Origin of the sequence: Nucisporomicrobium flavum (assembly GCF_016464385.1) — a bacterium.
Lineage (GTDB): Bacteria > Actinomycetota > Actinomycetes > Mycobacteriales > Micromonosporaceae > Actinoplanes > Actinoplanes flavus_A.
Window position 1 is genome coordinate 224,882 of the sequence record NZ_JADMLH010000004.1, and the last position, 168,217, is coordinate 393,098.

At 72.0% G+C, this 168,217-nt stretch carries 149 protein-coding genes, 2 tRNA genes and 3 pseudogenes (1 of these 154 only partly in view); 85 read left to right on the forward strand and 69 right to left on the reverse strand.

The features are described from left to right. The 3 genes from IT780_RS12705 to IT780_RS12715 form a co-directional block, all read left to right on the forward strand. Positions 1–1,054 carry the 3' portion of an LCP family protein gene (locus IT780_RS12705; protein WP_199511699.1) on the forward strand. Its footprint begins 119 nt before the window's first position, so 1,054 of the gene's 1,173 nt are visible here — the last part of the coding sequence; the start codon falls outside the window, past its left edge; the stop codon is at positions 1,052–1,054. 211 nt (positions 1,055–1,265) lie between these two features. Next, positions 1,266–1,547 carry a F0F1 ATP synthase subunit epsilon gene (locus tag IT780_RS12710; RefSeq protein WP_199511700.1) on the forward strand — a complete coding sequence of 94 codons (282 nt, stop codon included), beginning with the start codon at positions 1,266–1,268 and terminating at the stop codon, positions 1,545–1,547. A 9-nt stretch (positions 1,548–1,556) separates the two neighbouring features. Continuing rightward, a complete protein-coding gene (locus IT780_RS12715) occupies positions 1,557–2,024 on the forward strand; it encodes a DUF2550 domain-containing protein (RefSeq protein WP_199511701.1) in 468 nt (155 codons plus the stop codon). Positions 2,025–2,220: 196 nt separating this feature from the next. On the opposite strand, the gene IT780_RS12720 is transcribed toward IT780_RS12715, so the two are convergent. Further along, positions 2,221–2,799 carry a cob(I)yrinic acid a,c-diamide adenosyltransferase gene (locus tag IT780_RS12720; protein WP_199511702.1) on the reverse strand — a complete coding sequence of 193 codons (579 nt, stop codon included), beginning with the start codon at positions 2,797–2,799 and terminating at the stop codon, positions 2,221–2,223. Between the two features lie 67 nt (positions 2,800–2,866). Further along, positions 2,867–2,992 (reverse strand): hypothetical protein, encoded by a 126-nt coding sequence (locus tag IT780_RS42655; protein WP_267910004.1) that lies wholly within the window; start codon positions 2,990–2,992, stop codon positions 2,867–2,869. 117 nt (positions 2,993–3,109) lie between these two features. Here IT780_RS42655 and murA point away from each other — a divergent pair, with 117 nt between their 5' ends. After that, on the forward strand, positions 3,110–4,396 hold the full coding sequence (gene murA / locus IT780_RS12725; protein WP_199511703.1) for a UDP-N-acetylglucosamine 1-carboxyvinyltransferase: 1,287 nt from the start codon (positions 3,110–3,112) through the stop codon (positions 4,394–4,396). Between the two features lie 5 nt (positions 4,397–4,401). Here the strand turns inward: murA and IT780_RS12730 are convergent, their stop codons facing one another. Continuing rightward, positions 4,402–4,758: a hypothetical protein gene (locus IT780_RS12730; protein WP_199511704.1), complete on the reverse strand. Its 357-nt coding sequence runs from the start codon at positions 4,756–4,758 to the stop codon at positions 4,402–4,404. Positions 4,759–4,898: 140 nt separating this feature from the next. Here IT780_RS12730 and IT780_RS12735 point away from each other — a divergent pair, with 140 nt between their 5' ends. Continuing rightward, positions 4,899–5,753: a 3-hydroxyacyl-CoA dehydrogenase family protein gene (locus IT780_RS12735; protein WP_199511705.1), complete on the forward strand. Its 855-nt coding sequence runs from the start codon at positions 4,899–4,901 to the stop codon at positions 5,751–5,753. Between the two features lie 6 nt (positions 5,754–5,759). Here the strand turns inward: IT780_RS12735 and IT780_RS12740 are convergent, their stop codons facing one another. From IT780_RS12740 to IT780_RS12765, 6 genes are all read right to left on the reverse strand, one after another. Then, a complete protein-coding gene (locus IT780_RS12740) occupies positions 5,760–6,548 on the reverse strand; it encodes an ABC transporter permease (RefSeq protein WP_199511706.1) in 789 nt (262 codons plus the stop codon). Continuing rightward, complete coding sequence (locus tag IT780_RS12745) at positions 6,545–7,390, reverse strand: ABC transporter ATP-binding protein (RefSeq protein WP_199511707.1); 846 nt, start codon at positions 7,388–7,390, stop codon at positions 6,545–6,547. Before IT780_RS12745 ends, IT780_RS12740 begins: the two co-directional genes overlap by 4 nt. Before the next feature lie 14 nt (positions 7,391–7,404). Beyond that, on the reverse strand, positions 7,405–8,142 hold the full coding sequence (locus tag IT780_RS12750; protein ID WP_199511708.1) for a hypothetical protein: 738 nt from the start codon (positions 8,140–8,142) through the stop codon (positions 7,405–7,407). After that, complete coding sequence (locus tag IT780_RS12755) at positions 8,129–10,765, reverse strand: FtsK/SpoIIIE domain-containing protein (protein ID WP_199511709.1); 2,637 nt, start codon at positions 10,763–10,765, stop codon at positions 8,129–8,131. Before IT780_RS12755 ends, IT780_RS12750 begins: the two co-directional genes overlap by 14 nt. A gap of 103 nt (positions 10,766–10,868) precedes the next feature. Next, complete coding sequence (locus IT780_RS12760) at positions 10,869–12,224, reverse strand: hypothetical protein (protein WP_199511710.1); 1,356 nt, start codon at positions 12,222–12,224, stop codon at positions 10,869–10,871. 8 nt (positions 12,225–12,232) lie between these two features. Further along, the gene (locus IT780_RS12765) at positions 12,233–12,859 is read right to left on the reverse strand and encodes a DUF4126 domain-containing protein (RefSeq protein WP_199511711.1); all 627 of its coding nucleotides are present in this window, start codon (positions 12,857–12,859) and stop codon (positions 12,233–12,235) included. 59 nt (positions 12,860–12,918) lie between these two features. On the opposite strand from IT780_RS12765, the gene nucS reads away from it, so the two are divergent. Then, entirely contained in the window at positions 12,919–13,578 is a 660-nt protein-coding gene (gene nucS, locus IT780_RS12770; protein WP_199511712.1) for an endonuclease NucS, read from the forward strand. Between the two features lie 3 nt (positions 13,579–13,581). On the opposite strand, the gene IT780_RS12775 is transcribed toward nucS, so the two are convergent. The 4 genes from IT780_RS12775 to IT780_RS12790 form a co-directional block, all read right to left on the reverse strand. Next, the gene (locus tag IT780_RS12775) at positions 13,582–14,874 is read right to left on the reverse strand and encodes an RICIN domain-containing protein (RefSeq protein ID WP_199511713.1); all 1,293 of its coding nucleotides are present in this window, start codon (positions 14,872–14,874) and stop codon (positions 13,582–13,584) included. Between the two features lie 98 nt (positions 14,875–14,972). Further along, on the reverse strand, positions 14,973–16,475 hold the full coding sequence (locus tag IT780_RS12780; RefSeq protein WP_199511714.1) for a DUF6297 family protein: 1,503 nt from the start codon (positions 16,473–16,475) through the stop codon (positions 14,973–14,975). Beyond that, complete coding sequence (locus tag IT780_RS12785) at positions 16,472–17,110, reverse strand: ABC transporter ATP-binding protein (protein WP_199511715.1); 639 nt, start codon at positions 17,108–17,110, stop codon at positions 16,472–16,474. The genes IT780_RS12780 and IT780_RS12785 overlap by 4 nt, the downstream gene beginning before the upstream one ends. Positions 17,111–17,132: 22 nt before the next feature. Next, positions 17,133–18,626 (reverse strand): aldehyde dehydrogenase family protein, encoded by a 1,494-nt coding sequence (locus tag IT780_RS12790; protein ID WP_199511716.1) that lies wholly within the window; start codon positions 18,624–18,626, stop codon positions 17,133–17,135. 55 nt (positions 18,627–18,681) lie between these two features. Between IT780_RS12790 and IT780_RS12795 the strand changes: the two genes are divergently transcribed. Further along, positions 18,682–19,008, forward strand: coding sequence for an Rv1322 family protein (locus IT780_RS12795; protein WP_504739620.1), 327 nt, complete (start codon positions 18,682–18,684; stop codon positions 19,006–19,008). Between the two features lie 11 nt (positions 19,009–19,019). Then, positions 19,020–19,829, forward strand: a complete 810-nt coding sequence (locus IT780_RS12800) for an alpha/beta hydrolase (RefSeq protein WP_199511717.1) — start codon at positions 19,020–19,022, stop codon at positions 19,827–19,829. Here IT780_RS12800 and IT780_RS12805 read toward each other — a convergent pair. The 6 genes from IT780_RS12805 to mce form a co-directional block, all read right to left on the reverse strand. Next, entirely contained in the window at positions 19,826–20,842 is a 1,017-nt protein-coding gene (locus IT780_RS12805; RefSeq protein ID WP_307831159.1) for a LuxR C-terminal-related transcriptional regulator, read from the reverse strand. The genes IT780_RS12800 and IT780_RS12805 overlap by 4 nt on opposite strands. A gap of 82 nt (positions 20,843–20,924) precedes the next feature. After that, positions 20,925–21,287, reverse strand: a complete 363-nt coding sequence (locus IT780_RS12810; protein ID WP_199511718.1) for an STAS domain-containing protein — start codon at positions 21,285–21,287, stop codon at positions 20,925–20,927. Positions 21,288–21,431: 144 nt separating this feature from the next. Continuing rightward, entirely contained in the window at positions 21,432–22,655 is a 1,224-nt protein-coding gene (locus IT780_RS12815; protein ID WP_199511944.1) for an AI-2E family transporter, read from the reverse strand. Between the two features lie 228 nt (positions 22,656–22,883). Then, complete coding sequence (locus tag IT780_RS12820; protein ID WP_199511719.1) at positions 22,884–24,482, reverse strand: Laminin subunit beta-1; 1,599 nt, start codon at positions 24,480–24,482, stop codon at positions 22,884–22,886. Between the two features lie 266 nt (positions 24,483–24,748). Further along, on the reverse strand, positions 24,749–26,068 hold the full coding sequence (locus IT780_RS12825) for a DivIVA domain-containing protein (RefSeq protein ID WP_199511720.1): 1,320 nt from the start codon (positions 26,066–26,068) through the stop codon (positions 24,749–24,751). A 296-nt stretch (positions 26,069–26,364) separates the two neighbouring features. Next, complete coding sequence (mce, locus tag IT780_RS12830; RefSeq protein ID WP_199511721.1) at positions 26,365–26,808, reverse strand: methylmalonyl-CoA epimerase; 444 nt, start codon at positions 26,806–26,808, stop codon at positions 26,365–26,367. A 169-nt stretch (positions 26,809–26,977) separates the two neighbouring features. Between mce and IT780_RS12835 the strand changes: the two genes are divergently transcribed. The 4 genes from IT780_RS12835 (at position 26,978) to IT780_RS12850 (ending at position 32,010) form a co-directional block, all read left to right on the forward strand. After that, positions 26,978–28,162 (forward strand): acetyl-CoA C-acetyltransferase, encoded by a 1,185-nt coding sequence (locus IT780_RS12835; protein ID WP_199511722.1) that lies wholly within the window; start codon positions 26,978–26,980, stop codon positions 28,160–28,162. Further along, positions 28,159–29,151, forward strand: a complete 993-nt coding sequence (gene meaB / locus IT780_RS12840) for a methylmalonyl Co-A mutase-associated GTPase MeaB (RefSeq protein ID WP_199511723.1) — start codon at positions 28,159–28,161, stop codon at positions 29,149–29,151. Before IT780_RS12835 ends, meaB begins: the two co-directional genes overlap by 4 nt. Positions 29,152–29,252: 101 nt before the next feature. Then, entirely contained in the window at positions 29,253–30,788 is a 1,536-nt protein-coding gene (locus IT780_RS12845) for a GGDEF domain-containing protein (protein ID WP_199511724.1), read from the forward strand. Positions 30,789–30,882: 94 nt separating this feature from the next. Continuing rightward, a complete protein-coding gene (locus IT780_RS12850; protein WP_199511725.1) occupies positions 30,883–32,010 on the forward strand; it encodes a sugar ABC transporter substrate-binding protein in 1,128 nt (375 codons plus the stop codon). Here the strand turns inward: IT780_RS12850 and IT780_RS12855 are convergent. Further along, entirely contained in the window at positions 32,003–32,620 is a 618-nt protein-coding gene (locus IT780_RS12855; RefSeq protein ID WP_199511726.1) for a Pr6Pr family membrane protein, read from the reverse strand. The two genes, IT780_RS12850 and IT780_RS12855, sit on opposite strands and share 8 nt — an antisense overlap. 24 nt (positions 32,621–32,644) lie before the next feature. Continuing rightward, positions 32,645–34,183, reverse strand: a complete 1,539-nt coding sequence (locus tag IT780_RS12860; RefSeq protein ID WP_199511727.1) for a M4 family metallopeptidase — start codon at positions 34,181–34,183, stop codon at positions 32,645–32,647. A 159-nt stretch (positions 34,184–34,342) separates the two neighbouring features. Between IT780_RS12860 and icmA the strand changes: the two genes are divergently transcribed. Continuing rightward, a complete protein-coding gene (icmA, locus tag IT780_RS12865; protein ID WP_199511728.1) occupies positions 34,343–36,016 on the forward strand; it encodes a coenzyme B12-dependent isobutyryl-CoA mutase large subunit in 1,674 nt (557 codons plus the stop codon). Here icmA and IT780_RS12870 read toward each other — a convergent pair. Next, entirely contained in the window at positions 36,013–36,570 is a 558-nt protein-coding gene (locus IT780_RS12870; protein ID WP_199511729.1) for a TetR/AcrR family transcriptional regulator, read from the reverse strand. The genes icmA and IT780_RS12870 overlap by 4 nt on opposite strands. 85 nt (positions 36,571–36,655) lie before the next feature. Here IT780_RS12870 and IT780_RS12875 point away from each other — a divergent pair, with 85 nt between their 5' ends. The 3 genes and pseudogenes from IT780_RS12875 to IT780_RS43070 form a co-directional block, all read left to right on the forward strand. Beyond that, entirely contained in the window at positions 36,656–37,597 is a 942-nt protein-coding gene (locus IT780_RS12875) for an SDR family NAD(P)-dependent oxidoreductase (RefSeq protein WP_199511730.1), read from the forward strand. 64 nt (positions 37,598–37,661) lie between these two features. Continuing rightward, entirely contained in the window at positions 37,662–38,603 is a 942-nt protein-coding gene (locus IT780_RS12880; RefSeq protein WP_199511731.1) for a tetratricopeptide repeat protein, read from the forward strand. Between the two features lie 18 nt (positions 38,604–38,621). Next, positions 38,622–39,519 (forward strand): annotated as a pseudogene (locus IT780_RS43070) (arginase family protein); the annotation flags it as partial. Positions 39,520–40,956: 1,437 nt separating this feature from the next. Here the strand turns inward: IT780_RS43070 and IT780_RS12890 are convergent. After that, positions 40,957–42,882, reverse strand: a complete 1,926-nt coding sequence (locus IT780_RS12890) for a penicillin-binding transpeptidase domain-containing protein (RefSeq protein ID WP_199511733.1) — start codon at positions 42,880–42,882, stop codon at positions 40,957–40,959. 214 nt (positions 42,883–43,096) lie between these two features. Between IT780_RS12890 and IT780_RS12895 the strand changes: the two genes are divergently transcribed. After that, entirely contained in the window at positions 43,097–48,070 is a 4,974-nt protein-coding gene (locus IT780_RS12895; RefSeq protein ID WP_199511734.1) for an NAD-glutamate dehydrogenase, read from the forward strand. A 31-nt stretch (positions 48,071–48,101) separates the two neighbouring features. Here the strand turns inward: IT780_RS12895 and IT780_RS12900 are convergent, their stop codons facing one another. Both IT780_RS12900 and IT780_RS12905 read right to left on the reverse strand, forming a co-directional pair. Beyond that, entirely contained in the window at positions 48,102–48,884 is a 783-nt protein-coding gene (locus IT780_RS12900; protein ID WP_199511735.1) for an alpha/beta fold hydrolase, read from the reverse strand. A gap of 45 nt (positions 48,885–48,929) precedes the next feature. Continuing rightward, a complete protein-coding gene (locus IT780_RS12905) occupies positions 48,930–50,081 on the reverse strand; it encodes an MFS transporter (protein ID WP_199511736.1) in 1,152 nt (383 codons plus the stop codon). Between the two features lie 50 nt (positions 50,082–50,131). Between IT780_RS12905 and IT780_RS12910 the strand changes: the two genes are divergently transcribed. Then, the gene (locus IT780_RS12910; RefSeq protein WP_199511737.1) at positions 50,132–52,261 is read left to right on the forward strand and encodes a heavy metal translocating P-type ATPase; all 2,130 of its coding nucleotides are present in this window, start codon (positions 50,132–50,134) and stop codon (positions 52,259–52,261) included. 434 nt (positions 52,262–52,695) lie between these two features. Here IT780_RS12910 and IT780_RS12915 read toward each other — a convergent pair whose 3' ends face one another. Genes IT780_RS12915 through IT780_RS43080 form a run of 3 tightly spaced genes read right to left on the reverse strand, consistent with a single transcriptional unit; the run spans position 52,696 to position 54,666 of the window. Next, positions 52,696–53,556: a TetR family transcriptional regulator gene (locus tag IT780_RS12915; RefSeq protein ID WP_307831161.1), complete on the reverse strand. Its 861-nt coding sequence runs from the start codon at positions 53,554–53,556 to the stop codon at positions 52,696–52,698. Continuing rightward, positions 53,537–53,962, reverse strand: a complete 426-nt coding sequence (locus IT780_RS43075) for a thiol-disulfide oxidoreductase DCC family protein (RefSeq protein WP_199511738.1) — start codon at positions 53,960–53,962, stop codon at positions 53,537–53,539. The genes IT780_RS12915 and IT780_RS43075 overlap by 20 nt, the downstream gene beginning before the upstream one ends. Next, a complete protein-coding gene (locus tag IT780_RS43080; protein WP_233412848.1) occupies positions 53,959–54,666 on the reverse strand; it encodes a hypothetical protein in 708 nt (235 codons plus the stop codon). Before IT780_RS43080 ends, IT780_RS43075 begins: the two co-directional genes overlap by 4 nt. A 463-nt stretch (positions 54,667–55,129) precedes the next feature. Here IT780_RS43080 and IT780_RS12930 point away from each other — a divergent pair, with 463 nt between their 5' ends. The 3 genes from IT780_RS12930 to IT780_RS12940 are packed head-to-tail and all read left to right on the forward strand — an operon-like array spanning position 55,130 to position 58,073. After that, complete coding sequence (locus IT780_RS12930; protein ID WP_199511739.1) at positions 55,130–56,308, forward strand: ROK family transcriptional regulator; 1,179 nt, start codon at positions 55,130–55,132, stop codon at positions 56,306–56,308. 49 nt (positions 56,309–56,357) lie between these two features. Continuing rightward, on the forward strand, positions 56,358–57,173 hold the full coding sequence (locus IT780_RS12935; protein WP_307831162.1) for an ABC transporter ATP-binding protein: 816 nt from the start codon (positions 56,358–56,360) through the stop codon (positions 57,171–57,173). Further along, a complete protein-coding gene (locus IT780_RS12940; RefSeq protein ID WP_199511740.1) occupies positions 57,174–58,073 on the forward strand; it encodes a ribokinase in 900 nt (299 codons plus the stop codon). On the opposite strand, the gene IT780_RS12945 is transcribed toward IT780_RS12940, so the two are convergent. The 4 genes from IT780_RS12945 to IT780_RS12960 all read right to left on the reverse strand — a co-directional run bounded on the left by IT780_RS12945 (position 58,064) and on the right by IT780_RS12960 (position 60,375). Further along, positions 58,064–58,951: a methyl-accepting chemotaxis protein gene (locus tag IT780_RS12945; protein ID WP_199511741.1), complete on the reverse strand. Its 888-nt coding sequence runs from the start codon at positions 58,949–58,951 to the stop codon at positions 58,064–58,066. The two genes, IT780_RS12940 and IT780_RS12945, sit on opposite strands and share 10 nt — an antisense overlap. Further along, positions 58,948–59,490, reverse strand: a complete 543-nt coding sequence (locus tag IT780_RS12950; RefSeq protein ID WP_199511742.1) for a PAS domain-containing protein — start codon at positions 59,488–59,490, stop codon at positions 58,948–58,950. The genes IT780_RS12945 and IT780_RS12950 overlap by 4 nt, the downstream gene beginning before the upstream one ends. Before the next feature lie 64 nt (positions 59,491–59,554). Further along, complete coding sequence (locus tag IT780_RS12955) at positions 59,555–59,914, reverse strand: DoxX family protein (protein WP_307831163.1); 360 nt, start codon at positions 59,912–59,914, stop codon at positions 59,555–59,557. After that, positions 59,911–60,375: a DUF6232 family protein gene (locus IT780_RS12960; RefSeq protein ID WP_199511743.1), complete on the reverse strand. Its 465-nt coding sequence runs from the start codon at positions 60,373–60,375 to the stop codon at positions 59,911–59,913. Before IT780_RS12960 ends, IT780_RS12955 begins: the two co-directional genes overlap by 4 nt. An 88-nt stretch (positions 60,376–60,463) precedes the next feature. On the opposite strand from IT780_RS12960, the gene IT780_RS12965 reads away from it, so the two are divergent. The 4 genes from IT780_RS12965 (at position 60,464) to IT780_RS12980 (ending at position 65,581) form a co-directional block, all read left to right on the forward strand. Next, entirely contained in the window at positions 60,464–61,237 is a 774-nt protein-coding gene (locus tag IT780_RS12965) for an enoyl-CoA hydratase/isomerase family protein (RefSeq protein WP_199511744.1), read from the forward strand. Positions 61,238–61,329: 92 nt separating this feature from the next. Continuing rightward, the gene (locus IT780_RS12970; RefSeq protein ID WP_199511745.1) at positions 61,330–61,947 is read left to right on the forward strand and encodes a hypothetical protein; all 618 of its coding nucleotides are present in this window, start codon (positions 61,330–61,332) and stop codon (positions 61,945–61,947) included. A 52-nt stretch (positions 61,948–61,999) separates the two neighbouring features. After that, entirely contained in the window at positions 62,000–63,892 is a 1,893-nt protein-coding gene (locus tag IT780_RS12975; RefSeq protein WP_199511746.1) for an Hsp70 family protein, read from the forward strand. Positions 63,893–63,958: 66 nt separating this feature from the next. Next, positions 63,959–65,581: an acetolactate synthase gene (locus IT780_RS12980; protein ID WP_199511747.1), complete on the forward strand. Its 1,623-nt coding sequence runs from the start codon at positions 63,959–63,961 to the stop codon at positions 65,579–65,581. A gap of 537 nt (positions 65,582–66,118) precedes the next feature. Here IT780_RS12980 and IT780_RS12985 read toward each other — a convergent pair. The 3 genes from IT780_RS12985 to IT780_RS12995 all read right to left on the reverse strand — a co-directional run bounded on the left by IT780_RS12985 (position 66,119) and on the right by IT780_RS12995 (position 67,554). Then, complete coding sequence (locus IT780_RS12985) at positions 66,119–66,463, reverse strand: PLD nuclease N-terminal domain-containing protein (protein WP_199511748.1); 345 nt, start codon at positions 66,461–66,463, stop codon at positions 66,119–66,121. A gap of 38 nt (positions 66,464–66,501) precedes the next feature. After that, on the reverse strand, positions 66,502–66,837 hold the full coding sequence (locus tag IT780_RS12990; RefSeq protein ID WP_199511749.1) for a DUF202 domain-containing protein: 336 nt from the start codon (positions 66,835–66,837) through the stop codon (positions 66,502–66,504). A 375-nt stretch (positions 66,838–67,212) separates the two neighbouring features. Further along, positions 67,213–67,554, reverse strand: a complete 342-nt coding sequence (locus IT780_RS12995) for a YidH family protein (protein ID WP_199511948.1) — start codon at positions 67,552–67,554, stop codon at positions 67,213–67,215. Between the two features lie 262 nt (positions 67,555–67,816). Here IT780_RS12995 and IT780_RS13000 point away from each other — a divergent pair, with 262 nt between their 5' ends. The 6 genes from IT780_RS13000 to IT780_RS13025 all read left to right on the forward strand — a co-directional run bounded on the left by IT780_RS13000 (position 67,817) and on the right by IT780_RS13025 (position 73,865). Beyond that, on the forward strand, positions 67,817–68,596 hold the full coding sequence (locus IT780_RS13000; RefSeq protein WP_199511750.1) for an electron transfer flavoprotein subunit beta/FixA family protein: 780 nt from the start codon (positions 67,817–67,819) through the stop codon (positions 68,594–68,596). A 12-nt stretch (positions 68,597–68,608) separates the two neighbouring features. Further along, positions 68,609–69,568, forward strand: a complete 960-nt coding sequence (locus IT780_RS13005; RefSeq protein WP_199511751.1) for an electron transfer flavoprotein subunit alpha/FixB family protein — start codon at positions 68,609–68,611, stop codon at positions 69,566–69,568. 306 nt (positions 69,569–69,874) lie between these two features. Further along, positions 69,875–71,056: a cysteine desulfurase family protein gene (locus IT780_RS13010; protein WP_199511752.1), complete on the forward strand. Its 1,182-nt coding sequence runs from the start codon at positions 69,875–69,877 to the stop codon at positions 71,054–71,056. A gap of 193 nt (positions 71,057–71,249) precedes the next feature. Continuing rightward, on the forward strand, positions 71,250–72,383 hold the full coding sequence (gene mnmA / locus IT780_RS13015; RefSeq protein WP_307831164.1) for a tRNA 2-thiouridine(34) synthase MnmA: 1,134 nt from the start codon (positions 71,250–71,252) through the stop codon (positions 72,381–72,383). Continuing rightward, positions 72,376–73,374 carry a methionine synthase gene (locus tag IT780_RS13020; RefSeq protein WP_199511753.1) on the forward strand — a complete coding sequence of 333 codons (999 nt, stop codon included), beginning with the start codon at positions 72,376–72,378 and terminating at the stop codon, positions 73,372–73,374. Before mnmA ends, IT780_RS13020 begins: the two co-directional genes overlap by 8 nt. A 137-nt stretch (positions 73,375–73,511) precedes the next feature. Further along, complete coding sequence (locus IT780_RS13025) at positions 73,512–73,865, forward strand: VOC family protein (protein ID WP_199511754.1); 354 nt, start codon at positions 73,512–73,514, stop codon at positions 73,863–73,865. On the opposite strand, the gene IT780_RS13030 is transcribed toward IT780_RS13025, so the two are convergent. Then, entirely contained in the window at positions 73,841–74,341 is a 501-nt protein-coding gene (locus IT780_RS13030) for a type II toxin-antitoxin system PemK/MazF family toxin (RefSeq protein ID WP_199511755.1), read from the reverse strand. The two genes, IT780_RS13025 and IT780_RS13030, sit on opposite strands and share 25 nt — an antisense overlap. Positions 74,342–74,643: 302 nt before the next feature. On the opposite strand from IT780_RS13030, the gene ligA reads away from it, so the two are divergent. The 5 genes from ligA to gatB all read left to right on the forward strand — a co-directional run bounded on the left by ligA (position 74,644) and on the right by gatB (position 82,628). Beyond that, positions 74,644–76,794 carry an NAD-dependent DNA ligase LigA gene (ligA, locus tag IT780_RS13035; RefSeq protein ID WP_199511949.1) on the forward strand — a complete coding sequence of 717 codons (2,151 nt, stop codon included), beginning with the start codon at positions 74,644–74,646 and terminating at the stop codon, positions 76,792–76,794. 323 nt (positions 76,795–77,117) lie between these two features. Further along, complete coding sequence (locus IT780_RS13040; protein WP_199511756.1) at positions 77,118–79,172, forward strand: putative bifunctional diguanylate cyclase/phosphodiesterase; 2,055 nt, start codon at positions 77,118–77,120, stop codon at positions 79,170–79,172. Between the two features lie 99 nt (positions 79,173–79,271). Further along, complete coding sequence (gatC, locus tag IT780_RS13045) at positions 79,272–79,571, forward strand: Asp-tRNA(Asn)/Glu-tRNA(Gln) amidotransferase subunit GatC (protein WP_199511757.1); 300 nt, start codon at positions 79,272–79,274, stop codon at positions 79,569–79,571. A gap of 23 nt (positions 79,572–79,594) precedes the next feature. Beyond that, positions 79,595–81,052, forward strand: coding sequence for an Asp-tRNA(Asn)/Glu-tRNA(Gln) amidotransferase subunit GatA (gatA, locus tag IT780_RS13050; protein WP_233412798.1), 1,458 nt, complete (start codon positions 79,595–79,597; stop codon positions 81,050–81,052). 82 nt (positions 81,053–81,134) lie between these two features. Continuing rightward, positions 81,135–82,628, forward strand: coding sequence for an Asp-tRNA(Asn)/Glu-tRNA(Gln) amidotransferase subunit GatB (gene gatB, locus IT780_RS13055; RefSeq protein WP_199511759.1), 1,494 nt, complete (start codon positions 81,135–81,137; stop codon positions 82,626–82,628). A 1,236-nt stretch (positions 82,629–83,864) separates the two neighbouring features. Here the strand turns inward: gatB and IT780_RS13060 are convergent. Together IT780_RS13060 and IT780_RS13065 are read right to left on the reverse strand one after the other, a co-directional pair. After that, positions 83,865–85,535 carry a metallophosphoesterase gene (locus IT780_RS13060; protein WP_372443691.1) on the reverse strand — a complete coding sequence of 557 codons (1,671 nt, stop codon included), beginning with the start codon at positions 85,533–85,535 and terminating at the stop codon, positions 83,865–83,867. An 8-nt stretch (positions 85,536–85,543) separates the two neighbouring features. Next, positions 85,544–86,716 (reverse strand): PQQ-dependent sugar dehydrogenase, encoded by a 1,173-nt coding sequence (locus tag IT780_RS13065; protein ID WP_307831165.1) that lies wholly within the window; start codon positions 86,714–86,716, stop codon positions 85,544–85,546. A 198-nt stretch (positions 86,717–86,914) separates the two neighbouring features. Here IT780_RS13065 and IT780_RS13070 point away from each other — a divergent pair, with 198 nt between their 5' ends. Then, on the forward strand, positions 86,915–87,841 hold the full coding sequence (locus IT780_RS13070; RefSeq protein ID WP_199511761.1) for a 2-hydroxyacid dehydrogenase: 927 nt from the start codon (positions 86,915–86,917) through the stop codon (positions 87,839–87,841). A 23-nt stretch (positions 87,842–87,864) separates the two neighbouring features. On the opposite strand, the gene IT780_RS13075 is transcribed toward IT780_RS13070, so the two are convergent. Next, positions 87,865–88,284: a PH domain-containing protein gene (locus IT780_RS13075; protein WP_372443685.1), complete on the reverse strand. Its 420-nt coding sequence runs from the start codon at positions 88,282–88,284 to the stop codon at positions 87,865–87,867. Between the two features lie 65 nt (positions 88,285–88,349). Here IT780_RS13075 and IT780_RS13080 point away from each other — a divergent pair, with 65 nt between their 5' ends. The 4 genes from IT780_RS13080 (at position 88,350) to IT780_RS13095 (ending at position 93,450) form a co-directional block, all read left to right on the forward strand. Further along, complete coding sequence (locus IT780_RS13080; RefSeq protein ID WP_199511763.1) at positions 88,350–89,432, forward strand: WD40/YVTN/BNR-like repeat-containing protein; 1,083 nt, start codon at positions 88,350–88,352, stop codon at positions 89,430–89,432. Then, positions 89,432–89,707 (forward strand): MoaD/ThiS family protein, encoded by a 276-nt coding sequence (locus IT780_RS13085; protein WP_199511764.1) that lies wholly within the window; start codon positions 89,432–89,434, stop codon positions 89,705–89,707. Before IT780_RS13080 ends, IT780_RS13085 begins: the two co-directional genes overlap by 1 nt. A gap of 209 nt (positions 89,708–89,916) precedes the next feature. Then, on the forward strand, positions 89,917–92,538 hold the full coding sequence (locus IT780_RS13090; RefSeq protein ID WP_307831166.1) for a putative bifunctional diguanylate cyclase/phosphodiesterase: 2,622 nt from the start codon (positions 89,917–89,919) through the stop codon (positions 92,536–92,538). 147 nt (positions 92,539–92,685) lie between these two features. Then, positions 92,686–93,450 (forward strand): hypothetical protein, encoded by a 765-nt coding sequence (locus tag IT780_RS13095; RefSeq protein WP_199511765.1) that lies wholly within the window; start codon positions 92,686–92,688, stop codon positions 93,448–93,450. Between the two features lie 12 nt (positions 93,451–93,462). Here the strand turns inward: IT780_RS13095 and IT780_RS13100 are convergent, their stop codons facing one another. Then, on the reverse strand, positions 93,463–94,482 hold the full coding sequence (locus IT780_RS13100; protein ID WP_199511766.1) for a LacI family DNA-binding transcriptional regulator: 1,020 nt from the start codon (positions 94,480–94,482) through the stop codon (positions 93,463–93,465). Between the two features lie 317 nt (positions 94,483–94,799). Between IT780_RS13100 and IT780_RS13105 the strand changes: the two genes are divergently transcribed. From IT780_RS13105 to IT780_RS13120, 4 genes are read left to right on the forward strand one after another with little or no spacing between them, the layout of a single operon-like run. Further along, positions 94,800–96,083 carry an ABC transporter substrate-binding protein gene (locus IT780_RS13105; protein ID WP_199511767.1) on the forward strand — a complete coding sequence of 428 codons (1,284 nt, stop codon included), beginning with the start codon at positions 94,800–94,802 and terminating at the stop codon, positions 96,081–96,083. A 59-nt stretch (positions 96,084–96,142) separates the two neighbouring features. Further along, a complete protein-coding gene (locus tag IT780_RS13110) occupies positions 96,143–97,138 on the forward strand; it encodes a carbohydrate ABC transporter permease (RefSeq protein ID WP_372443686.1) in 996 nt (331 codons plus the stop codon). Further along, positions 97,135–98,025, forward strand: coding sequence for a carbohydrate ABC transporter permease (locus IT780_RS13115; RefSeq protein WP_199511769.1), 891 nt, complete (start codon positions 97,135–97,137; stop codon positions 98,023–98,025). The genes IT780_RS13110 and IT780_RS13115 overlap by 4 nt, the downstream gene beginning before the upstream one ends. A gap of 8 nt (positions 98,026–98,033) precedes the next feature. Next, positions 98,034–100,427 (forward strand): glycoside hydrolase family 2 protein, encoded by a 2,394-nt coding sequence (locus IT780_RS13120; RefSeq protein WP_199511770.1) that lies wholly within the window; start codon positions 98,034–98,036, stop codon positions 100,425–100,427. Here IT780_RS13120 and IT780_RS13125 read toward each other — a convergent pair. Further along, positions 100,411–101,823 (reverse strand): methionine--tRNA ligase, encoded by a 1,413-nt coding sequence (locus IT780_RS13125; protein ID WP_199511771.1) that lies wholly within the window; start codon positions 101,821–101,823, stop codon positions 100,411–100,413. The two genes, IT780_RS13120 and IT780_RS13125, sit on opposite strands and share 17 nt — an antisense overlap. Before the next feature lie 252 nt (positions 101,824–102,075). Between IT780_RS13125 and IT780_RS13130 the strand changes: the two genes are divergently transcribed. Genes IT780_RS13130 through IT780_RS13140 form a run of 3 tightly spaced genes read left to right on the forward strand, consistent with a single transcriptional unit; the run spans position 102,076 to position 104,098 of the window. Beyond that, complete coding sequence (locus tag IT780_RS13130) at positions 102,076–102,486, forward strand: DUF6069 family protein (protein ID WP_199511772.1); 411 nt, start codon at positions 102,076–102,078, stop codon at positions 102,484–102,486. 54 nt (positions 102,487–102,540) lie between these two features. Continuing rightward, positions 102,541–102,897: a YciI family protein gene (locus IT780_RS13135; RefSeq protein ID WP_199511773.1), complete on the forward strand. Its 357-nt coding sequence runs from the start codon at positions 102,541–102,543 to the stop codon at positions 102,895–102,897. A gap of 16 nt (positions 102,898–102,913) precedes the next feature. Then, entirely contained in the window at positions 102,914–104,098 is a 1,185-nt protein-coding gene (locus IT780_RS13140; RefSeq protein WP_199511774.1) for an RNA polymerase sigma factor, read from the forward strand. Here the strand turns inward: IT780_RS13140 and mpgS are convergent. The 5 genes from mpgS to IT780_RS13165 all read right to left on the reverse strand — a co-directional run bounded on the left by mpgS (position 104,095) and on the right by IT780_RS13165 (position 111,445). Continuing rightward, entirely contained in the window at positions 104,095–105,357 is a 1,263-nt protein-coding gene (mpgS, locus tag IT780_RS13145) for a mannosyl-3-phosphoglycerate synthase (protein WP_199511775.1), read from the reverse strand. The two genes, IT780_RS13140 and mpgS, sit on opposite strands and share 4 nt — an antisense overlap. A gap of 179 nt (positions 105,358–105,536) precedes the next feature. Then, positions 105,537–106,550 carry a ketol-acid reductoisomerase gene (gene ilvC / locus IT780_RS13150; protein ID WP_199511776.1) on the reverse strand — a complete coding sequence of 338 codons (1,014 nt, stop codon included), beginning with the start codon at positions 106,548–106,550 and terminating at the stop codon, positions 105,537–105,539. 25 nt (positions 106,551–106,575) lie between these two features. Continuing rightward, on the reverse strand, positions 106,576–107,091 hold the full coding sequence (gene ilvN / locus IT780_RS13155) for an acetolactate synthase small subunit (RefSeq protein ID WP_199511952.1): 516 nt from the start codon (positions 107,089–107,091) through the stop codon (positions 106,576–106,578). Between the two features lie 5 nt (positions 107,092–107,096). Further along, positions 107,097–108,929 (reverse strand): acetolactate synthase large subunit, encoded by a 1,833-nt coding sequence (locus IT780_RS13160; RefSeq protein ID WP_199511777.1) that lies wholly within the window; start codon positions 108,927–108,929, stop codon positions 107,097–107,099. 146 nt (positions 108,930–109,075) lie between these two features. After that, entirely contained in the window at positions 109,076–111,445 is a 2,370-nt protein-coding gene (locus IT780_RS13165) for a putative bifunctional diguanylate cyclase/phosphodiesterase (RefSeq protein WP_307831167.1), read from the reverse strand. Positions 111,446–111,548: 103 nt separating this feature from the next. Here IT780_RS13165 and ilvD point away from each other — a divergent pair, with 103 nt between their 5' ends. After that, a complete protein-coding gene (gene ilvD / locus IT780_RS13170; RefSeq protein WP_199511778.1) occupies positions 111,549–113,396 on the forward strand; it encodes a dihydroxy-acid dehydratase in 1,848 nt (615 codons plus the stop codon). 869 nt (positions 113,397–114,265) lie between these two features. Here ilvD and IT780_RS13175 read toward each other — a convergent pair. Further along, positions 114,266–115,375, reverse strand: a complete 1,110-nt coding sequence (locus tag IT780_RS13175) for a hypothetical protein (RefSeq protein ID WP_199511779.1) — start codon at positions 115,373–115,375, stop codon at positions 114,266–114,268. A gap of 302 nt (positions 115,376–115,677) precedes the next feature. Between IT780_RS13175 and serA the strand changes: the two genes are divergently transcribed. Beyond that, positions 115,678–117,279 (forward strand): phosphoglycerate dehydrogenase, encoded by a 1,602-nt coding sequence (serA, locus tag IT780_RS13180; protein ID WP_199511780.1) that lies wholly within the window; start codon positions 115,678–115,680, stop codon positions 117,277–117,279. Positions 117,280–117,408: 129 nt separating this feature from the next. Here serA and IT780_RS13185 read toward each other — a convergent pair whose 3' ends face one another. Continuing rightward, the gene (locus tag IT780_RS13185) at positions 117,409–117,744 is read right to left on the reverse strand and encodes a hypothetical protein (protein ID WP_233412805.1); all 336 of its coding nucleotides are present in this window, start codon (positions 117,742–117,744) and stop codon (positions 117,409–117,411) included. 227 nt (positions 117,745–117,971) lie between these two features. Here IT780_RS13185 and IT780_RS13190 point away from each other — a divergent pair, with 227 nt between their 5' ends. The 3 genes from IT780_RS13190 (at position 117,972) to IT780_RS13200 (ending at position 121,046) form a co-directional block, all read left to right on the forward strand. After that, positions 117,972–118,280, forward strand: coding sequence for a hypothetical protein (locus IT780_RS13190; protein ID WP_199511782.1), 309 nt, complete (start codon positions 117,972–117,974; stop codon positions 118,278–118,280). A 95-nt stretch (positions 118,281–118,375) separates the two neighbouring features. After that, positions 118,376–119,407, forward strand: a complete 1,032-nt coding sequence (locus IT780_RS13195) for a 3-isopropylmalate dehydrogenase (RefSeq protein ID WP_199511954.1) — start codon at positions 118,376–118,378, stop codon at positions 119,405–119,407. A gap of 541 nt (positions 119,408–119,948) precedes the next feature. Beyond that, positions 119,949–121,046, forward strand: coding sequence for a branched-chain amino acid aminotransferase (locus IT780_RS13200; protein WP_199511783.1), 1,098 nt, complete (start codon positions 119,949–119,951; stop codon positions 121,044–121,046). On the opposite strand, the gene IT780_RS13205 is transcribed toward IT780_RS13200, so the two are convergent. Both IT780_RS13205 and IT780_RS13210 read right to left on the reverse strand, forming a co-directional pair. Further along, the gene (locus IT780_RS13205) at positions 121,043–121,789 is read right to left on the reverse strand and encodes a tyrosine-protein phosphatase (protein WP_199511784.1); all 747 of its coding nucleotides are present in this window, start codon (positions 121,787–121,789) and stop codon (positions 121,043–121,045) included. The genes IT780_RS13200 and IT780_RS13205 overlap by 4 nt on opposite strands. 25 nt (positions 121,790–121,814) lie before the next feature. Further along, positions 121,815–122,057 (reverse strand): hypothetical protein, encoded by a 243-nt coding sequence (locus tag IT780_RS13210; protein ID WP_199511785.1) that lies wholly within the window; start codon positions 122,055–122,057, stop codon positions 121,815–121,817. A gap of 227 nt (positions 122,058–122,284) precedes the next feature. Between IT780_RS13210 and cimA the strand changes: the two genes are divergently transcribed. After that, positions 122,285–123,871, forward strand: coding sequence for a citramalate synthase (gene cimA / locus IT780_RS13215; RefSeq protein WP_199511786.1), 1,587 nt, complete (start codon positions 122,285–122,287; stop codon positions 123,869–123,871). A gap of 5 nt (positions 123,872–123,876) precedes the next feature. On the opposite strand, the gene IT780_RS13220 is transcribed toward cimA, so the two are convergent. Continuing rightward, positions 123,877–124,614, reverse strand: a complete 738-nt coding sequence (locus IT780_RS13220; protein WP_199511787.1) for an ABC transporter permease — start codon at positions 124,612–124,614, stop codon at positions 123,877–123,879. Beyond that, the gene (locus IT780_RS13225; RefSeq protein ID WP_372443687.1) at positions 124,595–125,503 is read right to left on the reverse strand and encodes an ABC transporter ATP-binding protein; all 909 of its coding nucleotides are present in this window, start codon (positions 125,501–125,503) and stop codon (positions 124,595–124,597) included. The genes IT780_RS13220 and IT780_RS13225 overlap by 20 nt, the downstream gene beginning before the upstream one ends. 76 nt (positions 125,504–125,579) lie before the next feature. On the opposite strand from IT780_RS13225, the gene IT780_RS13230 reads away from it, so the two are divergent. Beyond that, positions 125,580–126,185 (forward strand): TetR/AcrR family transcriptional regulator, encoded by a 606-nt coding sequence (locus IT780_RS13230; protein WP_199511789.1) that lies wholly within the window; start codon positions 125,580–125,582, stop codon positions 126,183–126,185. On the opposite strand, the gene IT780_RS13235 is transcribed toward IT780_RS13230, so the two are convergent. The 4 genes from IT780_RS13235 to IT780_RS13250 all read right to left on the reverse strand — a co-directional run bounded on the left by IT780_RS13235 (position 126,154) and on the right by IT780_RS13250 (position 131,477). Beyond that, a complete protein-coding gene (locus tag IT780_RS13235) occupies positions 126,154–127,152 on the reverse strand; it encodes an endonuclease/exonuclease/phosphatase family protein (protein WP_199511790.1) in 999 nt (332 codons plus the stop codon). The two genes, IT780_RS13230 and IT780_RS13235, sit on opposite strands and share 32 nt — an antisense overlap. Positions 127,153–127,240: 88 nt before the next feature. After that, positions 127,241–128,680, reverse strand: coding sequence for a hypothetical protein (locus tag IT780_RS13240; RefSeq protein WP_199511791.1), 1,440 nt, complete (start codon positions 128,678–128,680; stop codon positions 127,241–127,243). Between the two features lie 125 nt (positions 128,681–128,805). Next, entirely contained in the window at positions 128,806–130,152 is a 1,347-nt protein-coding gene (locus IT780_RS13245; protein ID WP_199511792.1) for a M16 family metallopeptidase, read from the reverse strand. Next, on the reverse strand, positions 130,149–131,477 hold the full coding sequence (locus tag IT780_RS13250; protein ID WP_199511793.1) for a M16 family metallopeptidase: 1,329 nt from the start codon (positions 131,475–131,477) through the stop codon (positions 130,149–130,151). Before IT780_RS13250 ends, IT780_RS13245 begins: the two co-directional genes overlap by 4 nt. A 132-nt stretch (positions 131,478–131,609) precedes the next feature. On the opposite strand from IT780_RS13250, the gene IT780_RS13255 reads away from it, so the two are divergent. Both IT780_RS13255 and arfB read left to right on the forward strand, forming a co-directional pair. After that, positions 131,610–131,756: a hypothetical protein gene (locus IT780_RS13255; protein WP_233412727.1), complete on the forward strand. Its 147-nt coding sequence runs from the start codon at positions 131,610–131,612 to the stop codon at positions 131,754–131,756. Then, a complete protein-coding gene (gene arfB, locus IT780_RS13260) occupies positions 131,744–132,166 on the forward strand; it encodes an alternative ribosome rescue aminoacyl-tRNA hydrolase ArfB (protein WP_199511794.1) in 423 nt (140 codons plus the stop codon). The genes IT780_RS13255 and arfB overlap by 13 nt, the downstream gene beginning before the upstream one ends. Before the next feature lie 365 nt (positions 132,167–132,531). On the opposite strand, the gene IT780_RS13265 is transcribed toward arfB, so the two are convergent. Then, on the reverse strand, positions 132,532–133,791 hold the full coding sequence (locus IT780_RS13265; RefSeq protein ID WP_199511795.1) for a helix-turn-helix domain-containing protein: 1,260 nt from the start codon (positions 133,789–133,791) through the stop codon (positions 132,532–132,534). 591 nt (positions 133,792–134,382) lie between these two features. On the opposite strand from IT780_RS13265, the gene IT780_RS13270 reads away from it, so the two are divergent. The 5 genes from IT780_RS13270 to IT780_RS13290 all read left to right on the forward strand — a co-directional run bounded on the left by IT780_RS13270 (position 134,383) and on the right by IT780_RS13290 (position 138,317). Beyond that, positions 134,383–134,640, forward strand: a complete 258-nt coding sequence (locus IT780_RS13270) for a hypothetical protein (RefSeq protein WP_199511796.1) — start codon at positions 134,383–134,385, stop codon at positions 134,638–134,640. A gap of 39 nt (positions 134,641–134,679) precedes the next feature. After that, a complete protein-coding gene (locus tag IT780_RS13275) occupies positions 134,680–135,615 on the forward strand; it encodes a JmjC domain-containing protein (RefSeq protein WP_199511797.1) in 936 nt (311 codons plus the stop codon). A gap of 58 nt (positions 135,616–135,673) precedes the next feature. Beyond that, complete coding sequence (locus IT780_RS13280; protein WP_199511798.1) at positions 135,674–136,150, forward strand: glycine-rich domain-containing protein; 477 nt, start codon at positions 135,674–135,676, stop codon at positions 136,148–136,150. 15 nt (positions 136,151–136,165) lie between these two features. Then, positions 136,166–136,954 carry a phosphotransferase gene (locus tag IT780_RS13285; RefSeq protein ID WP_199511799.1) on the forward strand — a complete coding sequence of 263 codons (789 nt, stop codon included), beginning with the start codon at positions 136,166–136,168 and terminating at the stop codon, positions 136,952–136,954. Between the two features lie 412 nt (positions 136,955–137,366). Then, complete coding sequence (locus IT780_RS13290; protein ID WP_199511955.1) at positions 137,367–138,317, forward strand: phosphotransferase; 951 nt, start codon at positions 137,367–137,369, stop codon at positions 138,315–138,317. A gap of 11 nt (positions 138,318–138,328) precedes the next feature. Here IT780_RS13290 and IT780_RS13295 read toward each other — a convergent pair whose 3' ends face one another. After that, on the reverse strand, positions 138,329–139,312 hold the full coding sequence (locus IT780_RS13295; RefSeq protein ID WP_233412728.1) for a 3-methyladenine DNA glycosylase: 984 nt from the start codon (positions 139,310–139,312) through the stop codon (positions 138,329–138,331). Positions 139,313–139,487: 175 nt separating this feature from the next. Between IT780_RS13295 and IT780_RS13300 the strand changes: the two genes are divergently transcribed. Beyond that, entirely contained in the window at positions 139,488–140,282 is a 795-nt protein-coding gene (locus IT780_RS13300; RefSeq protein WP_199511800.1) for a fumarylacetoacetate hydrolase family protein, read from the forward strand. Here IT780_RS13300 and IT780_RS13305 read toward each other — a convergent pair. Beyond that, the gene (locus tag IT780_RS13305) at positions 140,279–141,043 is read right to left on the reverse strand and encodes a TetR/AcrR family transcriptional regulator (protein ID WP_199511801.1); all 765 of its coding nucleotides are present in this window, start codon (positions 141,041–141,043) and stop codon (positions 140,279–140,281) included. The two genes, IT780_RS13300 and IT780_RS13305, sit on opposite strands and share 4 nt — an antisense overlap. 70 nt (positions 141,044–141,113) lie before the next feature. Between IT780_RS13305 and IT780_RS13310 the strand changes: the two genes are divergently transcribed. The 4 genes from IT780_RS13310 (at position 141,114) to IT780_RS13325 (ending at position 143,196) form a co-directional block, all read left to right on the forward strand. Further along, positions 141,114–141,920 (forward strand): NAD(P)H-binding protein, encoded by an 807-nt coding sequence (locus IT780_RS13310; protein WP_199511802.1) that lies wholly within the window; start codon positions 141,114–141,116, stop codon positions 141,918–141,920. A 110-nt stretch (positions 141,921–142,030) separates the two neighbouring features. After that, positions 142,031–142,102 (forward strand) — tRNA-Gln (locus IT780_RS13315). A gap of 103 nt (positions 142,103–142,205) precedes the next feature. Continuing rightward, positions 142,206–142,281, forward strand: a tRNA-Glu gene (locus IT780_RS13320). Between the two features lie 222 nt (positions 142,282–142,503). Next, positions 142,504–143,196 (forward strand): N-acyl homoserine lactonase family protein, encoded by a 693-nt coding sequence (locus IT780_RS13325; RefSeq protein ID WP_199511803.1) that lies wholly within the window; start codon positions 142,504–142,506, stop codon positions 143,194–143,196. Between the two features lie 81 nt (positions 143,197–143,277). On the opposite strand, the gene IT780_RS13330 is transcribed toward IT780_RS13325, so the two are convergent. Further along, positions 143,278–143,964, reverse strand: a complete 687-nt coding sequence (locus tag IT780_RS13330) for an IclR family transcriptional regulator (RefSeq protein ID WP_127497394.1) — start codon at positions 143,962–143,964, stop codon at positions 143,278–143,280. 49 nt (positions 143,965–144,013) lie between these two features. On the opposite strand from IT780_RS13330, the gene leuC reads away from it, so the two are divergent. From leuC to IT780_RS13350, 4 genes are all read left to right on the forward strand, one after another. After that, a complete protein-coding gene (gene leuC, locus IT780_RS13335; RefSeq protein ID WP_199511804.1) occupies positions 144,014–145,456 on the forward strand; it encodes a 3-isopropylmalate dehydratase large subunit in 1,443 nt (480 codons plus the stop codon). Between the two features lie 15 nt (positions 145,457–145,471). Further along, the gene (gene leuD / locus IT780_RS13340) at positions 145,472–146,059 is read left to right on the forward strand and encodes a 3-isopropylmalate dehydratase small subunit (RefSeq protein WP_199511805.1); all 588 of its coding nucleotides are present in this window, start codon (positions 145,472–145,474) and stop codon (positions 146,057–146,059) included. A 256-nt stretch (positions 146,060–146,315) separates the two neighbouring features. Next, entirely contained in the window at positions 146,316–147,149 is an 834-nt protein-coding gene (locus IT780_RS13345) for an HU family DNA-binding protein (RefSeq protein ID WP_199511806.1), read from the forward strand. A 108-nt stretch (positions 147,150–147,257) separates the two neighbouring features. Then, positions 147,258–147,749 carry a hypothetical protein gene (locus tag IT780_RS13350; RefSeq protein ID WP_199511807.1) on the forward strand — a complete coding sequence of 164 codons (492 nt, stop codon included), beginning with the start codon at positions 147,258–147,260 and terminating at the stop codon, positions 147,747–147,749. On the opposite strand, the gene IT780_RS13355 is transcribed toward IT780_RS13350, so the two are convergent. Genes IT780_RS13355 through cofC form a run of 4 tightly spaced genes read right to left on the reverse strand, consistent with a single transcriptional unit; the run spans position 147,706 to position 151,824 of the window. Beyond that, positions 147,706–148,593: an NUDIX hydrolase gene (locus tag IT780_RS13355; protein WP_199511808.1), complete on the reverse strand. Its 888-nt coding sequence runs from the start codon at positions 148,591–148,593 to the stop codon at positions 147,706–147,708. The genes IT780_RS13350 and IT780_RS13355 overlap by 44 nt on opposite strands. Before the next feature lie 5 nt (positions 148,594–148,598). After that, complete coding sequence (locus IT780_RS13360) at positions 148,599–150,902, reverse strand: RNA degradosome polyphosphate kinase (protein WP_199511809.1); 2,304 nt, start codon at positions 150,900–150,902, stop codon at positions 148,599–148,601. 45 nt (positions 150,903–150,947) lie between these two features. After that, positions 150,948–151,145 (reverse strand): cold-shock protein, encoded by a 198-nt coding sequence (locus tag IT780_RS41795; protein ID WP_233412729.1) that lies wholly within the window; start codon positions 151,143–151,145, stop codon positions 150,948–150,950. 10 nt (positions 151,146–151,155) lie between these two features. Further along, complete coding sequence (gene cofC / locus IT780_RS13365) at positions 151,156–151,824, reverse strand: 2-phospho-L-lactate guanylyltransferase (RefSeq protein WP_307831168.1); 669 nt, start codon at positions 151,822–151,824, stop codon at positions 151,156–151,158. A gap of 111 nt (positions 151,825–151,935) precedes the next feature. Between cofC and IT780_RS13370 the strand changes: the two genes are divergently transcribed. From IT780_RS13370 to IT780_RS13400, 7 genes are read left to right on the forward strand one after another with little or no spacing between them, the layout of a single operon-like run. Then, positions 151,936–152,679 carry a lysophospholipid acyltransferase family protein gene (locus IT780_RS13370; RefSeq protein ID WP_199511957.1) on the forward strand — a complete coding sequence of 248 codons (744 nt, stop codon included), beginning with the start codon at positions 151,936–151,938 and terminating at the stop codon, positions 152,677–152,679. Further along, complete coding sequence (locus tag IT780_RS13375; protein ID WP_199511810.1) at positions 152,676–153,671, forward strand: NAD(P)H-dependent glycerol-3-phosphate dehydrogenase; 996 nt, start codon at positions 152,676–152,678, stop codon at positions 153,669–153,671. The genes IT780_RS13370 and IT780_RS13375 overlap by 4 nt, the downstream gene beginning before the upstream one ends. A 5-nt stretch (positions 153,672–153,676) precedes the next feature. After that, positions 153,677–154,780, forward strand: coding sequence for a cystathionine gamma-lyase (locus IT780_RS13380; RefSeq protein ID WP_199511958.1), 1,104 nt, complete (start codon positions 153,677–153,679; stop codon positions 154,778–154,780). Positions 154,781–154,784: 4 nt separating this feature from the next. Next, positions 154,785–155,147 carry a hypothetical protein gene (locus tag IT780_RS13385; protein ID WP_199511811.1) on the forward strand — a complete coding sequence of 121 codons (363 nt, stop codon included), beginning with the start codon at positions 154,785–154,787 and terminating at the stop codon, positions 155,145–155,147. Positions 155,148–155,204: 57 nt separating this feature from the next. Beyond that, a complete protein-coding gene (locus tag IT780_RS13390) occupies positions 155,205–155,588 on the forward strand; it encodes a GntR family transcriptional regulator (protein ID WP_233412730.1) in 384 nt (127 codons plus the stop codon). Beyond that, a complete protein-coding gene (locus tag IT780_RS13395; RefSeq protein WP_199511812.1) occupies positions 155,585–156,466 on the forward strand; it encodes an ABC transporter ATP-binding protein in 882 nt (293 codons plus the stop codon). The genes IT780_RS13390 and IT780_RS13395 overlap by 4 nt, the downstream gene beginning before the upstream one ends. Further along, on the forward strand, positions 156,463–157,155 hold the full coding sequence (locus IT780_RS13400; protein ID WP_199511813.1) for a hypothetical protein: 693 nt from the start codon (positions 156,463–156,465) through the stop codon (positions 157,153–157,155). Before IT780_RS13395 ends, IT780_RS13400 begins: the two co-directional genes overlap by 4 nt. A gap of 95 nt (positions 157,156–157,250) precedes the next feature. Here IT780_RS13400 and IT780_RS13405 read toward each other — a convergent pair whose 3' ends face one another. After that, a complete protein-coding gene (locus IT780_RS13405; RefSeq protein WP_199511814.1) occupies positions 157,251–157,757 on the reverse strand; it encodes a protein-tyrosine phosphatase family protein in 507 nt (168 codons plus the stop codon). Positions 157,758–157,901: 144 nt separating this feature from the next. Here IT780_RS13405 and IT780_RS13410 point away from each other — a divergent pair, with 144 nt between their 5' ends. Next, positions 157,902–159,005: a D-alanine--D-alanine ligase family protein gene (locus IT780_RS13410; protein ID WP_199511815.1), complete on the forward strand. Its 1,104-nt coding sequence runs from the start codon at positions 157,902–157,904 to the stop codon at positions 159,003–159,005. A gap of 7 nt (positions 159,006–159,012) precedes the next feature. Here the strand turns inward: IT780_RS13410 and IT780_RS13415 are convergent, their stop codons facing one another. Beyond that, entirely contained in the window at positions 159,013–159,648 is a 636-nt protein-coding gene (locus IT780_RS13415) for a DUF3515 domain-containing protein (RefSeq protein WP_199511816.1), read from the reverse strand. A 1-nt stretch (position 159,649) separates the two neighbouring features. Beyond that, positions 159,650–159,883, reverse strand: coding sequence for an Lrp/AsnC family transcriptional regulator (locus IT780_RS13420; RefSeq protein WP_199511817.1), 234 nt, complete (start codon positions 159,881–159,883; stop codon positions 159,650–159,652). Positions 159,884–160,143: 260 nt separating this feature from the next. Here IT780_RS13420 and IT780_RS13425 point away from each other — a divergent pair, with 260 nt between their 5' ends. Together IT780_RS13425 and IT780_RS13430 are read left to right on the forward strand one after the other, a co-directional pair. Continuing rightward, entirely contained in the window at positions 160,144–161,082 is a 939-nt protein-coding gene (locus IT780_RS13425; protein WP_199511960.1) for a thiamine-phosphate kinase, read from the forward strand. A gap of 50 nt (positions 161,083–161,132) precedes the next feature. Then, entirely contained in the window at positions 161,133–161,594 is a 462-nt protein-coding gene (locus tag IT780_RS13430; protein WP_199511818.1) for a GNAT family N-acetyltransferase, read from the forward strand. A 158-nt stretch (positions 161,595–161,752) separates the two neighbouring features. On the opposite strand, the gene rpmB is transcribed toward IT780_RS13430, so the two are convergent. Continuing rightward, entirely contained in the window at positions 161,753–161,944 is a 192-nt protein-coding gene (rpmB, locus tag IT780_RS13435; RefSeq protein ID WP_023561910.1) for a 50S ribosomal protein L28, read from the reverse strand. Positions 161,945–162,146: 202 nt separating this feature from the next. Here rpmB and IT780_RS43445 point away from each other — a divergent pair. The 4 genes and pseudogenes from IT780_RS43445 to IT780_RS13455 all read left to right on the forward strand — a co-directional run. Further along, positions 162,147–162,312: pseudogene (locus IT780_RS43445) on the forward strand (DAK2 domain-containing protein); the annotation flags it as partial. Between the two features lie 164 nt (positions 162,313–162,476). Next, positions 162,477–164,033 (forward strand): annotated as a pseudogene (locus IT780_RS13445) (DAK2 domain-containing protein); the annotation flags it as partial. Further along, positions 164,030–166,234 (forward strand): ATP-dependent DNA helicase RecG, encoded by a 2,205-nt coding sequence (gene recG / locus IT780_RS13450; protein WP_199511819.1) that lies wholly within the window; start codon positions 164,030–164,032, stop codon positions 166,232–166,234. The pseudogene IT780_RS13445 and the gene recG, both read left to right, overlap by 4 nt. Further along, the gene (locus IT780_RS13455) at positions 166,231–166,581 is read left to right on the forward strand and encodes a DUF952 domain-containing protein (protein ID WP_199511820.1); all 351 of its coding nucleotides are present in this window, start codon (positions 166,231–166,233) and stop codon (positions 166,579–166,581) included. Before recG ends, IT780_RS13455 begins: the two co-directional genes overlap by 4 nt. Here the strand turns inward: IT780_RS13455 and IT780_RS13460 are convergent. After that, positions 166,571–168,097 carry a cell wall anchor protein gene (locus IT780_RS13460; RefSeq protein WP_199511821.1) on the reverse strand — a complete coding sequence of 509 codons (1,527 nt, stop codon included), beginning with the start codon at positions 168,095–168,097 and terminating at the stop codon, positions 166,571–166,573. The genes IT780_RS13455 and IT780_RS13460 overlap by 11 nt on opposite strands. Positions 168,098–168,217: the final 120 nt, after the last annotated feature.

The following is a 168,217-nucleotide window of genomic DNA, read 5'->3' on the forward strand; positions in this document are numbered from 1 at the left end:
GATGGTCGTCAGCGGCGGCGTGCTGATCACGAGCCAGGTGCTCGTGTCCCGGTACGCGGGCGCCGTGGAGACCAAGGACCTCTTCGGCAACGCCGCCAGCGGGGCGACGAAGGAGCCGGTCACCGACATCAAGGGGCCGATCAACATCCTGCTCGTCGGCATCGACCCGCGCGACGCGACGACCGCGCCGCTCTCCGACTCGATCATCGTCGTGCACATCCCCAAGGGGCTGAAGCAGGCGTACATGTTCTCCATCCCGCGCGACCTGCGCGTGGAGATCCCGCCCTTCTCCAAGACCGGCTTCCAGGGCGGCACGTCGAAGATCAACGCCGCGATGTCGTACGGCAGCAGCATCGGCGGCGGCAAGCACGACGTGGCACAGGGCTTCGACCTGCTCGCCAAGACCGTCGGCAAGCTCACCGGCATCAAGAAGTTCAACGCCGGCGCGATCATCAACTTCAACGGGTTCAAGGAGATCGTGGACGCCATGGGCGGCGTCACCATGACGATCGACCAGAACGTGAAGTCCGAGCACCTGCAGCCCGACGGAAAGCCCCGCCCGCGCCGGCCCGAGTGCGCCGACAACAGCTGCGCCCACCCGTACATCGGGCCGCAGGCGCAGTACAAGAAGGGCACGTACCACCTCAAGGGCTGGCAGGCGCTCGACTACGTCCGGCAGCGGTACGGCCTGCCCCGCAGCGACTACGACCGCCAGCGGCACCAGCAGCAGTTCATCAAAGCCATGGCCGATCAGGCGCTCAGCAAGAACGTGGTGACCAACCCCATCAAGCTCGACCAGGTGCTGCGCGCGGCCGGCGACGCGCTCATCTTCGACGGCAACGGGCACAACGTCGTCGACTGGGGCCTGGCCCTGCGCAACCTGCGCTCGGACGACATGACGCTGGTGAAGCTGCCGGGCAAGTCGCTGTTCAACGGCCGCGACTACATAGGCGAGGGACTCGACCCGAGCGCGGAGGACTTCTTCGCGTCCGTCAACGACGACACCATCTCGTCGTTCCTGGTCAGCAACCCGGACTTCCTCCAGAAGCTCTGACGCCGGCACCGGCAGTGGCGCTCGCCACCCGGCGCCACGGGGTGTCACCCGGCCGTTTAGACTTTGCGCAAGCAGATCCGCAGGTTCTACAGAGTTCACCGGCTTTACCAGCGTTCCGCAGGCTTTCACCGGAGATCGCACTTCACCGCAGGTGGCACTGCACCGGAAGTCGCGCTTCACCGGGGGCCGCAGGCTTTTACAGGGAGACAGCGTGGCCAAGCAGCTGCACGTCCAGGTCGTCGCCGTCGAGGAGAAGGTCTGGTCCGGCGACGCCGACATGGTCGTCGCGCGCACCACCGAAGGCGAACTGGGTGTCCTGCCCGGCCACTCGCCGCTCCTCGGCCTGCTGAAGGAGCCGTCCCAGGTCCGCGTCAAGCTGGCCGGCGGCGATCAGCTCACCTACGACGTCACCGGCGGCTTCCTCTCGGTCGACGCGAACGGCGTGACCGTCCTCGCCGAGAGCGCGTCCCCCGCCACCCCCGACGCCCACTGACGCCCGGCGATGCGGATTCTGGAGATCGTCGGAATCTGCCTCGCCGCGCTCCTGCTCGTCCTCCTCGCGATCTTCTTCCGCCGCCGGCTGCTCATGCTCGGCGGCGGAACCATTCGCGCCCAGGTCCGGGTCAGCACGCTCGTCCCGGGCCGGGGCTGGTCCACCGGCGTCGCCCAGTTCGTCGGCGACGAGCTGCGCTTCCACCGCATGTTCAGCTTCGCCTTCCGCCCCAAACGCGTCCTCGACCGCCGAACCCTCGCCGTCGAATGCCGCCGCCTGCCGGAAGGCCCGGAACGCCTCACCATGCCGGGCCACTGGGTGATCCTCCTCTGCCGCCAGGGCGGCGCGGGCATCGAGATCGCCATGGCCGAATCGACGGTGACCGGCTTCCTGTCCTGGCTGGAGGCGGCGCCACCCGGCCAGCCGGGCAGCGTCGGCCCCCGCCCGGTGATCACGCCGCGCCCGGCTGACAACTGACGATCCCGGCCGTTTCGCTCTGCCTCTGATCCACCACGGCGGCCCGCCTGCCTTCGTCGACCGGCCTGCCTTGGCGTGCCCGCCCGCCTTCGTCGACCGGCCTGCCTCGGCGTGCCCGCCAACTTCGTCGGCCGGGCTGCCCTGACGGGCCCGGCTGCCTCCGGGCTGCCGGCCCACCGCCTGCTGGCCGGTCCTGTCAGGACGCGGTACCGCCGGGGACCCACTTCACGTCGCCGGCGGTGCCGTTGGCCGTACGGGCGAGGATGAACAGCAGGTCCGAGAGGCGGTTCAGGTACTTCGCCGGCAACGGGCCGGTCCGCTCCGGGTCCTCCTCGATCAGCGCCCACGCCGACCGCTCCGCGCGCCGCGCCACCGTGCGGGCCACGTGCAGCAGTGCCGCGCCCGGGGTGCCGCCCGGCAGGATGAAGGAGTCGAGCTCGGGCAGCTGCTCGTTGTACTCGTCGCACCAGCCCTCGAGGCGCGTCACGTACGCCTCCTTGATCCGCAGCGGCGGGTACGGCGGATCCTCGGCCAGCGGATTGCACAGGTCCGCACCCACATCGAACAGGTCATTCTGTACGGCGGTCAGCACACTCCTGATGTCAGGAGCCAGGCCGCCGAGCGCGAGGGCCACGCCCAGCGCCGCGTTGCACTCGTCGACGTCGGCGTACGCGACGATGCGCGGATCGGTCTTCGCGGCCACCTCGTTGTTGCCGAGGCGGGTCGATCCGGCGTCGCCGGTACGGGTGTAGATGCGGGTGAGATGCACGGCCATGGACCCACCCTACGGAGCCCGGCCCGAGAGCGAACCGCCCGGCCGCACCCGCCCCGCTTTCGCCGGGTCAGCCCGCACCGCGCTGGGCCAGCCCGCCCGGCCACCCGCGGTCCGGCCAGCTCGCGCTGCGGCCGGCCAGCTCGCGTTGCGGACGGCCCGCGGCCGGCGCGGCCAGCCCGCCTGCCCAGCCCATCCCGCGGTCCGGCCGGTCCGTGGGCGCGTCCTTGCCGCGCTGGGTGACCCCTCGAGCGACCCTCGAGGCGCGCCCGAGCCCCCCGCCGTGCCGGGTCCGTCCGGCGGGCCCCATACGATGGCGCGCGTGGATGTGATTCGGGTGAAGGGCGGAGCGCGGCTCTCCGGGGATGTCACCGTGGGCGGCGCCAAGAATTCTGCGCTCAAGCTTATGGCTGTCGCTTTGCTGGCCGAGGGGCGCAGCGTCGTGGCGAACGTGCCCCGGATCACCGATGTCGCGATCATGGGTGAGGTGCTGCGCCGGCTCGGGTGCGACGTGTCGTTCGACGGCGGAGAAGCCGTCATCGACGTGCCGGCCGAGCCGGGGAGTGAGGCCGACTACGACCTCGTACGGCGGCTGCGGGCCTCGATCTGCGTGCTGGGGCCGCTGCTGGCCCGCCGGGGGTATGTGCGCGTCGCGCTGCCCGGGGGCGACATGATCGGGTCGCGCGGGCTGGACATGCACGTGTCCGGGCTGGCGCGGCTGGGTGCCGACATCTCGGGCGAGCACGGGTTCGTGATCGCCTCGGCTCCTCGGGGGCTGCGGGGCGGCAAGATCTGGCTGGATTTCCCGAGCGTGGGCGCGACCGAGAACATCCTGATGGCGGCCGTGCTGGCCCGGGGCGTCACGGAGATCGACAACGCGGCGCGGGAGCCGGAGATCGTCGACATCTGTCAGATGCTCACCGAGATGGGGGCGCGGATCGACGGGGCCGGGACGTCGACGTTGACGATCGAGGGGGTCGACGAGCTCAAGCCCGTACGGCATGCCACGGTCGGGGACCGGATCGTCGGCGGCACGTGGGCTTTCGCGACGGCGATGACCCGCGGGGACGTCACGGTGCACGGCGTACGGCCGGAGTATCTCGAGATCGCGCTGGACAAGCTGGTCTCGGCGGGCGCGGTCGTGGAGCCCGGCGACAACCTGTTCCGCGTACGCATGGATGATCGCCCGAAGGCCGTCGACATCGTGACGTTGCCGTACCCGGGGTTCGCGACGGACCTGCTGCCGATGGCGCTCGGGCTGGCGGCGGTGAGCTCGGGCTCGTCGCTGATCACCGAGAACATCTTCGACGGCCGGTTCATGTTCGTGAACGAGATGGTGCGGCTCGGTGCGGACATCCGTACCGATGGGCACCACGCCGTGACGAACGGCCGGGAGCGGCTGTCGGGGGCGCCGGTGCGGGCGACCGACATCCGGGCCGGCGCCGGTCTGGTGATCGCCGGCCTGTGCGCCGACGGGATCACCGAGGTGGGCGAGGTGCACCACATCGACCGCGGTTACCCGGATTTCGTGTCGGACCTGGCGAAGCTCGGCGTGGACGTGGAACGCGCGGTCGTCACCGAGCCGACGTACGACTTCTAGGGGTTTCAGAGCGCCGGGGAGCCGCCGACGAGCCGGCGGGCCTCCTCGGCCTCCTCGGGGAACACCAGCACCACCAGGCGCCCGTCGGGGCGGGTCGCCGACGTGGAGCGGATCCCGGCCGCGCGCAGCAGCGTACGGATCTCGCGGGCGATGCCGGGGTCGTCGGTGACCGCCGCGGGGCAGAGCAGCCCGTAGTCGTCGCCGCAGTCGAAGATCGCGAGGCCTTCGTACAGGTCGCGCAGCGGGTCGTTGCCGGTGCGGGTCCATTGCAGGCCCATGTGCCAGAAGATCGCGGCGAGGAAGCCGACCAGGGCGACGGCGATGAAGGGCCCGAGGAGGTACCAGCCGTCGCTTGGTGGCATGCGCACAGTCTGGCATCGCAGAGCGCCCATTTCTCTGGATTTGCCCCGATAGAGGCCCTGAGTCTCCGTTAAGTGGGCCCGCTAGGCTGAGGCCAACGGCTCAAAGGTGAGCGGTGGGCTCGGACGAAGGAGAGGCACACATGGCGGGTCGGCTTGCGGTCATCGGCTCCGGCTTGATGGGTTCCGGTATCGCCCAGGTGGCGGCTCAGGCCGGATGGCAGGTCACCATGCGGGACCTGGACGAGGCCTCGCTCCAGCGGGGCGTCGCCGCGATCAGGGACTCCCTGGGGCGCTTCGCCGCCAAGGGCAAGATCACGCAGGAGGACGCCGACGCCACCGTCGGGCGTATCACCACGACCACCGAGCTCGAGGCGGCCGCCGACGCCGATGTCGTCGTCGAGGCCATCTTCGAGAAGGTCGAGGCCAAGCACGAGGTGTTTCGGGCGCTGGACAAGATCTGCAAGCCCGGCGCGGTGCTCGGCACCAACACCTCGGCCATCCCGATCACGCAGATCGCGGCGGTGACCGAGCGCCCCGAGTCGGTCGTCGGCATCCACTTCTTCTCGCCGGTGCCGATGATGAAGCTGGTCGAGCTGGTCCGCGGCTACCAGACCTCCGACGAGACGCTGGCGAGCGCCCGCAACTTCGCCGAGGAGGTCGGCAAGACCTGCGTCGAGGTGAAGCGGGACGTGGCCGGCTTCGTCTCCAACCGGCTGTTCTCGGCGCTGCTGGTCGAGGCGATCCAGCTGGTCGAGTCGGGCGTGGTCTCGGCCGCCGACCTGGACACCGTGATGAAGCTCGGCTTCGGCCACGCCATGGGCCCGCTCGCCACCGTCGACCTCACCGGCCTCGACGTGATGCTCAACGCCGCCGGCAACATCTACCGCGACACCGCGGACGAGAAGTTCTTCCCGCCGGAGCTGCTGCAGCGCATGGTCACCGCCGGCGACCTCGGCCGCAAGACCGGCAAGGGCTTCTACACGTACGAGGTGTAGCGAGCGTCAGCCGTCGCGCCTGGTGGTCCATCGGAACGTGGTGAGACACAGCACGAGGGCCACCAGGCACCACACGCCGAGCACGAGCGCCACCTTCGGCAGGTCGTACGAGCCGCCGGGCTCCTGCGAGCCGAAGGAGGCGGGCAGGAACACCGCGCGCAGGCCCTGGCACATCCACTTGAGCGGGAAGATCGACGCCAGGTTCTGCATCCAGCCGGGCAGGCTCGTGAAGACGAAGAACACCCCGGAGATGAACTGCAGGATCAGCGCGACCGGGGTGACCACGGCCGGGGCGCTGCGGCCCGTACGCGCCAGCGACGAGAACGCCACCCCGCAGAGCGTGCACGCCGTGATGCCCAGCGCCGACACCCACAGGAACGTCAGCCACCGGCCGGCCGTGTCCGGCAGGTCGAGCCCGAACAGCAGCGTGGCGACCGTGAGCAGGATGACCGTCTCGAGGACCGCGATGAAGGCGACCATCAGCACCTTGCCGGCGAAGTAGACCCAGCGCGGCATCGGCGTGCCGAGCAGGCGCTTGAGCACGCCGCGGTCGCGTTCCATCGGGATCTGGATGGCCAGCGCCTGGAAGCCGGCGGTCATCAGCCCGGTCGCGATCATGCCGGTGACGAAGTACTGGGTGAACTTCACGCCCCCGCCGATGTCGCCGGTGAAGATCGAGCCGAACACCAGGATCATGATCGCCGGGAACGCGAGCGTGAACACGACCTGTTCCCGGCTGCGCAGGAACTGCCGGACCTCCAGCACACCCTGCCTCAGTCCCAGTTGCAGCTTCATGCGGAGATCATCTCCAGGTAGACGTCCTCAAGGGTCGGCCGGGTCACCGTCAGGCCCGGGACTTCGCCGCCGTAGCGCGAAGCCAGGTCGGCCACCAGCGCCGTCGGCGTCGCGCTCCGGGCGCTTTCCCAGACCCCTTCCGGCGTACGCCACGACACGGTCGCCGGCGCGGAGTCGCGGTCGCCGAGGTCACGGGGGGTGTCCACGGCGATGAGCCGCCCGCCCGCGATGACGCCGACCCGGTCGGCCAGCGCCTCGGCCTCCTCCAGGTAGTGCGTGGTCAGCACGATGGTGGTGCCGCCGCCGGCCAGGTCGCGGATCAGCTCCCAGAACTCGCGCCGCGCCTCCGGGTCGAAACCGGTGGTCGGCTCGTCGAGGAAGAGCAGCTGCGGCCGGCCGATGATGCCCAGCGCCACGTCGAGCCGCCGCTTCTGGCCGCCGGAGAGGGTGTGCGTCCGGGCGCGGGTCTTGCCGGTCAGCCCGACCCGCGCGATCACCGCGGCGGGGTCGTCGGGCGATGGGTAGAAGCGGGCGAAGTGGCTCACCACCTCGCCGACCGTCAGCTCGTCGAACTCGCCCGTGCCCTGCAGCACGATGCCGACCCGGGACCGCCAGGCGGCGTCCGCGGCGACCGGGTCGATGCCGAGCACGCTGACCTCGCCGCCGTCGCGCTTGCGGTAGCCCTCGAGGATCTCGACGGTGGTGGTCTTGCCCGCGCCGTTCGGGCCGAGCAGCGCGAAGATCTCGCCGGCGGGCACCGTGAGGTCCACGCCGTCCACCGCGGGTGTGCCGCCGTAGACCTTGCGCAGGCCCCTGACTTCGATCGCTGCCCCGTCCCTCATGGAGGGAACTTAGCTCAGCGGCTGGCGGCGAAGGTCACCGAGAGGACCGTGGCGGCCAGCATCCCGCCCATCAGCGTCAGCCCGATGCCGCCGATGTCGAGCCGGGCGTTCAGGCGCCGGTGCGAGAACAGGGCCGCCACGGGTACGCCCGCCGACGGCGCGACCAGGAACGCCAGCCAGCCGAGGCCGCGGAACACCGTACCGCCGGCCGCCGCGGAGTCCCCGACCGTGACCAGCCCCGCCGCGATGAGCCCGGTGAGCCCCGCGACCAGCGCGCCCACCAGCGGCAGCAGCGGCAACGCCCAGCGGGGCAGCGAGCGCCGCTCGGCCGGCCGGGCCGTCACGTCGATACGTTCCGCGGCGCGGGCGAGCAGCGTCCGGGCCGACTGGCGGGGCGCGGGCGCCAATGCTCCCGAGCCGGGTGACCGTTCCAGGGCCACACGCGGCAGCGCCTCGACCGCAGCCGGTTCCGGCACCTCGCCCAGGGCCCGTACGCGCATCCCGCGAGCCCGGCGCAGCTGGTCCCAGAGCCGCGCCGCCTCCCGGTCCACGTCGAGCACCTGGGCCGCCGCGGCCCCCGCCCAGCGGTCCGCGTCCGCCGCGTCGCCCTCGGCCCGGGCCAGCTCCCCGGCGGCCTGGGCGGCGCTGGTCTGGTACGCCTGCTCGGCGTTCTCCAGCTCGGCGTCCCGGCGCCGCGCCACGTCGGCGAGCGCGGCCATCATGAGCTGGTAGTCGCGGTCACGTGTGGTCACTGTTCACCTCGTACGGGATGATCACTTCCGGATGGCGGTGGACGGAGCGGTCGAAGAACAGCGCGCGGCGCCGGCGCGGGTACCAGACCGGGCCGCCGGGCTGCGGGGAGAGCGGGCTCAGCTCGGGGCCCTGCACGTCGAGGGCGACCCAGGCGCCGATCGTGTCCAGCCGCGCGCCGACGCCGCCGAGGTCGTCACGCAGCCGGGCCACCGAACGCCACCAGCCCAGGACGTGCAGGCGCTGCTCGGGGCCGTCGGCGAGCAGCGCGCGCAGCCGCTCCCGGTACGCCGGTCCCGCCGCGTCCCAGGCGTACCCGAGCACGTAATGCGGGATGCCGTCCGGGGCGGACCCGGCGAAGAGCTCGTCGAGGTCGCGGGGGCCGTACCAGTCGGCCTGGGGCAGCTCGGCCACCAGCCGCGCGGCGGCCCGTTCCGCCCCCGGGTCCAGGCAGGTGATGCTGAACCGGGCCGGCCCCTGCGCGGCCAGGGACAGCGCGGCGGCGGCGAGCACGTCGCAGGCCTCGTCCGTACGCGTCCCGAGCACCGCCAGGTTGCGCCCCGGCATCCGGCCCAGCCGCAGCCGGGCGGGACGGGCAGCCACGTCGATCCGCTCACCCAGCACGGCGCCGGGGGAGGAGCCCACGTCCGCGCTCGCGTCCGGCACCCGCCCCGACGGCCGGTACGTGTCGGGCAGCCGCGGCACGGCGTCGCCGTCGAACAGGCGCGGGGGCGTGCAGCTGGGCGTACGGGCCCGCCAGAGCTTGTGCTGCAGCGTGCGCCACGCGGACCGGTCGCTCGCGTCGGGCAGCCGGACCACGTGGTTGGCGCCGGCGACGCCCGAGTCGGCGTTGACGACGGCGTGGAAGCGCGGGATGACCGCGGCGGCCAGGTTGGTGTCGGCGAGGATCCGGCGCGCCTTGGGCAGCGCGATCCGCAGCGTGAACTGCCCGATCAGGCCGGAGCGGCCCCACAGCGCCTCGATGCCGGAGACGTCCTGGGAGGCGAGCACGAGGTGGATGCCCTGGGAGCGGCCGCGCCGGGCCAGGTCCTCCAGCAGCGTCACGGCCTCCTCGGCGAGCGCGTCGCGGCCGGCGAGCAGCACCTGGAACTCGTCGATCACCGCGACGATCCGGGGCCAGTGCCCGCCCGGGTCCTCCGCCCGCAGCTCGGACAGCTTCGTGGCCTCGTACCGTTTGGCGGCCTGGGCCCGGGCCCGCAGCTCCTCGCCGAGGTGGCGCAGCATGGCCAGGCCGAACTCGCGGTCACCGTTGACGTTGATGCCGGCCAGCCGGACCTGCGGCAACCAGCTCGGGTCCCGCGGGCCCGGCGCGAACCGGGCGAACGACACCCCCTCCTTGAAGTCGAGCAGGTAGAGGGCGAGTTCGCCGGGGCCGTAGCGGCTGGCGAGCGAGCCGATCCACGCGTAGATCAGGTTGGTCTTGCCGGAGCCGGACGGGCCGCCGATCAGCGCGTGCGGCGGGTCGTCGCCCAGCGGCACCTCGATCAGCGAGCCGTCGGTGCTGTCCCCGATGGGCGCCAGCAGCCCGGCCGCGGACGACTCGGTCCAGATCTTCTTCGGCTGCAGGTCGGCGAAGCTGGCCGGGGGCGGGCCCTGCCGCAGCCGCTCGGCGGTGCTCCGGCAGAAGCCCGTGATCCGCTCGGGCGGTGGCGGGGTGTCGAGCGTGACGGTCAGCTCGCCGGTGGTGTCGCAGGCCGCGGACTGGCCGCGCACGGCGACGCGCTCCACGGTCGGGTGCGGGGCCAGCTCCAGACCCCGGACCATCAGGTGTACGCCGCAGGCCACGCCGGTCCGCACGATCCGGTGCAGCTGGGCGCGCTGGGCGTCGGTCAGGTCGTCGGCGCGGTCGACGAGCAGCACCATGATCCGCCACGGCTCGGGCCGGGGGCCGGTGGTCGCGGCCGTCAGCTCGGCGAGCGACAGGTACTCGCCGGCCAGCACGGTCTCGTTGACCCGGCAGATGTGCTCGACCAGCTCGTCCAGGGCGGCCCCGAGCCCGCCCGGTGTGACGAAGGAGAGCAGCCCCGCGTTGCCCAGCGGGGCGAAGGCCGCCAGCGTGCCGCCGAGCTGCTCGGGGTCGTACACGCTGACGCGCACGTCGCCGGGGCGGGTCGTGCCCAGCGCGCGCAGCAGCAGGCCCGAGATGAGCCCGTCCGCGGACGGCTGGTCGCCGAGGACGTTGACGTGGGCGTGGTCCAGGAACGGCACCAGCGCGGGCAGCTTCGTCCGCTCCTCGCCGGCCTCGTACGCGACCGTCCCGATCCGCAGCAGGCCGGGCCGGCCCACCCGGTCGGGCTCGGTCGGGGTCCAGTAGCGCCACGACGTGCCGGCGGCGCCCGGGGCGCTCAGGGCGGCCAGGGACTCGACGTTGCGGGTGAGCGTGGCGGCCTCGGTACGGGTCCGCCGCAGAATGTCCTGCCGGGCGGTCTCCCGGGCCTCGGCCAGCTGGGCGAGGCAGGTCGAGTACGCGTCCCGGATCAGCCGTCGCCGGCGCTGGGCCTCGTTACGGGCGGACTCGGCGGCGGCCAGCACGGCTCGGGCGGTGCCGCGCGCCTCGGCCAGCTCCTGCCGGACGACGGCGACCAGTGCGTTGCGCTGACCCACTCCACCCCCCGTTGTCCACGTTGGGGGATTTTAACCACTTTGGCCATTTAATCGACCTCTTGGGCGGTGTGTCGCGTTCACCGCGCCCCGGGGTGGCCGGTGTTCACCGGGGCCGGAGTGCGGGCTTCGCCGCGCCGGCCCGGGACAGCCAGCGGGGATCGGCGCTGACCAGGTCCCGCCAGAGCCGCGCCGCGACCAGATCCGCCCCCTCGGTCTTCCACCGGTGCAGGCTGCGGCGCGGCACGTACCGCCGGAACCAGTCGAGCGCCTGCCGGGCGTCGCGGTCCAGGCCCTCCGACTGCGGCGCCCGGTCGTACGGCCGCAGCCCCAGCACGCAGCAGTAGTGCAGGGCGTTGTAGAACCGCCACTCGTCCGTGGTGCCGAACGAGCCGGCGGGCTTGAGCCGGGTCACGTGCTCCGCCAGGACGGCCCGCAGCTCGGCGACCCGTACGAGCGGCTGGTCCGCGACCCCGGCGCCGCGCGCGTGCAGCCGCCGGTCCACGGTCGGCAGGTCGACCAGGGGGTTGCGCAGCAGCCGCCCCACGTCGGCGAAGTCCTCGAGGGCGCGACGGGTCAGCTGCTTGAACTCGTCCTCGCTGAGCGCGATCATCCGGTGCCGCTCCCGGCGCCGGGGCAGCGCCTCGGCGGCCAGCAGCAGCGCGGACCGCTCGGCACGCAGGCGCTCGTCCTGCAGGAACGCGACCCGGTCCAGGCCGCCGCGCAGCAGGCCGGCCAGCCCCACCGCGCCCATCACCATTGCGACCAGCACGAACTGCAGCACCGTGACCACTCGCAGGCCGGGGGCGGCGAGCATGGTCAGCGCCGCCGGGCCGCCGCAGAGCAGACCCGCCACCACCGCGGCCACCAGCGAGCGACGCAGGTCGGGCAGCAGCCGCTCGCCGGTCTCCGCCGCGTCGTGCACCGCCACGAGATAGCCGAGCAGCAGCAGGTCGAGGCCCACGGTGGCGAGCACCAGCTCCGGCGAGCCGAGGTCCACGGGGGCTAGCAGGCCCGCGAGGGCGACCGCGTACAGGGCGGCGGCGGCCGCGAGCGCGATCGGCAGCGGCCCCGGACGGACCTTGTCGCGGTAGCGGAGCAGCAGGACGGTCGCCCCGGCGAGCGGTGCCAGCGCGACCAGCTTGCCGACGCCGGGCAGCACCGCGGCGAGCACCAGGAACAGCGCGGACACGAACACCCAGCCCTGGTTCACCTGCCGCCGCTCGGGCGCCTCGCGGGGCAGCAGGGCCGTCGCCACGCCCGCCCAGCACAGCGCCGGTACGCACAGCAGCACCCGGGCGGCCGGGGAGCCGGGCGCGACCGTCCACGCGGCGACGGCCAGCGCGTACGCCCCCAGCGCCCCCGCCGCCCGCCAGAGCACGACGCGGGTGGGATCACGCCCGAGCAGGTAGCAACCCAGCCACCAGGTCAGGGCGAAGGCGGGAACGGCGATCGCGGGCACCGCAGGAGTCAACCAAAGAGTTGTTGCGTACCGACACCCTCTGAACGCCGGCCTTCCCGCTTGCGCCGCCGACGTCGCCTGAACACCCACACCGCGGCGAGCACGAGCAGCACGAGGCCGAGGAGGACGAGCACCGGCAACAGGATCGCGAGGACCGACAGCACGATGCTGGTGAAGTCCTCGGCCGTACTGGCCACCGGGGCGCCCACGCCGGCCGTGGTCGCGTTGACCACCGGTCGCGAGGCGGCCTTGAGCCCGTGGACGCAGAGCGCGATGAGGACGCCCGCGGCGACCGGCACCCACTGGTGCGAGCCGAAGAAGGCGCCGGGGTCGGAGACGGTCACGGTCTCCGAGGTCGACCCCGCGCCGAACGCGAGGCCGCCCGCGGTCGGCCGGACCACCGTCTGCACCACGTCGTTCACGTGGTCCACCACCGGCACCTTGTCGGCGACGACCTCGACCGCGAGCAGCACGGCGAGGATGAGCATGACCCACCCGTTCGAGAGCCACTGCCACCCGCCGGGCAGCTCGATCGTGTCGGTGAACCGGGCCAGCAGACCCATCGTGAGCAGGGGAATGTACGCGTTCAGCCCGGCGGATGCCGCCAGGCCGCTACCGGTGAGCGCTTCGAGCACGATCTCAGCATGGCACCGCCGCGCTCGCCCCGCCCGGAAGCGACGGCTACCCTCGTGCGGTGCGTCTGGTCATCGCGAAGTGCTCCGTGGACTATGTCGGCCGTCTCTCCGCCCACCTGCCGCCGGCCGTGCGCCTGCTCATGGTCAAGGCGGACGGGTCGGTGTCGATCCATGCCGACGACCGGGCGTACAAGCCGCTGAACTGGATGAGCCCGCCCTGCAAGCTGCAGGAGGCGCCGGGCGTCTGGAAGGTGGTCAACAAGGCCGGCGAGGAGCTGCGGATCACCCTGGAGGAGATCTTCCAGGACACCTCGTACGACCTGGGCGTGGATCCGGGGCTGGTCAAGGACGGCGTCGAGGCGCACCTGCAGGAGCTGCTGGCCGCCCACCCGGAGACCTTCGGCGAGGGCCACACGCTGGTGCGCCGCGAGTTCATGACCGCGATCGGCCCGGTCGACCTGCTGCTCAAGGACGCCGCCGGCGGCTCGGTCGCGGTCGAGGTCAAGCGGCGCGGCGAGATCGACGGGGTGGAGCAGCTCACCCGGTACCTGGAGCTGATGAACCGCGACCCGCTGCTCGCGCCGGTGCAGGGCGTGTTCGCGGCGCAGGAGATCAAGCCCCAGGCCCGGGTGCTGGCGACCGACCGCGGCATCCGGTGCGTCGTCGTCGACTACGACAAGCTCCGCGGCATGGAACGCAACGAGCTCACTCTCTTCTAGCTCTCACCGCAGCCGGAAGCTCTGGGCCGCGGTTCCGTTGCAGGTGTACTGGACCAGCTGGACGCCGTCGGCGGTGGCCGCCGCCGGGACGTCGAGGCACTTGCCGCTGTTGCGGTTGACGAAGTGGTAGGTGCCGGCCGGCTCGGCCACCGGCTGCCACTGCTGGTTGGCGCCGCCGCCGTAGGCCCAGGTCTGGATCGGCGCGTTGTCGGCGCTGGAGACGTCCTTGACGTCCAGGACCTGGGCGACGTTCCCGCGGGTCGCGACGCGGACGAAGCCACCGCTCGTCGCCGCGAACTGGTACTGCTGGGCGTTCGATCCGTTGCAGGTGTACTGCTGGATGGCGGTGCCGTTGACCGTGCCGGCGGCCCGCGCGTCGACGCACTTGCCGCTGTTGGCGTTGGTCACGGAATACCACCGGGCCGGGTCGATCGGGTCGCCGGTGGGCGGGGGCGGGGGCGGGGGCGGGGTGTCACCGGTGACGCCGGCCAGCCACTTGATGCCGTTGACCAGCCACTGGTTCTGCTGCGCGGAGGCGAACGTGGACGACAGGCGGGTCTTCGTCTCGTAGTTCATGGCGTTGTGGCCGAAGTTGGCGTACAGCATCTTGTAGTTGCGGTTGGTCCAGAGCAGGGGGTAGAAGCCGCTGCGCCACTGCTGGTTGGGGTCGGTGCCGACCGGGAAGCTGGAGGTGTCGATCGACGCGAGGATGTCGATGTCGGGGTTCTGCCGCAGGTCGCGGCTCCAGGAGTACCACTCGCTGACCGAGCTCGGGAAGGTGGCGGGGAGCCCGGCCATCGTCGGGTGGGACGGGTCCTCGACGCGATAGGTCTCGGCGGTCGGGCCCCACGTGTTGGTGGCGAAGTTCCCGGTGCCCAGGAACGTGTTGTGGTACCAGCTCCAGGCGTCGGCGTTGTCGGTCCAGGCGCTCACGTGGAAGCCCATCCACGCGCCGCCGTTCTGCATGTACTGCTGGAAGGCGGCCCGGCGGTCGGCCGGCGGCCCGTCGTCCAGGAACATGATCACCTTGTATCCGGTCAGGCCGGACGGGCTGAGGCGGCTCCAGTCGGTGGTCGCCTCCCAGGTGAAGCCGTTGGCCGCGCCGAGGCGGGGGAACCAGTCGCGGGCTTCGGCGTCGAAGTCGATGTGCGCGTCGTCCCAGGTGCCGTTGTAGAAGGCGAGCACCTTGAACGGGTCGGCCGCGGCGGCCGGCGCGGCGGGGACGGCCGCGACAGCAACGCCTGTGACCAGCGCCAATGCGCCGGTAAGGGCGCGTTTGAGCAGACCTCTGGGCATGAAGGACTCTTCTCGGGGATGAGATCCGAAGGGGGCCTTCATCCTCGGTCATCGATGTCCGCCGCCACAAGATAATAGTTAATCCAGTTTCCAGTGGTCTAGTGGGCGCTCAGCTCCACCCGGTCGGCCGCCGTCGTGCCGCTGAGGTAGGCGCGCGCCCCGAAGCCGGCCACGGCGGCCTGGACGATCACGCCGGTCCAGGACAGCGGGCCGCCCTGGGCCAGCTGCACGATCGTCGGCAGGCCGAGGATCAGCACGTCCACCCCGGCGAAGGCGGCGAGCAGCGGGCCGGTCGCGATCGACCCCATGGGCGTGTCCAGCGGGAGCAGCGAGTTGTCCACGAAGCCCGTACGCGCCTTGCGGACGGCGGCGACCGCTCCCACCGGGCCGAGGGCCACCCCCAGCGCCCACCACGGGCCCGGGGGCAGGTCGCCGAGGACGTCGAGCAGGATCAGCGCGGCGGTGTACCAGAGGGCGGCGAGGACGCCGGGGACCAGGAGCCGGTGCAGGATCGCCGTCCGCGAGCTCAGTCCGAGCATCCGCAGCATCCAGGGGTTTCCCGCGTCGGTGCGGACGCTCGCGGTCGTGACGCCGGCGGCGACCATGCCGCCGGCCAGCAGCGCGACCGCGAGCACCCAGCCGGGAGCGTGCGCCAGCAGCGACGGCAGCGCCGCGCCCCCGGCCAGCCACAGCAGCCGCCGTGGCCGCCGCCGCACCATCAGCAGGTCCTGGGCCACGAGGACCGGGAGCCGCTCCGGCAGCCGCAGCGACCGCAGCCGGCGGCGGGCCCAGTAGCGCCGCTCGACCATCTCCGTGACGAAGGACGGTTCCACCCCGAACGCCGAGTCCGCGAACGTTCCGGCTGTGCGGGACGCCTCCAGGATGCGGTCGTTGGGCGTACCGGCGAGACCGCGTACCGCCAGCAGGAAGAACGCGAGCACGACCACCGCCAGCGCGCCCGCCGCCGGGGCCACGACCCAGGCCGCGGGCCACCCGGCGGGCGCGCGCGGCGCGGCCAGGGCGGAGTCCGCGACGAGCCCGGCCAGCCCCGCCGCGAGCAGGAGGTACGCCGCATCGTCTGACCAGGACGACCACCGCCGCTCGCCCTGCGCGCCCAGCGCGGTCAGCATCAGAGCGCCGCCGAGCAGCGCGCCACCGGCCGGCAGCGAAGCGAAGACCTCGGCCGGCACCGGCCGTGCGGCGACGTGCCCGACGATCGCGAAGGCGCCCAGCGCGCCCGCGGCCGCGGCGGCGGTGACCGCGAGCCCCAGCGACGGCAGCAGCAGCCGGCGCCGGCTGACCGGGGCAGTGAGCAGCCACGACGCGGCCGGCCGGCTGAGCGCGAGCGGGCCCAGGCGGCGCAGCGCCAGATAGAGGCCGCCGGCGAGCGCCGCCGCCAGCGAGTACGCGGCCAGCTCCGAGACGTTCGGCGCGCCCGGCCAGAAGACCGCCGCCAGCTGCCGGTGCAGCATCCCGCCGACGATCACCACGAACAGCACCGCGAAGTAGAAGTTCCCGAGCGTCTCACCGCGCTCGCGATGCGCCGACCGGGTCCGGCGTACCCACCGCCGCACCGCCGCGACGTCGGTCCGCTCGGTCATGGGGTGTGCAGGTCGGCCATGCCGACCACCGAGGTGCCCGCCGCGGCCGCGAAGACCTCGTCGTGGCTCGCGATCAGGACCGTGCCCCCGTCCTCGAGGTACGCCGCCAGCATCGCGGCCACGCTCGCGCGGCCCTCCGGGTCGAGGCGCTGCTCGGGCTCGTCCAGGATCAGCAGGCGGCTCGGGCGCAGCAGGGTGAGCGCGAGCGTCAGCCGCTGCTTCTGCCCCGACGACAGCGACGGCGGGATCGCGTCCGCGTGCGACGTGAGGCCGAAGCGGCCGAGCGCCTCGTCGATGCCCGCGTCCTGCGGGCCGAGCCCGTGCGCGCGGCACACCAGCTCGGCGTGCTCGCGCGCGGTCAGCCCGGGATACCAGGTCGGCGGCTCGACGGTGGTCGCCACGGCGCGCCAGAACTCCGGCGTGGAGCCGGGCGGCCCGCCGAAGACCTCGACCTCACCGCCGTCGGGCCGCTGCAGGCTGGTGATGCAGCGCAGCAGCGTGGACTTGCCGATGCCGTTCTCGCCGGTGATGCAGACGCCGGCCCCGATCGGCACGGTCAGGTCGACATCGACCAGCACGGGCGTGGAGCCGTAGCTCACCGACAGGCCGCGGACCTCGATCGCGGAATGATCCACCGGCTGACGCTAGCAAAGAGGGTCAGGGGCGGCGGCCGTACAGGAGCTTCACCGCCTTGACGATGCGCCGCACCTGCGCGGGGGTGCGCTCGAACGTCATCGAGGGCAGCAGCGACGGCCCCCGGCGTACGGTGATCGACTTGGGCACGCCGAACTCGCGCAGCCCGTCGTCGCCGTGGATGCGGCCGAAGCCCGAGTCGCCGACGCCGCCGAACGGCAGCGTGGCCATGCCGACGAAGGTCAGCGTCGAGTTCACCGCGACCATGCCGGCCTTCAGCCGCCGGGCGATCCGCACGCCGTTCGCCTTGCCGAAGACCGCGCCGCCCAGGCCGTACGGCAGCGCGTTCGCCCGCCGCACGGCCTCGTCGGCGTCCGTGACCTTGGTGATGGTCAGCGTGGGACCGAACGTCTCCTCCCGGATCGCCGCCGATTCCTCGGGTACGTCGACCAGCACGGTCGGCGCCACGCTGGGCGGCTGCACCGCGCCGGCGCCGCCCAGGACCGCGCGGCCGCCCGAGGCGAGGGCGCCGTCGATGTGTCGCCGGACCACGTCGAGCTGACCGGGCATCGTCATCGGGCCGATGTCCTCACCGAGCTTGAGCTTGCCCGCCTTGGCCACCACGGCCTCCACGAACGCGTCGTAGACGGGCGCCACGGCGTACACCCGCTCGATGCCGATGCAGGTCTGCCCGGCGTTCGTCATGCCGCCCCACACGGCGGCCTCGGCCGCGGCGCTCACGTCCGCGTCGGCGTCGACGATCAGCGCGTCCTTGCCGCCCGCCTCGATGAGCACCGGGGTCAGGGTCTCCGCACAGGCGGCCATGACCTTCTTCGCGGTGGCGGTGGAGCCGGTGAAGGCCAGCTTGCCGATCCCCGCCCGGCACAGCGCGGCGCCGACGTCGCCGAGCCCGTGCACCACCTGCAGCACCGGCTGCTCCGGTACGACCTCCGCGAACGTGTCGACGATCCACTGACCCACCACGGGCGTGTACTCGCTCGGCTTGAGCACGACGGCGTTGCCGGCCGCGAGCGCCCCGGAGATCGGGCCGAGCGGCGTGAGGATCGGGTAGTTCCAGGGGCCGATGACGCCGACGACCCCGTACGGCTGGTACTCCAGGTGCCCGGAGTGCTCAGCCAGCAGCAGCCGCATCTTCGTCCGGCGCGGCCCGAGCACCCGCTTGGCGTTGCGCGCGGCCCAGTCGATGTGCTCGATCGCGGCGGCGGCCTCCACGATCGCGTCGGCCGGCGGCTTGCCCGTCTCGGTGTGGGTGAGCTCGGCCAGCTCGTCGATGCGCTCGGCGAGCAGCGCCCGCCACCGCAACAGCCGGGTCCTGCGCTCGTCGAATCCCAGGGCCGCCCACCAGGCGCCGGCCGCGCGGGCCCTCCGGACGGCCGACGCGACGTCGTCCGGGCCGGAGATGGGTACGCGCCCTGCCTCGGCGCCGGTCGCGGGGCTGGTCGAGATGAGGACGCCGTCCTCGACCACGGGCATGCCGGGAGTACGCGTAGCCGTCATGAACGCGAGTCTAAGTCGCGTTCGGCGTTACGCGCCTCACACGTACGCTTGATCTGTGAGCCCCCGCCGGAATCGTGCCCGCCGCGACGCGACCTCGTTCATGCCGGACGAGCGCGTACGCCGGGGCGTCGAGGGCGTCCAGCAGTACCAGGACGGCGAGTGGATGGTCCGCTCGATCTTCGGCGGGGCCGCCGTCAAGACGTACCGCTGCCCGGGCTGCCTGCAGGACATCCGTCCCGGCGTCGCGCACATTGTCGCGTGGCCCGCGGACGAGCGCGGTGACGCCTCCGACCGCCGACACTGGCACACCGGATGCTGGCGGGCGCGCGACCGGCGCGGCCCGGCCGTGGAGCGCTCGCGGAACGCGCCCCGCTATGGGTAAGGATGGTCAGCGTGACCGCTGCGATTCGAGCCAACTCCATCCTTCCCGCACACCGGGAGGACATCGAGCTGCACACCGCCGACGGCCTGCGGCTGGTCGGTGAGCTGGCCCGCCCGCTCGACCGCGACCCGGTCGCCACGCTGGTCTGCCTGCACCCGCTGCCCACCCACGGCGGCATGATGGACAGCCACGTCTTCCGTAAGGCCGCCTGGCGCCTGCCCGCCCTCGCCGGCCTGGCCGTCCTGCGGTTCAACACCCGCGGCACCTCCAGCGTGCGCGGCACCAGCGAGGGCACCTTCTCCGGCGCGGTCGACGAGAAGTACGACGTCGCCGCCGCGATCGAGTACGCCGAGTTCCACGACCTCCCGGACATCTGGCTCGTCGGCTGGTCGTTCGGCACCGACCTCACGCTGATGCACGGCCTCGACCCGGGCATCAGCGGCGCGATCCTGCTCTCCCCGCCCCTGCGCTTCTCCGGGCCCGAGCACCTGGCGGCCTGGGCGGCGGACGGGAAACCGGTGACCGCGCTCGTCCCCGAGTTCGACGACTACCTGCGTCCCGCCGAGGCCGTCGAACGGTTCCAGGCGATCCCGCAGGCCGAGGTGGTCGGCGTCCCGGGCGCCAAGCACCTGTGGGTCGGCGACGCCGAGAAGGTCCTCGACGAGATCGTGCGCCGGGTCGCCCCCGGCGTGCCGGTGCCGCTGCCGCGCGAATGGGACGGGCCGATGGAGTCGGGCGACATGAACGCGTACGCCGACCGTACCGTCGCCGCCTTCTCGGACGTCCCCGTCCCGAAGCCGCTCGCCCAGGACACGCCCTAACCCCGGTAGAGCTCCACCGGGAGGTACAGCCCCTGCCGGGCGGCGCGCATGGCGGCCATCGTGCGGGAGCCGGCGTCGAGCTTCGCCATCACGTGCTCGACGTGGGAGATCACCGTACGCGGGCTGACGAACAGGGCGGCCGCGATGCGGGCGTTGGACCAGCCCTCCACCAGCCCGCCCAGCACCTCCAGCTCGCGCCGCGTGAGCCCGTGCAGCGGCGGGGCGGTGGCCACCAGGAGCACGGCACGGAAGGTGCCGGGCGCGACGGCGGCGCACGACAGTGCGGTGACCCGCACCAGCTCGCCGGTGCGGATGCCGGCGTCCACCGGATACAGGAACGACGTGCAGGCGCCGTCACGTTCCAGCCGGGCGGCGGCGACGTCCGCCACGGCGGACCCGGGGTGAACCACCGGATGGCCGGCGCGCCCCGGCAGGGGCTCTATCCGCCCGGAACGGGTCAGGACAGCGGCGGCGTCGGCCTCCCCGACGATGCCGGCGATCGTGCGGACGGACCGCAGGGGGTCGAGCGCGGCGGCGATCAGCGGCAGCACCCGCTGCAGCAGCGCGCACGCCTCGTCGCTCGCCGGCGTGACATCGCCGCTTTTGAACCACAGCAGCCCGAGACAGCGGCCGTCGGGTGTGATCAGCCCCGCGCCGAGGCCCTCGCGGAACCCCGCCGGCTGCAGATGCTCGGCCCACGTGGGCAGCTCCATCGGGGCCACCGGCAGATCCTTCACCCGCATCGGGCGTGCGGCGCGCAGGAGGGAGGCGCGCTCTATCTCGTCGACGAAGGTGCTGCTGTCGAGGTACTGATGGATCGGCTCGTAGCCGCGCCGCGCGACCGGCACCTGCACCCGCCGCTCGGCATCGAAGAGCGAGATCAGAGCCGCGTCGAAGCGGTACACCCGGCGCAACGGCTCCAGGAGGGCCAGCGCGCGCTCCTCGGCCGCGCCGCCGACAGCCGCCACGGCGGCGATCTGCGCCACCGTGCCTTCCGGATCGACCGGTGCCACGCCACCATCACCGTCCCGGGACCCACCAACCTCCGAGCGACGGCCCGAGCGTAGTGCCTGTTCCGGACCCCGGCGACGCTCGTCACCGCCGCGGGTGACGCAGGCCGGCCCCCAGGGGGACCGGACGTGGCGTCCACGCGGCGGTGAGCCTGAGCCAGGCGCCCCGGCAGCCCATGAGGCCGAGCATCTCGGTCAGAACGGGGCTGTCGGCGATGAGCGCGACGTCGTAGCCGCGCGCGGCCCATTCCGCGTACAGCGCGATCACCGCCCGGGCGCCGGCCACGTCGACGAACGTGAGCCCGGAGAGGTCCAGCCTCACCCGTACGGTCCCGCTCCGGACCGGCATCGCGTTCGCCTGCGACGAGAGCTCCGGGGCGACCGCGTGATCGAGCTCTCCGCACAGGCTCACCGTGACCACGCCGGGGCGGCCGGACAGGGCGAGCACGAGGAAGTGATGACGGCTCCCGGCCGGGGCATTTTCCAGGAAGACTCGGCGAACTCCTTACGACCAGAGTTCCCCGAGCCTGCCAGCACGGCAGGGGCCGGCACATCGGAAGAAATGCCGAGAACGAGCGGCGGGCGCCTCAGCTCACTTCGTCTCCATGCTGGGGTTGACCACTTCCCGGACGATCAGCTGGATCGCCGCCACCAGCGGGATGGCGATCAGCGCGCCGATCACGCCGAACAGGCCGACGCCCAGCAGGGCGGCGGTCACCGCGGCCACGTCGCTGACCTTCACCGAGCGGCGCATCACGTTCGGGTAGATCAGGTAGTTCTCCACCTGCTGGTAGATGATGAAGAACACGAGGCAGGCGATGCCGTGCGGCAGCGAGTCCGCGAAGCCGACCAGGCTCACGATGACCGCGCCCAGCGTCGCGCCGATCTGCGGGATGAGGTCGCACACCGCCACCACCACGGCCAGCGCGAACGGATAACCCAGCCCCAGGATCATGGCGAACACCCAGGTGGAGATGCCGGCCAGCACGGCGATGGCCAGCGCACCCACCATGTACGCGCCGACCTTCGTCAGGATCTCGTCGGTCAGCAGCCGCACCCGGTGCCGCCGCGACGCCGGGACCAGCCCGTACGCCGCCTCCTTGATCCGCTCGAACGCGGCCATGAAGTAGATGGTCAGCACCAGCACGGTCAGGACGTTGAAGATCGTGCCGAACAGCAGCTTCGCGCCGCCGACCACTCCGCCGAGCGCGTTCGTGACCGTACCCGGGTTGAGTGCGCTGCCCAGCTTCGTCGCGATGTCGTACCGCTCGACCAGGTCGTTGATCGTCTGATTGCGCTGCAGGCTCTGGATGTAGCCCGGCAGGTTCCCGACCAGCTCACCGGTCTGGGTGACCAGCGGCGGGATGAGCGCGACGACACCCCCGCACAGCAGCAGCACGACGGTCAGCGAGACCACGGTGACGGCCAGCCAGCGGGGCAGGCCCCAGCTGCGCAGCCGCACGATCGCCGGGTTCAGCCCGATCGCCAGGAACATCGCCACGAAGATCAGCACGAGGATCGAGGCGGCGTTGCGCAGGCCCAGGAAGATCCCGTACGCGACCAGCACGCCGAGCCCGCCCAGCAGGCCGATGAGGAACGGGTTGCGCCGGTTCAGCGGGGGACCGGGCGCCCCGAAATCGCCGCTGACGAGCTCCGCAGCCGCCGCGTCCCCCAGCCTGCCGGCGCCGCCCTCTGACGTGCGGGCGCTGCCCGTGGCGGCCGGGCCGCCCTCCGGCGTGCTGCTTTCTGAGGTGCGCGCGGCAGCCGCGCTGCTTTCCGGATCGCGGGCCACGGCACCGGGCGCCGCCGCCGTCATGCCCGGTGCATCCGCCGGCACCGGGTCCGGGTCGACGGCGCGCGTCGCGTCCGTGGCGGGTGCGGGGACCGGCGTCGCGGGAACCTCGTCGGGACGGGGCTCGTCAGCCGTCACCGTTACCTCCACTCGCGTCCGGGGAGGTCACCCACGCGGCGACCGGAGATCCCGGCGGGCAATGTATCGGTCGGGCCGTATGACCCGCCACCCGCCGGGCGGCGTGTCCGCTGGTCAGTCGGCGTCGGCGCCGACGCGGGTGGTGGAGGACGGGCGGGAGGTCACCTTGGCGGAGGCGGTGACCTTCGCCGGGGTCGCGGCCGGTGCCGGGCCCGCCTTGTCCTGCGGCTGGCCGGCCGCGGCGACCGGGGAAGCCTGCGGCGCCACCGTCGCGGTCCCGGTGGCCGGTGCGGCGGCGTTGCCGCCGGCCGGGGCAGCGGTCGCGCTTCCGGCGGCCGGAGCCGCCGCGGCCTGGGCTGGGTTCGACGTGGCCTGGGCCGGGTTCGGCCTGGCCTGGGCCGGGTTCGGCGTGGCCGGGGCGGGAGCCGGAGTCGCCGCGCGTGCGGTGTCCGGGGCGTCGTCCTCGTCGTCGGGCGAGGCCGCCGCCGCGAGCACAGCCGCCGCGGCCAGCTCGGCGACGCGCTTGGCCTCCTTCTGCACCTGGCGGCGTACGTCGGTGGCGTGGCGCTGGGCGGCCTCACCCGCGCGCTTGGCCTCCGCCACGTGCTGGAGTTCGGTCTCGAGTTCGCGCTGCACCTCGGCCAGTCGCTGCTGGACGCGGTCCGCCTCGCGCTCGGCGGAACGGGCCTGCTCCTCGGCGTCGGCGAGCCTCTTCTCCGCCGCGGTGACCTTGGCCTGGGCCGCCTCGAGGTCGCGGGCGGCCACGGCCGCCTTCTCCTGGTGGCCGGCGATCTCCTTGCGGACCGCGGTGGCCTGCTCGTCGGAGCGGCGCAGGACCTCCTCGGCGTACTTGTCGGCCTCGCTGCGCAGGTCGGCGCACTGCTTCTCGGCGGCGGCGCGCATCTGGCCGAGCTCCTGGACGACCTCCTGGCGGCGCTCGCCGACCTCGCGCTCGACGGTGGCGCGGAGCTCCTTGAGCTGCCGGTCCGCCTCGGCGCGCAGCTGGGCGATCTCCTGCTGGGCCTTGTCGCGCAGCGCCTTGATCTCCTGGTCGGCCTGGACCCGCGTGGACTTGGCGTAGCCGTCGGCCTCGGAGCGGATCCGCTGCGTCTCCTGGGCGGTGCGCTCGCTGAGCTGCTGGGCCTCGGCGCGGGCGCGGGAGAGGATCGCTTCCGCCTCGGCGCGCATCTGCTCGGCACCCTGGCGGGTCGCGGCGACGGCCTTCTCGGCGGCGGCGCGGCGGGCGGCGTCGACCTTCTCCTCCTCGGCCCGGCGGGCGGCGAGGGCGATCTCGAAGTCGCGGATGCCGTTGTGCGCGTGCGCTTCGGCCTCGGCGCGGATGCGCTCGGCCTCGGCGAGGCGGGCGGCGATGTCGTCGGTGGCCGAGCTCTTGATGTCCGCGGCGACTTCCTCGGCCTTGGCGAGGATCTCCTCGACCTTGGGGCCCAGGTGGCGGAAGGACACCTCGGCGCCGACACCAGGGTTGCGGCGGGCCTGCGCCAGCTCCTGCTGCAGCCGGTCGAGCTGGCCCATCATCGCCTGGTTCTGCAGCTGGGCGCTGTCGCGCTCGCTGATCAGCGTGGCGATCTCCGTCTCCGCGCGGGCGACGTAGCGCTCGACCTGTTTCTTCTCGTAACCCCGCAGGGCGGTCTCGAAGCTGGGCTCCGGAGGGGTCTCCCCGCCGAGGCCGAAGATTTCACCGCCGTGCGACATGCTGTCCATCCTCACATACGCCTCGTCCCGTGACGGGCCGATACACACCGGCCTGGCCGGGACTGTGCGTCTGGTCGTGGTTTCCACCCACCCGCCCGAAACGGGTGGAGCATTTGTCCGTGCTCAGGCTACGCGGGGAAAACCAGCGGGCCGTACCGGAGGTGCTCCGGTACGGCCCGCTCACACGTCTTCGCACAGCCGGCCCGGTCCCTTAACCGTTGCGCACCGCCCGGGGTGGCGCAACCGGGGACCGAGTGGTGAAAAACTCAGCTCGTCTTCGCCGCAACTTCCGGCTTGTCCGCGTCCGCGCCGTCCTCGGCGGCACGCTGCGCCGGGGCTTCCGGTGCGGCGGCCTCGGCGCCCTTGGCCTGGGCCTGCACCGTCTCGACCGCCTTGGCCGCGGCACCGCCGACCGTGGGGACCAGGCCGGAGAGACCGGACAACATCTGGCCGAGCTGGTTGGTGACGGCGTCCTTCTGACGGGTGAGGTCCTCGACCTCGCGGCGGGCGGCCTGCGTGGTGAGCTCAGCCTCCGTGCGCGCATCGCTCAGCAGGCGCTGTGCCTCGCTGCGCGCCTCGGTGACGGTCTTGTCCGCGTGGGCGCGGGCCTTCTCCACGGTCTCGACCGCGTGCCGCTCGGACTCGACGCGGCGGGTCTCGGCGCGCTGCTCGATCTCCTTGGCGCGGTCCTCGGCGGCGCGGGCGCGCTCCTCGGCCTCGGACACCATCTTCTGCGTCGCGTTGACCTGGGCGGCGTGCCGCTCGGACTCCTCGCGCTCGGCCTTCTCCCGGCGCTCGGCGATCTCCAGCGCGAGGGCCTGCAGGTCCTTGTCGCGCTTGTCCCGGGCGTCGGTCAGCATCTTGGTCGCCTCGGCGCGCTTCTCCTCGGCCTCCCGGGCCGCCTTGGCGCGCAGCTGGGTGATCTCCCGCTCGGCGGTCGCCCGCAGCGAGGCCACCTCCCGCTCGACGGTCGACTTCAGCTCGGCGACCTCGTGCGCGGTGACCGTACGCAGCTGCTTGGTCTCGCGGTCGGCGTCGGAGCGCAGCGTGTCGGCCTCGCGCCGGGCCTGCACCCGGGCCTCGGCGGCCTCGCGCTCGGCGTGCGTCCGGACCTGCCCCGCCTCGCGCTCCGCCGTCGCCTTCATGGCGGCCGCCTCGGCACGAGCCTTGTCCGTGATCTCACGCGCCTCGAGCCGCGCCGCGGAGAGGATGCCCTCGGACTCCCGCTTGGCCTCGCTACGGTGGTCGTTCGCCTGCTCCTCGGCCAGCCGCAGGATCTGCTCCACCCGGGTGCCCAGCCCGGACAGGGTCGGCCGATTGTTCTCCTCGAGCAGCTTGTTGCTGTCCGCGAGCTTCTGCTCGAGCGCGTTCAGGCGCTGCTCGGCCTGCCGCAGCCGGCGCTGCGCGTCGTTCATCCGCTGCTCGGCCTCGCCGCGGGCCTGCTCGGACTGGTTCAGGGCGGCGACCAGCCGGCCGAGGTGGGCGTCCACCTGCCCGCGGTCGTATCCACGCAGGACAACAGTGAAGTCGTGCTGCGAGTTTGCGGTTTCGAAGAACGCGAGATTGGCATCCTGCTGCTGGGGCATTGCGACATACTGGCAGACCCCCCAGGGGGCTACGCAAGAGCGTACGGGCCGGGTATTCCGGCCTAAGATCACCTTCGACCTGGCTGTCGAGCCCTCGTCGGCCGTTCGGCCAGCACCCCCTAAGGGGCCGCCCGCGCAGCGTCGCCACGCCGCTACCTGCTGTGCAGCCAAGGTGCGGAAGATCGTCTCACACGGGGGGCGTGCGGCGCTCCTCGATGGCCTCGATCCTGCCAGTACGCAGCCATTGCGTGGGGACTATTCACCCGCAAGGCGTACGAAACAGGCGACGCGCGCGGTCAGGCGGGCCGGCTGGGCTCCACCAGCTCGACGAGCACCCCGCCGGCGTCCTTCGGGTGCACGAAGTTGATCCGCGACCCCGCCGTGCCCCGCCGCGGCTCGTCGTAGAGCAGCCGCAGCCCGCGAGCGCGCAACGCGGCCGAGGCCTCCTCGACGTCGCGCACCGTGTACGCCAGCTGCTGGAGCCCCGGCCCGTTGCGGTCCAGGAACTTCGCGATCGCCGAGTCGGGTCGCAGCGGCGCGAGCAGCTGGATGCGGGCGCCCTCACCGTCGGGACCGGCGGCGATCATGGCCTCGCGGACGCCTTGTTCCTCGTTCGTCTCCTCGTGCACGCAGCGCATGCCGAAGGCGCGGTCGTAGAAGGCGATGGCCTCGTCGAGGTCGGCGACGGCGATCCCCACGTGATCGACGCGCAGGAGGCCTACCGGCGGCAAGGATTCCATGTCGGAGAGTGTGACATTCTCGCTCTCGTCCCCGCTGGGTGACGTAACCGTCATCCGGCTAGTCTGACCTAACCATCGTTCAGGCGTCACGGCCGGTCCCATGAGGGCACAGTCGTGCCCCCGGACAACGCCACTTGAAGCGACCACGCCACCCGAAAGCGAAGCTCCCGTGACCAGTTCGGTGATCGTCAGCGGCGCCCGTACCCCGATGGGCCGCCTCCTCGGCAACCTCAAGAACGTTCCGGCCACCGCCCTCGGCGGTTACGCGATCGCCGCGGCGCTCGAGCGCGGCGGGGTACGCCCGGAGCAGGTCCAGTACGTGATCATGGGCCAGGTGCTGCAGGCGGGTGCCGGGCAGATCACCGCTCGGCAGGCCGCGGTCGCCGCGGGCATCCCGATGTCCACGCCGGCGGTGACCGTCAACAAGGTGTGCCTCTCCGGCCTCGACGCGATCGCGCTGGCCGACCAGCTGATCCGCGCCGGCGAGTTCGACATCGTGGTGGCCGGCGGCATGGAGTCGATGACCAACGCGCCGCACCTGATGCTGGGTCAGCGGCAGGGCAAGAAGTACGGCGACATCCTGGTGCGCGACCACACCGCGTACGACGGCCTGATGGACCCGTGGGACGGCATCTCCATGGGTGAGTCGACCGAGCGCAGCGGCAAGGACCTCGGCATCTCGCGCGCGGAGCAGGACGCGTTCGCCGCGCTCAGCCACCAGCGGGCCGCCGCCGCCCAGCGCAACGGGCACTTCGCCGACGAGATCGTCCCGGTCAAGGCCGGGCTGCGCGGGGTCGACGAGGTGGTCGACACCGACGAGGGGGTACGCCCCGACGCCACCGCCGAGTCGCTGGGCAAGCTGCGCCCGGCGTTCGCGAAGGACGGCACCATCACCGCGGGCAGCGCGTCCCCGATCTCGGATGGCGCCGCGGCCGTCGTGGTGATGAGCCGGACGAAGGCGGAGGAGCTCGGTCTGACCTGGCTCGCCGAGGTCGGCGCGCACGGCAACGTCGCGGGGCCGGACAGCTCGCTGCAGGCCCAGCCGGCCAACGCGATCAAGCACGCGCTGGCCAAGGAGGGCCTGACCGTCGCCGACCTCGACCTGATCGAGATGAACGAGGCGTTCGCGCAGGTCGTGATCCACTCGATGCGTGAGCTGAAGGTCAACGAGGACATCGTCAACGTCAACGGCGGCGCGATCGCGCTCGGTCACCCGATCGGCATGTCCGGCGCCCGGCTGGTGCTGACCCTCGCGCTGGAGCTCCAGCGCCGCGGCGGCGGCGTCGGCGCGGCCGGCCTGTGCGGCGGCGGCGGGCAGGGTGACGCTCTGATCATCAAGGTGCCCGCGGCATGAGCGAGGGCGCTGCGGCGTCCAAGGGGGCCAGGCGCCGGGACGTCCCGACGCTCGTCGCGCGGGCGCGTGAGGGCGACCCGAGGTCCGTCGCGCGCCTGATCAGCATGGTCGAGGACGGCGACCCGAAGCTCGCCGAGGTCGCCGCCGCCCTTGCGCCGTACGCCGGCCGCGCCCAGGTCGTCGGCCTCACCGGCTCACCCGGGGTCGGCAAGTCGACCACCACGAACGAGCTGGTGCGCGCCCTGCGTACGGCCGGCCGCCGGGTCGGGGTGCTCGCGGTCGACCCGTCCAGCCCGTTCACCGGCGGCGCGATCCTGGGCGACCGCGTCCGCATGCAGGAGCACACCACCGATCCCGGCGTGTACATCCGGTCCATGTCGAGCCGGGGTCAGCTGGGCGGGCTGTCGGCCGCCACGCCGCAGGCCGTCCGCGTCCTGGAGGGCGCCGGGTGTGACGTGGTGCTGGTGGAGACGGTCGGTGTCGGCCAGGCCGAGGTGGAGATCGCCTCGCTGGCCGACACCACGCTGGTGCTGCTCGCGCCCGGGATGGGCGACGCCATCCAGGCCGTGAAGGCGGGCATCCTGGAGATCGCCGACGTCTTCGTGGTCAACAAGGCCGACCGGCCCGGCGCGGACGCCACGTACCGCGACATGCAGGGAATGCTGAGCCTCGGCGAGCGCGGTGCCGGTGACTGGCGGCCGCAGGTCGTGCGGGCCACCGCGGTCCGGGGCGAGGGCATCGACGACGTGGTGGCGGCCATCGAGAAGCACCGGGCGTGGCTGGAGAAGTCCGGCACGCTGCGGGCCGTGCACGAGAAGCGGGCCGCCGTCGAGGTCGAGGCGATCGCGCTCGGCACGCTGCGTGCGCGCATGGGCAACCTCCGCGAGGGTACGGCCCTCAGCAAGCTGGCCGCCCAGGTGGCGGACGGCGAGCTGGATCCGTACGCGGCCGCCGAAGCCCTGCTGTCCGAGCTCGGGACGAATACATAGGGGATTCACAGCTGTGCGCCTCAACCCGGCCGCCGCAGCGCCGATGGGAGGAATCGGCATCCCGCGCTCCGGCGGGTAGCAGGACCGGGATCGAGGTGGCCATGGTGCGGCGGCCTCTCGCGCGCCTTCGGCGGGCCGATCCGTTGCTCGTCGCCCTCGTCTTCCTGCTCGTGGCCACGGTGGTCGGCTTCGGTTCCGGTGCGGGTCCGACTGCTGCCCACGTCACGGCGTTCTGGTTGCTGATGATCGCGGTGCAGGTGCCCTTCGCCGTGTCGGCCTGGCGGGTGTCGGGTCACCCGGCGTCCTCGGACCCGAGGGGCGCCGCCGGGCGCGCCATGTGGCGGCTGTTCTCGGTGGCCGGCGCGGTGCTGGTGCTCGGCAACGTCGTGCAGGTGGGCTTCGTGCTGCGCGACCCCCTGTCCGTAGGCGCGGCGATCGGCTCAGACTTCCAGTACGGCTCCCTCGCGCTCGCCATGGCCTTGATCGTCGTCGGTCTGCTGCGCTATCCGATGGGCGACATGGGCGCCGCCCAACGCTTACGGATGCGCATCGACGGAGCCACGGTGATGGCGGCGGCGACCACGTTCGGGCTGTGGGTCCTCGAGCTTCCACCGGGTCCGCGGGACGCCGGCTGGTTCCTGGACACGGCGACCCTCATGCTCGTCCAGCCCGGCCTGTTCCTGGTCGCCGTCTTCGCCGTCGTGAAGATCGTGCTGGGCCGTCAGCCGGCGTTCGTGCGGACCGCCGGAATCCTGAGCGGCACCGCCGCCGGGTTGCAGGCGCTGCTGCAGGCCGTGCCGGTCCCGTACTACGTCGCGCCCGCCACCATGACCTGGCTGTTCGCGGGGAATGTACTGGTCTGCGGCCTGATCGCGATCGGCGCGCGGATCCAGGAACGGTCGGTGCGGGCCGGTCCACCGCCGGCTCCACGGGGTGCGAAGCGGCCGTACAGCCTGCTGCCGTACGCGGCCATGGCGGCCGTCTGGCTGCTCGCCGCCGCCGTCCTGGCGCTGCACGGGCTGGACCTGCGGGCCTGGGTGGTGGTGGCGGGGGCCAACGTGACCACCGCGCTGGTCGTCGCCCGGCAGGTGGCGGCGTTCCGGCACATCGCGGAGCTGCTGCGGGAACGCGACGAGCTGACCGCCCAGCTCACCGAGATGGCCTACCACGACGCGCTCACCAAGCTCGCCAACCGCGGCCTGTTCATGCAGCGGCTGGCCGACGGGCTGGCGGCCGGCCCGGTCACGGTGTTCCTCATCGACCTGGACGACTTCAAGCCGGTCAACGACGCGCACGGGCACGCCACCGGCGACCGGCTGCTCATCGAGGTCGGCCGGCGGCTGCGGGGCTGCGTCCGCGCCGGCGACACGGTGGCCCGCCTCGGCGGCGACGAGTTCGCCGTGCTGATCCTGGACGTCTCGGACGACCGGCGCCGGCAGGTGGCCGACGACCTCGCCCGGGCGTTGCGGGGAACCGCCCGGGTCGGCGCGGTGGAGGTGCCGCTGAGCGCGAGCATCGGCATGGCCGTCGGGCGCGACGGCGGGCAGGACCCGGACAGCCTGCTGCACGCGGCCGACATGGCGATGTACGCCACCAAGGAGCACCGGCGCCACCTGCCCACCGGTAACCGTCAGTGATATTGGTGCGGCAAGGAGTAACTCGTCTTTTCCGCCAGGGTTGACGACGCGTTCCCGCTGGTAGCCTTGCCGCCCTCTGGCCAGGAGGAACTCCATGCGTACGAGACTGTTCGCCCTCGCCGCGGTCGCCGCGACCGCGCTCTCCGGCATGTCCGCATGCACGGACAGTGACGACGGGGACGGCGGCGCCGCCTCGGGCGGCGGCACCCGCGCCGGGGCCGGCGCCGGCAAGGTCGGCGTGATCCTGCCGGACACCACCACCTCGCAACGCTGGGGCACCGACGACCCGAAGCTGCTGCAGGCTGCCTTCGACGCGGCCGACGTGCCGGTCGACATCCAGAACGCCCAGGGTGACAAGGCCCAGTTCCAGCGGATCGCGGACAGCATGATCGCCGGTGGCGTGAAGGTGCTGATGATCGTGAACCTGGACTCGGCGACCGGCAAGGTCGTTCTCGACAAGGCCAAGGCCGAGGGCGTCCGGACCATCGACTACGACCGGCTCACCCTCAACGGCGGCGCGGACTACTACGTCAGCTTCGACAACGAGCAGGTCGGCGTGCTGCAGGGGCAGGGCCTGGTGCGCTGCATGGGTGGGGGCGCCACGGCCGGCGCCGAGCCGCCGATGATCGCCGACCTGAACGGCTCGCCGACCGACAACAACGCCTCCCAGTTCAAGGAGGGTTACGACTCGGTGCTGCAGCCCAGGTACGACAGCGGCGAGTACCTCAAGGGTCCCGACCAGTCCGTCGAGGACTGGGACAACAAGGAGGCCGGCGTGGTCTTCCGGGAGATGTGGGAGCAGACCAACAAGAACATCGACGGCGTTCTGGCCGCCAACGACGGCCTGGGCAACGCCGCGATCTCGATCCTCAAGAAGGACGGCATGAACGGCAAGATCCCGGTCACCGGCCAGGACGCCACCGTTCAGGGCCTGCAGAACATCCTCGCCGGCGACCAGTGCATGACCGTGTACAAGCCGATCAAGAAGGAGGCCGACGCGGCGGCGGACCTGGCGATCCGGCTCTACCGCGGCGAGCGGCCGACCACCGGCGACCGGGTGAAGGACCCGGAGTCGGGCGCGTACGTGCCGGCCGTGCTGCTGGACCCGCTGCCGATCGCCAAGAAGGACATCAACCTGGTGATCAAGGACGGCTTCGTCGAGAAGAAGGCCGTCTGCGCCGGGCGGTTCGCCCCGCTCTGCCGCGACGCCGGGATCAAGTAACCGGGTCCCGTTCGCCCGCCGCCGCTCGCCAGGGCACCCGGTCGATCGCCACGAACGCGAGCCCGAGCAGCCAGAACGCCACCGCGAAGAACACCGCGCTCAGCGAGACCCCCGCGTAGCCCAGATCGGTGACGTCGATGAACGGGTACGGGTACGTGTGCGTGATCAGCCCGCGGACCAGCGCGAAGCCGAGGTAGCCGAGCGGGAAGGCGAGCCAGAAGGCGGCGTACCGCCAGCGGAACCTGCGGCGCTCGTCGAAGATCAGCCAGTCCAGCACGGCGAGCAGCGGGACGACCGTGTGCAGCAGCTGGTTGCCGACCGCCTCGGCGGGGGTGCGATCGACCGGGCCCATCGAGAAGCCGCTCGCCGGGTTCGCGAGCACCAGGTGGTACACGAGGCCGGTGATCGCCACGTACAGCGTGACCGCGCCCTTGAGCGCCGGCCGGTCGATCGGTCCGCGGAAGGCGGCCCAGCCGGCGAAGAGGCCGTACGCCACATTGCTCTGGATCGTGAAGTAGGGCAGCAGGCCGGACACGGTGGCGGCCCCGGCCGCCGTCAGCGCCACACCGGCGATGACGGCGACCAGGGCCGTGATCCGCAGAAATCTCACGAGGGAAAGCTACCGCCCGGTAGTTCAGCAGGCGGCGTCGGTGCCCGCCACGTTCACCGCGGTCCAGGCCTTCTGCACGGCCTTGTACTCGGTGCCGCAGCGGCCGTACAGGTCGGTCGCCGCGGAGAGGGTGTACCCGCGGGCCTTCGCGTACGTCGTGCTCGAGGTGAAGTAGGTGGTCAGCGCCCGGTACCAGATGGCCGCCGCCTTGGCCCGGCCGATGCCGGTGACCGCGCCGGCGGAGCCGCACACCGGGGAGGTGCCGTACGCGGTGGCGCCGGTGCCCTCCGCCAGGTTGAAGAAGAAGTGGTTGCCGACGCCCGAGGAGTAGTGCACGTCGACGCTCTTCGTGCTGGTCGACCAGCAGTTCTGGCTGCCGCGGCCGTCCAGCGACGGGTTGTACATGTAGCGCAGCGGCGTGCCGTTGCCGTTGATGTTGATCTTCTCGCCGATCTGGTAGTCACCGGGGTCGCTGCTGTTGCCGGCGTAGAACTCGACCATCGTGGCGAAGATGTCGGAGGTCGCCTCGTTGAGGCCGCCGGACTCGCCCGAGTAGGTCAGGCCGGCGGTGCGCTCGGTGACGCCGTGGGACATCTCGTGCGCGGCCACGTCCATGGACACCAGCGGCTTGGCGTTGCCGGAGCCGTCGCCGTACGTCATCTGCGAGCCGTCCCAGAACGCGTTGACGTACGCGTTGCCGTAGTGCACCCGCGACGGCACGCCGGTGCCGTTGTTGAAGATGCCCTTCCGCCCGAACGTCGAGTTGTAGTAGTCGTACGTCTTCGCAGCGCCGTAGTGCGCGTCGACCGCGGCCGACTGGCGGCTGCTCGTGGTGCCCGTACCCCAGACGTTGTCGGCGTCGGTGAACAGCGTGCACGAGCCGGAGGTCCGGTTGTTCATGTCGCAGGTCGTACCGTTGCCGTGCGCCGCGTCCTTGAGGCTGTAGCTGCTCGTCGACACCTGCGTGGTGGTGATGGAGACGGCACCCGAGTAGAGGCTGTTGCCGGTGGCGGTCTCGACGGTGTCCCACGAGCTGAGCACCTTGCCGGTGGTCGCGTCGGTGACGACGTGCAGGCGCGACGGGGTCTGACCGTCCGGGGCCATGCCGGCGACGACCGTCTCGTACGCGAGCGTGCCCGAGCCCTGGGTCGCGTCCACCACCAGCTCCGGCGAGCCGAGGTCGGTGACCGTACCCGTGAAGTGGCTCTTCGCCGCGGCGGCGGCCGATGCGGCGCTGCGCGAGGGCGTGGTGCTCAGCGACAGCGGGGCGGTGAGGCCGACCGACGCGCTGCGCAGGGCCCCGTTCGCGCCGTGCAGCACGAAGTCGCCGCCCAGCACGCGCAGCCCCTGATAGGTACGGCGGTAGCGCACGTGGGTCGTGCCGTCGGCGTCCTTGGCGCTCGCGATGACCGCGAAGGCGTCGGCGGTGCTCGCCTTGACGGCGGCGCGGTGGGCGGAGGGGGACAGGGGATCGGCTGCCGGTGCCGCGTTCGCGGCCTCGGCGCCGGCCAGCAGTCCGCCCAGGAGCAGGGCAGTGCCGACGGCAGCGATGGACTTCTTCACTCGGGGGGTCTCCTGACCGTTGGGGGGAGCGGCGGTGGCCACGCGGTCAGACTTCCGTTGATATGCAGCACTGTGAATATCCTGAAAACGTCATAGCATCGGCGATCACTTCCGTCCGGGGCTTAGCGATCGTTCAGGTTTGTGCCTACGATGGGCGCCATGGACGCAGCCGACATCGCCGCCGGTCGCGAGCGCTGGCAGAAGCGCTACGACGACGCCCGCAAACGGGACGCCGACTTCACCACGCTGTCCGGGACCAGCGTCGATCCCGTCTACGGGCCCGCGCCCGGCGACACCGTCGAGGACTTCGACCGCATCGGCTGGCCGGGCGAGTTCCCGTACACCCGGGGTCTCTATCCGACCGGTTACCGCGGACGGACCTGGACCATCCGGCAGTTCGCGGGCTTCGGCAACGCCCAGCAGACCAACGAGCGCTACAAGATGATCCTGGCCGCCGGCGGCGGCGGGCTGAGCGTCGCGTTCGACATGCCGACGCTGATGGGCCGCGACTCCGACGAGCCGCAGTCGCTCGGCGAGGTCGGGCACTGCGGCGTCGCGATCGACTCGGCCGCCGACATGGACGTGCTGTTCGACGGCATCAACCTGCAGGACGTCACGACCAGCATGACGATCTCCGGCCCGGCCGTGCCGGTCTTCTGCATGTACCTGGTCGCGGCCGAGCGGCAGGGCGCCGACCTCGGCAAGCTCGACGGCACGCTGCAGACCGACATCTTCAAGGAGTACATCGCGCAGAAGGAGTGGCTGTTCGCCCCGGAGCCGCACCTGCGCCTGATCGGCGACCTGATGGAGTACTGCGCCCGGGAGATCCCGCGCTACAAGCCGCTGTCGGTCTCCGGCTACCACATCCGCGAGGCCGGCTCGACCGCTGCGCAGGAGCTCGCGTACACGCTGGCCGACGGCTTCGGGTACGTCGAACTCGGGCTCTCCCGCGGCCTCGACGTCAACACGTTCGCGCCCGGCCTCAGCTTCTTCTTCGACGCGCACGTCGACTTCTTCGAGGAGATCGCGAAGTTCCGGGCGGCCCGCCGCATCTGGGCCCGCCACCTGCGCGACGACTACGGCGCCACCAGCGAGAAGGCGCTCTGGCTCAAGTTCCACACGCAGACCGCCGGGGTGTCGCTCACCGCGCAGCAGCCGGTCAACAACGTCGTGCGTACGGCCGTGGAGGCCCTGGCCGCGGTGCTCGGCGGCACCAACTCGCTGCACACCAACGCCCTCGACGAGACCCTCGCCCTGCCCACGGACGAGTCGGCCGAGATCGCCCTGCGGACCCAGCAGGTGCTGATGGAGGAGACCGGCGTGACCAACGTGGCGGACCCGCTCGGCGGCTCCTGGTACGTGGAGGCGCTGACCGACCGGATCGAGGCCGAGGCGGAGGAGATCTTCGCGCGCATCCGCGACCTCGGCCACGACGGCACGATGACCTCGGGCATCCTGCGCGGCATCGAGGACGGCTGGTTCACCGCGAACATCGCCGAGGCCGCGTTCACCTACCAGCAGGCCCTCGAGAAGGGCGACAAGAGGATCGTCGGCGTCAACGTGCACACCGGCACGGTCGCCAAGGACCTCGAGATCCTGCGCGTCTCGCACGAGGTCGAGGTCGTGCAGCGGCGCGAGCTGGCCGCTCGCAAGGACAACCGTGATCGCGTACGCGTGGAGCAGGCGCTGGCGCGCCTGGTGGAGACCGCCCGCGGCGACGGGAACATGATCCCCGCGATGCTCGACGCGGCCCGGGCCGAGGCCACGCTGGGCGAGATCTGCGGCGCGCTCAAGGACGTCTGGGGCATCTACCGCGAGCCCGCCCGCTTCTAGTTCTTCTCGGGCCGCAGCCCTGTGAGCACGATGTCGAGGTAGCGGTCGGCGGCGGCCTCCGGGTCGCCGCCGCTGCGGGCCGCGTGCTGGATGCCGCAGGTCAGCCGTCTGAAGTCGTCAGGCGTGACGTCCGGGCGTACGACGCCGGCCTCGCGCGCCCGGTCCAGCACCCGCAGCGACGCGGCGCCCAGCTCCCTGCTCAGGTTCTGCGTGTCGACGCACTCGAAGCCCGGCTCCGACAGCACCGCCGCCAGGCTCGCATCGGTGAGCTGCCGGCGTAGCGCCGCCCGGAGCAGGTTCGCGAGGCCCGTGGCGATGTCCGGGTTCTCCGCCGCCGCCCGTGCCTCCGCCACCAGCTCGGTGAAGCTCTCGGTCGCGAGGCCCTCCAGTAGCGACCGGCGGCTGGGGAAGTGCCGGTACACCGTGCCCACGCCCACGCCCGCTTCCTTGGCGATGGCGTTCATCGGCAGCTCCAGGTCGCCGGCCGCGATCCGGGCCCGGGCGGCCGCGAGCGTCTGGGCCCGTACGCGGGCGGAGTCTGCGCGCAAGGTCACAGGCAGAGGATAACCCATCCGCTGCCGTGCTACTGTCGGCTCTTAGCGGATAAAGAATCCGTTCTTTGCGTCCCTGGAGGCACCGATGGCACTCAGCTGGAACTACGACGACATGCCGGACCAGACCGGCCGGACGGTGCTGATCACCGGCGCCAGCAGCGGGCTGGGCCTCGTGCTGGCCGATCGGCTGGCCCGGCGCGGCGCGTCGGTGATCATGGCGGTCCGCGACGTGGCCAAGGGCGAACGGGCCCGCGCCGGGCTGACCGGCGACCTCGAGGTGCGGCAGGTCGACCTGGCCGACCTGGACTCGGTCCGGAGCTTCGCCGAGGGGATGCGCGCCGACCGCCGGCGCATCGACGTGCTCGTCAACAACGCGGGGATCGGCGGCCAGACGCGGGAGCTGACGCGCCAGGGCCACGAGAGCGTGTTCGCCACCAACCACCTCGGTGCATTCGCGCTCACCGGCCTGCTGCTCGACCTGTTCCGGCCCGATCACGATCCGCGCGTCGTGGCGGTCGGGTCCAACCTCTACCGGCGGATCAAGGTGCGTACCGACTTCGAGGACCTGAGCGCCGAGGGTGGATTCTCGCCGGGGACCGCGTACGTGAGGTCCAAGCTGGCGAACATCCTCTTCGGAGCGGAGCTCGACCGCCGGCTGCGCCGGGCGGGCAGCCCGGTGCGTAGCTTCCTGAGCCACCCCGGCATGGCGTCCACCCCGATGCACGACAGCGCCCGGACCTTCGCGCAGCGGGCGATGGTCACGATCGGCGGTGCCCTGTTCAGCCGGCCGGTCGAGCAGGCCGCGCTGCCGCTCGCGTTCGCGGCCACCGACCCGGCCGCCCGGACCGGCGTCTTCCTCGGCTTCGCCCCGCGGAAAAAGGACATCAGGGTGCACTTCGATGCGCTCGTGCCGCCCGCCGACGATCTCGCCCTGGCCGCCCGGCTGTGGCGCATCTCGGAGGAGGCGACCGGGGTGCGCTACCTCGGCGACCCCGTGCTCGCCGAGGGCGACGACCAGCGGCTGTGACGTCCGATATCGCCTGCCCGGCGGCGCGGCGGACACGCGGGAGTGCGTGCGAGACTAGGTAACCATGAGCGACCCACGGACCACTCCGTCGATCTTCACCCGCGGCGCGGTCGATCTCGGCGCGCTGCGCCCGGCGAGCAAGCCCACGCCGTCCGCCCAGGCCGCCTCCGGGCCGGCCGCAGGCGCCGCCGCCACGCCCGCTGCGGGCCCGGCCACCGGCATCCCGGGCGGCTCGCCCGCCGCGGTGATCGACGTGACTGAAGAGAACTTCCAGACGACGGTGCTGCAGCTGTCGATGACGACGCCGGTCATCCTCGACTTCTGGGCCGACTGGTGCGAGCCCTGCAAGCAGCTCAGCCCGATCCTCGAGAAACTGGCCGCCGAGGGCGGCGGCAGCTGGGTGCTCGGCAAGGTCGACGTGGACGCCAACCCGCGGCTGGCACAGGCGCTGCGGGTGCAGGGCATCCCGATGGTGGTCGCGGTCGTCGGCGGCCAGCTCGTCGAGGGCTTCACCGGCGTGCTGCCCGAGGCCGAGGTGCGCCGGTACGTCGACGCGGTGCTCAAGGCCGGCGGCGTGCAGGTCGCCCCGGCGGAGGACCCGCGGATGGACGCGGCCGACGACGCGCTGATGAGCGGCGACCTGGACGAGGCCGAGGCGGCGTACCGGAAGATCCTCGCCGAGTCCCCGCAGGACCGGGCGGCCGAGTCGGGGCTCGCCCAGGTCGAGCTCTACCGCCGGATCGAGGGCGTCGACCCGGCCGCGGTGCTGGCGAAGGCGGCCGCCGACCCCGACGACCTCGACGCGCAGCGGCTCGCCGCGGACATCGAGGTCCTCAGCGGACAGGCGCCGGAGGCGTACGAGCGCCTCGTCGCCGCGGTGAAGCGGTCCGCCGGCGAGGAGCGCGACGCCGTCCGCAAGCACCTGCTGTCGCTGTTCACCGTCGCCGGACCGGACGACCCGGCGGTGGCGAGCGCGCGCCGTGCGCTTGCCCGCGCGCTCTTCTAGGCACAGTACGGGGGCCCCATGCGCCGCATAGCCGTGCTCGACGCGCCGTCCAACCTGGGACTGCGCCCGCCGACCGGGACGTCGGTCCCCGGCTGCGCCAAGGCGCCCGGAGCCCTGCGCGACCAGGGGCTGCTGCGCCGGCTCGACGCCCGGGACGCGGGCTGCCTCACACCCCCGCGCTACGACCCGGGGGAGTGGCGGCCCGGCGACGGCGTCTGCCACGCCTCCGAGATCTCGCTGTACTCGCGCCGGCTCGCCGACCGCATCGGCGCGATCATCGACCAGGGCGAGTTCCCCGTCGTGCTCGGCGGGGACTGCTCGATCGTGCTCGGCTCGGCGCTGGCCATGCACCGCCTCGGCGAGGCCGTGGGCGGGCGCATCGGACTGGTCTTCGTGGACGGCCACTCGGACTTCCGGCACCCCGGCAACGCCTCGTACGTGGGCGCGGCCGCGGGCGAGGACCTGGCCCTCGTGACCGGCCGCGGCCAGGTCGACCTGGCGGCGATGGAGGGCCGGCGGCCGTACTACCGCGACATCGACGTGGTGGTCATGGGCATCCGTGCCCAGGACGAATACCGCCTCGACCTCCAGGCCGCGGGCATCGTCACCCGCCCGGTCCCGACGCTGCGCGTGGAAGGCGCCGCCCGCAGCGCCCAGTGGGCCCGCGAGCAACTCGTCGACTGCGCCGGCTACTGGGTGCACCTCGACGTGGACGTCCTCGACCCGGCGGTGATGCCGGCCGTGGACGCGCCGGAGCCGGGCGGCATCGCGTTCCCCGAGCTGGAGCTGCTCCTCGCCGGCCTGGTGGAGTCGCCGCACTGCCTGGGCGTGGAGATCACGGTCTTCGACCCGGACTACGACCCCGACGGCCGCTACGCCGAGGAGATCACCGCGGCGATCGTCGCCGGACTGAAGTCGGCGCACACGGTGGAGGCCCGGCCGGACCTGGTCGCCGCCCGCCAGGACCTCCTCGCGCCGGGCGCACCGGGCAAGCTCGCCCCCGCGCCGGCCTCGGCTCCGGCTTCCGGGGTGGGTTCCGCGCCGGCCTCGGACCCGGCTTCCGGGGTGGGTTCCGCGCCGGCTTCGGGGTCGGCTTTCGACGCGGGCTCCGGGCCGGCTGTCGGGGCGGCCGCGGCTTCGGCTGCCGGGGTGGGCTCCGCGGCCGATCCTGTGCAGGAGCGGCGTGCTGCTGCGGCGGCGGATGATGTGGCGCTCGCAGCGGCCGGGATGTCGGGCGGCGGGCCGGGTGCCAGCTTCGACGAGGTGGCGGTGCCGGCGACGACGCTGATGGCGGTCGAGGAGGCCGACGAGGTCGAAGCGCGGGTGGTGGAACCCGCCCCCGGCCCGGCCTTCGATCCCGCACCGGGTGCGGGCTTCGACGCCGACTTTGACGCTCCTGGGGCCAACGTTGAGGCCGACCGTGACGTTCCCGATGCCGTCGTCGAGGGTGACGCCGACCTTCACGCCCCCGATGCCGACCTTCACGCCCCCGATGTCGACGCCGAGGCGGACTTTGCCGACGCTGACGACGCGGCCTACGTGGAGCTCGTCGCCGACGACTTGGGTGCTGACGGCGGCGTGCCGGAAGGGCCGGACGCCGGCTCCGGTGTGGCCGATGCCGATGCCGATGCCGATGCCGTCGTCTACGTCGACGTCGATGTCGACGGGGTGATCGATGCCGAGGTGGAGGAGCCGGACGTCGAGCCGGATCTGGACGCCTACGCCGGGCCGTCCGCCGAATCGCCGCCCGACGACGAGGTGGAAGCGGAGATCGTCGCCGGGCCGGAGCTCGAGGCCGAGCACGATGCCGAGCAGGAGAGCCAGCCCGAGCACGCGAGCCGGGCCGAGTACGAGAGCCGGGCCGAGCACGCGAGCCAGGACGAGCATCCGAGCCAGGACGAGCATCCGAGCCAGGATGAGCACGATGCCGAGCACGAGGAACGTGCGCTGCGGCCGCTGGGGCAGGCCCCGCTGCTCGACTCCGAGCCGCTGCCCGCCACCATGCCCGGCATGCTGCGTCCCCGGCAGATCGACGACTTCAGCCTGCCGGCGCAGCGCCCCGCGTTCGAGATCGGACCCGAGGCGCCCGCCGACATCACCTGACCGTCCCGCCGACCCGGCGTCCCAGCGGCTGAACCGCCGGTCACAGAGCGAGCTGGTCGGTCAGGAGCGAGCTGGCCGGTCGAGGAGTGAGCTGGTCGGCAAGGGTTGAGCTGGCCGGTCGAGGAGTGAGCTGGTCGGCAAGGGTTGAGCTGGTCGGCAAGGGTTGAGCTGGCCGGTCGAGGAGTGAGCTGGTCGGCAAGGGCTGAGCGGCCGGTCAGCCGCTGAGCTGGTCGCTCAGCGGCTGAGTCCGTCAGCGGTTCAGTTCCGTCAGGAAGCGCTTGACGATCGGGACCGCCGCCTCAGCGCCCGCGCCGCCGCGCTGCACCATCACCGCGAAGGCCACGTCGTCCTGCCAGCCCACGAACCAGGCGTGGGTCTCCTCGGACTTGTCGGCGAACTCGGCCGTGCCGGTCTTGCCGTACACGTCGCCGCCCGGTACGTCCTGCAGGTCGTCGCCGGTGCCCTTGGTCACGACCTCGCGCATCAGCGTGTGCAGCGGGTCGGTCGACGTGGCGGCGAGCTTGGGGCCGTCGGGGGCCGGCTTGGACGGTGCCGGGTCGAGGATGAGCCGGGGTTGCTTGAACTGGCCGCGGGCCACCGCCGCCGTGGCGCCGGCCATGGCGAGCGGGCTCACCGCCGTGGCGCCCTGGCCGAAGGTTGCCGCCGCGAGTTCCGTGGGGCTGTCGGCCGGGGACAGTTTGCCGGAGAAGGCCGCCGTGCCCAGGTCCCACTCCGCGCCGATGCCGAGCTTCGTGGTGGCGTCCTTGAGGCCGTCCGCGCCGAGCTTCGAGGAGAGCTCGACGAACGCCGTGTTGCACGACTTGGCGAAGTCGGTGCGGAACGGTACCGAGCCGAGGACCATGTCGTGGGAGTTCTTGAACTCGCGGCCGGCGACCTTCCTGGTCTTCGGGCAGGCCACCACTCCGTCGAGGGTGACCGCCTTCTTGTCCAGCAGGCCCAGTGTGGACACCATCTTGAAGGTGGAGCCGGGCGGGACCTGGCCGCTCAGCGCGGTGTCCACGCCGCCGCCGTCGGGGCCGTTGGCGACCGCGAGCACCGACGAGTCGCTGATCCGGATCGCCACCAGCGCGCTCGGCTGTTTCTCCGCGGCGACCGCAACGTCGGCCGCGTTCTGCGTACGGGTGTCCAGCGTGATCTTGATCGGCTTCCCGGCCACCGGCTCGATGCTGTAGAGCTGCGAGTCCTCGATCTTGTCGTCCGGGGTCTTGCGCGCGATCACCACGGCCTGTCCGGGTGTGCCGCGCAGCTGGGCGTCGTACCGCTGCTGCAGCCCGCCGTGGCCGACCTGGTCGCCCTGGGCCATCGTGTCCGGGTTGGCGTCGAGGTCCTCGCGGGTGGCCTCGTCCACGGTGCCGATCGTGGCCCGGGCGAACGGCCGGGTGGGCGCGAGCTCGCGCTGCTCGTCGTGGAACAGGGTGCCCCCGAGGGCGTTCAGCTTGGCGCTCACCTTGGCGAAGTCGGCCTGGCGGAGGGTGACCACGTCGACGAACGCGTCGGGCTTCGAGTTGCGTACCCGGGTGGCGAGGTCGTCGGTGTCGAGGTCGACCTTGACCGTCTTCAGCGTCGTGCCGAGCTCCTTGAAGAGCTTCGCCTGGTCCTCGACCTGGTCCGGCCGGATGCCGACGACCACGACCGCGCGCTTGGTCACCAGCGGCTTGCCGTCGGGGCCGAGCAGGTCCGCCCGGTCGGCGGCCTTGCGGCGCAGCTCCAGCCGGTCGCCGTCGGTGAGCTCGCTGTGCACGAGCGCCGGCTCCCACACCACGCGCCAGCCGTCGGAGTTCGCCTTCGTCAGCCGTACGGTGCTCTGGTACGACCACGCGGAGCCGCCCGGCAGCGTCCAGTCGACCTTGATGGGGGCGGACGCGATGTCGCCGGTCTCCTTCGCCTCGCCCTGCTGCGACAGCAGGACGGACGACTTCGCCAGGTCGCCCGAGAGGCCCTGGAGCCGGGCGTACACGTCCTCGGCCGAGATCCGGCCGCCCGCCGCGGTGACGAAGCCGACCTTGCTCAGGTTGCCGTTGCGCCAGCCGTCGAGGAAGGCCTTGACCGTGTCGCCGGGCCCGCTGGAGCCCGAGCAGGCGGCCAGCAGGGAGCCGGCGAGCGCGAGCCCGGCCAGCGCGGCGACGGCTCGGCGGCCTCGTCCGGTCCGGTGCATGAGGTGGCCCCTCCCCAGGTACGAATCAGGAAACGTACGGAACGGTAACCTCCCCGCGCTCGTCCGGAGCGCCCGCGCTGCGTGAGATGTGTCTAATTCGTTGTCGGATCTTCGCCTGCGCACCCGGGGTGTGCCCGGCTCCGGTTGGGCAGGATCTAGGCTGGAGCTGCGAAACGTCGACCCACAATGCCGTGGGTGAGGGGAGCCGTCTGTCATGCCTGTCGCCGACGAGGCCGCCGCCGATTCCGGTCCCGAGCTGGATTTCGAACCGGGCCCCGGGCTAGCCCTCACGGGGCGGCTCGGCACCTCCGACGACGAGCTCGACGAGCCGTTGCCGAACGCGGAACGGCTCGTCACCGAGGCCGTGGCGCTCGCCGGGGACGATCACGGCACCGCGGCGCTCGTGGGCCGGTTCTGGCGCTTCGCGCCGGACGAGGAGCTCGTCGGCTACACCCCGGCGGAGATGTTCGAGGCCGCCGGCCGGCACCGGGAGCTCGCCGCCGAGCGGCTGCCGGGTGAGCTGAAGCTCGACATCAGCGCCCCGTCCGAGGCGCAGCCGCACACGGTCATCTCGATCGTCACCGACGACATGCCGTTCCTGGTCGACTCGGTGGTCGAGCTGCTCACGGCGTACCAGCTCAGCGTGCACCTGCTGGTCCACCCGCTGATCGTGGTGCGCCGGGAGCCGCTGGGCGCCCTCGCGCAGGTCGAGGCGGACGTCGAGCCCGACGACGCGATCGACGGCGACCTGGTGGAGAGCTGGATCCGCGTCGAGATCGACCCGGTCCGCACCGCGGAGGCCCGCGAGCACCTGCACAACGAGCTGCGCCGGATCCTCACCGACGTCCGCGACGCCGTCGACGACTGGCCCCGCATGCGGCAGCGCGCGCTGGTGATCGCCGACGAGCTGGCGGCCGCCCGCGGCTCCGAGCGCAAGCTGCCGGTGCCGGACAAGGACGTCACCGACACGATCGAGCTGCTCAAGTGGCTGGCGCACGACCACTTCACGTTCCTGGGCTACCGCGAGTACCACCTCGGCGGCGACGGTGACCTGCTCGCGGTCGTGCCGGGCAGCGGGCTCGGCATCCTGCGCGGCGAGCAGAGCACCCCGCGCAAACTGTCCTCGATGGCGCCGGAAGCACGCCAGCGGGCGCTGGAGAAACGGCTGCTGATCATCACGAAGGCCAACTCGCGGGCGACCGTGCACCGGTCGGCGTACCTCGATTACATCGGCGTGAAGGTCTTCAACGACCGCGGCGAGGTGTGCGGCGAGCGCCGGTTCCTGGGCCTGTTCTCCAGCTCCGCGTACCGCACCAGCGTGCGTGAGCTGCCGGTGGTGCGTCGCAAGGTCATGGAGGTGCTGGACCGCTCCGGCCTGTCGCCGCGCGGGCACTCCGGCAAGGACCTGCTGCAGATCCTCGAGACGTACCCGCGCGACGAGCTCTTCCAGATCAAGACCGATGACCTGTATGAGGCGGTCGTCGGCGTGCTGCGCATGGCGGGGCGTCGGCAGCTGCGGCTGTTCCTGCGCCGAGACGGGTACGGCCGCTTCATCTCGTGCCTGATCTACCTGCCACGCGACCGCTTCACGACCGCCAACCGCCAGGCCATGCAGGAGATCCTGCTGCGGGAGCTGAACGGCATCGGCGTCGACTACACCACCCGGGTCACCGAGCGGATGCTCGCGCGGGTGCACTTCATCGTGCGCACGGACCCGTCGGACCCGCCCGGCGCGGTGGACCCGAACGCGCTGGCCGAGATGCTCGCCGACGCCACCCGCATGTGGGACGACGACTTCTCGCTGGTGCTCGAACGCAAGCTCGGCGAGGAGCCGGCCAAGGCGCTGTTCCACCGGTACGCGGCAGCCTTCCCGGACAGCTACAAGGACGGGCACACGCCGTACGAGGCGGTGCAGGACATCGCCAAGCTGGAGTTGCTGGAGGAGTCCGGGCAGCTCGAGATGCACCTGTACCGCAAGCGGCGGCTGAACCGCGACGGCTGCGCCGAACCCGACGACCACGACGTGCGGTTCAAGGTTTTCCGGTACGGCGAGCCGATGATGCTCTCCGCCGTCCTGCCCGTGCTGCACTCGCTGGGCGCGAAGGTCGTCGACGAGCGCCCGTACGAGGTCCGCCGCGCCGACGGCACCGTCTACCTGTACGACTTCGGCCTGCTGCCACCGGCCGCGCACCGGGAGCTGTCCGAGGTGCGCCCGCAGGTGGAGAACGCGTTCGCGGCGGCCTGGCAGAACGAGGCCGAGGTGGACGGCTTCAACGAGCTGGTGCTGCGCGCGGGGCTGACGTGGCGGCAGGTCGTGGTGCTGCGGGCGTACGCGAAATATCAGCGGCAGACCGGCGCCGTCTTCTCCCAGCGGTACGTCGAATCGACCTTCATCGCCTACCCGGAGATCACCCGCCTGCTGGTGCGGCTCTTCGAGACCCGGTTCTCGCCGCAGCTGGAGATCGGCGAGGACGAGCGGGCGCGCGTGGCCGACGACCTGGTCGAGCAGGTGACCGGGCTGCTCGACGGCGTGGACAGCCTGGACCAGGACCGCATCCTGAGGTCGTACCTGACGCTCATCCAGGCGACCCTGCGCACCAGCTTCTTCCAGCGCGGCGCCGATGCGCGACCCAAGTCCTACGTCGCGTTCAAGCTGGACCCGCAGGCGATCCCGGACCTGCCGCAGCCCCGGCCGAAGTTCGAGATCTTCGTCTACTCGCCCCGGTTCGAGGGGGTGCACCTGCGCTTCGGCGCGGTCGCGCGCGGCGGTCTGCGCTGGTCCGACCGGCGTGAGGACTTCCGTACGGAGATTCTCGGCCTGGTCAAGGCGCAGATGGTGAAGAACGCGGTGATCGTGCCGGTGGGTGCCAAGGGCGGCTTCGTGCTCAAGCAGAAGCCGGGCGACCGGGACGAGGCCGTGGAGTGCTACCGCCTGTTCATCGGCGCGCTGCTCGACGTCACCGACAACATCCACAGTGGCAAGATCATCCCACCGGTGGACGTGGTACGCCACGACGCCGACGACCCGTACCTGGTGGTGGCGGCCGACAAGGGCACGGCCACGTTCTCCGACATCGCCAACGAGATCTCGGTCGGCAAGGAGTTCTGGCTGGGCGACGCGTTCGCCTCCGGCGGCTCGGCCGGGTACGACCACAAGAAGATGGGCATCACCGCCCGTGGCGCGTGGGAGTCGGTCAAGAAGCACTTCCGCGACCTGGGCGTCGACACCCAGTCGCAGGACTTCACCGTGGTCGGCATCGGCGACATGTCCGGCGACGTGTTCGGCAACGGCATGCTGCTCAGCGAGCACATCAAGCTCGTGGCCGCGTTCGACCACCGGCACATCTTCCTCGACCCCGACCCCGATGCGGCGGCGTCGTTCGCCGAGCGGCGCCGGCTGTTCGACCTGCCCCGCTCCTCGTGGGCGGACTACGACGCGGCGCTCATCAGCGAGGGCGGCGGCGTGTACCCGCGTACGGCCAAGTCCGTCCCGGTGTCGCCGCAGGTGCGCGCGGCGCTGGGCCTGGGCGACGCCGCCGCGGTGAGCCCGCCGGAGCTGATGCGGGCGATCCTGCGCGCCCCGGTCGACCTGCTGTGGAACGGTGGCATCGGCACGTACGTCAAGGCGGCGTCGGAGACCCACGCCGACGTCGGCGACAAGGCCAACGACCCGATCCGGGTCAACGGCCGCGAGCTGCGCGCCCGGGTGGTCGGCGAGGGCGGCAACCTGGGGCTCACCCAGCGGAGCCGGATCGAGTACGCCCGCAGCGGCGGCCCGCGGGACGAGGAGGCGGAGACCGGTACGGGCGGGCGCATCTTCACCGACTTCATCGACAACACCGCCGGCGTGGACTGCTCCGACCACGAGGTCAACATCAAGATCCTGCTCGGCGGCGCGGTGACCGAGGGCGAGATGACCCTGCCGGAGCGGGACGAACTGCTGGCCGCGATGACCGACGAGGTCGCCGCCCTGGTGCTGCGGGACAACTACGAGCAGGCCACCGCGCTCGGCAACGCGCGGCAGCAGGCCCATTCGCTGCTCCCGGTGCACCGCCGGATGCTCACCGACATGGAGCAGGCGGGACAGCTCAACCGTGAACTGGAGGCGCTGCCCACCGACAAGGAGCTGGCGGCGCGCTACGAGGCGGGCGACGGGCTGACCGCGCCGGAGTTCGCGGTGCTGCTCGCGTACGTGAAGATCTCGCTCGAACGCCAGGTCCTCGCCGACGTCATCGTGGACGAGGAGTGGACCAACGGCGTGCTGGCCCGCTACTTCCCGACGCCGCTGCGGGAGCGGTTCGCCGCCCGGATGGCCGGTCACCGGCTGCGCCGGGAGATCATCTCGACGTCGCTGGTCAATGAGGTGGTGAACCGCGGCGGCACGTCGTTCGTCTTCCGTGCCATGGAGGAGAGCGGCGCCTCGGCGGCCGACGTGATCCGGGCGTACGTGGTGATCCGCGACGTGTACGGCCTCGGCGAGCTGTGGGAGGCGGCGGAGAAGCTCGACAACCGGGTGCCCACCTCCGCGCAGACCCTCGTCTACCTGGAGACCCGCCGCCTGCTGGACCGGGCCGTCCGCTGGCTCGTCAGCAACCGCCGCTCCCCGCTGGACGTGGCCGGCGAGATCGCCCGCCTGCAGCCCGGCGTCACCGCCCTGCTCGCCCAGCTGCCCCAGGTCGTCGTCGGCACCGAGCGCCGCTCGCAGGAGGCGCACGTCGACATGCTGGTGGAGAACGGCGTCCCGGAGGAGCTGGCCCGCCAGGTGGCCCGCGTCGTGTACGGCTTCGGCACGCTCGACATCCTCGAGACCGCCAAGGCCACCGACCGGGACCTCACCGAGGTGGCGGACGTCTACTTCGTCCTCTCGGAGCGTTTCCAGATCGACGTGCTGCTCTCGCACATCTCCCGCCTGCCGCGCGGCGACCGCTGGCAGACGCTGGCCCGCATGGCGCTGCGCTACGACCTCTACTCGGCGCTGGCCGGGCTGACGGCCGAGGTGCTGCAGTCGACGCCGGGGGACCTGCCGGCGGAGGACCGGGTGTCGCAGTGGGAGCACGTGAACGCGGCGTCGATCGCCCGGGCGGGCAACGCCATGGGCAACGTCTCGGACACCCCGGCCGACCTGGCGGCGCTGTCCGTGCTGCTGCGGCAGATCCGCACGCTGGTCAAGACGTCCTCGGCGGCCTGAAGCGACCGGAAGCGACCGGAGGCCGGGCCCGTCAGGCGGGGCCGGCCTCCATGAAGGTGGCGATCGCCGCGGCGAGCCGTTGCGGTGCCTGCCGGTTGGCGCCGTGCCCCTGCCCGTGCATCAGGAGCCGGCGCGTGCGGGGGAGGGTGTGTTCGAGCGCGTCCAGCCGCTCGGCCAGATGCCGCGGTGACCGGTCCCCACCGATCAACAGGACGGGCACGCCGATCGTCGCGTACGCCGGGAGCCGGACGCCGAGGGCATCGATGGCGTCGTTGTCGTCCAGCTGCCGGACGACCCTGTCCCGGTAGCCGGTGCGGCCGATCATGAAGCCGGCCACCGCCGCCCGCACCGGGGATATGCGCACGACGTCCCGCAGGAAGATGGACAGCGCCTTGCCCGGCCGGTCGTCGGCGAGGGCGGCGCGCGCCGGGACCAGGCGGTCGCCGCCGAGCGGTTCGCCGATGACCACCGGGGGCTCGTAGAGGACCGCGCCCGCGTACCTCGCGGGATCGGCGGTGAGGGCCTCCAGTGCCAGAACGCCGCCGGAGGAGTGGCCGACGATCACGGGCCGGTCCAGCGTGGCGGCCACCGCGGCCACGTGCTGCACCTCGTCCGCCATGGTGACCGGGCGCGGCAGGTCCAGCCGGTACTGCCTCCGGTGCAGCCGGACCGTGCGATACCGGTCCCGCAGCCGGTCGGTGACCTGCGACCAGGCCGTGCTGTCGCCCATGCCGCCGTGGACGACCAGGATCGGCCGTCCCGTGCCCTCGTCGACCGCCTCCGCCACCGTGCCGTCCACCGTCGTCACCCGCATGGCTGGGCCTCCTCAGCGCCGCTGAACAGAAGCTAGCACCGGCCTTCAGTGCGGGGCCGGAGCCGCGGCTGGGCGCAGCACCCGGGCGGACAGGCCCATCACCGCGGTGAGCGCGACCACCAGGACGAACGACACCGTCAGCGACGACAGGTGGGCGATGCCGCCGATGATGCCCGGCGCGACCAGGCCGCTGCCGTACGCGATGCCGGCCACGCCCGCGAGACTGCGCCCCGGATGGTCCCCGATCCGCCCGGCCGTCGCGAAGACCAGCGGCACCACGACGGCGATCCCCACGCCGAGCAGGCCGAAGCCCAGCGCCACGATCGGCACCTGACCGCCCAGCACGACGGTCACCGCGCCGACGCAGGCGCACACGGCCGCCAGCCGTACGGTGCTGACCGGTCCGAGGCGGTGGATCACCCGGTCCCCGGCGAACCGGGCCACGGCCATGCTGATCGAGAACACGCTCACGGTCAGGGCGGCCGTGCTGGCCGCGCCGCCGAGCACGTCGCGGATGTACACGGCGGACCAGTCCAGGCCGGCGCCCTCGGCGAACACGGCGCAGAGCGCGACCAGCCCGATCGGCAGCACCGCACGGGACGGCAGCGCGAACGCCGGTGGGGCGTCGACCTCCGGCTCCGGCCGGTGCGGGAGCAGCCAGGCGGAGGCTGCCACGGACAGGACGGCGAGCGCGCCGGCGGCGATCAGGAAGTGCACGCGCGCGTCCAGGCCTGCCCGGGCGGCAAGGGCGGCGACGGCCGAGCCCGCCAGGCCGCCCACGCTCCAGAAGCCGTGGAAGCTGGACATCACCGAGCGGCCGTACCGCTCCTCGATGACCACAGCCTGCGCGTTCATGGCCACGTCGGCGAGGCCGGCCGCGGCGCCGTAGAGGGCGAGCAGCGGGCAGAGCAGATAGATGGTCGTGGGCAGCGACGGCAGCATCAGCGCCGCACACCACAGGAGGATCAGCGTACGGGTGAGGGCGCGCAGGTCGTAGCGGTGCGCGAGGCGGCCGGAGAGCGGCATGGCGAGCAGCGCGCCGACCCCGGGCATGAGCAGCGCGAGGCCGAGCCCGCCCGCCCCGATGCCGGCGTGGTCCGCGATCCAGGGCACGCGCGCGGCGAAGGTGCCGGTCACGGCCCCGTGCACGGCGAAGATCACCGAGGTGGCGGCCCGGGCGCGACGCAGGGTCTGCATGACGCGTCACAGTAGTCGCCGACTACCCCCAGGGGGTATATGGTGGTGGCATGACCCGGCAGATCGAGCTCGAGATCGGCGGCATGACGTGCGCCGCCTGCGCCAATCGGATCGAGAAGAAGCTCAACCGGATCGACGGCGTGACCGCGACGGTCAACTACGCGACGGAGAAAGCGCGGGCAACCGTGCCGGCCGGTCTCAGCGCCGCCGACCTCATCGCGGTGGTGGAGAAGACCGGCTACACAGCCGCCGAGCCCGCAGCCGCGCCCGAGCCCGAGGCGGCGCCGGCCGACCCGCTGCGCACCCGGTTGCTGATCTCCACGGCGCTCACCGTGCCGGTCGTGCTGCTCGCGATGGTCCCCGCCTGGCAGTTCGACTACTGGCAGTGGCTCTCGCTCACCCTCGCCGCCCCGGTCGTGGTCTACGGCGGCTGGCCGTTCCACCGCTCCGCCTTCGTCAACCTGCGGCACGGCGCGGCGACCATGGACACGCTCGTCTCGCTCGGCACCCTCGCCGCGTTCCTCTGGTCGCTGTGGGCGCTGTTCCTCGGTGACGCCGGCATGCCCGGGATGACCCACCCCTTCGAGCTGCGCGCCGGCTCCGACAGCGACGCCATCTACCTCGAGGCGGCCGCGGGTGTGACCACCTTCCTGCTCGCCGGGCGTTACGCGGAGGCCCGGGCGAAGCGCCGCGCCGGTGATGCGCTGCGGTCGCTGCTGGAGCTCGGCGCCCGTACGGTCACCCTCCAGGACGGCCGCGAGCTCCCGATCGAGCAGCTCGCGACCGGGGACCTCTTCCTCGTACGGCCGGGCGAGAAGGTCGCCACCGACGGCGTGGTGGTCGACGGGGCCTCCGCCCTCGACCAGAGCCTGATCACCGGGGAGTCCGTGCCGGTCGAGGTGACCCCCGGCGACACCGTCACCGGCGGCACCGTCAACGCGGGCGGGCGGCTCGTCGTGCGCGCGACCCGGGTCGGTGCCGACACCCAGCTCGCCCAGATGGCCCGGCTCGTCGAGGAGGCACAGGACGGCAAGGCCGCGGTCCAGCGCCTCGCCGACCGGATCTCCGGCGTGTTCGTGCCGGTCGTGATCACGCTGTCGATCGCGACGCTCGGGTTCTGGCTCGGCACCGGGCGGGGCACGACGGCGGCGTTCACCGCGGCTGTGGCCGTACTGATCATCGCCTGCCCGTGCGCCCTCGGCCTGGCCACGCCGACGGCCCTGCTGGTCGGCACCGGCCGCGGCGCCCAGCTGGGCATCCTCATCCGCGGCGTGGAGGCGCTCGAGTCCACCCGCCGCATCGACACGATCCTGCTGGACAAGACCGGCACGGTGACCACCGGCGTGATGACCCTCGAGCAGGTCGCGCCGGAGCCCGGCGAGGACCCGGCCGCGCTGCTCCGGCTGGCGGGCGCGGTGGAGGCGGCCTCGGAGCATCCGCTGGGCCGGGCCATCACCCGGGCCGCCGCCGAGCACGGTCCGCTGCCCCCGGTCGAGGACTTCAAGGCCACGGCGGGCGTGGGCGTCCGAGGCCGGGTGGAGGGCGCCGAGATCGAGGTCGCGCGGGGCACCGGCGACACCGCCAGGACGTGGGTCGAGGTCCGCGTCGACGGCACGGTCCGCGGTCGCCTCGCCCTGACGGATGCCGTACGCCCGAGCAGCGCGACCGCCATCACCCGCCTGCGCCGGCTGGGCCTGACCCCGGTGCTGGTCACCGGCGACGCGCAGCCGGTGGCGGAACGGGTCGCGGCCGAGGTCGGCATCACCGAGGTGGTGTCCGGCGTGCTCCCCGCCGGCAAGGTCGACGTGGTCAAGAACCTGCAGGCGGAGGGCCGCTCGGTCGCGATGGTCGGCGACGGCGTGAACGACGCGGCCGCGCTGGCCCAGGCGGATCTCGGCGTGGCGATGGGCGCGGGCACGGACGTGGCCATCGAGGCCTCGGACCTGACGCTCATGCGCGACGACCTGACCGCCGCGGTCGACGCCGTACGGCTGGCCCGCCGCACGATGCACATCATCCGCGGGAACCTGTTCTGGGCGTTCGCGTACAACGTGGCGGCGCTGCCGCTCGCGGCCGCGGGCCTGCTGAACCCGATGATCGCGGGCGCGGCGATGGCGTTGAGCTCGGTGTTCGTGGTGGGCAACAGCCTGCGCCTGCGCCGCTTCCGCCAGGTGGCCTGACGCCGGCGTCGCCCGCCTCTCCGCGGGCCCGGCGGCTTTGGCGGCGCCGCGGGCTCCGCGGCCCGGCGGTTTCGCCGGCGGGTGCTTCGCGTCGGCGGTGGGGAGGGCAGTGTGGGCCGGGCGCTTGTTCCCGCCGGTTGCTCCCGAAACCGGCGAGGCGCCCGGCCCACCAGGGCCGCAGCGGCAGCGATTCGGACTGGTCCCGAAGTCCGAAGCTCCGCGGCGGCATCCCCAGACCCACCTGCGGACATGACGCTAAGTGGTGATCGCCGTACGACGGAAGCGCTGCGTACGGAATATGACCGTTCGGGCGGCCGTCTCTGGGCGACAGACTCGCCCAACCATGCACTTCCGGTGCGCAAGGTCCCGGCTCGTACCCGCGTTGGCTATCAGCCGATCACGTTGAGTGAGAACGGTGCCACTACCCAAGGTGATCAGTCGCGGCGGATAGCCTCGATCAGCGCGAGGACCTGGCGCAGCGCCGGCCGCAGCACGCGCAGCCGGGACAGCCCCACGAGCCGGTCCACGAGCGGCACCACCCCGTCGATGAGCCGCCGGGTGCGCCGCTGGCCGGGGGAGCGGTCGTACACCCAGAAGAGCACGACGCCCATCCAGGCCAGCCACAGCAGCTCCGGCAGCTCCCGGCGCAGCTCCGGATCGATCTTCGCGGACGAACCCTCCACCACGTCCCGGAACAGCGCGATGGCGGCCTCCCGGGCGGGCGACGACTCGCTCGAGAACGGGCTCAGCGGCGACGACGGCTCGGCGGCGGTCTTGAAGAACGTCGCGGCGAACGAGTGGTACGGCTCGTTCACGTCGATCCCGGCGTGCAGAACGCCGCGCAGCCGTGCGGCGAAGTCCTTCTCGGCGCTCAGCACCGCCTCGGCGGCGACCCGGTGCGCGGCCTGGTTCTGGTCGTAGAACCCCTGGATCAGGTGTTCCTTCGAGTCGAAGTAGTAGTACGCGTTCCCGACCGCGACCCCGGCCTCCTTGGCGATGGCCCGCATGGTGGTCTCGGCGTAGCCACGCTCCCGGAACAGCCGCAGCGCGGTCTCGAGGATCAACTGCCGGGTCTGCTCGCCCCGCGCCCGCCGCGGCTTGTCCGCCTGGCCCGTGCCCGGGCTTGCTCCTCCCGGGGTCAGGACCGCCTCTTCCGTGGCCTGGTTCGCCCTTCCCGGGGCTTTCCTCGGGGTCTCGTCCGTCGCCTCTGCCGGGCCGGGCTCCTCGCCGGCGGCGCGGCGCGGGGTGCCGGCGCCGGGGTCGTCGGCGGCGGAGTCAGCGGCAGCGGTCGTCACACCCGTCACCGTAGTCGTCGGAACGCGTCACCTGCCGCACGGCGGCCGCCGCCGCGATCACCTGCCGCGCCGTGGGCAGCAGAGCCGGGGTGCTCAGCCGCTCCGCCAGCCCCCGGTAGTCCGCGAGCGCCCACAGGCAGGCCAGCCACGCGCCGTCGGAGACGTACACCAGGCCGTTGTCGGCGATGACCGTCAGATCCCGCAGCGTCGCCGCCGGGTCCAGCGCCGGGAAGCGCCGCCGGGCCTCCGGCGACCCGGCCGGCACAAATTCCAGCGGTACGAGCTGAGCCCGCCCCGCGAGCCACCGCCGAGCCGTACGGCAGATCGGGCACCCCTCGTCGTAGAGCACGGTGAGGTAGCCGACCCGGCCGGCCCCGAACCCGGCCGGATCGATCTCCACGCTCACGCCGGCGCAGGTGGCGGAACCGGCATGCCCTGCCCGGGCCACGCCATCCCGCCGCCCGCACCCGCCCCGGCGGCCCCCCGACCGCCTGCCCCACCCGGAGCGCCCTGCGCGCCCCCGCCGCCTGCCGCCCCTGGCCCGCCTGCCGCCCCTGGCCCGCCTGCCGTCCCCGGCCCGCCTGCCGCCCCCGGCCCGCCTGCCGCCCCCGGCCCGCCTGCCGTGCCCGGCCCGCCTGCCGTGCCCGGCCCGCCTGCCGTGCCCGGTCCGTACGGTCCGGCCGGTCCGCCCGGCGGGAAGAGCGGTCCGCCGCCCGGGCCCATCGGCAGCCGTCCGGCCGGCGGCAGCGGCGGCATCGTCTGCTGCTGGCGGAGCCGCCCGCGCCGGTAGCGGTTGAGGAGGAAGACGTTGAGCACGTGCAGCACGCCCAGGACGAGCAGCACGAAACCGATCTTGTACGACAGCGTCTCCAGCGCCCGGGCGGCGTCCGGGATGCGGGCGCCGGAGCGCATCGCCACCGCGACGTAGCCGAGGTTGAGCAGGTAGAAGCCCATCACGAGCAGGTGGTTGACCGCCTTGGCGAGCCGGCTGTCGGCGAAGACGTCCTCGAGGAAGACGAGGCCGTTGCGGGACAGGGTCGTCGCGACCCAGACGGTGAGCCCGACGCTGGTCGCCAGGTAGACCAGGTACATCCATACCTTGTGGTCCACGAGCCGCACCCTTCTTTGAACGTGTTCAACAGTGATGCGCTCAGGTTAGACCCGTTGTTGAACGCGTTCAAGTCCGGCTGGGCGGTGAGCCCGAGCACATCGGCCAGCCCGGGCGCCGGCTTGTGAGGCGCCGTACGAGGTGAGGAACGCCCGTACGCCCGCGGGTCGTCAGCTCGACGGCCAGCCCTCGTCGAGTGGCGTGCCCACCCGAACCGGCATGGAATTGCCCGCAAAAGCCGCAAGCAGGGTGCGGAGCGCGAGTCGCCGTAGCCCTGGTTCGATCGGCATGGTTTTCTCTTCCTCGGTTGAGCACTGTCCGTGGACCGGGGGAGCTGTCATGATCGCTCAATGTCTGTCGGACACGCCCCGCAGTCGGCCAATGAGCTGACCGTTACGCTGCGGGCTGGACGATGCGCGCCGAGACGGTAATAGCAAACAATCCTGACTACTGAGGGACAGAGTTATGGCCGCCACCCGCCTGCCGGGCACCCCCCGGCTGTTGCGCGCGCTCAACGACCGCGCCGCGCTCGAGCTGCTGCTCGCGAAGGGCCCGCTCACCCGGGCGCAGCTCGGCGAGATGACCGGCCTCAGCAAGGTCACCGCGTCGCAGCTGGTCGAGCGGCTCGAGGAGCGCGGGCTCGTACGCCGGGTGGGCGAGCAGGCCGGCGGCCGGGGGCCCAACGCCCAGCTGTACGCCGTCACTCCCAGTAGTGCCCACGTGATCGGCGTCGAGGTGCTCCCCGACCGGGTGATCGCCGCGTGCGCCGACATCACCGGCGAGATCGTCGGGCGCAGCGAGCAGTCGACCCAGGACAGCGATGATCCGGTACGCGCCGTGCACGGCGCCGTCATGCAGGCCGCCACCCGGGCCGGCACCGACCTCGACTCGATCCACCGCGTCGTGCTCGGCACCCCCGGCCTGGTCGACCCGAAGACCAGCGAGGTCTCGTTCGCGTTCGACCTGCCCCGCTGGCACCGCGGTCTCCTCGCCGAGCTGCGCAAGGACCTGAGCACGCCGGTCGTGTTCGGCAACGACGTGAACCTCGCCGCGATCGCCGAGCAGCACACCGGCGCGGCCCGCGGCGTCGACGACTTCGTGCTGATCTGGGTCGGCCGCGGCGTGGGCCTCGCCACGGTGATCGACGGCAAGCTGCACCAGGGCAGCACGGGTGCCGCCGGTGAGATCGGATACCTGCCCGTGGCCGGCGCCGAGGTGCCGCACAACGCCTCGAAGCGCGGGGTGAAGGGCGCCTTCCAGACGCTGGTCGCCTCGGACGCCGCCAAGGCCATCGGCAAGCAGTACGGCTTCGGCGGCAAGGAGTCCGCCGACGTCGTCCGCGCTGCCGTGGCGGCCGGCGAGGCGGGCGACCCGGTGCTCGACGAGCTGGCCCGGCGGCTCGCGCTCGGCGTCGGGGCCACCTGCGTGGTCCTCGACCCGCCGCTGGTCGTGCTCGCGGGCGAGGTCAGCCAGGCCGGCGGCGCGGCGCTGGCGCAGCGGGTCGAGGCCGAGGTCGCCTCCATCACGCTGGTGTCGCCCCGGGTCGTCATCAGCGAGGTGGCGGTCGAGCCGGTGCTCAACGGCGCGCTGCTGACCGCGCTCGACGCCGTACGCGACGAGGTCTTCGGGTCGACGACCGGATAGGCACGGCACGGTGTCCGGGGCGGTGAGCCGTGCGTGGTTGGATGGACGCGTGCTCGAGGCAGCGACCCCCACACCCCCCGACGACGACACCGTCATCTCCTTCGACCGGGTCAGCGTGATCCGCGGCGGCACCTTCCTGGTGCGCAACCTGTCCTGGCAGGTCGAGCTGGACGAGCGGTGGGTGATCCTCGGCCCCAACGGCGCGGGCAAGACCACCCTGCTCAACCTCGCCTCCGCCCGCATGCACCCGTCGCGCGGCGTGGCGTGGGTGCTCGGGGAGCGGCTGGGGCGCACGGACGTCAGCGAGCTGCGTACCCGGATCGGCATCACGACCGGGCAGCTGGCCGACCGTGTGCCGCCCGCCGAGCGGGTCCTGGACGTGGTCGTCACGGCCGCGTGGTCGGTGGTGGGCCGCTGGCGGGAGAGCTACGACCGGCAGGACGAGGCGCGGGCCCGGGGCCTGCTCGACCAGCTCGGCATGGGCGCGCTGACCGACCGCGAGTTCGGCACGCTCTCCGAGGGCGAGCGCAAGCGCACCCAGATCGCCCGGGCGCTGATGACCGACCCCGAGCTGATGCTGCTCGACGAGCCGACCGCGGGCCTCGATCTCGGCGGCCGCGAGGACCTGCTGGGCCGCCTCACCGAGCTCGCCGAGGACCCGGACGCGCCGGCGATGGTGCTGGTCACCCATCACGTGGAGGAGATCCCACCGGGCTTCACCCACGCGATGCTGCTGCGCGAGGGCTCGGTCGTGGCGGCAGGGCTGCTCGGTGAGACGCTGACCGCGGACAACCTGTCCAAGACCTTCGGCCTGCCGCTCGTCGTCCAGCGCACCGGCGACCGGTACACCGCCCGGGCGGCCTAGATGGCATCGTCGCCCCCGCGGATCGTGGTCGCCGGCAGCGCCAACATGGATCTCGTCGGCCTCGCCGAGCGGCTGCCGCTGCCCGGCGAGACCATCCTGGGCGACGACTTCGTCATGACGCCCGGCGGCAAGGGCGCCAACCAGGCCATCGCGGCGGCCCGCGCCGGCGGCGCCTGCACGATGCTCGGCGCGATCGGCTCGGACGCGTTCGGCGTGACGATCAAGGCGCGACTCAACGCCTCGGGCGTGGACACCGAGTGCCTGCGGACCAGCTACGGCTCCTCCGGCGTCGCGGTCATCATGGTGGACAGAGCGGGGGAGAACTCCATCATGGTGAGCCCCGGTGCGAACAGCACGTTCGCCGGCCTGAGCGCCGCGGAGACCGCCGTGATCGCCGAGAGCGACGTCCTGCTGTGCCAGCAGGAGATCCCCGGCGAGACGGTGCTCGCGGCGGCGCAGGCGGCACGCGAGGGCGGCACCCGCATGATCCTGAACGCGGCGCCGGCCCGGGAGCTGCCCCCCGAGCTGCTCGAAGCGGTCGACCTGCTCGTGGTCAACGAGGTCGAGGCCATGGCGATCACCGGCTCGGAACGGCTCGACATGCCGGGGCTGCTCGCGCTCGTACCGCGCGTCGTGCTCACGATGGGTGGCAGCGGCTCCTGGTACGCCGACCGCGACGGCCGCGACGAGCGCATCCCGGCGTTCCGGGTGGCCGTGGCCGACACCACCGCCGCGGGCGACGCGTTCACCGGCGCGCTGGCGGTCGCCTGGGGCGAGGGGCGCGATCTGCTCGACGCGGTGCGCTGGGCCAACGCCGCGGGAGCCGCGTGCGTGCGCAAGGTGGGCGCGTCGAACTCGCTGCCGTCCCGGGCGGACATCGACGCGCTGTACTACGCCTGACGGGCCATGCTCACGAATCGGTGCACCTCGCTGCGCAGCACCTCGGCGAGCTGGCTCAGGCCGGTCACCCCGGAATCGTGGGCGCCGTCGACCGCGGCCGCGATCCCGCCGACCAGACCGCTCATCTCCCGGATGCTCCCGGTCACGGCCTCCAGCACGGCGACCGCGTCGGCGGCGGCCTGCTGCACGGTGGTGACCTGACCGAGGATCTCCTCGCTCGACGCACTCGTCTCGGTGGCGAGCGACTTCACCTCACTCGCCACCACGCTGAAGCCCCGGCCCGCCTCGCCGGCCCGTGCCGCCTCGATCGTCGCGTTCAGGGCCAGCAGCCGGGTCTGCGACGCGACCGAGTTGATCAGGTCGACCGCCCGGCGGATCTGCTCCGAGGCGCTGCGCAGCGCACCCACCGTCGCCACACCGCGTTCGGCGCCGGTCACCGCGTCGCGGGCGAAGTCGGCGAGGCCGTTGGCGGAGGCGCCCATCTCCGTGGCGGCCGTCGCCACCTGCTCGGAGACGGTCAGCACCGCCGACTCCAGCTCGTCGGCCAGCCTCGCCCGGGACTGTGCCGCCTCCTGCAGGCGCGCGTCCGCCCGGCTCATCTCCTGACTGGACGCCGAGATCTGCACCGCGGCGTCACGGAAGGCGCCGCGCAGACCGCGGGTGAGGAAACGCCGGTGGAACCGTCCCTCCGCGGCGGCCGCCAGGGACGCGCCCGACTCCCGTACGAACGCGTCGGTGGTGTCCAACAGGTCGTTGACCGTACTGCGCAGCTCCCGGTCCTCCGGCGTGTCCCCGAGCGGTGGCACCCGGGCCTCCAGGTCGCCCGCCGCGGCGCGCCGGCAGGCCTCGGTGAGCCGGCGCATCGCCTCCGCGTTCATCGTGGGTCGCCGTTCGTCAGGCTCCAGATGAACTCGTCGTACGTCTGGCCGCGCTCGCCGAGCATCTGCTGGAACCTCTGCCACGACGCCTCCAGCGCGGCGGGGGAGCTGCTGTGGCGCTGCTCCTCGGCACACAGGTCGGCGTACGTGGAGCTGATCGCGCCGACCGCGGCCGGATCGGGGCGCCGCCGTGACGAGTGGTAGCCCACGAGGCGGCCGGAGCTGTCGTACGAAGGGGTGACGTGCGCCAGAACCCAGTAGTGGGCGCCGTCCGAGGCGAGGTTCACGACGTACGCGAAGACCTCCTGCCTGTCCTTGAGCGTGTCCCACAGCAGCTTGAAGATGGCGCGCGGCATGTCGGGGTGGCGGATCACGTTGTGCGGCTGCCCCACGGCGTCCGCCTCGTCCAGCGCCGACATGTGCAGGAACGCGTCGTTCGCGTACGTGATGACGCCGCGTGGGTCGGTCTTCGTGACCATCATCTCGTCGTCGCCGAGCGTCCGTTCGACGCCGGTCGGACTCGTCCGGGTAGCCCGCATGATGTCCGTATAGTGCCTGGTCGGCGAGCGTCGGCGTGGCCGTTTCGACGAAGATCCGCGCGAGCTAGTCGCCGGACGATGCGACCCGCAGGGCCCACAGGATCAGCGGTGCCTGCAGCGGCAGCCGGCCGTACGCGATAGCCCTGCGCACCGGCGGCGCGTGCCGCCAGTCGACCGCCATCTTGACGTTCGCGGGGAACACCGCCGCGAACAGCGCCGCGGCGGCGAGTCCGCCTGCCCGCCGGCTCCGGGGGTGTGCGAGCGCGGCGGCGACGGCCAGCTCGGCGACGCCGCTCAGGTAGGTCCAGGTGCGCGGGCTGCCGGGCAGCGAGCGCGGCACGATGCCGTCGAACGGCCGGGGCTGCGCGAAGTGCAGCACGCCGCTGGTCGCCAGCAGGCCCGCCAGCGCGGCGTGGGACCTCACCGGGGCACGGAGTCGTGGTCGAGGGCGCGCTGCAACGCCCGGTAGATGCGGCCGAACCGCTGGGCGTCCTGCGTCTCCAGCAGCAGCATACGGTCGCCGCGGACGTCGGCCCAGATCTCCAGCCGGCGGCTGCCGCGGTCGTACGAGCGGTCCACGAACTCCAGCAGCACGTCCGACAGGGGCGCCGCCGCGAGCCCGATCAGGATGCCGCCGCCGATCAGGGCGATCGTGGTGGACACCGAGGCGTCGATCACCAGCGCGACGACCACCCCGAGCGCGCCGACCAGCAGGGGAGCGATCATCGCGATGCCGAGGACGCCGCGCCCCGCCACCGCGCTCCACTGCCGGCGCCCGCGCTGGTGCCACACCTGCGCGAAGTCGCCGAGCCGGTAGCCGCGTTCGCCGATCCGGACCCCGTCCGATGTGACCAGCACGTCCCGGTCCCGGTAGTAGGTGACCATGGCTCCTCCCTCGTCCTGCATGTTACTTACCCGGGGCGCGCCCGCTTACGCTGTCGGGACTGAACGATCGATCGGGAGGCGGCAAGCGGTGGGCGAGTTCGTGAAGCTGGAGATCGGCGACGGCATCGGGACGATCCGGCTCGGCCGGCCGCCGATGAACGCGCTCAACACCCAGGTCCAGGAGGAGCTGCGGGAGGCCGCCCAGGAGGCGGCCGGCTCGGAGGAGGTGCGCGCGGTCATCGTGTACGGCGGGGAGAAGGTCTTCGCCGCCGGCGCGGACATCACCGAGTTCACGAAGACGACGTTCCAGGAGATGACCGTACGGGCGGCAGCCCTGTCCAGCGCGTTCGACGCGGTGGCGCGCATCCCGAAGCCCGTCGTCGCCGCGATCACCGGCTACGCCCTGGGCGGCGGCTGCGAGCTGGCGCTGGCCTGCGACTGGCGGGTCGTCGCCGAGGACGCGAAGCTGGGCCAGCCGGAGATCAAGCTGGGCATCATCCCGGGGGCGGGCGGCACCCAGCGCCTCGCCCGGCTCGTCGGCCCGGCCCGCGCGAAGGACCTCGTCTTCTCGGGCCGGATGGTGGACGCGGCGGAGGCGCTCAGCATCGGCCTCGCCGACCGCGTGGTCCCGGCCGCCGACGTGTACGCCGCCGCCGTCGAGCTCGTGAAGCCGTACGTGACGGGCCCGGCGATGGCGTTGCGGGCGGCCAAGCAGGCCATCGACGGCGGGCTGAGCATGGATCTGGCGTCCGGGCTGGCGCTGGAGAGCCACCTGTTCGCGGGGCTGTTCGCCACGGATGACCGGCTCGAGGGGACGACGGCGTTCGTGGAGAAGCGCAAGCCGAAGTTCACCGGCCGCTGAATCGCGTAAGGGGCGTTCTCGCTGCCCCGCAGTGCCGGACACACCCGGCAGGATCTCGCGGATATCGATCTGTTGCCATAAAGTTCCGGTCTGTGACGATGCCCGGGCTGCGCACGACGTCGGTGCGCCGCACCGTGATCGTCGCCGTGGCTCTCGTCACCGGTCAGGCCCTGCTCGGCGCGGTCATCGGGTTCATGACGTTCGACCGCGACGACGAGACGGCGACGTCCGCGCGCGCCCCGGAACCGGCCGCCGCGCCGCCGATCGTCGTGGCTCCGTCGAGCGTGCCCACGTCCACGGAGGCGTCGCGGCCACCGCGGAAGGGCGCGGTGGCCGACGCCTCGAGCGGCACCGGGCGGCCCACCCGCGGCTCCCCGGTGTCCGCGGGAACCGGCACGGATACGCCGCTGACGTCGGCTGCGCCGCAGCTCAAGAGCGGCGCGCCGACGCCGCCACCGTCGTCCGGCCCGGTCGCGCCCGCCCCGCCCGGGACTGGCCTGCTGCCCTCGCCTGGCCTTTCCTCGCCAGCCCTGCCCTCGCCCGGCCTGTCCTCGCCCGGCTTCTCCTCACCCGATGTGGACGAGCCGGAGGACCCGCCGGTCGTGCGGGAGCGGTGCGAGGACGAGGGCGCGAGCGGCCGTACCGAGGACGGCAAGGTGGTGCGGTGCGAGCGCGACCGCGACGGCAAGCTGCGGTGGCGGCTGGTCTGACCGCGCTTCCGCCCTGATCAACTAGTACGCGGGAGCGCCTACACTGACGCGCATGTCCATCGACCAGGGTCGGCACCGCCTCGGCGTCGACTTCGGCACCTCGAACACCGTCGCGGTCGCCCGGTGGCCCGACGGCCGTGCCCGCCCGATCCTCGTCGACGGCTCCCCGCTGCTGCCCTCCGCCGTGTACGCCCAGCCCGACGGCCTGCTCGTGGTCGGCCGCGACGCCGTGCACAGCGCCCGGCGGGACCCGGCCCGGTTCGAGCCCAACCCGAAGCGCCACATAGACGACGGCCTCGTGCTGCTCGGCGACCGCGAGTTCGCCGTGGTCGACCTGGTGGCGGCGGTGCTCGTGCGGGTCGCCGAGGAGTGGCACCGCGCGGTCGGCCCCGTACGCCCGGAAGTGACCTTGACCTGCCCCGCCACCTGGGGCGCCACCCGCCGCAGCCTGCTCGCCGAGGCGGCCGCCCGCGCGGGTCTGGAGGGCGCGCGCCTGGTCGCCGAGCCGGTCGCCGCCGCCACGTACTTCGCCGACGTGCTGGGCCGCGACGTACCCATCGGCTCGGTCGTGGTCGTGCACGACTTCGGCGCCGGCACGTTCGACGCGAGCGTGGTCGCCCGTACGGCCGAGGGTTTCGAGGTTCTGGCCGTCGACGGCCGTGACGACATCGGCGGGCTCGACATCGACGCGGCGATCGTCGACCACCTGGGCGAGCTCTGCGCGGCGCAGGACCCGGACGCCTGGCGGCGGCTCACCGAGCCCGGGACGCTGGAGGACCGGCGCGCCCAGCGGCAGCTGTGGGACGACGCCCGGATCGCCAAGGAGCGGCTGTCGCGCACCCAGTCCGCGGACGTGATGGTGCCGCTGCTGGACGTCGAGCTGCACGTGACCCGCGACGAGCTGGAGGAACTGGCCCGGCCGGTCATCGAGCAGACCGTACGCGTCACCCGCGACCTGCTGCGCTGGGCCGACCTGCCGGACGGGCGCCTGGCCGGCGTGTTCCTGGTCGGGGGTGCGAGCCGGATCCCGCTGGTGGCGACGCTCCTGCACCGCGAGCTCGGCGAGGCGCCGGTCGCGATCGAGCAGCCGGAGCTGGTGGTCGCCGAGGGCAGCATCCTGGCGGACGCCGCCCTGCTGGCGACGGAACCCGCGGCTCCGGGCCCGACGGCCGAGCTGCGGCTGGTCTCGCGGGGTGATCGCGTACGCGTGCAGCCCACGAGCCCGCCCGCCCCGCCGCCGCCACCTCCACCCCCGCCGCGTCCGGTTTCCGTGGACGACATGGAGACCGTTCCCACGGCCCGGCGTGACGTCACGGGCGCCTTCCCGCCGGCGGTCGATCCGTGGCCGGACGCGCCGCAGCACTGGGCACCCGACCCCGACGCCACGGTCGCCGCGCCCAACCCCGTGACGCAGCTGCCGACCGATGCTCCGGTCACGTCCTCGCCGCCGCGGAAGGTGTCGTCCCGTCCGGTCTCGCCGGCCGCGGCTGTGACGTCCCGGTCCGCTTCCGGTTCCCGGTCCGCCTCCGGGTCCGTTTCCGGGTCCGGGTCGGCTTCCGGGTCTCGGTCCGCTTCTGGGTCCCGGTCCGCTGTGGGATCGTCGCCGGCTGCCGGGGCTGCGCGTGCTGGCACGGGAGCACGCCCGGCGGCTGGTGTGGCGCGGCCCGCGGCCGGGGCAGCTCGGCCGGTCAGCGGCGCCCGGCCGTCCGGCTCGGCGCGGCCCGCCCCCACCGCGCGGTGGGACGGTCCGGAGGCGGCGCCCGCTGCCCGGGTCCGCCGGCGGCCGGGGCGTGTGCTGCGCGCGTTCCAGCTGATGCTGAGCGTCGTGCTGCTGGTCAGCGCGCCCGTGGCCGCCATGCTCGTCGCGTACAGCATCACCACGGGCGTACCGCTGCAGTCGACCGTGCGCCTGATCGTCAACGACATCCAGCGCTTCGTAGGGTGAGTCTCGTTCACGTTTTCTCACGCGCCGGGTAGCGTGCTGGGCATCACCGACACGGCTGGAGCGGGCATGACGGACAAGATCGAGGGGCACGGCGGCGAACTGGCGCTGGCGGCGCTGCGGGCGTACGGGATCACGGAGATGTTCACCCTCTCCGGCGGCCACGTCTTCCCGATCTACGACGCCGCGCACAAGAGCGACTTCCCCATCTACGACGTGCGCCACGAGCAGTCCGCCGTGTTCGCCGCCGAGGCGGTCGCCAAGCTGCAGCGCCGCCCCGGCCTCGCCGTGCTCACCGCGGGCCCCGGCGTCACCAACGGCATCTCCGGCCTGACCAGCGCGTTCTTCAACGCCTCGCCGGTGCTGGTGATGGGCGGCAGGGCGCCGGCATTCCGCTGGGGCTCCGGCAGCCTGCAGGAGATCGACCACGTGCCGCTCGTCGCGCCGGTCACCAAGTACGCGGCGACGGTCACCGCCACCGACGAGATCCCCGCCGAGATCGGTCGCGCCCTCACGGCGGCGCTGACCGCCCACCGCGGCCCCGCGTTCCTCGACCTCCCGCTCGAGGTGCTGTTCTCCAGCGAGGACGTCCCGGCGCCCGGCGCGCCCGCCGTACCCGTGATCGAGGCCGACCCGGACGAGGTCGCCCGCGCCGCGGCCCTGCTCGCCGAGGCCGAGCGCCCGGTCATCATCGCCGGATCGGACGTCTGGGGCGGCAACGCGGTCGACGAACTGCGCGCGGCCGCCGAGGCCCTGCAGATCCCGGTCTTCACCAACGGCATGGGCCGCGGCGCGCTGCCGCCGGGCCACCCGCTCGGCTTCGCGAAGGCCCGCCGCCCCGCACTCGGCGAGGCCGACGTGGTCGCGGTCATCGGCACCCCGCTCGACTTCCGCCTCAACTTCGGCGAATTCGACCCGGCCCAGGTCATCCACATCGTCGACGCCCCCGGCCAGCGCGCCGGCCACGTCCAGGCGGCGGTCTCGCCGGCCGGCGACCTGCGCCGGATCCTCGCCGCGATCGCCAACCACACCGGCAAGCGCACCGACCACGCCGAGTGGATCAACGGCCTGCGGGCCGCCGAGGACGCCGGCAAGGCCCGCGACGCCGAGGCCATGGCCGCCGAGAGCGACCCGATCAAACCCGCCCGCGTGTACGGCGAACTGCGCAAGGTCCTGGCCCCCGACGCGGTCACCATCGGCGACGGCGGCGACTTCGTCTCGTACGCGGGCCGCTACCTCGAGCCCGCCCAGCCCGGCACCTGGCTCGACCCCGGCCCGTACGGCTGCCTCGGCACCGGCATGGGCTACGCGATGGGCGCGAGGGTCACGTACCCGGACCGCCAGATCTGCGTCCTCATGGGCGACGGCGCGGCCGGATTCTCCCTGATGGACGCGGAGTCGCTGGTCCGCCAGAACCTCCCGGTCGTGATCGTCGTCGGCAACAACGGGATCTGGGGTCTCGAGAAACACCCGATGCGGGCGATGTACGGCTACGACGTGGCGGCGGACCTCCAGCCAGGCCTCCGCTACGACGACGTGGTGAAGGCGCTCGGCGGGGCGGGGGAGACAGTCGAGAAGTCCGCAGACCTGGGGGCGGCGTTGACCCGGGCATTCGACTCCGGTGTGCCGTACCTGGTCAACGTCCTGACCGACCCGGAAGACGCGTACCCCCGCTCGTCCAACCTGGCCTGAGCCGACTCGCCGCGTCTTCCGGGCGCGGTGAGCTGGCTGTTGACGTCGTCTTCCGCGCGCGGCTCGCCTGCGCGTGGTCGGCGGTCTCCGCGGGAGCGCGGCGGTCTCCGCGGGGGCGCGGCGGTCTCCGCGGGGGCGCGGCGGTCTCCGCGGGGGCGCGGCGGTCTTCCGTCGTTTCCCGTGGCGCGACCGTGCGTGGTCGGTGCTCTCCCTGCGAGGTGCAGCGGTCGTCGTCGTTCTTCCGGTGTGGCGCGGCTGCGTTTGGTCGGTGTCCTGCCTGCGGGGCGGAGCGGTCGCCGGTTGTTCTTCTGGTGTGGCGCGGCTGTGTGTGGTCGATCCTCTCTGCGCTGGGGGCAGTGGTCGTCCGTCGTTCTCGCCGTGTGGCGCGACTGGGCGTTGTCGTCGTCTTCCGCGCTCGGTGTTACCGGCCCGTTTGTTGTCGCGGCCCGACGGTGCAGCAGCCGTTTGGCGCATCCGTTCTTGTCGGCGCAGCGCAGACCCGGTTGTTCTGGTCCTGAACCTTCCGGGGCAGCTCAGCTAGTTGTCGTCGTTCTTCTCCAGGTCGCGTTCCCACTGCGCCAGCAGCTCCCGGTCGCGCCGGGACTGTTCGGTGTCCATCGAGCGGAGGAAGTCGGGGTCGTCGTCCGGGGAGGCTGGGCGCGGCCCCGGGCGTCGGCGGACCGGGCCGCCCTCGTGTGGGGGCGGCAGGGGGCGGCCCCAGACGAAGTAGGCGAGCGGGCCCGCCAACGGAACGAAGAGGATCACGAGGACCCACAGGACGCGCGGCATGGTGCGGACCCGATCGGCCGACAGCGAGCTGATCAGCGCCAGCACGAGGAGCACCAGCTGCACCGCAGCCAGGAAGACGAACATGCGGACCATGAGGCAATGATGACGCGCCGTACGCGGAACGGCGACGATCAGAGCATGACAAGCACCGTACCGAGAACCGCGAACCCGGCGGTGATCACCGCGAAGGCGGCGACGGTGCGCCGGCCGGGCAACGGTGGCCAGGCCCGCAGCCCTCGCGACCGCCGGTAGGCGAGCGCCACGGAAGCAGCCCAGCCCGCCATCACCAGAGCCGCGACGAGGAAGACCCCGACGCCGGCGCCCGGCACGAAAGCAGGCCGCGCGGCAAGCAGAGCCACGGCAGCCGCCGACAACCCGGTACGCCGCCAAGCAAGCCGCGTCCGCTCAGCGGAGGCCCCGGGATCCCGATGACCCGGCGCCGGGCTGCTTCCACGACCTTCACTCACCTCGCGGCTCCCCGCTCACAGGGCGGCTCCCGGACGCGGGTTGGTCGCTGTCCGCGGGGCTGCCTCCGTCCGCGGAGCCCTCCCCGCCCGCGGGGCTGCCTGTGCTCGCGTTGGCGTCTCGGTCCGCGGGGCTGCCTGTGCTCGCGTGGGTGCCTTGGTCCGCGGGGCTGCCTGTGCTCGCGTTGGCGTCTCGGTCCGTGGGGCTGCCTGTGCTCGCGTGGGCGTCTCGGTCCGCGGGGCCGGCCCCGCTCGTGAGAGTGCCTCCGCCCGCCAGGCTGCCATTGCTCGCGAGGGTGTCTCCGTTTAGTGGGCCGCCTCCATCCGTGAGGGCGCCTCTGATCGCGTGGGCGCCTCCGGCGGCTCGACGGCCTTCGGTCATTGCACGGCCTTGATGATGACCGCCACCACCAGGAGGAGCGCGCCCGCCGCCACGAGGAGGGCCAGGATCGCCGGGAAGCGGGACTTGGGCAGGTCGGTGCCGAGGCGCATCGCCTTCTCCGTGCGCGCCCAGTGGTCGACCGCCCGTACAGCGACGACGCCGCCCAGGAGGAGCAGTGCGACCGAGATGATCTCGCGCAGGTGCTCGATCGGCAGGGGTGGCAGGAACTGGGCGCATGCCAGGCCGCCCGCCAGCAGCGCCAGGGCCGTACGGATCCAGGCGAGGAAGGTGCGTTCGTTGGCCAGTGAGAACCGGTAGTCCGGCTTCTCGCCGGCCATCGGGGTCTTCTGCGGGTTGAACCACTGGTCGAACACGCTGTCGATTATTGATCGCCGAGGTGAAGAATCGGCTCACGGGCCGCAGCCGCCGTCGCGGCTCGTGGTGGTGGAGGATGGTCACGAGGCGGGGAACGCGGTCGCGGGTGAGCTGTGTCACCGTCGGTGGCGGGCACCGTAAAGCTACCGGCGGGTAACATCCCCGTAGGAACCGTGAAACCGGCTGCAGGCGTGCGTCCATAAACAGGAGGGTCGTCGAAGCGCGATGAACATTGTCGTACTGGTCAAGCAGGTGCCCGACTCCGGTGCCGAGCGCACTCTGAGTGCGGGCGACAAGACCGTCGAGCGCGGCTCGGCGAGCAACGTCATCAACGAGATGGACGAGTACGCCATCGAGGAAGCGCTCAAGATCAAGGAAGCGCACGGCGGCGAGGTGACCGTCCTGACGATGGGCCCGGCCGGCGCGACCGAGTCGATCCGCAAGGCGCTCTCCATGGGTCCGGACAAGGCGGTCCACGTGACCGACGACGCGCTGCACGGCTCGTGCGCCGTCGCCACGTCCAAGGTCCTGGCCGCCGCGCTGGGCACGCTCAACGCCGACCTCATCATCTGCGGCGCCGAGTCGACCGACGGCCGCGTGCAGGTCATGCCGCACATGCTGGCCGAGCGCCTGGGCATCGCCGCGCTCACCGGCGCCCGCAAGCTCACCGTCGACGGCGCCCAGCTGACCGCCGAGCGTCAGACCGACGAGGGCTACGAGGTCGTCACCGCGGCCACGCCCGCCGTGGTCAGCGTCTGGGACACCATCAACGAGCCCCGGTACCCGTCCTTCAAGGGCATCATGGCGGCCAAGAAGAAGCCGGTGCAGAGCCTCTCCCTCGCGGACCTGGGCGTCAGCCCGGACGAGGTCGGCTTCGCGGGCGCCACCTCCGCGGTGGTCGAGTTCGCCAAGCGCCCGCCGCGCAGCGCCGGCACCAAGGTCACCGACGAGGGCAACGGCGGCGCGCAGCTGGTCGAGTTCCTCGCCACCGAGAAGTTCGTCTGAGAGGGGTCCACCATGGCTGAGGTACTGGTCGTCGTCGAGGCCTCCCAGGCTGCCGGCGTCAAGAAGGTCACGCTCGAGATGCTGACGATCGCCCGCGGGCTGGGTTCGCCCTCCGCGGTGGTCCTCGGCGGCGCCGGCGCGGCGGAGCAGCTCGCCGCCAAGCTCGGCGAGTACGGCGCCGAGAAGATCTATGCGGGCGAGGGCGAGGAGATCGACGGCTACCTCGTGGCGCCCAAGGCCACGGCGGTGGCCGAGCTGGTCAAGCGCGTCCAGCCGGCCGCGGTGCTGCTCGCCGCGACGCAGGAGGGCAAGGAGATCGCCGGCCGGCTCGCGGTCAAGCTGGACAACGGCCTGCTCACGGACGCGGTGGAGGTCGCCGAGGACGGTACGGCCACCCAGGTCGTCTTCGCCGGCTCCACGATCGTCAAGTCCAAGGTCACCCGGGGCCTGCCGATCGTGACGATCCGCCCCAACTCGGTGACCCCGGCCGCTGCGCCGGCCACCCCGGCCGTGGAGCAGCTGACGGTCACGGTGGCCGACGCCGACAAGCTGGCGAAGGTCGTCGAGCGCGTCGCCGAGACGAAGGGCTCCCGCCCGGAGCTGACCGAGGCCTCGATCGTCGTCTCGGGTGGCCGCGGTGTCGGCAATGCGGACAACTTCACGTTGGTCGAGGAAATGGCCGACTTGCTCGGTGGCGCGGTGGGCGCCTCCCGTGCGGCCGTCGACTCCGGCTACTACCCGCACCAGTTCCAGGTCGGCCAGACCGGCAAGACGGTGTCCCCGCAGCTGTACGTCGCCCTGGGCATCTCGGGCGCCATCCAGCACCGGGCCGGCATGCAGACGTCGAAGACGATCGTCGCGGTCAACAAGGACCCGGAGGCGCCGATCTTCGAGCTGGCCGACTACGGCGTGGTGGGCGACCTCTTCAAGATCGTGCCGCAGGCGACCGACGAGATCCGCAAGCGCAAGTGACAGCGGCGGGCCGGTGACGGCCTGCGCGATGGAGGAACGGCCCGGCGGCCTCGGTCGCCGGGCCGTTCTCGTGCGCGTGCGGGGTGAGCTCAACCACTTACGCACGTGGCAGGGTGCGGCCGGCCGTTCAGGAGCCCCCGGGCGACTGGCCGGTCGGACCCGGTCCCTGGCGGGAGCGACGTCTCGGACCACGACGGACCCGAGCCATGATGCTCTTGGCGCTTCCGCCCTGGATATTGATCGTCCTGCGCGACGGTGACGGACGCGACGTATCCGTTGGCGGCGCACGGCATAAGCTTCATGACGATGGCCTACCTGGATCACGCGGCGACCGCGCCGATGCTCGCCGAGGCGCTCGACGCATATGTCGCGGCTGCCCGGGAGATCGGCAACCCGTCGTCCCTGCATGCTGCCGGTCGAAGCGCTCGACGGCTCGTCGAGGAGTCGCGCGAGCGGATCGCCGCGGTGCTCGGTGCGCGGCCGTCCGAGGTCGTCTTCACCAGCGGGGGGACCGAGAGCGACAACCTCGCCACCAAGGGCCTGTTCTGGGCGCGCCGCGGCGCCGACGGCCGGCGCTGCCGCGTCGTGGCGTCGGCGGTGGAGCACCACGCGGTCATGGATGCCGTCGAGTGGCTCCGGTCGCACGAGGGTGCCGTCGTCGAGTGGCTCCCCGTCGACCAGGCCGGACGCGTCAATCCCGCGGTGCTGACGGACGCGATCCAGGCGCACGGGGATGAGATCGCTGTGATCAGCGTGCAGTGGGCCAACAACGAGGTCGGCACGTTGCAGCCGATCCCCGCGCTGGCGGCCCTCGCGGCGCAGGCCGGCATCCCCTTCCACACCGACGCGGTGCAGGCCGTGGGGCAGGTCCCGGTCGACTTCGCAGCCAGCGGCGCCGCGGCCATGACCGTGAGCGGGCACAAGGTCGGCGGACCGGTCGGCGTGGGCGCGCTCCTGCTCGGCCGGGACGTGGCCGCCACGCCGTTGCTGCACGGCGGAGGTCAGGAGCGCGACGTACGGTCCGGCACGCTCGACACCCCCGGCGTCGTAGCGTTCGCGGTGGCGGTCGAGGCGGCCGTCAAGACCCAGCAGGAGCACGCGGCGCGCGTCGCCGCCCTGCGCGACGACCTGGTCGAGCGGGTCCGGGCCGCGATCCCCGACGCTGTCTACAACGGCGATCCCGTCGACCGGCTGCCGGGCAACGCCCACTTCTCTTTCCCGGGCTGCGAGGGGGACGCGCTGCTCCTGCTCCTCGACGCGCAGGGGATCGCGTGCTCGACGGGCTCGGCTTGCTCGGCCGGGGTCGCCCAGCCGTCGCACGTGCTCCTCGCGATGGGCGCCGACGATGATCGGGCACGGTCCTCGCTGCGGTTCACCCTCGGGCAGACCTCGACGGCGCAGGACATCGACGAGCTGCTGGCCGCGCTGCCGGGCGCGGTGGAGCGGGCCCGCCGGGCCACGGCGTGGAAGACGCCCCGTCAGTCCTGAGAGCCCGCGGCGCAGAAGCCGAAAGATGATCATCTTGCGCCGTCCTCCCGCTGATCCGTCTTGTGCTTCATCTATCGCTGTTGGCCGCGCGGACGGTTCTTGATCCACAGGATTTTCCTGGGTGGTCCAGAGCACGTCGGCCGATTCCGGCCGCCGTGGGGTTTTGCCGGGGCCGGCGGATAGGCTTGCCGGCGTGCGAGTGCTTGCAGCTATGTCCGGCGGTGTCGACTCCGCCGTCGCTGCCGCGCGCGCCAGGGATGCCGGCCATGACGTGACCGGGGTCCATCTGGCGCTGGCGCGGAACCCTCAGACGTACCGGACGGGTGCGCGGGGATGCTGCACGCTCGAAGACTCCCGCGACGCGCGCCGGGCCGCCGACGTCATCGGCATCCCCTTCTATGTGTGGGACATGGCCGACCAGTTCCACGAGAGCGTCGTCGACGACTTCGTCGCCGAATACGCCGCGGGCCGCACCCCCAACCCCTGCCTGCGGTGCAACGAGAAGATCAAGTTCGCCGCGGTGCTCGACCGGGCGGTCGCGCTCGGCTTCGACGCGGTCGTCACCGGCCACCACGCCCGGCTCGGCGCCGACGGACTGCTGCGGCGCAGCGTGGACATCGCCAAGGACCAGTCGTATGTGCTCGCCGTGCTCACCCGCGACCAGCTCGACCGGGCCGTCTTCCCGCTCGGCGACTCGACCAAGGCCCAGGTGCGTGAGGAGGCCGCCGCCCGTGGCCTCGCCGTGGCCGACAAGCCGGATTCCCACGACATCTGCTTCATCGCCGACGGCGACACCCGCGGGTTCCTCGCGCAGCGGCTCGGTGAAGCTCCCGGCGACATCGTCGACGGCCGCACGGGCACGGTGCTCGGGCAGCACGCGGGCGCCTACGGCTACACGGTGGGCCAGCGCAAGGGCCTCGACCTGCGCGTGCCCGCCCCTGACGGCCGCCCGCGCTACGTGCTCTCCATCACCCCGAAGACCAATACCGTCACAGTCGGCCCTCGTGAGGACCTCGCGGTCGACACGGTGACGGCTGAGCGCCCGATCTGGCACGGCGAGCAGACGCCCGTCGAATGTGACGTGCAGCTGCGTGCGCACGGCGAGGTCGTGCCCGCAGTCGTCTCCGTCGAGGACGGACGGTTGACGGCCCGGCTGCGGAGCCCGGCGCGCGGGGTTGCCGCCGGCCAGGCGATCGTGGCGTACCGGCCGGATCCCGGCGGGGACATCGTGCTCGGCTCGGCCACCATCCTGACCGGGGAGAACCTGACCGGGGAGAACGCGCACCCCGCCGCGACGTCCGGGACGGGGGCGTCGGCCAATGGCTGACTTTCCCTGGCCGAGCGGAGCGGCGACCGGAATCGGCTCGCTGCCGGGAACGGACGTTGCCGAGGCGCAGCGGCTGATCCTCGGCGAGCTGCCCGATCTGCCGCACCTCCCCGAGCTCCCCGACCGCGGCCCGGGCGCCGACATCATCGGACGCAGCGCCGGATTCCTCGTCGAGCTTCCCGTCCAGCTCTACGCCGGGCGGTGGCAGATGGCGCCACGCCCCGGCAAGGACCTGCGCCGCACGGCCGATCTGCTCGAACGCGACCTCGACCAGATGACCGAGCAGGGCGATCGGTACACGGGGCCGTTCAAGATCCAGTCGGCCGGCCCCTGGACGCTCGCGGCCAACCTGGACCTGCCCATCGGTGGCCGTATGCTGCGCGATCCGGGCGCCGTCCGGGACCTCACCGACTCCCTCGCCGAGGGCCTGCGCCGGCACATCGCCGACGTACAGAGGCGGCTCCCGGGCGCCACTGTGCTGCTGCAGCTCGACGAGCCCTCGCTGTCCGCGGTGCTCGACGGACACGTTCCCACGGAGAGCGGGCTGAGCGCGTACAGGGCCGTCGACGGCCCGGATGCCGCGACAGGCCTGCGGACCGTCGTGGAGGCGGTGGGCGTGCCGGTGATCGTGCACAGCTGTGCTCCCGCCGTACCGCTGCAGGTCGTGCGGGATGCACAGGCCGCGGCCGTGTCGATCGACCTCGCGCTGCTCAAGGATCTGGATCCGCTGGGGGAGGCCCTCGAGGCCGGCCTCGGTCTCTTCGCCGGCGCGGTGCCGACCCGGCCTGCGTCGGCGGGTCACGCTCCGACGTCGGCAGAAACCGCAGATCGGGTACGGGGTCTGTGGCGGAAGCTCGGATTCCGGGCTGACCGGCTGCCCGAGCAGGTCGTCGTCACGCCGGCATGCGGACTGGCCGGAGCGAGCCCCGGGTACGTGCGGGCTGTGGTGAAAGCCTGCCGTGACGCCGGTCGGCGCCTGTCCGAGGCGTGACGACCGCCCTCGGTGACGCCCGGATCTGAGCCGGCGCTGAAGCTTGTCTGCTCGTTGGCCGGCGATGCTGGTCGTCCGGCGGGCGGAAGTGTTGGCGTTCCGCCTTTTCTGTCGCACCCGGCGGGCATCATGCAGACATGATTGGACGTCTCGACACCGTCGTCATCGACTGCCCCGATCCCCGTGCCCTGGCACGGTTCTACAGCGAACTGCTCGGCATGCACGTCGTTCACGACGAGGACGGCTGGGTGACCATCCGCACCGACTCCGACGCCCCGAGCCTCGCCTTCCAGAAGGCCCCCGACCTCCTCCCGCCGCGCTGGCCCGACCACGACCGCCCCCAGCAGTTCCACCTGGACGTGCGCGTGGACGACATCGAGAAGGCGGAGCAGCGCGTGCTCGCCGCGGGCGCGAAACGATTGGACGGTGGGGGCGAGACGTTCCGGGTGTACGAGGATCCGGTCGGTCACCCGTTCTGTCTGGTCTGGTAGCGGCCACGCCGGTTCCCCGGCGGCCCCTTGCCGTCGGGCCGTTCCGCCTGCCGATCTGCCAGCCGCAGCAGGTCTCGCTTACCCAAGCCGCGGCGCGCCGCGACGACCCGGCGCATGGAACGGCTCGCCGTGCCGGCGCGACGCTGAAACGCCGAGCGGCGCACCAGAATCGGCTCACCGAGATTCAGGTACGAGTCCCGCTCCGCGTACGGATCCCAGCGACGCGTCGGGATGAGCACATGATCGCGGCGGTGGCTCTTGTCCCGACTGGTGATCTTCAAGACGACGATGCCGCGGCGGTGGTTCAGCAGCACCAGACAGGGTCGTAGCTTCGCGCCCTGGCCGCGGGCGAAGGGGACCGTGGCCCACCAGATGTCACCCGCCGTGGGCCGCGCGGTGCGGAGCCGGTGTCGCAGGAGGGCAACGCCCGCGGCCGCGACCAGGCCCGCTGCCAGCCACAACCGCCAGTCCGCCATCGGCAGACCGTACCCGGGCGGTCCAGCGTGCGCGACCGGTACTCCGCGGCCTTCCGGGCGGCGCTGCGCTTTTCTGGCCCGCGCTGCGCGTTTCTGGCCTGCGCTGCGCTTCGGCGGGTCGGGCTGCGCTTCGGCGGGTCGGGCCCGGCGATCGACCTTGTGACGACTTCGTAAGACGAGGCGGCCCGCAGGACGGCGGTTTTGTCGGAGGGTCCGGCTAACGTGCCTGGAGAAAGCCGAACACGGAGGTCCCGGTGCCCGAGAAGCAGTCTGTTGATGCCGAGTCGCCCGCCGACGTCGCCGTGGCCGAGGAGGTCGCCGCCGGGCAGCCCACGGCCGAGCAGATCGCGGCCGCCGGTGCCGAGCCGACGCCCGAGGCCAGCGCCCGTCATGCCGAGCTGAGCGAGGAGGTTCGCGGGCACCAGTACCGCTACTACGTCCTCGACTCGCCGACTGTCTCCGACGCCGAGTTCGACAAGCTGCTGCGCGAGTTGCAGGAGCTCGAGGACCAGTTCCCGGCCCTGCGCACGCCCGACTCGCCCACCCAGAACGTGGGGGGCACGTTCTCCACGCAGTTCACGCCCGTCGAGCACGCCGAGCGCATGATGTCGCTGGACAACGTCTTCGACGACGCCGAGCTCGCCGGGTGGGCGGAGCGTACCGAGCGGGACGCCGGTGGGCCGGTCGAGTTCATCTGCGAGCTCAAGGTCGACGGACTGGCCATCAACCTGACGTACGAGAAGGGCAAGCTCGTCCGCGGTGCGACGCGGGGCGACGGCCGTACGGGGGAGGACGTCACCTCGAACGTGCGCACCATCCGGGAGATTCCGGAGCGGCTCGCCGGCGAGAATCCGCCCGACCTGCTCGAGGTTCGTGGCGAGATCTACTTCCCCGGGTCCGCGTTCGCCGACCTCAACGCCTCTCTCGTCGAGCAGGGCAAAGCGCCGTTCGCCAACCCACGCAACGCGGCCGCGGGCAGTCTGCGCCAGAAGGACCCCCGCATCACAGCGTCGCGAGGGCTGCGGATGGTGGTGCACGGCATCGGTGCTCGCAAGGGCTTCACCCCGGATTCGCAGGCGCACGCGTACGAGGCGTTGAAGGCTTGGGGGTTGCCGACGAGCGAGCGGTGGAAGCTGGTCCCCGACATGGCCGGCGTGCGGGATTACATCGCCTACTACGCCGAGCACCGACACGACGTCGAGCACGAGATCGATGGCGTGGTCGTCAAGGTGAACGCGGTGGCGATCCAGGGGCGCCTCGGCTCCACCAGCCGGGCGCCGCGCTGGGCCATCGCGTTCAAGTACCCGCCCGAGGAGGTCACCACCAAGCTCCTCGACATTGACGTGAACGTCGGCCGGACGGGGCGGGTCACGCCGTTCGCGGTGCTCGAGCCCGTACGCGTGGCCGGCTCGACCGTCGCGCTCGCGACGTTGCACAACGCGCGTGAGGTCGAGCGCAAGGGTGTGTGGATCGGCGACACCGTCGTGCTGCGCAAGGCGGGCGACGTCATCCCCGAGGTCCTCGGTCCGGTGATGGACCTGCGCCCGGACGACGCGCGCCCCTTCGTGATGCCGACCGAGTGCCCGGCGTGCGGCACGAAGCTGGCGCCCGCCAAGGAAAGCGACATCGACATCCGCTGCCCGAACACGCGTTCCTGCCCGGCGCAGTTGCGCGAGCGGGTGTTCCATCTGGCCGGTCGGGGCGCGTTCGACATCGAGGTGCTCGGCTACAAGGCCGCGCAGGCGCTGCTCGAGTCGCAGATCATCGCCGACGAGGGCGACCTGTTCGCCATCACGGCCGACGACCTGCAGCGGTCCCCGTTCTTCGTCAACAAGGACGGCAGCCTCGGCAGCAACGCGGTCAAGCTCTTGGAGAACCTGGACGAGGCCAAGCACCGTCCGCTCTGGCGCGTTCTCGTCGCGCTCTCGATCCGGCACGTCGGCCCCACCGCCGCGCAGGCGCTGGCGCGGCACTTCGGGTCCATGGAGGCCCTCGAGACCGCAGTCGCCGAGGCCCGCGTCGAGGAGCTGTCCGCCGTGGAAGGCGTCGGGCCGACGATCGCAGAAAGCCTGCGTGAGTGGTTCGCCGTCGACTGGCACCGCGACATCGTCACCAAGTGGCGCACCGCCGGCGTGCAGATGGAGGACGAGCGGGCGGACGAGGGTCCCCGGCCGCTGGAAGGGCTCACGGTCGTCGTGACGGGCACCCTGGCCTCGTACTCCCGCGACGCGGCGACCGAGGCGGTGACTTCCCGCGGCGGCAAGGTGAGCGGCTCGGTGTCGAAGAAGACGGCCTTCGTGGTCGTGGGTGACAACCCCGGCAGCAAGTACGACAAGGCGCTGCAGCTGAAGGTTCCGGTGCTGGACGAGGACGCCTTCGGGGTGCTGCTCAGCGACGGACCGGACGCGGCCCGCGCGGTAGCGGAGATCGTGGAGACGCCGCCCAAGGAGTGACAGGCCAACTCTCGTGAGGCAGGGGAGCGCCGTCCTCAGTGGCGGCAGGCGGCCAGCACCGGCCGACCCGTCATTTACCGTCGCCCCTGCGCCGGCCTCAGCCACCCCGACAGCACCCCACTCCACCTGCGACAACCCGCTACCGGACCCTGTCGCCGGTTCCACCCAGGACCCTTGATCAGGCTCCAACGGGTGAACTTTCCACCGATCCACGTTCTCCGACTTATGCCAATTTGATAACGCCGAGTCTGTTTCGCGTAGTTTTGTCTATGTGGATCTATGGTGAGGAGGACTCGGTCGGTCGATGCCATCCTGGAGGTCGCATGGGTGCCGCACAGCAGCGCAGCTCCATGCCGGGTGGGCGGGGGTCGGTCAGTGCCAGGCGGGGCGCCGTCGCCGCGGTCGGGGGTGCCGCGGTCGTCGATGTCGCGCTGTGGGCACTCCTTCCCGGGCAGTTCGCCGACCTGGATACCGCCTTCTGGGTGATGGCCGTACTCGCTCTCGCCGTGGACGCACGCCCCTATGTGGTCGCGAACCGGCGGGCCAGCTCCGTCATCCTCCCGTCGATCTGCTTCACCTTCGGGATCGTGCTGGCCTGGGGATTCGTACCCGCGCTGACCGTGCAACTCGCCGCCATGGCGGTCGCCGGGGTGCGGATGCGGCAGTCAGCGAGGCGGGCGCTGCACCTTGCCGTCCAGCACGCTTTCGCGCTCGCCTCGGCCGCTCTGGTGGCCGGGCTGGCCGGGTTGCGGATCGGGCGGGAGCCGGACTGGGACGAGGCGCTGCTGATGATCGCCGCCGCCGTCGCCTGGATCTGCGGGCGGTACGGCCTGGATGCCGTGACCTCGCGGGTGCTGGCCGGCGGCCGGAAGCCGAAGCGGCCCGAGCGGTGGGGGCTGGAGTGGTTCGCCACCGCCTCGTTGCTGCTGCTGGGGCCCATTGTGCTGGCCGCTGCGCAGGTGGGGCTGGCGCTCGTACCCCTGGTGCTGCTGGCTCTGCACGCCGTGCACCGGATGGTCCGGTCGGCGGGCGAGTACGAGCGGGCCGCCCGGGTCGATGCGCTGACCGGGTTGCCGAACCGGCGCGCGTTGCAGGCGTCGGTCGCCGAGCGGGGTGCGGGGCGGGGGTCGCATCGGCCCGAGCGGCGGATGGCGTTGCTGCTGCTGGACCTCGACCGTTTCCGTACGGTCAATGACGCTCTCGGCCATGCTCACGGTGACCGGCTGCTCATCCAGGTGGCTCAGCGGCTGGCTGCCGTCGTACCCGCGCATGATCTTGTCGTCCGGCTCGGGGGTGACGAGTTCGCGGTGCTGGCCACCCGGGTCGACGGGCCGGCCGCGGCCCGGCGGATCGCCACCCATCTGGCCGATGCGCTCGGGGCGCCGTTCGCCGTCGACGGGTTGGCCATCGACGTGAGCGCGTCGATCGGGATCGCCCTGCAGTCCGAGCGGGGAAGCGACGGCGCGGCCCTGCTGCGGCAGGCCGAAGCCGCCATGTACGACGCCAAGCAGCGTGGAGCCCAGTTCGCGGTCTACGCGCGTGACGCCGACCACCACACACCCGACCTGACGCTCCTCGCCGACCTGCGGCGTTCGCTGCAACAGGAGCCCGCCGAGGGGCTGATGCTCTACTACCAGCCGCAGATCGCCATCGCGACCGGCGAAGTCGTCGGCGTGGAAGCCCTGTTGCGGTGGCAGCATCCCGACCGGGGCATGGTGGGGCCCGAGGAGCTGCTGCGTGTCGTCGAGCAGACCCCCGTCATGCGCCTGCTGACCAGCAGGGTTCTGGCCGAGGTGATCTCGCAGCTGGCCACCTGGCGCGCCGCCGGCCGGACCGTCCGGGCGTCGGTCAACGTCAGCGTGCGCGACCTGCACGCGACGGACATCGCCGAGGAGATCCAGAGCCTCCTTCTCCGGTACGCGGTTCCGGCCGACCAGCTGCAGCTCGAGATCACCGAGAGCGCGCTGATGGCCGACCCGCACCGGGTGCTGGACACGATCACCCGGCTGGACCGGATGGGCGTGGCGATCTCCCTCGACGACTTCGGGACCGGGTACTCGTCGCTGCAGCACCTGCGACGGCTGCCGCTCGCCGAGGTCAAGATCGACCGGTCGTTCGTGCTCGGCATGGCGGCGGACCGGGGCGACGCGGCGATCGTACGGTCGGTCATCGCGCTCGCCGACTCCCTCGGGCTGCGGGTCGTGGCCGAGGGGGTGGAGGACGAGCGGACGTGGAAGCTGCTCGCTGCGGACGGCTGCCACGCGGCGCAGGGGTGGTTCCACGCCCGGCCGATGCCGGCGGCCGAGTTCGCGGGCTGGCTGGCGCGGTACAGGCCGCTGCGTCCGGGGCGGGAACCGGGCGCCCTCGCGGCCACCTGATCGCCAGTTGTCCACAGGTTGGGGAGCCGCCCGACAAACCCCTCGCCGAGCCAAATAGACTCTCCGGGTCAGCATCACCGACCGACACCAGGGGGCACGATGGCCGCCATCTCCCGCGAAGAGGTCGCGCATCTCGCGCGCCTGTCGCGGCTCGCCGTGACCGACGAGGAGCTGGACAGGTTCGCCGGTCAGCTCGATGTCATCCTGCAGTCGGTCGCCCGGATCGGTGACGTGGCCGCCGACGACATCCCGCCCACCTCGCACTCCGTGCCGCTGACCAACGTCTACCGCGACGATGTCGTGCAGCCGTGCCTGCAGCAGGACGACGTTCTCGCCGGCGCTCCCGACGCCGCCGAGGGCCGTTTCCGCGTACCGCGCATCCTGGACGAGGAGGAGTGAGCGCCGTGAGTGACGTCACCAGGATGACGGCGGCGCAGATCGCCGGCCTCATCGCCTCCGGGGAGACCTCCGCCGTCGAGGTCGCCACCGCCCACCTCGACCGGATCGCCGCCGTCGACGAGCGGGTGCACGCGTTCCTGCACGTCGACCGGGAGGGCGCGCTCGCGGCTGCCGCCGACGTGGACGCCCGCCGGTCCCGCGGCGAGGAGTTGGGCCCGCTGGCCGGGGTGCCCGTCGCGGTCAAGGACGTGATCGCGACCAAGGGCATTCCCACCACCGCCGCCTCGAAGATCCTCGAGGGCTGGAAGCCGCCGTATGACGCGACGCTCGTCGAGCGGCTGCGCGGCGCCGGCACGGTCATGCTCGGCAAGACCAACATGGACGAGTTCGCGATGGGCTCGTCCACCGAATACTCCGCGTACGGGCCCACGAACAACCCGTGGGACCTCGGGCGCATCCCGGGTGGCTCCGGCGGCGGCAGTGCCGCTTCGCTGGCGGCGTACGAAGCTCCGCTCGCGATCGGCACCGACACCGGCGGCTCGATCCGTCAGCCCGGCGCGGTCACCGGCACCGTCGGCGCGAAGCCCACGTACGGCGGCACGTCGCGGTACGGGCTGATCGCCTTCTCGTCCTCGCTGGACACCCCGGGGCCCTGCGCGCGTACGGTCGAGGACGCCGCCCTCCTGCACGCGGTCATCGGCGGGCACGACCCGCGCGACTCCACCTCGATCCCGCAGCCTGTCCCGGACGTCGTGGCCGCTGCGCGGCTGGGCGCCACCGGCGACCTGACCGGCGTGAAGCTGGGCGTCGTCAAGGAGTTCGCGGGGGAGGGCGCCGAGCCGGGCGTGATCGCCGCGTTCCGCGAGTCGGTGGAGGCGCTGGTCAAGCTCGGCGCCGAGGTCGTCGAGGTCTCCTGCCCGCACTTCGAGTACGCGCTCCCCGCCTACTACCTGATCGCGCCGAGCGAGGCGTCGTCCAACCTCGCCCGCTTCGACGGCGTGCGCTACGGCCTGCGCTCCGGCGACGACGGCAAGCGCTCGCTCGAAGAGGTCATGTCGCTGACCCGCGACGAGGGCTTCGGCCCGGAGGTCAAGCGGCGCATCATCCTCGGCACGTACGCGCTCTCCAGCGGCTACTACGACGCGTACTACGGCCAGGCGCAGAAGGTGCGCACGCTGATCACGCGGGACTTCACCTCGGCGTTCGAGCAGGTCGACGTGCTGATCTCGCCGACCACGCCGTTCGTGGCGTTCCCGTTCGGGTCTCGCACCGCTGACCCGTACCAGATGTATCTCTCCGACCTCTACACGATTCCCACCAACCTCTACGGCGGCCCGGCGATCTCCGTGCCGTGCGGGCTGTCCGAGGGTCTCCCGGTCGGCTTCCAGATCATGGCGCCGACGATGGCGGACGACCGCATGTACCGGGTGGCCGCGGCCCTCGAGTCGGCGGTCGGCACGCTCACCCCGCCGGAGCTGTAGCACCACCGCCGCGTTCCCAGCTCGGCGCCGGGAACGCGGCGAACCCCGTCAGGCATGCCTTGTCCGGATTTGGAGTGACCGCATGAGTACGACCGTGCTGCCCTCGTACGAGGACGCGACCGCCCGCTACGAGCCGGTGATCGGCCTGGAGACGCACGTCGAGCTCGGCACGAACACGAAGATGTTCTGCGGCTGCCCGACGGAGTTCGGCGCGGAGCCCAACACGCAGGTCTGCCCCGTCTGCCTCGCCCTGCCCGGCGCGCTGCCGGTCGCCAACCGGGCCGGCATCGAGGCGACGATCCGCATCGGGCTCGCCCTCAACTGCGACATCGCCGAGTGGTGCCGGATGGCCCGGAAGAACTACTTCTACCCGGACATGCCGAAGAACTTCCAGACCTCGCAGTACGACGAGCCGCTGTGCACCGACGGCTACGTCGACGTCGAGATCGACGGCGAGACCGTCCGCATCGGCATCGAGCGGGTGCACCTCGAGGAGGACACCGGCAAGACGCTGCACGTCGGCGGCGCGACCGGACGCATTCACGGCGCCACCGAGTCGCTCGTGGACTACAACCGCGCCGGGATCCCGCTCGTCGAGATCGTCACCAAGCCGGTGCCCGGGATCGGCGCCAAGGCCCCTGAGGTCGCCAAGGCGTACGTGACGGAGCTGCGCGACATCATCCGCTCGCTCGGCGTCTCCGACGTGCGCATGGAACAGGGCTCGCTGCGCTGCGACGTCAACACCTCGCTCAACCTGCCGGGCGAGGAGTGGGGCACGCGTACGGAGACCAAGAACGTCAACTCGCTGCGCTCCGTCGAGCGCGCTGTCCGCTCCGAGATCATCCGCCAGGCGTCCGTTCTCGACGCCGGCGGCCGGATCACGCAGGAGACGCGGCACTTCCAGGAGGACACCGGCGACACCCGCCCGGGCCGCTCCAAGGAGACCGCGACCGACTACCGCTACTTCCCCGAGCCCGACCTCGTGCCGATCGCGCCGGACCGCGCGTGGGTCGCCGAGCTCAAGGCCTCGCTGCCGGAACGGCCCAGCGTCAAGCGGGCCCGGCTGCGCGAGGAATGGGGCATCAGCGCCCTCGACATGCAGTCCGTCGCCAACGCCGGCGCCGTCGAGCTGATCGAGCAGACGATCGCCGCCGGCGCCTCCCCGGCCGGCGCGCGCAAGTGGTGGATGGGCGAGCTGGCCCGCCGCGCCAACGAGACCGGCGTCGAGCTGGCCGAGGTCGGCGCCACCCCGGCGCAGGTCGCGCAGCTGCAGGCCCTGGTCGACGAGGGCAAGCTCAACGACAAGCTCGCCCGCACGGTCCTCGAGGGGGTCGTCGCCGGCGAGGGCGACCCCGCGCAGGTCATGGCCGCCCGAGGCCTCGGCGTCGTCTCCGACACCGGCGCCCTCCAGGCCGCGGTCGACGAAGCCATCGCCGCCAACCCGGACATCGCCGCCAAGATCCGCGACGGCAAGGTCGCCGCGGCGGGCGCCCTCGTCGGCGCGGTCATGAAGACCACCCGCGGCCAGGCAGACGCCAAAACCGTCCGCGACCTCATCCTCGCCCGCCTCAGCTGACCCCGTATTCAGCGACGATCACGACGAAAGAATCCAAGTACGGACACCGCAGAGCGAGACTGGCACACGGCCCGGCCCCTACCGTCCCGGCCTACGCACGCCCGCATCCGGGCGGTGAGCGCGCGAGACCCCACGACCGCCCCCGGCAGTCTCGCGCGGACCGGGGAATGGCGGCCAGGACGGCGGTCAAGCTACGCCCAACCACGCTGCAGCCGCCTACGCCCCGGCTCCGCGGCTGAAAGCCTGGACAGCAGCTCCCAGCCCGGCCAGCTGAAAGGCTGAACAGCAGCTCCCAGCCCGGCCGTAGCCGCAACGCTCGGCGGGGTCGTGACGGCCGGCAGGGTCGTGACGCCTGGCGGCGTCGTGGCGCCTCGCGGGGTCGTGGCGCCTCGCGGGGTCGTGGCGTCTCGCGGGGTCGTGACGGCGGGCGGGGGTCGTGAGGGCGGGCGGGGGTCGTGACAGCGGTCGGGGTCGTGACGACCGACGCTGATCTCCCGACTCGGCCGTGGAGGACGGCAGATGCCAACAGCTTGAAGCTGGACAGCACCTGCCGCAGTAGGCCGCTCGCGCAACGGTAGAAGGCAAGCGTCGGCCGCGCGCCGGAAGCGCGGCGTTGGGTGGAGGCATCGGCCGCGGATCGCAACCATGAGGCGGTGGCTGGACGGCGCCACGCGTGGACCGTAGGCGTGCGGCGGTGGGTGGACGGCGCCGGGCGCGGATCGCAAGCTTGAGGCGGTGGCTGGACGGCGCCACGCGTGGACCGTAGGCGTGCGGCGGCGGGTGGAAGGCGCCGCCCGTGGATCGCGAGGCGCGGCAGTGAGCGACAGCCGCCGGCAGGCGGGCGGTGTTGGCAGGCGGCGTCAGCGGCAGGCGGCGTGGGCCGCAGGCGCGGCGTGGGCGGTGGATGGCAGCGCGGCGTGGGCGGTGGATGGCAGCGCGGCGTGGGCGGCGGGCGTAGGCGCGGCGTAGGCGGTGGGCGCCGGCGTGGGTGGGATGGGCGGCAGGAGCCGGCGCGGCGTAGGCGAGGGGCATCCGACCGGAAGGCCTCGGGTGGCAGGTCAGCCCGGATGCGGGCGGCACTCAGGCCGGGACGGCAGGTGCTGGCCCTGTGTGCCACGGGACCTTCGTGGGTCCGTACTTAAAATGCCGTGACCGTGGTGCGTCCGTGCCCGTGGAAAGATCCGGGACCCTCGTGTGTCCGGACCTGAGAGGAAGCGGGATCCCTCGGAAAGCTGGTCAGCTGCGCCGGACGCCCGGGGTGACGCCGTTGAAGACCGATGGGTCTGTCGTCGGCGCCGGCTTTTCGGCGCCGACCACGTTTCTTTGCATTTCGACGTTGGACTGGCCGGTGCCGCCGAGTTGGATGTCGTCGTAGGCCTTGAGGTTCTGGTTCTCGTCGAAGTAGAGGACCGACATCTGCAGCGGCGTCGGGGCTTCCTTCTGCAGGCCGCGGAGGCCCGCTCCGCCCGTGGAGCCTTCCACCAGGAGGCGGGTCTCCAGCGGGGGCGGGGTGGGGGTGCCGGACGGCACCGGGGTCGGTGACGGCGCGGTGCCCTCGGCGGGTGGGGCGGGGGCCGGCAGGATGCTGACCTCGCGTTTGTGGGTGTGGCCGGCGAGGACGAGCGGGACCACGCCGGACAGGGGTGGTGCCATTGCCGGGTCGTGGACGAGCGCGACTCCGACCTTGCGGTTGGCGCCGCGGATCGTGGTGGCGAGCTGGCCGCCGCTGCTCAGGAGCGGGGTGGTGGCCGGGTCGTCGGCGTTGGCTGCCGGCGGGGTTTCGCTCTTGTCCGGAGTGAACTCCGGGTCGCCGATGCCCGCGATGGTCACGCCGCTGATCGTGGTCATCGTGTTGTCCAGGACGATCGCGTTGCGCTGGCGGGCCACCGCCGCCTGGATGGCCGACGAGTCGTGGTTACCGCGCACGTAGATGTACGGGACGCCGAGCTGGCCGATGTTGTTCACGTACGTCGTCTCCGCGCTGCTGCCCCAGTCGACGATGTCCCCGGTGTCCACCACCGCGTCGATGTCCCAAGACTTCACCACGGTCTTGATGACGTTCCACGAGGTCGGGTTCAGGTGCAGGTCGGAGACGTGCAGGATGCGGGTCGTGTTGCCCGACGGCTCCACCGGCAGCGTGGAGACCGTGGTGTAGATGCGGCTGACGTTGCTGACCAGCTCGGCGAGCTGGTCGGCGTACCGGCCGTAGTTGTCCGCGATGCGGCGGGCGTCACCGACCACCGCGGGCGCGTTCACCAGCAGGCCCTCGTAGCGCGGCTCGCTGATCGACCCGGGCCGGATCGTGCCGGCCGCCAGGCCCAGGCTGCCGCCCGTGACCATCAGCGCGATCAGGCCAGCCGAGGCCACCCGGCGGACGTTGCGGAAGATCAGCGCGGACAGCAGCAGGGCGCACGCGATGGCCGCGCCGAGCGCGCGCAGGCTGAGTTGCAGGACACCCCGGGTGACGTCGTCGACCGCGGACTGGCCGGCCGCGCTGATCGCCGTCGGGTCGTCGATCAGCGCCTCCGTACGCTGCTGGTCCAGCGAACCCAGGTTGACCTTGAGGTGGATGGGGCCGTCGTGGCTGTCGAGGTGCAGCGAGCCCAGCGGCGGGATGTCCACCTCCGTGCCGCCTTCGACCGACGGGCTGATCGACATGTCGGCGCGGAACGGTCCCACCGGGATGTCCGACTGGGCGAGCAGCATCGTGCCGACGACGACGCCGGTGAGGCTCACCAGCAGGACGGCCGCCCAGATGCGCAGGCGGTGCGCCCAGTGATGGCGCCAGGCGCGGCCCAGGGCACCGGTCACCCGGTGCGTCGCACGCAGCACCGGCGAGAGTCTGTTTTCCATGGTCAACGGCTCACCTGCCCCCGTGCGCCGGTCCTCAAACGGTTCGTCGGTCAGGTCCCTGCTCAGCTGCGGCCCGCGCCCCCGTCCGAGAAGACCAGCCGGATGATCCGGTCGTCGTCGGGACCCGGCTCACCGCCGTCCTCCTGGTTGGAGGTGGTCACCCAGAGCGAACCGTCCGGGGCGGCGGTCACGGCCCGCAACCGGCCGTACTCGCCGGTCAGGAGTTCGCGGGGCCGCCCGATCAGGGTGCCGTTGCCGGTCACCTCGACGATCCACAGGCGTTGCCCGCCCGGGCAGGCGGTCGCGATCGTGCGTTCCAGCACCGCCACGCCGGAACAGTTGGACTCCTGGGCGGGCCAGCTCACGAGGGGGTTCGTGAACTTGGCGTCGGAGCCGGCGCCGTCGGCCGCCGGCCAACCGTAGTTCTTGCCCTTCGCGATCACGTTGAGCTCGCCGGAGGTGCGCTGGTCGGACTCGCTCGCGTACAGGCGCTTGCCGGCGTCCCAGGCGAGGCCCTGCACGTTGCGGTGCCCGGAGGACCAGACCGGCGAGTTCTTGACCGGGTTTCCCGGTGCGGGGTTGCCGGACGCGGTGATCCGCAGGATCTTGCCGCCGAGGCTCTTGGCGTTCTGTGCCTGGGTGCCGGCGGTCGAGCCGTCGCCGGTGGAGACGTAGAGCTGCCCGTCCGGCCCGAACTTGAGCTGGCCGCCGTTGTCGTTGCGTGAGCGCGGGATGCCGGTCAGGATCGGCTGCGGCTTGCCCTTGAGCTTCAGCTTCGCGACGCGGTTGTCCTTGTCCGTCGAGTAGTACACGTAGACGGTCTGGTCGGTCGCATACTTCGGCGAGACCGCGATGCCGAGCAGGCCACCGTCGCCGCCCGCCGAGACCTCGGAGAGCCGCTGCACCTCGGTGACCTTGAGGCCCTTCGCGTCCGACTCCGGGCCGACCTTGAGAATGCGGGCCGTGTCGCGCTCGGTGACCAGCGCGGACCCGTCGGGCAGGAACGCCATCCCCCACGGAACCTCCAGGCCCGAGGCGAGCACGGTGGCGGCCACCTCGCGCTCGCCGCCGCCCGCCGCGCTGGCAGAAGCCGACGGCGTGGGAAGGTTCGGCGGGGCGCCGGCCACGTCCGGGTCCGGCGGGCCGAAGCTGCACCCGGCGGTCAGGGACAGCACGGCACCGAGCGTCACCGCACCGGCGCGGGTGCTGCGCTTGATCACACGGCCCTTCGTCACCACACCAGGGTAGCCGCGCCTTCCGGGCGGGCTTCGGTTGTCCACAGGACCGTCCCCGGAGGGGCCGGGCGTCGCGGTCCGGGCGGGCCTCGGTTGTCCACAGGGCCGGGCCGGGCGTCGCGGTCCGGGCGGGCTTCGGTTGTCCACAGGGCCGGGCCGGGCGTCGCGGTCCGGGCGGGAGATGGCTAGGTTGGGCGGGTGTTGGTCTGGATCGCCCACGAGGCGGGTCGTGCGTTGCTCGGCGAGGTGCCGGCCGGTGTCGAGGTCGAGGTCTGCGAGGACGCCGCGAGCTGGCCGTCCGACCCGGCGAAGGTCGACTTCTGGGTGCCGCCGTTTCTCGCGACCGTACGGGCCGCCGAGCAGGTGTCCCACCTCACCGGCGTACGGGTGGTGCAGCTGCTCTCCGCGGGCGCCGACGCCTGGGTGGGTCTGGTGCCGCCGGGTGTCCAGCTGTGCGACGCGCGGGGTGTGCACGACAAGCCCGTGGCCGAGTGGGTGCTCGGCGCGGCTATCGGTGCGATGCGGCAGTTCCCCGCGTTCGTACGCGCCCAGCAGCGCGAGGACTGGGCGCTCAAGGCGTACACGCCGACCCAGGAGCTCACCGGGAAGCGGGTGCTGATCGTGGGCGCCGGGTCGATCGGCCGGGCCATCGAGGAGCACATGGCGCCCTTCGGTGTCACGGTCACCCGGGTGGCGCGTACGGCCCGGCCCGACCAGGACGTGCACGGCGTCGAGGCGCTGCCGGAGCTGCTGCCGCACGCCGAGGTGGTCGTGCTCGTCGTACCGCTGACCGACCAGACCCGCGGCATGGTCGACGCCGCCTTCCTCGCCGCGATGCCGGACGGCGCGCTGCTGGTCAACGCCGCTCGGGGGCCCGTGGTGGACACCGATGCCCTGGTCGCGGCGCTGACTCCCGGTCGCATCTCGGCGGCGCTCGACGTCACCGAGCCGGAACCGCTGCCGCCCGGCCACCCGCTCTGGCACCTGCCCAACGTGTTCCTCACCCCGCACAGCGCCGGGTCGGTGGTGGGGCTGCTGCCACGGGCGTACGGGCTGGCCGGCGACCAGATACGGCGGTTCGCGGCCGGCGAGCCATTGATCAACCAGGTGTCGAACGGCTACTGAGCGCGCCCACCAGGAGCCGCCGGCTATTCAACGTCTTCCGGCTCGTTGACCGTCTGGCCGCCCGCGGCGGCGTCTTCGGGCTCGTTGACCGTCTGGCCGCCCGCGGCCAGGACTGCCGGCAGGTTGCCCGTGGTCACGCCGGTCAGCCGCAGCGCACCGCCGTCGTTGAGCAGCGCCGAGATCCGCTTGCGAGGGTCCGGTGCAAGCTCCACGATCCGCGACCACGGCACGAAGGTCGATCCGAAGAGCGCGCGGACCCGCAGCCCGTCCGGGTGCACGTCCGTGCCGGCCCGCAACGCCCAGACCAGGACCGCCAGCGGGATCAACAGCACGGGGGCCAGATGCCAGCGCGCGCCCGCGAAGGGCACGGTGCCCACGAACGCGGTCAAGGCGGCGACGACGAGGGCGCCGGACTTGCGGACGCGCAGGACGGGTCGGCTCACGAGCGTCATCCTTCCACCCGTACGGCGGGCGGTTTTTGTCGGACCCGGCGCGAATACTGCATCTCATGACACACATGCTCGCCATCGGCACCCAGAAAGGCCTGTTCCTGGCCACCAGTGACGACCGGCGGAGCTGGCGAGTCAGCTCCGCGCACTTCCCCGGCCACGCGATCTACGCCGTCGCGTTCGACACCCGCGGGCCGGTCCCGCGCGTGCTCGCCGGGGTCGACAGTTCCCACTTCGGACCCAGTGTGCTCATCAGCGAAGACCTCGGCGAGACCTGGCAGGAGCCGGAGGCAGCGCCGCTCGCCTTCCCGGCCGGCACGGACGCGGCGGTCGAGCGGGTGTGGCAGATCGCGCCCGCCGGCCCGCTCGAGCCCGGCGTCGTCTATGCCGGCACCCAGCCGTCCGCCCTGTGGCGCTCGAGCGACGGCGGCCGGACGTACGAGTTGATCCGGGCCCTGTGGGACCACCCGCACCGGCCCGAGTGGGGCGCCGGCTACGGCGGCCAGGCGATCCACACGATCCTGCCGCACCCGGCCGACCCGGATCGGATCCTCGTGGCCATGTCGGCCGGCGGTGTCTACCGCACGGCCGACGGCGGCGAGACCTGGGCCGCCGCCAACCGGGGGATCAAGGCGTATTTCCTTCCCGACCCGTGGCCGGAGTTCGGTCAGTGCGTGCACAAGGTCGCGCGCGACGCCGCCGATCCCGACCGCTACTACGCGCAGAACCATCACGGGGTCTACCGCTCCACCGATGGTGGCGACTCGTGGGAGTCGATCGCCGGCGGCCTGCCGTCCGATTTCGGTTTCCCGATGGCCGCGCATCCGTCGCGCGGCGGCACGATCTGGAATTTTCCGCTGGTCAGCGACGGTGAACGGCAGCCGGTCGATCTGGAGTGCCGGGTGTTCCGCTCGGACGACGGCGGCGAGACCTGGCAGCCGCAGCACAAGGGCCTGCCGGACGGCCCGTACTACCCGGTCGTGCTGCGCGACGCGTTGTGCACCGACGACGGCGCGCCCGCCGGGGTCTACTTCGGCACGCGCGCCGGAGAGGTGTTCGCGAGCGCCGACGAAGGTGAGACGTGGTCCACGGTGGCCGCCCACCTGCCCGACGTGCTCTGCGTCCGAGCGGCCGGCGTCTGATGCCGAGCGTGCTGATTCCGGGGGTGCTCCGCGCGGAGGCCGGCGGGGTGTCGCGCCTGGAGGTGTCCGCGGACGGTTCGCTGCGGGCTGTGCTGGACGAGCTGGGGGAGCGCTGGCCCCGGCTGGAGCGGCGGATCCGCGACGAGAGCGGCGCCCTGCGGCGCTACGTCAACGTGTACGTGGACGGTGAGGACTGCCGGCGCTCCGGAGGGTTGGACGCGCCGGTCCCCTCGGCTGCGGAGATCCAAGTCCTCCCGTCAATAGCAGGGGGATGACGACACGGAGCAGGATGACGACACGGTGGCGGCCTCGCGAGCGCGGTCGTCCATAGCCGACTTTCCGCACGTGCGGAGGATGATGGCCCACACGTAACCTGTCCGGGGGACAGTCGTTACCCGATGTGGGAGCAGCGTCCCCTGCGCCGCTCCTGGCTTCCGCGGAGCACCAGACAACCCCGACAACGTCCGTAGAGGATCCCGCCGACGTGGCTGTGCCGCCCCCCGCACGCCTCGCCACCCGGGTCAGCGCCCGGGTGGCGTTCCTTGCCGTCCCCGTGATCGGGGCGCTCGCCCTGCTCGCCGGAGTGGCCGGCCTGATGCCGCCGATGGCATCGCTCGTCGCCGGTGTCGGCGTGGCCGCGATCTTCGCCACCGCCGTGCTCTGGCGGACGGCGCTGGCCATCCACCACGCCGAGGCCGCCTTCGCCGCCTGCCGGGGCGCCGGCCTGATCGGCATGGCATCTCTGTGCGCAGCCGTGACCTGCGGCGTTCTGCTGCTCGGGCCGCCCGCCGTCGGGGTGTGGGCAGCGCTGGGTGTGGGCGCCACGGCCGCGTTCTTCGTGGTCGGGACGATGCTGCTGCCCGGCGCGGCCACCTCGGTCGCGGTGCGGCTGCGGCGGGCGTTCGACGGGCTGGGGCTGGGCGTCAGCCTGGGCTTCGCGGCGTACCTGGTGACGCCGATGCACCGAGCCCCGCCTTCGGCGCTGGCCGGCACATTGCTGGCCGCGGCCGGCGTCTCGATCGTCACGGTCATCGTGCTGCGGGCGCGGCTGCACCGGCCGGCGGCCCTGCGGTGCGGGTTCGGCGCGATCATCGTGCTGCTGGCCCTGTCCGCCGTCGTCACCGTCGTGCTGTCCGGCGTGACCGGCCGGCTCGTACCGGCCCTCGGCCTGATCGTCGTGGCCGGGTTGACGCTGGCCGCGGAGGGCGGGTCGCGGCGCAACCTGCCGGCGGACCTGAAGCCCAAGGAGCCCGACCACTACCTGTCCAGCTATCCGCTGCTTGCCGTACCGGCCGGGGTGGGTGTCGTGGCGGCGCTGGTCCACCTGATCGCGGTGGGCGGGTTCGACAACACCGCGATCGCGCTGGGCATTTCCATGGTCGCCGTGCTGACCATGCGGGAGCTGCTCGTCGTCAGCGACATCCGGCGGTACACCGCGCAGCTGCGCACCAAGGAGGCGCATTTCCGGTCGCTGGTCGCCGGTGCCACCGACCTCACGCTGGTGCTCGACGAGCGGCTGACGATCCGGTGGCAGTCGCCGGCCGCCGCGCGCCTGTTCGGGCTGGCGGAGGCCGAGGTCGTGGGCCGCACGTTCCTGGAGCTGATCCACCCCGACGACGTTCCCGGCGCCCGGGCCGGGCTCGAGTCGCTCATCGCCGGCGAGCACGCCGACGGGCCTCCCGCCCTGCTCACCGCGCGGCTGCGCGACGGGCACGGCATCTGGCGCGACACCGAGTCCACCGTGGCCGACCAGCGCGCGGTGCCCGAGGTGGCCGCGCTCGTGGTGCACGTGCGTGACGTCGGCGAGCGGCGCCACCTCGAACGCGCCCTGCACCGTCTGTCCTACACCGACCAGCTGACCGGCCTGGCCAACCGCCGCGCGCTGATGCGCGACCTCCTCGAGTTCCGGCGCCGCCCCGGCCAGCAGGGCACGCTGCTCGTCATCGACCTGCACGGGCTGGCCGAGATCAACGACAGCCGCGGCCGGGAGACCGGCGACGCCGTGCTCATCGAGGTCGGCCGGCGCATCCGCAGCCTGCTCGCCGACGAGGACGTAGCGGCGCGGCTGGGCGGCGACGAGTTCGCGGTGCTCACGCCGGACGGGGCGGTGCTCGCGTACGCGCTGGCCACCCGCATCGTGACCGCGCTGATGGAGCCGTACGAGCTGCCCGGCATGATCGTCGAGCTGCACACCAGCGTGGGCCTCGCCGAGCTCACCGGCGGCAAGGACTCCGAGGAGGTGCTGCGCCACGCCGACCTGGCCCGCAGCCGCGCCCGCCAGCTCGGAAAGGACCGCGTCGAGTGGTACGACACCGACGTCGAGATCCAGCTGCACCGCCGCATGGACCTGGAACGCGAGCTGCTGGGCGCGGCCGACCGCGGCGAGCTCGACCTGGTCTTCCAGCCGGTCGTCTCGCTGCGCGACACCCAGCCGGTCGGCGTCGAGGCGCTGCTGCGCTGGCGGCACCCCAAGCTCGGCACGATCCTGCCCGCCGAACTGCTCCCGATCGCCCGCGCGGTCGGTTGCGCCGCGGAGCTGGACGAATGGGTGCTCGACGCGGCCTGCCGCCGGCTGGCGAGCTGGACCGCGGGCGGCAACGACTTCTGGCTCTCCGTCAACGTCGCCCCCCGCGAACTGCTCACGGCCCGTTTCCCGGAACGCGTCGCGGAGCTGCTGGACCGCCACGACATCGCCCCGGAACGCCTGGTCGTCGAGGTGCAGGAGACCTGGATCGCCGAGGACCTGCCGGCGATCGTCGCGTCGCTCACCGGCCTGCGCAAGCTCGGCGTCCGCGCGGCCCTCGACGACTTCGGCGCAGGCCACGCGTCCCTCGCCCACCTGCGCCGCCTCCCGGTCGACATGCTCAAGCTCGACCAGGCCCTGATCAACCAGCCGGCCGAAACCGGCACCACGCCCGCGGTGATCGACGTCGTGGTCAGCCTCGGCCGCCGGCTCGGCCTGGAGATCGTCGCCAAGGGCCTCGAATCGCAGGACCAGGTCGACCGCGCCCGCCAGGCGGGCTGCCACTACGGCCAGGGCTTCGTGCTCGCCCGCCCCGCCCCCGCGGAGCGCATGGAGGCCTACCTCGAGAGCCATCGGTCGTAGATTCTCACGGTCCGGACAATTCATAAGTACGGGCACAGAAAGGCGCCGGCTCCCACGGACGAAGGTCCGTGCGGCGCAAGCTGGTCGAGCGACCGCCGGGCTCAGAAACGGATCCGGGCCACCCGCCCCCGACGCTTACACTCCTGTGTGGACGATCTCATCGATGGGCGTACGGCGGGGGCGATGACACCGGACCAGCGCGACTTCGGACCACCTGGCGACCCGCGGGCCGCTCAGCAGCGCCGGCCTGATCACACGCGGCTCAACATCTGGCTGACGTTCGCCGGCACCATTCTCGCCGCGTTGATCGCCGGGGTGTTCGCGCTGCTCACGGCCGGTGGGGGCGGGTCCGGCGACGCCGGCACCGAGCATCCGGCGGCCACCCGGCGGACCGATCCCGCCGACCCGGCGACCACCCGTACTCCGGCGGACAGCGGGGACGGCGCGGACGGGGCCACGCCTGCGACGACCGGCGACGTCGGCGCTCCGCGGGAGACGGGTGCCGTCGACGGGGGCGTGCCGGTGCGGTGGTCCGGGTCGGTCGTCGCCTCGACCGGTGGGCTGAGCGACGCCGTCGATCTCGACGCGCGGCCGCCGCGGTCCCTCGATGACACCGCGATCGACGGTGATCTGAGCATCCGGCGCATCGGCTCCGGCGAAGTGAACCTCAGCGATGCCGCCCTCGGCCGGCCGGCGTTCATCGCGCCGTGGGCCGGTCGTGGCACTCCCGGGTTCGCGCAGTGTCAGGAGGCCGCGTTCGCTCAGGGCGTGGACGAGGTCGCCGACATCGAGCTCGGGGCGGTGCTGTGCATGCGGACGAACAAGGACCGCATCGCCCGGCTCACCGTACGGAAGATCAGCGCCCGGCAGGGGACGGTCACGTTCGACTCGGTGGTCTGGGACAACTCCTGACGGGCGGCGGTCTCAGCTCTCCCGGGGCGGTGCCGTGCTGCCCCGCGGCGTCAGGTGGGCGGTGCCCTCCTCCTCGTCCTTGACCGGCTCGCCCGCGATGGCCGCGAGCAGCTGGCGGGCCGCGTGCGCGCCGTACGCCGCGATGTCCCGGCTCAGTGCGGTCAGCGGCGGGTGGACGAGCGAGCACAGCGGGGAGTCGTCCCAGGCGACGATGGAGAGGTCGCCGGGCACCGACAGGCCCATCTCCTGGGCCACCGACAGGCCGGCCACCGCCATCACGTCGTTGTCGTAGATGATCGCCGTGGGGCGTTCCGCCTCGATGAGCAGCCGGCGGGTGGCGCGGCCGCCCTCCTCGCCGGTGTAGTCCGACGGTACGGTCACCGCCTCGTTGAGCCCGAGCGACGCGCAGACCTCGGTGAACGCCTTGGTCCGGACGCGGGTGTGCAGCAGGTCCGGCAGGCCGCCGACGCGGGCGATCCGGCGGTGGCCGAGGGCCATCAGGTAGCGGACCGCCTCGGTGATCGCGCCGGCGTCGTCGGACCAGAGCTGGGTCAGGTTGCCGGTGTCGCCGGGCCCGCCGATCACCACCGCGGGCAGCTGCAGCTCGTTGAGCACCGGGATGCGGATGTCGTGCTCGCGCAGGTCGGTGACGAAGACGCCGTCGACGCGGCGCTCACCCCACCAGCGGCGGTAGACCTCGGTCTCGTTCTGCGGGGTGGCCACGACCTGGAGGGTGAGTGCGTACGAGCGGGCCGCCAGCTCCTGCTCGAAGCCGCTGATCAGGCCCATGAAGAACGGCTCGATGCTGAGGATGCGGGCGGGCCGGCACAGGGTGAGCCCGACGGCCCGGGCGCGCGCGCCGGACAGGGCTCGCGCGGCGCTGTTCGGGTTGAAGCCGATCTCCTGCGCGATGGCGACGATCCGTTGCCGGGTCGCCTCGGAGACGCCGGGTTGCCCGTTCAGTGCGTAGGACACCGCCCCTTTGGACACGCCGGCCCGCCGTGCGATGTCGGCGATCGTCGGCCGCTTCACTTGCCCGCCCTCTCCCTGCCCGAATCGGACCTGCACTGCCCACAGCAAACCCTGGTGGAGCGCTCTCACGCTACCTGGCCCCGGCATGGCCGCAGCGACCGCTGACCGCTTGATCGGTTAAGTGTTACAGGCCACAAGCAAGCAGCAACAGCCCCTGACCGTTTTATGGGCTTTAGTACGGCTCGTAGGGGTTGAAGACGCCGTTGGACACGGACACGTAACACAGTATTGACAGTCGATGTGACGCGTCATACGGTCACGTCACTTATCCGGTTCAGTAAGTTCTCTCGACATTTTCCCCTCGGGTGGAGGAAGACATGACACGGTTCGGCAGGCGGGGCTGGGCGCTGGTCGCCGCGGGTCTCGCGGGCGCCCTGACGATCTCGGGCTGCAGCGGGCAGAGCCTGGAGGGCGGCAACGACAAGGCCGCCGAGGGCCAGATCACCCTGAAGGTCAACTTCTGGGGCGACATGGGCCTGGACAAGCTCAAGGCCGCGTACGAGAAGGACCACCCCAACATCAAGATCGTGCTCAACTCGGGCGAGTACAACGCCCAGCACGAGGACCTGCAGAAGAAGCTCGTCGCGGGCAGCGGCGCGCCGGACATCTCCGCGGTCGACGAGGGCTTCATCGTCCAGTTCCGAGGCCAGTCCGACAAGTTCGTCAACCTCCTGGACAAGGGCGCCGGCTCGTACGAGTCGAAGTACCTGCCGTGGAAGTGGCAGCAGTCGCTGTCGAAGGACGGCCAGCAGATCGGTCTCGGCACCGACGTCGGCGGCCTGGCGATGTGCTACCGCACCGACCTGTTCAAGGCGGCCGGCCTGCCCACGGACCGCGACCAGGTCTCCAAGCTCTGGACGACCTGGGACGACTTCATCAACGTCGGCAAGCAGTACGTGCAGAAGACGAAGAAGAAGTTCGTCGACTCCGGCACCAACATGTTCAACCCCGTGCTCGCGCAGCAGCCGCAGGGCTTCTACAACGAGCAGGAGCAGCTGCAGATGGAGGGCGGCCCCAAGGTCGCGTTCGACGTCAGCATGAAGGCGATCCAGGCCGGGCTCTCGGCCAACCTCGCCAGCTTCCAGCCGAACTGGGACCAGGGCTTCAAGAAGGACCAGTTCGCCGTGCTGGCCTGCCCGGCGTGGATGCTCGGCCACATCCAGGACACCGCGCCCGAGCAGAAGGGCAAGTGGGACATCGCCACGATCCCCGGCGGCGGCGGTAACTGGGGCGGCTCCTGGTGGACGATCCCCAAGCAGGGCAAGAACGCCGACGAGGCGTACAAGTTCGTCGAGTGGATGATCCAGCCGCAGCAGCAGATCGAGGTCTTCAAGACCGTCGGCAACCTGCCCTCGCAGCCGGCCCTGTACAAGGACCCCGCGGTGCTGGACTACAAGAAGGAGTTCATGAGCAACGCGCCGACCGGGCAGATCTTCGCCTCCACGGCCGAGAACCTCAAGCCGCAGTACCTGGGCAAGAAGAACGGCCCGACCCGCGTCGCGGTGGAGAACGTGATCACCCGCGTGCAGCAGGGCTCGCTGTCTCCCGACAAGGCCTGGCCGGAGGCGGTCAAGCAGGCCGAGAAGGCCGCCAACTCCTGACGGAACCTCGCTAACGGGGGCGGCCCGCACGGGCCGCCCCCTCGCCGGAAGGAGTGGCTGTGTCCCTCACCCGCAACGCCCCGCCGGTGCTCGACATCCCGGAACCCCGCCCGCCGGCGACCCCGCCGAAGCACAAGCTGTGGTTCTACCGGTTCGACACCAAGCGCACCCCGTACGTCTTCATCTCGCCGTTCTTCCTGCTCTTCGCGGTCTTCGGGCTGTTCCCGATCATCTTCAACGGGGTCGTGGCGCTGCGGAACTGGCGCCTCGACGACCCCGACCTGGACGGCTGGGCCGGGTTCGCGAACTTCGAGCGCCTGGTGCACGACGAGGACTTCTGGAACGCGCTCGGCAACACGTTCGGCATCTTCATCCTCTCCACGGTGCCGCAGCTGCTGATCGCCCTGATGGTCGCGAACCTGCTCAACCGCAAACTGCGCGGCACCACGTTCTGGCGGGTCGGCGTGCTGCTGCCGTACGTGACCCCGGTGGCCGCGTCGACGCTGGTCTTCGCCGTGTTCTTCTCCCGTGACAACGGCATGGCCAACTGGCTGCTGTCGCTTGTCGGCTTCAACGACATGAGCAACCCGCTCGACTGGCGCGCGTACAAGTGGAGCTCCTGGATCGCCATCGCCACGATGGTCAACTGGAAGTGGATCGGCTACAACGCGCTGCTCTACCTGTCGGCGATGCAGTCGATCCCCAAGGACGTCTACGAGGCGGCGGCCGTCGACGGCGCCGGGCCGTGGCGTCAGCTGTGGCGGATCACCGTACCGATGATCCAGCCGGTCCTGGTCTTCACGGTCGTGCTGTCCAGCATCGGCGGGCTGCAGCTCTTCAACGAGCCCATGCTCTTCGAGGAGAACCCGGCCGCCGCGACCGGCGGCTCGGACAGCCAGTGGCAGACCATCGCGCAGCTCATCTACAAGGTCGGCTGGAAGGACCTCGACCTCGGGTACGCGGCCGCGATGTCCTGGGCGCTCTTCCTGATCATCCTGATCGTCGCCGGCATCAACGCTTTCCTCACCAACCGTCTCGGAGGAGGCCGGCGATGACCACCGTTTCCGCACCCGCGCCCGGCAAGCGACGCCCCCGGGAGATCGGCCGCGCGCCGCAGGACACCCGCGGCAACTGGCGCACGTACCTCGCGCTGACCGCGTTCCTGCTGCTCTCGGCGTTCCCGCTGTACTGGATGTTCGTGATCGCCACGAGCACCGACGAGGCGGTCTCGCAGACGCCGCCGTCCGTCGTCCCGGGCAACCAGCTGATGACGAACCTGCGCGAAGTCTTCACGATGCAGGACGTCTACTTCACCGCGTCGCTGATCAACAGCTTCATCGTCGCGGCCGTCGTGACCGTATCGACGCTGTTCTTCTGTTCGCTGGCCGGGTTCGCCTTCGCCAAGCTGCGCTTCAAGGGCCGCGACCCGCTCATGATCGTCGTGATCCTCACCCTGACCGTGCCCAACCAGCTCGGCGTGGTGGCGCTCTACATCCTCATGGGTAAGCTCGGCTGGAACGGCACGCTGCTCGCGGTCATCGCGCCGTTCCTGGTCAGCGCGTTCGGCGTGTTCTACATGCGCCAGTTCATCCTGCACGCCGTACCCGACGAACTGGTCGAATCGGCCCGGATGGACGGGGCGCTGACGCTGCGCGTCTACTGGAGCATCATCGTGCCGGCGATCCGGCCGGCGCTGGCGGTGCTCGGGCTGCTGACGTTCGTGGCGACGTGGAACGAGTTCCAGTGGCCGCTGATCACGCTGAACGGCACCGAGTTCCCGACCTCGATGGTCGCCCTCTCCGACCTCGCGAGCGGCAACTACGTCATCTACCGGCGGGTGCTCGCGGGCGCGTTCATGGCCACCCTTCCGCTGCTGGTTCTGCTCGTCATGGGCGGACGGCAGATCGTCCGGGGAATCATGGAAGGCGCCGTCAAGTCTTGAGGAGCGATGTGACCTCGTACCTTCCCCTGCACGAAGGCTGGACCCTCAGCGGCGGCGACGTCTCCGGCGTCGCCGCCGCCGTGCCCGGCTGCGTGCACACCGACCTGCTCGCCGCCGGCCGCATCGAGGACCCGTACCTCGACGAGAACGAGAAGAAGCTCGCCTGGATCGGCCGCACCGACTGGGAGTACCGGACCACCTTCCGGTACGAGCCCGGCGACGGCCGCGCCGACCTGGTCTGCGAAGGCCTCGACACGGTCGCCACGGTCACGCTCAACGGCGTCGAGCTGGGCCGCACGTACAACATGCACCGCGGATACCGCTTCGATGTCCGTGAGCTGCTGCGCGCCGGCGACAACGAGCTGAGCATCCGGTTCGAATCCGCGTACTCGTACGCCGAGGCGCAGCGGGACCGGCTCGGCGACCGGCCGAACGCGTACCCGGAGCCGTTCAACTTCATCCGCAAGACGGCCTGCAACTTCGGCTGGGACTGGGGACCGACGCTGGTCACCGCCGGCATCTGGCAGCCGATCGGCCTGCACCGCTGGTCGACGGCCCGGCTCGCCGAGGTCCGCCCGCAGGTCACGGTCGCGGACGGCACCGGCACGGCCGAGGTCCGGGTCCGCGTCGAGCGCGAAACCCCCGGCCCGGTCACGGTCGCCGCCACGATCGCCGGCGAGCGGGTGGAGGTCACCACCGAGGACGACGAGGCCGTTGTGACGGTCACGGTCGCCGACCCCGCGCTCTGGTGGCCCATCGGGTACGGCGACCAGCACCGTTACGACCTCGACGTGACCCTGAGCGGCGCGGGCGGCGAACCGCTGGACTCGTGGAGCCGCAAGGTCGGCTTCCGCTCGGCCCGTGTCGACACCACGGACGGCGCCTTCACCGTGGTCGTCAACGACGTACCGATCTTCGTCCGCGGGGTCAACTGGATCCCCGACGACGTGTTCGCGAACCGGGTCACCCGCGAGCGGCTCGAGACCCGCTTCCGGCAGGCGCTCGACGCGAACGTCAACTACCTGCGCGTGTGGGGCGGCGGCCGGTACGAGTCCGAGGACTTCTACGACCTCGCCGACTCGCTCGGCCTGATGGTGGGGCAGGACTTCCTGTTCGCCTGCGCGGCGTACCCGGAGGAGGAGCCGTTCGCCACCGAGGTCGCAGCCGAGGCGCGGGAGAACGTCGTGCGGCTCGCCTCGCACCCGAGCCTGATGATGTGGACCGGCAACAACGAGAACATCTGGGGTCACGAGGACTGGGGCTGGAAGCAGGACCTCGACGGCCGTACGTGGGGCGCCGGCTACTACTTCGACGTGCTCGCCGGCATCTGCGCCGAGGAGGACCCGAGCCGGTTCTACTGGCCCGGCAGCCCCTGGTCCGGGCGCGAGGACAAGCACCCCAACGATCCCGCGTACGGCACCACGCACATCTGGGACGTGTGGAACACCGACGACTACGCCAAGTACCGCGAATACCGGCCGCGCTTCGTGGCGGAGTTCGGCTACCAGGCGCCGCCCGCGTACGCCACCCTGCGCCGGGCCCTGTCCGACGACCCGCTCGCCCACGACTCGCCCGGCATGCGCGCACACCAGAAGGCCGGCAATGGTGACGCGAAGCTGCAGCGAGGGCTCGACGCCCACCTGCCGCAGCCCCGCGACTTCGACGACTGGCACTACCTGACGCAGCTCAACCAGGCCCGCGCGCTGTCGCTGGGCATCGAGCACTTCCGGTCGCTGCGGCCGTCCTGCATGGGCGCGATCATGTGGCAGCTCAACGACTGCTGGCCGGTCACCTCGTGGGCGGCGGTCGACGGCGACGGCCGCAAGAAGCCCCTCTGGTACGCGCTGCGCCGCTCCTTCGCCCCCCGCCTCCTCACGGTGCAGCCGCGCGACGGCGGGCTCGCGCTGGTGGCGGTCAACGACTCCGCGCAGCCGTGGGTGCTGTCGGCGACGGTGTCCCGCCGTACCCTCGCGGGGGTCGTCGAGGCCGAGGTGGCGCTCGGCGCAACCGTCGCACCGGGCGCGGCCACGACGCTGCCCCTGCCGGCCGAGCTCGCGACCGCCGGCGACCCGACGGCCGAGGTGTTGGTCGCGGAGGCGGGCGAGCAGCGCACCTGGTGGTTCTTCGCCGAGGACCGCGACGTCGCCTGGCCGCCGGCCAAGTACGACACGACGGTCACCGCGGCGGGCACCGAAACGCACGTGACGGTCACGGCACAGACGATCCTGCGGGACGTCACCCTGCAGGCCGACCGCCTCGACCCGGCCGCGGAGGCCGACGAGGCGGGGGTCACGCTGCTGCCGGGGGAATCGGCGACCTTCCGGGTACGAGGTGCGGCCGCGCTGGACCCGGCCGCACTGACCGCCCGGCCGGTCCTGCGCTGCGTCAACGACCTGGCGTAACGGAAACCGCCGCGCCCAGCCTTCCGAAGGCCGGGCGCGGCGGCCCGTCCAGTGCCAGCTGTGCCCGGAGCCGCTCGGCGGCCGACGGCAGGAACGGTTCCAGCTCGTCCACAATGGCCAGGCAACGGCCGAGCAGCTCGCCCACCACCTCGGCGCGGCGGGCTCCGGTCAGCCGCCAGGGTCGCTCGATCTCCACTACCCGGTTGCCGTTGGCCACCTCGTCCGTGATGGCCTCGGCCGCCGCGCGGAAGTCGCCGACGCGCAGCGCCCGGTCCACCCGTTCCGGCAGGTCGCTGCGGTACGGGACCGGCCGGATCCCGTCGCGGTACGCCAGGCTCGCCGTACGGTTCACCAGGTTGCCGATGCCGTTGGCCAGGTCGAGGTCGTGTCGGCGGACCAGGCGCTCGGCGGTGAAGTCCGTGTCGCCCAGCGGTGCCACCTCGCGCAGCAGCCACCAGCGCAGCGCGTCCAGCCCGAAGCGGCCTACCAGGTCGATGGGGTCGACCGCGTTGCCGGCGCTCTTCGACAGTTTGGCGCCGTCGACGGTGAGGTAGTCGTGGACGAGGATGGTGGTCGGCAGCGGCTCACCGGCGGAGAGCAGCAGCGCCAGCCAGTAGACGGCGTGGAACCGGACGATGCCCTTGCCGATGACGTGCACCCGCTCACCGTTTCCGGCCCACCATTTCCGGTACGCCTCCCCGCGGCCGAGCGAGGTCACGTAGTTGGCGAGCGCGTCCCACCACACGTACACGACCTGATCCGGGTCGCCGGGTACGGCGATGCCCCACCCCCCGGCGCGGGCGGCCGACCGGGAGACGCTGATGTCCCGCAGCCCGGCGCGGACGAACGCGAGCACCTCGTTGCGCCGCGCCGGCGGTTCGATGTGGACGGTGCCGTCCTCGAGGATCCGCCGGATCTGATCCTGGTAGCTCGACAGGCGGAAGAACCAGTTCTCCTCGCTGACCCGCTCCGGTGGCGCGTCGTGCTCCGCGCACGTGTCCGTGTCGAGGAACTGCTCGCAGCCCCCGCAATACAGGCCGGTGTACCCGCGTCGGTAGAAGTCCTTGCGCGACCGCTCCCACAGCGTCACGACCCCGGATGCATGGCGCGGTTCGGACGTACGGATGAAGTCGTCGAACGAGAGCTCGAGCGGCTCCCGCAGGGCGGCGAAGCGTTCGGCGTTGGCGGCGACGAAGTCCCGTACGGGCACACCCGCCGCGCGGGCGGCCGTCACGTTCTTCAGGGCGTTGTCGTCGGTGCCGGTGAGGAATCGGACGTCCTCGCCCCGCGCGCGCCGATGCCGGGCGAGGACGTCGGCCTGCACGAGCTCCAGCGCGTGGCCCAGGTGCGGCGCGGCGTTGACGTACGGAATGGCGGTGGTGACGTAGTAGGTCATGGCCCTTCTTCCGCCCCGCCCGCAGCACAAGTCCCCGCCACAGGCGGGGACTGATCGGTCTCAGAGCACGCCGACAGACCCCGCGAACGGGCCCATCATGACGGCGTGGCTCGGCTGCACGGGCCCAGGATGCCGCCCGCGGAAAAATCCCGCCAAGAATTTCCGCGGACGTGTCGATCGGGGGCCGGCCGTTTCGTAGCCCTGATGAGAGGCCGGCACGGCGCCGGTCGGAGAACCGCACCGGAGGGCACCATGACCACCGTCGCCACCACCACGGAGAACACCTCGAACCTCGGCGCGTCGGCGCTGACGGGCGCGGTCGCCATCGCGGCCGCGAGCGTCGCCACCATGGCCGTCGCCGCCGGCGGTCACGCGGTGGGGATTTCCCTCGACGTGGCCGGTGCGCCGATCCCCGTCGCGGGCTTCGGCACGCTGACGGCGCTCTTCTCGGTGGTCGGGCTGATCCTCGCCGCCGTGCTGTCGCGGACGGCCCGGCACCCGCGGCGCGCGTTCGTCCGGACGACCGTGGTGCTGACCGTCCTGTCCTTCGTGCCGGACGTGATCGTGGACGCCGCCCCGGCCACCAAGGCGCTGCTGATGCTCACGCACCTCGTGGCCGCCGCGATCGTGATCCCGGCCGTGGCTCGCCGCCTCGCCGCCTGAGAAGCACCCGTGTCACCTGTCACCATGTCACCGTCTAGTCACTGGAGGACTCCCATGAAGCAGTACCTGCTCGCCGTACACATGGTCGAAGGCAGCCCGATGCCGGAGCCGGACGTGATGCAGAAGATGTTCGACCAGGTCGAACGCGTCAACGAGGAGATCAGGACCGCCGGCGCCTGGGTCTTCGCGGGCGGGCTCCAGCCGGCGGACACCGCCACCGTCGTCCGCTCCGAGGGCGGCAGCACCACGATGACCGACGGACCGTTCGCCGAGACGAAGGAGCAGCTCGGCGGGTTCTGGGTGCTGCGGTGCGCCGATCTGGACGAGGCGCTCGCCTGGGCCGCGAAGTGCTCGGAGGCCTGCATGGGCCCGGTCGAGGTGCGGCCCTTCGAGGACGAGCCGCCCGTCTGAGCGACGACGCACCGACATGGATCTGGACAGCGTCTACCGGGCCGAGTACGGCCGCTGCGTCGCCACCCTGGTACGCCTCCTCGGCGACATCAACCTCGCCGAGGAGGCGGTCCAGGACGCTTTCGCGGTGGCCCTGGAGAAGTGGGACTCCCTGCCGCCGAACCCGGGGGCCTGGATCGTCACCACCGCCCGCAACCGGGCCATCGACCGGCTCCGGCGCGAGTCGACACGCGAGGCCCGGCACGCCCAGGCGCTGCTGCTGCACCACCGCGACGAACCCGAGGAGGTGGGACCGGTGCGCGACGACCAGCTACGGCTCATCTTCACCTGCTGCCACCCGGCGCTGTCGCCCGACGCGCGGACCGCCCTCACCCTGCGCCTGCTCGCCGGGCTGGAGGTGCCGGAGATAGCCCGGGCGTACCTGGTGCCGGAGCCCACCATCGCCCAGCGCATCGTGCGCGCCAAGAAGAAGATCCGCGACGCGGGCATCCCGTACCGGGTGCCGGCCGCCGAGGAGCTGCCGGACCGGTTGGGGCCGGTGCTGACCGTGCTCTACCTGATGTTCAACGAGGGGTACGCCACCACGGCCGGCCCGCTGATCAGGACCGACCTGTGCGCCGAGGCGATCCGGCTCGCGCGCGAGCTGGCCGCGCTGATGCCCGACGAGCCGGAGGTGCTGGGTCTGCTGGCCCTCCTGTTGCTCACCGAGGCGCGCCGCCCGGCCCGGCTCGGACGGGACGGGGAGCTGGTGCTGCTCCCGGACCAGGACCGGTCGCTGTGGAACCGGGAGCTCATCGCCGAGGGGCACGCGCTGGTGCGCCGCTGCCTGCGGCGCAACCGCCCGGGCCCGTACCAGATCCAGGCGGCGATCAACGCCGTGCACACCGACGGGGACGCCACCGACTGGTCGCAGGTGCTGGCGCTCTACGACCAGCTCGAGGTCGTGCTGCCGACGCCGATCGTGGCGCTGAACCGGGCGGTCGCGGTCGCCGAGGTGCACGGGCCGGCGCTGGCCCTCGCCGCGCTCGAGAGCGTGGACCTGCCGGGCTATCACCTGCTCCCGGCGACGCGGGCGGACTTCCTCGCGCGGCTCGGCCGCGACGCCGAGGCGGCGGCCGCCTACGACGAGGCGATCGCGTTGGCCGGCAACGAGACCGAGCGAGCCTTCCTGACGGTCCGCAGAGCCGCGCTCGAAACCTAGACCGTGGGGCGCGGGATGGAGTGCCGCTCGATGGGCGGGTACGGCGGCAGCCCCGCCGACGCCCGCCCGTCGAACTGCCGGAACGTCAGCGCCTCCGCGTCCAGCCCGTCGTACAGCAGCTCGAAGTCGAGGCTTCCCACCGGCGGATAGACCCGCTCGCGCGGCGGTTCCTGGCCGACCTCGAGCGCGCCCTGCGACACCATGAAGTCGACGATGGCCTGGCGGACAGCGGGCAGCGTCACCGGCGAGTGGTAGATGACGTTCAACGCCTGCATGCGCATGCCCTGGACGTGTTCCTCGCCCTTGTTGTCGTGGAAGTGCGGGTTCCTCGTCTCGATCTGCAGGACCGGCACCGAGCCCGCCATGACGTCCGGGTCGTTGCTCTCCAGCACGCCGCCGAACTGCTCGAAGAGGTCCATGTACTCGTACGGCTCGACCGCGAAGCCGCCCGCGAGCCGCAGCTTCAGCCCGAGGTCCAGGCTCATCGCGTGCTCGCCCGCGTTGCCGGTGGCGATCACCTCGGTACCGAAGTCCGAGTACTCGGCGAGGAAACGGTTCAGCCATTCGTTGGTGATCTGCGAGCTGCGACCCTTGCGGCTGAAGAAGAGCCGCCCGTCGCGCAGCTTCGGCTTGGAGTGCCACGAGATGCGCACCATCGAGTACGGGCTCTCGGCGAGGTGCAGGCCGGCCGCGTACACCTTGCAGTATTCGTGGACCGCGCCCGGCACGTAGTTGTCCGCGTCGACGTAACCGATGTAGCGCCGGCCGGTCATGGCCGCGATCGCCATGCCGATGAGCATGGCCTCGCCCTTGCCGTTGCGGACCAGCCCGTCGTCGCCGATCAGTTCCGCCATGCCCGCCGCCTTGAAGGCGGCCGCGACTCCGGGATCTTTCTGGTGTACGGCAATGGCGGAGCGCGCGGCGAGCCGGCAGAAATGCTCGAGGGTCTGCGCCTCGATCTCGTACCGGTCGACAGGCAGCTTGTCGCTGTTGGAGACCAGCACGATGAGGCAGTCATGAGGAATGCCGGAGAGCACGCCTTCGATGACGCTTCGTGTCTCATTCATGCACGGCACAATGATGACCATCTGCGACTCGACAGCGCGCAATGCTTCCGGCGGCACGACCCGGCTACCAGCCGAAAGCGCCGGCCGGCCGGTATCGTGCACGGCGCCCGAGTCGAGCTCGATCACCCTCTGCAGCTCGTGGATCCGGACCGCGCCGAAGCGCTCACTCCGGAAAGAATCAGCCAGTCGCATGCGGCGAGGCTACCTGTTGCACACCACCGAAAGGCCCCTCATCAACACACAATTCGATGACGACGCCAATGAGGTAAGCGGGACGTAACACCCACGTTTCAGGTAATCGAAAGGTGACGCAAAACGCCGGATCAGGCGGCCTGCGGAAGGCCCCTGACCCGGCGTCGGGAAGCGATGAATCAGGCGGTTTCGGTGATCGGCCGGTCCACCCAGCTCATCATGTCGCGCAGCTTCTTGCCGGTCACCTCGATGGGGTGCTCGGCGCCCTCCTTGCGGTACTGCTGCAGGCGGGTGCCGCCGGCCTCGTCGTCGGCGATGAGCGCCTTCGTGAACTCGCCGGACTGGATCTCCGCGAGGATCTTCTTCATCTCCTCCTTGACGGAGGCGTTGATCACGCGCGGGCCGCTGACGTAGTCACCGAACTCGGCGGTGTCCGAGACGCTGTAGCGCATCCGCGAGATGCCGCCCTCGTACATGAGGTCGACGATCAGCTTCAGCTCGTGCAGGCACTCGAAGTACGCGATCTCCGGCGCGTACCCGGCCTCGGTGAGGACCTCGAAGCCCGTCTGCACCAGGGCGGCCGTACCGCCGCAGAGGACGGCCTGCTCGCCGAAGAGGTCGGTCTCGGTCTCCTCCTTGAACGTCGTCTTGATGACGCCGGCGCGGGTGCCGCCGATCGCCTTCGCGTACGACAGGGCGAGCGCCTGCGCGGTGCCGGAGGCGTCCTGCTCCACGGCGATGAGCGCGGGCACGCCCTTGCCGTCCACGTACTGGCGGCGCACGAGGTGGCCGGGGCCCTTGGGGGCGACCATGGCCACGTCCACGTTCGCCGGCGGCTTGATCAGCTCGAAGCGGATGTTGAGGCCGTGACCGAAGAAGAGCGCCTTGCCCTCGGTGAGGTGCGGCTCGATGGACTCGGCGTAGATCTTGCGCTGCGCGGTGTCCGGGGCGAGCAGCATGATCACGTCGGCCCACTCGGACGCCTCGGCCGGGGTCAGCACCCGCAGACCCTGCTCCTCGGCCTTGGGGCGGCTCTTGGAGCCCTCCTTCAGGCCGACCACCACCTCGACCCCCGAGTCGCGCAGCGACAGCGAGTGCGCGTGGCCCTGGCTGCCGTACCCGATGACGGCGACCTTGCGCCCCTGAATGATGGACAGATCCGCGTCGTCGTCGTAGAAGGTTTCGACGGTCATGATTTCCTCTCGAGGTTTCTGAGTACTACGCCGCGCGCAGCGCGGGGCCGGTGGTGATGGAGCGGGAGCCGCGGCCGATGGCCACGAGGCCGGACTGCACCATCTCCTTGATGCCGAACGGCTCGAGGTCGCGCAGCAGCGCGTCCAGCTTGTCGGGGTTGCCGGTCGCCTCGATCGTGAGGGTGTCCGGTGCGACGTCGATCACCTTCGCCCTGAACAGCTCGACCGTCTCGAGGACCTGCCCGCGCACCGCACGGTCGGCGCGCACCTTGACCAGCAGGAGCTCGCGCTGGACCGACTGCTGCGGGTCCAGCTCGACGATCTTCAGGACGTTCACCAGCTTGTTGAGCTGCTTGGTCACCTGCTCCAGGGGTGAGGAGTCGGCGTTGACCACGATCGTGATGCGGGAGACGTCCGGGTTCTCCGTCTCGCCCACCGCCAGCGAGTCGATGTTGAAGCTCCGCCGCGAGAACAGTCCGCTGACCCGGGCGAGCACGCCGGGCTTGTTCTCGACCAGCACGGACAGGGTGTGCTTGTTCATGGTGGTCACAGGTCGTCCTCGTCGAAGGTGGGGCGCACGTCCCGGGCGAACATGATCTCGTCGTTGCTGGTGCCGGCGGCGACCATGGGCCACACCATGGCGTCCTTACCGACCGTGAAGTCGATGACGACGGGCCGGTCGTTGATCTCCATCGCCGCCTTGATCGTCGCGTCCACGTCCGCCTTCGACTCGCAGCGCAGGCCGACGCAGCCCAGCGCCTCGGCCAGCTTCACGAAGTCGGGGATGCGGTGCTTGTGGGTACCCAGCTCGGTGTTGGAGTAGCGGCCCTCGTAGAACAGGGTCTGCCACTGCCGGACCATGCCCAGGTTGCCGTTGTTGATCACGGCGATCTTCACCGGGATGCCCTCCAGGGCACAGGTGGCCAGCTCCTGGTTGGTCATCTGGAAGCAGCCGTCGCCGTCGATGCCCCAGACCGGGGTGTCCGGCAGGCCGACCTTCGCGCCCATCGCGGCGGGCACGGCGTAGCCCATCGTGCCGGCGCCGCCCGAGTTGAGCCAGGTGCCGGGCTTCTCGTACTTGATGAACTGCGACGCCCACATCTGGTGCTGGCCGACGCCCGCGACGTAGACCGCGTCCGGGCCGACCAGCTCGCCGATGCGCTCGATCACGTACTGCGGTGCCAGCGTGCCGTCGGTCGGTTCGTCGTAGCCCAGCGGGTAGCGCTGCCGCAGGTCGTTGAGCTGCGCCCACCACGGCTCGTACGCCGCCGCGCCGGTCGCCGTGCCGGACACCGCCGCGATCAGCTCGTCGATGACGTGCCGCGCGTCGCCGACGATCGGGACGTCCGCGTGCCGGTTCTTGCCGATCTCCGCCGGATCGATGTCGGCGTGCACGACCTTGGCGTCCGGTGCGAACGAGTCGAGCTTGCCGGTGACCCGGTCGTCGAAGCGGGCGCCGAGGGTGACCAGCAGGTCGGCCTTCTGCAGCGCGTACACCGCGGGGACCGTGCCGTGCATGCCGGGCATGCCCAGGTGCTGCGGGTGCGAGTCGGGGAACGCGCCGAGCGCCATCAGCGTGGTGACGACCGGGATGCCGGTCACCTCGGCGAGCTTGCGCAGCCCGTCGGTGGCGCCGGCCTTGAGCACGCCGCCGCCGACGTACAGCACCGGGCGCTTGGCCGCGGCGATCAGCCGGGCCGCCTCGCGGATCTGCTTGCCGTGCGGGTGCAGGGTGGGCCGGTAGCCGGGCAGCTCCAGCGTCGGCGGCCAGGCGAACGTGGTCTGCGCCTGCAGCACGTCCTTCGGGATGTCGACGAGCACCGGGCCGGGCCGGCCGGTCGCCGCGAGGTGGAACGCCTCCGCGATGACCTGCGGGATCTCCTCGGCCGACTGGATCAGGAAGTTGTGCTTGGTGATCGGCAGCGTGATGCCCTGGATGTCCGCCTCCTGGAAGGCGTCCGTGCCGATCGCCGGCCGCGCGACCTGACCGGTGATCGCGACGATCGGCACCGAGTCCATGTAGGCGTCGGCGATCGGCGTCACCAGGTTGGTCGCGCCCGGGCCGGAGGTGGCGATGCAGACGCCGACCTTGCCGGTGGCCTGCGCGTACCCGGTCGCCGCGTGGCCCGCGCCCTGCTCGTGGCGGACCAGGATGTGCCGCACCTTCGAGTCGTACAGCGGGTCGTACGCCGGCAGGATCGCCCCGCCGGGGATGCCGAAGGCGACCTCGACGCCGAGGGCCTCGAGCGACCGCACGAGCGATCCGGCCCCGGTGACCGGCACCGGGGAGATCGGGGCTACGGCCGAGGCGCCGGCAGCGGCCGCGACGGTGGCCGGGGTGGCACGGTTGGCGAGGGTCTCGGGCGTGGGTCTCGTCATGGCGATTCAGACCTTCGTTCGGGTTCGGGTGTCGATCTCCGCGCAACAAAAAAGGCCCTCGTGCTTCCGCACGGGACCTAGCGCACTGCCCAGGAGCTCAGGGGCAGCGCGCTCAACTAAGTACGAGGAACGACGAACACATGCGGCTAAGACTGCCCCATCTCACGAGGTGCGTCAACTGATCTCACATCCTGGTCACCCGAAAAGGCGGGGTCGGTCGGGAGCACCGCCCGGACCTGCCGCATCCCGGGGCCCAGCATGACGATCTGGCTGCGCGCCGGGGCGCTGGGTGCGACCTTGGCGGGGCGGCTGCGCGGCGCCGGCACCGCGCGGGTGCCCGTGGGCCGGGCCGTGCGCAACTGGGTCTCCAGGTGCTCGGCCGGCACGCCCCAGCCGAACAGCGAACCCTGGCCCAGCCTGCAGCCCGCCTCCTCGACGACCTCGCGCTGGGCGGGTGTGCCGATGCCCTCGGCGAGCACCTCCAGGCCCAGCCGGTGCCCCAGCCGGACCACCACGTCGACAAGCGGCGCGGCGGTGCCGGTACGCGACTCCGGCTCGGCCACCAGCGCATGGTCGATCTTGAGAATGTCGACCGGCAGGTTGCGCAGCTGCCCGAGTGACGAGTACCCCGCGCCGAAGTCGTCCAGCGCGATCCGGACGCCGGTGGACCGCAGCTCGACGAGCCCGCGGATCAGCTCGTCCATGTCGGTGGCGACGGCGTGCTCGGTCACCTCGAGCACCAGCCGCTGCGGCGGTACGCCGTATTTCTCGAGCACGGCCGCCACCTGACCGGCGTAGTCGGCGGCGTGCAGCTCCTTGGGGGAGAGGTTCACCGACACCCACACGTCGTGCCCGGCTGTGAGCCACTGGGCCAGCTGCGCGCACGCCTGGTCGAGCACCCAGCTGCCCAGCATGTTGATGAGCCCGGACTCCTCGGCGACGGGGATGAACTCGTCCGGGCGGACGGCGCCGAGCTCCGGGTGGTGCCACCGCAGCAGCGCCTCGGCGCCGACAGGGCGTACCGAAGGGAGCGCGACCACCGGTTGGAACACCAGGCGCAGCTGCTCCCGCTCGATGGCGTGGCGCAGCTCGTTCTCCAGCACGCTGTGCCGGCGCAGGAGCTCGTCGTAGCGCTTCTGGTAGCGCTCGACGCGGTTCTTGCCGCGCTGTTTCGCGTACCGGAGGGCGAGGTCGGCGTCACGCATGAGCTCGCCGGTGTCGCCGGGCGCGGGGGAGGCGGCGACGCCCACGCTGGCCGACAGGAACACCGAGCCCTCGTCGGTCTCGTACGGCTCGCAGAGCACCGTGAGCAGCCGCTGCCCGGCGGCCATCGCCTCCTCCGGCGAGGCCCACATCAGCACCGCGAACTCGTCCCCGCCCAGCCGCGCGGCCACGTCGCCGGTACGCAGGTTGGCGCGCAGCCGGTTGCCGACCTCGGCCAGCACCGCGTCGCCCACGTCGTGCCCGCGCATGTCGTTGACGTTCTTGAAGCCGTCCAGATCCAGGCCGATCAGCGTGCGAGGCCGGTGCCGCGACGCCGGCTCGCGCAGAGCCCGCACCAGCCCGCGGCGGTTGGCCAGCCCGGTGAGCGGATCGGTGTGCGCCAGCTCGCGGAAGTGCGCCTCGCGCTGCCGCAGCTGAAGGGTGTAGCTCTTCACGTCGCCGAGAGCCAGATACTGCCGGCCGACCAGCGCGAACCCCTCGACGCTGGCCCCGATGAAGCCGAACCCGCCGAACTCCCCGCCGGCGAGCAGGTGGTACGTGCCGGCCAGCACCATGGCGGCCATCGGCACGAACGCGTACCCGGTGCCGCGCTGGATGACGTCCCGGGTGACCGTGATCGGCCGGTCCGCGACCTTCACCGCCCGGGCGACCACGACGAGGCCGGCGGGGAGCAGCACCGCGCCGACCAGGATCGCGGCCGCGCTGCCCTGGCAGATGCCGCCCGGCAGCGCGGTGGCCGCGACGGCCACGAGCGTGACCCCCGCGGACGCCCGCACGGTGATGTGACGGGGGCGGTGGGCGTGCATGGCGAGGATCGTCGTGAGGCCGAACGCGATCGTGGCGACACCCGCCCCGAGCAGCGCCGACAGGCAGCCCATGGGGGTGAGCCCGCCCAGGATGCGGGTGGGCTCGGCGACGAGGATCCAGCCCACGAACCAGACCGCCGCGGCGATGATGAGCCCGTCGAGCAGGTGCCGCAGGGCCGCCCGGCGGCTCTCCGCGGCCCCGGGGAGCATGAGTGTGCCGGTCAGCAGCGTCAGCGTGCCCAGCGCCATGGCCACCGCCACGGCCTGACCGAGGGCGCGGGACGAGTGGTGGGTGAGGAAGAGGTCGCTGACCAGGCCGGCGAGGGCGGCCCCGGTCGCGACCGCGCCGGCCGCGGCGAGCAGCAGGTGGGCGCGCCGGGCGGCCCCGGTGTGCTTGCGGCCGGAGTTGCCCAGCAGGGCGACGGCCGGGACAGCGACGACGAGGCTCGCCAGCCCGGCCAGCTCCACGCCGGACGGTGAGTGCACGGAAACACTGTGCCGTACCGGGATCATTTTCGGTATCCCGAAGCGTGGACATCCTGGATACCGGTTCGGGTCCGTACCGCACCGGCGGTGGCAGTATGTAGTAATGCCTGAGCTGCGTTCCCGGACCTCGACCCACGGCCGGACGATGGCCGGCGCCCGCGCCCTCTGGCGCGCCACCGGCATGACCGACGACGACTTCGGCAAGCCCATCGTCGCGATCGCCAACAGCTTCACCCAGTTCGTACCCGGGCACGTGCACCTCAAGGACATGGGCGGCCTCGTCGCCGACGCGGTCGCCGAGGCGGGCGGCGTGGGCCGGGAGTTCAACACCATCGCGGTCGACGACGGCATCGCCATGGGCCACGGCGGCATGCTCTACTCGCTGCCCAGCCGCGAGCTCATCGCCGACGCGGTCGAGTACATGGTCAACGCGCACTGCGCCGACGCCCTGGTCTGCATCTCGAACTGCGACAAGATCACTCCGGGCATGCTGATCGCCGCGCTGCGGCTCAACATCCCCACGGTGTTCGTCTCCGGCGGCCCCATGGAGGCCGGCAAGACGGTCGCCATCGAGGGCATCGTGCACGAGAAGCTCGACCTGATCGACGCCATGTCGGCCAGCGCCAACGAGAACGTCACCGACGAGCAGCTGAGCACCATCGAGCGCTCGGCGTGCCCCACCTGCGGCTCCTGCTCCGGCATGTTCACCGCCAACTCGATGAACTGCCTCACCGAGGCCATCGGCCTGGCGCTGCCCGGCAACGGCTCGACGCTGGCCACGCACGCATCCCGCAAGGCCCTCTTCGAGAAGGCCGGCTCGCTCATCGTCGAGATCGCCAAGCAGTACTACGAGAACGACGACACCAGCGTGCTCCCCCGCAACATCGCCAACCGCGACGCCTTCGAGAACGCCGTGGCGCTCGACGTGGCGATGGGCGGCTCCACCAACACGGTCCTGCACCTGCTGGCCGCGGCCCGCGAGGCGGAGCTCGACTTCAGCGTCGCCGACATCGACGCGGTCTCCCGCCGGGTGCCCTGCCTCAGCAAGGTCGCCCCCAACAGCGTCAAGTACCACATGGAGGACGTGCACCGCGCCGGCGGCATCCCCGCCCTCCTCGGAGAGCTGCACCGGGGCGGCGCGCTCAAGACGGACGTGCGCGCGGTCCACTCACCCGACCTGCAGAGCTGGCTCGACGCCTGGGACATCCGCGGCGGCTCGCCCAGCCCGGAAGCGCTCGAGCTCTTCCACGCGGCCCCGGGCGGCGTCCGCACCACCCAGCCGTTCTCCACGACCAACCGCTGGGCCACCCTCGACACCGACGCGGCCGAGGGCTGCATCCGCTCGGTGGAGCACGCGTACACGGCCGACGGCGGCCTGGCCATCCTCTTCGGCAACCTCGCCCCGGACGGCTGCGTCGTGAAGACGGCGGGCGTCGACGAGTCGCTCTGGAAGTTCACCGGCCCGGCCCGGGTCTTCGAATCCCAGGACGCAGCGGTCGACGGCATCCTCGGCAAACAGGTCGTCGAGGGCGACGTGGTGGTCATCCGCTACGAGGGCCCGCGCGGCGGCCCTGGCATGCAGGAAATGCTCTATCCCACGAGCTTCCTCAAGGGCCGAGGCCTCGGCAAAGCCTGCGCCCTCATCACCGACGGCCGCTTCTCCGGCGGCACCTCCGGCCTGTCGATCGGCCACGTCTCCCCGGAAGCGGCGTCGGGCGGCCTCATCGCCCTGGTCCGCACCGGCGACGAGATCACCATCGACATCCCGGGCCGCAGCATCACCCTCAACGTCTCGGACGAGGACCTGGCCCAGCGCCGCCACGAGGAGGAAGGCCGCGCGAAGCCGTACACCCCCCTCGACCGCCAGCGCCCGGTCTCGGCAGCCCTCCGGGCCTACGCCTCCATGGCCACCAGCGCCAGCGACGGCGCCTACCGCCGAGTGCCGGAGTAAAAAACCGAATACAGGTACGCGCCCACCGGCGCGACAGAAGCAGCACCGGCCGGCCCGGCCACACACGGATCTCCGTGCGTGGCCGGGCCGGTCCTGCGTCTGCCGGGCGGGCGACCGGGGAGACCGGCGTTCGAGCGCGGTGGCTGAGAGGGTTGAGTCGAGCGCTTACCGAAGCGGGCTGCTCCGGCCAGATCTGCCGCCCGGGCGGACCGTCTTGCGCGGGACGCGGGGCAGGCTGCGCCGGTTGCCCTCGGGGCGGCGCTCAGGCTCGCTGCACCTGCGTTCGGTGCTGTGTTCGGCACACGGGGGTCCTCCCACGTGGGCGGCGGGTGCTTCCAACAGGCTTGGGCGGCGCGTGCTTTCAACAGGCTTGGGCGGCGCGTGCTTTCAACAGGCTTGGGCGGCGCAAGCGGCGGGCGCGGGGCGAACGCCTGCGTTCAGCGCGTTCCGCGCGCGTGGGCGACGCGCGCGTCCAGCGCACTTGGCCCACACACACGGCGGGACACATGCGGCCGGACACGCGCGGCCGGACACGCGCGGCCGGGCGCACGCGGCCGGGTGCACGCGGCCGGGTGCACGCGGCCGGACGAAGCAGCGGGGCGCGTGCAGCGGGGCGCATGCAGCCGCGCGCACGCAGTTGGGCATCGCCACAAGGATGAGAACCGTGGCGCCTGGCCGGCGCTCCCGGCCGGGCATGCGCTCCCGGCCGGGCATGCGCTCCCGGCCGGGCATGCGCGCCGGGGCGCACCCGGCGTGGGCGTCTGGCGTGCGCGCCTCGCGCATTCGGTCGGCGTGCGCGTTCAGCTCGCTCCGCCGATGTGACGCCCGGCGTGCCCGGCCGTTCGGCGTTGGGAGCGCGCTGCCAGTGGTCAGCTCGGCGTAGGCGTGCCCGGCGTTTCGGTCGACGACGCGCTCGATGTGGGGAGCGGCGGCGGGGCGTTGTCGGTGCGGATGTGCTCGGTCGGCGCCTGCTGGGCGGCAGCGTGCGGTGGGCCGAAGTGCGGAACCTGGGGTGCCTCCGCCGACGGTGCCGAGGCGGGTGCGGTGGTGTACGGGACTGGCGGTGCCGAAGCGGGCGCTGCGGTGTACGGGACCGGCGGCGCCGAGGCGGGCGCAGCGGTGTACGCGACCGGCGGCGCCGAGGCGGGTACGGCGGTCTGGGCAGGCGGCGCAGAGGCGGGCGGGGTCGGCGCGCCCACGGGGACCGGCGGTGGCGAGGCGGCGTCCGGGCCGGGCCAGGGCGGACCCGGCTGCGGCATGCCCTGATAGTCGAACGGGTGCGGCGACGTCCATCCTTGGCCCTGCTGGGGCTGCGGCTGCGGCGGGTACGACGGAACCGGCTGCCCCTGATGAGGACCCGGACCCGGCCACGGCTGCTGCTGGTGCGGCCATGCCTGCTGGTGCTGCGGTGCCGGGTACGGCGTCCACGGCTGACCCCACGGCTGGTGCGGCGCCACCGGAGGAGTGTCCGATGTGGCCAGTTCCTGCAGCCACTCCTGTTCGCCCTTGGCCCAGACCCGTCGCGCCGCCAGGTAGAGGGGGCCGTGGCCGGCCAGTGGGGGCAGGGTGATGCCGAGGCCGATGGCGAGCGCCACCACGCCCACCCGTACGCCCTCGGGGTCCGTGCCGCTCATGACGCCCTGGATGAGGCAGATGAGGCCCGCCACCATGGTCAGGCCGCCGACGACCGTGGACGCGATGGAGTTCCCGTTGCGCACGAAGGCCCATGCGGACGCGGCGACCAGGACGGCGCTTGCGGCGATGACGGCCGTGCCGAGGCCTTCGGCTGCCGCCTCGCCGACCGTGTCCCGATACAGGCCCGAGCTGGTCAGGGTGGCGACAGCGCCGATCAGGAGGAGAACGGTCAGCAGGCCGAGGAAGCCCGCGGCCACGGCCACGCCGAAGGGGACGCGCCGGGGCGGCTCCGGCACCGCCGGCGCGTGGTCCTCGTCGTGCTCTTCTTCGGGTGGCGTCGTCATGCTGCGCAGGTTATCGGTCCCGGCCCGGGCCGTGCTCGCCCGGCTCGGCGGCCTGTGGACAACCGCGTGCCCCAACCCCATACCTGTGGATAACCGCGTGCCCCAACCGCCGGCCCGGAGACAATCGGATGCCTCAACCACCGGACTGGGAACGACCGGCCGCCGGGCACGGGAAGCCATTGCGGTGACGGGCGCCGTGCGGCAGGGTTTCCGCTGTGTGACGGCGAACACGACGGAGAGACATTATGGGCCGGTCTCCCGCCAGCCTACGATCGCGCAAAGGGCCTGCGAGATGGAGACACATGACTCCTGTCGTACTGATCGCCGAGGAACTCGCTCCTGCCGCGCTCGACGTGCTGGCCTGCGACTTCGACGTACGCCACGTCGACGGCGCCGACCGCGCGGCGCTGCTGGCCGAGCTGGCCGACGCCGACGCGATCATCGTGCGCAGCGCGACGCGCGTCGATGCTGAGGCGGTCGCGGCCGCGCCCCGGTTGAAGGTCATCGCCCGAGCCGGCGTCGGACTGGACAATGTGGACGTGCCGGCGGCGACGGCCCGCGGTGTCATGGTGGTCAACGCGCCCACCTCGAACATCGTCTCGGCCGCCGAGCAGGCCATCGCGCTGCTGCTCGCGGTCGCGCGCAACACCGCCAGCGCCAGCGCCTCCCTCAAGCGCGGCGAGTGGAAGCGGTCCGGTTACACCGGCGTGGAGCTGCAGGGCAAGACCGTCGGGGTGGTCGGGCTGGGTCGCATCGGCGTGCTCTTCGCGCAACGCATGGCGGCCTTCGGTACGCGGCTTATCGCGTACGACCCCTACGTTCAGCCGGCCCGTGCGGCGCACCTGGGCGTACGCCTCGTGGGGCTCGACGAGCTGCTGCGGGAGAGCGACTTCATCTCGGTGCACTTGCCGCGTACCCCCGAGACCTTGAATTTGATCGGTGAGAAGGAGCTGGCGACTGTCAAGCCGGGCGTACGCATCGTCAATGCCGCCCGGGGCGGCCTCATCGACGAGCGCGCGCTTGCCGACGCGCTGGCGGACGGCCGGGTCGCGGGCGCCGGGCTGGACGTGTTCGTGACCGAGCCGACGACGTCGTCACCGCTGTTCGCGTTCGACAACGTCGTGGTCACGCCGCACCTCGGCGCGTCGACGGTCGAGGCCCAGGACAAGGCGGGCCTGGCCGTGGCGCGCAGCGTCAAGCTGGCTCTGCAGGGTGAGTTCGTGCCGGACGCGGTGAACGTGCAGGCCGGTGGTGTCGTCGACGAGGACGTACGGCCGCTGCTCGGGCTGGCGGAACGGCTCGGCAAGGTCTTCACGGCTGTGGCGGGCGGCATCGCGGCGAGCGTCACCGTGGAGGTGCTCGGCGAGATCGTGTCGCACGACGTCACCGTGCTCAAACTGGCCGCCACCAAGGGGCTCTTCACCTCGGTCGTGGAGGAGCAGGTCACCTACGTCAACGCCCCGCAGCTCGCCGCGGACCGCGGCGTGGAGGTCGAGCTGGTCGTCGATCGCGAGGTCTCGGACCATCACAACCTCGTCACCGTACGCGGTGAGCTGCCTGACGGTCGCACAGTGAGCGTCGCGGGCACGGTGACCACGACGGGGAGCCGGGAGTCCCGCAAGCTGACCCGCGTGGACGAGTTCGACCTGGAGCTCGACGCGGGCGGCGTGCTGCTCTTCTTCCGGTACGCGGACCGCCCGGGCGTGGTGGGTGCCCTGGGCTCGGTGCTCGGGGAGGCCGGCGTGAACATCGCGGCGATGCAGGTGGCACGCCGGGAGGCCGGCGGCGAGGCCCTGATGGCGCTGACCGTGGACTCGTCGGTCGACGCGGAGCTGCTGTCCACGGTGGCCGAGGCGATCGGCTCGTCGCGCGGCAGCATCGTGGACCTCCGCGACGAGGACTGAGCCGGCCCGTCGACTGCACGCCCCGGGCCGTGCTGTACGGGGGGCGGGACGAGGCCGGACGGGGCCGTACAGGGCGGGACGAGGCCGGACGGGGCGGGGCTGGGCTGGGCCGGGCGAGGCCGGTGTGGCTCAGCGCGCCTTGACGGGCGGTGGGTAGACGGTGCCGTCCTGCAGGTCGAGCAGGTCGAGGTTGAGCTCGCCGGCGAGGCGTTCGATGGTCTCGAGGACCTCGTCGGCGCAGTTCTCGTCCAGCCGCATCTTGATGTGGTCGGCGGCGGCGTGCAGCGGCGCGCTCGCCCACGGCGAACCGTCCAATGTGGCGCGCGGGCCGCGATCCGGGTAGGTGCTGGTCAGAGCGTCATAGAAGGCGACAACGCGGGGGTCGGCGGGGCGGTGCGGGTGCTCGCCGCGCGCACACCGCTCGTTGGCGGCACGCACGTCGTCCGGCATGTCCGCGTTGTCCATGGCCCACACCACGAGGTCGAAACTCACCGGCGCATGGTGCCATACCCGTGGCCGTTCGATCCCATTGTCGCGCCGACACGCGGGGGATGCGTCTTGCGCGACATTAGTCCGCATCGCTAGCGTTGGTCCTTGCCGCGCGGGCATTGCGGGCGTGTCTTCGGGTGACATCTCCGCAGCCGTTCCGCGCGGTTGTGCACCCCCGGCGGGCGCGAGCCAGCGTTTTCGTCGTGACAGCCCCCGCGATCGTTGCCGCGATCCGCGGGGGTTGTTCGCGTCCGGACCAGGTCGCCGCCACCGCGGCCGTCGCCGCCACCGCGGCCGTCGCCGCCACCGCGGCCGTCGCCGCCACCGCGGCCGTCGCCGCCACCGCGGCCGCGCGGGCACTGCTTCCGCGCGGACCCTGCCACCGCCACCGCCGACGCGCGGGCACTGCTTCCGCGCGGACCCTGCCACCGCCACCACGCGGCCGTCACCGCCACCGCGTGGCCGCCACCGTCGCGGCGGCCGCCGCTGCGGCCCCTTCCGCAGTCACCTGAACGATGGCTAACCACACTTTGAGACCGCCGTACCGGAGGTCGGGACGGCCCGCTACGCTCGACCGGTCGGACCGAGTGAGGGAGTGGACGTGACGGTGGCGCGGATCGCGGTGGTGGCCGGTGACGGCATCGGGACCGAGGTGACCGCGCAGGCCCGCAAGGTGATCGAGGCCGTGCTCCCCGGCGCCGACTACAACGAGTACGACCTGGGCGCGCGCCTCTACAACCGGACCGGTGAAGTCCTCCCGCAGTCCGTGCAAGAGGAGCTGGCCGGCCACGATGCGATCCTGCTCGGCGCGATCGGCGACCCCAGCGTCCCGCCGGGTGTGCTGGAGCGCGGCCTGCTGCTCAAGCTCCGCTTCGACTTCGACCAGTACGTGAACCTGCGCCCGTCCCGGCTCTGGCCCGGCACCGTGAGCCCACTCGCCGGCCTCAAGCCCGGCGAGATCGACATGGTCGTGGTCCGCGAGGGCACCGAGGGCCTGTACGTCGGCGCCGGCGGCGTCCTGCACCGGGACACCCCCGCCGAGATCGCGACCGAGGAGAGCCTGAACACCCGGCACGGCGTCGAGCGGGTGGTCCGGGACGCGTTCGCCCGGGCGCAGCGCCGCGAGCGCCGGCATCTCACGCTGGTGCACAAGACGAATGTGCTCACCCACGCTGGGGGGCTCTGGTCGCGGACGTTCAACGCCGTCGCCGCCGAGTTCCCCGAGGTCACGACCGAATACCAGCACGTCGACGCGGCGAGCATGTTCATGGTGAGCAACCCGCAGCGCTACGACGTCATCGTCACCGACAACCTGTTCGGCGACATCATCACCGACATCGCCGCTGCCGTCACCGGCGGCATCGGCATGGCCGCCAGCGGCTCCGTGAACCCGGAGCGCAAGTACCCGTCGACGTTCGAGCCGGTGCACGGATCCGCGCCCGACATCGCCGGCCAGGGCATCGCCGACCCGGCTGCCGCGATCCTCTCCGCCGCCCTGCTGCTGGAGCACCTCGGTCACCCCGAGGAGGCCCGGCGAGTATCCGAGGCGGTCGCGGCCGAGGTCGCCTCCCGCGTGCCGGGGGCGCCGCTGCGTACCGCCGAGGTCGGGGACCGGGTCGCCGCCACCGCGGCCGCCTGATCCCACCCCGCCGCCGCCCTCGGCGTTGTGCGGGCCTCCTCACCCGAGCCGGCCGCCAAGCCGGAGGGACCGCCGCCGAGCGGGCCTGAAGCCGGCCGGCGTCCCAGAACCGACCGCCACCCACCGGGACAAGACCGGCCGGGGTAAGGCCGACGGGCGGGACAACCGCCCGGGCGAACAACCGCCCAGGCGGGACAACCGACCGGACGAACAACCGCCCGGGCGGAACAGCCGACCGGGCGAACAACCGCCCGGCGGAACGGTCGACGGGCGGAACAGCTGCCGGCGGAACAGCCGACCGGCGGCCGCGCGCCGGCGTGCGGAGGCAAACCCTGTGCCCGCGCGTCTCCGGCACAGCCGACACCGACATCGCAGGTGGAACGCTGTCGGAGGACCTACTGCGCGAACCCCTGCGAACCGCCTTCGCCGCACCCTCGCGCGGTCGGCTTTGAACGACCGTTCGGGGTAAGTTCATGGGGCACTGCGGGTGCTCCCTCATGCTCAAATCCGTTTCTTCGCGAGAGAAAGCAGGTCAGCTGCCATGAGTGGTGGTGACAACCTCGACTTCGAGATCCGTCCGAACCCGGCGCCCGTCAGCGACGCGGACCGCGCGACGTTGCTGGCCAACCCCGGTTTCGGCCGCATCTTCACCGACCACATGGTCACCGTGCGGTACGCCGAGGGCAAAGGCTGGTACGAGCCCCGCGTGGAGGCCCGCGCGCCGATCCCGATGGACCCCGCCTCCGCGGTGCTGCACTACGCCCAGGAGATCTTCGAGGGGCTGAAGGCGTACACGATGCCCGACGGCGGCGTGGCGATGTTCCGGCCCGATGCCAACGCCGCGCGGTTCGTCCAGTCCGCTCAGCGGATGGCGATGCCGGCGCTGCCGCCGGCGGCGTTCCTGGAGTCCCTGCGGCAGATCATCACGGTCGATCGGAACTGGATCCCGGAGACCGACGAGGGCAGCCTCTACCTGCGCCCGTTCGCGTACGCGAGCGAGGTCTTCCTCGGGGTGCGCCCGTCGATGGAATACCTGTACCTGGTCGTCGCGTCCCCGGTCGGCGCGTACTTCAGCGGCGGCGTCAAGCCGGTGACGGTGTGGGTGACGCCCGACTTCACCCGGGCGGCTCCCGGCGGCACGGGCGCGGCGAAGTGTGGCGGCAACTACGCGGCCGGCCTCTCCGCGCAGGCCGAGGCGATCGAGCACGGCTGCGACCAGGTCGTCTACCTGGACGCCGTGGAGCGCAAGTACGTCGACGAGCTGGGCGGCATGAACGTCGTCTTCGTGATGGACGACGGCGCCCTGGTGACGCCGCCGCTGGGTGGCACGATCCTGCCCGGCATCACCCGCGACTCGATCATCAAGCTGGCGCAGCGGGCCGGGCGCCGGGTCGAGGAGCGCCCGGTGAGCATCGACGAGTGGCGCGACGGCGTGAAGTCGGGTCGCATCCGCGAGGCGTTCGCGTGCGGCACCGCCGCGGTCATCACCCCGATCGGCATGGTGCGCTCCCCGGAGGGCGAGTTCACGGTGGCCGACGGGGGCCCGGGCGAGGTCACGATGGCGCTGCGCCAGGAGCTGTCCGACATCCAGCGCGGCCGCACCGAGGACCCGTTCGGCTGGGTGCACCGAGTTCTTTAGGCGGGTGCGAGCAGGTGGTCTCGCATCGTGGCCACCTGCTCCGCGGTCACGCCGATCTCGCGGACGTACTTCTCCACCGAGCCGTAGCGTTCGCGCAGGTCGGCGAGGAGGTACAGCATCGCGTTCTGCGGGCACTCGTACATGTGGTACTTGTCCTGCACCATGTCGGGGTTGGTGCGCTGCAGGTACTCCGTGAGCGACGTCATGGCTTGCTCGGTCAGCGCGTAGTCGTCGGCGATGTCCTGGTCCGAGACGCCGAGCAACGCGAGCGTCAGGGCGCAGACCACGCCCGTACGGTCCTTGCCGGCCATGCAGTGCACCACCACCGGCGCGGCCTCCGGGTCGGCGATCAGGGCGAGCGCCGCGGCCAGGCCCTCACGGCCGTCCTCGATGAAGTTGAGGTAGCGGTCGGCGAGCCAGCGGTCGTGCGGAAGGTCCGCGGCGAACGGGATGGTCTCCCAGTCCACGTGGTGCACGACCGGGTTGTGGTACGCCAGCCCGTCCGCGTCCGGCACCCGGCCGTGCCGCTCGATCTCGAAAACCCGCCGCAGGTCGATGACCGTACGCACGCCGAGCTGCTGGAACGTCTCGAGGTCGGCGCCGCGGAGGCGATGCAGGGCGTCGGAGCGGAACAGCCGGCGCCACCGCACCGGGCGGCCGTCGAGGCCGGCGTACCCGCCGACGTCTCGGAAGTTGTAGCTGGAGGAGAAGGACAAGGTCCGGGGGTACGGGTCGGCAGCCACCCGTCCAACCTAACCGCCCGGGGCGCTACCGGGCTTTGTCGATCTCCTCACCCGGTCCGACCATGCGCTCGCCGTCCATGGGCGGCCCGGCGGTTGCATCCGGCTCCGGGCGGGCCGGGTCGGTGGAGTCCTCGGAGCCCGAGGAGCCGGAGGAGCGGAAGGCCCGCGGGTCGAACGCGCCGCCGGACTCCTGCTCGACGAACTCACCCTGGGCATCGGCGACGAGGCCGCCCGCGCGGTCCGGGTCGTTCTGCAGATGATCGGCCATGCCCTGGTGGTACCCCGTGCGGGCGACACCACACGAAACCCGGCGTCTCGGATGATGGACTTCTTTCCCACGGACCGGCGGTCGGTGGCATGCTGCCTACGTGACCCACTCCGTGCTGATTATTCGCACCTAGCGCGCCGGCTGACGATTTCGCCGACGCGCAGACCTCCCGCATCCGCGGGAGGTCTTTTTGTTGGGTCAACAAGTCTGCCGAAAGGACGCTCCCCATGACCTACCAGGTGTTCGACACGACGTTGCGCGACGGCGGGCAACGCGAGGGCATCAGCTACTCGGTCGTCGACAAGCTCGCGGTCGCGCGGCTGCTGGACGAGTTCGGGGTCGGTTTCATCGAGGGCGGCTGGCCGGGCGCGATGCCCAAGGACACGGAGTTCTTCCGCCGGGCGAAGACGGAGCTGGACCTCAAGCACGCCGTGCTGGTGGCGTTCGGCGCGACCCGCAAGGCCGGCGTGGACGTGGCCACGGATCCGCAGGTGCAGGCCCTGCTGGACGCCGAGACCCCGGTCGTGTGCGTGGTCGCCAAGTCGGACATCCGGCACGTGGAGCGGGCGCTGCGCACCACCGGCGACGAGAACCTGGCGATGGTCCGGGACACCGTCGCGCACCTGGTCGCGAACGGCCGTCGCGCGTTCGTCGACTGCGAGCACTTCTTCGACGGCTTCCGCCACGACCCGGACTACACCGCCTCGGTGGTCCGGGCGGCGTTCGAGGCCGGCGCGGAACGGGTCGTCATGTGCGACACCAACGGCGGCATGCTGCCCTCGATGATCACCGCGGCGATCCAGGACGTCGTCGCCCGCACCGGGGTCAGCGCCGACCGGCTCGGCATCCACTGCCAGAACGACACGTCCTGCGCGGTGGCCAACACCGTCGCCGCCGTCGAGGCGGGCGTCAAGCACTTCCAGTGCACGGCCAACGGCTACGGGGAACGGCCCGGCAACGCCGACCTGTTCGCCGTCGTCAGCAACCTGCAACTCAAGCTCGGGCTGAAGGTCCTACCGGACGGATGCCTCGAGAAGGCGACGCGGGTGTCCACCGCGCTCGCCGAGATCGCCAACATCGCCCCCGACACCCACCAGGCCTACGTCGGGGCCGCGGCATTCGCCCACAAGGCGGGGCTGCACGCGAGCGCGATCAAGGTGGATCCGCTGCTCTACAACCACGTCGACCCGGCGGTTGTGGGCAACGACATGCGGATCCTGGTGACCGAGATGGCCGGCCGGGCCAGCATCGAGCTCAAGAGCCGTGAGCTCGGACTGGACCTGGCCGGTCATCCGGACACCCTGACCGAGGTGACCCGCAAGGTCAAGGAGCTGGAGGCCGGCGGCTGGTCGTTCGAGGCCGCGGACGCGTCCTTCGAGCTGCTCGTCCGCGACGTGCTGCCCGGTGCCGGCCTGGTGCGGCCGTTCAGCCTGGAGTCGTACCGGGTGCTGGTCGAGCACCGCGAGGACGGCGCGGTCGTGTCGGAAGCCACGGTCAAGGTCCGGGTACGCGGCGAGCGCGTGATCGCCACCGCGGAGGGCAACGGCCCGGTCAACGCCCTCGACGAGGCGCTGCGTACGGCGCTGTCGAAGCACTACCCGGAGCTCAAGGACTTCGAGCTGGCCGACTACAAGGTCCGCATCCTCGAGGGCTCCCACGGCACCAACGCGATCACCCGCGTCCTGGTGGAGACCAGCGACGGCGCCCGCGACTGGACCACGGTCGGCGTGCACGAGAACGTCGTCGAGGCGAGCTGGAAGGCGCTGACGGACGCGCTCACGTACGGCCTCGCCCGCACGAACGCCCCGGCCTGACCCTGTCATTCCCGCCTGGTCATCACCCGCAGCGTGATGACCAGGCCCGCGGTGGACCAGGCGGCGAGCACGGCGTACGGCAGCGCGGAGATCCCGCCGGGCGGTGACGTGAGCGCCTCCCGGACGACCTGTGCCATGGATTGGAACGGCAGCGCTTGGTGTACGTCTTCCAGCCAGCCCGGAAGCCGTTCCGCGGGGAACGTCACGGGGGAGAACATCAGCGCAATGAACACCAGTGCCTGGCTCACGAGGCTGGTCACCGCCGGCGGCGCCGCGTACGCGATGGCGAATCCGACCGTGGTGGTGGTGAGCGCGACCAGCAGTATCGCCGGAACCACCAGCGGGCTGACCCGCAGGTGCAGATCGAAGCGCAGGGTCGCGGTGAGCAGGCCCAGCACGAGCCCCGGTGCGCCGGTGCCGAGCCACGTCGTGAGGTCCGCGGCCAGCACTGCCGTGCGGGGTACGGGCAGCGTGCGGTTGTAGGTGAAGGTGCCCTCGGTCTTGGACTGCGCGACCAGTTGGGGGGCCATCACCATGCCGATGGTGATCAGGCCGAGGGTCGGGGCGCCGGTCGACAGGTAAAGCGCCGTCGCCGGGTCGACCGAGGGCATCAGGTACGCGAAGCCAATGACGACCCCGACCGCGAGAAACGTTTGGACGATCAGGACGAGCGGCAGCACGAACCGCAGGCGCAGCGCGGTCCACCGGATGAGCAGCAGGTAGCTACGCAGCCAGGTGCGCACGGGAGCCTCCCCCGGTCAGGCCGACGTAGGCGTCCTCAAGGCTCGTCGGTTGGAGGGAGAAGGTGCTGGACCGGCTGCGGGCCCAGTCGACCGCCAGGCCGGCGTCGGCCTTCGCGAGGGTCACGGTGAGCCGGTCGCCCTGGCGGCGGGCAGCCCGCGCCCATCTCGGCAGCGAGTCCTCGCCGGGCGCCGTTATCTCGAGCTTCATCTCGCTTCCGGCGGCGAGCGTGGTGGGGGAGCCGGCGGCCACCACCCGCCCGTCGTCGAGCACGACGACATGGTCGATGGTGCGCTCGGCCTCGGAGATGTTGTGGGTGACCAGAACGACCGCGTGGCCGTCTGCCGCGAGTGCGCGGATCCGGGTCCAGAGCAGGCGGCGGCGTACCGGATCGACGTCGTTCGTGGGCTCGTCGAGCATGACCAGCCGACCGGGTGCGACCGCCGCCATGCCGAAGGCGATCAGCCGGCGAACGCCCCCGGAGAGCCTCTCGGCCGGCGAGTCCGCCCATTTCTCGATGTCCAGGGCGGCGAGCAGGTCCGCGGTTCTGCGATCTATATCGACGCGGCTACCGCCACGGATGCGGCCGACCATCGCGATCGCCTGGCGTGGGGTCACGCCGGTGAGCGGCGCCTGCGCCTGCGGTTGGAACGAGCAGACCCGGCGGGCGTACGCGGGGTCCCCGACAGGGTCGCGGCCGAGCAGCGTGATCCGGCCGGCGGTGGGGCGGATCAGCCCGACCACCTGGCCGAGCAGCGTGGTCTTCCCCGCACCGTTGTGGCCCAGCAGGCCGACCACCTGCCCGGCGCGGACGTCCAGGTCGATGCCGTCGTTCGCCCGTACGCCGCGACGATAGACCTTGGTCAGCGATTCGATGTGTAGCACGGCCACCTCACATACCGATCGGTATCCAGATACCACTTAGTATCTAAATACTGTCTCGTATGTCAACCGGTACAGTGATGGCATGACGGAGCGGCTGACCCGTGCGCAGCAGCAGGAGCGGACCCGGCAGCGGTTGCTGGACAGCGCTGAAGCCTTGTTCGCCGATCGGGGCATCCACCAGACCTCGCTGGACCAGGTCGCCGCGGCGGCCGGGCTGACGAAGGGCGCGATCTACGCGAACTTCGGCGGCAAGAACGACCTCATCGCGGCCCTGCTGCAACGCAAGCTCGACACCGACGAGCCGGTGCGTCCGCGGGAATCCCTGCAGTCGTGGATTCGCGGGCTCGCCGAGGACTACGAGGCCAACGTGCCCAAGCCCGAGGTGCGGCGCTTCGCGATGGCGATCGTCGAATTGTGGCTGCACGGCATGCGCGAAGAGGCGAACCGCGACGCGTTGCGACGATGGCTCGCCACCGTGCGGAGCTTGCACGCCCGGGACGCCGCGGCGTTCAGCGATCAGCTGCCGCTGAGCCCGGAGGAGTCCGCGGCGCTGCTGCTGGCCATCGACATCGGCATCGGGCTGCAGTACCTGGTCGATCCGGAGGCCGTCCCCGCGGCCACGTACGGGCGCGGCGTCGAGGCGGTGCTGGGCGGGGTCAGGCGGGCGGGAGGATCAGCTCCGCGATGACCGCGCGGTGGTCGCTGTCGCGGACCCGGTGCACGTCGAGCGTGCTCACGCCGAGGCGGTTGTCGACCATGACGTGGTCGATGGTGACCGGGGGGATGCGGTCGCCGTCGTACGGGCCCCAGGTGCCGATCAGGCCCTTGCCCGTCGCGTCGGCCGCGTCGCGGTAGCCGCTGCTGATGAGGTCGCGCAGCGGCTGGTGGTCGAGGGTCGCGTTGAAGTCGCCGAGCAGGACGCGGGGGAGTTCCTTGGCGTCCGCGCGGGGCTCCGCCTGCAGGTCGGCGCGCCAGCGGTCGAGGACCGAGACCGCGAAGGGGGCGAGCGGGTGGGCCGATTCGACCGTGACGCGGCCCGCGCCGGGCGGCTGGATCGTGCCGTACGCCTGGTGGAAGCCGCCGCCGTTGCCGCGGACGCCCGGGTCGGTGAGCGGGAAGCGGGAGTAGAGGCCGGAGCCGCTCGCGCCGTATTCCGGTCCGAGTGACGAGTACGGCAGGAGCTGCCCGAGCCCCGCGTCGGCGAGCCGTTTCTGCGCGGCCGGGGTGAACTCCTGGACGGCCAGCACCGCCACGTCGTTGTCCCGCACGAGCTGGACGATCTGGGCCGCGTCGGCGTTGCCGAAGAGCATGTTCGAGGTCATCACGTGCAGCTTGACGCCGGTCTGCGGGCCCCGGTCGCCGTCGGCGAACGCCCGCGGCAGCACCGCCGTGGCCAGCAGCGCCAGCGCCACGGTGGCCACAGCCGCCGTCAGCCAGCGCCTGGTTGTCAGCGCGGCGACCGCCGGCACGACCGACCACGCCGCCACGTACGGCGTGAACGCGAACAGCTGCACCAGCGGGCCGCGTTCCCAGCCGCCGAGGCGCAGCACCGCCCACGTCGCGCCGGGCAGCACAAGCAGCCAGAGCAGCACGAGCCAGGCGGCTCGGCGTACCCGGGCGGGCTTCGCGACGGGCGCGGACGTGGTGATCGTCATGGCGGCGACGGTATCCGGCCGTCGCCAGCGGGGCCGAGCGATCCGGCGTACGTCACATTCGGCCCGTCCGGAAGGCTCTGACCAGGATCTATGCGTACGGGTTGAAGTTCTGCGCCGCCATCAGGAACCACGACGTGGTGCCGACGTGCTGGCGGTCGAAGTAGCCGAAGCCGAAGCCGGTCTCGAAGGAGCTGGTCGCCGCGACGATGCCGGAGGCGGCCGGCAGCGGGGTGCCGGTCCACGTGCCGCCCTCGCCGGGGTTGGAGAGCCGGCCGTCCTGCGGGTCGCTGGTGCGCCCGACGGTCTGTCCGGCGCCGTGGGTCTCCTGGGCGGTCACCATCTCGTGCAGCAGCCCCTTGGCGCGGGCCGTGTCGCCGCGGTTGTCGCGTTTGAGCAGCGCGAGCGCGGTGTGCCCGTTGCCTTCGAGCCAGACCGCGTCCCGGTTGGTGGGCAGGGCGCTGCCCGAGACGAGCCCGGTGAGGGTCTTGGCCTGGGTGCTGTACGTCACGCCGGACACTGCCCCGTCGGTGTTCCCCAGGGTCGCGGTGACCCAGTCCACGGCGCCGTCGTAGCGGTGGTCGCCGACGCCGAGCAGCGCCCACGTCTGCACGTCCTCGGGCACGTTGCTCACGTTGATGACCTCGGGATCCGCGGGGTCGCCGCCGAGGGTGCCGGTCCAGAAGTGCCCGCCGGAGCGGTTCCACATGGCGCGGACGAAGGTGCCGGCCACGGCCGCCCTGGCCGTCCAGGCACGGTCGCGGGTCAGCTTGGCCAGGAGCGTGAAGAGGGCGTACGCGTCGATGTTGTGCTCGGTGGAGGCCCACTGCTGGTCGGACTCCCCGTCGGCCTGCAGCCCGCCGTGGTAGCCGCCGTGGCGGTACGGCGACTGCCGCTCGGCGATCCAGAGCCCGAGCGCGACGGCGCCGTCGAGGTACTTGGCGATCCGGGTGTCGACGAAGAGCTGGGCGAGCGCCAGCGCCACCCAGGCCATGTCGCCCGTCGAGGAGCCGCCGAAGCCGAACGGCCACAGGAACGCCGCCTTGCCGTCCGCGCGGCGGAGGCCGGGGAACTCCGGGCCGCCACCGTAGAACTGCATCGGGCCCGCCGCGTACGCCTGCCGCACCCGCCCGTCGGCGTACGTCTCGTCGTTGGCCTGGATCCACAGCAGGGCGTCGCCGATGAGCCGGGCCCGGCGCACGTTCGCGACCGTCGGGGTGGCGAGGTACGCGAGCGCCGCGAGCGCGTTGTCGTAGACGAACGCGGTCGTCATCAGCTCGCTCTCGTTGTTGTAGCTCTGCAGCAGCCGCGGCTCGCCGCCCTTGACGTACGCGTCCTGCACGACGTCGAGGTAGTGGTACGCGCGGGCCACGGGCTCGGCGAGCGCCCGGTCGACGAGGTGCCGGGGCGCGCAGGTGCCGGCGGCCGCGTCCTCGGGCGACGGGAGCGGGCCGGCGGCCCGGGTGGCCGGGATGGTCTGCCGGCTGCGGCGGCTGAACGGGGCGGACGACGCGGTGAGGTTGGTGGGCATGTCGGGGGTCCCAACGCTGGTGAGAGCGCTCTCGGGGAGGCGCTGTGGGTCATTGAAACCCGGTTGACACGGCGTGGCAATAGCAGGGCCGCCGACGCTCGGCGACGGCGGCCCGACATGCTACGTCACACCTCGGCGTCGACGATCTCCCCGATCGCGCTCACCGTGAGGTCGTCGCGGATCAACGCGCTGTCACCCTCGATCACCAGGGTGAGCCCCTCCGGATGCAGGTACTGCGCCGCGGCTGCCGACACCTCGTCGACCGTGGCCTCCAGCAGACGCTGCCGCAGCGTGGCGTAGTAGTCGTCCGGCAGGCCGTGCACCACCAGGGTGGCGAGCGCGGCGGCGATCGAGCCGGGCGTCTGCATGTCGACCGTCAGCGAACCGGCCCGCCACGTCCGGGCGACCTCCAGTTCCGCCTCGGTGACCCCGTACCGCCGCATCCGGTTGATCTCCCCGACCGTGTCGACCAGCGCCGGGGCGGTCACCGCGGTCTGCACCGACGAGCTCACCCCGAAACGGCCGAACCGGCGCGTCATGGCGAAGTCCGCGCGGATGCCGTACGTGTAGCCCTTGACCTCGCGGATGAGGTGGTTGAGCCGGGACGTGAACGCCCCGCCCAGCACGGTCGCCACCAGCGTGATCGGCACGTAGTCCGGGTGGGCGCGCTCCGGGGCCCGATGCCCGAGCCGCAGCGTCGACTGCACCGAGCGGGGGCGGTCGACCAGCAGAACCCGGCGGGCCGGAGCGATCGGCACGGGCAGCGGACCCTCGGGCGTCAGCGCCGTGCCCGACGTGCCCGCGAACGCCGCCGCGCCGAGCTCCTTCAGGTCCAGCTTGTCGAGGTCACCCGCGACCAGCAGTACACCCGGCCGCTTCAGCCACGAGCCGTGGAAGTCGGTGACGTCCTCGACCGTCACGGCCGCCACCGAGGCGGGATCGCCGTGCAGCGGCCGGCCGACCCGCTCGCCGGCGCCGAACAGATCCAGGCGCAGCGCCGCGTCCGCCCGCGGCCCCGGCTGCGCCCAATCCATCCGCAGGGCGGTCACCTCGTCGTCGCGGACCCGCGCCACGTCGGCCGGGTCGAGACGCGGCGTGCGCGCCGCCTCCGCCATCAGGGTCACGGCCCGGGACAGCAGCCCCACGGGTACGGACACCCCGACGCGGAACGAATCCCAGTCCACCGACGTGCTCAGCTCCGCGCCCAGGCCCTCGAGGGCGAGCGCGTACTGCGCGGAGTCGCGGGTCGTCGTGCCCTCCTCCAGGCACTTGGCGAGCACACCCGCGGTGCCCTCCCGCCCGGGAGCCTCCCGGGCGGCGCCGGCGTCGAGCAGCAGCGACGCGGTGGCCAGCAGCTGACCGGGCAGGTGCGCGGCCACCACCTCACCGCCGGCGACCGAGACGCGGTGGATCGCGGGGAACGCGTACGGGCGGGCGTCTCCCGGCTCGGGGCGGGTCGCGACGAGGCTCATGCTTCGGTCCCTTCGGGCGCGGTCTGCTCGGGCTCGTAGATCAGCGTGACCCGGGACTCCGGGGAGAGGGTACGGGCGGCGTCGGCGATGTCGTCCGCCGTGACCGCCTGCCACTGCGGCAACCGGTACGCCGCCGCGGACGGGTCGCCGAACTGGGTCGCGTACCGGCTCAGCGTGTCCGCCCGGCCGCCGACCGTGGACATCTGCCGCCACCACGAGGTCGTCAGCAGGGCCTTGCCGCGTTCCAGCTCCGCCTCGGTGACCGGCTCGGTGGCCATGGAGTCGACGACCTCGGCGACACCTGCCTCCAGCGTGGCGGCGTCCACCCCGTCCTTCGCGGTCGCGGTGACGATCAGCGGGGCGGGGGCGTGGGCCAGGTCGACGCCGTACGCGCCGATGTAGTCGGGCTGCGCGATCCGGGCGCCGTCGGCCAGCCGCTGGTACAGGCGGCTGCCGCGGCCGCTGCCCAGCACGGCGGCGAGCACGGTGATCGCGTCGTACCCGGCGGTGCCGAACGGGTGAGTGCGGTGCGAGAGGTAGACGCGCGGCGCGGGAACGGTCCCGGTGACCGTCTGGCGGACCGGCTTGGTGGCCGGCCCGGGCAGGTGCCCGTGCGGCCCGGGGGCGACGTCCGGAACCGGCTCGATCGTCCCGAAGTACTTGTCCGCAAGGGCGAACACCTCCCCGGGCGTGACGTCGCCGGCGACCGTCAGCACGGCGTTGTTCGGCGCGTAGTACCGCGCGTGGAACGCCTGGAACGTCTCCAGCGACGCCGCGTTCAGGTCCTCCATCGAGCCGATCGTCGCGTGGTGGTACGGATGCCCGGCCGGGTACAGCAGCGGCAACAGGCGCAGCCACGCGTCCCCGTACGGCACGTTGTCGTACCGCTGGCGCCGCTCGTTCTTGACCACCTCGCGCTGGTTGTCCAGCGTCTCCTGGGTCAGCGCGGGAACCAGGCCGCCCATCCGGTCGGCCTCGAGCCAGAGCGCGAGCTCGAGATGCTCCACCGGCAGGGTCTCGAAGTAGTTGGTGCGGTCCGGGTTCGTCGTGGCGTTGAGCGAGCCGCCGGCGCCCTGGACGTACCGCATGTGCTCGGTCTTGCCGACGTGCAGCGAGCCCTCGAACATCAGGTGCTCGAAGAGGTGCGCGAACCCGGTCTGGCCCTCCGGCTCGTGCCGGGAACCGACGTCGTACCAGAGGTTCACGCACACCACGGGCGCGCTGTGATCCTCACTGACGATCACGCGCAGGCCGTTGTCCAGGCGCGTGGTTTCGATGGGCCATGGGTAGCCGGTCTCGGCGACCGGCGCGGGCTGAGCAGACACGCAACCTCCCTGTATCGGCCTTCAGTATCCCGGTGGAAGCCCGTCCGGTCCGGTTCCGGTGGGCCAGGATGTCGCAGTCATGATCACAAACCGCGTGGCGGCCGCGCCCGGTGTGGTGCGATGCTGGGCCGCGTGCCCGACGACCTCCAGGTGAACGAGCGGCTGACCATCCCGGCCGCCGAGCTGTCGTGGCGTTTCTCCCGCTCCGGCGGCCCGGGCGGCAACACCACCGACTCGCGGGTCCGGCTTTCCGCAAGGGGGACCTCATGGCGGAGGTAGTGATTCGGCCCGGTCTCGCCATCCCGGAGGCCGAACTGAACTGGCGTTTCTCCCGTTCCAGCGGGCCGGGTGGTCAGGGTGTCAATACGACCGACTCTCGGGTTGAGTTGTCCTGGAACCTGCTCGCCTCCAGCCTGCTCTCACCCGCGCTGAAGGAGCGGGCGGTTGAGCGGCTCGGCAGCCGGCTGATCGACGGCGTCATCACCATCACGGCGTCCGAGCACCGCTCCCAGCTCCGCAACCGCGAGGCCGCCGAGGCCCGCCTCGCCATGCGGGTCGGTGAGGCCATCGCTGCCCCGCCCCGCCAGCGCCGCGCGACAAAACCCACTCGTGGTTCAGTCGAGCGCCGCATCGGTGAGAAGAAGCGCCGAGCCCAGATCAAACGCAACCGCCGCAGCGACGAAGACTGAAGCAATCTCTTATCCCGATCTTCGGGAGCGTGCAGAAGTATCGCGATACGGGCGGTGTTTAAGTGCGTTCGGGGTCTTGCGGGGATCAGTCGGAGTGAAGATGGACGGCCTAGGCGACAATAGAAGTCGATGAAGAGGTCGCGTCTGAAGCTGAGCTGGGTAGATCTGATCTTGTTCAGCGATTCGGCGGTGACGAGATCGTTTTGACGTTGCGCATCCTTTCACCGAGTTTCGCGCCATGCCAGACCTTGCGGCTTCCCATCCGCTGCGGAGGCCGGACCGCCCATTTGACGGGGTGCACCAGGAGCGGCGCTTGCTGCTCGCAGCGGCGGGGATAAGGCTGCAACCGATGCTCGTCCGGCGCGCTACGCGCTGGCGCTGGCCTCGCCCTCGAATGCATCGACTTCTGGCACCCCGGGAAATTTGGCCAGCTTGGCGCGGAGAAGACGGAGGCGCTCGGAGACCCGCGAGCTTCCGGCCTTCCGCGAGAGGCGAAGCGCTCGCGTAGCCGCTTCCGCCGCGCGCTCGACTTCGTTCGCCTGAAGTAGGGACTCGGCAAGCCAGGTCATATAGAGCGCGGTCTCCCGCCCCGTCTCGTCGCTGTACCCGGCGGTCGCCCTCTCCAAGATGGGGACCGCTCGCAGCGGGCGTCGTAGCTGCGTCCAAACCCGTCCGGCCATGATGTCGATCTCGCCCTCGTCGAGCCAGTAGACCCAGATAGGATCGTCGGCCGGCTGGCGGTGTTCGTACTGCTCCTCGACTGTGCCGAGGGCGCGTTCGGCGGCGGTCACGTCACCTACCTGGGCCTCGGCCCAGGCCACTCGCTCCGCGAGGAGCGCCTTCGTGGTCGCGGTAGCCACACTGCGAGCGCCGGCGTAGGCCGACTTCGCGAGCGTCACGGCCTCTCGTGCGTCACCGACGTTCGCGACCTGGTAGGCGAGCGACGAGAGATTGTTCGCCGCACCCGCGACGTCTCCGCCCGCGTGAGCTGCCCGCATCCCAGCGAGGTAGTAGCGCTCGGCCTCGGCATGATGACCAGCGTCGCTGGTGACCCATCCGGCTACCTGGGCCAACTCGCCGACGGCGACGAGAAGCCGTTTGCCGATCTCCTCGGTGTAGGCGGCATCGCGGAGCAAAGCGGTTGTAGCCGCTAGCTCAGCGGTGACCATCGCGTGTGTGTCCTGCCCACCGACGTAGTCGTCGAGCTTGCGGAGCCGGTGAACACGCTTCTCGACCTCCTGGACCTGGGCCACGCCGATACGGCGGCCTGCCCGAGTGGCGGTCACCTGCGGCGGCTCGGCGATCAACCATTGATGTGCCAGGGTGAGGGCGTTTTCCGCTGTAGGCGTCGTTGTGAGCACCGCGGCTGCCAGCAGCTCGGAGTCCTTCGGCCGCCACATCCCGTGGTGCAGCTCCCACGGCTCGCCGTTCGCTTCGACCAGCGAGACCAGTTTCCCGCCTGCTTCGTAGACATCGTCGAGCGCCTGAGCGATGAGAGGCGTGGGCGGACGCTTGTCCGCTTCGACTCGGGACAGATGCCCGGAATCGAGGTGTGCGCGCCGAGCAGCCTCGCGGAGTGACATGCCACCGCGCAGGCGCCGAGCAGCTTGCCCGAACGTTTCCACGGTTTCCCCCTCCGTGCTGCCAGGGTGCTGCCAATGCTGCCAGGTGGCGCAATGCAGCATCGGGAGGAAAAGCGCGCATGGTGGCGTCGCGTTTTGGTCTTGCGTCGGCGACGATGCACCTGCGGCCTGCCCTGGCCCTGCTTCGAGGCATGGATGGCCAAGGGCAAAGAAGGCGAGGAATTCCGCGCATTGACGGCCCTCAGCGACCCGGTAAGAGCGCCGATAACCACCGCCCCAACGTCCCGAGCTGGCAGACAAACACCATGCCGTTGCTCCAGATCGGGCGCGCGGGCGCGCTGACTCCGGCGCAGGAGCGGCGTTCGCGAGGGGCGCGTGATGCTGATACCTCGTACGGAGCACCACGGCGAGCGCCCTACGTGGGGACTGCCGAGTCTGCGGCCAGCCGTGGCCGTGCGCTACCGCCAACGTCGAGCTGGCCGAGCAATACCAGCGATTTCCGCACGGCCTGTCGATCGTCGTCGGGTCCTTTCTGATCGAAGCTATCGACGACTGGACCGCCGGTCCGGGGATGCCGCCGCCCGATCTCTATTAGCGATTTCTTGGCTGGGCCGAACCGCCGGGGTTTGCGGCATGACAACCGAGGAACCGCCGAAAAGAACCCCCGGTCTGCTCGGCCTTCTGCTCGACGCGTTCGATGCGCCGCCCGTGGTGAGGGGCGGGACAACCCTGGACCGCGTTGCGTGGATTCACATGCAGGAGGGCCGAGCCGTCATCGAGCTGGAGGCCGATGACATGGCGGTTGCTGCTGAACAGCTCGTGCTCGACAGCGTCACGGCGGCGAAGGTGAGGGCCGCTCGATCGGAAGCAGGGCAGCCCGCCCGGACGTAACCACTCCCTACACCCCCGGAGGTTGGAATGTCCCTATCGATGTTGTTCGACGAGGCCACGGTCACCGAGATGATGACCGCTTGGCCGGCGAAGCCTGCGCTTCACACACCGTCTGACGGCAGCCGCCTGCCCGGCGTCGTCAACGTGGCTCTCATCAACGGTTACCTCGACACCGGTACCGCGCCCGCAGAGCAGCTCCTCGTGATCAAAGACGGAGCGGCGCTGCACTCCCGGGCGTACACGACGGACGGCTATCTCGACCCCGGCAAGGTCGCGAAGTGGCGGGGCCGGGGCTACACGATCCAACTGCGCAACCTGCATCGCTGGTGCCCGGAGGTGCATGCGATCTGCGCGGCGATGCAGCACGAGACCGGATACGGCACGTACGCCACCGGCTTCGTCACCCCGGCCGGCGGCCAGGGTCTGCATCACCACTGGGACCAGAACATGGGCTTCATCAACCAGCTCGCCGGGCGCAAAACCTGGCAGATCTGGGAGCCCGGGGTCGAGGAACCGCACCGCGAGCAGTTCGCGTCCAACACCTCGCCGGGCAGCGACGTCCTCGACCGCATGAAGTCGATGCGACCCGACTTCGAGTTCGACCTCGGTCCCGGCCAGATCCTGGTGCTGCCGCGCGGCTGGATGCACAACCCGCACGCGCGCAGCCAGACCGAGGAAAGCGTCCACGTGACGTTCGTGGCCCGCGAGCGCACCGGCTACTGGCTCGCCGGGAAGCTGGCTCAGGCTGCACTCGCCTCGACCCCACTGCGGCGCGTCATCTCGCCCGCCAGCGTCGTCGACCCCGCCGCCTTCGCCGCACAGGTCACCGAAGCACGCGACCTGCTGACGGACTGGCTTACCGGCGCCGATACCGCGGCACTGGCCACCGAGCTGCTTCAGGCGGCACGCACCGAACCGAACGTCGACTACGTCTCCCACGCGCCGAGTCAGATCGGCCACCAATCGACCCGTTGATCCGGGATTTCACCGGCGCATCAGGCGTCGGCGATCCATACACCCCCAAGGAGGAGTCGTGACGCTCACGACCGCACTGCCGGTCCAGGCCGACAAGGACCCGCAAGCCCTCGTCGACCCCGAGACCTTCGACAAGCTCGCCGAGTTCTTCGCCGCCCGCCAGGAGGTCACCAAGATCTACGCCCGGCGGGCCGTCGGGCAGATGCTGCTCATGCTCAAGGCCCACGCCGACTCGCAGCACGACCCCGACTTCGGCCGGCTGCTGCCCGACGGCCGCTCGTACCGCGTCGTCCCGACCGAACCGGTCGACGCGGCCTGGCACGCGTCGTTGCAACACACCGAGGCGTACGCCGCCGCCTGCGAGCAGATCGCGGGAGGCTTCGTGCACCACGTGCCGATCCTGACCGAGGGCATGGCGGACGGCTCCTCGCTGGAGTACACCCGTCAGGCGCTCAAGGCGACCGGCTACTACATCGACCCCGAGTTCTGGGACGGCGAGGCGAAGTCCTGCTGCCCGCCGAACCCGGGCATCTGAAAGGGCAACTGATCGATGCGCACTGACTGGGCCACGTTGCCCGAGGCCGTCACGAAGGAAGTCGCCGACCGAGTCGGCGGTTGCCGCATCTCGCCCGCCGCGACCGGTGACCACGCGGAGATCGCCGCAACCGTCACCGGGCCAGCCGGGAAGGTGTTCCTCAAGGCGGCTCATTCTGACTTCGGGGTTAGGTCGTTGCGCTTCGAGCTGCGGGTGAGTGAGGCCGTCAGTGGGTCTTACTCACCCGCGGTCCGATGGCACTTCGAGGCGGCCGGCTGGCTGGCCGTGGGGTTCGAGCACTGCGACGGCCCGCACGCCGACCTGTCGCCGGGCAGTCCCGATCTGAACCTTCTCGGGGAAGCGTTGACGGCGCTGGGCAAGACTCAGGCGCCGGACGTCGGGCTGTTCAGCCCGAAGGGGCGGCTCGGATTCGAGCACCCGGCGATGGAAGGCGACACCCTCGTGCACACCGACCTCGGCCCGGCCAACCTCATCGTCACCCCGGACGGCCTGCGGATCGTCGACTGGGCGATGGCGACCAAGGCCGCACCGTGGGTCGAACTTGCCATCCTCACCCAGTGGCTGATCGGCAGCGGCCACACACCCGAGCAGGCTGAACAATGGTTGGCACGGTATCCCGCATGGCGCGAGGTCGGCCCTGATGTCCTCGACGACTTCGCGGCGAAGAACGCCGCGAAGTGGGCATCTAAGGCCCAGCCGAACTCGCCGGCCTGGATGCACGATCTCGCGGACTGGACCGGCCAGTGGTCGGATCATCGATGCAAAGGCGACCGTAGGGTTTAACTCTTGCAGGTCCGGTGGAAGCTCGGAGAAATGCTCTGCGGAGTCGGAAGCGCCATGCTGACGGCCACGGGCGAGGGGCAGCCTTTGCCCTTGCAAACGTAACGAGCGGGTCGGCGCGGATCGCTGGGTCGATGCGGGTAGAGGAGCGCGCCGCACGGGTCGCAGATCGCGCTGCCGAACGCCGCCAAGAGGGCGCAGAAGGCGCAACCGGGCGCCCCGCCCTGGATGCATGATCTCGCCACCTGGACCGGCCAGTGGTCAGATGACCGGCGCGAAGGTGGACGTAGGTCTTGACTTGCGCGCCCGTTAGGGTGCGGCTCGGTGTAGCGCCGCATCGGCGAGAGGAAGCGTCGCTCCCCGTCAAGCGCAACCGCCTTGGAGAGATGGAGTGAGCGGCGTGCCGGTCGTGGAGATGCTGTGGGAGCCGGACGACCCCTACGACGCGCTCGCCGGACGGTTCGGCTTCGATGATGGGCCGGCGGCCGGTCGCTGGGTCGCCGACATGGTGGAGAAGCACTGGGATCTCCGCCCGGACTCCTGCGAGCGGATCGTGATGAGCGGGGGCAACGCGCTGGCGTGGGTCGGCACCCCGTCCGGCCGGCTGCTCGCGAAGTGGTCGGTGGTGCCCGAGCGTTTCGCGCGGCTGGCCGAGGTGGCGCGGCTGACGAGCTGGTTGGGCGGGCAAGGGCTGCCGGTCTCCGCACCGCTTCCCACGCGCGACGGCCGGCTCCAGGTGGAGACCGGCGGCGTCTCGATGGGGCTGCAGCGGGTGATCGGGGGCGACCTTCTCGACACCGGTGACCCCGGACAGGTGCGGGCTGCCGGAACGCTGCTGGCCCGCCTGCAGGATGCGCTGGCGGCGTATCCGTACGCCGATCGGCTCTCCGGGCCAGCGGTCGGGTCCCGGCCGTTGACCGAGCAGATCACCGGCTGGCTCGACGCGCGCGCCGGACATCTGCCGGCGGCGGCCCGGGAGGGGTTGCGGGGGATGGTCGCCGCTGCGCCGCCCGACCGGCTGCCGCGGCAGCTGGTCCACTTCGACTTCCGCGCCGCCAACATCCTGTGTGCCGGCGGTGAGATCGTCGCGGTCCTCGACTTCGAGGAGGCCCGGCGCGAGCCCTCGCTCTTCGAGCTGGCCCGCGCGGCGGTCCTGCTCGGCACCCGCTACCACGACTGGGGGCCGGTGCCGGCCGAGGTTCGCGCGCAGTTCTTCGCCGGCTACCGGGCCGTACGCCCACTGACCCCGGCCGAGGCCTCCTGGCTGGAGCTGCTGGTGTTGTGGCAGGCCATGGAGATGGTGCCGCCCGGCGACGACCCGACCGGCTGGGCGGCGTCCGCGCTGAGCCTGCTGCGGCGCCCCTGACTGCGTACCCGTCAGAGGTTGTGGGGTGCGACGGCCTCGCGGTTCTCCGCGGCCAGCGCCGGGCCGAGCAGCTCCTCGCAGACCCGGATCAGGCGTGCGCGCAGCGCCGCGGCCCGGCGGGCGAACTCGCGCTGGCGGGCCACGTACTCGGCCTTGCCCTCCGGGGTTTCGATCTTCACCGGGGGGTGGCCGTAGGAGCTGAGGTCGTAGGGGCTGGCCTGCATGTCCAGCAGGCGGATGTCGCCGGCCAGGGCGAAGCAGTCCAGGGCGAGGGCGCCCGGCACCGCGGGCCCGAGCTTGGTCGCCCACTTGTGGCAGTCCATCGCGGCGTGCAGGCAGCCGGGCTGGTCCAGGTCGACCTGCGTGGCCCGGGTCGGCTGCAGCCGGTTGAGCCCGACCGCCTCGGGGGTGAAGAACCGGAACGCGTCGAAGTGGGTGCAGCGGATCGGGTGCTCCTCCACGACCTTGTCGGTCTGCTCCTGGCCCAGGCGCAGCGGCAGCGGGTGGCGGCGGTGCTCCGGCTGGCGGTAGACCATCGCCCACTCGTGCAGCCCGAAGCAACCGGAGAACGCCGGCCGGGACGCGGTCGCGGTGAGCAGGCCGTGGATGTAGCGGACGCTCTCCCCGCGAGCCTGCATGTACGCCTCGACGTCGAGCGTCACCACGCCGTCGGGCCGGGTCGTGTAGAACTTCCACGCCGCCTGGTCGGCGAGCCCGTCGGGCGCCGGGGCGAGGCCTGTGCCGACCCCGGGGTGCCAGCGGCGCAGCTGGGCCGGCCGGGTGCCGTAATAGTCGTAGAGGAAATCCTCTATGGCGTGCTTCTCGCCGGCGGCCTTGCGCGCGCGGTGCCCCGCGGTCATCTCATCGGCGCGCTCCGCGTGGGCGCTCGCCAGCGGGATCCAGCTGACGCTGGGCAGCACGGTGGTCAGCGCGTGCCCGCCACCGGCGAGTTCCGCACCGGCGGCATGCCCTCCGGCGCGTCCGCTGATCCCCATCGCACCAGCGTATCCAGCAAGTCCAGTCCTATCGAGCCCCGGCGTCACCGGTTGTGAGGAACGTCCGAACGGGTTTCGCCGAGGTGGCCAGTTCCCCCGCCTCGGCACGGATACGGTGCCGCGCAGCGCGTAGCCTCGACCCTGCCTGCAAGCTTTCGATGGATGGGGTTCGACCGTGCGTTTCGCTCGTTTTGTTCATGCCGGTGGCGTGTCCTTCGGCGTCGTCGAGGGCGAGGCCGCCTCAGGCCTGACGATCGCTGAGATCGACAGCATTCCGTTCCAGAACGTCCGCTTCACCGGCCAGCGCTGGGCCCTGGCCGATGTCCGGCTGCTCGCGCCGATCTTCTCCAGCAAGGTGATCGGCGTCGGCCGCAACTACGCCGACCACGCCGCCGAGCTGGGCAACGAGGTGCCCAAGGAGCCGCTGATCTTCATCAAGCCGTCCACCTCGGTGATCGGCCCGAACGACGCGATCCGGATCCCGCCGGTCACCCAGCAGGTGGAGCACGAGGCCGAGCTGGCCGTCGTGATCGGCGCGTCCGGCGCCCGCCGCGTGGACCGCGCCGGCGCCCAGAAGGCCATCTTCGGCTACACCGTGGGCAACGACGTGACGGCGCGCGACCTGCAGCGCAGCGACCCGCAGTGGACCCGGGCGAAGGGCTTCGACTCGTTCTGCCCGCTCGGCCCGTGGATCGAGACCGAGCTCGACGTGAGCGACCTCGAGGTCCGCTGCGAGGTGGGCCGCAACCCCGACGAGATGGAGGTACGCCAGCTCGGCCGTACCAAGGACATGGTCTTCGACGTGCCGACGCTGGTCTCGTACGTGTCCCACGTGATGACGCTGCTGCCCGGCGACGTGATCCTCACCGGCACGCCGGCCGGGGTCAGCCCGATCGTGGCGGGGGAGACGGTCTCGGTGAGCGTCCAGGGCATCGGGGAGCTGCGCAACCCGGTGGTGACGCTCGACTAGGGCGGGCCGGCGCCTTCGCGGGCGATGCCTTCCAGAAGGAGCCGCAGGCCGTAGGTGAACGCCGCCGCGGCCTGCTCCTCCGTACCGCCGCCGAACCCGTCGGCGTGCCACACCCGGGTCATCGTCGGGTGCTGTTCCTCGTCGAACCAGTCCTCCCAGAAGCCGCTGCGCTCGGCCCACCACGAGTCGTTCGACTGCCCGCTGGCCCTGCGCAGCAGTACGTTCTCGCCCTCCTGCCGCGCCGCGGAGGTGACGAGCATCGTGACGGCGAGCGCGGCCTCGTTGACCCGGCCGATCGGCAGGCCCGCCCCGGCCACCGTGGACAGCACGAACTCGCGTTCGGCGAACGTGCCCGGGCCGAGCGGCGGCCGTACGGTCGAGATCCGGCTCAGCCACGGATGCGCCCGGTACATGTCCAGCGTGCGTTGCGCGTACAGATGGATCCGGTCTCGCCAGTCCGAAGGCGGGGAATCGCCGGGTCCGGGGAGGTCGCGGCTGCCCAGCACGTGATCGACCATCAGCTCGAGCAGCTCGGTGCGCGACGGCACGTACGTGTAGAGCGTCATCGTGCCCACGCCGAGCCGGGCGGCGACCTTCGCCATGGAGGCCGCCTCGAGCCCCTCGGCGTCCGCGATCGCGACGCCGGCCGCCACCACCGCGTCGACGCTGAGCCGCGGCCGCCGGCCCGTGCGGGCGCCCGGCGGCGGGTTGCGGTGCCGCCACAACAGCGCCAGCACCCGGTCTGCATCGTTCTCCGCCATCGCGCTCCCGTCCGTTCTCGTATAGCCTACGAGAACAGTTTCCGTAGGGCATACGAGAACGGGGTGCGCGATGAAGATCCTGGTCACCGGCGCGACCGGCAGCGTCGGCCGGCTCGTCGTGGACGAACTCCTGGCGCTCGGCGCGACCGGCGTGCGCGCCCTCACGGTGAACCCCGCGAAGGCGGCCCTGCCGGCCGAGGTGGAGGTGGTCAGGGGCTTCATCGGCCGGCCCTCGACCCTCGCGCCCGCCCTGGAGGGCGTCGACCGGATGTACCTCGCACCGGTGATCGAGACGAACGCCGAGGTGTGCCGGATGGCGGCTGCCGCGGGCGTACGGCGCATCGTCGACCTGGCCGGCGCCAAGGGGGACCACTGGCAGGCGATCGAGGACGGCGTGGAGGCCTGCGGGGTGCCGTACGTGCACCTCGAACCGGGCGAGTTCATGGCCAACGCGGAGCTGTGGGCCGCCCAGATCCGCGCCGGCGACGTGGTGCGCGACGGCTGCGGGTCGGCGGCGAACGCGCCCATCGCGCTCGAGGACATCGCCGCGGTGGCGGCCCGGTGCCTGGTCGAGGAAGGGCACGAGGGTCGCTCGTACGAGCTGACCGGCCCCGAGTCGCTCACGAGGCGCCGGCGGGTCGAGCTGATCGGGGAGGCGCTCGGCCGGCGGCTCACGTACGTCGACCTGCCCCACGACGAGTTCGTGCAGCAGCTCGAGCAGGCGATGGGCGAGTACGCGGCCTGGTACGCCGACGGCATGCGGCAGCTGGCGGCGAACCCCCAGCGGGCCGTGCCGACCGTGGCGGAGCTCACCGGACGCCCGGCGACAACGTTCGCTCAATGGGCCCGTGACCACCGGGAACTCTTCACTCCGTAGGTGGCTTCTCTGTGTGATCGCGGGATCACGGAAACGCAGGGTGTGGGCCCGATTTGGAGGGCACCATGGGCTCGGGTAGAGTTTCCACTCGGTACGGCAAGCCGTACCAATGGGGTATGGGGTAATTGGCAGCCCGACTGATTCTGGTTCAGTTAGTCTAGGTTCGAGTCCTGGTACCCCAGCGCTACGGTCTCCCCGCGAGATCGGCGGCGCTGGACATCTGATAGTGTTCAGCACCGTTGCTGGAGCGGGAAAGCCCGGGCAAGAGCAACAAAGGCAAGGCCTGGTCCCGTCGTCTAGCGGCCTAGGACGCCGCCCTCTCAAGGCGGTAGCGAGGGTTCGAATCCCTTCGGGACTACCAGCATCGATCGGCTCGTGTCAGCGGACACGGGCCGATTCGCTTTTCCGGCCCGGCTCGCCCGGGCGGCCCGGCTCCGGCTTCGGCTCCGGCTCCGGCGGCCCGTCTTCGGCGGCCCGGCCCGGCTCCGGCCCGGCTCCGGCTTCGGCGGTTTGGTCGCGGTCGGCGGCGCTGCTTCTGCGCTGGGCGTAACCGTCAGCCCGCTCGGCCGGGAACACTGTCAGTGTGAGCGATCCCTCCGTCCGCCGCGTCGACTTCGGTTATTTCGTCCGCCCGGCCACCGAGACCGGCACCGGATCCCCGCGCGTCGAGCCGTGCCTCGGATACCTGGTGGAACACCCCGACGGCCTGCTGCTCGTCGACACCGGCATGGGCTCGCATCCCGACGTGGACGCCCACTACCGGCCGCGCCGGGTCGCCCTGGCGGAGGCGTTGCGGGCCGTCGGCGTCGGGCTCACGGATATCCGGTACGTGGTCAACTGCCACCTGCACTTCGACCACAGCGGCGGCAATCCGGATCTCGCCGGCCGTCCCGTCTTCACCCAGCGGGCGGAGCTGGAGGCCGCGCGGACCGTCGAGGACTACACGCTGCCGTGGCTGGTCGACGCGCCGGGCGTCCGCTACGTCGAGCTGGACGGGGAGGCGGAGGTGCTGCCCGGCGTCGTGATCGTTCCCACGCCCGGCCACACCGCCGGCCACCAGTCGGTCGTCGTACGCCGTGGCGACGGCACCGTGATCGTCGCCGGCCAGAGTCACGACCACGCGGCCGCTTTCACCGGTGACGTCCTGGCCTGGCGGGCCGGAAAGGACGGTGTGGAGGACCCGCTGCCGGTTGCTCCGGCCTGGATCGACCGGCTCCTCGAGTTCGACCCGGCCCGCGTCGTCTTCGCCCACGACAACGCCGTCTGGGAGCCGTGACAGCGAGCCGTCGGAGAAGGCGGTGACAGCAAGCCGCCGGAAGGACCTATCGGCGAGCCGCGGCGAATCGGGAAGCGGGCCCTACAGGCCGCTCAGCCGCTGCCCGGCCCGCACCACGGCCATCGCGTGCCGCTCGCCGGGCCGGCGGCCCAGCCGTTCGATCGGACCGCTTATCGAGATGGCGGCGATGACCCGGCCCGTGCGGTCGCGGATCGGGGCCGAGACGCTCGCCACACCGGGCTCGCGTTCCGCGACGCTCTGGGCCCATCCGCGGCGGCGGACCTCCGCGAGGGTGCGGCCGGTGAACTTGCAGCGCGGCAGCAGCGGCATGACCGCTTCCGGCGGTTCCCAGGCGAGCAGGATCTGGGCCGCGGAGCCGGCCACCATCGGCAGGACCGAGCCCACCGGGACCGTGTCGCGCAGGCCGCTGGCGCGTTCCGCGGCGGCCACGCAGATGCGTTCGTCCGCGCGGCGCAGGTAGAGCTGGGCGCTCTCGCCCGTGGCGTCCCGCAGCGCCGACAGCAGCGGTTCCGCCGCGGTCAGCAGCACGTCGGGCGCCGCGTTGGCGAGCTCGCCGAGCCGGGGGCCGGGGCGCCAGCGGCCCTGGGTGTCCCGGACCAGCATCCGGTGGATCTCCAGGGCCTGCGCCAGCCGGTGCGCGGTGGCCCGGGGCAGCTTGGTGCGGTCGACGAGTTCGGCCAGGCTGGCGCCGTCGACGCATGCCGCCAGGATGACGACCGCCTTGTCGAGAACGCCGACACCGCTCATACTGTGTCCCACAAGCCGAAACATACCTCCCAGAATTTAGGATGTCCAGATGGTGGGAGTCACTACGCCGAGGACCCTGGCCGAGAAGGTCTGGGACGACCATGTCGTGCGCAGCGCCGAGGGCGAGCCTGACCTGCTCTACATCGACCTGCACCTGCTCCACGAGGTCACCAGCCCGCAGGCCTTCGACGGGCTGCGCCTGGCGGGCCGCCGGGTGCGGCGTACCGATCTCACGCTCGCTACCGAGGACCACAACACCCCGACCGGGTACGCGGACCCCTCGTTCAACACCCGTCGCGGCGACCTTCTCACGATCGCCGACACGACCTCGCGCACCCAGATCGAGACGCTGCGCAAGAACTGCGCCGAGTTCGGCGTGCAGATCCGCTCGCTCGGCGACGCCCAGCAGGGCATCGTGCACGTCATCGGCCCGCAGCTGGGGCTCACCCAGCCGGGCATGACGATCGTCTGCGGCGATTCGCACACCGCGACCCACGGCGCGTTCGGCGCGCTGGCCTTCGGCATCGGCACCAGCGAGGTCGAGCACGTCCTCGCCACCCAGACGCTGCCGCAGCCCAAGCCGAAGACGATGGCCGTCACGGTCGTCGGCGACCTGCGCCCCGGCGTCACCGCGAAGGACCTGATCCTCGCGCTGATCGCGCAGGTGGGCACGGGCGGCGGCAACGGCCACATCGTGGAATACCGCGGCGAGGCCATCCGCAAGCTCTCCATGGAGGGCCGGATGACCATCTGCAACATGTCGATCGAGTGGGGCGCCAAGGCCGGCATGATCGCGCCGGACGACACCACGTTCGCGTACCTGCAGGGCCGCGACCACGCGCCCAAGGGTGCCGACTGGGACGCCGCGGTGGAGTACTGGCGTTCGCTCGCCACCGACGAGGGCGCCGAGTACGACACCGAGGTGATCCTCGACGCCGCCGCCGTGAGCCCGTTCGTCACGTGGGGCACCAACCCGGGCCAGGGCGCCGCGCTGGACAGCGCCGTGCCGGACCCGGAGGAGTTCGTCGACGAGTCGGAGCGCAACGCCGCCCGCCGCGCGCTGGAGTACATGGGCCTCGAGGCCGGCACGCCGCTCAAGGACGTTCCGGTGGACGTGGTCTTCGTCGGCTCCTGCACGAACGGCCGCCTCGAGGACCTGCGCGCCGCCGCCGAGGTGATCCGGGGCCGCAAGGTGCACGAGGGCGTCCGGATGATGATCGTGCCGGGGTCGTACCAGGTGCGGGAGCAGGCCGAGCAGGAAGGCCTCGACAAGATCTTCCTGGACGCGGGCGCCGAGTGGCGGTTCGCCGGGTGCTCGATGTGCCTGGGCATGAACCCGGACACGCTCAGCCCGGGCGAGCGCGCCGCCTCCACGTCCAACCGCAACTTCGAGGGCCGGCAGGGCAAGGGCGGGCGTACCCACCTGGTCTCGCCCGAGGTCGCCGCCGCCACCGCCGTGACCGGCAAGCTGGCCGCCCCGGCCGACCTGTAGAGACGGAGACCAGCCATGGACAAGTTCACCACCCACGCCGGCAAGGTCATGCCGCTGCGGCGCTCCGATGTGGACACCGACCAGATCATCCCGGCGGTCTACCTGAAGCGGGTCACCCGGACCGGCTTCGAGGACGGGCTGTTCAGCGCCTGGCGCGACGACCCGTCGTTCGTGCTCAACAACCCGGCCCACGCCGGGGCCACGATCCTGGTCGCCGGACCGAACTTCGGCACCGGCTCTTCCCGGCAGCACGCCGTCTGGGCCCTGCGGGACTGGGGTTTCAAGGTCGTCATCGCGGCCCGGTTCGGCGACATCTTCCGCGGCAACGCCCTCAAGGAGGGCCTGCTGCCGGTGCAGCTGGACCAGAAGGCCGTCGAGGCGCTCTGGGACATGGCCGACAGCGAGCCGGACAAGCAGATCACCGTGGACCTGGGCGCCCGTCAGGTGCACGTGGACGACGCCGCGTGGAGCTTCCCGATCGACGATTTCAGCCGCTGGCGCCTCATGGAGGGCCTGGACGACATCGGACTGACGCTGCGACACGAGGACGCTGTCACCGCGTACGAGAAGGATCGCCCGGCTTTCAAGCCGGTCGTTGTCTGAGCCCGCAAAACCCTGTCAGCACAGGCTTTTTCGCCCCCACCGGGTCGCCGGTGGGGGCGAATTCGTTGCGACACAACGGTTTTTTTTCGCGCGAATGTTTGTGTCTGCTGGTCAGAGGGCATACGGTGCGCGCAGAATGGCTCGCATTGGGCCAGTGAGGCATGTTCGGCGACAGCGGACCGCAGGTACGGCACCCGCGGCACGCACAGGATCCCGTCGTCAACGAGTCTCAGTTCTCACGTTCGGGAGGAAAACCGTGAACAAGGCCGAGCTCATCGAGGCGCTCGCCGCCCGACTGGGGGACCGGAAGACGGCGACAGCGGCGCTGGATGCGGTCATCAGCGAGGTGCAGAACGCCGTCACCAAGGGCGACCGCGTTGCCATCACCGGCTTCGGCGTCTTCGAGAAGCGGGCGCGAAATGCGCGTACGGCTCGGAACCCACGCACCGGTGAACCAGTCAAGGTGAAGAAGACGTCCGTCCCCGCTTTCAAGCCCGGCACGGGTTTCCGGGAGATGGTCGCGAGCGGCAAGGTGGCCAAGGCCGCCGCCGCCAAGAAGACCACCGCGGCGGCGAAGTCCACTGCCAGCAAGGCGGCTCCGGCGAAGGCCACCGCCACCAAGACGGCGGCGGCCAAGAAGACGACCGCCGCCACCGCCACCAAGGCCACCGCCACGAAGGCCTCCGCTGCCAAGGCCACCCCGGCCAAGTCGGCGGCGACCAAGACGGCGGCGGCCAAGAAGACCACCGCCAGCAAGGCGGCTCCGGCGAAGGCCACGGCCACCAAGACGGCGGCGGCCAAGAAGACGACCGCCACCAAGGCGGCTCCGGCCAAGTCGGCGGCGACCAAGACGGCGGCGGCCAAGAAGACGACCGCCACCAAGGCGACGGCAACGAAGTCGACCGCCACCAAGGCCACCGCCACCAAGGCCACCGCGGCCAAGTCGACCGCGGCCAAGAAGACGGCGACCGCGGCCACCAAGTCGGCCCCGGCGAAGTCCGCCGCCCGCAAGACCACGGCAGCCACCAAGTCGACGCCGGCCACCAAGGCCACCACGGCGCGGACCTCGGCGGCCCGCAAGACCCGCTGAAGCACCCGCTCAGCGGCACGCTGACGAGACAAAGGGCGTCCACCCGTACGGTGGACGCCCTTTGCGTGTCCCGGCGCCACGGTGGCCGCTGAGCCTACGGTCCGCAGCATGGACCGCAGATCCGCCCCGGACGGGAGCGCCGCCGCGCCCCGGGCCGCCGCCCGCCCCCGGGGACCCGTGAGCCGATCGCTCATCGCCGCCGGCATCTTCGCGGCGGCCGTCCTGCCGGCCTGGATGCTCGGCGACGCGGCGGAGAACTGGACCGGCCTGTCCCTGCTGGACTGGATCGTCACCTGCGTGCTCTCCGGCGCCGCCGTGTACGTGCTGGCGCCGCACGGCTCGTACCGCCGCCGCGACGCCGTCCTGGGCGTCGTCCCGTTCTACGGCTGGTACCTGATCAGCGTGCTCTCGTGGCGGATCGCGCTGCTGCCCCTGCGGGACTGGGAGCCCCGGCAGGACGAGCTGTGGCGGGCCCGCTGGCTCACCGGCGACCTGATCGGTTACTGGCGCACGGATCCGCTGCCACCGCCGTCGCCGCGCCGGGCGGGCGCGGCGGTCAGATCCGGCTCAGCGCCGCGAGCCGGTCGCCCGACCAGGTGAGCACCCAGCCGCTGCCCTTGGGCGTCTTGTAGTCCGCCGGGTCGCCGTCGCCATCGCCGTCCAGGCTCGCCAGCAGCCCCGGGATCACCTTGCCCTGGCTGCAGATCGCCACCCGCTCGCCGTCGCGCAGCTCGGCCAGCCGGGCCGCGGCCACCTTCACCCGCGCCGGGATCTCGTCCGCCTCACCCGGCTCGGCGAACGCCGCGTCCAGGACGATCGGCAGCCCCAGCCGCCGGGCGAGCGGGTCCAGCGTCTGCCGGCACCGCAGCGGTGTGGCCGACACGAGCCGCCGCGGCGAGAACAGCGCGGCCGCGACGCAGACCGTCTCGGCCTGCGCGCGCCCGCGGTCGTCGATCGGGCGCAGGGCGTCCGGGCCGTCGAAATCCTTGCGCTTGCCGGCGTGGGCGTGCCGGACGAGCACGGTCACCCCGGTCACCGGCGGCAGGGTCGTGGCGTGCTCGACCAGGCCGCGGTCGTCCGGGTACGTCAGCCGGTCGATCGCCTCGGCCGGCGACAGCCAGACCACCTCGTCGACCTCGGTCGGATCCTGCGGCTCCCCGGCCGGGCCGTCGCCGGCCCGCATCAACCAGAAGTCGACCGTCTTCGGTACGCCGTCCGGCATCGTGTACGCGATCCCCGGCAGCCGCAGCTGGGGCTCGGCCCGTACGCCGGTCTCCTCGAGGACCTCGCGGACGGCGGCGGCGAGCGAGTGCTCGGAACCGTCCAGCTTCCCCTTGGGCAGGCTCCAGTCGGACCGGTACGGCCGGTGCACGACACAGATCTCGATGCCGTCCCCGGCAGGCCGCCAGAGCACTCCGCCCGCGGCGCGCACCGTTGCCGTCACGTCAGTCAGACCGCCTTGCCGATGATCCGGCGCAGCAGCGCCTCCTGCAGATGGACGTGCGGGTCGGAGGGGGTGGAGGTGCGCCGGTGCCAGGTGCCGTCACCGGCGAGGTCCCAGCCCTCGCTCTCGTCGCTCATCGCCAATTCCAGCACGTTGCGCAGGTCGTCCTGCGCGGAGGGGAGCGTGACACGCACGAGCGCCTCGATCCGGCGGTCCAGGTTGCGGTGCATCAGATCGGCCGAGCCGATCCAGTACTCGGCGTCGTCGCCGGGACCGAACCGGAAGACCCGGGAGTGCTCCAGGAAGCGGCCGACGATCGAGCGGACCCGGATGTTGTCCGACAGCCCGGGTACGCCCGGCCGCAGCGCGCACATGCCCCGGATGATCAGGTCGACCTTCACGCCGTCCTGGGAGGCGCGGTAGAGCGCGTCGATGGTCTCCTCGTCGACGAGCGAGTTCACCTTGAACTGCACCAGGGCGTCGCCGCCGGACCGGCCGATCCGAGCCTGCTCGTGGATCCGCTCGATGAGCCCCCGGCGGACCCCGTGCGGCGCCACGAGCAGGCGGCGGAACGCGGTCTGTCGGCTGTACCCGGTGAGCACGTTGAACAGGTCCGTGACGTCCGCGCCGATCTCCGGGTCGGCGGTCAGCATGCCGAAGTCCTCGTACAGTCGCGCGGTCTTGGGGTGGTAGTTGCCCGTGCCGATGTGGCAGTAGCGGCGGATCTGGTTGCCCTCCTGCCGCACCACCAGGGCTGTCTTGCAGTGCGTCTTGAGGCCGACGAGCCCGTAGACCACGTGGCATCCGGCGCGTTCCAGCGTGCGCGCCCAGCCGATGTTGGCGATTTCGTCGAAACGCGCCTTCACCTCGACCAGCACCACCACCTGCTTGCCCGCGGCGGCCGCGTCGACCAGCGCGTCGACTATCGGGGAGTCGCCGCTGGTGCGGTACAGCGTCTGCTTGATGGCGAGCACGTTCGGGTCCGCCGCGGCCTGCTCGATGAAGCGCTGCACGCTCGTCGAGAACGAGTGGTACGGGTGGTGCACGAGGATGTCGCACTCGCGCAGCCGGTTGAAGACGCTGCGCGGCACCTCCCCGTCGGCCAGGTGCGGGTGGGTGGCCGGCACGAACGGGCGGTCCTTGAGATCGTCGCGGTCCGCGTCGCCGTAGACCTGCCACAGCGAGGACAGGTCCAGCAGGCCGGGCACCCGCAGCACGTCCTCGTCGTTCATGTCGAGCTCGCGGGCGAGCAGGTCGAGCACATGGTCACTGATCGAGGCGGCGACCTCCAGGCGCACCGGCGGGCCGAACCGGCGCTGCGCCAGCTCGCGTTCGAGGGCCTGCAGCAGGTCCTCGTCGCGGTCCTCGTCGACCTCCACCTCGGCGTTGCGGGTCACCCGGAACAGGTGCCACTCCAGCAGCTGCATCCCGGAGAAGAGCTGATCCAGGTGTACGGCGATGAGCTCCTCGACGGGCAGGAAGCGCACCCCGCGGCCGTCGTTCTGCACGGTCACGAACCGCGGCACGTTGTTGGGGACCTTGATCCGGGCGAACAGCTCCCCGCTCTTGTCGTCGGGGTCGCGCAGCACCACCGCGAGGTTGAGCGAGCGGCTGGAGATGTACGGGAACGGGTGCGCCGGATCCACGGCCAGCGGCGTGAGCACGGGGAACACCTGCTCGCGGAAGTACGTCCGCAGCCGCTCCCGCTCGGGCGCGTCCAGCTCGGCCCAGCTGACCAGCTCGATGCCCTCGGCCAGCAGCTTGGGGCGTACCTCCTCGGCGAAGCAGGCGGCGTGCCGGGTGACCAGGTCGGCGGCCCGCTCGGTGATCATCGCCAGCTGGTTGCGCAGCGAGCTGCGATCGCCGCCGCGCATCGGCAGGCCGGCCTTGAGGCGCCGCTTCAGCCCGGCGACGCGCACCATGTAGAACTCGTCGAGGTTGCTGGCGAAGATGGCCAGGAACTTCGCCCGTTCCAGCAGCGGGGTCCCCGGGTCCTCGGCGAGGGCGAGCACGCGCGAGTTGAAGTCGAGCCAGGACAGCTCCCGGTTGAGGAAGCGGTCCTCGGGCAGCTCGGGACGGGTGTCCTCGGCGTCGGGGGCGGCCTCGGCGGGCGAGGTCTCGGTGCGGGCCACGGCAGGGGTACGGCTGGGCAAGGCGGGCTCCGTCGGCTCGATGGCGGTCGGGTCGGAGACTGCCACCCCGGCGGTTCCCGATGCTTCGTCGCGCCGGAGGAACCGCCCGTCCGGACCGCGGCGCCGGGTCACGTTCGCAGGCGCGCTGGTCTGGGGGGTCCGGGGCGGGGTGGTCATCGCTCCATCATTGCCCGTCCGTGGTTAACGGGAAATGAACAAGACTCAGGAGATTCCCGGAAGTTGGAGCTTGATCACATCACCGCCGGCGTCCGCCTCGATCGTGACCCGCTGACCCAGGCGCAGCAGCCGCAGCCCGGATGCCTGGAACGCGGCGGCCGGGAACGCCAGCTCGCTGCCGTCGTCGAGCAGCAGCGTGCCGGTGTGCGTACGGGGATCGAAGGTCGCGACGGTGCCCTGCATGCCGTGCACGCTACCGTGGCGGACTCACCGGCACCCGGCAATCGCAGCCCGGGGTGAGCCCGAGGTCACGCAGCAGCGTGCAGGTGTGTTCGCCGGCGCCGAGCCCGAGCACCGTCCGCAGATCCGCCGCGGTGTCGACGTCCTGCCGCAGGCCCGGCCAGTCCCCGGCGAGAACCCGGGCGCCGGAGGCGGCGTGCGTGGCCGCCGATCCCACGCCGAAACGGGGGTCCAGGGCGGTGCCCGGGCCGGCCGTGAGCAGCACGGTCCCCGTCCCGGCGGCGTCCACCACGATGCTGCGTCCGGTGCCCGCTGACAGCAGCGCGGCGCCCAGCTCGTACGGCCGCAGCGCCGGTAGGTCCCCGGTGAGCACCGCCCGCGACCGGTCCGGACCGGCCACGGAGTCGGCGCCGTGGCGCATGGCCTCGTTCAGCCCGGCCCGTGGGCGGTCGGGTGTGACCCGCGCGCCGAGGGCTGCGACCGCCGCGGCCACCTCGGCGTCGTCCGTGACCACCAGCACCTCGGCGACCAGATCGCAGGCGCCGACCGCGGTGACCGTGTCCCGGACCATGGCCAGGGCCAGTTCCTCGTGCCGGGCGTCGGGCACGGCGCCGCGCAGCCGGCTCTTGGCCGCGGCGAGGCGCTTGACGGGGATGACCGCCGTCCAGTCCGCTCCTGACACGCCGACAATCCTGCCACCGCCGGGGCCGCGGGCGGCGCCACGGCGACCCGGCCTGGCTACGGCGACCACGAGCAGGCATGATTTCGTCCCAGGGTGTGGGGGACGGAGGCGATGGGCGTGGCGCAGCGCAGGCGGCTGGGGGTCTGGCGGCGGCTGGCGGTGATGCTGGTGCTGCCCACCATGTGGGTCTGGACCAGGCGCAGCTGGTCGGGCATGGAGAACCTGCCGCCCGGCGGCGGTTTCATCATCGCGCCGAACCACATGTCGCAGTTCGACCCGCTCGTCGTGGCGCACTACGTGTACGGGTCCGGCCGGTGGCCGCGCTTCCTCGGCAAGGCCAGCATCTGGAAGGTGCCGTTCGTCGGGTTCATGCTGCGCAAGACCCAGCAGATCCCGGTCGAGCGCGGCAGTGTGGAGGCGGTGAAGTCCCTGGACTCCCTCATCGAGGCGATCCAGCAGGGCGGTGTCGTGATCATCTACCCGGAGGGCACGACCACCCGGGACCCGGACCTGTGGCCGATGCGGGGCAAGACCGGCGCCGCCCGGCTCGCCCTGGTCACCGGTGCGCCGGTGATCCCGATGGCGACCTGGGGTACGCAGCAGGTGCACGACGTACGGACCAAGAAGATCTCGCTGAAGCCCCGCCGGCCGGTGAGCGTGGCGGCCGGCAAGCCGGTCGACCTGAGCCGCTGGCAGGGCGAGGCGCCGACCCGGGCGGTGCTCGACCAGATGACCGAGGCGATCCAGCTCGCCGGCCGTGACCTGCTCGCCGACCTGCGCGGCGAGACGCCGCCGGCCGAGCTCTACCAGGGCCCGGCGCGCCGGCCCTCCGGCCCGGCGGGGATGTCGGCATGAGGCGCTCCGTGGTCCTGGGCGCCGGCGCCTGGGGTACGGCGTTCGCCAAGATCCTCGCCGAGGCCGGTTCGGAGGTGACGATCTGGGCCCGCCGCGACTCCGTCGCCGCCGCCATCCGGGAGCAGCACACCAACGAGTTCTCGCTGCCCGGCGTCAAGCTGCCGTCGCGAGTCACCGCCACCAGCGACCTGGCCGCGGCCGTGTCCGGTGCGGAGCTGGTGTTCCTGGCCGTGCCGTCGCAGACCCTGCGGGGCAACCTGGCCGACTGGGCGGGGCACCTGCCCGGCGACTGCACGCTCGTCTCCCTGATGAAGGGCATCGAGCTGGGGACGACCAAGCGGATGAGCCAGGTCATCGTGGAGACCGCGGGCGTCGATCCGGACCGCGTCGTGGTGGTGTCCGGGCCCAACCTGGCCCCGGAGATCGCCGCCGAGCAGCCCGCCGCGACCGTGGTGGCCGGCACCGACCCGGACCGGGCGCAGCTCGTGCAGCAGGCCATCGCTCTGCCGTACATCCGGCCGTACACCAGCGACGACGTGATCGGCTGCGAGTTGGGCGGGGCGGTCAAGAACGTCATCGCGCTCGCGTACGGGATGGCCCACGCGATGGGCATGGGCGACAACACCAAGGCGTCGCTGATCACCCGGGGCCTGGCCGAGACCACCCGGCTCGGGGTGGCGCTGGGTGCCGACCCGATGACGTTCGCGGGTCTCGCGGGGCTGGGCGACCTGGTGGCCACCTGCTCGTCGCCGCTGTCGCGCAACCGGACGTTCGGCGAGCACCTGGGCCGCGGCGAGTCGCTCGAGGCGGCGCAGGCGGCGGCGAAGCAGACCGCGGAGGGCGTGAAGAGCTGCCTGGCGATCCGCGACCTCGCCCGGGCGCACGGCGTCGAGATGCCCATCACGGAGCAGGTCGAGCGCGTCTGCCACGAAGGTGTCGATCCCCGGGTCGCGGTGAAGCTGCTCATGGGTCGCGAGATGAAGCCGGAGTGACGGAGATGGGCGACAAGGGTGACGGCACGCTGGTCGTGCACGCGGGGCTGCCCGAGCCGGTGCCGGGGGAGCCGTTCCTGCCGGGTCCGGTGTTCGCGGCGCCGTACCACCTGGACCCGGTGAACGGGCCGGGCGAGAACGGGTACGGGCGCCCCGACAACCCGACGCGGCGCGCGCTCGAGGCCGCGATCGGTGAGCTGGAGGGCGGGCAGGTCCGGGCGTTCGCGACGGGTCAGGCCGCCATCACCGCGCTGCTGCTGTCGGTGCTGCGCTCGGGGGACACCGTGGCGTTGCCCTCCGACGGCTACTTCACCGTCCGCGCCTTCGCCGAGGGGACGCTGCGCGACCTGGGCGTGAGCACGGTGCTCGTGCCCACCGCGGGGCCGTACCCGTCGTTCGAGGGCGTACGCCTGGTGTTGCTCGAGACGCCGGCCAACCCGGGCCTGGACGTCTGCGATGTGCGGGCCGTCTCGGCGGCCGCGCATGCGGCCGGGGCGCTGGTGGCGGTGGACAACACCACGGCGACGCCGCTGGGGCAGCGGCCGCTGGAGCTGGGCGCCGACCTGGTGGTCGCCTCCGGCACCAAGGCGCTGACCGGGCACTCCGACGTGCTGCTCGGGTACGTGGCGACCGGCGACGAGGACCTGCTGGCCCGGGTCACGACGTGGCGGGCGCAGACCGGCGGGACCCCGGGCGCCTTCGACTGCTGGCTCGCGCACCGCTCGCTGGCCACGCTGGACCTGCGGCTGGCCCGGCAGACCGCCAACGCCGCCGCGGTGGCCGGCCTGCTGAGCGGGCGTTCCGACGTGACCGGGGTGCGCTGGCCCGGCCTGTCCACCGACCCGTCGTACGAGGTCGCCGCCGCCCAGATGCGCCGCATCCCGGGCATCGTCTCGTTCGACCTCGGCAGCGCCGAACGGGTCGCGCGGTTCCTGGAGGCCTCGGAGCTCGTCTTCGCGGCGACGTCCTTCGGCGGGCTGCACACCACGGCCGACCGGCGCGCGCAGTGGGGTGACGACACCGCGCCCGGCTTCGTACGGCTCTCCTGTGGCGTCGAGGACACGCCGGACCTGGTCGCCGACCTGAGCGCCGCCCTCGACAAGAGTTGACGCTGTGACGGAGTGGAGCAGTTTCAGCGGCGCCGAGGTGACCGCGCTGGCGCAGGGTGAGAGCTTCTTCGCCGCTCCCGGGGAACGGGACTGCCCGGCCTGCGGTTGTCGCAGCGTACGGGCGTACGTGAATGCTCCGGAGAACGCACGCAGGCCGACCCTGGTCTCGTACGTGTGGTGCACGGCCTGCCGGAAGTTCGTCGGCACCCGGGCGAAGCATCCCGAGGGCCTGGTGTTTTCCGACCCGCTCGCCGTGCTCGATGCCGCGCAGCGGCGAGAGCTGGAACGCAGTCTCGTCGGCTTCCTCGCCCACCTGGACCGGCTGTGGGACGACGGCGTGCTGCCGCAGTCGTTCGCCGCCGCCTAAAGCCGACACCGCCTTGCGCTCAGGAGTGTCGTGGTTCTATGGTTCGTTACATCAGTAATGAACCGCAGAACTAAGGAGGCGGTGGTGTTCGACGACCGCAGCCCCATCTATCTGCAGATCGCCAATCGGATCAAGGACGAGGTCCTCAGCGGGACGCTGAAGGAGGACGACCAGGTCATGTCCACCAACCAGTACGCGGCGTTCTACCAGATCAACCCGGCCACGGCGGCGAAGGGCTTCGCCCAGCTGGTCGACGAGGGAGTGCTCTACAAGAAGCGCGGCATCGGCATGTTCGTCACCCCGGACGCGCGCGAGAAGCTGCGTACCCGGCGGCGAGAGCGGTTCTTCACCGACGTCGTCGACCCCATGCTCGCCGAGGCCCGGATGATCGGCGTTTCCGTCGAGGAGATCAAGCGGCACATCGACGGGGGTGTCCGATGATCTCGCTGCGGGACCTCACCGTCCGCTACGGCGACACAGTGGCGGTCGACGGCCTCACCACCGACCTCGAGCCCGGCAAGATTTACGGGCTGCTGGGGCGCAACGGCTCCGGCAAGACGAGCCTGCTCAGCGTGCTCGCGGCGTACCGGAAGGCGGCCGGCGGGTCCGTGACGGTGAACGGCGTGGACCCCTTCGAGAACCCCCAGGCCATGCGCGACACCGTGTTCGTCCGCGACGCCCCGGACGTGCCGCAGGCCGACCGCGTCGGCAAGGTCCTCGGCTTCTTCGCGCGACTGCGCCCCCGCTGGGACGCGGCATACGCCGACCACCTGGCCGACACCTTCGGACTCGACCGCCGCAAGCGGGTCTCGGCGCTGTCGCGGGGGCAGCGGTCGGCCCTCGGCGTCGTCATCGGCCTCGCCACCCGGGCCCCGCTCACCATCCTCGACGAGGCCTACCTGGGCATGGACGCCGTCGCCCGCAGCGTCTTCCAGCGCGAGCTGCTCGCCGACTACCTCGCCCACCCGCGCACGATCATCCTCTCCACCCACCTCATCCAGGAGGTCGCGGACCTCTTCGAGGAGGTGCTGATCCTCGACCGCGGCCGCCTCATCGTGCAGGAGGACACCGACACCTTCCGGTCCCGCGGCGTCGCGGTGACCGGCCCCGAGGAGGCGGTGGAGACCTTTGTGTCGGGGCGTACGGTGCTCGCCCGGCAGAGCCTCGGCGGCGTCCGCCAGGCCACCCTCTACGGCAGCCTCGACGACGACGAGCAGCGCCGCGCCGGCAGCGCCGGGCTGACCCTGGAGCCGGTCGGCATCCAGGACCTCTTCGTCCACCTCACCTCGGCAGAGCGAACCCCGGAGGCGGTCCGATGAAAACCATGGTCCTCACCTCGTTCCTGCGGATGTACCGGCCGCAGATGCTCTGGTTCGCCGGGTTCCTGGTCGTCGGCGTGGGGCTCGCCGACGCGGTGGTCGCCCGGTTCACCGACCCGCCGTTCAGCCTCTGGATGTTCATCGCCGGGTCGGCCGTCAAATACTGGCTCGGCGTCGTCGGCGTCACCCTCGTCGCCGTCCACCTGCGGCAGTTCGTGGCGGCCGGCATCACCCGGCGCGACTTCATCGTGGGCGGGCTGCTCTTCGGCGTGGTCCTGGCCGTCGCCGCCGCGCTGCTGGTGCCGGTCGGGCACGGCTTCGAGGACGCGCTGCGCGGGGGCGCCGGCGGCGTACCGGCCGACTATCCCCGGTGGTCGGTGCCGGTGGCGGTGAGCGAGTTCGGGCACGTCCTGCCCAGTTGCCTGGCGTACCTGGTCGCGGGCGCCGCCGCGGGCGCCGGCTTCTACCGCTTCGGCGCGTGGGGCGGGCTGCCGCTGCTCATCCCCGCCCTCGTGCCGGTGGCCGCCGCCGAGGGGCTGCTCGGGCTCGGCGACAACGGGGAGGTGCTGACCCGCCTGGTGCCGTACGGGATCGCGCTGGCCGTCTCGCTGCTGGCAACCGTGCTCGGCGTGGTCCTGTACCACCGCGAGCTGCGGCACGCGGCGATCCGCTCGGGGCCGGTGGGCTGAGCGGGTGCAGGGCGGGCGGCCGGCTGCCACGGGGGCGAGCCGGCCGTCGCCGTGCCCGCCTCAGCGGGGGCGAGCCGGCCGTCGCCGGGTCCGCCTCAGCGGGGGCAGGGGGCGAAGCCGCCGTGGGCGATGGCGAAGTCGTACACCCAGGCGCGCTGGGCCTCCGTGTCCGGCACCGGCAGGCCGCGGGCCTCCGTCACCAGGCGCAGGGCGCGTTCCGGGCCCACGCCGAGCATCACCAGCGTCACGCAGGCCAGCAGCGTCGACCGGCCGATGCCGGCGAAGCAGTGCGTCACCACGTAGCGGCCCGCCCGTACGTGCGCGGCCAGCCGTACGCCCAGCGCCACGACGTCGTCCGGCACCCCGCGGTCCGGGATGGGACACGACACGTGCTGGATGCCCGCGGCGGCCGCGGCCGCCGCGGCGCCGGAGAGGCCGAGGCGGTTCTCCTCGGCCGGGGTGAGCGCCGACACGACCACGTCCACGCCGGCGGCGGCCAGGGCGGCCATCTCGTCCGCCAGCCGGGCCCCGCCGCGCGGGTGCGCCATGGTCGCCAGCCGGCCGGGGCCGTGCCAGGCGATCACGTTGAGTGCTGGTCTCATCGACTCCCTGTCCCTATATGCCGGGCCGCCGCCCGCCGACTCCAGAATGTGGTTCACGCAGAGTAGGGTCACCTCCGGCATGCCCGCAGCCCGGTCCCGGCGCGGCAGGCAGCGTAGCGATCCCCGGCAACGAGAGGCCATGTCATGTCGACCCCTCGCAAAACCCGTGTGGCGATCGTGTTCGGTGGCCGCAGCACCGAGCACGCCATCTCGTGCGTGAGCGCGGGCAGCATCCTGGCCGCCCTCGATCCCGACGAGTACGAGGTCGTGCCGGTCGGCATCACCCGCGAGGGCTCCTGGGTGCTCGCCGGTGAGGACCCGGCCCAGCTCGCCATCGAGGGCAACCGGCTGCCGGAGGTCACCGCCGCGTCCGGCAGGGCCGTCGTGCTGCCCGCCGACCCCACGTCGAGCGGGCTGATGGTGGTCGACCCCGCCGACGGCGTCGCGGTCCTCTCCGGCGTCGACGTGGTCTTCCCCGCCCTGCACGGGGCGTACGGCGAGGACGGCACGATCCAGGGGATGCTGGAGATGGCCGGGATCCCGTACGTGGGCGCGAACGTCTTCGCCTCGGCGGCCGGCATGGACAAGGAGTTCACCAAGAAGCTCGCCGCCGCCGAGGGCATCCCGGTGGGGCCGTACGCGGTGCTGCGCGCCGGCAACTCGCTGTCCGATGCGGACAAGGAGCGGCTCGGCCTGCCGGTCTTCGTGAAGCCGTCCCGGGCCGGCTCGTCGTACGGCATCAGCAAGGTCACCGACTGGGCGGACCTGGACGAGGCGGTCGCCAAGGCCCGGCAGATCGACCCCAAGGTGCTGGTCGAGGCCGCGATCGTGGGCCGTGAGGTGGAGTGCGGGGTGCTCGAGGGCGAAGCCGGCGGCGCGCCCGAGGCCTCCCTGCTCGCCGAGATCCTCGTCACCACGTCCGACGACGAGTTCTACGACTTCGACGCGAAATACCTGGGCGACGGCACGCCGTACCAGATCCCGGCCGACCTGAAGCCGGACGTCACCCGCCGCATCCAGGAGTACGCGGCCCGCACGTTCACGGCCCTCGACTGCGCCGGACTGGCCCGGGTGGACTTCTTCGTCACGGCCGACGACGAGGTGCTGCTCAACGAGATCAACACGATGCCCGGCTTCACGCCGACGTCGATGTTCCCGCTGATGTGGGCCGCGACGGGCCTGGACTACCCGAAGGTCGTGGACCGGCTGATCCGTACGGCGCTGCGCCGCGGGACCGGCCTGCACTGACCGGCGGTCACACGCACCCCGACGGCACGCCCTGCGTCACCGACTTGTCGGTCTCCACCACGACGTCGGAGAACTCGTTCGCCCACTGGGCCGGCTGCTCGTACCGCTTCGGGACGGTGACCTGCACCGGCACCTCACGGTCCATCGTGGTGAACGTGGTGGCGTCGGCCTTCGCGTCGGCGTACCAGCAGACCCGGTTCATGTTCAGCAGCTCGGTGTCGAGCGGCACGCAGCCGGACCCGGTCTCGTCGAGCGACGTGCACATCACCGGCCGGGTGACCCCGCAGGCGACCGTGATGGGCGGCTCGCCGTAGGCGGCGTTCTGCTCCGGGCCGGCGCTGACCTTGCGCGCGGGCAGATCGCGGACCTTCACCGGAAGCTGCGACGTGACGGCGAGGCAGACAGAGGCCGGGCGCTCGCCCAGCTTCGGCGCCGGCATCTGCACGGGCGTGTCCGGCACCACCGCGGGCTGCGTCGCCGCCGGCTTCGCCTTCGGCTCGTCCGGCGAGATCTGCGTGAAGATGCCCCACCCCACGAGCAGAGCCACCGGTACGGCCACGACAGTCGCCCAGAGGGCGGCGCTACGCGTCACCGGATCCTTGGCGGGGGGCTGCTTGCCCGGGCGGGTCTCCACATCGACCATGTCAGAGATTTACCACGGAGCACGTCACCGTCCGGGTGATGCCCGGCACGTACTGGATTTTGCTCACAATCATCCGGCCGAGCTCGTCGACGCTGTGCCCCTCGGCGAGCACGACCACGTCGTACGGCCCGGTGACAGCGTCGCACCGGACCACCCCGGCGATCTTGGAGATGGCCGCGGCCACGTCACGGGCCTTCCCGACCTCGGTCTGGATGAGGATGTATGCCTGGACCACAATCCGACTCCTGTCCGCCGCGCGCCGGTGACCCGAACGTGAAACTACAGTACGGAGCGCGGTCCTCGCGGCATGCTGAGCGCGCGCACTCGTAAAAGGGGTGAGCGTTACGCCGGCCGTGTGCCCGGCGCGCAGCCCGGCCGGCTGCCGGAACGACCCGCGGAACCGACCGTGGGACGCCCGCGCGGCCCGGCCGGCTGCGGGACGACCCGCAGGCGATCGGCTCGGCGGGACCTGAGGTATCGAGGGGGACGGTGGACGTGAGCATCGCGGAGGCGGGAGAGTTCGGGCTGATCGCCCGGATCGTCGCGCGGCTCGGGAGCGGCCCGGCGAGCCTGCTCGGCCCGGGCGACGACGCGGCGGTGGTGGCCGCCCCGGACAAGCGGGTCGTGGCGTCGACGGACGTCCTCGTGGAGGGCCGGCACTTCCGCCGGGACTGGTCCAGCGCGGCGGACGTGGGCCGCCGCGCGGCAGCCGCCAACCTCGCGGACATCGCGGCCATGGGTGCCACGCCGACCGCGCTGCTCGTGGCGCTGTGCGTACCGTCGGACCTGGACCCGGTGTGGGCCGAGGAGCTGGCCGAGGGCCTCTCCGAGGAGGCGGCGAGGACGGGCGCGACGGTGGTGGGCGGCGACATGTCGTCGAGCCCCACCCTGACCATCGCGGTCACCGCGCTGGGCGACCTCGGCGGACGAGCCCCGGTGGTGCGCGGCGGGGCGCAACCGGGTGACGTGGTGGCGCTCGCCGGCCGGACGGGCTATGCCGCGGCGGGCTACACGGTGCTGTCCCGCGGCTTCCGCACCCCGAAGGTGCTCGTGGAGGCGTACCGCAGGCCGGCCGTCCCGTACGCGCAGGGCCCGGCGGCCGCGGCGGCCGGAGCGACCTCGATGATCGACGTCTCGGACGGCCTGCTCCAGGACCTCGGCCACGTGGCGACGGCCAGCGTGGTCGGCATAGACATCCGCCGCGACGCCTTCGAGGTCCCGGATCAGATGCGCGACGCGGCGTCGGCGCTGGGCGTCGACCCGTACGTGTGGCTCCTGGCGGGCGGCGACGACCACGCCCTCGCCGCGACGTTCCCGTCGGCGGCGGTGCTGCCGCCGGAGTGGCGGGTGGTCGGCAGCGTGCACGAGGGCACGGGGGTGACCGTGGACCGCAAGCCGTGGCAGGGCGGGACGGGGTGGGACCACTTCCGCTGACCGCCGGGCTGCTTTGTGCCGCCTGGCGCGGCGCCGGTTAGCGTGGCGGGGTGGAGAAGATCAAGATCCGCGAGGCAGGCTTCGGCGACCCCGCGGTGCAGCGCCTCATCGCCGCCGCGATGGCCGAACTCAGCGCCCGGTACGGCGGCAGCGGCGACGACACCCCCGTCGACGCGTCCCACTTCGCCCCGCCGGACGGTGCGTTCCTCGTGGCGGAGGACGAGACGGGACGCCTGGTCGGGTGCGCGGGCTGGCGTACCCACGGCGAGGACGCAGAGCTCAAGCGCATGTTCACGGTCGCGGACGCCCGGGGCCGAGGGGTGGCCCGCCAGGTCCTCACCGCGATCGAGGACTCGGCCCGGGAGCGGGGGCGCAAACGGGTGATTCTCGAGACCGGCGACAAGCAGCCCGAGGCGATCGCCCTGTACGAGAAGTACGGGTACGAGCGGATCGAGGACTTCGGCTACTACAAGGGTGAGGAGGGGGTGCTGTCGTACGCCCGCACCCTGTAGCCGCTCCGGGCCGCGCGTGCCTGTGCGCCCCGGCCGACCCGGGGGTGGCCCGGGCACGCGGCTGGTCGGGCAGACACGCGTAGCCGCCGGGTCACGGGGGACCCGGCGGCTACGGGAAGTGCTGTTCGGCGGGGGCGGTCAGCCCCGGCGCCCGCGCGTCAGGCGCGGACGACCTTGCCGGCCTTGATGCACGAGGTGCAGACCTTCAGCTTCTTGGTGTTGCCGCCACCGGCCGGGGTGCGCACCGACTGGATGTTCGGGTTCCAGCGGCGGTTGGTCCGCCGGTGCGAGTGGGACACGTTGTGGCCGAAGCCCGGTCCCTTGCCACAGACGTCGCACACGCTAGCCACGGGGTACTCCTGGGATTGATACGCCGGGCGGACTTGACGACGCCCGGCTGCGAACTGAGGGTGCCTCGGAGAATGCATGCCACGGACAGACTGCGCCCGGGCAACCTGGCCAGGTTACCCGATGCCTCCGCCCGACAGCCAATCGCCCCGGAGGCCGCGGATGGGCCCGGCGAATGTCGGAGGTGGTTAGTACGCTTTTCGCGTGCTGGAGACCCTGGACGCCGCCGCGGTGCGCCGCTGGTGCGGCGCTGGGCTCGCGGCCCTGCGCGCGCACCAGCACGAGATCGACGAGCTGAACGTCTACCCGGTGCCCGACGGCGACACGGGCACGAACCTCGTCCTCACGCTGACCTCGGCGCACGAGGCGGTGGAGGCGTATCTGTCGCGCGCCGACCCGGACCCGGACCTGGGCGGGCGGCGTCTGGCCGACCCGGACCTGGGCGGGCCGTCGCCCGTCGCCGTGGACTCACTGCCGCCGGCGGGCCCTCAGACCCCCAATGACTCGCTGAATCGCACGGAGGACGCCGCCGCCCCGGTGACCCCCGCGGACGGCGGCACGCCGGACAAAGCCGGCACGTCCGACAGCGCCGGCACGTCCGACAGCGCCGGTGGCACCCTGCTGGGGCGCGTGATGCGCAGGATGGCCCGGGGTGCGCTCCTCGGCGCCCGGGGCAACTCCGGCGTGATCGTCTCCCAGATCCTCCGCGGCATGGCCGACACCTTCGCCACCACGGCTTCCGCCCGTGGCGCCGACCTGGCCCGGGCGTTGCGTACGGCGAGCGAAGCGGCGTACGCAGCCGTGGCCCGTCCCGTCGAAGGCACCGTGCTGTCCGTGGTGGCCGCCGCGGCGGAGGGGGCGGGCCGGATCAAGTCCGACGACCTCGTCACCGTGGCCCGGGCCGCCGCGCTCTCGGCGGCCGAGGCGCTGGCCCGCACCCCGCAGCAGCTTCCGGTCCTGGCCCGCGCCGGGGTCGTCGACGCCGGTGGCCGCGGCCTGGTCGTCCTCCTCGACGCGCTGGTCGAGGCGCTGAGCAATCCCGACGCGGCAGTCCCGGAAGCCCTCGAGGAACCCGAACGCGATGCCCCCGAGTCCACCGGCTACGGGTACGAGGTGCAGTACCTGCTGGACGCCACCCCGGCCGACACGGACGTGCTCCGCGCCACCCTCGACGGCCTGGGCGACTCGCTCGTCGTGGTCGGTACGGGTGAGGGCTCCCCGCCGACCTGGAACGTCCACGTGCACGTCGACGTCGACCGCATCGGCGCGGCGATCGAGGCCGGGTTGGAGGCGGGACGGCCGTACCGGATCTCCGTGACGCGGCTGGAGGACCACCTCCACGACCACGCTGCCACGCCGGAACCTGCGGTCACGCCGCCCGAGCCGGCCGCCGATCCCACCCCGGAGGAGCACCGCCGCGGCGCCGTCGTCGTCGCGGTCGGCGACGGTCTGACGTCGCTCTTCGCCGACGAGGGCGCGGTCGTCGTGGGCCGGAACCCGTCCACCGCCGAGATGCTGTCGGCGATCGCCGCGACCCGGGCCCGGCAGGTGGTCCTGCTGCCCAACGATGCGAACACCCACGCCGTCGCCACGTCGGCTGCGTGTGAGGCGGCGGACCGGGGCGTACGCGTCAGCGTGGTGCCCACCCGCTCCCCGGTGCAGGCGCTGGCCGCGCTGGCCGTGCGGGATCCGGGCCGCCGGTTCGACGACGATGTGATCGCCATGGCGGAGGCCGCCGGCGCGTGCCGCTACGGCGAGGTGACCACGGCAGCCCGGGAGGCGCTCACCGTCGCGGGCCGCTGCCGCCCGGGTGACCTGCTCGGCCTGGTGGACGGCGAGGTCCACGTCATCGTCACCCCGGACGGGTCCCCGGCCGCGGCAGGGGGCGATCTGGCCGAGGTCTCCCGCCGGCTGCTCGATCGCATGCTGGGCGGCGGCGGTGAGCTTGTCTCGCTGGTGCTCGGCGCCGACGCGCCGCCTGCCCTCGAGGATCTCCTGCGGGCACACCTCGCGCGCGTATGGCCGTTCGTCGAGGTGCAGTGTTACGCGGGTGGCCAGCCTCGATACCACCTGCTGGTTGGAGTGGAATGACCGACACGACCACCGCGACGACGACCGCCACCCCGCTGCGGAAGGTGCTGGGGGAGCGGACCGCGAAGGCGCTCGCCACCCATCTCGACCTGCACACCGCCGGGGATCTGATCTACCACTTCCCGCGGCGTTACGACGAGCGCGGCGAGCACACCGATCTGCGGGCCCTCGAGGTGGGTGAGCAGGTCACCCTGCTCGCCCAGGTGAAGAGCACGACCGTACGCCCGATGCGCCAGCGCCGCGGCACCATGCTGGAGATCACTGTCGGTGACGGCTCCGGGGCGACGCTGACCTGCACGTTCTTCAACCAGGCGTGGCGGGAGCGGGAGCTGCGTACGGGCCGGTGGGGTCTGTTCGCCGGCAAGGTCACCGACTTCCGGGGCAAGCGCCAGCTCAACGGGCCCGCGTACCAGTTGCTGCGCGCCGACGCCACGCAGGACGAGGCGGCCGAGGAGATCGAGGAGTTCGCCGGCGCGCTGATCCCGGTGTATCCCGCGGCCGCCGCCGTGCCGACGTGGACGATCGCGAAGTGCGTGCGTACGGTCCTCGACACCTTCCAGCCGCCGGACGATCCGTTGCCCGGCACCGTGCGCGCCAACCGCAACCTCGTGGGCATCGGTACGGCCCTGCGCGAGATCCACCGGCCGAGCTCCAAGGAGGATCTGTACCGCGCGAAGCACCGGTTGAAGTGGGACGAGGCTTTCGCCGTACAGCTGACGCTCGTGCAGCGTAAGGCCCGCGCGGCCGCCGCTCCCGGACGGCCGCGACCCCGCCGGGAGGACGGGATTCTGGCCGCGTTCGACGCGGCCCTGCCCTACGAGCTGACCGAGGGGCAGGCGCGGGTCGGCGAGGAGATCGCCGCGGATCTGGCGCGGCCGCATCCGATGCACCGGTTGCTGCAGGGCGAGGTCGGCTCCGGCAAGACCCTGGTCGCGGTGCGCGCGATGCTGCAGGTGGTCGACGCGGGCGGTCAGGCCGCGCTGCTCGCCCCGACCGAGGTGCTCGCGACGCAGCACCATCGCAGCATCGGCGCCCAGCTGGGTGCGCTGGGCCGGGCCGGGGAGCTCGACGGCGATCCGGAGGGTACGCAGCTGACGCTCGTCACCGGGTCGCTGGGCGCGGCGGCGCGGCGGGCGGCGCTCGCGAAGGTCGCGGACGGCAGCGCCGGCATCGTGGTGGGCACGCACGCCCTGCTGTACGAGGGCGTCGACTTCCACGATCTCGGCCTGGTGGTCGTGGACGAGCAGCACCGGTTCGGGGTGGAGCAGCGCGACGCGTTGCGCGCCAAGGCCGCCCAGCCGCCGCACGTGCTCGTCATGACGGCGACGCCGATCCCGCGGACGGTGGCGATGACCGTGTACGGCGACCTCGAGACGTCCGTGCTCTCCCAGCTCCCACGCGGCCGTTCCCCGATCGCGTCGCACGTGGTCCCGCCGGAGCGCCCGGCGTTCCTCGACCGCGCGTGGAAACGGGTGAGGGAGGAGGTCAAGGCCGGGCATCAGGCGTACGTGGTGTGCCCGCGGATCGGTGACGCGGCGGGAGCCGAGGACGACGGCGAGCCACCCAGCGACAACGAGTCCACCCGCCGCCCGCCGCTCGCGGTGTTGGACGTGGCCCCGATCCTCGACGAGGGCCCGTTGCGAGGGCTGCGGATCGGGATCCTGCACGGGCGCCTGCCGGCCGACGAGAAGGACGCGGTGATGCGCAGCTTCGCGGCCGGCGATCTGGACGTGCTGGTGGCGACCACGGTCATCGAGGTCGGCGTGGACGTGCCCAACTCCACCGTGATGATCATCATGGACGCGGACCGGTTCGGCGTCTCGCAGCTGCACCAGCTGCGCGGGCGGGTGGGCCGGGGCTCGGCGCCGGGCATCTGCCTGCTGGTCACCGAGGCGATGGAGGGCACACCGGCCCGCGACCGCCTCGACGCGGTGGCGTCCACGACGGACGGTTTCAAGCTGGCCGAGCTCGACCTGGAGCAGCGCCGGGAGGGCGACGTGCTGGGTGCGTCGCAGTCCGGCAAGCACAGCCACCTGCGGCTGCTCTCGCTGCTGCGGGACGCGAAGCTCATCACCGACGCCCGCGCCGAGGCGGCCGAGCTGGTCCGGGACGACCCGGCGCTGGAACGGCACCCGGCGCTGGCGGCCTCGGTGGCGGCGCTGGTGGACGAGGAACGAGCGGAATACCTGGAGAAGGGATGATCCTGCACTTCTGCCCGCGCGCCGAGTGGGACGCGGCCCTGGCGAGCGGCGTCTACCGCGCGGATTCCCTGGAGACCCAGGGCTTCATCCACTGCTCCACCCCGGAGCAGGTGCACATCCCGGCGACTTTCCTGGCCCGCGGCCGCACCGATCTGGTGCTGCTGGTGCTGGAGGAGGCGCTTCTGCCCGTACCCGTGGTCTGGGAGGACGGCGACCCACCGGATCCGGGCGGGATGCAGTTCCCGCACCTGTACGCGCCGATCCCGGTCGAGGCCGTCTCCGGGGTCCATCCCTGGACCCCGGAGCCCGACGGCTCGTTCTCCCCGCCGAGGTTCCTTACGGGGTGAAGGTGACCCGGCGTCGCCGGGCGAGGAGGAACAGCACCCCACCGGCGATCAGCAGGGCCAGCGCGCCGCCCGCGATCGCCCCTGCGGCCGCGCCGGTGACGGGAAGACCGCCGCCGTCACCGCCGGTCGGGGGCGTGCCGGGCGTGGGGGACGTCGTCGGTGTGCCGGGTGTCCCGCCGGAGCCGCCCCCGTTGTCGCAGTCCGTGTCGCCGAGCGCAGCCGTGATCGGCTCGATGCCCAGGCCGGGGAAGGCGATCGTCACGACGCGGTCCGGGCCCGCCGGGAAGGTGACCGCCTCCGAGGTTCCCGGCGCGACTGTCACCTGCTTCGACTCCGTGCCGTAGGTGACCGTCGCCGCGGCCGGGACGGCACCCTGCGGGTTGGTGACGGTGACGGTGACCGTCTCGCAGTCGTTGGCCACGGACACCGCCGGCGGCTCGCAGTCCTCTGGCCGCTTCCAGTCGTACGTGACATCGGCCATGCCGTCGGCGCTGACCGTGATGGTGCCCGAGCCCGCGGGGACGGTGACGGTTTCGGCCTTGCCCGGCTTCACGGTGACGGTCCGGGTGAAGTCGCCGGCGGTGACGGTGAAGTCGACGGCGTAGCGGCTGATCTCGCCGGTGTTGCTGAGGTTGAGCTGCACGGTGCCGTCGCACTGCGACAGGGGCTCGACGGCCGGGGTCTGGCAGCCCTTGCCGCCGCCGTTGTACCAGCCCTGCGGGCCCTTCGAGCGGCCGCCGGGGCCGCCGTTGCTGCCGAGCTTCTTGTCGCCGTAGCGGGGGCCGCCCTCGGTGATCTCACCGATGATGTCGTCCTCGCCACCGAAGAACAGGTCGACCTGGGCGTTGCAGTCCGGCAGGTCCGCGGCGAGCGCCACCGAGCGGTTGTCGTTGCTCAGGGTCGCGGTCTCGTGGTCGTGGGCGTACTGGGGCAGCGAGAACTCGGGCTTCGGCGCGAAGTACGTGACCAGCGTGACCGGCTCGTCGTGGCAGAGCTTCACGCCCTCGTCGAGCGTCACGGTCGCCGTGGCCCGGCCGTCGCCGACCGCGAAGTCGTGGTGGAAGGTCGCACCGGCGGGTTCGACGCAGGGGGTCTCGGCCGGCTTGCAGTCGCCCAGGGTCACGGTCGCGGTGTTGTCGGTGTCCTTGGCGTCGTCCCAGATGCCGACGAAGGAGACCGTGGCGGACGGCGTACCCCCGGGAAGGGTCTGGTGCAGCACCACCTTGCCGATCGTGCCGCTGGGGGCGCGGCGCGGGATCAGGTAGCCGTTCGCCAGCTCGGGCACCGGGGCGGGATCGGTGCGCAGCTTGTCGATCCGGGCGAACGTCTCACCGCTGTTGGTCAGCGTCCAGGAGACGAGCCACTCGCCCTTGTCCGGGTTGCAGGTCGCGGCGCCGGCGACCGTCGTCTGCGGACCCGCCGCGGCCGCCGGGCCGGCCACCGCGGCCGCGCCGGTCAGGGTGAGCAGGGCGCCCGCGGCCACCGCCGCGATGCGGTGGAGCAAGGACTTCGACACTGTTCCGCCTTGGACGCCGGAGGGAAGGGCGGGGCGGGCCCGGGGGGGGGGGGGGGCGGCGGGGGGGGGGGGGGGGGGGGCGGCGGGGGGGGGGGGGGGCGGGGGGCGGGCGGGGTTTAA

What these genes read in the sequence shown, in the direction of transcription:
- mpgS (WP_199511775.1), bottom strand. Translation starts at nt 105,357, where the DNA reads ATGCGACTGGCTGATTCTTTCCGGAGTGAGCGCTTCGGCGCGGTCCGG.
- mce (WP_199511721.1), bottom strand. Translation starts at nt 26,808, where the DNA reads ATGGAATCCTTGCCGCCGGTAGGCCTCCTGCGCGTCGATCACGTGGGG.
- IT780_RS13025 (WP_199511754.1), top strand. Translation starts at nt 73,512, where the DNA reads ATGATTGGACGTCTCGACACCGTCGTCATCGACTGCCCCGATCCCCGT.
- IT780_RS12740 (WP_199511706.1), bottom strand. Translation starts at nt 6,548, where the DNA reads ATGAAGCTGCAACTGGGACTGAGGCAGGGTGTGCTGGAGGTCCGGCAG.
- serA (WP_199511780.1), top strand. Translation starts at nt 115,678, where the DNA reads ATGACTCCTGTCGTACTGATCGCCGAGGAACTCGCTCCTGCCGCGCTC.
- IT780_RS13140 (WP_199511774.1), top strand. Translation starts at nt 102,914, where the DNA reads ATGGATCTGGACAGCGTCTACCGGGCCGAGTACGGCCGCTGCGTCGCC.
- IT780_RS42655 (WP_267910004.1), bottom strand. Translation starts at nt 2,992, where the DNA reads ATGGGCTGGGCAGGCGGGCTGGCCGCGCCGGCCGCGGGCCGTCCGCAA.
- ilvC (WP_199511776.1), bottom strand. Translation starts at nt 106,550, where the DNA reads ATGACCGTCGAAACCTTCTACGACGACGACGCGGATCTGTCCATCATT.
- IT780_RS13160 (WP_199511777.1), bottom strand. Translation starts at nt 108,929, where the DNA reads ATGACGAGACCCACGCCCGAGACCCTCGCCAACCGTGCCACCCCGGCC.
- IT780_RS13125 (WP_199511771.1), bottom strand. Translation starts at nt 101,823, where the DNA reads ATGACCTACTACGTCACCACCGCCATTCCGTACGTCAACGCCGCGCCG.
- IT780_RS12780 (WP_199511714.1), bottom strand. Translation starts at nt 16,475, where the DNA reads ATGACCGAGCGGACCGACGTCGCGGCGGTGCGGCGGTGGGTACGCCGG.
- IT780_RS12720 (WP_199511702.1), bottom strand. Translation starts at nt 2,799, where the DNA reads ATGGCCGTGCATCTCACCCGCATCTACACCCGTACCGGCGACGCCGGA.
- IT780_RS13000 (WP_199511750.1), top strand. Translation starts at nt 67,817, where the DNA reads ATGAACATTGTCGTACTGGTCAAGCAGGTGCCCGACTCCGGTGCCGAG.
- IT780_RS13275 (WP_199511797.1), top strand. Translation starts at nt 134,680, where the DNA reads ATGTTGTTCGACGAGGCCACGGTCACCGAGATGATGACCGCTTGGCCG.
- IT780_RS12775 (WP_199511713.1), bottom strand. Translation starts at nt 14,874, where the DNA reads ATGCCCAGAGGTCTGCTCAAACGCGCCCTTACCGGCGCATTGGCGCTG.
- IT780_RS13105 (WP_199511767.1), top strand. Translation starts at nt 94,800, where the DNA reads ATGACACGGTTCGGCAGGCGGGGCTGGGCGCTGGTCGCCGCGGGTCTC.
- IT780_RS13370 (WP_199511957.1), top strand. Translation starts at nt 151,936, where the DNA reads ATGGGCGTGGCGCAGCGCAGGCGGCTGGGGGTCTGGCGGCGGCTGGCG.
- IT780_RS13415 (WP_199511816.1), bottom strand. Translation starts at nt 159,648, where the DNA reads ATGGTCGATGTGGAGACCCGCCCGGGCAAGCAGCCCCCCGCCAAGGAT.
- IT780_RS13005 (WP_199511751.1), top strand. Translation starts at nt 68,609, where the DNA reads ATGGCTGAGGTACTGGTCGTCGTCGAGGCCTCCCAGGCTGCCGGCGTC.
- IT780_RS13230 (WP_199511789.1), top strand. Translation starts at nt 125,580, where the DNA reads ATGACGGAGCGGCTGACCCGTGCGCAGCAGCAGGAGCGGACCCGGCAG.
- IT780_RS12895 (WP_199511734.1), top strand. Translation starts at nt 43,097, where the DNA reads ATGCCTGTCGCCGACGAGGCCGCCGCCGATTCCGGTCCCGAGCTGGAT.
- meaB (WP_199511723.1), top strand. Translation starts at nt 28,159, where the DNA reads ATGAGCGAGGGCGCTGCGGCGTCCAAGGGGGCCAGGCGCCGGGACGTC.
- gatC (WP_199511757.1), top strand. Translation starts at nt 79,272, where the DNA reads ATGGCCGCCATCTCCCGCGAAGAGGTCGCGCATCTCGCGCGCCTGTCG.
- IT780_RS13310 (WP_199511802.1), top strand. Translation starts at nt 141,114, where the DNA reads ATGAAGATCCTGGTCACCGGCGCGACCGGCAGCGTCGGCCGGCTCGTC.
- IT780_RS13350 (WP_199511807.1), top strand. Translation starts at nt 147,258, where the DNA reads ATGGACCGCAGATCCGCCCCGGACGGGAGCGCCGCCGCGCCCCGGGCC.
- IT780_RS13380 (WP_199511958.1), top strand. Translation starts at nt 153,677, where the DNA reads ATGGGCGACAAGGGTGACGGCACGCTGGTCGTGCACGCGGGGCTGCCC.
- IT780_RS12735 (WP_199511705.1), top strand. Translation starts at nt 4,899, where the DNA reads ATGGCGGGTCGGCTTGCGGTCATCGGCTCCGGCTTGATGGGTTCCGGT.
- IT780_RS13010 (WP_199511752.1), top strand. Translation starts at nt 69,875, where the DNA reads ATGGCCTACCTGGATCACGCGGCGACCGCGCCGATGCTCGCCGAGGCG.
- icmA (WP_199511728.1), top strand. Translation starts at nt 34,343, where the DNA reads ATGGACGCAGCCGACATCGCCGCCGGTCGCGAGCGCTGGCAGAAGCGC.
- IT780_RS13400 (WP_199511813.1), top strand. Translation starts at nt 156,463, where the DNA reads ATGAAAACCATGGTCCTCACCTCGTTCCTGCGGATGTACCGGCCGCAG.
- cimA (WP_199511786.1), top strand. Translation starts at nt 122,285, where the DNA reads ATGACCTACCAGGTGTTCGACACGACGTTGCGCGACGGCGGGCAACGC.
- IT780_RS12825 (WP_199511720.1), bottom strand. Translation starts at nt 26,068, where the DNA reads ATGCCCCAGCAGCAGGATGCCAATCTCGCGTTCTTCGAAACCGCAAAC.
- IT780_RS13135 (WP_199511773.1), top strand. Translation starts at nt 102,541, where the DNA reads ATGAAGCAGTACCTGCTCGCCGTACACATGGTCGAAGGCAGCCCGATG.
- IT780_RS12905 (WP_199511736.1), bottom strand. Translation starts at nt 50,081, where the DNA reads ATGCAGACCCTGCGTCGCGCCCGGGCCGCCACCTCGGTGATCTTCGCC.
- IT780_RS12715 (WP_199511701.1), top strand. Translation starts at nt 1,557, where the DNA reads ATGCGGATTCTGGAGATCGTCGGAATCTGCCTCGCCGCGCTCCTGCTC.
- IT780_RS12875 (WP_199511730.1), top strand. Translation starts at nt 36,656, where the DNA reads ATGGCACTCAGCTGGAACTACGACGACATGCCGGACCAGACCGGCCGG.
- leuC (WP_199511804.1), top strand. Translation starts at nt 144,014, where the DNA reads ATGGTGGGAGTCACTACGCCGAGGACCCTGGCCGAGAAGGTCTGGGAC.
- IT780_RS12975 (WP_199511746.1), top strand. Translation starts at nt 62,000, where the DNA reads ATGTCCATCGACCAGGGTCGGCACCGCCTCGGCGTCGACTTCGGCACC.
- IT780_RS13080 (WP_199511763.1), top strand. Translation starts at nt 88,350, where the DNA reads ATGACACACATGCTCGCCATCGGCACCCAGAAAGGCCTGTTCCTGGCC.
- IT780_RS13175 (WP_199511779.1), bottom strand. Translation starts at nt 115,375, where the DNA reads ATGACGACGCCACCCGAAGAAGAGCACGACGAGGACCACGCGCCGGCG.
- IT780_RS13290 (WP_199511955.1), top strand. Translation starts at nt 137,367, where the DNA reads ATGCTGTGGGAGCCGGACGACCCCTACGACGCGCTCGCCGGACGGTTC.
- IT780_RS13085 (WP_199511764.1), top strand. Translation starts at nt 89,432, where the DNA reads ATGCCGAGCGTGCTGATTCCGGGGGTGCTCCGCGCGGAGGCCGGCGGG.
- IT780_RS13270 (WP_199511796.1), top strand. Translation starts at nt 134,383, where the DNA reads ATGACAACCGAGGAACCGCCGAAAAGAACCCCCGGTCTGCTCGGCCTT.
- IT780_RS13130 (WP_199511772.1), top strand. Translation starts at nt 102,076, where the DNA reads ATGACCACCGTCGCCACCACCACGGAGAACACCTCGAACCTCGGCGCG.
- IT780_RS13030 (WP_199511755.1), bottom strand. Translation starts at nt 74,341, where the DNA reads ATGGCGGACTGGCGGTTGTGGCTGGCAGCGGGCCTGGTCGCGGCCGCG.
- IT780_RS12945 (WP_199511741.1), bottom strand. Translation starts at nt 58,951, where the DNA reads ATGAACGCGGAGGCGATGCGCCGGCTCACCGAGGCCTGCCGGCGCGCC.
- IT780_RS13185 (WP_233412805.1), bottom strand. Translation starts at nt 117,744, where the DNA reads ATGGACAACGCGGACATGCCGGACGACGTGCGTGCCGCCAACGAGCGG.
- IT780_RS13395 (WP_199511812.1), top strand. Translation starts at nt 155,585, where the DNA reads ATGATCTCGCTGCGGGACCTCACCGTCCGCTACGGCGACACAGTGGCG.
- IT780_RS41795 (WP_233412729.1), bottom strand. Translation starts at nt 151,145, where the DNA reads ATGCAGGGCACCGTCGCGACCTTCGATCCCCGTACGCACACCGGCACG.
- IT780_RS13305 (WP_199511801.1), bottom strand. Translation starts at nt 141,043, where the DNA reads ATGGCGGAGAACGATGCAGACCGGGTGCTGGCGCTGTTGTGGCGGCAC.
- IT780_RS12930 (WP_199511739.1), top strand. Translation starts at nt 55,130, where the DNA reads ATGGCCGCCACCCGCCTGCCGGGCACCCCCCGGCTGTTGCGCGCGCTC.
- IT780_RS12745 (WP_199511707.1), bottom strand. Translation starts at nt 7,390, where the DNA reads ATGAGGGACGGGGCAGCGATCGAAGTCAGGGGCCTGCGCAAGGTCTAC.
- IT780_RS12960 (WP_199511743.1), bottom strand. Translation starts at nt 60,375, where the DNA reads ATGGTCACCTACTACCGGGACCGGGACGTGCTGGTCACATCGGACGGG.
- IT780_RS12790 (WP_199511716.1), bottom strand. Translation starts at nt 18,626, where the DNA reads ATGACGGCTACGCGTACTCCCGGCATGCCCGTGGTCGAGGACGGCGTC.
- IT780_RS13455 (WP_199511820.1), top strand. Translation starts at nt 166,231, where the DNA reads ATGATCCTGCACTTCTGCCCGCGCGCCGAGTGGGACGCGGCCCTGGCG.
- IT780_RS13330 (WP_127497394.1), bottom strand. Translation starts at nt 143,964, where the DNA reads ATGAGCGGTGTCGGCGTTCTCGACAAGGCGGTCGTCATCCTGGCGGCA.
- IT780_RS12995 (WP_199511948.1), bottom strand. Translation starts at nt 67,554, where the DNA reads ATGGCCGGCGAGAAGCCGGACTACCGGTTCTCACTGGCCAACGAACGC.
- IT780_RS12845 (WP_199511724.1), top strand. Translation starts at nt 29,253, where the DNA reads ATGGTGCGGCGGCCTCTCGCGCGCCTTCGGCGGGCCGATCCGTTGCTC.
- IT780_RS13115 (WP_199511769.1), top strand. Translation starts at nt 97,135, where the DNA reads ATGACCACCGTTTCCGCACCCGCGCCCGGCAAGCGACGCCCCCGGGAG.
- arfB (WP_199511794.1), top strand. Translation starts at nt 131,744, where the DNA reads ATGGCGGAGGTAGTGATTCGGCCCGGTCTCGCCATCCCGGAGGCCGAA.
- ilvD (WP_199511778.1), top strand. Translation starts at nt 111,549, where the DNA reads ATGCCTGAGCTGCGTTCCCGGACCTCGACCCACGGCCGGACGATGGCC.
- leuD (WP_199511805.1), top strand. Translation starts at nt 145,472, where the DNA reads ATGGACAAGTTCACCACCCACGCCGGCAAGGTCATGCCGCTGCGGCGC.
- IT780_RS13405 (WP_199511814.1), bottom strand. Translation starts at nt 157,757, where the DNA reads ATGAGACCAGCACTCAACGTGATCGCCTGGCACGGCCCCGGCCGGCTG.
- IT780_RS13235 (WP_199511790.1), bottom strand. Translation starts at nt 127,152, where the DNA reads ATGACGATCACCACGTCCGCGCCCGTCGCGAAGCCCGCCCGGGTACGC.
- IT780_RS13245 (WP_199511792.1), bottom strand. Translation starts at nt 130,152, where the DNA reads ATGAGCCTCGTCGCGACCCGCCCCGAGCCGGGAGACGCCCGCCCGTAC.
- IT780_RS13375 (WP_199511810.1), top strand. Translation starts at nt 152,676, where the DNA reads ATGAGGCGCTCCGTGGTCCTGGGCGCCGGCGCCTGGGGTACGGCGTTC.
- IT780_RS13390 (WP_233412730.1), top strand. Translation starts at nt 155,205, where the DNA reads ATGAACCGCAGAACTAAGGAGGCGGTGGTGTTCGACGACCGCAGCCCC.
- IT780_RS13295 (WP_233412728.1), bottom strand. Translation starts at nt 139,312, where the DNA reads ATGGGGATCAGCGGACGCGCCGGAGGGCATGCCGCCGGTGCGGAACTC.
- murA (WP_199511703.1), top strand. Translation starts at nt 3,110, where the DNA reads ATGGCGCGCGTGGATGTGATTCGGGTGAAGGGCGGAGCGCGGCTCTCC.
- ilvN (WP_199511952.1), bottom strand. Translation starts at nt 107,091, where the DNA reads ATGAACAAGCACACCCTGTCCGTGCTGGTCGAGAACAAGCCCGGCGTG.
- IT780_RS12910 (WP_199511737.1), top strand. Translation starts at nt 50,132, where the DNA reads ATGACCCGGCAGATCGAGCTCGAGATCGGCGGCATGACGTGCGCCGCC.
- IT780_RS12730 (WP_199511704.1), bottom strand. Translation starts at nt 4,758, where the DNA reads ATGCCACCAAGCGACGGCTGGTACCTCCTCGGGCCCTTCATCGCCGTC.
- IT780_RS12890 (WP_199511733.1), bottom strand. Translation starts at nt 42,882, where the DNA reads ATGCACCGGACCGGACGAGGCCGCCGAGCCGTCGCCGCGCTGGCCGGG.
- IT780_RS12880 (WP_199511731.1), top strand. Translation starts at nt 37,662, where the DNA reads ATGAGCGACCCACGGACCACTCCGTCGATCTTCACCCGCGGCGCGGTC.
- IT780_RS12950 (WP_199511742.1), bottom strand. Translation starts at nt 59,490, where the DNA reads ATGCGGGCTACCCGGACGAGTCCGACCGGCGTCGAACGGACGCTCGGC.
- IT780_RS13360 (WP_199511809.1), bottom strand. Translation starts at nt 150,902, where the DNA reads ATGACCACCCCGCCCCGGACCCCCCAGACCAGCGCGCCTGCGAACGTG.
- IT780_RS13240 (WP_199511791.1), bottom strand. Translation starts at nt 128,680, where the DNA reads ATGCCCACCAACCTCACCGCGTCGTCCGCCCCGTTCAGCCGCCGCAGC.
- IT780_RS13410 (WP_199511815.1), top strand. Translation starts at nt 157,902, where the DNA reads ATGTCGACCCCTCGCAAAACCCGTGTGGCGATCGTGTTCGGTGGCCGC.
- IT780_RS13200 (WP_199511783.1), top strand. Translation starts at nt 119,949, where the DNA reads ATGAGTGGTGGTGACAACCTCGACTTCGAGATCCGTCCGAACCCGGCG.
- IT780_RS12940 (WP_199511740.1), top strand. Translation starts at nt 57,174, where the DNA reads ATGGCATCGTCGCCCCCGCGGATCGTGGTCGCCGGCAGCGCCAACATG.
- IT780_RS12980 (WP_199511747.1), top strand. Translation starts at nt 63,959, where the DNA reads ATGACGGACAAGATCGAGGGGCACGGCGGCGAACTGGCGCTGGCGGCG.
- IT780_RS12850 (WP_199511725.1), top strand. Translation starts at nt 30,883, where the DNA reads ATGCGTACGAGACTGTTCGCCCTCGCCGCGGTCGCCGCGACCGCGCTC.
- gatA (WP_233412798.1), top strand. Translation starts at nt 79,595, where the DNA reads ATGACGGCGGCGCAGATCGCCGGCCTCATCGCCTCCGGGGAGACCTCC.
- IT780_RS12820 (WP_199511719.1), bottom strand. Translation starts at nt 24,482, where the DNA reads ATGTCGCACGGCGGTGAAATCTTCGGCCTCGGCGGGGAGACCCCTCCG.
- IT780_RS13020 (WP_199511753.1), top strand. Translation starts at nt 72,376, where the DNA reads ATGGCTGACTTTCCCTGGCCGAGCGGAGCGGCGACCGGAATCGGCTCG.
- gatB (WP_199511759.1), top strand. Translation starts at nt 81,135, where the DNA reads ATGAGTACGACCGTGCTGCCCTCGTACGAGGACGCGACCGCCCGCTAC.
- IT780_RS13285 (WP_199511799.1), top strand. Translation starts at nt 136,166, where the DNA reads ATGCGCACTGACTGGGCCACGTTGCCCGAGGCCGTCACGAAGGAAGTC.
- IT780_RS12815 (WP_199511944.1), bottom strand. Translation starts at nt 22,655, where the DNA reads ATGACGGCGGCGGCGCCCGGTGCCGTGGCCCGCGATCCGGAAAGCAGC.
- IT780_RS13040 (WP_199511756.1), top strand. Translation starts at nt 77,118, where the DNA reads ATGGGTGCCGCACAGCAGCGCAGCTCCATGCCGGGTGGGCGGGGGTCG.
- recG (WP_199511819.1), top strand. Translation starts at nt 164,030, where the DNA reads ATGACCGACACGACCACCGCGACGACGACCGCCACCCCGCTGCGGAAG.
- IT780_RS12985 (WP_199511748.1), bottom strand. Translation starts at nt 66,463, where the DNA reads ATGGTCCGCATGTTCGTCTTCCTGGCTGCGGTGCAGCTGGTGCTCCTC.
- IT780_RS12900 (WP_199511735.1), bottom strand. Translation starts at nt 48,884, where the DNA reads ATGCGGGTGACGACGGTGGACGGCACGGTGGCGGAGGCGGTCGACGAG.
- IT780_RS13210 (WP_199511785.1), bottom strand. Translation starts at nt 122,057, where the DNA reads ATGGCCGATCATCTGCAGAACGACCCGGACCGCGCGGGCGGCCTCGTC.